The organism is Halomonas sp. G11 (assembly GCF_001663515.1).
Classification (GTDB): Bacteria; Pseudomonadota; Gammaproteobacteria; order Pseudomonadales; family Halomonadaceae; genus Vreelandella.
Window position 1 is genome coordinate 1 of the sequence record NZ_LYXG01000001.1, and the last position, 230,686, is coordinate 230,686.

A 230,686-nucleotide genomic window follows, 5' to 3' on the forward strand; every position below is an offset into this window, starting at 1 on the left:
GCGTCGCGACACTCGATGGCACAGTGCTTGAATTGCCCCGCCGTGAGCTGCGCCTGCTTGAAGGGCTGCTTTTACATGCGGGCAATATCGCCCCGCGCGAGATGCTGGAAGGGCGGGTGTTTAGCTTCGGGGACGTTGGCTCCAACGCACTGGAAGTTTACGTGAGCCGCCTGCGCAAGCGACTTCAAGGCAGCTGTCTGCGTATCCGAACCTTTCGGGGCCTGGGCTATCGCCTTGAGGAAGTGCCAGGGTGATTCACGTTCAAGGCACGCTAAAAGCGCGTCTGGCGATCTGGCTGCTGGTCATGGTCTCGGGGCTCGGTACGCTACTGCTGATGGAGGCTTATTATTCCACCCAGCGTGCGGCCGAGCGCGCCTACGACAGTCAGCTTGAAGCGGCGGCACTGACCACCGCCGAATCGGTGCAATGGGAAGGCAGCGAGCCTGTCGTCAGGATTCCGCCCGCTGCCCTGCAGATTCTGGCAACCTCTCATCAGGAGCGGGTTTTCTACGCCGTGCTCGACCCTGACGGACGACGCATCTCGGCCAACCTCGATATTCCCATCCCCAAGGCAGGGCGTGACAAGGCGGCCATCGAGCCGACCTGGCTTGATCTGACCCAGGCGGGTACCCGCTGGCGCTTGCATGGGAGGGAATACGACTCGGCGGGATGGGACATTCAGGATCCCGTGCAGATCTGGGTGGGGCATACGGTCAGTGGGCGCGAGGCACTGGCCAAAGAGCTGTTCGACCGAGCGGTCATTCGCTTTATCGCCATGGTGCTGCTGGCAGGCATCCTGATGCTGTTGGCAATGCGAGTGGCATTGAAGCCGATGCGCCAACTGCGCCATCAATTGCGGCAACGCACGGCGGATGACACGCGGCCCCTCAATGGCAAGGTGCCGGAAGAATTGCGTGAAACGGTCGAGGCGCTTGATACGCTGTTTACCCGCCAGCGTGAAAGCCGCGACAACCTGCTGCGCTTCACGGCGGACGCCAGCCATCAGCTCAAGACCCCGCTGGCGGGCCTGCAGAGTACCAGCGAGCTGGCTCTGCATAGCCACGACCCAGATGAGTGGTATCGAGCCTTGTCGGACGTCCACGACGGTGCAAAGCGCACCAGCCGCCTTGCCAGCCAGTTGTTGAGCCTTGCGCGCCTGCGCCATATTGAAGAGGCTGACGAGCTCAAGCCCCTCGACCTGAAAACGACGCTCCATGACACCGTGCTTGAATGGGCCCAGCGCGAGGTGGCGATGCACCACGACCTGGGGCTGGCCGAGTTGCCTGCCGAGCCCGTCATGATACGGGGTCAAGCGTGGGCGCTCCGTGAGTTGCTGGGCAACCTGATCGACAACGCGCTGCGCTATACCCCCACCGGTAGTGAGATTACCCTGGGACTAGAGACCATCGACGATCACATCATGCTCTATATCGAGGATAATGGCCCTGGGGTGGAGCCCGAGGTTCGCAATCGGATGTTTCAGCCCTTTGAACGCGGCGGGCGTCAGGATACGCAGGGGTCAGGCCTGGGTCTGGCGATTGTGGATTCCATTGCGCAACGCCATGAGGCTGAACTTCATGTCAAAGAGAGGCAACCGCATGGGCTTCGGATTGAGTTGCACTTTCTGGCGATAAGAGGGGAACCCTGATGCACCGCCTTTGGCTGACGACGGCCCTGCTGGTTGTCTTTTTATCATCCTCTCAGCGTTTGCAGGCGATGCCGCTGGTGGTGGAAGCCGCCTTGGACCGGCAGGTCGTCGCGCCTCTTTTGGCGGCTTTCGAGCAGGCCCACCCGGCTATCGAGCTCATCTACCGTGATCGTTCCACATTGGAAGTCAATGACTTGATAGCGACAGCGGACCCACCGCCCGACGTGGTGATCAGCTCCGCCATGCCCTGGCAGATGAACCGGGTGAACCAGGGCTATGCCCAAAAGCTGGATTCTGCACAGGCCAGTGAATGGCCCGACTGGGCCAAATGGCGAAATGAGCTTTTCGGCTTCACCTTCGAGCCGATCGTCATGGCTTACCGGCTTGATCTGGCGCGCCACATCCTGCCGCCGCAAACCCATGCGGACCTTCACACGCTGCTAAGCGAACAGCGTGAGACGTTACAGGGTAAAGTAACCACTTACTCCCCGTCAGAAAGCGGGATCGGCTACACCCTTTTCCAGCAGGATGCTCGCTATACCGACAGGTTCTGGGATCTGGTGACGGTACTGGGGGACGCCGACGCCCAGCTCGAATCCAATACCCGTTCGATGCTTGAAGGGCTGACGGAAGGGCGCTACTGGCTGGGTTACAACCTCTTGGGTTCCTACGCCATGGTGTGGGCTCAGGAAAATCCCGAGGTAATTGTGCAGGTACCTCAGGACTATGCCCTGGTGATGATGCGAACGGGGTTTATCCACCGTGATGCGCCGAACCCGCGCGCGGCGCAAGCCTTCATGAACTTTCTGCTCAGCCGGGATGGTCAGCGTGTATTGGCGGCCCAGACCCCGCTGTTCAGCGTTCGGCCCGACGTGGTCGGGCCTTACACCGCTCAACGCTTGCGTGATCAGGTCGGCGATCGTCTCTATCCGATCACGCTTAACGCCTCGGTGCTTGCCTTTGTCGATGCCCTACGCCGCGATGCGTTTATGGCGCGGTGGCAGCGTGAGTTCAGTCGCTATCAGCGCGGCGATGATTAACGCTAATTTAGCAGCAGTGCTTTATCGATATGTATAAACGCACTGGCCTCGTTTATCAGTGAAGCGGCTGTAAACTGAGGGACACCGTAAACCTCAACCGTTTTACCATGGTGTGTGCGGATTTTATTGGCGAGTAGATCAAAGTCTCCATCACCGGTTACCAGCACGATAGTATCGGCCTGTTCGGCGTACTCTATTGCATCGAGGGCAATGCCAACATCCCAATCGCCTTTGGCGGAGCCGTCCGAGCGTTGAATGAAGGGCTTTAGCTTCACTTCAAAACCAATGGCTCTTAGTATCGTTTGAAATTCGCGTTGTTTTTTATCGCCTTTGTCGATGGCATAACAAACGGCTTTGACAACGTCTCTTCCTGTCGTTGCCCGAGCCCAGAACTTATTGTAATCAAAGTTTTTTGCGTATGCTGATCGCACCGTGTAATAGATGTTTTGGATATCCACGAATATGGCGACTTTTTCCATAACTATAATTAGTTTTCCGTAAGTTGTATTCAGTTCAAACCGAACAGTTGGCTGACCAGTGGAATCAGCACGGAGCTGAATATCCCCGTCATGCCCATCGCCAAGCCAGCAAAGGCACCTGCCAGGGTGTTGCGCTGCATGGCATAGGCCGTTCCGAACCCGTGTGCGGCCAGGCCGAGTGCGAAGCCGCTTGACGTATGTGAACGCACCTTGAGTACGCGAAATACCAGTGGGGCGAGCAGGCAACCCATCACGCCGGTGGTCAACGATAAACCGGCGGATAGTGATGGGAACCCGCCTATCTGTTCCGAGATACCAATGGCGATGGGAGAGGTGACCGATTTAGGGGCCATGGATAGCAACAGCGAATCGCTGGCGCCAAAAAGCTGGCCAATCAAGACGGTGGTCACGACGGCCGTCAGGCTGCCGCTTAGGCAAACGACCAGCAACGGCAGCAGCATTCGGCGAATACGGGCACGGTGGTCATAAAGGGGCACGGCCAGCGCCACGGTGGCGGGGCCCAGCAGGAAGTGAATGAACTGCGCTCCTTCAAAGTAGGTGTCGTAGTCGGTGCCGCTAAGGGTCAGCAGCAGGATGATCATCAACATAGCGACCAGCACCGGATGCAGCAGCGCAGTGCCACCCGCCTTGCGATTAAGCACGCTGGCTAACAGGTAGGCCCCCAGCGTAATCACAATCCAGAACAAAGGCCGGGCGTTGAAGTAAACCCAAAAAGTGGTGAGCTCCATCGCTTATTCCTTATGCTTGTATTGACGTGTTTCCCACGCCTGCAGCATCCAGCCGGTTAGCGACAAGGTAATAAGGGTGCTCAGTAGCAGCGATGCCAGAATCGTGAGCCACTGCTGGGCGAGTGTCTCTGCAAATAGCATCAAACCGACGCCTGCCGGGACAAACAGCAGCGATAAATGCCGCACCAATCCCTCGGCGGGTAAACGTAGGCCATCCGGCACGCGGCCAAAGAACATCAGCCCAATCAGCAGGAGGAGCATGCCCGCTACCGGGCCCGGAATTGGCCAGCCGAACCATACCATTAGCCACTCGCCCATGAGTTGGCAAATCAGCAGAATCAAAAACCCCTGAACCATATTGATGACCTCGCCAGTTGTTTTGGAAAGGGTTAAGCGTTGTATACCCCTGTGGCGAGTTCACCACGCCACGGATATTGTCGATACATGCTATGGGATGACGGGCAAAAAACGTAGGGCGCGCCTATCAGCGTCAGGAATTTAAGTATTCCAGAGACTGATAGACGCGCCCTCGTGATACGTTTTGCGTGACAGGAACGTTAGACGTAGAAGTCCAGGTCCTCCTGCGCTTTCAACAGATCCCGCATCTTGATGGGATCGTCACCGAAGAAGAAGAGCAGGCCCCAGTGCGTCCCGAAGGCCGAGCGGTCTGGCACGGTTTCTTCCGTCGGCGCGACCAGTTCGTGGGACTCGAAATAGGGATGCTCGATCGTTTCTTTGGGCATCTCCAGCTTGCTGACCACGCGGCGCCTTGGGTACACACCGAAGCAGCCTGCGTAGCCTTTTGCATCGACCACCTCGCGTGGGAAGAAGGCAGCCACTTCCTCTTTGGTGCTTTTGGGGTCGAACACCAGCATTGAGGCCTGGTACGCATTAAACCCGTAGGCTTTTTCTATCAGCTCGAACGCCTTGAAGCCGGGCGGGCGATAGGCAACCTCGCCAAAGTACATCTCGCCGTCTGCGGTGACGAAGTACTCGGGATGGATCAGGCCAAACTGGATGTCGAAGGTTTTAATCAGCAGTTCGATCTGCTTGGTAATCGCGTTGCGCCAGCTTTCGAGTTCTTGCGTGGCGGGCACGAAGACCGAATAGCCCAACGTCACGTATTCCGAGATGTTGAGAAACTGGATCTTGCCATCGTGTATCCAGGCTTCAACCGCAAATTCCCAGCCGCTCAGGTGGCTTTCCATCAGCAGCGGATATTCTTCATCTGGAATGTGTTCAATTTCTTCCACCGTGCGGATCATGCGGTGGCCGAGGCAACCGGCTTTATCGAATGCCTTGACGTGAATCGGGTCGTCCGGGTCACCATCGAGCTTGAGCAGCGTCTGGTTGACGCGCTTCATGAAGCGAATGACGTCTTCTTTCTCGTGGGCTTCCTCGAAAATCCCCACGCGAATACCGCCAAGCTGCGCACGGCGCTTCATGAGGGCCTTGTCGCGGAACAGGATGGACTGCCCGTACATGCGTGGGCTGTCGAGCAGGACAGAGTTTATCGCACCGGACCACTCAACGGTTTCTTCAAACAGCGGGATGGCAACGTCGACGCCCTCGGCTTTCAGCCTTTCGGCGATTTCCATGGACCGGTCATTCAGGCGGATAAAATCCCAGGCGATGAAGGGGATATTGTTGGCGGTGCAGAAATCTTCGGCCCATTCCGGGGCAACCACGACATAACGGCGGTCAAATTTTTGCGCCGCCTTGATCGCGTTGACACTCCAGCCGAGCAGGGCAATGTAACCCTTGTTAGGGTCCTTCGGGGTCTCGGTACCTTTAACCGAATCCATTTCCGGGTCGCGCCAAGCGGTTACCGATTCGGGTAACTGCTTTTCTGATGTTATCGACATTCGATGTTCTCCTTTGCGGGTTAACCGAGACAGACTGCGACAACATTGGGGTGAACAAGGTGAAGCAAGACGCAGCCAGTGTTGTTTAGAGATGATCGACCATGTCAGCAGTAGGAACTTTTCAACACATCTACTCTCACTTTAACCTAGACGATTCCCACCTGGATGGCAATTTGATTGTAGGATTTCTGGAAAAAGGCTGTATAAGTTTTTCTGCATACTGTTAGCGCTTCACAGGGGGCATCGCGGCCGGTTCCCGGAAGGCAGGGATGAGCCTGGCGCGGCGCTGCCGGGCGTCAAGGTTTATACGGGGATAGCCCTGTAAAGTAATGAAAAACAAGGCATTGCAGTTATGCGGGGGTGGCCAAGGCCAACGTCAAAAGAGCCACGATACCGAAGCCTGGTGAGAACGAAACATTGGGCGGCTGGTGCCGTCGGGCGGCCGTCAAGCCGCCCGAGGGTATTAGAGCTTGACGGTAGGATCGCCAAAGCCTTGGGGCACATACAGGTTGTGCTCACCGAGGTTGCGGGTATCGGTTTCACCGCAAAGTGCCATGGTGGTGTCCAGTTCCTTGTGGATGATCTCCAGCGCCCGAGTGACGCCGGCCTCGCCCGCAGCGCCTAGTCCATAGGTGTAGGCTCTACCGATGTAGGTGCCCTTGGCACCCAGCGCAAGTGCCTTGAGGACATCCTGGCCCGAGCGAATCCCCGAATCGAGATGCACTTCCACCTTGTCGCCAACGGCGTCCATGATGGCGGGCAGCATGCGGATAGAGCTCATGGCACCATCCAGCTGGCGACCGCCATGGTTGGAGACGACGATGGCATCCGCGCCGATCTCGGCGGCACGCCGCGCATCTTCCGGCGCCATGATGCCCTTGACGATCAGTTTGCCGCCCCACCACTCCTTGAACTGGGCAATCCGGTTCCAGTCCAGCGAGACGTCAAACGCTTCCGCCGTCCAGGTTGATAACGACGACGGGTCCGTCACGCCCTTGGCATGGCCGACGATATTGCCGAACGAGCGCCGCTTGGTCTGCAGCATTTCAAGCCCCCAGGGGATCTTGGTGGCCATGTTGGCAATTGAGCGAGGGGTCAGTTTGGGGGGCGCTGACAGCCCGTTCTTGATGTCTTTATGGCGTTGGCCAAGCACCTGCAGGTCCACCGTCACCACAATCGCGGAACAATTGGCCGCTCTGGCGCGCTCGATCAGACGGCGCATGAAATCGTCGTCTTTCAGGGTGTAAACCTGGAACCAGAACGGCTTGGTGGTGTGCTCGGCAACGTCTTCAATCGAACAGATCGACATGGTCGACAGGGTGTACGGCACGCCGAATTTCTCGGCTGCCCGCGCCGCCTTGATCTCACCGTCAGCGGACTGCATGCCGGTCAGCCCCACCGGCGCCAGGGCCACCGGCATGGAAACGTCTTCGCCGATCATCTGGTTGCGCGTGGTACGCCCGGACATGTCGACCGCTACTCGCTGCTTGAGGTGGATGTGCTGGAAGTCGCTGGTGTTTTCGCGAAAGGTCTGCTCTGTCCAACTGCCCGACTCGGCATAGTCATAGAACATCTTGGGCGTGCGGCGGGCATAACGACGACGGAGATCTTCGATATTGGTATAGACCGGCATGTGTAATCCTGTAGAAGTGTGAGAAAGACAGCAGACGCTCTCGGCAGCAGACCCAGACCACCACCAATGACTTTTTTAACAGAATACCGCCTTGAATACATAGCCCGGCATAAAATTAAACAACAGGATGATAAGGCGTCATCGCCCTGCGATTTTTCGTTCGTGCTGTTGACGTATGGGTTATGAAAGCGCAAGGTGGTGGCAGTTGGATAGCAAGTTGAACGTAGTCAGTAGCATCGAAGCATCTTTAGTGTTTGAGCCTGGTGAAAGTTTCTTGTTCTACCCATCGCAACTCGGGTATTTCCCCGGCATACATTTCGCTAAATCGAGGATTTCGATCATGGCAACTGGCACAGTAAAGTGGTTTAACGACGCAAAAGGCTACGGCTTCATTTCTACAGCAGAAGGCGGCGACGACCTGTTTGCGCACTTCTCCGAAATTCAGGCTGAAGGCTTCAAATCCCTGCAAGACGGTCAAGAGGTTTCTTTTGACGTCACTCAGGGTCAAAAAGGCCTTCAAGCTTCCAACATTAAAGTACTGTCGTGAACGGCATGCTGTAATGTTGGTTACCGATTCGTCGGTAAGCTTAAAACCCCGCCATGTGCGGGGTTTTTGCGTATCTAGCCGTGCATTTTTTGATGAAAAGTGCGCGTGCCCTGCCGCGCCAGCATCTATCAAAGCGTCACTTTACCCCGCAGATTTTTGGTTTTGCCTTTACGCGTTTTGGCATCCACCCGTTTGCGTTTGGCGGAACGGCTGGGTCTTGTCGGCTTGCGCGCTTTCTGCTGCTTGACCGCTTCGCGAATCAATTCGCGCAGCCGTGCCAGGGCATCCTCGCGGTTGTGTTCCTGGGTGCGATAACGTTGGGCCTTGATAATGATCACGCCTTCCTGGGTGATGCGCTGATCGGTCAGTGCCAGCAGCCGCTCTTTGTAGAAGGGCGGCAAGCTCGAGCGGTGAATATCGAAACGCAGGTGAATGGCCGACGCCACCTTGTTGACGTTCTGGCCGCCAGCCCCCTGCGCGCGGATAGGATTCAGCTCGATTTCCCATTCAGCCAGTTCCACATTGTTGGAAATACGTAGCATAGGGCTCCTTGGTATGTGGGCGGTAACGAGGGCAACTGCGCCGATTTTATAATTCACATCTGGCGTTTACGGCGGGTCAAGCACCTGCATCAGGTCTATTGATGGATTGCCTTGCCTAACTTTGTTTCTCTCGAATATGTGCCTGTAATTGCGCTGCCAAGTGTTGTGTTGCTTCAGAAGGCCGTCCTGGACTCCGGTGCAGTGTGATTTCTGACATGGGTAGCTCTGGCAGTCCCTCATTATTGTCTAATAAACGCAGCTCAGTACCCAACATAGAGGGAGTAAGCACAGTAACAGCAAGACCCGCGCGAACTGCGGCAGTGAGTCCTGATAAGCTAGGGCTGGCATAGGCGATCCGCCAGGGTATTTCTGCTGCGTCCAGTGCAGCAATAGCGCGCTCCCGGAAAATGCAGACACCTTCCCGAGAAACAGCAAGTGGCAAGGGGGAACGAAAGTGGGTGTCGTAGCCGGGAGCGCCTGCCCACACCATGGGCTCACGACACAGCACTTCTCCGCCAGGACTATTAGGCTGGCGTGTCGTGATGGCTATATCAAGGGCCCCCATATTCACTTGTTCGACCAAATCGACACTCAAACCACAATGCACTTCCAACTCGACATCGGGGAAGCGTGCCTCAAATTCAGAAAGCGCTTCTGGGAGATAGATCACATAATCATCAGGTATCCCCAAGCGCACGACACCCGCGATTCTCTGTTTCTTTACGTCCTGCCAAGCCAAGGCGCTCTGGCGAAGCATCTGGCGTGCATGAATCAATAAGCGCTCACCTGCTGGCGTAGGGGTAGCAACTCTCTGTCCCCGCTTTAATAGCTGGCAACCTAATACCGTCTCTAAACGACTCATGTGGGCGCTAACAGTCGACTGCGCCAGGAAGAGCTGATCAGCCGCTGAGGTAAAACCACCTTTGTCCACTACGTTGACGAAAGTCTTGAGAAGCGCAAGGTCCAGGGGTCTATAGCCTTTATTCTCGGTCATCACATTTCTCGATAGCTTCATTAAGAGACTTCGTTTTCATGATGGCAGTGGCGTTGCCACAATGCACGTCAAACGAGCAATCGGCGGATATCGAAAGGAAGTGAAACATGAGAAATAAGCCAACATTGGGAATTTTGGCTGGACTTTTGACGGTGACGCTTTGGGCAAGCCTACCGCTGCTGCGCTCGTTGATAGAGTTACCACCGATGTTAACAGCAACCATCGCAATGGTGTCAGCCGCTATGCTGGCCCAAGTTCTTGGGCGCAGAGGCTCTAAGTCGTCAGTGCCATCTGCGGCTTGTGATATGAAATTCTGGGTGATGGGCGTTGGTGGACTGACTGGCGCGTTATATTTTTATTTCTTGGCATTGGGTAATGGCGATCCCGCCAAAGTGACGTTGGTGACGTATACTTGGCCAGTCGGCCTGATGCTTGTGTCTGATAAGCTAGAAGGACGAGGGCTACAGATACAGACGCTATTAGGAGCGTTAATCGCCTTTTCAGGTTTGATGCCATTGATTCTGACATCCGGGGAAAGCGAACCTACTCCCCCGCTAGCTTATGGTGCCGGGTTGGCTGCTGGGATATCGTGGGTTGTCTTCTCACTTTATCTAAAAGGGGAGAGTCAGTCGCAGCGGCCAGACTTCAAGCGTATTTTTGGTGGTGTTGCCTGCGTCTCGCTTTGCCTGCATCTGTTTCTTGAACCCGCTGCGAAGAACATCAATCAATGGGATTGGCTATTAGCTTCTCTGATCGGATTTGGGCCGTATGGGTTGGCATTTATGACGTGGGGATATGCGTTGCTAACATGCTCAACAACGCTACTTGGTATTTTGACCTATTTGGTGCCGGTTTTCTCTTCGTTGTTTGTCGTAGTACTTGGCTGGGCTCCCATGAACGCACCATTACTGGTGGCGCTTGTTGCCATTTTTGCTAGTGGCGTCATTACCCAGACGTCCTCATCACTGTTTAACCTAACCTCTAGAGGGGACCACAGAAGTGATGAAAGCGTACTCTCTTCTCAGCAAGGCACAAGATGACTTTCCAGCATTATTTATGCCGACCATGCCACCTATTTTACTCTTCACAACGGATATCACTTTTGTCCTATGACATTAGAGCTCAGGCCAATTTTGTGGATAGAATAGCGATGCCATGCACCCGAAGGCAGTAAGGGTTTATAATAATTGGATTTTTATGCCATGGAGAAGCCCATGAACGACGTTATCAAGCTGCTGACCTCGCACCGTTCGATCCGCAAGTTTGAGCCGCGCGAGATGCCCGACGGCTTATTGACTGAACTGATCCGCGCGGGGCAGGCCGCTGCGACGTCCAGCCATATTCAAGCCTACAGTGTGATGCGTGTCACCGATATGGCGAAACGTGAGCAGTTGGTCGAGCTAACCGGCGGTCAGGGCTACGTGGCAAGCTGCAGCGAGTTTTTGGTCTTCTGTGCCGACATGAAGCGCCCGCTTGAAGCCGCCGAGCGCACCGGGGAAGACGTCATCAGCGGTATGACCGAACAGTTGCTGGTCGCCACGGTGGATGTATCGCTTGTCGCGCAAAACGTGGCCATAGCGGCGGAGTCGGAAGGGCTCGGCATCTGCTATATCGGCGGGATACGCAATAACCCCCAGGCAGTCAGTGACCTGCTGGGCCTGCCGCCGCATGTCTACCCGGTATTTGGCATGTGCATTGGCTACCCCGCCCACGACCCGGACGTCAAACCGCGTCTACCGGTCGAGGCGGTGCTCAAGGAAAATCATTACAGCGATGACTCTGAGCAAGTCGCGGCTTTCGACCAAACCATGCAGGGCTACTATCAGGCTCGTAAAGGCGGCAACAAGGACACGGATTGGTCGCACAACCTGACGCCGTTATTTACCCAAAAGCTGCGTCCGCACATGCGTGAATTTCTGATCGAGAAAGGATTCAAGATGCAGTGAGTGTACACCCACTGACTATAAACCGGTGTCGTTATTTCTCTGCCAACCCACAATTAGACGGTAATGTAGCCGACAGCTGGACGTTGTCATAACCCGCAATTGGACGGTGGTTGAGTCGTCAATTGGACGCTATAATAATCCGCAATTGGACGCTGCGCAGAGGCATGCTATGGACACCGCTTATCTACCCCGGCTGATCCGTGATCGAGTGCTAGAATCTCTCGCCGATACGCCGGTGGTATGCTTGCTAGGGCCTCGGCAAGTGGGTAAAACGACACTCGCGCAACGCATAGATCCAGATCGCGCGTATTTGAATCTGGATGAGCCGACGCTGCTGGCAGCTGCGCAGCATGACCCCTTGGGGTTCATCGAGAGCTTGCCGGAGCGAAGCACTTTGGACGAAGTGCAGCGCGCTCCCGAGCTGCTGCTGGCGATAAAATCGGTGGTTGACCGCGACCGCCAGCCAGGGCGCTTTCTGCTCACGGGGTCTGCCAATTTACTACTGCTGCCCAAGGCCCAGGACTCACTAGCGGGTCGTATGGAGGTTATTTACCTGCACCCGCTGGCCGAGCAGGAGAAACGTGTCAGTGAATCGACCTTGCTGGCCAAGCTAATAGAGGGGCAGTTAGCTCCCAGGATCGTGCCAGAGAACATGCCGCTGCCCGCTACGCCAGACATTATCTGTCAGGGTGGCTACCCTGAGCCCAACCGCCGATCACCCAACCGGGCTCGTCAGTGGTATCGTCAATACCTCAATGCCATTATTCAGCGTGACGTAAAGGATATAGCAGCCATTCAAGATGAGGATGGCATGCTGCGGTTGATGGAACTACTCGCTTACCGGACTGCCAGCCTGCTCAATGTGAGCACCTTGAGCAATGAATTAGGTTTGGAGCGCGGCACAGTCAGTAAATACCTGAGTATCCTGGAGCGGCTCTTTCTCGTGCGCCAGTTACCCGCCTGGCATCGTAACCAAGCTAAGCGGTTGATCAAAAGCCCTAAGCTACATGTAGTCGATACCGGGCTGGCGGCTGCGTTAGGACGGTTATCCTCAGAGCGATGGTTGACGGAAACAGAGCGATTCGGCGCCTTGTTGGAAACCCATGTGGTCGAGCAACTAATGGCTCAAGCTTCTTGGGTCGAACCCGAGCTGCGTTTTTCTCACTACCGTGATAAAGACCAGGTTGAGGTGGATCTCATCATTGAGCGTGGTCAGGCGCTTTGGGGGGTTGAAGTTAAACGTTCGGCTTCTGTGCTGGCCAAGGATGCCGCAGGGCTCGCGAGGCTTGCTGACCAAGCGGGCAAGCAGTTTCGAGGCGGCATGTTGATTTATACCGGACGGCACTGCGTGAAGCTTAATGTGCCCGGCTGCTTTGCTGTGCCCATCAGTATGCTATGGGGAGAGTGAGGAAAGCCACCGTCGCCGATCTACTTAGACAAGCATCGACGGTCTGAACAATTCAGTACGGTCGATGGTGTTGCCTGACAGCATGAATTCCCCCATGCCCCGGTAGTGCAGCGATTCTTCATCATCGGCCGAGGGCGCTACATGGGCTTTCACGACCTCAAAGATAAACAGGTTGTAGCGTTCAACCATGGCGTCATCGTGTAACCTGCACTCAAAGGACGCGTAGCACTCCTCAATCAGCGGCGCCCCCACCTTCTCTGCTTTGCCTGGGGTTAGGTCAAATTTCTTGAACTTGTCGACCTCGCCCCCGGAGCAGTTACCGATACCCACCACCTTATCGACAAGCGACGCCGAGGGAATATTGATCACGCATTCGCCGCTGTGACGCACAAGGTCGTGGGAGTGATTTCCGGCAGCGATAACGCACCCTATGAGCGAGGGGGAAAACGCCATGACCATGTGCCATCCCATGGTCATGATGTTGGTTTGCGCTTGCCATTGCGATGAAACCAGCACAATCGGGCCGGGCTCAAGAAAGTGTCTGATGTTCGAGACGGGGAAGTCTTCCTTCGTCATCGGGTGTGTCATCAACAACCTCCGGTTGGACTGGATCAGGCGCTCGGGCGGCGCATCACTGTCATCAATACCCCCGCGCCGATCAAGCTACCTGCACCGCAACGGTGTAACAGGCGGCGAAACTTGGCAGTCATCAGTTTCCGGCTTGTCGTCGACAGCAGTGTGTAGCCGAAATCCGAGATGACCCCTATTACCAGAAAGGTGGTAAACAGAATCGCCAACTGGGGCGCCAATGGCTGGGTCTGGTTAATAAACTGCGGCATGAAGGCCATGAAGAAAAGAATGCTTTTGGGGTTCAGGAGTGTTACCCAAAAGGCCTTGGCAGTGCCTTGCTTGACGTTGGTACCAGAGGCTTCCAGGTCATTCAGTTGGCCGGATTCTCGCCACATCTTGATGCCTAGATAAAGCAGATAGAGAACCCCTAGCCATTTAACGATGGCGAATAGCTCCGCCGACGCCATCAGCAGGGCGCCTACGCCAGCAAACGAAAGTGACATCGCCACCAGGTCGCCCAAGAAAAAGCCAGGCAGCATCGCCAGCGCGGCTCTGCGACCTTGATTAATGCCGGTCATGACCAGCAGAGCCACCGCGGGGCCGGGGGAGGCGATCACCAAAAACGACGCCAGTACAAACGACAGCCAAAGCTCAATCGGCATAGCGTTACCCGCCCTGTTGTTGAATTATTAACTATATCTTGCCATATAGTTGTAAGTTCTGGCGTGCCGCGTTGCAATTTTATCGCTGTGCCTACCGGTATTTTGTGGGGTGAGTAGAGGTAGTCGCTTGCTTTGTTGCGGCTTTGTGACTAATAGAGAAGAAATACACGTATTAACTGGTCAGTCCCGCCAAACTCATCACAAACTTAATCCCCAACGACATCAGCAATAGAGCACCCACACTCGAAAGCCAGATAGTGACTAACCAGCCCAGGCGCTTGACGAGAGGTTTCATTGTCTTGCTCTTAGATACGCAGGGTGACAGGGGGTTAATGGTAAGCATCGCCAAGTTTCACCTTGCCGCGGAAGACATAGTAGCTCCAAGCGGTGTACATCAAGATAATCGGCAGAATAAACAGCGTACCTACCAGGGCAAAGCCTTGGCTTTGGGCGGGGGCGGCGACCTGCCAGATGGATGCATCAGGCGGGATAATCGTCGGCCAGAGGCTAATGCCTAAGCCGCTGTAGCCCAGAAACACCAGCGCTAGTACCAGCACAAAGGGCAGGGCGGTGTCTTGACAGGTGATAGCCCGCCACAGCCACCAACCTGCCAGCGCGACCAACATAGGAACCGGTAAGAACCACAGCAGGTTGGGTAGTGAGAACCAGCGAGCAGCAATATTCGGGTAGGCCAGCGGAGTCCATACGCTGACCAGGGCGATCATCACCAGCAGCCCGAGGATCAACGGCTTGGTGATCCGGTACATGCGCTGTTGCAAGGCACCTTCGGTTTTCATGATTAGCCAGGTGCTGCCTAGCAGGGCATAGGCAAACAGCAGGCCGACGCCGCAAAACAGCGAAAAAGGCGTGAGCCAGTCCAGCGAGCCACCGCTGAAATGAATACCATCGAAAGCGATCCCCTGAATATAGCCGCCCAAGGCAACGCCTTGTGCCATGGTCGCCAGCATCGAGCCGCCGATAAAGGCTTTGTCCCATACATGGCGCCGCTGGGGGGAGGCCTTGAAGCGAAACTCAAAGGCGACGCCGCGAAAAATCAGCCCCAGCAACATCACGATTAGCGGAATCGCCAGTGCTTCCAACACCACAGCGTAGGCGAGAGGGAAGGCGGCGAATAGTCCCGCGCCGCCTAACACCAGCCAGGTTTCGTTTCCGTCCCACACGGGCGCCACGGTGTTCATCATAATGTCGCGCTCCTGCTCGTCATGAACGCTTAGAAAAAGCAGGCCAATGCCTAAGTCAAAACCATCCATGACCACATACATCATCACACCAAACAGGATGATAATGGCCCAGGTAAGTGATAAATCAATGCCCATGGTGCACCCCAATCTAGTAGTGAGTCGTCAGTGTGTCGTTAACCGCCGAGAGCGGCCGTGCGGGCGTGTGTTGATGGCCTGGGCCACCTAAGGTGTGCGAAGGGGAATCGCTTGGGCCTTTATTGACCAAGCGCATCATGTAGATAACACCGGTGCCGAAGACGGCCAGATAGGCCACCACAAAGGCCGCCAAGCTAATGCTGAGGTGCACAGCGTTGTGCGCTGAAGCGGCATCGGCGGTGCGCAGTAATCCGTAGACGACCCAAGGCTGTCGGCCCACTTCGGTGGTAAACCAGCCCGCGAGTAAAGCCACTAGCCCCGCTGGGCCCATGCCTAACGTGAACAGTAGCAAGCGGCGGGATCTATATAGCCGCCCTTTGATGCGCAGGGCGTTGCCCACGATGGCAAGCAGTATCATTAACACCCCAAGTCCGACCATTAACCGAAAGCTCCAGAACACGATAGTCGAATTGGGGCGGTCTTCCGGGTCGAACTCCTTAAGGGCGGGGATTTGCTCGGTCAAGCTGTGCTTTAACAGCAGGCTGCCCAACACGGGAATCTCCACTTTGAAGCGAGTCTCTTCGCGGTCCATATCGGGTAAGCCGAACAGGATCAGCGGGGTGGGTTCACCGCTGCTGTTATCCCAGTGCCCTTCGATAGCGGCGATCTTGGCAGGTTGGTGTTCCAGCGTATTAAGACCATGCAAGTCACCCACCACGGCCTGAAGCGGGGCAGTGATGGCCAGCATGATCAGCGCCATTGAGAGCATGGTGCGTACTTCAGGGGAGGGCTTGCCCCTTAGCAGCAGCCAAGCGGCGGAGGCGGCGACAAATAGCGCCGTACTTAAGAAAGCGGCCAGTGCCATATGGGCAAGGCGGTAGGGAAAAGAGGGATTAAAGACAATCTTCATCCAATCAACGGGGATCACCACACCGTTGACGATGTCGTGGCCTTGCGGGGTCTGCATCCAGCTGTTGGAGGAGAGAATCCAAAACATTGAGACCAGGGTGCCCAGCGCGACCATGCAAGTCGCAAAAAAGTGCAGGCCCCGGCCGACGCGCTCCCAGCCAAAGAGCATGACACCCAAAAAGCCAGCCTCAAGGAAGAAGGCCGTGAGTACTTCATAGGTGAGCAGTGGCCCCGTAACGCTGCCCGCAAAGGCGGAAAAGCCGCTCCAGTGAGTACCGAACTGGTACGCCATCACAATGCCCGAGACCACGCCCATGGCAAAGTTGACGGCAAATATTTTTGACCAAAAATGGTAAAGGTGGCGGTAGGTGTCCCGCTGGGTCTTTAGCCACAGCCCTTCCAGCACGGCCAGGTAGCTGGCTAAACCAATGGTGATGGCGGGGAAAATAATGTGAAAGGAGATGGTAAAGGCAAACTGCACCCTGGCCAGATCAATGGCCGCGATTCCAAGCATGGCGCTTCCTCCGATGACAGCCAAAGTCCTAGCTAGGTAGTGGGCAGGTATGGCCGCTGTGTGGCTTCATCGGAATAGTCTATCGTTTGCTGTGCTGCATAACAGGCTCAGCTTTTTATTAAAAAACCATATCAGTTGCTTTGGCAGCCGAGTTGAAATAGCGGGTTAAAAGAGGGTTAATAACCGGCCCAAGGTTTCCATGCCGCGTTCGCTGCGTTGCGTCCAGGGGTGGCCGTAGCTTAGCCGAACGCAGTGGCGAAATTGCTGGGTCGCGGAAAAAATCGGGCCTGGCGCTATGCTTACGCCATGGTCGAGCGCGGTATTAAATAGCCGCAGCGAATCCACACGTTCGGGAAACTCCACCCATAAGAAGTAGCCGCCTGCCGGGCGGGTGATGCGGGTATTGGCAGGAAAGTAGCGATCCGCTGCCGCTAACATGCTGCCTTGTTGGGCTTCCAGGGCATGGCGGAGCTTACGCAAATGGCGGTCGTAACCGCCGTGCTGCAAGTAGTCAGCAATGGCTGCTTGGGCAGGCACGGAAGGTGAAATGGTGGTCATCAGTTTTAGCCGCGAGATGGCCTGTGCATAGCTGCCGCCCGCTACCCAACCGACCCGGTAGCCGGGTGCCAAGCACTTTGAGAAGGAGCTGCAGTGAATGACCAAGCCCTCATCATCGAAGGTTTTTACGGGCGCGGGCGGGGTGCTGCCAAAGTACAATTCGGCATATACATCATCTTCTAGCATCGGCACTTGGTGCTGTTTTAGCAACTGATAGAGGGCTTGTTTGCGCTCTCTGCTCAGGCTGGCGCCGATTGGGTTCTGTAAATGGCTCATAAACCAGCAGGCTTTGATGGGCAGTGTCTCTAGCCGCTCTGCCAATACTTCGAGGTCGATTCCCTCCCGTGGGTGAACCGGAATCTCCACGGCGCGAAGTTTTAGTCGCTCCAATACCTGCAGGCTGGCATAAAACGCCGGTGACTCAATCGCCACCAGGTCGCCCGGCTGGGTAACACACTGCAGCGCTAGATTAAGCCCCTCCATAGCACCATTGGTAATCACCAGCTCTTCCATCGGCAGTTGAATACCGCCCAACATGTAGCGCAGCGCAATCTGCCGACACAGGTCGGTATGCCCGGTGGTCATGTCGGCCACCACCTGTTGGGGCGAAAGCTCGCGTAACCCCCGTGTCATGCTAGTAGCCAGGCGAGAAAGCGGGAACAGCTCGGGGCTGGGGAACGCCGACCCGAAGGGCACCGTTCGGTCATCCTGAAGCGAGCCAAGCACCGAGAACACCAGCTCGCTGACTTCTACCTCTGCTGGGTCGGTGGGCTGCAGTGTCACGCGCGGTTCGTCCAGCAAGCGCCGGGCGTGTTCACGAACAAAATATCCCGAGCGCGCCCGCGCAATGATAAGTCCTTGGTTTTCCAGTAAGTAGTAAGCCTGAAACACCGTGGAGGGGCTAATGCCGTGATGACGGCTCGCCTGGCGCACCGAGGGGATCCGCTCCCCTGGGCCAAGTACGCCCTGACGAATCAGTGTGGCTATCTCATTGGCAAACTGTTCGTAGCGTTTCATTGAACAAACCGTAGGTACAGTGGGTAGAGCCAAGACTGAAGGCGGCACGGTGGCATTCTCTGCTACCAGGAAATTCGACGTTGCTGTAAGTAGTGAATGCTAAACAGGCGCAGCTAGTTTAATAAAAAGCATATCAGAAGAAATGGTCTGGTGCCTTTTTGTAACTTTTTCGTACTTATTGGCGTTGGTTTGAGGTGCACGTTATCAATGTTTTTTCGGCACTGGTGCTGATATGGAGGCGGGGTAGTGGCGGTGGCTCATAAGGACTAATTCCGCAGTCAGCTCAGGCTTCACGAACCATTTGTTAAGTATCCCCTGACGTTTCATCAGTGCACACCGTGTGCGTATTTATGCATTGTTAACTCACTGCAGGTCGGCAAAATATCGCTGCCTACCAAATAAGAGTGAAACAAGTGCACTGAGGCCGTTATGTCTTCCCCGTTTGAAAATATCCGTGTTGTGGATGCTACCCACGTATTGGCGGGCCCTTTCGCTACCTACCAGATGGCGGTGCTGGGCGCGGATGTGATCAAGGTTGAGTCGCCAAGTGACCCGGACCAAGCGCGCATGCAAGGGTCCGACCGGGCGCTTAATGATCAGGGGCTGGGCACCGCCTTTATGTCCCAAGCCAGCAATAAAAAAGCCGTTGCGATTGATTTTAAACATCCTCAAGGCTGTGAGGCGTTAAAGAAGCTTCTCGCCACTGCGGATGTGTTTGTCGAAAACTACCGACCCGGTGCATTAGACAAACTCGGGCTGGGCTATGAAGCCCTCAAAGAGCTCAACCCCAAGCTGATTTACTGCTCCATTTCCGCCTTTGGCAGCAACGGCCCCCGCCGGGAACTCACCGCCTACGATAATGTGATCCAGGCCTACTCGGGGATGATGGCAATGACCGGCGACCGGCATACCGGCCCACTCAAAAGCGGCGCGCCGGTGGTGGACTATGCCACCGGCACCACGGCCGCGTTTGCCATCTCAACCGCCCTGTTTCAGCGTGAACGCAACGGCGGCAAAGGCCAGTTTGTGGATGTTGCCATGTCCGATACGGCACTTATGCTCTCCAGCCCCTATTTAACGGCGTTAATGTGGAATGGTAAGAAACCAGAACCCAAAGGCAATACCTTTCCCTTTGCCACCATCGGTTGCTACCAAGCCTCGGATCAGCCGTTAATGATTGCCGCCTCTAACTTGATCCAGCAAAAGCGTTTGTGGACGGCCCTGGGTCGGGAGGACATGATCAAACACAATAATAATGAACGGCTCGATGGTCATGCTGAAGAAGCCGAGGCGATCGCCGAGATTATTAGCACTATGGCCGCTGACTACTGGGAAGCCTTTTTGCAGAAACGGCGAATTCCTGCCTCACGCATACGAAAGTTAGACGAAACACTTGATGATCCCCATGTGCATTCCAGGGGCGTCTTGCATGCACAGCCGCTTAGTCCAGACGCAGAGCAAACGCTCACTGTTCCGGTATCAGCATTTTGCATGTCCGAGGGCACCCGTGGCATTACGTCACCACCGCAAAAAGTGGGTGCGCAAACAGCCGAGGTGCTGATGAGCCTGGGCTATTCAAAGCAGGATTTAGCGGCGCTTATCGCCGATGGCGCAATAGGTGGGCCTATAGAGAGCGGCGTTGGTATTGATAGCCGCTTAGGAGATCGGTCGTGAATAACACGTTTCCCAATCCGCTTGAACGCCTGGCTCTGGCTGCCAATCACTGGAACACCCGCCCGCTACGCGCTGAGGTCGAATGGGCCGCTCGCCGGGCACTGCTTGACTGGTTCGCCACTACGCTGCCGGGCTGCAATCAGGCGCCTGCCACGCTGTTATCCGACGCCTTTTCTGCCACCCGAGGCGAGGGCAAAGCCGTGTGTTATGTGGATGGACGTCTTGGCTCTCCCCGCTATGCGGCCTTGCTGAATGCCACGGCAAGCCACACCGTTGAGTTTGATGACATCTTCAAAGACGGGGGGTACCACCCCGGTAGCTCAACGATTGCGGCGGCATTGGCGGTAGCACAAGATATTCAGGCATCTCGAGAGCAGCTTCATCGCGCCATTATTGGCGGCTATGAAGTGGGCTGTCGCATTGCCCTCGCCATCCAGCCCAGCCACTACCGCTTCTGGCACACCTCCGCCACGGTGGGCACCCTAGGGGCCGCGGTTGCCACTGCGATGCTGCTCGGTGCCACTTCAGAGCAAATTGGTCACGCTATGGGATTGGCCAGTAGTTTTGCTGGTGGGCACCAGCAGAACTTGCAGGGTGAGGGTATGGTCAAGCCGCTGCATGCGGGCCACGCCGCTGATGCCGGGTTAATGGCGGGAATGGCCGCGGTAAAAGGGGTCACCGCCTCGCTGGACAGCCTGCATGCCAGCAATGGTTTTGCGGCTGCTACCAGTGACTCCACTGGCAACTGGGCTGCAGCGCTAGAGGGCCTTGATGAGTGGACGCCGATTACCTGCATGACGGTGAAAAACCATGGCTGCTGTGGCCATATTTTTCCTGCGCTGGATGGCTTAAAAGCGCTGCAAGCCTCCGCGCCCATTAAAGCGGAGAGCATTGAATCTATCCATATCGAGGGGTATAGCGCGACCTATTCGATGTGCAATCGCCCTGTCCCCTCATCAGCTCAAGAGGCGCGCTTTAGTATTCAGTATTGCATTGCCGCTTACTTGGTGCTGGGCAGAGTCAGACTGCAAGCGTTCGAGCCGTCAGCGCTGGAAGATGCCCGCATTCGCGCGTTAATGCCCAAAGTAACTGTCTCAGAACGTGCTGATATTGCAGCGCGTTACCCCCGCCAGCGGATGGCCAATATTATGGTCACCACCGTCGATGGCTATACCTACCAACATCTGCAGGAGACCCGTAAAGGGGATCCTGAAGATCCCATGACGGACGCTGAGTTGTTTGAAAAGTATCAAGAGTTAGCAAGCGTCTCGTGTTTACCGTCTGAGAGTCAATCTCTTCAAGAAGTCGTGATGTTGAGCAATGTGCTGCCAGGCTCGGTTTTTTTAGTGGACTCTCTGGGCTCAGTTGAAAGTGACAGACAATAAGTTAACCAACACCCAATTTATCGTTGGTGGTTGGTAACTTTAGACTGTGCCAACATTTATTAAGTGATAGTTATCACTACCATTACAAAAGCAATTAATAATGAGGTGAAAAATGTTTAAAGATAAAAAGAAGTTGACTTTGGTTTTGCTATCGAGCATCGCCGCGACGTCATTCATGTCAGTAAGTACCTTGGCAACCGCTGATAATGGCGAGTGGCCACAGGGCGATGTCCGAGTGATTATGCACACCAAAGCCGGTGGCTCTTCCGATGTGTTCATGCGCACCCTTGCAGAGTCCTTGGAGCCCCAGATTGGTCAGTCGATCACAGTGATTAATTCGCCCGGCGGTGGCGGAGCCAGTCAAATGACGCGAGTACGTTCTGCTGAGCCTGATGGTTTGACGTTGGGGATAAATACGCTCTCACATTTCACGGGCATGCTGACGAATTTGGAAGGCGTATTTGCCATTGACGACTTTGAGTGGATTGCGACCGCTCAGTCTGATTCTCTCTTGATCTGGACGCGGACTGATTCACCCATAAATGATCTGAATGCACTGATTGACGAAGCCAAGCAAAGCGATGAAAAAGTAACCGTCGGCGGGTTTGGGCCGCAGGGTTCCACGCAGCATATCGGCCTTAGCATGCTCGAAAATGCTGCCGGTGTAGAGTTTGAATGGGTGCCGTTCAACTCAACGCCGGACATTGTGTCGGCTACGCTGGGCGGGCATGTAGATGTGGGCATGTCCAGTTTGGGCGGGGCTCAGGCTTATTTTGAGGCGGGGCGCTTGAAAGGGCTCGGGGTGCATGGGGAAAAGCGGTTAGAGAGCCTTCCCGATGTCGCTACCTATGAAGAGCAGGGCTACAACGTTGACCCAAACTGGAAGCAGGTTAGAGGGGTCTTTGGCCCGGCAGGTATCCCGATGGAAACACAGCAGCAAATTGCTGATGCGTTTCACGAAGCCATGCAAACCGAGGATTACCAGGCCTACGCACGTAGCGCAGGGGTCACCGATTTCTGGATTGGCCCAGAAGAGTACACCGAGTTTGCCTATCAAATTAGTGAAACTGCCCAGAAAGAGCTAGATAAAGAATAATAAGAGTTCTTGAATAACAGTGCGGCGGAGATTTTTCTCCGCCTATTTTAATGCTGTTTAATAAATATTTCTCTCCTTTTTTTCTGATTGTTTCCTTTTGCCATAACTAATTAATGGGCATTCTCTTATTTTTAATCAATGGTATAAGTGGCGGCCTATTGTCAAAATCATCATCTGAGCTTTTTATATTGTTAATTCCATAAATAAAAAATTATTAGAGGATGTTGTCATGACACAAGATTCGTTAGTGTCCTGTTCGATTGAAAACGGCATTGCCTTGCTGACCTTAAATCGCCCTGACAAGCGAAACGCCATGAGCGATGGCATGCGTGCGGAATTAGTCGAGCTTTTGCATACCATTCGTACTGACCGTTCCGTGCGCGCTTTGGTGCTCACCGGGAGTGGCAAAGGGTTCTGCGCAGGCGGCGATATTGCCGGCATGAAAACCCGTATGGAAGCTGATCCCGCTACCGTTGGCTTTAACGGCTGGGAGCGCCAGCAGGGCGTTCACTATGCGGCGAGCCTGTTACTTAATTTGCCCATTCCGACAGTGGCAGCGGTGAATGGGGCAGCAGCTGGTCTAGGTGCGGATTTAGCACTCTCCTGCGATTTTGTGATCGCCTCGGACTATGCGCACTTTACCTGGGCCTATATTGCCCGTGGGCTGGTTCCTGACGGTGGTGGCATGTACTTCCTCCCGCGCCGTGTGGGATTGCCGCGTGCCAAGGCGTTGATTTTCAGTGGTCGGCGGGTGAATGCAGATGAGGCCCTACAGTTGGGCATTGCCGATCAGCGCTGTAGTGCAGATGAATTGCTTAACACCGCTCACACCATGGCAGATGAAATGAGTAGCGGTTCACGCACCGCGACGGCGCTGACCAAATCGATTATCAACAAAAGCTACGAAATGTCCGAAAGCCAAGTCTTCGCTGAAGGCAGCAAAGCCCAGGGTATCTGTTACACCTCCGAAGAGCACCGTGCCTCGGTGCAGGCATTCCTTGATCGTATGAAGGAGGCTCAACAATGAGCCAGATCCACGCCCTCCTGAACCCTAAGAGCATTGCCGTCATCGGTGCATCTGCAGACCCTAAAAAAACCTCCGGGTTGCCAGTCTCTTATTTGCTTAAGCACGGTTTTAAAGGCCCGATTTACCCGGTTAACCCGAAAGCTACTGAGATTCAGGGGCTGACCTGTTACCCCAGTGTGGAAGCACTGCCCGAAGCGCCCGATGTAGGGCTTGTGCTGCTGAATGCCAAACGCAGTATCGACGCAGTGCGCTCCCTGGCCAAGATGGGCTGCCAAGCGGCGGTGGTATTGGCCAGCGGCTATGCCGAGGCTGGCGAAGAAGGCCTGGCACTGCAGGATGAGTTAAAAGAAGCCGCAGGTTCCATGCGTCTCCTCGGCCCCAATACCATCGGGTTGGTTAATTTATCGGCGGGCATTCCGCTCTCCGCCAGCGGTGCGTTGGAAGTGAGCGAGCTACCCAAGGGGAGTGTCGCGGTGGTATCCCAAAGTGGCGGCATTCTGGGCGCGCTGCTGTCACGGGCCGCTGGGCGGGGGATTGGTTTATCGTCGCTGATTGCCACCAGTAATGAGGTGGATTTGGAAGTCAGCGATTTTGTTGACTACCTGGTTGATGATCCGAACACCAAGGTGATTGCGCTCTATCTGGAGAGCGTTCGTCACCCGGCGCGTTTCCGTGAGGTTGCCCTGCGCGCGCGGGCGGCGGGCAAGCCGCTGGTAGTATTTAAAATTGGCCGTTCCGAAGCGGGTGCCAGCGCAGCAAGCTCTCACACCGGTGCCCTGGCGGGGGAAGACCGAGTTTACGATGCCTTCTTCCGTGAGTTGGGGGTTATCCGTGTTAACACCTTTGACGAGTTCTTGGATGTGCCCGCGGTACTCGTTGCTGGCCGCCAACTGGCCGGGCGCCGGGTGGCGGTGCTGACCTCGACCGGGGGCGCCGGTACGCTGATTGCCGATAGCCTCGGCGTCAACGGCTTTGATACGCCCGCGCCGGATCACGCTACCGCAGAAAAACTGCGCGCCTTGCAGGGCGATACGCCGACCGCGCTAGACCGTAACCCCATCGACGTGACTCTGGCGGGGCTGCAGCCCGACTTGCTGCGCCAGGCCATTCGTATACTGCTGGAAAGCGATAGCTACGACGCCTTGATCGTGATTATTGGTTCCTCCGGGTTGGCGATGCCTGACCTTGTTGTGGGGGCCATCAGCGACAGCCTGGCGACTAACAATAAGCCGCTACTGGCCTACGTTAGCCCTTACGCCCCAGGTACGCTGCAGCGCTTGAATCGCGCCTCCATCCCCGGCTTTAGCTCACCGGAGAGCTGCAGCGCGGTGCTGGAAGCGCTGCACTTTATCGGCAGGCCTTTGTTTGGCGGCGGTGGGTCACCTCAGGTAACGCTACCCGATTTAACTGCCTTGCCTAAGGGCTCAATTGACGAGGCCGCGGCGAAACAGCTGTTCGCCCAGGCAGGCATTAGCGTACCGCCCAGTCGAGTGGTGCACTCCCGTGAAGAGGCTGAGCGCGCGGCCAGCGAGCTGGATGCCCCCGTGGTGCTCAAGATAATGGATGCCAGCCTGCTGCATAAAAGTGATATTGGTGGCGTTGCACTGCATTTGAATTCCGACACCATTGGTCAGCGGTTTGATCAGATGGTAAGTGACGTTGAAGCCCACGTGGCGCGCCGTCCTGACACCTTCCTGGTAGAGACCATGGTGGCTGGCGGTCATGAGCTTATTCTCGGCGCAAATCGCGATGCGCTAGGTACAGCGATTTTGCTAGGCGCAGGTGGCGTCACAGCTGAACTATTCAAGGACACCGCCATACGTTTGCTGCCAGAGCAAGGGAGCCTGACCCTGGCGCAAGCGCGGGAGATGATGCAGCAGCTCACCACTTGGCCACTGCTCGAAGGCTATCGCGGTGCGCCAAGCCGTGACACGGAAGCCCTTGCTGAGGCGATTATGGCTTTCTCTGCCCTGGCCGGGGAGCTAGGAGACCTTCTGGTTACGGCTGAGATCAATCCGCTTTTCGTGATGCCGGAAGGCCAAGGTGTTGTGGCCGCGGATGCGGTGTTGGTGTTGGACGAACAGGCGGGAGGTAATAGTCATGGTTGAGACATCGACCGCAGGCCGTGTTCATCTCGACCAGGACGGGGCGGTTGCCATCATTACCCTGGATAACCCTCCGGTGAATAGCAGCAACGACGCGGTGCGCCGAGGCATTTTGGCCGCGCTGGACAAGATTGATACGCAGCAGAGTCGTGCCGTGGTGCTGATGGGTAAAGGCCCACATCTGATGGCGGGGGCCAACCTGCGCGAGTTGGCGCATGAGCCAACTGAACCGACGCTGCCCCAGGTCACTGCGGCGCTCAGCGCTTTTCCAATACCGGTTATCGCAGTCATTAGCGGCCATACGCTGGGTGGCGGTCTGGAGTTGGCGTTAGCCTGTGACAGCCGCATCACCACGCCCACCGCGCTGCTGGGCCTACCCGAAGTCACGGTAGGCGTGATACCCGGTGCCGGTGGAACCCAGCGCTTGCCAAGAGCGGTGGGCCTGCCCAAGGCGCTGGAGATGATCATTTCCGGTAAGCCGATTACAGCGGTTGAAGCCTACGAAGTGGGGTTAGTCGATGAGCTGCTCAACACGACGCAGGGAGAAACCAGCGGGGGTGAGGCACCGGAAGCTGAGGTATTGAAGGCGATATTGGCTTATGCCAACCGCTATCAGGGAGGCAAACAACCACTAGCAGAATGCGACGTGCCCCCAGTGGATAAGCAAGCATTGCAAGCCCGGATCACCAAGCTGTTGGCACGTGCCCGCGGTTTACCCTCCGCGCCTGTTGCTGCCGAGGTAGTAATGAAGGCAACCACACTCAGCTTTAGCGCCGCGATTGCCGAAGAGCGGGCCCAGTTTCTAGCCCTGCGCGGCAGCGAACCTGCCCAGGCGCTGCGTTATCTGTTTTTTGCCGAACGTGAAAAACCCTTTGAGCCCACTCATCCCGTTAAGGCCGCACCGGTATCGCGTATCTCGGTAGTGGGCGCAGGCACCATGGGTAGCGGTATTGCCCTTTGTGCGCTTAAGGCAGGCTATAGCGTTGATCTATTGGAGTTAAACGATCAGGCGCTTGAAGCAGGCGTGACGCGGATTACCCAGGCGTTGGATGAAGGCGTTAAACGCCAGCGGTTAACCCAGGCACAGCGGCATGACGCGCTATCTCGCCTGAAGCCTACTCAGCAGTTACCCGAGGTGGCCGGTACTGACCTGGTGATCGAGGCTATTGTGGAAGAGTTGGCCATCAAGCGCTCGCTGTTTGCCGATTTGGCTCAGTGGGTTAGCGAAAGTACGCTGCTGGCCAGTAATACCTCCTACCTGGATATTGAACAGATTGCCGAGGGTATTCCCCACCCGGAGCGAGTACTGGGGTTACATTTTTTCAGCCCGGCAGACCGCATGCCGCTAATGGAGATCGTGCGTTGTAAAGCCACCAGCGAGCAGTCCTTGATTACTGCTGTAAGTGTTGCGCGGCGGCTTAAGAAAAAGGCGATAGTGGTTGCCAACGCATGGGGCTTTGTAGGCAATCGGCTCTACGCCGCCTACCGGCGTCAGTGCGAGTTTATGCTCGAAGAAGGGGCGAGCCCCGAGCAGATAGATACCGCGCTGGAAGCTTACGGTTTCGCTATGGGGCCCTTTAAAGTGGCGGATATGTCCGGGCTGGATATCGCCTTGAAAATGCGCCAGCAAACCGCCGATACCCGCCACCTTAGGCGCTACGTGGGGGTACCGGATCTGCTCTGCGAAGCGGGCCGTTTCGGGCGCAAAACCGGCCGTGGCTACTACCGCTACGACGAGGCTATGCAGCCTGCTTCAGACCCGGAAGTCGCTCAGCTAGTCGAGCGCTACCGGGAAGAGCACGCCATTACGCCTAAAGCGTTTAGCGCGCAGGAGATCCAGCAGCGCGCAGAGCTTGCCTTGATCAACGAAGCCCTGCTGTTGCTGGAGGAGGGCGTGTGCCAGCGGCCTGCGGACATTGATATCGCCTTGGTCAATGGCTATGGCTTTCCCCGCTGGCGAGGCGGGCCTCTATTTATTGCCCGGCAGATGAGCAGTAATGAGCTGGCAAAAGCGCTGGACAAATTAGCCGAGGTCAGCGGTAAAGGGCACCAACGTGCGAATCTGCAGAGCCTGAACGTTCAGAATTCCGAGGAGTGAGCATCATGACCGATGCATTGATTTGCGATGCGGTTCGTACCCCATTTGGCCGTTTTAACGGCGCGCTATCTTCCATTCGAACCGATGACTTGGGTGCGTTACCGATTCAGGCGTTAATGGCACGCCAGGAGCATTTGGATTGGGGGCAACTTAATGAAGTGATTTTCGGCTGTGCCAATCAGGCAGGGGAAGATAACCGCAACGTGGCGCGTATGTCCGCGCTGCTAGCCGGGCTGTCGACCAGTGTGGCAGGTGTCACGCTTAACCGGCTTTGTGGCTCTGGCCTGGATGCGGTGGGGAGTGCTGCCCGGGCCTTACGCTGTGGAGAATCTGAACTGTTGATTGCGGGCGGTGTTGAAAGCATGAGCCGCTCACCGTATGTCATGGGTAAAGCCGACAAGCCCTTTTCTCGTGCTCAGCAATTAGAGGACACGACCATCGGTTGGCGCTTGGTCAACCCTAAAATGAAAGCCATGCATGGTGTCGATGCCCTGCCTCAGACAGCGGAGAATGTGGCCGAGGAAGAGGGAGTTTCACGCAGCGATCAGGATGCCTTTGCGCTACGCAGTCAGCAACGTTGGCAGGCTGCTCAAGAAGCGGGGTTTTTTAGCAAAGAAATCATTCCCGTGACTGTTTCGCAGCGGCGACAGCCAGATATCACTGTGGCGACCGATGAACACCCGCGCCCAGACACCACCTGGGAAGCGTTAAGCGGGTTGCGAGGCGTCGTCAAAGAGAACGGCACCGTCACCGCAGGCAATGCGTCAGGTATTAACGATGGTGCCTGCGCCTTGCTGTTAGCGAATCAACAAGCGGCAGAACGTCATGGATTACGCCCCCGTGCACGTATTGTGGGGATGGCAACCGCGGGAGTCGATCCCAGGGTCATGGGGATGGGGCCTGTACCTGCCGTGGAGAAAGTCATGCGCATGAAGGGCTTAAGCCTTAATCAAATGGATGTTATCGAACTGAATGAGGCATTTGCGGCTCAGGCGTTGGCCGTATGCCGCCGTTTGGGCGTGGAAGACGACGACCCTCGAGTAAACCCCAACGGTGGCGCTATTGCACTTGGTCATCCGTTAGGTGCCTCGGGTGCAAGGTTGGTTACAACGGCGTTGAACCAACTGGAAAACATAGAGGGTCGCTATGCGCTGTGTACCATGTGTGTAGGCGTAGGGCAGGGTATTGCGCTAATTGTTGAACGGGTTATGAAGCGGTGAAGAAAAACTCGCTTTCGCATATCCATTGCCTTCATCACTCTCTCGTCTTGTCGATTGTTCTTTAGTGGCATTGCAGCCTAATGTTCGCGGTGGCCAAGCCTGATAAATGGTCAGTTTTCCTTTTGGCCACCCTACGCCATGATTAACCCATACACCGTTCTCATTAATACATCGATGAAAAACAGCCGTCATAAAAACAAGTGTGGTGGCGCTTTATTGCTACGCCAATCATTAACTATAAAAACTGGAGTTCGCCAATGCGTGATGATATTCCTGATGCTCCTTTAGACGAAGGCAAGCATGTAACCCTTACCATAAGTAAAAAATGGCTAGAGCTGGTTGTTTATTTCTTGCTGTTAGGTGCAACTGCCTTCTACGCCCTAGAAGCCCTCAATCTACCCAGCTATGGTGATTCTGGGCACGTGGGAGCCAGTGGCTTTCCGCTATTGGTTTCAATGCTAATCAGTATCTCTATTGTTTTTTTAATTATTATTAATTTTTTTAGTAAGCCAAATAATGAAAGTGAACTTTCTGTTGAAGTGGGGCGACCGGTTCAGGTGTTATTGGCAGTTGTCGCGATGGCCGCCACCGTGTTTCTACTTAGTTCGGCTGGCTTGATTGTCGCAATTATCTTTCTCGCTTTTTTGCTGATGAAAGCGGGAGGAGAAACCCGTTACTTGTTATTGCTGACGTTGCCGCCACTGCTTGCTCTAGGCATCTACGTTGTCTTTGTGCTGGTGCTTGGCGTCTATTTCGATTGAGGTTTGAAAATGCTTGATAATCTTTTAATAGGGCTGAATGCCTTTGCAAACCCCATGGTGTTTTTAGGCTTGGTGGCGGGGGCGTTAATTGGCTATTTAATCGGTGCCATTCCAGGCCTTGGGCCGAGTTTAGGGGTTGCCTTGATGATCCCTTTTACTTACAACATGGATCCCATTGTCTCTATCGTCATGCTGGTGGCGCTATTTGCGGCTGCCGAATATGGTGGCGCTATTTCGGGTATATTACTTAATTCGCCAGGTACGGCCGCGGCGGTGGCAACGGCGTGGGATGGCTACCCGCTTACCAAGCAGGGTAAAACCGGCATTGCGCTGAATATTTCGATTATTTCATCGGGCATCGGTATTTTTGTCAGTACTATCATGCTGTTTTTAACCGCTGTGCCGCTTTCTGAATATGCTTTGAATTTTGGGCCTTCGGCTTATTTTGCTCTCGCCCTGCTGGGGTTGAGCCTTGTGTCGAGTTTCTCTTCGGGCTCCTTGTTGAAAGGTGCCTTGGCGATGGGTATTGGCCTTGCGTTGGCCACGATCGGTTTGGACAGTCAGACCGGCGTTCCCCGCTTTAGCTACCATCCGGATTTTTTTGAAGGACTGCCGTTAGTGCCTGTACTGCTTGGCATGTTTGCGCTTTCAGAAGTGCTTTTCATGATTGAAGCGGGCGCAAGCCATAAAGTCAAAAATCAGCCAATGAACGGTATTTTAGAGGTTCCCTTCAAAACCTTTTACAAGATGAAATATCTGTTCTTACGTAGCTCACTAATCGGCTATTTTGTAGGTGTCATTCCAGGCGCTGGGGCTTCCATTGGTTCTTTCATCTCTTATGCAATCGCCAAGCGTTTTTCAAAGGAGCCAGAGTTATTTGGCAAGGGTAGCTATGAAGGAATAGCGGCGTCTGAAACAGCCAATAATGCCTCGGTTTCCGGCTCGCTATCGCCACTGCTCGCACTGGGGATTCCGGGCTCCGCGACGACGGCCATTATGATCGGTGCCTTGATGATTCATGGTGTGCAGCCGGGACCTTTGCTGTTCACCACTAACCCTGAAATTCCTTACACCGTGTTCGTTTCTCTATGGTTCAGTGTGCCAATCATGGTCTTTATTGGTCTGGCAGGTGCGCGGTTCTGGGCAAAAGTGGCGGACATTCCCCGTCCGGCGATTGCTGCTATCGTGGCATCAATCAGTTTAATCGGTGCCTATGCATCGACAAGCTCGATGTTCCCTGTCTATGTGACGCTAATCTTTGGGGTGATTGGCTATGTGCTGCGTAAAACCAATATTCCGTTGGCGCCAATCATCCTTGCACTGGTGCTGGGTGAAATGCTGGAAACGAATTTGCGCCGTGCGCTTTCTATATCTAACGGTGACGTGACCACGTTTATCACTAATCCTCTCAGCGCGACGCTATTGCTGATTGCGGTTCTCTCCTTTTTGCTCCCTGCATTTGGTATGTTTCGCAAAAAAGTAAAAGGGTATCGGCGCGCTAACTAATAAAACGCTTCAAAAGCATATGCAATGGGCAAGGAGGTCGGCGTGCCATGCAAGAAGGAGGCGAACAACAAAAAGGTAGGCATCAAAAAGAGGCAAGAAAAGCCTTCACCTGTATTTGTTTAAGCCTGGGTACTGCTTTTCTGGTACAAACAATGTTGCTGGTGGCGGTACCGCTAGAAGCTATTGAGCTAGGGGCAACGCCGCTGATACTGGGCTTAATCGTCAGTGCCCCCTATGTCTTGCCGCTGCTGTTGGCACTGCCCTTTGGCTCGCTTGTCGCGCGATTGGGGAGTCCTCGCACGCTTCAGATGGGTGCGGTGGGCATGGTCATCGGTACGGGGTTACTGGTCTTGGCGCCTGGTTTTGGGGGATTGATCGCGGGGCAGATGGTGATTGGTCTGGCGCAGCTGATGATGATTATCTCCGCCCAAACCGCGATCACTTATCTGGGGCAGGGTACGGCGCTGGAAAAGTACTTTGGCTGGTACACCATGTATTTATCGATCGGCCAGATGCTGGGGCCGCTGCTGGCTGGCTGGATCGTCGATCATCGAGGAGGTCCAAGCGCAGCTTTTGATGCCGCTTTTATCGCCTCTTTTGTGGCACTGGTATCTTTGATGATGTCCAACCGGCGTACATCATCAAGCGACCAACAGGGTGGCGGCTTTTTCATCAGTGTTGTGCAGCAATGGCAACTGCTGAAAACCTCCCCAGGTGTCAAGCTGTCTTTAGTCATTTCCCTGGCCGCCATGTTGGCGTTGGGGGCCCATGGCAGCTATTTTCCCGTTTACCTTGAAAGCCTTGCGCTCTCGGGCACCACCATCGGACTGCTGGTCAGCTTGCGTGCACTCGCCTCCATGGCGGTTAGACCATTTACCAGTGCCATTGTGGGTCTGCTGCATGGTCGCTACGCCACTATGTCGATGACGCTGATATTAATGGCCCTTGGGCTGATGTTGGTGGGTGTCACGGGCAATGTCTATTGGCTTTGTTTGTTTTCCATTCTGGTGGGTCTGGGCGTTGGGCTTTCTCAGCCGCTCTCAATGGTAGTCATCGCGGAGTCGGTGCCGGAACATCGGCGTGCCCATGCCCTGGCGGTGCGCTTGATGGCTAACCGGGCCATGCAGTTTGCAGCACCGCTGTTATTGGGGATGATGACACAGTTTGGCGGCTTTACCCTGGCGTACTTTGCCTGCGGGGTACTGCTATTGTTGCATTGGCTACTGTTTCAACGTCTGAGAAGACAACACGCTATTCAGTGATCCCCAGTTAATCGGGTTGGCCCAAGGGGTGGCCGATCAGTGCTTTCATCCACTCAAGAAACTTGATCAGTGCATCCGACGGACGCGCATCTTTCGGCCATGTCAGGTAATAGGCTTCGCCGGTACGGCAAACCGTGTCTGACAAGGCGACAAAATTTCCTTCCTGTAGCTGGCGTTCAACAAATACCTTAATCGCGATTGCGCAGCCAATATTCATCGACGCGGCTTCATAGGCTAATGCCGAGTTGTCGAACTTCATGCCAGCCTCTGCATCGATCCCCTCTAAATCGCTTTCTGCCAGCCATGTCTTCCAGTCGTCTGGGCGTGCCATGGAGTGCAACAGGCGTACCTTGGAAAGCTCGTCTTTAGCCAAGCCTTCGCTTTCCCATAAAGCCGCTGACACAATCGGGATCAGTTCTATGTCCACCAGTTTCTCAGCGTGAAGCCCTGGCCAGTCTCCATGCCCAGAGCGGATGGCGGCATCAACGCCTTGGGTCTGAAAATCAACTGGCTTTAGAGAAGAAGAAAGCTTGACCTCAATCAGAGGGTTTTTAGTGTGAAAATCGGCCAGCCTGGGGATTAGCCAACGTTGCGAAAAAGTGGTGTAGGACTGGATAGAAAGCACATCGCGCTGATTTTTCCGTGACACTTTGCGAGACGCGTTTTCAAGTTCGCGGAAAGCATTTTTAACCCCCGCATAAAGCTCTGCGCCTTCCTGTGTAAGCTCAATCCCGCGATGCAGGCGGGTGAACAATGCGACGCCAAGATAATCTTCCAACACCTTGACCTGGCGACTCACCGCTACTTGTGACACATGCAGCTCATCCGCCGCACGGGTTAGGCTGCGAAGACGGGCGGCTACCTCAAACGCTCTTAGCGGGTTGAGGGGGAGTAGTGGGTGGCTCATAGGGTTACCAACAGTGACGTTGACAGCTGAGGTGTGGGTGAAGGCTCCTGCACTAATAATCATGCAGTAACGTTTTGATAGTAACCTAATGTCTGGAGTGAATCGAGCTAATAGGAAGCCATTCTGGCTGCGTTTATTCGCACCTACAGCTGCAAGCGCTGAAGGTAACCGGTTTTCAGCTTAAAGTCGTGTATGCCGGTAGCCGTTTCGCTCAACACGCGGTGGCGCGCAGCGACTGGAATGGCCGAACGATTATTGGCCTTACGTGCGGTGCTTGTTTAGGATCAGTAACGAACCTCAATAAAAAATAGCGAGCCGTCCTCATGAAGCCAGAAACCATTGCTCTCCACCATGGCTATTCGCCTGATTCCCAAAACGCCGTGGCGGTGCCGATTCATCAAACCACGTCGTTTTCCTTTGATAATGCGCAGCACGCGGCGGATCTGTTTGATCTTAAAGTGGAAGGCAACATTTACTCGCGCATCATGAACCCCACCTGTGCCGTGTTGGAGCAGCGGGTCGCTGCGCTGGAGGGCGGTATCGCGGGGCTGGCGGTAGCGTCGGGGATGGCGGCGATCACCTATGCGATCCAGACCATCGCCGAAGCGGGCGATAATATTGTCTCGATCAGCGAGCTGTATGGCGGGACCTACAATCTGTTTGCCCACACTCTGCCACGCCAGGGTATTCAGGTGCGTTTTGCCGACAAGGACGATATCGACGGCATCGAAGCGCTGATCGACGAACGCACCAAAGCGGTTTTCTGCGAAAGTATTGGTAACCCCTCGGGGGGAGTGGTCGACCTGACGAAGCTCGCCGAGGCGGCTCATCGTCACGGGGTGCCGGTGATGGTTGATAACACCACCGCGACGCCGTTCTTGTGTCGGCCGATTGAACACGGCGCGGATATCGTCATCCATTCCGCCACCAAATATATCGGTGGCCACGGCACCACCGTGGGCGGCGTGATCGTGGATTCGGGCACCTTCCCCTGGGCCGCGAACGCCAATCGCTTTCCACTGCTGACTGAACCCGATGTTTCCTATCACGGTGTGAGCTATACCCGAGATGTGGGCGATGCAGCCTTTATTGCGAGGGCCCGTGTCGTGCCACTGCGCAATATGGGCGCGGCGCTGTCGGCTCAGGCCGCCTGGAACCTGCTTCAGGGGCTGGAAACGCTGTCTCTGCGCATTGAGCGTATCTGTGCTAATGCCCTGGCTGTTGCCAAGCACCTGGAAAGCCACCCGTTGGTCACCTGGGTGCATTATGCCGGCTTGGAAAACCACCCCGATCACGCGCTGGCCAAACGGTACATGAACGGCCACGCCTCGGGAATTCTCAGCTTTGGCATTGAAGGGGGCCAGGCCGCCGGTGAGCGCTTCTACGATGCCCTGGCACTCATTCTGCGGCTGGTCAATATCGGCGATGCCAAGAGCTGTTCTTCCATTCCGGCGTCGACCACGCACCGCCAACTGAATGAGGAAGAGCTCAAAACTGCTGGCGTCACACCCGATATGGTGCGCCTCTCGATCGGTATTGAGCATATCGACGACCTGCTGGCGGATATTGATCAAGCGCTGGCGGCCTCACAAGGAGAGTGACGCTCACGGAAGCGGGCATGACGCTCCCACGTCAAATGGCCGTGCACGGACGGTTATGCTGTTACGCGGCGTTATCATGTAGTTGCTGAGCTTGCTAATGGCTTTAGACGTTCGTGGGGGGATCATGCACACTGGTTCCCGTTGTAGTGAAATAACCCGGTTGAATCAAAGGTTGAATAGTATCTAGCGGCCTTGGCGTTAGATCCTAGACGTCTAAAAGGCTTTATGACTAAGGTCGCAAATGGTCAGTGCCTCATGCCTGAGCGGCGGCGCTGCATGAAGGTAAAAATTGTAGGAATACAATAAAGGAGAAGTCGAGTGAAGATAGGCGCACCGAAAGAAAGTGCCCGGGGGGAGGCGCGCGTCGCGCTCACCCCCGAGAGCGCCCAACATATCCAGAAGCTGGGCCATGAGTGCCTGATTGAAGCTGGCGCCGGTGAGGCGGCGGGCTTTAGTGACACCGCGTATCGTGACGCTGGCGTGAGCGTTGTCGACGGCGCTGATGCGCTCTGGCGCGACGCTGAGGTGGTCATTAAAGTCCGCGAGCCTTCCGATGACGAAGTCAAGCAACTGCACGAAGGCCAAACCCTGATTACCTTCTTCTGGCCAGCGCAAAACGAAGCGCTGCTGGAAGCCTGCAAGGCCCAGGGCGCCACCGTGGTGGCGATGGACATGGTGCCGCGTATCTCCCGGGCACAGAAGATGGACGCGCTATCGTCCATGGCCAATATCGCGGGTTACCGTGCGGTCATCGAGGCAGGCAACAACTTCGGCCGTTTCTTCACCGGCCAGGTCACCGCAGCGGGCAAGGTGCCGCCTGCTAAAGTGCTGGTGGTCGGCGCTGGCGTGGCGGGCTTGGCGGCGATTGGTACGGCCACCAGCCTGGGCGCCGTGGTGCGCGCCTTTGACGTGCGCCCCGAAGTGTCCGAGCAGATTGAATCCATGGGCGCCGAGTTCCTGTTCCTCGAGTTTGACGAAAGCCAGGACGGATCCGAAAGCGGCGGCTACGCGGCGCCTTCCAGCCCGGAGTTCCGTGAGAAACAGCTTGAGTGTTTCCGCGAGCAGGCGCCGGAAGTGGATATCGTGATTACCACCGCGCTGATTCCCGGCAAGCCCGCGCCCAAGCTGTGGCTTGAGGACATGGTCGCCGCGATGAAACCTGGTTCGGTGATTATCGACCTGGCGGCCGAGAAAGGCGGCAACTGTGACCTGACCAAGCCCGACGAGCGTGTGGTGAGTGATAACGGCGTGGTCGTGGTGGGTTACACCGATTTCCCCTCGCGCATGGCCACCCAGGCATCGCTGCTGTACGCCACCAATATCCGTCATATGCTGACCGATCTCACCCCTGAGAAAGACGGTGTGATCCACCACAACATGGACGACGACGTGATCCGTGGCGCCACCGTCGCGCATCAAGGCGAGATCACCTTCCCACCTCCGCCGCCCAAGGTGAAAGCGATTGGTGCGGCGCCGCCGAAGAAGAAAGAAAAGGAACCGACGCCGGAGGAGAAGAAAGCCGTCGAGCATGCGGCGTTCAAGGCTCAGACCAAGCGTCAGGTGGGCCTGTTGGCGATAGGCGGTGCCCTCATGCTGCTGCTCGGCCAGGTGGCGCCCGTCTCGTTCATGCAGCACTTCATTGTGTTTGTACTGGCCTGCTTTATCGGCTTCCAGGTGATCTGGAACGTCAGCCACTCGCTGCACACGCCCCTCATGGCGGTGACCAACGCAATCTCGGGCATCATCATTCTCGGCGCTATCTTGCAGATCGGCACGAGTAGCGTGATCGTCGGCATATTGGCCGCCATCTCGGTGCTGATTGCGACCATTAATATCGTGGGTGGCTTCCTGGTGACACGCCGGATGCTCGCCATGTTCCAGAAATCCTAAGCAGCGGAGAAACGATATGTTAGGTCAAGGATTCGTATCTGCTGCGGCGATCGCGGCAAGTGTTTTGTTTATCCTCTCGCTTGGGGGGTTGAGTAACCAGGAAAAAGCCAAGCGAGCGGTGTGGTACGGCATCGTCGGCATGGCGGTAGCGGTGTTTTTCACCGCCTTCGGTCCGGGTATCGGTGGCTACTGGTGGTTGATCCCGATGATGATCATCGGTGCTGGCATCGGGGTATACCTGGCTAAAAAGGTCGAGATGACCGAAATGCCTCAGCTGGTGGCCGCACTGCATAGTTTTGTCGGTTTGGCTGCGGTGTTTGTGGCCTGGAGCGCAGACCTTGAGCGCCGTCGTGTGATGGCCGCCCAGGCCGCCGATGGCGCGATGCAGGAGTTTTCCGCCTTTGCCGCGCTGGTGGCGACCAAGGCGCCCGATGAGTTGATGTTCCTGCAGATCGAGGTGGTGTTCGCCATCTTTATCGGCGCGGTGACCTTCACCGGCTCGGTAATCGCGTTCGGCAAGCTGGCGGGCAAGGTGGATGGCAAACCCCGCCAACTGCCAGGTGGCCACCTGCTGAATGCCGGGGCTGCCGCGCTCTCATTGCTGCTGGCGATTCTGTACCTCAATGGCGCTGGCTTCTGGACGTTGATTGTGCTCGCTGCGCTGTCGTTCTTTATCGGTTACCACCTGATCATGGGCATCGGCGGCGCCGATATGCCGGTGGTGGTCTCGATGCTCAACAGCTACTCCGGCTGGGCCGCCGCGGCCGTTGGTTTCACCCTCTCCAACGACCTGCTGATTGTCACCGGCGCGCTGGTCGGTTCGTCGGGTGCCATTCTCTCGTACATCATGTGCAAGGCGATGAACCGCAACTTCATCAGCGTGATTCTGGGCGGCTTTGGTGGCAGCCAGGGACCTGCGGCCGAGATTGAAGGCGAACAGGTCGCCATCGATGCCGGTGGTGTGGCCAGTGCCCTGAACGACGCCGATAGCGTGATTATCGTGCCGGGTTACGGCATGGCGGTGGCCCAGGCGCAAACCGCGGTGAGCGATCTGGTGCGCAAGCTGCGTGCGGCCGGTAAAGAGGTGCGCTTCGGTATTCACCCCGTGGCGGGTCGCCTGCCCGGGCACATGAACGTGCTGCTGGCCGAGGCCAAGGTGCCGTACGATATCGTGCTGGAAATGGACGAAATCAACGATGATTTCGCCTCGACCGACGTGGTGATCGTGATTGGCTCCAACGACATCGTCAATCCGGCCGCCGAGGAAGACCCCAACAGCCCGATCGCCGGGATGCCGGTATTGAAGGTGTGGGAAGCCAAGCAGGTGTTCATCTGCAAGCGCGGCCAGGGCACTGGCTACTCGGGCATCGAGAACCCGCTGTTCTTCAAGGAAAACAGCCGCATGTTCTACGGCGACGCCCGCGACAGCATCAGCTCGCTGCTGCCACTGGTTGAATAGCTCGACCCACGCAGATAACGATCCAGAACGAAGCCCGCGAGTCATCGCGGGCTTTTTTACGCTGTGCAGGCCCTCGATACGCCTGCTATGGTCATTGACCGCCTTCTTTTTCGAGCACTTGCCATCATGAACCAACGCCCTGACCCCCGCGTGCTGCTGCGCCTGCTGGGACTGCTTCGCCCGTATCGGGTGCGGCTGGCCCTGGCGGGCCTGGCGTTATTATTGGCGTCGGGGAGCGTTCTGCTGCTGGGCAACGGGCTGCGTCTGGTGATCGACCGCGGGTTTCTGGCCGCGAATCAGCAGGCGCTGGCCCAGTCGCTTGCGCTGATGCTGGCCGTGGTGACGGTGCTGGCGCTGGCGTCCGTGCTGCGCTACTACCAGGTGACCTGGATCGGCGAGCGGCTGGCGGCCGACCTGCGTCAGCGCGTGTTTGACCATTTGCTCACCCTGGAGCCGAGCTTTTTCGAGAGCGCCAGCGACGGCCGCGCCGCCGGCGAGATCGCCTCACGGCTGACGGCGGATACCAGCGTCCTGCAAAGCCTGTTCGGCTCGTCGGTGTCGCTGGCGCTGCGTAACCTGGTCATGCTGGTAGGCGCCGTGGTGCTCATGCTGGTGACCCAGCCGTGGCTGTCGGCGATGGTGCTGATCGGCATTCCGGCGACGCTGTTGCCCATCGTGTGGTACGGCCGCCGGGTCAGGCGGCTGTCGCGTACCAGCCAGGACCGTGTCGCCGAGCTTGGTCGCTATGCCGAAGAAGCCCTGAGCGGCCTCCAGACGCTTCAAGCGTTTACCCACGAGCCGGTGGATAAAGCCCACTACGGCCAGCGCGTGGAGCAGGCATTCGGCAGCGCCGTGGAGCGTACCCAGCAGCGCGCCTGGCTGACCGGTATCGCCATGCTGGTGGTATTTACCGCCGTGGGCTTGATGCTCTGGCAGGGCGGTCAAGCAGTGTTGGCCGGCACCATGAGCCCGGGCGAGCTCTCGGCGTTCATCCTCTATGCGGTGCTGGCGGCAGGGGCGATTGCTACCCTGGCCGAAGTGGCGGGCGACGTGCAGCGTGCGGCGGGGGCGGCGGAACGCCTGCTGGAGTTGCTCGATACCCAACCCACGATCCAGTCCCCCGTGCAGCCGCAAGCCCTGCCCAGGCCCTCGCAGGGCGCTATTGCGCTGGAAAACTTAAGCTTCACCTATCCTGGCCGCGAAACCCCGGCGCTGGTTGACGTTGACCTGCATATTCAGCCGGGCGAACGGGTCGCCGTGGTGGGGCCCTCGGGGGCGGGCAAAAGTACCTTGCTGGCCCTGTTGCTGCGTTTTTACGATCCAAGTCAGGGGCAAGTCACCCTGGATGGCTACGATATCCGCACCCTGGATCTGGTGGCCCTGCGCCGTGTCATGGGGCTTGTGGCGCAGGCGCCGGTGCTGTTCAGTGGTACGGTGACCGAGAATCTTCGTTATGGTGATCCTGATGCAAGTAGCGAAAAACTGCGTATGGCGGCCCAGGACGCCAGTGCCCTGGAGTTTATCGACGCGCTTCCGCAGGGCTTCGATACGCCCCTCGGCCCCGGGGGTGTGCAGCTTTCCGGCGGTCAACGCCAGCGGCTCGCCATCGCCCGGGCGCTGCTCAAAGATCCTGCCGTGCTGTTGCTGGATGAAGCCACCAGCGCGCTGGATGCAGAAAGCGAGCGCCTTGTCCAGCAGGCACTGGACCGGCTGATGGTCGGGCGTACCAGTATCGTCATCGCCCACCGGCTGGCCACAGTGATTGCCGCGGATCGCCTGCTGGTGCTCGACGGCGGGCGGTTGGTGGCGGCGGGAACGCACCGCGAGCTGATAACGACCAGTGCGCTCTATCGCCATTTGGCCGCGTTGCAGTTTGGTGGTGAAACGTTATAAAACGGTAGCGGGATCAATACAGGAATTGCCATGTCGAGTTTTCTTCAACGCCTCCGTGCCGTCCACGCCCCCTCGATCGGGCTTGGCTGCATGAACCTTTCCCACGGCTACGGTCAGCAAGTGCCCGAGCCGGACGCGTTACGCGCCCTCGATGCAGCGTTCGATATGGGCTATCGCCACTTTGATACCGCCACGCTCTACGGCGCCACGGCCAACGAAACGCTGCTTGGCCGCGCGCTGAAGGGGAAGCGGGAGCAGGTGCTACTGGCCAGCAAGTGCGGCATGGCGATTGACCCCGAGACAAACAAGCGGGTGATCGATGGGCACCCCGACACGCTACGTCGCCAGTGCGAGGCCAGCCTTAAACGTCTGCAAACCGATCACATCGATATCTATTACCTGCACCGCCTCGACCGCCAGGTGCCGATCGAGGAAAGTGTCGGGGCGCTGGGCCGTCTGGTGGACGCCGGCAAGATCGGCGGGGTGGGGCTTTCCGAAATTTCCGCAGCGACACTGCGCCGTGCGGTGACGGAATACCCCGTTGCCGCCGTGCAGTCCGAATACTCGCTGTGGACGCGCAATCCCGAGATTGCCCTGCTTGAGGCCTGCCGGGAGACGAACACGGCCCTGGTGGCGTTCAGCCCGCTGGGGCGCGGGTTCTTGGCCGAGGCGATCAGTGACCCGGCGCGCTTGTCCGAGGGCGATATGCGCCGCCAGATGCCGCGCTTCAGTGCGGAAAACTTCAGCCATAACCGGCAGTTGCTCGATGACGTCATCCGGCTTGCCAAGCGTCTGGGCGTCACCTCTGCGCAGCTGGCGCTGGCATGGGTCAATGCCCAGGGCGCCGACGTCATTCCGATCCCCGGCTCCACCTCGATGGACCATATGCGCGACAACCTCTCGGCCGAGACGCTCTACCTGGATGCCGCCACCTGTCAGCAGCTCAGCGCGATGCTGACGCCCGAGCAAGTCGCTGGCGGGCGCTACAGCGAGGCCCAGCAGGCCGATATCGACACCGAAGAGTTTACGGTCACCCACTAGGCGAGTGTGCTTGGCTGGTGAGCAATATTGCTTATAGGTCAAAGCTATTAAATCAGTGATTAAATGCAAATTGAGACTATGGCAGTAGTGGTTTAAAACAGTATAAGGAAAAAATGCGGTGTTCGCGGGGCCATACGTGGCTAGCGAGCACCCGCCGATGGTCGTGCTGGTACTTACCAGCAACGAAAGCAATTGAGGGGAGAGCAATATGAGCGGCAAATGTCCGGTAATGCACGGGGGTAACACCTCCACAGGTACGTCCAACAAGGATTGGTGGCCAGAAGGCATCAATCTGGAGATCCTGCATCAGCAAGATCGCAAATCCAATCCGATGAGCCCTGATTTCAACTATCGGGAAGAAGTCAGAAAACTCGACTTTGACGCGCTCAAGCAGGACGTTCACGCGCTGATGACCGATAGCCAATCATGGTGGCCAGCAGACTGGGGCCATTACGGCGGCTTGATGATCCGTATGGCATGGCACTCCGCGGGCACCTACCGCATTGCCGATGGTCGTGGCGGCGGTGGTACCGGCAGCCAGCGCTTCGCCCCGCTCAACTCCTGGCCCGACAACACCAGCCTTGATAAGGCGCGTCGTCTGCTGTGGCCGATCAAGAAAAAATACGGCAACAAGATCAGCTGGGCCGATCTGATGATCCTGGCGGGCACCGTTGCCTATGAATCCATGGGGCTGCCGTCCTACGGATTCTCGTTCGGCCGGAAAGATATCTGGGAACCGGAAAAAGACATCTACTGGGGCGATGAGAAAGAGTGGTTGGCACCTTCTGACGAGCGCTATGAAGATGTCGACAAGCCTGAAACCATGGAAAACCCGCTGGCAGCCGTCCAGATGGGCCTTATCTACGTTAACCCTGAAGGCGTTAACGGCCAGTCGGATCCTTTGAAGACCGGTCAGCAGATACGCGAAACCTTCGCCCGCATGGCGATGAACGACGAAGAAACCGCGGCGCTGACCGCCGGTGGCCACACTGTGGGCAAGTGCCACGGTAATGGTGATGCCTCTGTGCTGGATCCCGAGCCTGAAGCTTCAGACGTCGAAAACCAGGGCTTCGGTTGGGGCAACCCCAACATGGACGGCAAGGCAAGCAATGCTGTCACCTCGGGTATCGAAGGCGCATGGACGACGAACCCAACCCAGTTCGACATGGGTTACTTTGACCTGCTGTTTGGCTACGAATGGGAACTCAGGAAGAGCCCCGCTGGCGCTAATCAGTGGGAGCCGGTGAACATCAAGGAAGAAGACAAACCGGTTGATGCCAGCGACCCGTCGATTCGTCATAACCCGATCATGACCGATGCGGACATGGCGATGAAGATGGACCCGACCTACCGGGCGTACTGCGAAAAATTCATGGCCGACCCGGAGTACTTCAAGACGACGTTCGCCAAGGCGTGGTTCAAGCTGACCCACCGCGACCTGGGGCCGAAGGCACGCTACATTGGCCCGGAAGTACCCGACGAAGACCTGATCTGGCAGGACCCCATTCCGGCGGGTAACACCAACTACTCCGTCGAGAAGGTCAAAAAGCAGATCGCTGAAAGTGGTCTCAGCCAGAGCGACATGATCACCACCGCCTGGGATAGCGCACGGACCTATCGCGGTTCTGACATGCGCGGCGGTGCCAACGGCGCCCGTATTCGGCTTGCCCCGCAGAAAGACTGGGCGGGCAACGAGCCCGAGCGGCTGGCCAAGGTGCTGTCAGTGTACGAAAAAATCTCTGCCGACTCGGGTGCCAGCATTGCCGATGTGATCGTGCTGGGCGGCAGCGTAGGCATCGAGAAAGCGGCTAAAGCGGCGGGTTACGAGGTGCTTGTACCCTTCACGCCGGGCCGCGGCGACGCCACCGACGAGATGACGGACGCCGATTCCTTCGCGCCGCTCGAACCGCTGGCCGATGGTTTCCGTAACTGGCAGAAGAAGGATTACGTGGTCAAGCCGGAAGAAATGCTCCTCGACCGCGCCCAGTTGATGGGCCTGACCGGGCCGGAATTAACGGTTCTGCTCGGAGGTATGCGTGTCCTGGGCACCAACTTCGGTGGCACCAAGCATGGCGTATTCACCGACCGTGAAGGCCAGTTGACCAATGACTTCTTCGTTAACCTGACCGACATGGGTTACGCCTGGAAGTCAGCAGGTAACAACACTTACGAAATCCGTGACCGCAAAACGGATGCCGTCAAGTGGACCGCCACGCGCGTCGATCTGGTGTTCGGCTCCAACTCCCTGCTGCGTTCCTACGCGGAGGTCTACGCCCAGGATGATAACGACGAGAAGTTTGTGAACGACTTCATCGCCGCCTGGACGAAAGTGATGAACGCGGATCGCTTCGACGTTTAAGCGACGCCGCCATCGAAAAGGCGCTGCCCCTGGGGCAGCGCCTTTTTTTTGCCGCTAGAACCTGCTCTTTTCTGCGTTCTAGGTCGCCACGTTCAGCGCTGGGATGCGCAGTAGCTGGCGCAGCTGCGGCAAACGCTCCTCCAGCAGATCTGCCAGGGTGTAGCGATCGAGCACGGCAAAAAACGCCTCCAGCGCCTCGTTGAGCACAGGTGGCAGGCGGCAGGCGGGTGTGATCACGCAGGCGTTTTTATCGCGGAAGCACTCCACCAGGCCAAATTCAGACTCGGTATCGCGCACCAGGGCACCGAGTTTGATGGTGGCCGGGTCGCGCTTCAGCCACAGGCCGCCGTGCTTGCCGCGTATGGCGGTGAGGTACCCTTTCTGGTTGAGCTCCTGGACGATCTTCATCACATGATGGCGCGATACGTTATACGTCGAGGCGATCTCGTCGATCGTTGCGCGCTCCTCGCCTTTTACCGCCAGATAGAGCAGCACGCGAATGGAATAATCGGTAAAGCTGGTCAGGTGCATAAGCGGTCCGCGGCAGGTCGAATGGCTCAAACCACCATTGTACGGTGAATCGGGGCCAAGGCGAAGCGCGCCCAGAACGTACTGAAACGCTGGTGAGTCCCGCGATGTGGCAGATTGTCGCTGTGGATTGGCGGCCGTTCTTAAAGATGTATTATAGATACTACTTTAATAAAAAACACGTCGTACCATCCAATCCGCGAGGCTCACCATGCTAACTCAAGATCAAGAAGCGTTAATTGCCGCCACCGCGCCCGTCGTGGCGGAACACTTGAATACCATCACTCAGCGTTTTTATCCGCTGATGTTCGAGCGCTACCCCAGCGTGAAGCCGCTTTTCAATCAGGTTCACCAGCAGAACGGCGCCCAGCCCCGGGCCTTGGCAGGCGCGGTGTTGGCCTATGTGGGGTTGCGTCAAGACCCGGCCAAGGCACGTCAAACGCTCGAAACGGTGGTCAACAAACACGTATCGCTGGGCATTTTGCCCGAACAGTATCCGATTGTGGGCGAGTGCCTGATGATGGCGATTGGCGAGGTGCTGGGCGATGCCGTTACCCCCGAGATTGCCGATGCCTGGGGAGCGCTCTACCAGGAGCTTGCCGATCTATTGATCGAGCTGGAAGAAAACCGCTACCAGGAATTCGAGCAGCGTGTCGGCGGCTGGCGCGGTACGCGGCGTTTCCGTGTGGCGGATAGCCAGCAGGAAAGCGCGGTGATTCGCTCCTTTATTCTCGAACCCGAGGACGGTGGCCCCGTCGCGGCACATGCGCCTGGGCAATATATCGGCGTCAAGGTGACCATCGACGGCGAGCCGGTGCACCGCCACTACAGCCTGTCGGCAACGCCCAATGGTCGTGCTTATCGGGTGTCCATCAAGCGCGAGAACGACGGTCGCGTCAGCCGGTATTTCCACGACCAACTGGCCAATGGCGGGGTGGTCGAGTTGCTACCCCCGGCGGGTGAGATGACGCTGGTACCCGGTGACGCCCCGCTGATGCTGATCAGCGGCGGTGTGGGGCAGACCCCGCTGCTGCCGATCGCCAAACAGGCACTTGGCCAGGGCCGCCGGGTGGTCTATCTGCACGCCGCACAAACCCCTGAATATTGGGCCTTTGCCGATGAGCTACGCGCGCTTGAAAAGGCCTATCCGGCACAGTTCACGCTGGTGACTGTGTTTGAGCAAGGCGACGAAGGCGACCATCAAGGGCGTCTTCACCAGGCGCTGCTGGCTGATTATTTACCCGAAGGCGCGCACTGCTACTTTGTCGGCCCCCACGGCATGATGGAAGCTGTTGAGCAGGCGCTGAAGCAACTGGGCGTGGCGGATTCGCATCGCCACTATGAGCACTTCGGTCCCGCCATGCCGCTTAACGCGGCCTAATCGGAGGTCCAGCAGGCGAACTGCCGACGGTAATCGGCCTGGGCGTGGCTGGCGCTGACCGGCGTCAGCCATACCTGGGTGCCCGGCAGGCACTGGGCAAGCGTGGCGCAGGCGGATGGCGTCAACGCTCCCAGGCGCGGGTAGCCGCCAATGGTCTGGCGGTCGTGCATCAGCACAATGGGCTGACCATCTGGGGGCACCTGTACCGCCCCCAGCGGTATCCCCTCCGAAACGATGCCCTTCAAGGTGCCGCCAAGCACCGGCCCGGTCAGGCGAACGCCCATGCGGTCGGCGCGGTTATCGACCTGCCAGGGCATATTAAATGCCTGATACAGGCTGTTGCCGGAAAAGCTGGCAACCTGGGAGCCAAGCACGATGGGCAAGCGGCAGCCGGACGTTGGCATGCGCGGGGTCAGGTTTTCAGGCAGCGTGCGTGGTGGTTGAGAGCTTCCCCGCCACGTCAGGCGCTCGCCCGCCTTGAGTGGCTGGCCGTTCTCCCGCAGGCCGCCTAATTGCTCGCGAACCGTGCACGAACGGCTGCCCAGCACCTCGGGCGCGTCCAGGCCGCCGGGGAAGGCGAGGTAAGCGCGTAACCCCTGGCGTGGCTGCTGAAAGACCAACTGCTGCCCAGAGCGCAGGGTGACGCTCGTGTTGGGTGCGAGCGGTTCGCCATCAAGGGTGGCAGCCAGGTCGGCGCCGGTCAGCGCCAAGGTTACCTCGCCCTCGGCTTCCAGTGTCAGGCCACCCCCCATGACGATTTCCAGCGCAGCGCTGTTGAGCGGATTGCCCAGCAGCCAGTTGGCCCAATGAAATGCGATCCAGTCGGCGGCCCCGCCTTGGGTGACGCCCAGATGGCCCACGCCAAAGCGCCCTGCGTCCTGAACCAACGCCAGCGGCCCTGCCTGTTTTACCACTAATGCTGCCTGGCTCACGAGCGTTCCTCCATTGGCGTGGTATCGCCACCCTGGGCCTCAAACTCGGCGCGGGAAATCGACCGGAAGCGTACGCTGTCGCCTGGGCGCAATAGCGGTTCGCCGCGTTTGGCGTGCTCGAATAGCGGCACCGCCGTGCGGCCCAGCACGTTCCACCCGCCGGGTGAGGGCAGTGGGTAAATGGCCGTTTGGCGGTCGGCGATGCCGACGCTACCGGCGGCCACGTGACGCCTGGGAGTGGTCAGGCGCGGCGTGGCAATGGTGTCATCCACCAGGCCCATGAAGCCGTACCCCGGCGCAAAGCCCAGCGCGAACACGCAGTACTCGTCTTGGCAATGCTGATTGATCAGTTCGTCAACGCTGATGCCCGCGCGCTTGGCCACCCGCTCAAGATCCGGCCCGACGCTCTCGTCGTACCAGACGGGGATCTCATGGTGCTGGCCTTGCTGGGTATCGGCGGGCGTCAGGCCCGTCAGGGCATCCTGAACGCGTGTCTTGGCGTCGAGGTGGCTGAGCGTTCGGCAATCATAATGCAGCAACAGCGTGGTGTAGGACGGCAGCAAATCGACCAGCGCCTCGCCGAAAGCATCGCGCAGCGCCTGGTCAGCCGCCAGAATCCAGGCCATGTTGGTGACGTCGATGGTATCGAAAAGGCGTACCATCAAGGCTTCCATCCCGGCGGTTTCGATACGCAGCTTCACGCTGCCTCCAGGTTATTAAATGCATCGCGGATGGCGCGCACGGCGGCGACAGACTCGGGGTTGTCGCCGTGAACGCAAAGCGTATCGCAGGGTAACGACAGCGAGGTGCCGTCGCGGGCGGTGAGGGGTTCGCCTTTGGCCAGCATGACGGCCTGGTCGACGATCGTGGCCTGGTCATGGTGGACCGCATCGGGCAGTCGCCGCGAGGCCAGATGGCCGTTGGCTTCATAGGCCCGGTCAGCAAAGGTCTCGAACCACAGGGTAACCCTCAGCTTGGCGGCTAACTCGCGGTGCGGTTCGGGGTTGGCAGTGGCCATGATCATGAGCGGCAGGCCGGGATCATAGGCATGCACCGCGCGCATCACGCCTTCAAGCAGTTCAGGGTTGGCCGCCATATCGTTGTAAAGCGCGCCGTGAGGTTTGATGTAGCTCAACTGGGTGCCCTCCGCCTGGCAGATACCCGCCAGGGCGCCAATCTGGTAGAGCACCATATCCTCGGCCTCGCTGGGCGAGCAGGCCATGGAGCGGCGACCAAAGCCCATCAGGTCAGGGTAGCCAGGGTGCGCGCCAATGCGCACACCGTAGCGAGCCGCGAGTTTGACCGTGCGGCGCATCACGTGGGGGTCGGAGGCATGATAGCCGCAGGCAATATTGGCGCAGTCAACAAAGGGCATCACTTCGTCGTCCAGGCCAAGCGACCAGTTGCCAAAGCTTTCACCCATGTCGCAGTTGAGAAGCGGGAGGGGCATATGGCCTCCTGTAGTTATCAAAGAGCTGTGGTCGTCAAAGATCTATATTCATCAAAGAACCATGTTCATCACAGAACCATGGTTATTACAAAAACGTGATCAAGCGTTTATTCAATATATGAAGTCGTTGGCGGCACTGCCAAGCTTTTTGCTGACGGACGCTACCTATCGTGCTGTTATTTCGTGGAAAAAAGGTTGACGAAGAAGTCTCATAAGATTATCAACGACACTAGGCTAAAGACTTGAAGGTGATGAAAAGCACCGCCTACGTCAAGCGTGCAGTAACACCAAACGGTAATAACCTATCAATACGAGGGCTTTATCATGCGTACCCGCATTGCAACGCCACTGCTTCTGGTCACGGCATGTAGCATCGCCGCGACCGCTCAGGCCGCCGAGTGGACCATGGCGACGCCATATGGCGATGCCAGTTTTCATACTCAAAACACCAAGCAGTTTGCCGAAGACGTTGCCGAGGCAACGGATGGGGACCTGACCATCAACGTGCAAAGCGGTGGTGCACTTGTGTCCCACGGCGAGATCAAGCCGTCGGTACGCCGTGGCACCATTGCCGCGGGGGAGATATTCCTCTCGGTACTCTCCAATGAAAACCCGATTTTCGAGGTGGATACACTGCCCGGTGTGGCCGGAGGCTATGAAGAGGCCTATGCGCTTTGGGAAGCCACCAAGCCAATCATCAGTGACCTCTTTGAGGAAGAAGGCCTGATCCCGCTTTACGCGGTACCCTGGCCTGCTCAGGGTATTTACACCGCTGAAGAGCTGACTGACCCGGATCAGTTTGACGGCTTGCGCGTGCGGGCGCCCAATATCAATACCCAGCGGTTTATCGAAAACCTGGGCGGCAGCCCGACGGAAACGGAAGAGTCCGATATTCCCACGGCGTTCAGCACCGGCCGCGTGGATGCCATGATCACCTCGAGTTCCACGGGCAATTCGATGGCGGCCTGGGATTACGTCTCGCATTACACCGATGCCAACCTCTGGCTGCCCAAGAATATCGTCTTTATCAATCAGCGCAGCTTTGACCAGCTGGACGAAGACACCCAGGACGCCTTGATGGCAGCGGCCGAGAAAGCCGAAGAGCGCGGCTGGGAAATGAGCCGTGAAGATAACCAGGAAAGCCTGGCGATACTCAAAGAAAACGGCATCACCGTTTCCGAGCCCAACGAGGAAGTGGGCGAGGCGCTGCAACAAGCGGGTGATGAGCTGTTTGCCGATTGGGAATCCCGGGCTGATGACCAGGCCAAGGAAGCGCTGCAGGCTTACCGTGATCAGCTTGAGGATTGATGACCCGTCTTAGCGGCGCAGATGCTGTGCCGCTTTGCGCGCAAGAGGCCAAACCGATGATGTTCAAATTCGATAAGCTTTATCGCCTGGGTGCCTGGGGCGCTGCGCTTTGCATGATCGCGATTTGCGCGCTGGTCGCGACGCAGGTGTTTTCTCGGTTGGTCGATGCGCTACTGGTCATGGTCGGTAGCGCGCGGCTGAACATCAGCATCACCGGCGTCTCTGAAATGGCATCTTATCTGCTGGTTGGTGCCACCTTTCTCGGCTTGGCGTATACCTTCGTCCACCACGCCCATATCCGGGTAACCTTGCTGATTACCCGGCTTCCCTCGACGCTCAGAGTGTGGTTCGAGGTGTTTGGCTTGATAGTGGCGCTGACGCTGAGTCTTCTGCTCTGCTACGGGTTGGTGGCGCTGATCCGCGAAAGCATCGCCTATAACGATGTTTCCTCAGGCTTTTTGTCGATTCCGCTGTGGATCCCCCAGGCCGTGCTGGTGACCGGTGTTGCCTTGCTGTGCCTGGCGCTGGGCGAGGCGCTGGTGATGGCGTTGCGCCTGGCAGTCAAGGACCCCTCACGTTTTCGCGAGGTCATGGCCAGCGAAGAAAACAACGACCCCTGAACCTGGTGGGAGATGCCCTGTGCTGCTACTTAGTGTCGTCACCATCCTGACCCTGCTGGTGCTGTTGGGCAGCGGCGTTTGGATAGCCTTTGCGTTGATTGGCACCGCCTGGATAGCGCTCTCAATGTTCAGCTCGTTTGAACCAGGCCCGGTGCTGGCGTCTGATTTCTGGGGGGCGAGTTACGGTTGGGATCTCACCGCGCTGCCGATGTTTATCTGGATGGGCGAGATCCTGTTTCGCTCGGGGCTGGCCGACAATATGTTTCGTGGGCTTTCGCCCTGGTTAAACCGATTCCCCGGGCGTTTGCTGCACACCAATATCATCGGCAGTGGCATGTTCGCGGCGGTGTGTGGCTCGTCGGCGGCCACCTGTGCCACGGTGGGCAAGATGACCTTGCCGGAGCTTGAGCGCCGGGGTTACGACCCGCAGATGGCGATCGGCACCCTGGCCAGCGCCTCGACACTGGGGTTGTTGATTCCCCCCTCCATCGTACTGATCGTCTATGGCGTCGTGACCGAGCAATCCATCTCGCGGCTGTTCATGGCGGGCATTGGCCCTGGCCTGATGATTCTGGCGATGTTCATGGGTTACCTGGTGCTTTGGTCGCTGCTCAAGGGCAATCGTGCCGGGCTGACCGGGAAGGACGAATCGGGAATGAGCTTTGCCGAAAAGCTGCGTAATACCTGGTCGCTGATCCCCATCCTGTTGTTGATTGGCGGGATCATCGTGTCGATCTACGGCGGCTTGGCGTCGCCCACCGAGGCGGCGGCGGTCGGGGTAGTGCTATCGATGTTGATTGCTCGTTCGAATGGGCATTTCAACCGCGAGATATTTCAATCCTCGCTTTTCGCGGCGGTGCGCACGGCGTGCATGATCGCTTTCATCATTGCCGGGGCCTCGTTTCTGACCTCGGCCATGGGCTTCACCCAGGTGCCCATGAAACTGGCGCAAGCGATTGGGGAAATGGGGCTGTCGCCCACCATGCTGCTATTGGCGCTAACGGTGCTGTTGCTGGTGATGGGGTGTTTTCTGGACGGCATTTCGTTGATTCTGCTGGTCACCTCGATCATCATGCCGTTGGTGAGCACTGCCGGGTTTGACCTTATCTGGTTTGGGATTTATCTGGTGATTGTGGTCGAGATGTCCCAAATCACGCCGCCCGTGGGCTTTAACCTCTTCGTGATACAAGGTCTCACCGGGAAGGATATCCTGACCATCACCAAAGCAACGCTGCCGTTCTTTCTCTTGATGCTGGTGGCGGTTGCCTTGCTGCATCTTTTCCCGAACATTGCGCTGTACTTGCCCTACGCGATGAATCGCTAACCCCGGGCCCTGCGCTTAGTGACCATAAAGGGAAATGCCGCCGCGCCCATTGCGTTTGATGTAGTACATGCTCTGGTCGGCGGCATCGATAAGTTCTCTGCCGTTGCCAAAGCCGCCGTCGCTAAGACAGGCAATGCCGATGGACACCGATACGAAAAGTGGCTTGCCATCAACCGTTTCCATGGGCGTTTCGGCAAGGCGTTTGGCAATCCGCTTGGCGAAACGTTGCGCTCCCTTGGCCGACTCATCGGGCAGGATAATCAAGAATTCTTCGCCACCGTAGCGGCCTGCTAGATCCCCCTCGCGAACCAGCGAGCCGAGTACGCGGCCAAAGCGCTCCAGCACGCGGTCACCGGTCTGGTGGCCAAAGCGGTCATTGAGCTTCTTGAAATGGTCCAGGTCGATAAACACCACTGACATGGTTTGACCGTACGTTTGGCAATATTCAAAACGTTTGTGCAGCTGTTCTTCCAGCCAGGCGCGATTGGCAAGGCCGGTGAGCGGATCCCGTCGGCTGCGTTCCTCAAGTTCTGTCTGGCGTTGCTGGAGATCATCAAGTTCCTGCTGTTGGGCGTTCAGCCGCGCGTTGAGCGCCAATGTCTGTTGGAAGAGTAACTGCTGCGCCTGAATGATCAACGACTCGGTATCGTGCGAGGAGGGGACGGTAAGTTCGAATAGATTGGTTAAAAGGGGCAGCTGAGATTGGACGTTTTTCAGCAAGTCGCTCAGTGAAATAGCCGGCGTGGTCACCACCGGGCTAAGCTGGCGCAATAGGGTCGCCAATGCCTGGCTGGGGTTGGGTGACAGCCAGGTATCTGCGATAGGACCTGAAAGACGCAGGCACAGTAGGTACATCTCTTTCTGAGTGCCGATCTCATCGTGGCTGGCGCTGATGGCTTGGGCCAGCGAAACCGGTGCCCCCCATCTAGCGGCGAGCCAGCTGCCGACCGATGAGTGATCACTGCCGAAGCGCAGGTGTTCGCCACGACTGAGTTGCGCATGGGAGAAGGTAGTGTTTGCATACAGGTCATGGGCGTCTTTGGGGTAAGCCGCGAGCAACGCTAGCATGCCGATGTCCTGGAGCAGTGCCGCGGTAAATACAAAACTTGCCTCCTCGGGGCACAGTTGTTCTGCAAGGGAGCGGGCTGCCAGAGCCGATACAATGGAGCGCCCCCAGATACGCTGAATCAGGTCACCTGACTGGCGGTCACGCCATAAGCTAAAACTCAGCACCGCGGCCAGCGTGGCGTCCAACCCGAGTCGCGATGTGGCTTCCCGACATGAATGCGTTTCTGTTTGTTGGCGGGCATAAAAAGCGCTATTGGCCAACGAAATCAACCGCAAGGTCAGCGCCGGATCCTGCTCGATGGCATTGGCATAATCATTCAGGGTCGCATCGGGGTAGCCTGCAACTTCCAGGACGCGAATCGCCACCGTGGGCAGCGATGGCAGCCTGGCGCATTGGTCTAGGTCGCTCTGCAGAAAACCCGGCAGGGCCGGTATGGCGAGATGATGTGTGTTGTCGCTATTAATGATGCCCGTCATATCGGCTCCTTTTCTCACGCTAGCTTAAAGGGCCAATTGCTTTTTTTCATCTTATATTGTGGGAAAGCAAGCTAATACCTTCGGCGGTCACAATCTATATTAGCCAAGCGTTTAGTGTCAGGGCTTCACCGTCAAGGCGGTTCACTATAAGCTGGTTCAAACTGAGCAGCGAGACAACCAATGCAGACGGGGATTGAAGCGGCCGATATTTTTCGGCAGTTGGCTGAAGGGATGGGACAAACAGGGACCCCTCAGTTTTACCCAGCGCTAGTGGAGCGACTGGCCACCTTGCTGGGCGTGGATCATGCATTGGTAGCCCGCGTTAATACCGAAAATGACACTGAGGGCAGTGTCGTCGAAACCCTGGCGGTTTGGTCCAATGGGGTGCATATGCCCAATGTCGCCTACCCATTGGCCGGCACGCCCTGTGAAACCGTCGTGGGGCGCGACCCATGCTTATACCCCTGCGATGTGCAACAGCGCTTTCCTGATGATCATCTGCTGGCGGAGCTGGGGGCCGATAGTTACATGGGTCTGCCGCTGTTGGCAGCGGACGGCAGAACGATCGGGCTACTGGCGCTGTTAAAAAACGCTCCCATGGCGCTGGATGATCTCGCCAGGGAGGTGCTGCGGATTGCGGCGGCGCAAGCCGGTGCCGAGCTTGGACGCCAGCAGGCGGAGGAGGCGCTCAAGGCCAGCGAGGCGGTTGCAAGGGAAAGCGAGCGGCGTCTGGATACGCTGCTCAATCATCTGCCGGGAATGGCCTACCGCTGCCTTAACGATGAGCACTGGACCATGGAACTGGTCAGCCAGGGTGCGCAAGAGCTAACCGGTTATCAGCCCCACGAACTGGTGGGCAACCACCTCATCAGCTTTGCTGAATTGATCAATGACCAAGATGCATCGCAAATGTTTGACGAGGTGCAGGCAGCCATTCGCGACAGACGCCCTTACCAGGTGGTTTATCGCCTGCATCATCGCGATGGCCGAGTCCGTTGGATGTGGGAGCAAGGACAAGCGGTGCTGGATGAGGCGGGCAAGGTTGTCTGCCTGGAAGGGTTTATCACAGATGTGACCGATAACCAGGAAGCCCAGCGCGTTCAGCAGGCGGTAATGCAGGTGGCTTCAACGGTCACGTCACACGTGGGCGACGATTACTTTCAGCAGTTGATCAGCACACTGGTGGAATTGCTTGAGGCTGACGGCGGCTTTATCGCGCTGCTCAATCGGTCACCCCATGAGGCGGGTGACCGTTATCGCTCTGCGGGCACCGTCACAACGGTAAGTCTTGTCGCAGACGGTACGCCCCTGAATAATCAAACCTTCGTGTTGAGTGATTCACCCTGCGAACGGGTGGTCATTGAACGCGAGGCCGTTTCGCATAGTGGCGACTACACGCCGATACCCGGAAATGCCATACAGGCCCAGGCCTGGATAGGCCGACGTCTCGATAATGCCCACGGTGAAGCCATTGGCGTGATGATGGTGTTCTATCGTGAGCCGCTTACCACCAACGCCTTCGCGACCTCAGTGCTACGCATTTTGTCGACCGGCGCTGCGGCGGAACTGGAGCGCCGCCGCGATCAGCGCCGTATGCACCAGCTGGCGTATACGGATGGCACCACGGGGCTTGCTAACCGTGTTCGCTTCCTGGAGGTTCAAACCCGGATGCTGCGCGAAGCGGCCAGCCACCAGCAGTCACTCAGCCTGATTCTGCTCGATATCCGTCGTTTCAAGGAAGTCAACGACACCCATGGCCATCAGGTCGGCGACCAGCTGTTGGCGACGATCGCAGGGCGCCTGCAGGATGCCATACCTGACAGCAGTACCCTGGCGCGGTTATCCGGCGATGAATTCGCGATACTGATGGATAACCCTGATGAGGCCGAATTGGCCGAAACGCTGGACAACCTCCGCCAGGTGGTTGCTGAAACCATTCGGCTGGGTCATAACGCGTTCAATCTGGAAGTGAGTGTGGGTTTCTCCCGTTACCCTGCGGATGCGACGGTGGCGAGCGAACTGTTCAAGGCGGCCAGTATTGCCTTGCACCACGCCAAGCGTGATGGCAGCGTCTGCCCGTTCAGCTACGACATGATGCGTCAACAACGCCGCCGTCAGAAAATGACCGAGCGGCTCCACCAAGCTCTGATGGAAAATCGCCTGGCGCTTTATTTCCAACCCCAGGTCGATCTGAAGACCGGCCAACTGGCGGGTGCTGAGGCCTTGTGTCGCTGGTACGAGCCTGACTGGGGCTGGATCAGCCCGGGGGAATTTATCCCCCTGGCGGAGGAGCGCGGGCTGATTCGTGCGCTGGGTGATTGGGTGCTGGTGGAGGCTGCCAGGCAGCTTCTTGAATGGCAATCACAAGGCATGGCAGCACTGCCAGGGCGCTTGTCGATTAATATCGCCGCGCAACAGTTTGCCGATCCTGAGTTGGCTCAGCATATTGCTGAACTGACACAGGGCGTGCCCGCGTCGGCATTGGCCCTGGAACTTACCGAAAGCGACTTCATGCGCGACCCCGATCAGGCGGTCGAGATTACCCAGAGAATGCGCGACGCTGGGTATGTGCTGTTTATCGATGATTTTGGCACCGGGTATTCATCGCTTTCCTATCTCAGGCGCTTTGCCGCCGATGCGCTGAAAATCGATATCTCCTTTGTACGCGATATGCTCGACAATCAGCATGATCGCGCCATTGTGAAAACCATCATCGCGATGGCCGATGCCCTGGGAATGAAAACCCTGGCGGAAGGGGTCGAGCATCAGGCGCAGGCCGAGCTGCTCGCCGAAATGGGGTGCCTTGAAGCGCAAGGGTTTTTGTTTGGTCGGCCCAAACCGGCCGATGAGTTCGCGGCGGCGTGGTTAAAACCTTAGCTTATTAACCCGCGTCATCGCCCTGTCATCATCGTTGGCATACCCTACGCGCCGCCAACTCGTGATGAAAGGAGTGCCCCATGCGCCTGGCCCTGTTTGATCTTGACGACACCCTCCTGGATGGAGACTGCAGCGACCGCTGGAATTTATGGATGATAGAGCAAGGCTGGATCCGCGATGCCGAAGCCTTTATGGCGCGGGCGGAGCGGATGCACCAGGCCTATCACGCGGGGAAGCTAAAGCTTGAAGAGTATTTGGCTATGACCCTGGCTCCGCTGCGCGGGCGTCGGGTGAGCGATGTGCAAAAAGAGGTCGAGCGCTTCGTCGCCACCCATCTGGAGCCACGCATTTTCGATCAGGCCTGGGCCTGTCTGGACGCCCACCGCCAGGCGGGCGATACCCTGCTGCTGATTTCTGCCTCGTCGCGTCACCTGGTTGAGCCGATTGCGGCCACTTTAGGCATTGAACACGTGCTGGCGGTAGAGCCGAGTGTGGAGCACGGCATCAATGAAGACGTGCGCTATACCGGCGGCAGCGAAGGGATTTTTTCCTATCGTGGCGGCAAAGTGATGCGCCTGAAACAGTGGCTGGCCGAGCAGCAGATCACCCCCACCCACACCACCTTCTACTCAGACTCCCGCAACGACCTTCCGCTGCTTCAGTACGTGGATTGCCCTGTGGCGGTTAATCCAGACCCGGTACTGGCTGAGGTGGCTAGCCTCGAAGGTTGGCGGCGCTTGGACTGGCGAACCACAAAACCCGCGGTTGCCTTTCGCCAACGTTAATCAGTTCAGCGCCTGATAGATCAGATTAAAGCCGACTAAAAACATGGCCAGAATCACCAACCGGTAAAAAAGCACTTCGTTGACGCGGCTTTGCAGCCACAGGCCGTTGCGCACGCCGATCCAGGCGATGGGTACCAGCACCAGCGAGGCCCAGGCGCTGGTAACGTTAATCTCGCCAAGCCACATATAGGGCGCCAGTTTGATCACGTTGACCACGGCAAAGGTGACAGCGCAGGTGGCGATAAAGGTCTCTTTGGACAGCTTGCGCGGCAGCAGGTACACGTTGAGCGGCGGTGCGCCCGCATGGGCCATGAAGCTGGTAAATCCGCAGACGCTTGCGGCTGGCAATGCCCAGCGGGAGGAAATGGGCTTCTTGGCAACGGGTTTCAGCAGCATATAGGTGGCAAACAGCAGGGTGATCACGCCGAGGGTCAGGCGTAATCCCTGCTCGCTCAGGCTGTCGAACAGCAGCGTTCCTACCGCCACGCCTATGAATAGACCCGGCACAAAACGCCATACCTCGGCCACCGCGTGCCTGCCCCACCACGCCTTCACCGCAAACACGTCCATCACCAGCAATAACGGCAGTAAGAGACCAGCCGCCTGGGCCGGGCTGATGGCCAGCGCCATCAACGGCACCGATAGCGTGCCAAAGCCCCCCGCAAAACCGCCTTTTGAAACGCCGGTCAGGTAGACGGAAAACACGATTAATAGCCAGGCGATCACGGAGTAGTCGGGGAGCATACGCCTCTCTCGGTTATCAGTTCTCAGATAGTAGCGGTCAATAAAAAGCCCCGCATTAAGCGAGGCAGGACAGCATAGCATTAGATGAACGTTAGCGGGCGAAGCGTCACTCCATCAAGCTTTCATTAGCCATTCGTGGTCGGGGTCGTTGTGGAATTTCCATACCCGTTTGGGGCCGGCCATCACGTTTAAGTAATAAAGCGAGTAGCCGTGAGCGGCACCAACGGGGTGGTACCCCTTGGGCACCAGTACACAGCAGCCGTTTTCTACCGCCATGGTTTCATCAAGGCGGCGGTCATCGGTGTAGACGCGCTGAAAGGCAAAGCCCTGAGCGGGATTGATGCGGTGGTAGTAGGTCTCTTCCAACTGCGACTCGTGGGGCAAGTTATCCACATCGTGTTTATGGGGCGGGTAGCTCGACCAGTTACCCGCGGGGGTGAAGACTTCCACCACCAGCAGGCTATCGGCAGGTTCGGTTTCCGGCAGGATGTCGTGCACATGACGGATATTGGTGCCCTGGCCACGAGTGCTTTGCTTGATGTTATCGGGGGCAATCAGCCTTGGGGCGTGATTACCATGCCCAGGGGCAGCGCACACGGCTAATTCCAGATCCGTCGTCGCTTCCACCTCGTAACTGACCTGATTGGGCAGGTAAACGGCATAGGGTGGGATTTGCTCAAAGATGTCCATTCGCTCGCCGATGTCTTCAAAGCGGTGCTCGCCACAGACGACATTGGCGCGACCGGTGAGCAGCACCAGGCAGACTTCCTGGTCGTCGCTGCTTGCCTCCAGGCGCTGGCCCTTGGCGAGTTTGTGAACCCTAAAGCCAACATACGTCCAGCCAGCGGAAGCCGGGGTAACGTCAATCACAGTGCCTTGGGTGTCTAGGGCGGTGGGGCGTATCAGTAGGGAAGCCATATATCGCTCCTTCAGATGGCTAGCTGCTCGGTTGGCAGCTAGCCGATTACGATATGAAGGGTCATCTACACAGACCCGTTTGCGTCTGTTTAGACCGAAGCGTCGAGCAGAATTTTGCGACCTTCACGCAGTGAACGTTCCGCTGCATCGGCTAAGCGCAACGCCTCTAGGCCATCTTGGGCACCTGCGAGTGGCGCACGTTTCTCTTTCCATGCGGCGACAAAGTCGCCAATTTCAAGTTGGTAGGCTTGGGCATAGCGCTCCAGGAAGAACCACTTGGGTTTATCTTCTACTTGGCCTGCTTCACCGGTGAAGCGCAGCCGGGTGTCGCTCTCGTTTTGCGCTTGCAGCATGCCTTGGCTGCCAAAGGCTTCGATACGCTGGTCGTAGCCGAAGTTGGCGCGCCGGGAATTGCTGATTTGGCACAGCTTTCCACTGGCCGTTGTGAGGGTGACCATCGCCGTATCTACATCACCCGCTTCGCCAATGGCTGGATCGATGATGCTACTGCCGACGGCAAAGACACTTTCGATCGGTTCATCGAGCAGCCAACGGGCCATATCGAAGTCATGAATCATCATGTCGCGGAACAGACCGCCGGAATCAGCCACATACTCGGCGGGCGGGGGAGACGGATCGCGGCTGATGATAGTCAGCGTTTCAAGCGCGCCTATACGTCCTTCGGTCATGGCCTTCTTAAGAGCTGCAAACTGAGGGTCGTGGCGTCGGTTAAAGCCTAGCGCACAGGTCACCGGATGCTCACTGAGTACCTGCAGAGCATCTCGCGTGCGGGCTAAATCCAGGGCGATGGGTTTTTCGCATAGAACTGCCTTGCCTGCTCGGGCTGCACGCTCTAGGTACTCGGCGTGGGTGGGCGTGCTAGAGGCGATCAGCACCGCATCGATGGTGTCGTCCGCTAAAATATCGTCCACTGATATGGCACGGCTATCAAACTGCTCGGCTAGCGCCTCGGCGGCGGGATGATAAAAATCAGCCACGGCGGCAAGGGTAACATTCGGGTGTGAATAAATGGCCTGGGCATGCACCTTGCCGATACGTCCAGCGCCGATGAGTGCGAGTTTCATAAGGTCTCCTGTTTTGTTTTTGCTGTTGGCTTGCTTTGGGTGTTTAGGCCTTACGTTTTTTGTCATGGCCCTTATCTTTGTCGCGTGTTTTGTCTTGCCGCACCCCAAGGGCAATTGCCAGGGTCTGGGTCAAGCAGAGCGACGCGGTCAAGCTACGGAAACTTTTTACTTCAGCTTCGCTAACCACGAAGACCACATCAGCAAAGCGAGCCAGCGGGCTGAGGGTCGAGTCGGTAATCACCACAATAGGCAGACCACGCTGATAGGCGTCTTCGCAGGCTTTTTGGCTCTCTTCGGCATAGGGGGAGAAACTGATGGTCAGTAGGGCGTCATGTTGGCTCATGGCGCGCAGTTGCTCGCCGTACATCCCACCCAAACCATTGACCAGCAGCGCAGGTTTATCCACATGCGCCAAGGCATAGGTCATGTAGCTCGCTACCATGAAGCTTCGCCGTGCGCCCATCACATGAATCGCATGCGCCTCTTCAAAAATATCTAATGCGTTTTCCAGGCTCTCTGGATCGATGCGGCTGGGTAGCTGCTCTAGCACGGCGCGATTGGCGTCAGCGAACTCCCATAGCAGCTGGGTGCTATCCGGGGTTTCACCGGTGGCGCTGCGTACCGCGCGAATCCGCTCGGTGTAGTTAGGTAGTTCGTCGACCAGGCGGCTGCGAAATAGCTGCTGCATTTCAGTAAAGCCTTTAAAGCCCAAGCTATTGGCCAAGCGAATCAGCGTGGAAGGGGTGACATCCGCCTGTTCGGCAATTTTGGCCACCGTGGCTAAGGCGACTTCCTGTGGATGATCGAGCATAAAACGCGCGGTTTGCTGCAAGCGTTTGCTTAGCGTGGCGTACTCGGCGGTGATCAACGTTTCCAGCTCGCGGTAGCTTTGTGGCGGCTGCTGCATGGCAATTCCTTCGATAAAGCATTTGCCACTGGTCGTAGTGGCTCGTTGATAGGCAGTGTAGTCGTTTGAAATAAATATTCCACATATACCAAAGTATAGAATAAATAATTTGCTTGTTTGTCTGTTTGGAATCTATATTTCATAGCGTCACTGCATGCGATACCGCATCACCAACTAATAATGACAACATGAAGAGGAATTAATCTATGACACGTCTACCACATTGGCTTATAGCCACGGCCACCGCCACAGCGCTAATGGCAGGTACCGCACAAGCACAAGAATCGGCTCAAGAAGATAGCCGCTTTGTCATGGTGACCCATGGCATTCCCTCTGATCCTTTTTGGTCGGTGGTTAAAAACGGCGCAGAGGCGGCCGCTGATCTTGTGGGTGCTGAACTCGAATACCGTGCTCCGTCTACCTTTGATATGGCCAAGATGCAGCAGCTTGTCCAGGCGGCGGTGGCATCTGACCCAGATGGTTTGATCGTTTCCTTCACCGACGAAAGTGCCCTGGGCGGCGTAGTCCAAAATGCTGTCGACAACGGCATTCCAGTCATCACGATCAACTCTGGTGGTGAAGTGGCGAAGGACTATGGTGCCCGACTGCATGTTGGGCAAAGTGAGTACGAGGCGGGCAGGCAGGCCGCCGAGCGTATGCAAGAGTTGGGCGTCGAGAAAGGGGTCTGCGTGAACCACGAGCAAGGCAATCAGGGGCTTGACCAGCGTTGTGACGGTTTCGTAGAAGGCTTTGACGGCAACGCCGAGCAGTTGGCAACGACTTACGACCCGACATCAATCCGCAATGCCATTATCGCTTACCTCAATGAGAACAGCGATGTACGCGGCGTTCTGACCTTGGGGGCACTGGCCGCTGAGCCCATGATTCAGGCCATGCGCGAGCAGGGCGCTACCGATATGTTCACCCTCGGTACCTTTGATCTTTCACCCGGTATTCTGGAAGCCCTTAATGCGGGTGAACTGGGTTTTGCGATCGACCAACAGCAGTACCTACAAGGCTATCTACCAGTGATGTTCCTCGATCAGTTCGTCAAAAACGGATTGCTACCCGCAGGGGACGTTCCCACCGGACCAGGGTTTGTGACCCAAGACAACGCCGCACAGGTTATTGAACTGAGCAATCAGGGCATTCGCTGATAACTACCTAATCGAAAAGGCTCGATGTTATCGAGCCTTGGGAGTCGATCGTCATGAATTCCGATAAAACTAACCAATCTGTTGCGCCAGCGGCAGCTCCTCAAGATGAGCGAATCCAGAAAGTGTCTTTTTGGAAGAAGGCGCTCAACCGCCCGGAGCTTGGGGCTTTGGCCGGCACCGTGCTAGTGCTTGCCTTCTTTATCACTGTCTCCAGCGGCACGGGTATGTTTACCCCCGCAGGCATCATTAATTTCCTCGAAGTGTCTGCTCAACTGGGCATTATCGCCACGGCGGCTGCCTTGCTCATGATCGGAGGGGAGTTTGACCTGTCGATTGGTTCGATGATCGGTCTGGCCGGCATTCTCATTGCCATTCCTGCCGTGGAGTATGGCTGGCCGCTATGGGCCGCTATCTTATTGGCGTTCGCCTGTGCGGGGCTAGTGGGGGTGATTAACGGTAACTTGGTGAATCGCACTGGTTTACCTTCCTTCATTGTGACGCTGGGGTTTCTGTTTATTCTGCGTGGCCTAGCGATTGGTATTAGCCGTCTATTAACAGGCCGCACCCAAGTGGGTGGCGTTGAAGAGCATATTCCCGGTGACTGGTTCGCGGCACTTTTCTCAGGCGAGGTCGCTACCGGTCTGTTCACCTGGATGGCCTCGCAAGGTTGGATTGGCACCAACTTCGCTGGCAATCCCTCGGTCACAGGCATTCCCGTCTCGATTGTGTGGTGGCTTGGCTTAACCGCTGTCGCGACCTGGGTCCTGCTGTGCACGCCTTACGGCAACTGGATATTCGCCAGCGGCGGCGACGCTAATGCTGCGCGCAACTCGGGCGTCCCAGTACGTCGCGTCAAGATTTCACTGTTCGTGTTTACCGCTTTCTCCGCCACCATTTTTGCCTGCATTCAGGTGATGGATACCGGCTCGGCGGATACCATTCGCGGCCTGTTAAAAGAGCTGGAAGCGATTATTGCCGTAGTCATCGGCGGGGCACTGCTCACCGGCGGTTATGGATCCGCTATCGGAGCCGCTCTGGGCGCGCTGATCTTCGGCATGGTGCAGATGGGCATCTTTTACACCGGTGTCAACACTGACTGGTTCCAGGTCTTCCTGGGCGTGATGCTGTTGGTGGCCGTGCTGTTCAACAATTACATGCGCAAGAAGGCGATGGAGGCCAAGTAACATGACAACTCAAACGCCCATGATTGAAATGCGCAGTGTCAGCAAGCACTTTGGCAGTGTCATTGCCTTAAGCGATATCTCGATGCAGGTCTATGCCGGTGAGGTTATGTGCTTGCTGGGTGATAACGGTGCTGGCAAGTCAACGTTGATTAAAACACTTTCCGGTGTTCACCAGCCCACCCACGGCGAAATGCTTTTGGATGGCCAGCCTGCCCGCTTCAAGTCGCCAGCTTTCGCACTCGACGCTGGTATTGCGACGGTTTTCCAGGATCTGGCGATGGTGCCGTTGATGTCGATTACCCGTAACTTCTTTATGGGACGCGAACCGACCGTGGGCTGGGGGCCGTTTAAACGCATTAACTGGAAGTATGCCGACCGGATTGCCAAAGAGGAAATGTCCAAAATCGGTATCGATGTACGCGACCCAAGCCAGCCGGTGGGCACCCTTTCAGGTGGCGAACGCCAGTGTGTGGCGATTGCCCGTGCCGTCTACTTTGGCGCTAAGGTGCTGATTCTGGACGAGCCGACGTCAGCACTTGGTGTCAAGCAGGCTTCCGTTGTGCTGCGCTACATTGCCAAAGCGCGTGCCGATGGCCTCGCTGTCATCTTTATTACCCACAACGTTCACCACGCCTTCCCGGTGGCGGATGCGTTCACCCTCTTGTCACGCGGCGGCAGCTTAGGCTCCTTCCGCAAAGAAGAGGTCAGCCGCGAGGAAGTGCTCAATATGATGGCGGGTGGTGCCGAGCTTGAAAGCCTGGATGCGGAGCTGGCGGAATTCCAGCGGGACGATAAAGCCAAGAAGGCCAACCTAGCCGAACAAGACACTCAGCCTTCGGATGAAACAAGCAGCACTGAACCCCCTACACCGCGAACTGCGAGCGGCTATTAAGGAGCCATGATGAATAAACCTACCCCATCATCCCCGTTCACACTGGCCGTCTGCGCTGAAATGGTCTTCCGTGATTTGCCTGTACTGGAACGCGTTAAGCGTATTTCTGAGCTGGGCTTTCAAGTCGAAATCTGGGACTGGACCAAGCATGACATTGACGCACTGGCCAATAGCGGGGCGACGTTTTCATCCATGACCGGCTATGTCACCGGCACCTTAGCGGATGCCGCCGGTGCCGATGAACTGCTACGCACCGCCGCTGAGTCGGTTGAAGTGGCCAAACGGCTGGGTATTCCGCGTCTTAATTTACATGGCACCGGGCTGGATGGTAACGGGCTTCCCGTTAAACCTTGCCAACAGATGACTGGGGCTATGTGGCTAAAAGCCCGCGACACGCTCAACCGGCTAGCGGATCTCGGTGAGCAGCACGGTGTCACCTTTGTGCTTGAAAACCTCAATACCGACGTTGACCACCCAAGTGTGCCGTTTGCGCGCTTGGAAGATGTTCTAGCGCTGGTGGAAAGTGTCGATCGGCCCAGCTTGCGCATTATGTTGGACGTTTATCACGCCCAAATTGGCGAGGGTAATCTGATCGAATTGATTCGCCGCTGTGGGCCCTACATAGGTGAAGTGCAGGTGGCTGATGTGCCGGGGCGCTGCGAACCGGGAACCGGCGAGATTAACTATCCCGCCATTGCCAACGCGCTGAACGACATGGGCTACCGCGGCACCGTAGGGCTGGAAGGCTGGGCCTCTGGCGATGACGACCTCGCGCTCGACCGATTCCGTGCTGCTTTCTCACTTTAAGCTGCGGTTGATACGCCTTATCGATTGCCACCCAAGACGCTTTTATACCCAGTGCCACTTTTTGCCCAGTACCACGAATTTGTGACGTGGGGAGACATTTATGCTGAATAACAATAGTCAACACCGACCGCTTGACCTGATTTGCTTGGGGCGTGTAGCGGTTGACCTTTACGCTGAGCAAATTGGTAGCCGCCTGGAAGATGTTGCCAGCTTCGCCAAATACCTGGGTGGTAGCTCCGGCAATATGGCCTACGGTACCGCGCGACTAGGGTTGAAGTCAGCCATGCTCTCGCGAGTCGGCGATGAGCAGATGGGCAACTTTGTACGCGAGGAACTTGAGCGGGTAGGCGTGGATACCACGGCACTGCAAACCGATCCTGAACGCCACACCGGCTTGGTGCTGCTGGCACTGAAAGACCGCGAAAGCTTTCCGCTGCTGTTTTACCGTCGCGACTGCGCCGATATGGCCATCGACGCTGACACCATCGACCCTGAGTTTATTGCACGCTCAAAAGCACTGGCGATTACCGGCACCCACCTTTCAACGGATACCACTCGGCGAGCATGTCGTAAAGCGCTGGACGCCGCTGCCCATTATGGCGTGAAGCGGGTGCTGGATATCGACTACCGCCCCGTGCTGTGGGGTCTGACCAACCCCGGCGATGGTGAAACCCGCTTTATCGCCGATGACAAGGTGACCACCGACCTGCAACGCTGGCTGCCGGATTTCGACCTGATTGTGGGCACCGAAGAGGAGTTTCATATTGCCGGAGGCAGTACGGATACCTTGTCGGCCCTGCGCGCAGTGCGAAAGGTTAGCGAGGCTACCCTGGTATGCAAGCTGGGGCCCATGGGTTGCGTGGTGTTTGAAGGCGCTATTCCTGACCGCATCGAAGACGGTATTTTGGTGAAGGGCGTACAGGTTGAGGTGCTCAACGTGCTGGGTGCCGGTGATGCCTTTATGAGCGGGCTGTTACGTGGCTGGCTGCGCAATGAGCCCTGGCAAACCAGCGCCGGTTATGCCAACGCCTGCGGCGCGCTTGTGGTCTCCCGCCACGGCTGTGCCCCGGCCATGCCCACCGAAGATGAGCTATTCGATTACCTGGAACGCCGCGACGAGGTATCCCGTCCGGATATCGATCAGCGCCTGAATCATCTGCACCGTGTCACTACCCGAGTGCCTGCGCAGTGGCCCGAAGTGTTGGGCTTGGCATTTGACCACCGCCGCCAGCTCACCGATATGGCCCGCGAAGAGTATGCCGACAGCGCGCGGCTGCCAGCACTTAAAAAACTCCTGGTCACCGCCGCCGAAGAGGGCGCAAAGCAGGGCGGTATTTCCACGCCCGCGATTCTGGTCGACGACGTGCTGGGGCAGGAAGCGCTTAATCAGGCCAGTGGAAAAGGCTGGTGGATTGGTCGACCGGTGGAGCTTCCTGGGTCACGGCCTTTGCGCTTCCAGCATGGCGATGATTTAGGTGCCTGTCTGCGCAACTGGCCTAGAGAGCAAATCATTAAATGCCTGGCGTTCTATCATCCCGACGATGAACTCTTGCTGCGCCTGGAGCAGGAGGAGCGTCTGCGTCAGCTCTACCAGGCGGCCTGTGCCTATGGGCTGGAACTGCTGATTGAAGTCATTCCTCCCGCCGATATGCCCAATGACGACACCACCTTGCCGCGCAGCCTTCAGCGGCTCTACAACCTGGGCATTCGCCCAGACTGGTGGAAGCTTCCCTCTATGTCAGACGCTGCCTGGCAGGCGGTGGGCGAGACTATTGAACGCGAAGATAAATACTGCCGTGGGGTCGTACTGCTCGGGCTCGACGCCCCTATGGACGATATGAAGCGCGGCTTTGAAGCTGCGGCCAATCATGCCTGCTGTAAAGGTTTTACCGTCGGGCGCACGCTGTTTGCCAGCGCGAGCCGTGATTGGCTGGCCGGGCGTATTGACGACGCCAGCTTGGTAGAGCGGGTCGCCCAGAACTATGCCGAACTGATAAAAGCGTGGCGGCAATTAAGACAGGCGCAGCCGCAAACGCTGGCCCACACCGAGGAGGCGTAAGATGAGCACCATTCGACTCACCATGGCTCAGGCGCTGGTCAAGTATCTTGCCGCGCAACGTATCGAGATTGATGGTCAAGAGGTGGCGCTTTTCGAAGGCGTGTTTGCGATTTTTGGCCATGGCAATGTGGCCGGAATGGGTGAAGCGCTCTACCACGTGCAAGACACGCTGCCCACCTTCCGCGCTCACAACGAACAGGCCATGGCCCACGCGGCGATTGCCTTTGCCAAAGCCAATAATCGCCAGCGCTTGATGGCTGCGACCAGCTCGATCGGCCCAGGGGCGACCAATATGGTCACCGCCGCGGCGCTCGCCCACGCCAATCGCTTGCCGATCCTGCTGCTGCCGGGGGACACCTTTGCCACCCGCGAACCTGATCCGGTACTCCAGCAGGTGGAGCATTTTGGTGACCCGACCATTAGCGTCAACGACTGTTTTCGCCCGGTGTCGCGCTACTTCGATCGTATTAATCGCCCCGAGCAGCTGTTGACCAGCTTGCCCCAGGCGATTGCCACCCTGCTGGACCCTGAGCACTGCGGCCCCGCGACCCTGGCGCTGCCCCAGGACGTGCAAACCTTTGCCTACGATTACCCTGAGGCCTTTTTTGCCCCCAAGGTGCATCGCATTCGCCGCTCGCCGCCGGATGCTTACGAGCTTCGCCAAGCCATCACCGCGCTGCAACAGGCCAAGCGCCTGCTGATTATCGCCGGTGGTGGCGTGCATTACGCCGCTGCCTGCGATGCCCTGGCAGAGTTTGCTAAAGCGCGGGGCATCCCGGTAGCCGAAACCCAGGCGGGGAAGGGCGCACTGGCCGATAGCCACCCTTGTGCGGTAGGTGCCATTGGGGTGACCGGCAGCGCAGCCGCTAACCAGTTGGCGGAGCAGGCGGATGTCATTCTGGCGGTGGGCACGCGGCTGCAGGACTTTACCACCGGTTCCCGGGCGCTGTTTGAAGGTAGCGAAAAAACGCTGATTGCCCTCAACGTTGGCCGTTTCGACAGCCTCAAGCATCAAGCACTGCCGCTAAGCTGCGATGCCTTGATCGGGCTGGGGCAACTCGACGCGGCGCTGGGTGAATGGCGCGGCGGCGATGAATGGCGCGAGCAGACCGGCACGCTCAAGCGCGAGTGGGCCGAAATCGTGCGCTGTGTGACCGCCGACCAAGGGCTGGCGCTGCCCACTGATGCCCAGGTGATCGGCGCCGTCAATCGCCAGGCAGGCAACGATACCACCGTAGTATGTGCCGCCGGTGGCTTGCCCGGCGAGCTGCATAAACTCTGGCAATGCTCGGGCCCCGGCAGCTACCACGTAGAGTATGGCTTCTCCTGCATGGGCTATGAAATAGCAGGCGGGCTGGGCGTCAAGATGGCCAAGCCTGACAACGAGGTAGTGGTGATGGTCGGCGACGGCAGCTACCTGATGCACAACTCGGAGCTGGCGACCTCGGTGATGCTGGGACACAAGCTGATTGTGGTGGTGTTGGATAACCGCGGCTATGGCTGCATCAACCGCTTGCAGCAGGCCACCGGCGGCGCGGGGTTCAACAACCTGCTGGAAGATTGCCTCACTGTCGAGGCTGGCGCCCCGAAAACCGATTTTGCCGCCCATGCCAAATCTCTGGGCTGTGAGTCTGAATCGGTGAGCGGCATTGCGGAGCTGGAGCAGGCGCTGGTGCGCGCTCGCAGCGCCACCTCGACCTATGTGATTGCCCTGGACACCGACCCGCTACCCAGCACCCAGGAAGGTGGTGCTTGGTGGGAAGTCGCCGTGCCCGAGGTTTCCGAGCGTGAGCAGGTTAAGTCAGCCTATCAAGGCTATCGTGAGGCCAAGCAGCGCCAAGCCCGCTAATCGAATGCATTACATCAGATAGTCGGCGATAGGTTAAAGCACCCTAACGCCGAGAATGCTCAAACAATCATAAGGAATACGCTATGCCAACGGTTACTTTAGGCATCAACCCGCTCACCTGGACGAACGACGACTTGCCCAGCCTGGGCGGCGCAACACCGCTGGAAACCTGTTTGAAAGAGGGCCGCGAAGCGGGGTTTAGCGGCTTCGAGTTGGGCAATAAATTTCCCCGCACCCCCGACGCCTTGAGCCAAGCGCTGAGCGCCCACGACCTGGCGCTTGTGTCGGGCTGGTATTCCGCGCAGTTGCTGGAGCGCACGCCTGAAGAAGAGATTGACGCCATTCAGGATCATATGAACCTGCTCAAGGAGTGCGGCGCCAAGGTGATGGTGCTGTGCGAAGTCACCCACTGTGTACACGGCGATCAGGAGTGCCCGCTTTCCCAGCGTCCGCACCTTTCCGAGCAAGAGTGGCAGCGCCTGCTGCATGGCCTGGAGGTATTGGGCGACTACCTGAAATCCCAGGGCATTCAGTTGGTATATCACCACCACCTGGGCACGGTGATCGAAAGCCAGGCCGACGTTGAGCGCTTGATGGACAACACCGGCGAAGGCGTGGGGCTACTGCTTGATTTTGGCCATCTGCGAGGTGCCGGCGGTGACCCACTCGCCATTGCAAAACGCTACAGCCAGCGTATCCACCATGTGCACTGCAAAGACCTGCGTTTCCCAGTGCTAGATGCGTTACGCAACCGCGACAAAAGTTTTTTAAACGGCGTGTTAGACGGGCTGTTTACGGTGCCGGGGGATGGCAATGTGGATTTTCTGCCCGCCTTAACCCACCTGTGCAAACAGGGTTACCAGGGGTGGCTGGTGGTTGAAGCCGAACAAGACCCGGAAGTCGCCCATCCGCTGACTTACGCCCGCCTGGGTTATCGCAACTTACGCCAACTTGCCGAGCAGGCAGGTTTTGACGTTGCCAGCTAAATAGCGCCAGCGCCATCTTTTAATCAGGAGCCTATATGCAAACGTTATCCCACTATCTTAATGGTCAGCTCTCCGCCGGGCAGAGCCTGCGCACTTCGCCGGTTTACAACCCGGCCACCGGTGAACAGAGCGCCCAGGTGGCGCTGGCCAGTGCCGATGAAACCCTTGACGCAGTGCGCATCGCCGATGAGGCCTTTGTCGCCTGGTCTAAAACCTCGCCGCTGAAGCGCGCGCGTATTCTGTTTAAGTTCAAGGCGTTGGTCGAGGAGCACACCGATGAGCTGGCACGACTGGTCTCCAGCGAACACGGCAAGGTGTTTTCTGACGCCAAAGGCGAAGTGACCCGGGGCCTGGAAGTGGTCGAGTTTGCCTGTGGCATTCCCCACCTCCAGAAGGGCGAGCACTCCATGAACGTCGGCACCGGCGTTGATAGTTACTCGATGATGCAGCCGCTGGGCGTGTGTGCAGGTATCTCGCCGTTCAACTTTCCCGCCATGGTGCCCATGTGGATGTTCCCCATCGCCCTGGCCTGCGGCAATACCTTCATCATGAAGCCTTCGGAAAAAGACCCCTCTACGCCGCTGCGCCTAGCCGAGCTGCTTAAAGAAGCGGGCCTGCCGGATGGCGTCTTCAACGTCGTCAATGGTGATAAAGAAGCGGTGGATGTGCTGCTTACCGATGAGCGTGTTCAGGCGGTGAGCTTTGTGGGCTCTACCCCAATCGCCGAGTACATCTACGCTACCGCATCAGCCCATGGCAAACGTGTTCAGGCCCTGGGCGGCGCCAAAAACCACATGGTAATCATGCCCGATGCGGATCTTGATCAAGCCGTGGGGGCGCTGATGGGCGCGGCCTATGGCTCAGCAGGCGAGCGCTGCATGGCGATTTCCGTGGCGGTGCCAGTGGGCGAAGATACCGCCAACCGCCTGCGCGAAAAGCTGGTGGCTGAACTGGAGAAATTGACGGTTGGGCCTGGTCTGGTCGATGGCCCGGATAACGATATGGGCCCGCTCATCACCCGCGAACACCGCGACAAAGTGGCGGGCTATATTCAAACCGGCGTGGATGAAGGAGCAGAGCTGGTAGTAGACGGCCGCCAGACAACGATAGAGGGGGCGGGCGATGGCTATTTTATTGGTGGAACACTATTTGATCATGTGACGCCAGACATGCGCATTCACTCTGAAGAAATCTTCGGCCCGGTGCTGGCGATTGCTCGCGTGGCGAGCTTCGACGAAGCCGTCAGCATGGTCAATGCTCACGAGTACGGCAACGGTACGGCGATCTTTACCCGTGATGGCGATGCGGCGCGTCAGTACTGCGAGCAGATTCAGGTCGGCATGGTCGGCGTTAATGTGCCGATCCCGGTGCCCATGGCGTTCCACAGCTTCGGCGGATGGAAGCGTTCGCTGTTTGGCCCGCTGCATATGCACGGCCCCGACGGTGTGCGTTTCTATACTCGCATGAAAACCATCACCCAGCGCTGGCCTAGTGGTATTCGTGAAGAGACCAATCACTTCACCATGCCGACGATGTAAACAGCCTGCGGAGCAAGACACCATTCAACGCCGGGCCCAGCCCGGCGTTATTTTTAAAACAGGGATAACCACAATGAAAACCCTCAAGATTGGCCTGATCGGCACCGGCTTTATGGGTAAAGCCCACGCGATTGCCTTTAATGCAGCGTCCAGCGTTTTTGAACTACCCGCTAAACCCGTGTGCGAACTGCTGGCAGATGTCGACCTCGCCATAGCCGAAAGCCGGGCGCGGGCCTGGGGCTTTTCCCGCGCCACCGACGATTGGCGTGCCCTGGTGGCAGACAGTGAAGAGGACGTGGTGGATATCTGCGCGCCCAATTTTCTGCATAAAGAGATGGCGCTGGCCGCCATTGCCGCGGGCAAACATGTTTACGCTGAAAAGCCGCTGGCGCTAAGCAGCGCCGATGCCGACGAGATGGTCGCGGCGGCTGAAAAGGCGGGCGTCAAAACCCTGGTGGGCTTCAACTATATACGCAATTCTGCCAGCCAGTTGGCCCGCCAAATTGTCGCCAGTGGTGAAATCGGTGAATTGACTCACTTTCGTGGACGGCACAACGAGGATTACCTGCTCGACCCGCAAAAGCCCCACGACTGGCATACACAGCGGGCAACAGCCGGTACCGGCGCGCTAGGCGATGTGGGGTCGCATATTCTCAATATGGGCGAGTTTTTAACCGGGCAGCGTATTACTGAGGTATGTGGCCAACTACAGACCGTTATCGCCAAGCGGCCCAAAGTCGACGGCAGCGGTATGGCCGTAGTGGAAAACGACGACCAGGCCCAGGCCATGCTGCGGTTTGACCAGGGGTTAATCGGCAATATCGAAACCTCCCGGGTGGCCGCTGGCCGCAAAATGGGCTTGGCCTACACGCTAACGGGCACCAAAGGCGCCATTGTGTTTGACCAGGAACGCATGAGCGAGCTGCAGCTATATCGCCACGGCGATGCCCACGGCAGACGCGGGTTCACCACCCTGTTAGCGGGCCCTGAACACCCTGACTATGCTGCGTTCAGCCCAGCGCCGGGGCACGGCCTGGGCTATAACGATCAGAAGATTATCGAGGTGCGCGATCTGGTTGAAGGCATTATCAATGACCGTCCCCTTTACCCCGACTTTCGTGAAGCCGCACGCGTTAATCGATTAATAGAGGCTATTGAAACGTCAGATCAGACGGGGCGGTGGGTTCACGTATAATAGTTAGTGGCCCCATGCCATTAAGGGGGGCTGCTAACCTGGCTATTAGCTTTAAGTAGTAGGTGTACATTTAGCAATTATCAGGCTGAGCCTGTGTGTTGGCCGTAGTGCCAGCCTGGTTCGATGAGCGTCACAGCACGGGTATGTCACTAAAGCAATGTCAGATCCACGGTCTATTCCAATCTTTGTTTCTGCCATGGAGTCGAGAAAACCCTACAAGGATGGCGAGCGCGAGCTTTCATGCGTAGCGTCTCTTTCGAAGGTTCACAGGGCATTCAGAACCATCCTGTTGAAAATTTTTTAATTTATGTTCCGAGCATTAACGATTTTCAGCGGCCTCAATTGTTTCACTGATTAACCGCAATCAGAATGAATGTAGCAGTTATCTGCTTGGGTACCATACATCGTTCATACGAGGAGAAGCACACGCGTAAAAGTACACAACTTGTCGTTGAATCTAACGGGATTACTGGTGTTAATTTGGCCCCTTCTTGGTTGCTAGCGGTGAATGTTACATGGGCTGTCCAGTCACGCGAGCTAACAGAGTGGCATAATTCCTGCTACCACGGATTTGCTCGATGAGTTGTTTACCCTAGCGGCGTTAGCGGGCCAGCACCACTGGTTTAATGAGGTTCTCCGTATCATTGCGCTCTTTTCGCATGGGCAGCGAGCGTTGGAACGGCGTTGCAAAGCCAAATCATGTAGCAATAATTGCATACGCTTGTTTGGCTTTATACTAGGGTGAAGTGAAAACGACATATCTTGGTTTTTAGTATTATCCAAGAATCCCTGATGGTGCTCGCCACTGCCACAATATAGATCAGCGCTCCGACCTATGTCCTTGATAATTCTTATCTTAGCTATGCTGACGACAACAGTACCTAAGATGATAGAGACAGCAGTATTTTGATGAAGCATTCGCAAATGGCTGCAGCTTTGCGCCGATAAAGATGCCGATCAGCACATGTACATTAAGCTGGCTGTACCAGTGTGATCTGGGCGTTTCTACGAGCGCATCTCAGTTATTTTTCTGAGGAGCATTCGTGCTTTTGGGATCAGGGATTGATGCCAAAAGCACGAATGCCCCGCACGTGACGAGGCATTCACAAGTAGGGCTTAGCCCTCGCCAAGTTCACGCATGACGGCGTAAAGCGCGGATTTGGCTTCAAAGCCCACGCCCGGTACATCAGGCAGACCGACATAGCCGTTCTCTACCTGGGTGCCATCAGCAAAACCGCCGAATGGCTGGAACACATCTGGATAGGACTCGTTGCCGCCCAGGTGCAAGCCAGCAGCGATGTTCAGCGACATCTGGTGGCCACCGTGCGGCACCACACGGCGTGAGGACCAGCCCATTTCTTTCATTACGTCCAGAGTGCGCATGTATTCCACCAGGCCGTAGGACAGTGCGCAGTCGAACTGCAAGAAGTCGCGATCAGGACGCATGCCACCGTAACGCAGCAGGTTGCGGGCATCTTGGTGAGAAAACAGGTTTTCACCAGTGGCCATCGGCAACTCATAGTGATTCGCCATCTCGGCTTGCAAGGCATAGTCGAGTGGGTCACCGATCTCTTCGTACCAGAACAGGTTGTACTTCTTAATGGCCTCGGCGTAAGCAATGGCCGTTTTCAGATCGAAGCGACCGTTGGCATCCACGGCCAGGCGACGGCCGTCACCAACAACGTCGAGCACGGCCTCGATGCGGCGAATGTCTTCATCCAAAGGCGCGGCACCGATCTTCATTTTTACAACGTCATAGCCGCGATCCAGATAGCTCTGCATCTCAGCCTTTAGCTTGGAATGGTCATTGTCGGGATAGTAATAACCGCCCGCCGCATAAACCCAGACCTTGTCATCGGCCACGCCGCCGCGATAACGGTCAGCCAGCAGGCGATACAAAGGCTTACCTTCGATCTTGGCGACAGCATCCCAGACAGCCATATCGATGGTGCCAACAGCGACCGAACGCTCACCATGGCCACCCGGCTTCTCGTTTGTCATCAGGGTCTTCCAGATGGCGAACGGGTCGAGGTTATCGTTCTCTTCGTCGATCAGCGATGCCGGATCCGCTTCGCTGATACGATCCAGGAAGCGATCCCGCATCAACGCGCCTTGGCCGTAACGGCCGTTGGAATTGAAGCCATAGCCGATGACGGGCTTGCCATCACGAATGACATCGGTAATGACCGCTACGACCGAACAGGTCATTTTGGAAAAATCGATGTAGGCGTTAGCGATAGGTGAGGCAATAGAAACGGTTTTTTCTCGGATTTCGACGATACGCATGACGTGTTCCTCTTATAGCTGACGTGGCCATGGTAAACTTGGCGAGAGGGCGTGCCCAATGCTATAAATGCCGCGCCCTATACCGAGACGGCATTGCCCTATGGAACTCATTTGGTTGGAAGATTTTGAAGCGTTGGCCGAGTACGGAAGCTTCGTCCGTGCTGCAGAAGCTCGGCACATCACTCAGCCGGCATTCAGCCGGCGAATACGCTCTTTGGAGAATTGGATCGGCGCCGATCTGTTTATCCGCACCCCCCAAGGCGCCACGTTGACCGAAGCTGGCAGGCATATTCTTGCGAGCGCTCAAGATGCGGCTAGCAGGCTCTATCGGATCAGAGCCGAAGCGCAAGAAGTTGCAGGAACCGCCGCTAAAACACTTCATTTTGCGGCGACCCATTCATTGTCGTTCACATTCTTTCCACGCTGGATCAGAAGCGCAGAAAAGGGCGCACCCATTGAATCCGTTCAGTTGCACTCCGACAGTATGGCCACTTGCGAGCAAATGTTGGTGCATGGTCAAGTACAGTTTTTACTCTGCCACCGTCACCCGGAGGTTCCCCCACGTTTAACGGCTGATCAGTTCATTAGTAAAGAAATTGGTCGCGACACGCTACTTGCCTTAGCTGGAGGGTCAGCGCAATTCGACGCCTCGCCTGAGTCACTGCCTTACCTTGCCTACACCGAAGAATCAGGGCTGGGGCGTATCGTTTCGCATAGACTTCAAGGTAAAGAAGCGTTCTTGCACCTGAAGCCACGCTTTAGCAGTCATTTAGCGGCGGTTCTAATGTCTATGGCTCTGGAGAACAAAGGGGTCGCTTGGCTGCCCAAAAGTCTCACCGAGCAGGAGATCTTGGATGCGAGGCTGCATCGTGCTTTGGATCAGAGCTGGGATATCCCGCTGGAAATTCATCTCACCAGACCTGTCGCTCCGCTGAGCCCCTATGCAGAGGCGTTCTGGGCTGGGCTGCAATAAGAGATTCAGTACTGGGGGATGGCCTGATCGCCTAAGCGTCGTCGCAGGCTATGCAGCCATACTGCTTACCCCATCGCGACTGCCAGATCCCTCTGTCCTGGGAAGTAATTCGTCAGTATTACAGCTGTGGGGAATAGATTGACGTGGTGACCAACCATGCTGGTTTAGCACTTTGAGTATGCATAGGTTTTCTACCAGGCCTAAGCTGAGCGCTGAGCCCATCACAGAATGTCGTGATTGTACTGCTGCGCCATTCGACCTGATCATGACGTTTGACGCAGTGAACATAAAAGTGGGGGGAAGGTGGGAAAGACGCCTTACCACTGATGGTGTGGGTGGGGACCGGGCATGATCCCGGTCCCCACCAAATCATCACTCCTACTAAAAGAAAATACCTGACGGCAGGCGCACATTTAGCACCTCCGTGAAGGTCAGGTAAAAGATACCGACTAGCGCCACGATGATCGGGGTCCACTTCAACATGCGCTGCCAGGTAACCGCGGTTTCCACCCTGGACAGATACCAAGTGAGGGCAAAGAAAGCGATCAGCGTCGTTAGCAGGAAACCCAGGATCTCGACCACGCCCCACCAAACAAAAAAGCCGATCATGACCGTGAGCAGCCGCCGTGGGCTGCCAGTGATCTCGATTTGGCGGCCACTCGGTTTGATGAACCCCTTGACGACCAGGGCGATCGAGATCAGCGCCAGGATCAACAGGATAGCGCGCGGGAAGATGATGCTAAGCCGCCCGATATCACCCTTGGGAAACCACAGCAAGGCACCAAACACCAGGCCGAGAGCGCCCGCAGCGATATCGGTATTAAGACGCAGAATCATGACGAGCCTCCACTGTCATTTGCATCAACTTTATCCAACAGCCCCTTGCGTGCCAGCCACATGGGTACCAGCGCAGTTGCCGCGCCTAGCACTACTAGACCAGCGAGTACCATTGAGAGTGGGTTGCTCACCAACCTTAGCCAGGGAATCGGATCGACCACCGCCGCCATGAGCGTCTGTACATAGCCCTGTTCGGCAATTCCTCCTAGGATCAGGCCAAGCACGATGGGAGCCGCCTGAATGCCGATCAGCCGTAAGAAGTAGCCAGCCGTGCCCAGGATTAGCATGATCCCTACATCCAGCATGCTGTTGCGCAACGCAAATGTCCCGAGAATGGTCACCATAGCGATGCTCGGCACTAGGAAGTAATAGGGCGTTCGGATCACCACACGGTGGATCAGGCGTCCACCCAACAACCCGACAGGTAGTAGCATTAATGCCGCCATGCCCATGGAGAGGATGAAGCCGTTGGTCAACACCCCAGACTCGGTGAAGAGGTCGAGTCCTGGACGCAGACCATGCATCAGCAACACCCCGAGGATGATAGCATCGGGCGGCGCGCCGGGTATGCCCAAAGTAAGCAGTGGCACCATGCTGCCCGCGACCATCACATTGTTGCTCGATTCCGACGCCACCACACCATCGACGTTGCCCTTGCCAAAACTTTTGGGTTCCTTAGAGAAACGCCGCGCCTCGTTATAGGCCACCAGGCTGGTGACATTGCCCCCGGCGCCGGGGATGATTGAGATGACTTGGCCGATTAGACACGAGCGGATAAGGTTAATCGGTTTACTGAAGATACGCCGCGCTATCTTGGCGATGGAGACCTCTTTCTTGCGCAGTTCGCCTCCGTCGGGCAATGCCCCGCGTCCTTCCGCCGCCATGGTCAACAGCTCGGGGATCACGAATAGCCCGATCAGCGCTACGATCAGCTCAATGCCACCTTGTAACGGCGGATAGCCGAAGGTGAAGCGGCTTTCGCCCCCGACCGGCGACACCCCGATCGTGCTCAGCAGAATGCCTATACAGCCAGCAAGAAGGCCCTTCAGCAGGGAGTCGCTCGACAGACTGGCGACCAGGGTCAGCCCCAGCATCGCCACCCAGAACATCTCCGACGGCCCGAAGGCAACCGCCAGCCGCGCGAGCGGCGGCGCGAGGATCAATAGAAAGATCACCCCGACGATGCCGCCCACCACCGAGGCGATAGTGGCCGCGGCCAGGGCCTCATACGCCCGACCCTGACGTGCCATGGGGTAACCATCGAAGGTGGTGGCTATGGAAGAAGGGGTCCCGGGGGTATTGATCAGAATGGCGGTGAATGCACCGCCATAGATAGAGCCCATGTAAACCGCACCTAAGGCGATCAACCCCTGCAAGGCCTCCATCGAGAACGTGAAAGGCAACAGCATGGCAAGTGCCATCGTAGCCGTGAGTCCAGGCATGGCACCGATGAAAAGCCCCGCCGACACTCCGATCAGGACGGTCAATATACTCTCGAAAGTCAGAAGGGAGGTCAGCGCCTCCAGTAACATATCCATGGGTCGCCCTCCTTGTAGCCACGCGTGCGTGGCTAGCATGGTGAAAAAACAAAAAATAGGGGCCCAATCAAGGACCCCGCAGAGGGAGGAGTGTTACTCGGCTTCTTCGAGGATCGGGCCGTAGGCCTCGCGTAGCATGGTCATTACTTCATCGACTTCTTCACCGGTGATGTACTCCATCACGAAGCCCAACGGCTCCTGCTTCTCGGTGATCTGACGATTGGCTTCGGCGAAGGCTTCCTCCAGGGTAGCCACCACGTCATCGGGGGTGTTCTTGGGCACCGCGACACCGCGGTAGGCACCACCGACGATATCGTAGCCCTGTTCCTTGAAGGTGGGCGCATCAGGCAGTGACTTGACGCGTTCCTCGGCGGCTACGGCTAGCACTTTAACGCTATCGGCCATTTCAGTACCGAGCATGGTGTAATTAAAGATCCCGGCGACATGACCGCCTTCAAGCGCGCCTTTAAGAGGACCAGTGCCTGAGAAGGGGATGTAGGTTAGGTCTATATCGGCTTCTTTCTCGAAGCGCAGCATATCCAGATGGTTGGCGCTGTAGGTGCCGCTACCCCCTAGCGTGATGGCTTCGGGGTTTTCCTTGGCGTCCTCGACGAGGTCTTCCAGGGTGTTGTAGGGGCTGTCGTTAGATACGATTAACGCATTGGGCGTAGAGTGGAAGAAGGTCACGATTCGCCAGTCGTCAGTCGTATAACCAGCATTATTACGCTGTATTGGCTGACCGATGATATGGGGGATATTCACGCCGATGATCTCGTAGCCATCGGGCTCGGCGCTATTCTGGAATTCGCTCCATGCCACGGCGCCGCCACCGCCAGGTCGATGCGTAACATTGACCGAAACGCCAAGCTCCTCCTCCAGGATCGGCTCCTGGAAGCGTGCCGTTACATCGGATTCACCACCTGGATCGAAGGGAATAATGTAGGTGATGTCTTCTTCCGGGTATTCGGCCTGGGCCACACCAGCAACCCCGATGGCGCTGATAGCGGTTACGGACAACGCGAGTGTCTTGAGGGTAAATGTCATGGAATGCTCCGACTTAGTTGTATTATTGGATGCACGTTTTATCGTCGTTAAACGGTAGTTGCGCCAATGAGAGCCTTAGTTATTGATTTTATTGTACTCGGCCTGCGTACTACCAGATCGTTACACACCATGTTTTCCAGCGTGAACAATCTTACTGCTCATGCTAGTTGAGTTGTAAAAGTTGTCAAGTCTAAGTTGTAAAAGTTGTTAAGTATCTACCCCTCGAAGACACGCCGACGCGAACTACTCAAGTGATGCTGCATACAAAAAGCGGCACGCTCCTCGTCTTCAGCGAGGATGGCATCGTGGATATCACGGTGTTCGACTTGTACTTCGGGGACATGGCGCTCAGGGCGTCGCAAGCCAAGACCGCGCGCCATGTTCTGGCCATACGTGATAGCTGACTTAAGCGACAACAGTGTGTCGGAGAAAAATCGGTTATGCGTAGCGTGAGCAATGGATAGATGGAAGTTGAAATCGGCATCTACCCCCAGCGCATTGTCGCGTATACGTTGCTCAAGCAATGCCAGTGCTTTGGTCAGTGCCACGCGCTCTTGTGCTGTTGCCTTGATAGCCGCGAGTCGCGCGGCCTCGGTTTCCACGGCAATGCGGAACTCAAAGCAGCGTTGGATATCGGCTAGGCTTTCCAGCGGAGCGAACTCAAGCATGGCACGATCGGGGCGCCGTTGTACGAAACTCCCCGCGCCACGTTGCGAGCGAACCAGTGCATCATCGCGCAATCTAGCCAATGCTTCGCGCACGATCGGACGAGACACACCGTAATGAGATGCCAGTTGTTCCTCTGAGGGCAGTCGTTCACCTTCACCGAATTCACGCTGGATAATTCGGTCGACGATATCACCGTAAACCCGGTCGCTAAGCTTCTGGCCCTTGCCATCCGGTCTCTCGTTGGAGGGAGCCACCGACAAGGCTTTTTCCATGGTTGAAGGCATACACTTTCCCCAAGACTGTTAGTCGTCACTGTTAATTCAATAACAGCATACGTCAGCAGAGCGTTGTGCCTCCATCCCCAGCACGATTCAATTGCTGCTTGGTGTAGAAGAGTTTGTGGATCAGTTATCTTTCAGTTGAATGGGTGTTTTTTACCAAAACAGCTTGTCTATGTTGCAAGGTGTACAGGAGATCTCAGTCGGGACGTTCAGGTCATGTTCCTACCTAGGATTGAGATCAAAGTATGGCCCAGCTCAATATTTTTAATTAATAGTTTTTTAATTGACTGTCTTCAAGCTAAAACCTACGCGTTGGAAATGTGATGATTTCGTTAAAGCTGATAAGTAGGGTGGTTAATTTAATTAAAATCAATAACTTTTTAGGTGTGCATTGTTCGATAGTATAGTTAAGCAAGCGAGGCTTTTGAACAGCGCAAAAGTGTCTGCCAAGATCTTTTTCTTAGATTATTAAAATTGATTTAACGAGGTTCTCTACATTATACCGCTCTTTGCGTCTGCTCAATGGGGTGCGTGGCTATTTTATATGGCCATGCCATTTATAAATTTCGCGTAGTTTTTGGGATTATGTATAAAAGATTAATTTTATGTAAATTTCTATTTATATACATTGTTGTGTCAGTATGAGATCGGGGTGATGTCTAGAGCTTTTGATCTATTTTTTATAAATATCAATAAGATGGGCGTGAACTGTCTTTGGCAATACTGCTAAAGAGTTGGCGGCTTTATATACCGTATAAATTTTATTAGACTTTTTTAAAAGTTGGTTTTAAGTTTCTTTTATATAAGGCTTTAGTATTTTTGTCATGAGGTCTTTTGGCATGCGGTTTTATATTCTAGTTGCAATTATTATGGATTTATTTTTTTGTAATGATTCAGTCTAAAATTTTTTATGAATATGGGGTGAGCCGCTCTCCATATAACTCACGGCCTTCTTCTAAAAACGGCTAGATATCGAAACCAAAGTTGAAATTAAGTTTCATAGCATTTTGTCGAAGAAGGCAAGCCTTAAGTCCTGTCCTGGATGTGTGGCTAAAGGTTGGCGTTACTTCGAGGCCTGCTGAAAAGCAAATATCACAGGATAATGAGCGTCGCCAGCCCGAGAAATGACAGAAAGCCAACCACATCGGTGACGGTGGTTAAAATCACTGCGCCGGACAGCGCCGGATCAATCTGCAGCCTTTTCAACACCAGTGGAATCAGCACCCCAGAGACATTGGCCAGGCTCATATTGATAAAGATAGCCAGGGTAATGACCAGCGTAATCATGGCATCGCCAAACCAAATATGAGCAATCAAACCCACCACTAGCGCCCAAATCAGGCCATTGCTCATGCCTACCCACATCTCTTTGTTGTAAAGCCACTTTATATTGTTACCCGCGAGCTGCCCCAATGCTAAACCGCGGATGACGACGGTGAGGGTCTGGCTGCCGGCAATCCCTCCCATACTGGCAACCACCGGCATTAAGATAGCCAGCGCCACAATTTGATCTAAGACCACTTCAAAGCGTCCGATCACGAAGGCGGCTAAAAAAGCGGTCAACAGGTTAATACCCAGCCAAATGCCGCGGCTTTTAGCACTGCGCATGATGGGGGTGAACACTTCTTCTTCGTCACTGACCCCTGACATGTGCTTCAGGGTCATGTCAGCGTCATCTTGGGTGATTTCTAATACATCGGCGGAGTTCAACTGCCCAACCAGCAATCCATCGCTATCGCACACGGGCACAAAGGGCAGCTCTTTGGAGCGCAATAACGCCGCTGCATCACTGACTTTCATTTGATCATTCAGGGTAAAGAAATCATCCATATACTCATCAACCACGGCACTTTGTGGTTGTTTGATCAAATCGATCAACGTCAGCGTACCGAGCAATCGCTTATCTTTATCCGTGATCATGATCTGCTGGGATTCATCGTCGAGCAGCTGGTGGATGCGTATATAGCGTTGCACGGCTTCTAACGAGACGCCCTGCTTTACATTGACCGTCTCGGGGTCCATGTAACGCCCCACCACGTCATCTTCATAGGCATGCAGGTTTTCGACCTGAGCGCGAATTTCCTGGTCCAGGCTGGCATAGACGCTGGTCTTGATGGCTTCGTCAGCAACGTCCAGTACTTCAGCCACTTCCTGGGCATCCAGGCCCTTGACGATCTGCTCAACATCGCTGGCCGATAGATCTTCGATATAGTCAGCACGAATGTCTTCATCGACTTCTGCCAAGACCTCGCCGATGAGCTCGGCCGGTATGTACTCCCAAAGCCGATCGCGGGTTTTGGCGGGAAAAGACTCAAGAGTGCGCGCAATGGCCAGGATATCCAGCTCGGCAAATAGCGCTTCCAGAGCGGTGCTATCTTCTTCATCCAGGCTTTTTTGAAGATAAAGCAACTGCTCTTCAGTATTGGTGTATTTCTCATCATCGCGCATAGCGTCCATCCTTCGGCAAATTGATCGTCCACACAGTTACTTGAAAGCTCTTGATGGCGCTCTATCAATTTTATAGACAGGCCTGGTTAAAAGCTACGCGAACGCCATGGGCCATGCGCTGCTGAGCAGACACAGGGGGCACATCGGTGCCGATCATTTCATCGGTGGCGTCGGCCCAGGTCAGCGTGCCATGGGTGAAACCCAGCGGTGCCAAGGCACGGCCAATCCACTGCGTGCCGGTAAAGCGCTGTGTCTCGCCATTCTGGTCGATCAGCAAGCTGACGTTGTTATCCTGATGCAAGCGAACGATGTACCAGCCCATATCAAGTCCGTGCACCTCTACGTCGGGCAGCGGTTCGGCCCAGTGCGCAAGGTCTTCAAGGGTGACGTGAGCAGGAAGGGTAGAAGACATGGCGTATCCTCATGCGTGAATATCCGATACGCCAAGACTAAAGGCTGTACTTTATTTGTACAGCAATAACCGTCTGATGGGTATTATATAAATGCCTGATCAGAGGAGGCGAAATGGGTGTTTTATCCTTTTCCCGTTAAGAACTTATCCATTGCGGAATAGAAAGCTGTAGGCATTCAATGCCGGTACACCGCCCAGGTGAGCATAGAGAACCCTGGAGCCCGCAGGGAATTCGCCGTTGCGCACCTTATCGATCATGCCGTGCATGGATTTGCCTTCGTAAACCGGGTCGGTGAGGACGCCTTCCAAGCGAGCACACAGACGAATGGCTTCCAACGTACCTTCGTTGGGCAGGCCGTATTCCGGGCCGCCGTAGCGGGTATCCAGAATCACATCGTCGTCGGTAATGCCGCCTTCCAGCTCCACCAGCTCGGCGGTGTTGCGGGCGATGCGTAAGATCTGCTCGCGGGTTTGTTCCGGCTTGGCGGAAGCGTCGATACCGATCACACGCTGGGCACGGCCATCATCGGCAAAGCCCACCACCATGCCCGCCTGGGTGCTGCCGGTGACCGAGCACACCACAATATAATCAAAGGTGAAGCCCAGCTCTTTCTCCTGCTGGCGCACCTCTTCGGCAAAGCCCACAAAACCCAAGCCGCCATAGGGGTGCTCTGAACAGCCCGCAGGAATCGGGAAGGGCTTGCCGCCCCGCTGGCGAACATCTTCCATGGCCTGCTCCCAACTGGGGCGAATGCCGATATCGAACCCCGCGTCGTCCATGCGTACATCGGCGCCCATGATGCGCGACATCTCGATATTACCCACCCGGTCGTACACCGCATCGGAGTAGTTGACCCAGTTCTCCTGCACCAGCACACATTGCATGCCCAAATGGGCGGCCACGGCAGCCACCTGGCGGGTCTGGTTGGACTGAATACCACCAATCGATACCAGCGTATCGTAGCCCTGTTCCAACGCTTCAGGAATCAAGTACTCCAGTTTGCGGGTTTTGTTGCCGCCAAAGGCCAGTCCGCTGTTGCAGTCTTCGCGTTTGGCGTAGAGCTCTACGTCACCGCCGAGATGTTCGCTTAGACGTTTGAGCGGTGTGATGGGGGACGGTCCAAAGGTGAGTGGGTAGCGGGGGAAACGTTCTAGGTTCATAGCAGGCTCCGGCTTTTAAGCGTTTCAGTGCGAAATAGACAGCTCGCTTGGCGAGTGGGGAGGTGGAAGCTTTGTTTGAACAGCTTTGTGTGAACTATGGGCGTGCTCTGCTATTTATACTAAGTGTTAGCTGCGATTTTTGTGTTGCAAAATGATGCGCGTTAAAGCAACAAGCATTGGCATTAAATGCTTGATATGGTTTTAAATAGTGTCTAAAGGTCAATAAGGTAAATAATAGTGCGCTCTAAAACTTCCCGTTCAGGCTCTGAGCCTGATGATCAGGCGGCTGAGCTGGACCGAACAGATCGGCGTATTCTGAAACTGCTTCAGGACGATGCCACGCTCTCCAATGTGGCGCTGGCAGAGCAGGTGAACTTGAGCCCGGCGGCGTGCTTACGCAGGGTGGAAAGGCTCAAGCGGGATGGGGTAATCAGCCGGGTGGTGGCTCATCTAGACCCGGAACAGCTGCAGGCGGGGATGGTGGTGCTGATCGGCGTGGTGCTGGATCGCTCGACGCCGGAATCCTTCGCTGCCTTTGAAGAGGCCGCCCAGAAGGTGTCAGGCTGTATGGAGTGTCACGTGGTCACCGGGGAATTCGACTACTTTATGCTGGTGCGCACCCGGGACAGCCAAAGCTTCAACAGGCTGCACGCTGAACAGTTGCTCTACCTGCCCGGCGTGCGCCAGATCCGCTCGTTCATGGGGCTGCGCCAAGTGGTGTCGACCCATAAGGTGGTGGTTTAGCCCTGCTTTAATCTTGGCTAAGGCGAGGAAGACGGCTCTGGCCGGGTGGCCAGCCAAAGGGCAATCAGCACCAGTAGGGCGATCACGCCCCAGCGTGTCCAGCCGGGGCCGAGCGACCAAGCCGTGATCAGTGCACTCAACGCGATCGTGCTGACGGCCGCCAATTTTCCGCGCCTGGAGATAGCCCGCTCCTGCTCCCAAGTGACCAGCAACGGGCCCACATAGTGGCGGGAGCGGATCCAGGCCTCGAAGCGAGGCGACCCTTTGGAGGCGCAGTAAACGGCTATTAGCATAAAGACGGTGGTAGGCAGCAGGGGCAGAAAAATGCCGAGGACTCCGATGCTAAAACTCAACCCTGCCAGCACGACCCACATGAGGCGGATCAGTCTCATTATTGCTCCTGTTGGGCACGCTTCAATAAAGTCATCGTGCTGAGTGTTGAATAAGTATGGGCTTATGTCACGGCTTTGCCACACAGACAATCTTCATATAAATGCAGGCACTCCGCCATCGTATTGTCATTTAGCTTCTTTAGTGTCTCCTAACGTTCAATCGTTGGCCTACAAACGATCAGGGGGGAGACCATAATGAGTAAAGAGATCGAAGATCATCGCCTGTTTAACCACAGCGGCAACCAACCTTTCGCCGAAGTATTGGCGCACCATGTATCCCGGCGCGATGTCATGCGCGGTAGTTTGAGCATGGCCGCTGCCTCGATGCTAAGCTTTGGCGGCGCGGCTCAAGCGCTTGCCTCCAGCGGCGCCCAAAAAACACCCCTGACACTGGCGTTTGAGGCGGTTCAAGGATCACGCACCGATGCTGTCGTGGTGCCTGAAGGCTATGTGGCCCAAGTCTTGGTGCCCTGGGGCACACCGTTAAGCGCGGGCGACAGCTGGCAGCCCGACCAGCCAATGACCGCCGAGCGTCAGGCGGAAAGCGTGGGCATGCACCATGACGGCATGGCGGGTTTTGCCCTGGATGCTGACAGTGCCTCACGCCGTTTTGTGCTGGCACTCAACAATGAATATATCGACCAGTCGGCACTCTGGGCGCCCCAGGGCGGCCCTACCAATGCGGATGAGGGGCAACGCCCGGCAGCGGAGTCGCGCACCGAGATCAATGCTCACGGTGTTACCCTTGTCGAGGTTGAAAAGAACGCCAACGGGCAATGGTCGCATGTACCGGGCTCAGGCTATAACCGCCGCTTTACCAGTGCAACGGAAATGGATCTGGCGGGTCCCGTGGCGGGAAGTGACTACGTTAAAACGCGCTTCTCTCCGGCGGGTACCCAAACCCGGGGTACCAACAATAACTGCGGTAACGGCGTCACGCCCTGGGGCACCTATATTGCCTGCGAAGAGAACTGGCCTAACGTCTTTGTTCACACCGGCGAGCGCTTCCAGGACGACGCCCGCATTGGTATTCCCACTGAACGCGGCCGCTATGCCTGGGAAACCTCGGCGGGTGATGCTTCTGAAGAGAACGACGAGTTTGCCCGCTTTGATATCACACCACGCGGCGAGCGCGCCGAGGACGATTACCGCAACGAAGCGCGCACCTTCGGTTACCAGGTCGAAATCGACCCCTATAGCGGTGCTCGTGCCGTCAAACGCACGGCACTGGGCCGTTTTCGCCATGAAGGCTGCTGGTTAGGCAAGCTGGAAGCTGGCAAGCCAATCGTTTACTACTCAGGCCACGATGCCCGCAACGAGTACGTATATAAATATGTCTCCGATGCTGTCTGGGATCCCGCCGATGCCAATCGTCTCGGTGAGCACTATGACCGTCTTGCTATCGGCAGCAAGTATATGGATAACGGTACCCTCTATGTGGCCCGTTTTCACGCTGATGGCAGCGGTGAATGGCTGCCGCTGACACCTGATGCAAAGACCCAGGATGGCCGAACCCTGGCGGCAGCCTTAGGCTTGGCTGAGGACGATTTAGCCGGTGTGATTATCAATACCTGCGACGCGGCAGACTTAATGGGCGCCACGCCGATGGATCGCCCGGAATGGGCCTCTGTTGACCCTGCATCGGGCGAGGTGTACCTCACTCTGACCAATAACTCACAGCGGATTGCTGAAGATTCACAGCCAACCTACACCAACGATGGTGAGCGCCTGGAGCAGGTGGGGGTAGGTTATGACCTGGCACCCACTAACGCGGCCAATCCACGTGCCAACAACGAAACAGGTCACATTATCCGCTGGCGCGAAAGCCGCTTACCGAATGCGTTTCGCTGGGAAGTGTTTGTATTTGGCGCGGCGGCCGACGATGCGGATAACCACTCGGGCCTGACCGAAATGAACCAGTTCGCAAGCCCGGATGGGCTCTGGTTTGATGAGCGCGAGGACGGCCAGGGTATTCTCTGGATTGAGACCGACAACGGTTATGAAGGCGTCACCGAGTACACCAACGACCAGCTATTAGCTGTGGTGCCCAATAGCCTGGGCGAGGTTCAGGGAACCGGGCCGGTGATCAACAACAGCAACCAGCAGCAGCTCAAGCGCTTTGCGGTGGGGCCCAATGGCTGCGAAGTGACAGGTATCTTTGCCACGCCGGATAAAACCGCGCTGTTCATTAACATTCAGCACCCCGGTAACTGGCCTGCCGATGGCAGTGCGCTGACCCAAGATGCCACCGTTGCCGCTAGCGGCCAAGTCCGTCCGCGGGCATCAACCGTGGTGATTCAAAAGCGTGACGGAGGGCCGGTAGGGGTTTAAGAGCCAGCCTTCAACACTGCGTAGTATGCCTATACAAGCGTCGAACCTCTCCCGGGTTCGACGCTTTTTTTGATGCTAGCTTTGCGCTACATGGCATTTTTCTGACGAGCCTCTAGCGCCTGAATGGCATCGACCTTTAGTGGCAACTGGTTGGCCCAGAGAATATCTTCGCGGCAATGGCCAAGGTCCTGCAACAACTGATCGTCGTAAGCCAGTAGCGGCAAGATATGGCGTCGAAATAGCCGCCGACGCCGGTAGCGCCACCAGCGCATATCGAGCGCTCGAATCAGCCGCATCGAGGGCATGGCAGGCATGTAAAAATGCAGTTTTGGCGGCTTGGGCGGCGGCGCCAACTGGCTGGCTTTTTCCCAGGCGTTATGGGCATGTTGGGTCAGGGCTTCGCGCTTCATCTCGCACCTCCATTGTCACCCCCGCTGCACAGAAAGCGGCGCCTACGCACCGACTGGGCAGGTGTGAGCTGTGATTAATAAGCAGGAGGGTCGCGACCTCTGAGGAGTAGCTTGATACGCATTTTTGGATCAATCAAACGAAAAGATCTACACTGAGCATTAAGAATTCCTGAAAGGTGAGCGTGATGAACCAACTCTCTACCCTGCCACCCAGTCGGGCCGCCTTGCCGCTACTGGATAGCGAGGTGCTGCGCACTTTCGTGACGATTGCGGAAAGCGGCAGTTTTACACGCGCCGCCCAGCAGCTATTTCGTACCCCTTCCGCGCTGAGCATGCAGATCAAACGGCTGGAAGAGATCCTCGGCCAGACGCTGTTTATACGCGAGGCACGGCACGTACGCCTGACGGCCGAGGGGGAAGTACTGCTGGGCTATGGTCGTCGGCTGCTTAAACTCAACGCTGAAGCCGTGACCCAGTTTCTAGCGCCTGCCATCGAGGGGCGCGTGGGGCTGGGAATAACCGACGATGTGGTGGGGCGTATTTTGCCCACTGTACTGGCCCAGTTTGCACGCTCGCACCCGGCGGTGCAGGTCGATGTCGAGGTGGGGCGCAGCAAAGACCTGCTCGCCAGGTTGGACGAGGGCGAGCTTGATCTCGCCCTCGTGATGGCCGGAGGGCCTGGTCAGACCGGACGTGGAGAGATCGTCCACAGCGAACCGCTGGTGTGGGCGGGGCGCGAGGATGGCGTTGCCGTGCAGCGAACGCCACTGCCGGTGACCCTGGCGCAACAGGGGTGCGCGTGGCGTCGAATTACCCTCAATGCCCTTGATCAAGCGGGGATTGCTTACCGCATTGCTTACTCCTGCGACCACTGTGCCGGGCAGGAGGCCGCCATGCTGGCCGATTTGGCCGTGACGGCTTTCCCCAAAAGCTTGATACGCCCGCCGCTCAAACGCCTCCACAACGAATCGCTGCCCCCACTAGGCGATTACCAAGTAGCGCTGGTGAAGCGAGCAGGCAGTGGCGATGCCAGTGAGGTATTGGCCGAACAGGTGGTCGAGGCGTTCCGGGAGGGGTGAGCCTATATGGGTTATAAATGGTCATTATATGGGCATTCTGAAAAGGGGGCTGTTGCCAAGCAGGCAGAATTAACCGACCTCTTCTACGCTATGTAAGTACTTTGTAACTATTTTTGTAGGATTGTCCAAAAATCAGCGCAATGGATCCCTGTATTTAGCGTTGGATAACGCAGGTTATGTTAACAGCCAGTAAATGATCATACTGTCAGCGTAAATGAAATGATTTTTATGTCTCCACTGTTTTAGCTAGCACGGAGGCCACACCGAGTGAACCTTTTAAAGTGGGTCGGTGCCGCTACGCATGTTGAGCAATACAAGCTCAAGGATGAGTAAATAGTATGTATCAGCACTATGCGCGACCCGGACCTGAAGATAGTGATGAGTCGACGGGCCATGCGGTGGCTATCTTAACCGTGGCCAGGGACTCGCGCAGTGTCCAGGTTCTGGACGTCAATACCGACTATCAGCGCTTGTGGGGAGGAACCCGGGAGGAGTGGTTGGGCGCTACCCCCACTGTGGTTGAGCAGGAAGCGGCCAATGAGCAAATTCTTGCCCGACTGCGTGGTGCGCTGAATACCAACGTCGAGCGCAACTTCAAGGGCATCGGTGGGCGTGAGGTTTCTCGTCAACGTGATGGGTCGTGTCGACACATTGAGTGGCGCATCACGGCAATGGGGGCCTGTCAGCACGATGCCATCACGCTGGTACTGACACAGCGTGATGTGACCGAGCAGGTGGAAAATGAGGCCCAGCTGAAGCAGCTCGCCACCACCGATATGCTGACAGGGCTCGTTAACAGATCTCAATTCGACACGACGTTGAGAAGTGAACTCAGCCGTCAGGATCGCTACGTACGTCCCCTCTCTTTGATCATGCTGGATATCGATTACTTTAAAGATATCAATGATCGCTATGGCCATGATGTAGGCGATCAGGTATTGGTCGAAATGGCCAATTTGCTGAAAGGCAATTTACGTCAAGTAGACTACTGCGCAAGGTGGGGTGGCGAGGAGTTTATGCTTCTGGCACCCGAAACATCTCTGGAGCAGGCCGTGGTTCTCGCCGATAAGATGCGGTGCGTGATTAACACCGCGAATTTCCCCACCTCAGGTCCCATCACCGCCAGCTTTGGTGTGGTTGAGGCACGGCCTCAAGAATCGGTCAAAAGTATCATGAAGCGAGTGGATGACGCCCTTTATCTCGCTAAAGAGAAAGGGCGTGATCAAGTCTCACCTATCGAGTTAGTGAAATCGACGAGGTTTGCCTAAGCAGGGTCGCGATCAATCGCGAATGGCGCCCATGCCTGGCGCACCGGCATGATTTCGAGTCGATTGATATTGATATGTGGCGGTAGAGTGGCCAGGTAATAAAGTTGCTCGGCAATGTCTTCGGCTTGCAGGGGCGTGGTGCCTTTATAAAGCGCATCGGAAGCCGCCTGATTGCCTTTGGTGCGGACCAGCGTGAATTCGGTTTCGGCCATGCCGGGCGCGAGATCAGTCACGCGTACCCCGGTGCCCTGCAGGTCGCAACGCAGGTTGTAACTGAACTGTTGAACAAAGGCTTTCGACGCCCCGTAGACATGTCCGCCTGGGTACGGCCACTGCCCCGCTACCGACCCCAGGTTAAGGATGCTGGCGCCCTTGCCGGTAGCTAACAGGTGAGGCATGGCCGCGTGCGTCACGTTGACCAATCCGGTGATATTAGTGTCAATCATGGTGTGCCAGTCTTCCAGCGCCACGTTTTGGGCTGGTTCAGGCGCGAGGGCCAACCCGGCATTATTAATCAGGCAAGTGAGTGGCAGCAGCGTGTCGGGGAGTTGACCTAGTGCCTTGGTGACCGCGTCGCTGTCGCGAACGTCCAGGGGGATTGTCAGTACGGTGACGTGGAGCGCCAGTTCACTTTCCAGTTCAGCAAGTCGCTCCTCGCGACGTCCTGTCAGAATCAGCGACCAGCCTGCTTGGGCAAATCGTCGCGCGGCGGCTTTACCAAACCCAGATGTCGCGCCGGTAATCAATACGCTTGGCATGATGGTTCTCCTAGGGATCAAAAAAACGACACTACTCTACAATGCGCGAAGCAACGCATTTAGAGCCAGATCATCCTGTCTTCTGTGACATCGGCTGTCCTGTGCACATGATATCTCTGGCTCTATAGAATAGCGGGGAGATATCACTAGGCTAGCAAACACGTTAATACAGATAATTTATCAGGGTGCTTGCCATGAATACCAACATAGCCGCTTCTTGTCTCCCCACAAACGGTGTGGATAACAACTACGTTCACCGCCTGGATCGCCAATACGTATTTCACTCGTGGTCTGCGCAGGGCAGTTTAGACCCGATGGTCGTGGCAGGTGCTGAAGGGTGCCGGGTGTGGGACTATGCGGGACGTTCATATCTGGATTTTAGCAGCCAGCTCGTCAATACCAATATCGGCCACCAGCACCCCAAAGTGGTTAGCGCAATTCAGGCCCAGGCGGCAAGCCTGTGCACCATCGCCCCAGCCCATGCCAACCTGGCTCGTGGTGAGGCGGCCAAGCGGATTATTGCCAAAGCCCCCGCGGGTTTTAGCAAGGTGTTTTTTACCAATGCGGGCGCGGATGCCAATGAAAACGCTATTCGCATGGCGCGGCTGTATACCGGGCGAAGCAAAATACTTTCAGCCTACCGTTCCTATCACGGCAATACCGGTTCAGCGATTGCGGCCACCGGTGACTGGCGGCGCGTACCTAACGAATATGCCAGCGGGCACGTCCATTTCTTCAATCCCTACCTCTATCGCAGCGAGTTCTGGGCGCGAGATGAAGATGAAGAGTGTGAGCGGGCGTTAACCCATCTACGCCGGGTGATTGAGTGCGAAGGCACGAATGCCGTCGCCGCCATTCTGCTCGAAACCATTCCCGGAACTGCAGGGGTGTTGTTACCACCCAAGGCCTACCTGCAGGGAGTTCGGAAACTCGCCGACGAGTTCGGTATTGTGCTGATTCTCGATGAAGTGATGGCCGGTTTCGGGCGAACGGGCCGTTGGTTTGCCTTTGAGCATTACGACATGGCGCCGGATTTGATCGTGTTCGCCAAAGGGGTCAATTCTGGCTATGTACCCGCCGGTGGCGTGATTATTTCAGCGCCTATTTCACACTACTTTGATGATCACTTGTTTGTCGGCGGGCTGACGTATTCCGGCCACCCCTTGGCAATGGCTTCGATCGTCGCAACCCTTGATGCCATGGACGAAGAGGGCATCGTCGATAATGCCGATAGAATCGGTAATGGCCTGTTAGCAGAAGGGCTGCAGCAGCTTGCCTCGCGTCATGCGGTGATAGGTGACTGGCGTGGCTTGGGCGTATTCCACGCTCTGGAACTGGTCAGCGACCCGGTACGCAAAACGCCGCTACCCGGGGCAGAAGTGCTGAAGCTCAAGCAGCAATTGATGGAACAGGGTTTGCTGGTGTTTACCGTCGAGAACCGCATTCACGTCGTGCCGCCATGCATTGTGTCGGCTGCGGAGGTGAAAGAGGGCCTGGCGATTCTTGAACGCGTGTTTGAAAGCTACGCGGCAACAAGCTGATACGCGCGTTCTCAAGTGCTTAAGGCGTTATCGTAGGCGAGGCCCAGGCGTTGTATGCCTGGGTCGATACGCTCCCTCTCGATGGCGCCAAACCCAAGCCGGAAAAAGCGCCGCGGCGGGGCGGCATCGAAAAAGTGCTGAAAGCCGGGTTCGATCAGTACCCCTCGCTGGGCGGCGTGCCAGGCCAGTCTCTGGGTATCGATGCTGGCATCTGCTTCCATCCAGAAGGCGCTGGAACGATGGCTGCTATGACTCCGGCAGCCAGGCAAGGCCTGTTCAATGGCGAGGCGCATGGCGTCGCGCCGCTGATCGATCTCTTCCACATGCAATTTGAGGTAGCGCTCGTAATAGCCTTCGGAAATAAACTGCGCCAGTTGGTGCTGCAGCGCCGCGGGCGGGTGGCGGTACATCATGCGGCGTAGCGCCCGCAGCTCGTCAATTAACTCTGCGTCTGCCACCACGTAACCCATGCGCAAGCCGGGTGACAGCGCCTTGGATAAGCTGCCCATGTAGATAATTCGCGCGCTCTGGGCACTGGCTTTAAGCGCTGGCAGCGCAAACTGGTCACCGTGAATCTCCGCGTCGTAGTCATCCTCGATAACGATCTGGTCGCGGTGGGGTAGCTGGGCCAATAGCGCCTCGCGTCGTTCGCGGCTCATGGTCACGCCCGTGGGCACCTGGTGGCTGGGCATCACATACAGATAGTCACACTTCTGAGACCCTTCCAGGCGCATGCCGTCTGCATCCACGGTTTGGAACTGCAGGCTTGCGCCACGCTGGGCAAATACGTTCATCGCCTCTCGGTAACCTGGGGACTCCAGGGCCACGCTCGTCCCCCGATGGCAAAGCAGTTGCGCAATCAAATAGAGCGCATTTTGCGTCCCCACGACGGCGACCGTATCGGCGTGAGTGATACCGGCAAATCAATGTCGCGCCGTGAGTTGGCAGGCATGCGCGCGCGCTTAGGCATGGTGTTCCAGGGCTTTAACCTCTGGCCCCACTTAAGCGTGCTGCGCAATGTCACCGAGGCGCCTATTCACGTTCAGGGCTTGAGTAAAGCCGAGGCCGAAGAGCGGGCCATGGCGCTGCTCGAAAAAGTCGGTATGGCCGACAAACGCGAACAGTACCCCTATACGCTATCGGGCGGGCAGAAGCAGCGGGTCGCGATTGCCCGGGCGCTCGCCATGCAGCCCAGGGTAATGCTGTTTGACGAACCCACTTCAGCTCTCGATCCCGAACTGGTGGGCGAGGTGCTAGGGGTCATCAAAGACCTCTCCAAAGAAGGCTACACCATGGTGCTGGTAACCCACGAAATGGAGTTTGCCCGGGCAGTCTCCGATCAAGTGGTCTTTCTCGACAAAGGCATCATCATTGAAAAATCCCATCCCAGCGAGTTCTTTGAGAACCCTAAAACCGACCGGGTGAGGCGCTTTCTGGAGCTTGAGGCACCAGCGGTGTGAACTCACTGAATCTGGCGCTGGGTTGAGCATTATCCCAACTGCCTGCGCCAGCGGTTCTCAATGGTATCCAACTCGGCAGCCCCATAATGCGCATGACCATGTTGCCCGTAGTAGGCCCATAATTGATCGCCATAATCGAAGTGCCACCACTCGCTGGGCAGGTTGGTGAAGCCCTGCTCGCCCATGATGTGGTACAGCAGGCGGCGATGATCCCGTGCTTTACGTTGCTGAGAGGTCAGCGATTCCAGATGCTCGAAATAGTCGCTATGAGAGGCCGGTAATGCCTCGTCAAACAGGGTGCCCATATCCAGCGGTAGGCCATCGGCATCACACAGCGTGACGTCGACAGCCCCGCCCGTCAGGTGCGGGCTGGGGGCGAGCGGGTCACGGCTGGGTACCGAGACAAACTCCCTGGTACGTTCCAGCAACTCCGCTTCACTGAGGTCGGGTTGGTGGTGGTGGATGGCTTCGTGCAGGGTATCAAACAGATACTGCTGGACCCGCCATGGGCGCCAGCCGTCCAGTACGATTAAGCCGATGCCGTCGGGTAGGCTGCGTGCTGCCGCGAGTAGTGCCCGATAAACTCCCTCACGGACGAAACACTCCGGTACCGCGCCCGGAATGCCAAGCCTTGCATAGGCGGGAAAAACGCTGATCGGTGCGCGCGCCAGGCTCATCGGCATTAAACGCTCACCGTTATCGTCAATGGGTACGCGGCGCAGCTGTTCCCAGCAGGGGGCTGGGTAGCTGGGTACAGGCGGCAAGGCCTTCAATAGTGTGTTCAAAGGCATCGTCTTATCCAAGCGGGTTATCCAAGCAGAGTAGGTAGCCACAGCGTCAGCGGTGGGAAGAGAATCAATAAAATGAGTACCGCAATTGCTGTCAGCACAAAGGGCCAAATGGTTCTGAATAGCGACACAATTTCGAGACGACTAACCGCCGCCGCCACGAATACGCATGCGCCTAGTGGCGGCGTGATCAGCGCAATGGTGATGTTCAGCGTGATGATGATACCCAGATGGATAGGGTCGATACCCGCCATCATGGCGACCGGCGCGAAGATGGGCGTCAGTAGCATCAACGCCGATACCTCCTCCATGAACATCCCGGTGACAAAGGTGATGGCGCTGAGCAGTAATAAAATAACGACACTATTATCCACATAGGGGGATAACAGTGACACAAACTGCTCCGGCACCTGAGCATAGGAAAGCAGCCAGCTAATCGTGGCTGAGGCAGCCATGATCAGGAAAATCGCCGAGGTTAAGCGTGCCGTATCAAGGATGGCTTGCCAGCACTCTTTAAAGCGTAACCCTCCCAGCACAAAGCCACATAAGGCGACATACAGCGCTGTCAACGCGCCCGATTCCGTGGGTGTGACAAAGCCCAGCACGATGCCAGCCACGATAATGAAGGGAGCAATGAGTGCAGGCAGAGCCGCCATGAACGCCAAGCCAAGCTGACCCAATGAGGGAAATTGAGTGCTTTTGGGTAGTCGGTGGCGCCAGGCATACCAGGCGTTCATGCCCATAAAGGCAATACCCAGCAACAGCCCGGGCACGACGCCCGCCAGAAAGAGATCACCGACTGACGTATTCGTCAGCGAGGCGTAAAGAATCATGAAGATACTGGGCGGAATAATCGGGCCAATCAGTGAACTGCCCGCGGTCAACCCGGCGGCAAATGCCCTTGAGTAGCCCTCTTTCTCCATGGCGGGTACCAGCAACGACCCAAGCGCCGAGGTATCGGCCACGGCAGAGCCGTTGACACCCGCGAAGAAAACGCTCGAAACCACGTTGACGTGACCCATACCGCCCCGCAAGTGCCCAACTATCAGGCGGGCGAACCCCATCAGACGCTCGGTCAAACCACTGACGTTCATCAGGTTGCCAGCCAGGATAAATAACGGAATGGCCATCAGTGAGAAAACATTGATACCACCGAAGAATTGCTGGGGCATCATGCGTGGAATCATCGAGAAGTCGACGAATAAAAAACCCACAAACGCGGTGGTCAACAACGCAATAAACAGTGGCAGCCCAAGTAATACGTGGCCAAGGAAAACGACCAGCATGGTCAACGTCATAGGGAGTCCTCAACGGGCTTCATAGAGAGCCCTCAACGGTTTTCATAGAGTGTCCTCAACGGTCTTGAGGGGCGCCGGACCATAGAGAAGCACATGCCAAGTCAGTAGCAGGAAGCCAAGTGGTACCGAGAGGAGGGGCACCGTGCGGCTAATACCGAGCCCGGACGTGGTAAACATGCTGACCGACAATGCATAGCGATAGCTAACCCATGCGCCGCCCGCTGCAATCAACAGGGTAAGTAGCCACTGGTACACATTGAGCAGGCGAGCGAAGGGGGCTGGCAGCAGCTTCTCCAGCAGCCCGACGCGCATATGTCCGCCTTCCGACCAGACGGCGCCTGCCGCGAGCATTACAGTGGCGATAATCAAGAAGCGCGATAGCTCATCGGTCCAGATAGGGGCACCACCGGCAACGTAGCGGGCGAAAACACCATAAAGAATGGCCGCCACATTAAGAGATAACAGCGCTCCTGCCAGAGTAAGGGTGATGGGGCGGCTGATCGTCAGAAGACGGAGCCGAAGCGTTTTGAACATGGCAGCCTTCCATGAAATTCAGAAATGTGAAGTGAAAAAATAGAGGGCCGGTAAAGTACCAGCCCCTTTTATTGCCACGGCGACAGAAGCCGTTAGTCGAGCAGGTCGCTCATACCCGCATCTTCCAGCGCCATATCGATCCAGCGCTGTTCGATATCACGCTCTTCGAGCCATTCAAGGTAAGCAGGCTGACCGATTTCGCGGAAAGCGGTGAGCTCCTCCTCAGAAGGGCGAATCACTTCCATACCTTGTTCGTCCAGGTAGGCGATACGTGAGTCGACCTGCTCCTCGTTGTGCTCGCGGGCATTTTGGTTCGCTTCGGCGACGGCTTCCTGAAAGGCATCACGCAGCTCGTCATCCCAACTGGCGATCATGTCGCTATTGCCCACCAGGAATTGATTCGAATACTGGATGTTGGCAAGCGTCAGGTAGTCCTGTACTTCGTAAAGGCTGCCCAGGATGATATACATCGGCGGGTTCATCTGGCCGTCCGCTACCCCGGTGCGCAGTGACATGTAGGTTTCTGTCCAGGGAATGGGCGTGCCGGAGGCACCGAAGGCCTCATAGAGCGCAACCTGGCTTGGGTCCATGGCCCGGAAGCGGAGACCTTCGAAGTCGTCAGGGTGACTGATAGGCTTCTCGTCATTGGTAAAGGCTAAAAAGCCGCCTTCCTCGACGACTGCCAGCATATCGATACCGGCGCGCTCCTTCAGCGCCTCACTGACTTCCTGCCAGTACTCCCCTTCATCAAAGAAGGTACGGGCCGCTGCAAAATCGTCGAACAGGAACGGGATAGCACTGACGAAAATCTCATCGACGAGAGGCGAGACACCCGCAAAGGACGCCACGTTGAGCATGGGCGTGCTCATGGTCTGCTCCATGCGCTCCTGCTCTTCGCCCAGTGAGCTATTGGGATATAGCTCTAATTGAATCTGATTGTCGGTTTTTTCCTCAACCAGTTCCTTAAGGTTAGTGGCAAAGACGTGTACGGCATTCTTGTCGGGGTCGGGGGCGCCGTTGTAGCCCAAATTTATCGTGGTTTCGGCGACGGCATTGCCAGCCATCAGGGCAGAGCCGATCAGGCAAGCCGAGATGAGCCGCTTGGGTGAAAAGCGTTGGGTCAACACGGGGTGAGTCAACATAGTCAGTCTCCTGGTTTATTGTCGTGAGCTGTAGGGTGCTGAGTGAGTGCTATTAGATTTATAGATGTTGCCTACAGGAAGACTATGTATTGAGGCGTTGACTATGCAAGACCTTTAGTGTGGACTTTATTGCAACAGTCGCGGCGCATCGGCCGAGAAAAAGCGCATGCCTTTGTGTAAATGATCGATACAGGCCGTGGAAGCCACAGGGAGTTCCTGCCCCTTCAAGCTAACGATCTGCGCACGGGTACCGTTCATCACCGGGTAGCGCATGGGTAGCGTGCAAATTTCGCCGCGCTCTATTTCATCGATGACAGTGATTTCCGGCATAAACGTAACGCCAATGCCTGAACGAACGAAATTCTTCAACACGGATACCGAGTTGGTGTGCAGGCGTGCTTCGAGGTGAATACGCTCCTGGTGGGCCACCATATTGACCATTTGCCGCATACCGAAAGGATTGTCCATTAACGCCAGCGGCCAATCTTTTAAGTCATGCAGCGTCACGGGCCGGTTCAGCTCAATGAGCGGGTGATTGGGTGGCACAATGACATCGAGTGGCTGGCGCGTTTCCACATGGCAGTAAAGCTGCGGGTCCACCGGCGGTGCATAAAGTAGTGCGATATCCACTTCACGGTCTTTGAGTAGCGACATCGCTTCATTGACGCCCGCCATGCGGACTTCGACATTAATACCCGCAAACGCCGACATAAACGTGCCTAGCGGCGCGGTGATCAGATCGGCGATAAACCCTTCCCCAACGGCAATACGCACTTCGCCTTTCGCCAGGCCCTGAAGTGCCATTAGCTGGGAGAGCACGGCCTCTTCTGAGGCCCGTTGGGCATGAAAGTGATGCACCAGCAGCTGACCGGCTGCGGTTGCGCGCATGCCGCGCCCGTGTCGTTCGCATAGCTGGGTATCCAATTCTTCTTCAAGTGCTTTTAATTGGCGGCTAACGGCGGAGGCATCGACATTTAGGTGGGCCGCGGCGCGCCTGAGCGAGCCGCGGCGAATGACTTCATTGAGGTAAGTTAATGCACGTTGATTAAGCATAAAGACACCTGACCATAAGATGTCATTCATATTAACGGATGACCGCTTGGCAAGTGCAATTGGTGCAGGTCAGGCTAAGCGAGTGGTTGGGTCGATCGCTCGCCTTGTGCGTTTTTCGCCTCCACCGCATCCGCCAGCATATCGGCGGTAATGGCAGAGAGCGTCCAGCCCAGGTGGCCGTGGCCAGTGTTGTAGAACACGGTGGGCAGTTTGCCGGGGCCGACCTTGGGCAGCATGTTGGGGAGCATCGGGCGCAGGCCCGCCCAGGGTATCACGCGGCGGGTGCTGACCCCGGGGAAGCACTCTTCCACCCAGCGGATCAGCGGGCGGATGCGGTTGTCGCGGATATCGCGATTGAAGCCGTTGAACTCGGCGGTACCGGCGACGCGGAAGCGCTCATCCCCAAGGCGGCTGGTGACCAGCTTGGTTTCATCATCCAACAGGCTGACCGTTGGCGCAGCCTGTTGGGAGGCGGCATCATCGAGCTGCACGGTAATCGAGTAGCCTTTGACCGGGTAGATATTGACCCGGTCGCCCAGCTTGGCGGCCAAGGCGCGGCTGCCCACCCCGGCGCATACCACCACGCTATCAAAGGTTTCGCGCACCGGTTCGCCGTCAGCCTCGCCTTCAAGAGAGGCGGTGATCCAGGCGTGCTGTTCGTCCGCGCCGATATCCTGCACGCTATGGCCATATTTCAGCGTTACACCGCGACGTTCGGCGGCTTGCGCCAGGCCGTGGGTAAACTTGTGAATATCGCCGGTGGCGTCGCTTTCGGTAAAGAAGCCGCCGTAGTAGTTACCCGCCAGGGTGGGTTCGATGGCACGCATTTCCTCGGGCGTCACCGGCTGGCGCTCCAGACCACCTTGGCTGAGCAGTTGGGAAACCTTGGCGGCATGGTCATAGCCCGCTTTGTCGCGATAGATATGCAGAATGCCTTTCTGCTTTAAGTCGAAATCGATCTGCTCGTCTTTGGCCCACTGAAACAGGTGCTCACGGGCGGCAATGGCCAGCCGTGCGGTCTCGGTGGTGTTGGCGGCGTACTTGGGAATGGCGGCAATAAATTCACCAAACCAGCTGAGCTTGTGCCAGCTCGGGCGGGGATTGACCAATAGCGGCGCGTCATTTCTGAGCATCCAGCGCAGGCCCTTGATCACCGTCGGCCAGTGGTTCCACACCTCGGCGTTAGAGGCTGACAGCTGGCCACCGTTGGCAAACGAGGTTTCCATCGCGGCATAGCGATGCTTTTCAAAGACGGTGACCTCATAGCCACGTTTGGCCAGGGCGTAGGCGCTGGTAATGCCGGTGATACCACCACCGATAACGGCAATGCGTTGCATAAGTCTCTCCGGTTTTCATGAGCGTCGGGAATCCCACCTAACGGCGTAATGGCTGCTGGGCGTACCCCTTCCGTCATGGAACCTGAGAGATTCGCGTGCCCTGTGGGGGCGCGCTTGCTCCTTCGGTGGGCTGAGTGACGCAGTCATCAGCCGCTCTTCGGAAAGTGAGGGTCATAGCGGTCCGGTTGCCTGAGAGTTTCCGGGGTTGTTGCTCCTTCGGCGCTGGCGTCATCCTTGTGAGATGCGCCAAGCTCTCCCGCTATTACCTGATTGTTGTTTAATCGTGATGGTTTTTAACGTTATCAGCTTCGCGATGGAAGTCGACCAAAGTCGTGAACGCTGATTCCACGGGGCCTGCATCAACAGAATTACTCTGCTGGCTGGGCTCGCGCAATGATCGCCGCGCAATCAAGCCCGGTAGGCAGCGTGCCGGTACTGAGGCCGTTGCGTTCAGCCAGCCGTCCGGCGCAGAACGCATCGGCCACACAAGCCGGGGCGTGCTGTACCAGCAGGGCGCCCTCCAACGCCAGGGCCATACCGTCCGCCAGCTGGCGGGCGCGGTACTGGAGCGCTTGGGTATCCTGCATTTGCTGCTGTAACTGGTGAATAAAGCGGTCCAGATGCGCATCAGCGCCTTTTGCCTTGGCGAGTTCTGCAAAGTAGGCGTCGAGCACCTCGGGCTGCTTTTCAATCGCGCGCAGGATATCCAGGCACTGAACATTACCGCTGCCTTCCCAGATGGCGTTAACTGGGGATTCGCGGAACAGGCGTGCCGTTATGTGGGTTTCCATGACGCCGCTACCGCCAATCACCTCCATCGCTTCATAGGCGTGGTGGGGCGTGCGCTTGCAGATCCAGTACTTGCCGACCGGCGTGGCGATTCTCGCGAGCAGACGTTCGTGCTCATCGTCTTGCTGATCCATGGCTCGGGCCATGCGCAGCATCAGGGTGGTCGCGGCTTCACTCTCGATGGCCAGGTCGGCGAGCACGTTTTGCATCAGTGGCTGCTCGCTCAAACGTGCCCCAAAGGCATGCCGATGGGTGGCGTGGTGAATCGCCTGGGCAGTGGCCTGGCGCATGCCAGCCGCGGAGCCAATCATGCAGTCGTAGCGGGTCATGGCCACCATCTCGATGATGGTACGCACGCCGCGTCCCTCGTCGCCCACCATCCAGGCAAAGGCGCCGCGTAGTTCGGTTTCGCTGGAAGCGTTCGCCACGTTGCCCATCTTGCGCTTTAGCTGCTGGATATGCAGCGGGTTTTTAGTGCCGTCGGGTCGCCAGCGCGGCAGCAGAAAACAGCTCAAGCCGCCGGGTGCCTGGGCGAGCACCAGAAAAGCGTCGCACATCGGCGCCGAGACAAACCATTTATGGCCGACCAGTTCATAGGCCTCGCCCGGGCCGCCTTGATCAATCGGATAGGCGCGGGTGGTGTTCAGGCGCACATCGGAGCCACCCTGCTTCTCGGTCATTGCCATACCCAGGGTGACGCCCTGTTTCTCGAAATAGGGCAGGTTGCGCGGGTCGTAGTGGGGCGCGGTGATTTTATCGCCCCAGCTCTCAAGCAGGCTGGGCTGATGGCGTAACGCAGGCAGGGCCGCGAACGTCATGGTGATCGGGCAGCCGTGTGCTGCTTCCACCTGCGTGTTCAGGTAGTAGTTGGCGGCGCGTGTAACGTGCGCACCCGGCCCTGGGTTTCGCCAGGGGCTGGCGTGCAGGCCGTGCTCCACCGCTGTTTTCATAAGCTGGTGGTAGGCCGGGTGAAACTCGATCAAATCGACCCGATGGCCCTGCCGGTCATGGGTCACCAACTGTGGCGAGTGGCGGTTAGCGTCAAACCCCAGGGTGATGGCTTCGGACGAACCTGCCCACTGACCAAACGTTTTGAGAGCCGTGTCGTCAGTGCCGCCTTCGCGCTTGACGCCTTCCTGAAGCGCTCGGTCAGTTGTGTAGCTGTTGACGTTCTCCAGCGACGGCGGCTGGTTTTCCACCTGATGGGTGCTGGCTTGTAGCTTATCAGCGAGGGGGAAGTGTGACGGCATGGTGCCCACCTCTTATTGTGTTAGAGGGCCAATAATGAAGCGGCTATTTTTTAAACGGTTGTTGGGTCACTTTAGCGCTATGCGCCCATTATGCAAACACCACCGTTTTGACCTCTCGCTTTGCGCTAGCGCAAGACTTCACTGACAATAGGGCGTCGCTCCTTTAAACATGGATATGAGTCATGCAAGCAAATGGATTTTTTGATGATGTTGGCGAAACGATTGGTGAAGTGATTCGTGGCGTTGTCGAGTTTCTACTGGGGATTTTTACCAATCTCTTCGGCGCGTTTGATGAGTTTATCGATGGCCTGACGCGCTCGCTGGGCATCAGCGATTCGTTTTTCAGCATCGTGGTGCTGATCATCGGCGTGTTGATTCTGTGGGGAGGGCTACGGGCGTTTTTTCGCGGCTCGATCATCGGCGGTATCATCCGAACCCTGCTGGGACTGTTTATCCTGGCATGGCTGATGATGTGAATATGTCACTGGGTAACCTGAGGGCTACCCCAGTTGCTTCTCCAGCGCGAAGATATGCGCGTCATCCACCCCCAGCTCGCGCAGAGCGTGGGCGAGGTTCAAAAGATACTCTCGATTGGGGCCGCTGGGGCCATGGGCCTGATTGATCTGGCGGGCAATATCCGCAAGCGGTGCCTCGCCAAGAAACGCCGGATTGTCCTCGCTTGCCAGATAAATCAGCCCCTCGCTCCCGCCGACATCATTGCCATTGTGGTCAAGGAAAGTCAGCGGCACTTTTTCCCGCAGGTAGCCGTTTTTCTCGCGCACATCCAGCGGCCCGAGCACATCGGGCGTAATGCGATAGGCCATGCCGTGGCACACCGCGCCTGGCGAGCGGATCAGCGTCGCCACACGCCCCGGCGCTTCAGGGGTGCCGCGATGGTCGTGGGAGGCCTGCCAGAAGCGCCGCGCCCAGCCGGTAATATAAGCGGGCTGGCGCTCCAGGTAGGCAAAATCAGCTTTCCAGATCAATGAGCCGTAGCCAAACAGCCACAGGTCGGCATGCTCATCGAAAAAGTTTCTTTGCTGGTTTAAGGCAGTGGTATCAAGCAACATAAAGCATCTACCCCGATTACCTGAGTGGCAGCGCGCAATGGCGTTAACGATCGTCCATCATCCCGGTTATACGATTGATTTACCAGCTAACCACCCCTTTCCAATGGAGAAGTTTCGCGTCCTTCGCCAACAGCTTGGGGAGCAGGCGATGGCGACGCCAGTCGAGTGGCTGACCCCTCGGCCTGCCTGCATCGGCGCTTTGTCGCGCGTGCATACGCGAGCTTACCTTGACGCTTTTCTGAACGGTACGCTTGATCGTGCCGCTCAGCGCCGTAGTGGCTTTGTGTGGTCTGACGCCCTGGTCGAACGGGTAAGGTTGGAAACCGGTGGTACGCTGCTGTCATTAGAAGTCGCTTTGGCATCAGGACTTGCCTGCAACTCAGCTGGTGGTACCCATCACGCCCATGCTGATGCAGCAAGCGGTTATTGCTTGATTAATGACCTTGCCGTTGCGGCGGCTCACGCCCTGGCTCAAGGCTGGGTCGAGCGGGTGTTGATCGTCGATTGTGATGTTCACCAGGGCGATGGCACGGCGCGCCTCTTCGCTGGCGTGCCCGGCGTCTTTACGTTTTCAATGCATGCCGGGCGCAACTTTCCCGCCCGCAAGGCGAAAAGCGACCTGGATATCGCCCTTGCCAATGGCATGGAAGACGATGCCTATCTAGCGGTGCTGGCATCGCGATTGCCAGGGCTGCTGGCGGCCTATCAGCCAGACGTGGTGCTTTATGACGCCGGTGTGGATGTCCATCGGGATGACCGCCTGGGTTATCTGGCGCTGAGTGACAAAGGGCTGTATCAACGGGATGCCTATGTACTGGCATGCTGCCGAGAAGCTGACATTCCCGTCGCGGCGGTGATCGGTGGTGGCTATGATCGTGATATCGTCACGTTGGCAAAGCGCCACGCCCAGCTTCATCGAGCGGCGGCGGATGTGCTTGAACGTACCGGCGAATAGTAATGAAAAAATAGTAATGCAAAAGGAGGCAGGCATGCGCGCAATCTTTCTGGTGGATAACGGCTCCCTAAGGCCCCAGGCAACGCATAACTTGCGGCGTGTGGCGGCCTCTCTCAGCGAGCTCATGGGCGAGACCGTGCAGGCAGCCTCGCTGCTCCACTCCAACAAGATCCCCGCTGAAGAGGTGGACGGCATCCCCGCGATAACGCTGGGACCTGCTGCCGAGCGGGCGGCTGAGCAGGGCGCTGACGAGATTATCGTGCTGCCGTTCTTTTTCGGCCCCAGCAAGGCGCTGACCGGTTACCTGCCGGAACGGATGGCCGCCCTGCAGGAGCGTTTTCCTAACGTTAACGTGCGCGTGGCCCAGCCGCTGGTCGATGAACTGGGCGATAACGACCTGCGCCTTGCCGAGCTGTTGGCCGACAACGTTCGTGAGCAATCCGCATCAGGCCAAACGCCGAGGGTCGCGCTGGTGGATCATGGCAGCCCGATCCCTGACGTCACCGCCGTGCGCAACCGCCTGGCAGGCCAACTGAGTGTGCTGCTGGGCGATGACGCTGCCAGCGTCGTCGCCGCCTCTATGGAGCGTCGCGAGGGCGATGAGTACCGCTTTAACGAACCGCTGCTGGAAAATCTGCTGGATAGATCCGAATTTCACGCCGGGCCGGTGATCCTGGCGATGCTGTTTCTGTCACCCGGCCGCCACGCGGGAGAAGGCGGTGATATTGCCGAGATTTGCGCGGCGGCTGAACAGCGCCACCCAGGGTTGAGTGTCGTCTCCACCAAGCTGGTAGGTGAGCATCCTGGCATCGTCGATATCCTGCACACACGCCTGCGCCAAGCGCTTGATGGCGAACGCTTTCTGCTGGCACTGTCGGCCCCCGGCGACGCGGCACACTAGGCGATGGGTGTAACAGGGCTCAAGAGCGCGTAGAATCGCGGGCCTTTCGATGCGCACTCTACATACCTAGGGCCCAGATCTTGATCGCAACCGCTAATATCACCATGCAGTTCGGGGCCAAGCCCCTGTTTGAAAACGTCTCCGTCAAGTTCAACAACGGCAATCGCTACGGCCTGATTGGCGCCAATGGCTGCGGCAAATCCACCTTCATGAAGATTCTGGGTGGCGAGCTTGAGCCGACGTCCGGCCAGGTGATGCTGGATAGCAGCACGCGGCTGGGTAAGCTGCGCCAGGACCAGTTTGCGTTTGAAAACGAGCGTGTCATCGATACCGTGATCATGGGCAACGACGAGCTTTGGTCGGTCACCGCCGAGCGCGAGCGCATCTATTCCCTGGCGGAAATGAGCGAAGAAGACGGAATGGCGGTGGCGGATCTGGAAGTGCGCTTTGCCGAACTGGATGGCTACACTGCCGAAGCCCGTGCAGGCGAGCTGCTCCTTGGACTGGGCATTCCCATCGAACAGCATACCGGCCCGATGAGTGAGGTGTCGCCCGGCTGGAAACTGCGCGTGCTGCTGGCTCAGGCACTGTTTTCGGATCCGGATGTCCTGCTCCTCGACGAGCCCACCAACCATCTGGATATCAATACCATCCGCTGGCTGGAGGACATGCTCAAGGCGCGCAACAGCACCATGGTGATCATTTCCCACGACCGCCACTTCCTGAATAGCGTTTGCACCCACATGGCGGACCTGGATTACGGGGAAATCACCCTCTTCCCGGGTAACTACGACGACTACATGACCGCGGCGACGGCTGCGCGCGAGCGTCAGCACTCGGACAACGCCAAGAAAAAGGCCCAGATTGCCGAGCTGCAACAGTTTGTCAGCCGCTTCTCGGCTAACGCCTCGAAAGCCAAGCAGGCCACCTCGCGGGCGCGCCAGATCGACAAGATCAAGCTGGAAGATATCAAGCCTTCAAGCCGGGTTAGCCCCTTTATCCGCTTTGACCAGAATAAAAAGATCCACCGTAACGCGGTCAATGTGGACAACATCAGCAAAGGCTATAACGGCGAGAAACCGTTGTTTGAGCGGTTGTCGATGACCGTCGAAGCCGGTGAGCGGATCGCCATCATCGGGCCCAACGGCATTGGTAAAACGACCCTGCTGAAAACCCTGGGCGGCGAGTTGCACCCGGATGCCGGGGAAGTGAAGTGGACCGAAGCCGCCGAGCTTGGCGTGTTCGCTCAGGACCATACCGACGATTTTGCCGTGGATGCCACCCTGTTTGAATGGATGGGCCAGTGGACACAGGGCGGTGAGCAGGTGGTGCGCGGCGCGCTGGGGCGGATGCTGTTTTCCAGCGACGACATCGATAAATCGGTCAAGGTGATTTCCGGCGGCGAGCAAGGGCGCATGCTGTTCGGTAAGTTAATCCTCACTCAGCCCAATGTGCTGCTGATGGACGAGCCGACCAACCACCTGGATATGGAGTCCATCGAGGCGCTGAACCTGGCCCTGGAAAACTACCCGGGTACCCTGCTGTTCGTCAGCCATGACCGCGAGTTCGTGTCGTCGCTGGCCACGCGCATTATCGATATGCAGCCGGAGGGCATCGTCGACTTCAGCGGCAGCTACGACGATTACCTACGCAGCCAGGGCGTTGCCTGATCCGCTCGGGAGGCGCTAGCCAATAATGCGTTCGAAGGTGGCGTCGGTGGCAGGTTCACGGTCGCCATCCAGCATGTCGCCGGTAAACAGCGTCTGCATTTCTTTGGCCAGTGCCACATAGACATGCATCTGTTGATTGCGGCGCTTGCGCAGCGGTGGTTTCACCAGCAGGCTGATGCCCTTGATCGGCTCGTGGGTTTCATTGCGTAGCAGGTCGGGCATTTCCCCGGGCGGAAACGCGTTGGCGATAGTGATGGGGTTCGTGGGTTGCTCGCCGGCGATGTGAAAGACCTTCTTGATCGGGTCGAACGTCGCCTCCTTTTCGCGCAGCCACTCGGCAAGGCGCTGATCGGTATGCTCATCGGGTTTCGAAAAAATCACGAACAACGAGTGCTGGGCCACTTTGCCGGAGTGCTTTGCTGATGAGGAGGATGTTTCCTCGGGCGGTGGCGGTGAAGTGGCTTCATGGGAGGGGCGTTCCTCCGTGAAAGCGGCAGTGTCTATCGGCGGTTGACGACGCTGCCGCATGACATAAATGAACAGCGCCAGGGCAGTTAGCGCTAATACGATAGAGCCGATTGCCAGTAGGGTGACTAAAGGTATTGTCTCCATGGTGTTTTTATCCTTTTACGCGCTAATTGCGGGTTAATTGCGTCGCCAAATGGTCGCATTGAGGCAAAGTGCCAGCGCCACCCAAAGGGCATAGGGCACCATTAACCACGCTGCTAATGCGCTTACCTTAGCAAAAACAATGATGGCAAGCATGATCAGCATCAGTAGTAGTGCGATATCGCCAAGTGCGGCGGCTATTTGCTTACGGCCAAAAAACAGCCACGACCAGGCGGCATTTGCCATCAGTTGGAGGGCATAAACGGTCAAGCCAGCGGTGCGCCAGGCCGAGTCGTCTGCCATGTAGATGCGCCACGCGGCAATCGCCATCAAAAGGTAAAGAATGCCCCAGGCAATGGGAAACGCGATATCCGGCGGTGTCCAGGCGGGTTTGTTGAGCTCGCGGTACCAGCTATCGGGCCTGAACCGTGCCCCGGTGCTGGCGGTAATGCCCACCAGGGCCAGCGATATCAGTAAAGCGAATAGCGAAGGGAGCATTCATCACCTGTGTTTCAAACGTAAGAATCAACAGCCTAGCAGCGTTTTGCCATCGTTAGACACAAAAAAAGCACCACCGAAGTGATGCTTTTCATTATTAAGCGGCTCTTTTTAAGGTCGCCACTTAGTCCATGCGGTCGTAACCATTATTCATGAACGGGTAGTCGGTATAGCCTTTCTCGTCACCGCCGTAGAAGGTCTCGTGGTCGGGCTCAGTGAGAGTGGCGTTCACACGGAAGCGTTCGGGCAGATCCGGATTGGCAATGTAAGGACGGCCAAAGGCCACGGCATCGGTGGTATTTTCGCTGATGCGCGCTTCGGCATGCGCGGCATCGTAGTTACCGCAGTAAATCAGACGACCGCTGAAGCGCTCGCGCATCTGCTCGCGGAAGCCAGCAGGGAACTGAATGTCGCCCCCGGCCCAGTTGGGCTCGTTCAGGTGCAGGTAAGCCAGGCCACGCTTGGAAAGCTGATCGGCCATGTAGAACGCCATGGCTTCCGGCTCATCGTCGGTCAGGCCAAACAGCTCGATAAACGGCGTCATGCGAATGCCCACCCGGTCTGCGCCGTAAACGTCGATGACGGCGTCGACCACTTCCAGCGGGAAGCGCGCCCGGTTTTCCAGCGAGCCGCCATACTGGTCGGTACGCTTATTGGTGCCGGTAGCCAGGAACTGGTTCAACAGGTAGGCGTTGGCTGCGTGAACCTCGACCATGTCAAAGCCAGCCCGCTTGGCGCGCTCAGCCGCCTGGCGATAGTCTTCGATGATACCCGGGAGTTCGTCGGTTTCCAGCGCACGGGGTGTGCTGGTGGGATGCTGACCGGCGGTGCCGTCTTCAAACTCAACGAAACACTGGGCACCTTCGCCTCTCAGCGCGCTGGGCGCGACCGGTTGCTGGCCATTGGGCTGAACCATTTCGTGGGAAACGCGCCCAACGTGCCATAGTTGCAATGCCATTCGCCCGCCTTTGGCGTGCACCGCATCAACCACGCCTTTCCAGCCGGCTTCCTGCGCGTCGGTCCAGATGCCGGGGGTATACACATAGCCGCGTGCCGTAGGCGAGATATTGGTCGCTTCGCTGATAATCAAGCCAGCACCGGCGCGCTGACCGTAATAAGCCTCCTGCATCTTGCCCGGTACGCTGTCTGGGGTGCGTGCCCGGGTCAGCGGCGCCATGATCACCCGGTTAGGGATCGACAGGCTGCCAAGCTGCGTGGCAGCGAGAAGCGTTTCGTAAGCCATTAAACAAACTCCTTTTGAACTCTGAGGATGAGCAGTGGCCGACAGAATAGACCAGTTTACTAGTAAATGCCAGCTGATATGCGATGATATGTCTTTATGGGGAGTTTTCGGCAAAACAAAACGCAGCAGAGTCAATCAGGTGGGTGAGCTTAAAGAGGGCTAGCCTCGCTGCAAAGGTTATCGATAGCGCATTTATAAGGCGGGTACCAACCGCCCGATAATTGCATTTGCAGGTACCGTTCTACATCATAAGACTAACTTAAAAATATAAGGCCTTCCTAAGTGCTATATGATGCCAACCAAGCGCCTGAGCAAGCAGCATGCCACCTAAACTCCCCATTAACATAGATGACTTACTTCACCACCGAACGGTGGAAAGTGAACGCATTGAATACAAGGAAGGCTGGAACCCTGAAACCATCCTGCATACCCTCTGCGCGTTCGCTAATGACTTCCATAACTTGGGTGGCGGCTATGTACTGGTGGGTGTTGCCGAAAAGAATGGCCAGCCGCAGCTTCCGCCTGCCGGTCTATCACCCGAGCACATCGATGCCATCCAAAAAGAGCTGCTGAATCTGGGACATTCGGCCATTGCACCGCCGTATCATCCACTAACCGCCACCTATGAGATTCAAGGCAAGACGATCCTGGTGCTGTGGGCCCCAGGCGGAGAAACACGCCCTTATAAAGCTAAAACCAGCTTGAGCAAGAAGAGTGATTGGGCCTATTACCTGCGTAAACATACCAGCACGGTAAAAGCATCGGGCCAGGATGAGCGCGAGCTGTTAAGTTTGGCGGCAACCGTGCCCTTTGATGATCGCTATCGCCAAACCGCGGATTTAAGTGATCTTTCGCCCTACTTGATGCGTGACTTTCTCCACGAGGTTGACAGCGAATTGGCGGCTGAAGCCCGCGAATTGGATATTGAAACCTTGGGTCGCCGAATGAACGTGGTCGGTGGGCCAAGCGAAATGGCATTCCCAAAAAATGTGGGTTTGTTGTTTTTTAATGAACAACCCGAACAGTTTTTCCCAGCCACTCAGATAGATGTGGTGTATTTTCCAGACGGTGCCGGGGGCGACCACTTTGAAGAGAAGGTTTTCAAGGGGCCGTTAGGGCGTATAACTCGAGATGCCTTGGACTACATCAATCGCAACTATCTAAAAGAGGGGGTAATCAAGCATTCTGATCGCCCACAGGCTGAGCGTTTCTGGAATTTTCCGCTATCTGCTATTGAAGAGGCGGTAGTAAATGCGGTGTACCATCGTTCCTATGAAATTCGTGAACCCATTGAAATCCGTATCGATGGTCAAGAACTTGTGGTGCTCAGCTTTCCAGGGCCAGACCGCTCTATTCGGTTGCAAGACCTGCAAGCGGGTAAAGCAGTCAGCCGCCGCTATCGCAACCGGCGTATTGGCGAGTTTCTCAAGGAGTTGGATTTAACCGAAGGTCGTTCAACGGGCGTGCCTAAAATTCTTCGAGTGATGAAGGCGAACGGTTCTCCAGCGCCGGTGTTCGAAACCGACGATGAGCGCAGCTACTTTTTGATTCGCTTACCCGTTCATAAAGGGTTTTTGGTAGATGAGGGCATAGCCTCTGTAGCAACTAAGCAAGTAACCGAACAAGTAACCGAACAAGTAACCGAACAAGTAATGCGGTTATTGCAAGCTCTGCTTGAAGAGCCAAAGAGCACTAAAGCACTTCTTGAGGCGTTATCACTCACGCATCGCCCCACGTTTTTACAAAATTATTTACAACCGGCATTGGCACTGACATTGATTGAAATGACGCAACCTGACTCGCCGCGTAGTCCAACCCAGAAATATCGATTAACAGACCTGGGTAAGCAAGTACTCGCCACCAAGGACACGCATCAATAAACACTGACCCCATGCTCGCTCAAATACACCTCGTCCACGGCCAACGCCGTTTAACCGGGGTGTCGATGTGCTGGAGCGCGGCGCTGAGCGGCAACATGATCGCGCTGAGCTGGCGGTGGCAGACGGCGCTGCTGAGCACCCCGGGGCACTGTCTGAGCAACAGCTCGCACTGCTGTGAGGCGATGTATAGCTGTTCGCTAACGGCGGGGGCAAACAACGGTTTTGCCTGTTGGCAGCAGTGGGTGAGCTCGCGGGATAGCATCGAGAGCATGCCGGTATCCAGCCAGCAGGGAAGCGGGTCGTCCAGGCGTCCGGCAATGGAGTGCTGGACGGCTTCAAACGAGGTGCGCAAGAACATGATGGTGTGGCGAAGCTGCCGCTGCTCGCTGTTCATGGTAATAACCTAACACTGTCGCCAATGGTTAAATGCGAAAAATAGTAGTTCTCATTTGTGGTGACGATAGCGCTAGTCAATCAGCCTGTCAATGCAGCGGCTATAAGGGGCCGCTTTCAGGCTGAATTAGTCGCCTGGTAAAGCTGCCAGTCGTTAGTGGTCAGTGGCTTGGCGCCCCGCTCGGTGACGACCACCGTATCGCTGAGCCCGACGCCCCATTGCCCCGGCACTCGCAGGCAAAGCGGCAGGTGAAAGACCATGTTGGCCTCAAACTGACGCCTTTGCCCCTGGGCGATATAGCCGGTGCCTTCCACCCAACTGGGTGGAAACTGCGCGCCCACGGCATAACCAAACACGCCTGAGAAAAACAGCTGGTCGCGCTGAGGTGCCAGCAACGCATCGGCAGCCTGGGCGGCATCGTCAAAGGTGTTGCCAGGGCGCATGGCGGAGCACAAGGCCTCAAACATCGAACGGCACAGGTCACGGGTGGCGGAAAGCGCGGAACTGGGTGTGCCGGTGACCGCCGTGCGCATCATGGGCGCGGTATAGCGCTGATAGGCGGCGCCGAACTCCAGAAAGACAGGTTCATCAGGCTGAATAATGCGCCGTTTGTGATTGACGTGAATCACGCCGATACGATGCCCACTGGTCACAATCGGCTGCAGGCTCATAAACTCGCTGCCGTTTTCCAGCAGCGCCTTGGCGCCTACGGCGGCGATATCGTTGTCGGTCATGCCGGGGCGAATAACCTGCATGGCGGCCTCCAAGCCGGCGGCGGTGATGCGGGCACTTTCCCGCAGCATGTCGAGCTCGGCGGCGCTTTTCACAATCCGGACCGCATCCAGCAGGTCGCCCGCCTCGCAGAAGCGTTCCTTGCCCACCGCGTCGGCGAGGGCGTGCATGACCCCCACGCGCAGCCCGCTACTCCAGCCATCGATACCGATGCGCTGGCAGTTGGCAAGCAGGTCGGCCAGGGGCGTGAGAATTTCGTCCGCGTTTTCCCAGCGATAGCCAATGATCTCGTCCACGCGTGCGGTGACAACCGCTGCGCCGGTTTCAATCGAGGCGACTTGAAGCACCAGGCGCTCCGGTGTGCACACCAGGCACGCATGTACCGAGACCTCGAAGGTGTGGTAGCCGGTCAGGTAATTGATATCGGCGGGATCGGTCAGCAGCAGCGCATCGACCCCACGGCTCGCCATCGCGCGGCGCACCTTGTCCAGGCGCGCCTGATATTCGCCGTGCGGAAAGGGCAGTTCACTCTGGGCGAGTGTCTCGGCCAGGGCTTCGCGGTAGTGATGATAATCCATGGCGACCTCCAACATTAGGTAGGGTCAGTATAGGAGCCAACCACCGGAATGCACCCGCTAACCTGTACGACAGAACGGCCACACCTGGTAAAACTTGCGGCACTGGAATTCCGCCTCGCAGCTGTTGAGTTGCGACTGGTAGCGGCTGGCCCGGGTGGCCACCTGCCTGGCCGCTCGCTGTACGGCAGGTTTACCCCGGTAGCTGCCGCGTTGGTAGCCGCCCGCGCCTTCGTGATAGGCCAGATAAAGATGTTCGGGATTGCTCAGTGAAATACCGGTTTGTGCCCGGGTGCGCTGGTTGTACCAGCCGATAAAGTCGGTGGCATGCTTCATGTGTGTGCGGCGAGCAAACAGGCTGCCAGCCTGATCCTCGTATTCGCCCCACACCGGGTCTTGCGCCTGGGCGTAACCCTTGGCGGAGGACGGTCGCGGGCCCGGGATAAAGCCCAGGTAGTATTTGCGATCCGGACGGACGTGGCTGCGAAACGACGACTCTTGCTGGATGAACGACATCTGCGTGGCAATGGGCGTTCCCCACCGCTCCTGGGATTCCCGGGCGTAGTCGTACCAGGTCGGCTGCTCGCGGAAAATTTCGCAGATATTGCTTTGATCCTGGGGCGGGTTGGGCGCGAAGGTGGCGCAGCCCGAGAGCACCAGCACCAAGGCGAGCGCTACCCAGAAGCGGAGCGTCGGTAGCGCCGACGTATTTAGGCGAAAGCCATCAACAACAGGGCGATGCATGAAAGGCGTCCTTGTGAATAAATGATTGTCGATAATGCGCTGTGGATAAGTATTGAAAAGTCTGTGGGTAAATCACCTGGGGCGTGGTTCAGCCATTAGCGCAACAAAGCCTCTAGACAGCGACGCAGGCGTTGGGCTTCACGCACTAATGTTTCTCCCGAGAGCATCCCCACACCCATCACCAGGCCAACCCTTGGATCGTGCTTGGCGCATACCGGACTCAGCGGGCGCACTACCAAATGTTCTTTCAATAATGTCTGGGCGATCTGTACATCGTTGATGCCCGGCTCAAACTCGATGCAAAGACTGATGGCACTGCTCGGCATTGAAACACTGCGCACCTGTGGCAGGGTGCGCAACTGATCATGCAGCACCTGCTGGCGGCCTAAGTAATCGCGCTGAATACGGTGGCACCAGGTATCCAGGTCGCCGTCAAACATGAACTGCGCCAGTACGGCTTGATCCAGCATGCGGCCTTCGCGGAACAGTTCACTGCGCAGGCGGTTCATCGGTTCGGCCAGGTGCCGGGGGACCACCAGATAGCCCAGGCGCAGCCCAGGGAACATCATCTTGGAAAACGAACCAACCAGCAAGTGGCGCTCGGAACGCGGGTCGAAGAGGAGGTTGGCGTGGTCGTCTCGGTTAAACTCGTAATCGTCCTCAATTACGTAGGTGGGCGATAAGGCATCGCAGAGGCGGCGCTTATGCTCGGCGTTAGTGGGTACGCTGAGTGGGTAATGATGAGAGCCGGTCAGATAGACCAGGGGGCTCGCATTTAGCGCGCTGGGCAGCCGATGGCCCTCGTCAGGCCGCCACGGCAGCATTTCAATCGTAAGCCCTGCGGCGCTGAACACATTGCGCGCTCCCCAGTAGCAGGGTGATTCAATGGCAACGCTATCCCCCACGTCTGCAAGCGCCATGGCGCATAGCTCAATGCCATTATGGGTACCGTCAGTGATAATGATTTGTTCAGTATCGCAGTGAACCTTGCGCCAGCGTGCCAGAAAATCGCGAATCGCTCGCTTGAGCGGGCCATAGCCGCCGGTGGAGTAAGACAGCAGAAGGGCGTTCTGCGGCACCGTCACGCTCGCATAAAGCTGACGCCACTTGCGCATCGGGAACTGGGCGATGTCGGGAATGCCGGGGACGAAGGACCCGTTTTGAATCATGCTGGCGCCGGGGCCACTCAATACGCGCTGGGCACGCTCGGAAAGGTGGAGGCGGGTTGGCACTTGGGTCGCCGCGGCCACGGGCTTGTTGGTCCAGGTGCCCTGCCCATGGGCCGTTTGCAGCAATTGTTCATCGAGCAGTGTCTTGATGGCCTGGGCCAGGGTTTGGCGGGCCACCCCCACGGTGCTTGCCAGGGCACGGTGAGAGGGTAGACGAAGCCCGGTGGGCCACTGTCGGGTAATCGCCTGACGCAGCGCCAATTCAATGCGTACCTGCTTGCTTAGCTGCTGTGGCTGGTGGGCATACAGATGGGCAAAGTGGTGCAAAGCCTCCTTATGGTCCATCTTGAAGGTCTCCTGTTGTGCGTTAAGGCGGCTATTACCGGGCTGTGCAACGAAAGTCGCCGATATAGCCTGCACCTATTCGGTGCATTGGAATAGTGGTCTAGTCGAAATCCGAAGTGGTCCACTCGCGTTGTGTCTGCCGCCTGCTAGCGTGCGCTTATACTGTTTTTGACAGGCTTCAGAAACCGCGCCTCAGAGCGCTGATGACAACCTCCAATAAATTGCAGGACTCTGTGTTATGACAACGTCTTCTTCAGAACAAGCCAAGCTCGTCCGGGTGTTGGCCCGCGGTGACGTATTAGCCCTGGCATTTGGTGCCATGATCGGTTGGGGCTGGATTGTCCTCACCGGCACCGCGATTCAGTCGGCTGGCAGTGTAGGGGCCATTCTAGCTTTTATTATCGGCGGGTTAGCGATTGTACTCGTTGGCCTGACCTATGCGGAGCTGGCCTCGGCCATGCCTAAAGTCGGCGGCGAGCATGTCTACAGCTACCGGGCGCTTGGCCATTGGCCGTCTTTCTTCTGTACCTGGGCCATCATATTGGGCTATTTGAGCGTGGTCGCGTTCGAGGCGGTGGCCTTGCCGACAGTGGTAGAACACCTGGCGCCGAATTACGCGGTGGGGCATTTGTGGACTATCGCCGGGTGGGAAGTCAAAGCCACCTGGGTCGCGGTTGGCGTGGGCGGCTCGATTGCCATGATGATCATCAACTACTTCGGGGTAAGTACCGCCGCACTGCTGCAGAAAGTCGTCACTAGCGTCATTCTGTTAGTCGGGGTGATGTTCGTCACCGGCTCGCTGTTTGAGGGTAACACCGCCAATATGATGCCGCTGTTTTCGCAGTCTGAAGGCAGTGTCATGGCGGGTGTCATAGCGGTCATCGTAATGGTGCCGTTTCTGTTTGTCGGCTTTGATGTCATCCCCCAGGCCGCGGAAGAGATCAACCTGCCTTACAAGGCAATCGGCAAGGTGCTGATGGTGTCGGTGATTCTGGCCGTGGTGTGGTACTCGCTGATTATTCTGGCCACCAGCCTGGCCCTGGATAGCGACGCGATCGCCGCCAGTTCGCTCAGCGTACCCGATGCCATGGAACGTCTATTTAATGCGTCCTGGGCCGGTAACCTGATGGTAATGGCCGGTATTGCGGGTATCATTACCAGTTGGAACGCTTTCTACATTGGTGGCTCGCGGGCCATTTATGCGCTTGCCAATGCGGGCATGTTGCCTGCCACGTTCGCCAAGCTGCACCCGCGCTACAAAACGCCCACCAACGCAATCTTTCTGATGGGCTTTCTCTCCTGCCTGGCGCCGCTGTTCGGTCGTCCTGCGCTTGTGTGGATCGTCAACGCGGGAGGCTTGGGGATCGTACTGGCGTACCTGTTTGTGGCGGTGTCTTTCATGGTCTTGCGCGTACGCGAGCCTGATATGCCTCGTCCTTTCAAGGTGAGCAACGGCAAGCTGTGCGGCACGCTGGCGATCATTCTGTCCTTCGGCATGGCGTGCCTCTATCTACCGGGCAGCCCGGCAGCGTTGGGCGTTGCGGAATGGACGATCTTTGCCGTTTGGGTATTGCTCGGTATCGGTCTGTATATGCACGCGCTGCGTACCTATGGGCGTGACTATAGCGATCGCCATATGCGAGCGGATCTATAAACCTTAGCCAAGTCGTCGAGATATGTTTTCAAGACCAAGGCTTTTCAGGAGCAATGTATGAGCTTTATCGAACAGTGGTTGCATGATGGCGTACCTGCCTTGGTGGGCGGCGAATGGCGCAAGGGCCAGCAGACCTTCGTGGTGGATAACCCCGCCACCGGCGAGACAATCGCCCAGGTGGCCGATTTGGGCGCTGACGATACCCGTGATGCCGTGGCGGCCGCCTACGAGGCCGGGCCCGCCTGGCGCGCGACACCGGCAAAACAGCGCTCGGCCTTGTTGCGCCGCTGGTTTGAGCTGATCCATGAGCACGCCGATGACCTGGCCCGCCTGATGACCCTGGAGCAGGGCAAGCCGCTGGCGGAAGCCAAGGGCGAAGTCGTCTACGGCGCCTCCTTCATTGAGTTCTTTGCCGAAGAAGCCAAGCGCATGGCCGGGGAAACCCTGCCCAGCCACGGCGCGGACAAGCGCCTGCTGGTGCTGCGCGAGCCGGTCGGCGTGGTCGCCGCCATCACCCCGTGGAACTTTCCGCTGGCGATGATTACCCGCAAGTGCGCCCCGGCCCTGGCCGCAGGCTGCACCGTGGTCATCAAGCCCGCCGAAGCCACGCCGCTCACCGCCCTGGCGGCAGCGTACTTGGCGCTGGAAGCGGGCTTGCCGACGGGCACCATCAATGTGGTGACGGCATCGAAACCGGCAGCGGTGGGTGAGGTACTGACTACTGATCCGCGGGTGCGCAAAGTCTCGTTTACCGGCTCTACCCCGGTGGGCAAGCACTTGCTTGCCCAGTGTGCCAGCACGGTTAAGAAAACCGCCATGGAACTGGGCGGTAACGCGCCCTTTATCGTCTTTGACGACGCCGATATCGATGCCGCCGTGGATGGCGCCATAGCGTCTAAATTCCGTAACACCGGGCAGACCTGTGTGTGCACCAATCGCTTCCTGGTGCAGGACGGTATTTATGAGGCGTTCGTCAGCAAGCTCACCGAGCGTGTCCAGGCCCTCCAAGTTGGCGATGGCCTGACCGAGGGCAGCGTTATTGGCCCGCTGATCAACCAGGCGGCAGTCGACAAAGTTCAGAGCCATGTAGACGACGCCTTGAGCCAAGGCGCGCGGCTGCTTTGCGGTGGTAAGCCTCACGCCGCTGGCGAGCGCTTTTTTACGCCCACGGTGCTGGCGGACATGACCACCCAAATGGCCGCGGCCGGTGAAGAGACCTTTGGCCCGGTCGCACCGGTGTTCCGCTTCCAGCGCGATGAAGAGGCGATCCAGATGGCCAACGACACGCCCTTTGGTCTGGCGGCTTACTTCTACGCCACCGACTACCGCCGCATCTGGCATACCATGGAGCAGTTGGAGTACGGCATGGTCGGCGTCAACGAAGGGCTGATCTCAACCGAGCTGGCGCCGTTCGGCGGCGTGAAAGAGTCCGGGCTGGGCCGTGAAGGCTCGCACCATGGTCTGGATGAGTTCACCGAGCTCAAGTACGTCTGCGTAGGCGGCTTGTAAGTCAGCATTGTTTTAAGACATTGCTAACCAGCGGCTAAGCGTTATCGAGCCCGCCATCGTCAAACAGCGAAAGCTGCTGGCGATTGGCGGGTTTTGCTTTTTTAGCGCGCCTAGTGGGAGGCCGATGCTGACTGGCCAGCTTATCCACAATGGCTTGGCTGTCTTCTCTTGCCTCGGGCGTTCGCCTGAGGTCATACAGCATTTTCTTCCAGTGGCGCGCCTCGGCTTCAAAATCGTGGGGGATGGGGTAGTTTACGTTCGGCTGAAAATCGAACCGCCGACGCAGGCTTTCCGGCAGTGCCCAGGGCTTGGCGCGCCACTCTAACGGCAGGGCCGTGAGCTCCGGCACCCAGCGGGCGACAAACTCGCCGTTGGGGTCATTATCTTCTGCCTGCTTGATGGGGTTGTAGACCCGCAGTGCATTGGTGCCCGTGGCGCCAGCCTGCATCTGCACCTGGGGGTAGTGGATACCCGGCTCGAAGTCGGTAAATAGCCGTGCCAAATGAAGAGCAGGTTCATACCAGTGTAGCCCCAGGCCAAAGGTGGCATGGGAGATCAGCATGGCGCGCATGCGAAAGTTGAGCCAGCCGGTGGCGGTCAGGCTGCGCATGCAGGCATCCACCAGCGGTACGCCGGTTTGGCCGTTCTTCCAGGCAATCAGGTTGGGGTGGTCGGGGTCGCGTTCCCGGAGGCCGCGCAGCGCCGGGTGGAGGGTTTGCGACTCGATGCTCGGCTCACTTTCCAGCTTTTGCATAAAGTGGCAGTGCCAGTAAAGCCGCGAGGTAAAGGCGCGCAGTGAGCGAGCCCAGGCGGTGTCGTCTGCATGCTTTTGCCGCTGGCGGCGCAGCGACTGGACGACTTCACGCATGGAGAGCGTGCCCCAGGCCAAGTGGGGCGAAAGCCGTGAGCCAAACTCCCAGGCTAGAAGCGGCTTGGATAGGGAACCGCGATAGCGCCGCCCGCGTTGAGTGACAAAGCTGCGCCATAGCGCGCGTCCTTCGTTGCGGCCGCCTGGCTGACGCTCGGGGCAGGGTGTTTTATCACATCCAAGCGTCAGGCTGTGAAGCTGATCAACGTCAATGTGGTGGAAGGCTTGCCACCCCTCGGCCATTTGGGCGTTTTGCGGGGCCGGGAAGGTAGGTGCCGTCATTAGCGCTTCCCACTGCTTTTCCCAGGCGTTGCGATTTTCCGATCTGGACTTCAAGCCTCGCACTACGCCATGCTGGCGCGCTTCCTGCCACTCAATACCCTGTTGACGGCACCAGCGACGGACCCTTTTATCGCGCTCAAAGCTCCAGCCATTGCCGGTTTCCTGATGGGAATGAAGAACCAGGTCGCCATAGCGGGCTTTCAGCGTAGCGAGCAGTTCAATCATAGTGCCCTGCCAGAGGCACAGCGGCAGGCTTAGGGTCTTCAGTGCGTGGGAAAGGTCGATAAGCGAGTCAGCGGCAAACTGCCAGTGGCGCAAGGCGCTATCCGGCGCTTGCCACTGCTCGGGTTCGATGGCGAAGACAGGCAGCACGGGGCCCGCCGCGGCAGCGGTGGCGAGCGGCGTGTGATCATGGATACGTAAATCGCGTTTGAACCAAACAACCTGAACAGGTGCCTTAGCCATACCTTACCTTGGCGGTTGAGGGCATTTCGCCACTAAGTCTATTCGCCGCTAGGCCACGACGTTACCATCAAGCCACCGTTTGCGTAATCAACTCAGCAGGACCCGTTCAAGAGGAGAGGCATCATGTATATCGCCATGAACCGTTTTCGTATTGCCCCAGGCCGTGAAGAGGACTTTTTAGAGGTGTGGCGCAACCGTGATTCACATCTGGAAGACGTGCCGGGCTTCAAGCAGTTTCATATGCTGCAGGGCGAAAGCCAGGAAGACCACACCGTGTTCATTTCCCACAGCGTTTGGGAATCGGAAGAGGCCTTCCGCGACTGGACTCGCTCAGACGCCTTTCGCAAGGCTCATGCCAATGCCAAGTCGCCCGAGGGCATTTATCTCGGTCCGCCCAAGTTCGAGGGTTATGAGGTGGTGCTGTAAGGCGCTCATTAATCAGGTATCGCATGGCCATTTGGCCATGCCTATCCACCCTTCTGACGAGCCATCACAGCTAGCGGTTTGAAAACGACATCGAGCGTTTTATTTGCGACTCGCTGCCAGATTTGCGAGATAAAATTTGTCGTGTTTTAAACGATTCGTGCCAATATACGACTAATAGAGCAGTACCCATGCGTGAGTGACAATGTGACTCAGCAACGGGAAGCCGAACAACGCCAGCGACGCCTATACCAATAAGAAAACTTGATAACTGACAGGTGACCGAGGTAGGAAAGATGGACTCTCATCAAGCAAATGACCAGACAGCAACACCAAATCGTTCGGGCGAACCGCAAACGCTGGGCTTTCTACTGTTGGATAACTTCACATTGATTTCCCTGGCCTCTGCCATAGAGCCTTTGCGGATGGCCAATCAATTGGCCGGGCGCGAGCTGTACCGCTGGTATACCCTGACCCAGGACGGCTTGCCCGTACGTGCCAGCGATGGTTTGCAGGTAACGCCTGATGCCTCCATGCATTCCCCGCTCTCGCTCGAGTGGGTGGTCGTTTGCGGCGGCGTAGGCCCTCATCGCAGTGTCACCCGCGAGCACGTACGCTGGCTTCAGTCCCAGTCGCGCCAATTGAGGCGTCTAGGTTCGGTATGCACAGGCAGTTGGGCGCTTGGCCAGGCGGGGCTGCTTGATCATTATGAAACCAGCATCCACTGGGAGTGTTTGGCGTCGATGCAGGAGGCGTTCCCCAACGTCATCCTGAACGCCAATCTCTTCTCAATTGACCGTGATCGATTCACGTCGTCGGGGGGCACCGCACCGCTCGATATGATGCTCCACCTGATTGGTCATGACCATGGCCGCGAGCTGTCGGCGGGTATCTCCGAAATGTTTATCTGCGAGCGCGTGCGTAACGAACAGGATCAGCAGCGTGTTCCTCTGAAACACGTATTGGGCACGACCCAGCCCAAGCTGCTTGAGATTGTGGCGCTGATGGAGTCCAACCTTGAAGAACCGATCGAGCTCGATGAACTGGCAAGGTACGTCAATGTGTCGCGCCGCCAGCTAGAGCGGTTATTCCAACGCTACCTGCTCTGCTCGCCGTCCAAGTATTACCTGAAATTGCGGTTGGTGCGTGCCCGACAATTACTCAAGCAAACCCCGTTGTCGATCATCGAGATTGCCTCTGTGTGCGGTTTCGTTTCGACTCCTCATTTCTCCAAGTGCTACCGCGAGTATTTCGGTGTGCCGCCGAGAAATGAACGCCTGGCTGGGTTTGAGCGCAAGAGCGATGGGAGCAAGTCGCCGCCGTTAATCAGGCAGTGGGGGAACGGATCGAATGCGCTAGAGCCTTACTCGGGCGCTCAACAGGCGCTTGCCAATGCACAGGGAGAACCGACGTTTGCCAGCGTATCGCTGATGAACTGATAGCCACTGGATAACCTATCTTCATAACGTGCTGCCCGGTGTCGGGCAGCACGTTTTTTTATGACTGCTACTCTCCATGTCAGCGTGACGCTGCGATAAATGTTTTGAAGGTGCGCGACGAGTGGTGGTGTTCGCGACACCATGACGCTTTTGGAATTTCCGCTGTCGTTTCCAAGAGCAGCCCATCCCGACGTCAGCGCTATGCTCGCTACATTCATCAATGTCGGAGCTTAGCCATGTCCCCTACAGAATTGCACGATGACGCTATCGTCATCGATGGTCTGATCATCGCCAAATGGAACCGTGAGCTGCTTGAAGATATGCGGCGCGGCGGTCTGACCGCTGCCAACTGTACGGTTTCGGTATGGGAAGGTTTCCAGGCGACCGTCGATAATATCGTTAGGTCCAACCAGTTGATGGCCGAATGCAGCGACCTGGTGCGCCCGGTGCGAACCACGGCGGATATCACCCGGGCCAAGGAAGAAGGCAAGACCGGCATCATCTACGGCTTCCAGAACGCCCACGCCTTTGAGGATCAGATCGGCTATGTCGAGATCTTCAAGCAGTTGGGCGTGGGCATCGTACAGATGTGCTACAACACCCAGAATCTGGTGGGAACCGGCTGCTACGAGCGCGACGGCGGCCTGTCCGGCTTCGGTCGCGAAATCGTGGCCGAGATGAACCGTGTCGGCATCATGTGCGACCTCTCGCACGTGGGCGCCAAGACCTCCGAGGAAGTCATCCTCGAGTCCCAGAAGCCGGTCTGCTACTCCCACTGCTTGCCTTCCGGGCTCAAGGAGCATCCGCGCAATAAATCCGATCAAGAGCTGAAGTTCATTGCCGACCACGGCGGCTTTGTCGGCGTCACCATGTTTACCCCGTTTCTCAAGAAGGGCGTTGATTCCACCATCGACGATTACTGCGAGGCCATCGAGTACATCATGAACATCGTGGGGGAGGATGCCATTGGTATCGGCACCGACTTCACCCAGGGGCATGACCATGAATTCTTCGAGTGGTTGACCCATGACAAGGGCTATGCCCGCCGCCTGACGGACTTTGGCACGATCATCAACCCTGAAGGGATTCGCACCATCGGGGAGTTCCCCAATCTGACCGAGGCGCTCCTGAAGCGCGGCATGAGCGAGTCCCAGGTGCGCAAGATCATGGGCGAGAACTGGGTGCGCGTGCTCAAGGATGTCTGGGGCGCCTGAATAAGCACAGGCGGCTGTCTCCGAAGTGAGGGGTTAGCCCCGTCGATAACCTGACATAACAAAGATTTTGAGGAATACAACCGTGACCAAACTGGCCCCCGCACTGCCTATCGAAGTGGATAGCGAGACCGGCGTCTGGACGAGCGACGCCCTGCCGATGCTGTATGTGCCGCGACACTTCTTTATCAACAACCATGTGGCCGTCGAAGAGGCGCTGGGTGCCGAGAAGTACGCAGAGATCCTGTACCACGCTGGTTACAAGAGTGCCTGGCACTGGTGCGAGAAAGAAGCCGAATGCCATGGGATCGAGGGCGTGGCCGTCTTCGAACATTACATGACGCGCCTCTCCCAGCGCGGCTGGGGACTCTTCATTACCGAACACATCGACCTCGAAGCCGGTACGGCGAGAGTGCGGCTGGAGCACAGTGCCTTTGTTTACCAGCTTGGCAAGACAGGAAAAAAGGAAGAGTACATGTTCACCGGTTGGTTTGCCGGGGCCATGGACCAGATTCTTGCCGCGCGTGGCAGCGACTTGCGTACCGTCGCTGAGCAGACACAGAGTGCCGCTGAGCCTGGTTGTGATGTGGGTGTCTTCAACGTTGGGCCGCTGAACGACGCCACCCGCTAACCGCGGGAATGAGGAGAGAAAATCATGGCATTTGACGCAATTTTCGAGCCGATCGAGATCGGCAAGCTGACCATTCGCAATCGCGTGGTCAGTACCGCCCACGCCGAGGTACACGCCACCGACGGGGGCATGACCACTGAGCGCTACGTCAGGTACTACGAGGAAAAGGCCAAGGGTGGCTGTGGTCTATCCATCTGCGGTGGCTCGTCGGTGGTGTCCATCGACAGCCCCCAGGGCTGGTGGAGCTCGGTTAATCTTTCCACCGACCGTATCATCCCGCACTTTCAGAACCTGGCGGACGCCGTGCACAAGCATGGCGGCAAGATCATGATCCAGATCACCCACATGGGGCGCCGTTCACGCTGGGACGGCTTCGACTGGCCGACCCTGCTATCGCCGTCAGGGATCCGTGAACCGGTGCATCGTTCCACCTGCAAGACCATCGAAGAGGAAGAAATCTGGCGCATCATCGGCGACTTTGCCCAGGCGGCTCGCCGGGCAAAGGAAGGTGGGCTGGACGGCGTCGAGCTTTCCGCCGTGCACCAGCATCTGATCGACCAGTTCTGGAGCCCCCGGGTCAACAAGCGCGAGGACGAGTGGGGCGGCAGCTTCGAGGGGCGCATGAAGTTCGGCCTGGAGGTGCTGAAGGCGGTACGCGCCGAGGTGGGTGACGACTTCTGCGTCGGCATGCGTATCTGCGGTGACGAGTTTCACCCGGACGGCCTCTCCCACGACGACATGAAGCAGATCGCCGCCTACTACGATGCCACCGGCCAGGTGGATTTCTTTGGCGTGATCGGCTCCGGCTGCGACACCCACAACACCCTGGCCAACGTCATCCCCAACATGTCCTACCCGCCGGAGCCTTTCCTGCACCTGGCGGCAGGGATCAAGGAAGTGGTCAATGTGCCGGTGATCCACGCCCAGAACATCAAGGATCCCAACCAGGCCCAGCGTATTCTCGAAGGGGGCTATGTGGATCTGGTGGGCATGACCCGGGCGCATATTGCCGACCCGCACCTGATCGCCAAGATCAAGATGGGCCAGGTGGACCAGATCAAGCAGTGCGTGGGCGCCAACTACTGCATCGACCGCCAGTACCAGGGTCTGGACGTGCTGTGTATCCAGAACGCGGCGACATCCAGGGAATACATGGGCCTGCCGCATATCATCGAGAAGACCGAGGGCGCCAAGCGCAAGGTCGTGGTGGTGGGCGGTGGCCCCGGCGGTATGGAAGCCGCCCGCGTTGCCGCCGAGCGCGGCCACGATGTCACCCTGTTCGAGGCGGCTGAAGCGCTGGGCGGACAGATCACCATTGCCGCCCAGGCCCCACAACGCGACCAGATCGCCGGTATCACCCGCTGGTTTCAGTTGGAGCTGGCGCGGCTTGACGTCGACCTGCGCCTGGGCACCCGCGCCGACGAGGCGGCGCTGCTCGACCTGCGTCCGGATATCGTGGTGCTGGCGACGGGCGGCCAACCCTTCCTCAGTCAGCATCCGGAGTGGGGCTACTCTGAGGATACCGGGGAAAGCCTGGTGGTCAGCACCTGGGATATACTCTCCGGCAAGGTGGCCCCCGGCAATAACGTGCTGATCTATGACGCCATCTGCGAATTTTCCGGCGTCTCGGCGGCGGATTTCCTTGCCGAAAAGGGCGCCAAGGTAGAGATCGTCACCGACGATATCAAGCCCGGCGCGGCGGTGGGCGGTACCACCTTCCCCACCTACTACCGCAGCCTCTACGAGAAAGAGGTGATCATGTCCTCCGACCTGATGTTGCATAAGGTCTACCGTGAAGGTGACGGCCTGGTGGCGGTGCTCGAGAATGAGTACACCGGTGCCCTGGAGGAGCGCGTGGTCGATCAGGTGGTGGTGGAGAACGGCGTGCGTCCCGATGAGGCGCTTTACTATGACCTCAAGGAACAATCCCGCAACAAAGGCCAGGTGGACCTTGAGGCGCTCTACGCCGCCCAGGCGCAGCCCTGCCTGATGGAAGAGGGCGGCGCCAATAGCGATGGCTTCCTGCTGTTCCGTCTGGGTGACTGCACGGCGCCGCGTAATACGCACGCCGCGATCTACGACGCCCTGCGGATCTGCAAGGATTTTTAACCACCAGTTGGAAGCCAGAAGCTAGAAGCTGGAAGTGAATCGCAGCGCTTTGCCCTTTTCTTCCGGCTTCCGGCTTCCAGCTTCCAGCTCGCCCGTTAGGTGAGCTGTGATGCTAAATACAATACTTCCGATACTGATTTTTACTGCCCTGGCCCTGGCGGTGATCGGTGCCTTGCGCCGTATACGCCTGTGGCGTCAGGGGCGGCCAGCACCCGTCAACCTGTTCAAGGGGCTGGCGGCGTTGCCGCGCCGTTACCTGGTGGACCTGCACCATGTCGTCGCCCGCGACAAAATGATCTCCAATACCCACGTGGCCACCGCTGGTGGCTTCGTGGCCGCCGCCGTGCTGATGATCCTGGTGCATGGTCTGGGTATCGCCAACCCGCTGCTGGGTGGGTTATTACTGCTTGCCAGTGCCTCAATGTTCATCGGCAGCCTCTTCGTGGCGCGGCGGCGTATCAATCCTCCGGCGCGCCTCTCCAAAGGCCCCTGGATGCGCCTGCCCAAGAGCCTGATGGCGTTTTCGGTTAGTGTCTTCCTGATCACCTTGCCCACGGTGGGCCTGCTACCCGAAGGCTTGCTTGAAGGAAGCGCCAGTTGGTTCCTTGTGGTGGTGCTGGTGGGCTTAGTGGCCTGGGGCCTGGGCGAAATGTTCTTCGGCATGACCTGGGGCGGTCCCATGAAGCACGCCTTTGCAGGCGCCCTGCATCTGGCTTTCCACCGTCGGCCCGAGCGCTTTTCAACCAAGAAAGGGGGCGGCGGTCGTTCAACGGGCCTCAAGGCGCTGAACCTGGAGGACGAGGCGGCGCCCCTGGGCGTGGAAAAGCCCGCCGATTTCACCTGGAATCAGCTGCTGGGCTTCGATGCCTGCGTACAGTGCGGCCGCTGCGAGGCGGCGTGTCCGGCCCTTGCCGCGGGTCAGCCGCTCAACCCCAAGAAACTGATCCAGGACATGGTCGTCGGCATGGCCGGTGGCAGTGATGCCAATTACGCTGGCACGCCTTACCCCGGCAAACCGGTGGGTGAGCACCACGGTACCCCCCATGGGCCGATCGTGGCCCCTGCTGCATTGCCGGAGGGCGCGTCGCTGGTGGACGCCGAGACGCTGTGGTCGTGTACGACCTGCCGCGCCTGTGTCGAAGAGTGCCCGATGATGATCGAGCACGTGGATGCGATTGTCGACATGCGCCGCCACCTGACGTTAGAGCGAGGCAAGACCCCCAACAAGGGCGCCGAGGTGCTCGACAACCTGATCGCCACCGACAACCTCGGCGGTTTTGATCCCGGCTCACGGCTCAACTGGGCGGCGGATCTCAACCTCCCTCGCATGGCAGACCTCCAACAGGTCGATGTGCTGTTGTGGCTGGGTGACGGCAGCTTTGACATGCGTAATCAGCGCACCCTGCGCGCACTGGTCAAGGTGCTGCGCGCCGCCGAGGTGGATTTCGCGGTCCTGGGAGATGAAGAGCGTGACAGCGGTGACGTGGCACGGCGTCTGGGCGACGAAGCAACGTTCCAGTCCCTGGCGAAGCGCAATATTGCCACCCTTTCCAAGTACCGCTTCCAGCAGATCGTCACCTGTGACCCCCACAGCTTTCATGTGTTGGGCAATGAGTATGGCGAGCTGGGTGGCGTCTATGAGGTACGTCATCACAGCACCTTCATTGCGGAATTGTATGACGCGGGCCGGCTGGCCTTCTCCCCCTGGAAGGGCGGCAGCGTCACCTATCACGACCCCTGTTACCTGGGGCGCTATAACGGCGAGTTTGAGGCGCCCCGCAACGTGCTCAAGGCGCTGGGCATCGAGGTCAAGGAGATGGAGCGCTCCGGCTCGCGCTCGCGCTGCTGCGGCGGCGGTGGCGGCGCGCCAATTACCGATATTCCCGGCAAGCAGCGGATTCCCGACATGCGCATGAATGACGTCAAGGAGAGCGGCGCCGAGCTGGTCGCGGTGGGCTGCCCCCAGTGCACGGCGATGCTGGAAGGCGTGGTGGATACCAGCGCCGAGGTGCGCGATATCGCTGAACTGGTGGCGGATGCCCTGGTGGAGCGTCCCGCCGGGGAGGCGTCCGGCGCGTCCCGCCAGCCCGCTGCAACGACGACAGCTGAAGAGGTGATCGTATGAGTGAGACTATTCGCTACAATCAGCGCCGCGATCCGCGTCGCGAGTGGATCGCCCGCAACCGTCTGCATCCCGAGCATGCCAGTGTGCTTGCCGAGATGGGCAACGGAGGCGCCAGTGAGTGGTTTGGGCCCAACGGTGTGGTGCGCAAGAACCCCCGTGCGGCCGGCTTTATCGGCCCCAATGGCATCAAGCGTATTGACCGTAGCGGTCTTCAGCAAGGCGGGCAGGCCGCCGCGACAACAGCGGCTCCTCAAGACAGCCGCCGCACAGTAACCATTGAAGATCCCGCCTTCCTGGTGGCCGTGGTGCCTGATCTGACCGGCGGGCGACTGTCAGGTCACGATAAGGACCTGCTGGGGCTGGCCCGGCAAATGGCGGATGCCGATGGCGAGCATCCCGGCGCCGTGGTAGCGATTGTGTTTGGCGAGCATAAAGAAGCGGCACTGGGCGACGCCGGTATTGATCGCATTGTGCACTTGGATGACGAGGTCTATGCGGGCTTTGCTCCGGAGGCGCGGCTGGCGGCCTTGAGCGCCGTAGAGCGGGAGATGGCACCCCGCTTCTGGCTGGTGCCCGACTCACCGCTCGGTGGCGGCGAGCAGGGGCGGCGCCTGGCCGTGCGGCTGGGTGAGCGTCCAGCGACCCAGGTCTGGCAGGTCGAGGCGGATGAACATAGCGCAACCGGATGGCGTTGTACGGCACGCGGTGCCGCCGGTACGAGCGATATTACCCGCCACCTGCCACGCGTTGTGCTGGCGCTTGCAGAATGCGCCGAGCCGGTCAGCGAGACCCGTCATGCCGCCCAGCCGGTCGAGCTGAACCAGCCTATGCCCGACGTGCTGGGACGTATCGAGGACATGGGCGAAGTCCCCGTCGATCCCGCCAGCGTGTCACTGGCAGAGGCGGAGTTCATTCTGTCGGCCGGGAATGGTGTCAAGGATTGGGAGGGCTACCACCACGCCGCCCAGGTGCTCGGTGCGGCCAAGGGAGCATCGCGCGTCGCCGTGGACGATGGATTCATGGCCCGCGATCGTCAGGTAGGCGCATCTGGCACCTGGGTGTCCGCGCGCGTCTATGTGGCGGTGGGCATTTCGGGGGCCATACAGCACCTCCAGGGTATTCAGACCTGCGAGAAGGTCGTTGCCATTAACCTGGACGAGCGGTGCGATATGGTCAAGCGAGCCGATCTCGCCGTCATCGGCGACGCCGGCGAAATCCTCGCCGCGCTGGTCGCACGTGTCGAGCGTTATCGAGAACAGCAGCAGGAGAATCGCGATGCCGCATAACGTCAACACATTGAATAACGCTGAGCTCAGCGTTGCTGTTCTGGTGTCGGTGGGGCGTCATCCGCTGACCGGGCGGGCGCGGCGTGCCGACCATGATGCCCGCGCGGTGGAAATGGCGCTGTCCCTGGGTGATGCCAGCGTTCAACTCATGCATGCAGGCGATGGTGGTGAATCCTGCGAGGACGCCATGCGTGGCTATCTGGGGATGGGCATCAGCAGGGTCAAACGCATTCAGCAGGACTCGGATGCCGACGTCGTTCCGGCTTTGGCCAACATACTGCGCTTCGCCGCGCCGCAGCTGGTGCTGACGGGGACGCGCGCCGAGACGGGAGAGGGCTCGGGTCTGGTGCCCTATATGCTGGCCGAGACACTCGGCTGGACGGTGGTCAGTGGCCTGGCGGAAATCGAAAGCATCGAGCAGGGTGTCGCCACGGTGCTGCAGGCGCTGCCACGGGGCAAACGCCGCCGCCTGAAGGTACGCTTACCGGCCATCGCCACGGTGGATAGCAGTGCCCCGGCCGCGCGCCAGAGCGCCTTCGGCCCAGCACGACGCGGTGAGTTGGCGGATTGTGCCTGCGCCAGCGTGACCGATGAGCTGCAAACCCAGTGGCGTGTGCAGCCCGCACGCAAGCGGCCCAAACGGCTAAAAATCGTCAAGTCAGCCTCGGCGCGAGACCGTTTCAAGGCAGCAGCGGCCAAGGCCGACAGCGGCGGCGGACAACTGTTGAACGATGTGACACCCGAACAGGGCGCCGAGGCGATTTTTACGCTACTCAAGGAGGAAGGCGTGCTGCGCTGAGGTGCCTTTATCACACTGTATTCAATCGCCTTTTAAGCTCGCCTCTCGGCGGGCTTTTTCACGGCTGGACGGGCTATTTGCCAACCCAGCCCGGATACAGTTCAAGGCGCTGGCGTTCCAGGTGCAAGCCGCGCCAGGCGTGCAGCACCAGCACCGTGATCACGACCGCCCCTCCCATGAGCGTCGAGACGCCAGGCGTCTCGCCCAATAGCCACCAGACCCATAGCGTGCCCAGCGCGGTTTCGACCAGATAGAACAGCGCCACCTCAGTCGACGGCAGGTAGCGGGTGGCGCTGTTGATCAGCACCGTGGCCAAGGGCATCTGTATCAGCCCCATCAACGCCAGTACGCCATAGCGTTCGGCGTCCAGGGTCAGCGGTGACGCCATGGGCAGGGCAATGGCCGCCGAAAGCAGGCCGCCGCCAGCGACCACCGTCATGGTGTCAATCGCTGGATAGCGGCGTAGCAGCGTCAGGTTGCCGCCAATGGCCGCTGCTGCCGCCAGGGCGTAAAGGTTACCTGCCAGCATCCCCATGGCACCGTCGCCCATGAAGACCAGGCTCATACCCAGCATGCAGACGGCAATGGCCACCAGGGTTCGCAGCGCGACGCTTTCGCCCAGAAAAATCCGCGAGAAAAGCGCGGCAAACAGCGGTGCGGTGCTCAGGATTACCACCACGTTGGCCACCTTGGCGTTCATGACCGCCAGCACAAACAGGCTGGATATCAGCCCCAGCAACAGGGCGGAGGCAAGTGAGGAAACCGGGTGACGGCTCAGCGTCGCCAGCCGCTTGCCTGCCCAGCACACAAGCCCCAGCACGCAGCACATCAATAACCCGCGCCAGAACACGATGGTCCAGCCGTCGGTGCGCGCCAGGCGTATCAGCAAACCGTCGAAGCTGAGAAACATCACGCCCAGCACCACCATGACGAGACCACGCTGGTAATGACTTGTTGGCATTGTCGGACTCCCGGCCGTGAATACAAAGAGGACCGCCCACCGGTCAGGTGGGCGGTTGGGGCATTCAGGCGGGCCAAAGGTCATTGGCTCGCCTGATTTTCCTGTGCCTAGGGGGTGTCGACCTTGGCCGCAGTCGCCGCAGCGGCGTTCTGGAGGCGGGGGCGCACCACCCGGTAGCCGACGGCACCGGCAAGCAGCAGCATACCGCCGCAGCCGACCGCCAGCAGGTAGCCACCCTGCACCGCGCCGGAGGAGAGCCCGAAGCGCTCGGCGAAGCCCGCCAGGGTAACCGCGTATTGTTGCCACAAGAACAGCCCGATAGCGACCCCGGAGAGCATGGTGCATAGCGCGATCCAGCGGGTGCCGGACACCCAGCCGCTCAGTGCCCGGGCATCGAATTCATGCAGGGAGGCCCGGTAATCGGCTTCGGCTGGGCTGACGCGGGTCAGGGCGGACGCCAGTATAATGGCCGCCAGCGCCATCAGCGTGCTCAGCAACACCGGGTGCAGGTATACCGGCAGGCTGACCCACTCGGCCTGCACCATCAGGGAGAGGATCAGGTTGCCGACAAAACCGACCGCCAGGCCCCAACTGGCGCCCGCAGCGGTAATCCGCCGACTCCAGATGCTCATCAGGGCCACCGGCCCCCAGGAGGAGGCAAACAGCGTGGCGGCAAACCAGACCACCGCCATGACCGCCGGCGGCTGGAAGAGCGCCAGCACCAGCGCGATCAGTCCCGCTGCAAGTACCGCGATCCGGCTCTTGCGCAAGGCCGATTTCTCGTTCAGCGAGGCGGGCAGAATATCGTTGGAAAGGCTAAAGCCGATGATCGACAGGAACGTCGAGCAGGACGACAGCCCGGCCGCGAATACCCCGGTCAGAATGACCACCCCAAGCCAGGCGGGCAGGATATTGAGCGCCACCCAGACCATGGAGCGTTCGGGGTCGAGGGTCGGGTCGTAGAGATTGATCGCCGCACCGGTCATCATCATCAGCGCATAGAAGACGCCGAGTGCCACCGCCGTGAGCATGGCCGAGCGCATCACCACGTGCTCGTTACGCGCCATCAGGTAGCGGCTGGACTGCCAGGGGCTGGCCGCCCGCACCGCCGCCCAGACGAGGCCCAGGGTCAACCCCCAGACGAGCGCCTCGCCGGGGGAGGAGAAGCTGGCATCAGGCCCTTCGATCACCCCGTGCCACAAGGCAATGCCGGGCTTGTCGGTCTGGCTCAGCAGGCCCTCGACAACGCCGCTCCAGCCACCCAGGTCGTGGATCACGTAGAGCGACCCGCCCACTGCGGCCAGCGAGAAGATCACGAACATGACGGTATCGGTCAACATCACACCGGGCGAGCCCGAATAGAGAATAAAGCCGGTGTAGGTCGCCCACACCAGCACCAGACCCACCCAGTAGGGCATGCCGGTCAGCTCGGCGAACATGATGCCCGCACCCTGCATGACCCCCAGCAGGTACGCCCCCAGGCCGAACACCGTGGTGAGCCCGGCAATGATCTGGACGCGCCGCGAGGCAAAGCGCTTGCCAAAAAACTCCGGCACGGTCTTGGCGCCGCTGCGGCGTAGGTAGCGGCCGAACACCAGCGCGCCCAGCAGGCAGCCCGAGGTGCTGACCGCGGCAAAAATCAGCATGACGAACGGGTAGCCCTGATAGGCAAAGCCCGTTTCGCCGAGAAAGGCGCTGGTACTCAGGTAGCTGGCCACCAGCGTGCCCAGGATAAAGAAGGTAGGCGCATTGCGACCGGCGACCAGATAGTCATCCAGCCCCTTGACGCGTCGTCCGGCCAGATGGCCGATGACAAAATAGCCGACCAGGCTCAACAGTATTGCGGTGGTATAAATCATGAGTATAACCATGGGGTTGTTGACATTGTTCAGGCATGATGCAGCGCTTTGTCGGCGTGCTCATTGTTGCCAGCGGCACCCATTGCAGCAATAACGACACCCACAAACGGGGCGCCATGATAATGGCGCCCCGATAGCAGCAGAGCGTCGATCAGCGCGCCGGGGTGGGCACGGCGTTGAGCTCCCGCCACTCCTTGTGCAACCCCATGTAAAGGCTGAAGCACATCACCAGCAGCACCAGCGTGAAGGGCAGCCCGGTGGCCACGGCGCCTGCCTGCAGCGCGCTGAGTGCCGTGTTGCCGCCGCCGTACAGCAGCACGCCGGCAATCACGCCCTCAAGCGCGGCCCAGAACACCCGCTGGCCCTTGGGCGCATCGGTCTTGCCGCCCGCGGTGATGTTGTCGATCACCAGTGAACCAGAGTCCGACGAGGTAATGAAGAACACCAGCACCAGAATGATCGCGAGCGTCGAGGTGATGCTGGTCAGGGGGAGTTGCTCCAGCATGTGGAACATGGCCAGCGATACGTCGCCAATGCCATTGGCCAGCTCGCCTACGCCGTTTGAGGCCTGGAAAAGCGCCGTGCCGCCAAAGGCGCTCATCCACACCAGGGTGACCAGCGTCGGCACCAGTAGCACGGCGATCAGGAACTCACGCACCGTGCGTCCCTTTGATACGCGGGCAATGAACATGCCGACGAACGGCGACCAGGAAATCCACCACGCCCAGTAAAAGATCGTCCAGCCGTGGTACCAGGTATCGTCCTCGCGGCCAATCCAGTTCGACAGCGGCAGCAAGTGGCCCACGTAGTCCAGCGCCGTGGTGCCGATCCCGGTCACGATCATCAAAGTCGGTCCTGCGATCACCACAAACAGCAATAGCAGTGCGGCGATGACCATGTTGATGTTCGAGAACAGCTTGACACCACCGTCGATGCCCCGCCATACCGAGAACAGCGCAATCACCGTCACGGCCACGATAATCGCCAGCTGGGTGCCGATGGTATTGGGGATGCCGAACAGGTAGGCAAGCCCACCGGCTGCCTGGGTGGCGCCAAAGCCAAGCGAGGTGGCCAGGCCGAAGATGGTGGCCAGCACGGCAAAGATGTCGATGATATGGCCCGCCCAGCCCCTCGTCCGCTCGCCCAGTATCGGGTAGAAGGCGGAACGCAGCGTCAGCGGCATGCCTTTGTTATAAGCGAAGAAGGCCAGGGACAGGGCGACCACGCCGTAGATTGCCCAGGGGTGCAGGCCCCAGTGGAACATGGTCGCCCCCATGGCGGCGCTGGCGCCCTCCGGGGTCCCCGCCGGTGCATTCAGGGGGGTGCCGTACCAGTCGGTGTAGTAGGCCACCGGTTCGGCCACGCTCCAGAACATCAGGCCGATGCCCATGCCCGCCGCAAACAGCATGGCGAACCAGGAGGCGAGCGAGTATTCCGGCTTGGCGTCCTTGCCGCCCAGGCGAATCCGCCCCAGCGGCAGGCAGATCAACACGAGGCAGAACACGACAAAGATATTGCCCGCGATCATGAACAGCCAGTCGAAGTGTTCGATCGACCAGTTCTTGGCAAAGCCCAGATGACTGTTGGCAGCATCCGGGTAGATGAGCGCGTAAAGAATGAAGGCCAGAATGGCCAGCGCCGACAGCGGGAAAACCGGATTATGAAAATCCAGCCCCATTATCTGAGTGTTGTCCTGTCCGGGCGACAGGACCGGGTCGTCATTGTTGTTCATTGGGTTTCCTTGGTGGCTCTTGTTAGGCGTCGGTGAGGCGTACGCGCCACCGAACCTGCAAATTGTTGAGCCTGTTTCAGAACAACAGTGTCGTGAAAGCGACCTCCATCTATCCGTCCTGACGGGGATGTCTCGAATAGATATGTGAATGCCTTTGCTGAGCAAGTCCCGGGAGGCGGAGGAGATAGGCTGGATAAGCGCAATTCACTCTATCGAGCAGAATAATAATCCACAGGAGCCAGCCATGAATGCAGCCAATCGCGGAGTCGTCTACAAGGGGCCGGGTGAGGTCGCCGTTGAGTCTATCGCTTATCCCGAACTTGCCCTTGGTAATCGCAAGTGCGAGCACGGCGTGATTCTCAAGGTCGTCACAACCAACATCTGCGGCAGCGACCAGCATATGGTTCGCGGCCGCACCACCGCCCAGCCTGGCCTGGTACTCGGCCACGAAATCACCGGCATGGTGGTCGAGGCCGGTCGCGACGTTGAATTTATCAAGCCGGGCGACCTGGTCTCGGTGCCGTTCAATATTGCCTGTGGCCGCTGCCGCAACTGCAAGTCCGGCCAGACCGGCATCTGCCTCAACGTCAATCCATCGCGTCCTGGTGCCGCCTACGGCTACGTGGACATGGGCGGCTGGGTCGGCGGTCAGACCGAATACGTCATGGTCCCCTATGCCGACTTTAACCTGCTGAAATTCCCGGACGCCGATCAGGCCATGGAGAAGATCAAGGACCTGACGCTGCTCTCCGATATCTTCCCCACCGGCTTCCACGGCTGTGTGACAGCCGGTGTCGGCCCAGGCAGCACCGTCTATATCGCCGGAGCGGGTCCCGTCGGGCTGGCGGCGGCGGTTTCCGCCCAACTGCTGGGCGCGGCCTGTGTGATCGTCGGCGACATGATCGAAGAGCGCCTGGTCCAGGCCCGTAGCTTTGGCTGCGAGACCATCGACCTGACCCAGGACGGCGACATGGCCGACAAGATCGAGGTGATTCTCGGCGAGCGTGAGGTCGATGCCTTTGTCGACTGCGTCGGCTTCGAGGCCCACGCCTGCGGCTGCAACCACGGCAAGGAAGCGCCTGCCACGGTGCTCAACTCGGCGATGTCGCTGACCCGCGCGGGCGGCCAGATCGGCATTCCCGGCCTCTACGTGACCGAAGACCCAGGTTCGGAAGACGAGGCGGCCAAGCAGGGTGCCCTGAGCATGCGCTTTGGTCTCGGCTGGGCCAAGTCCCACAGTTTCCATACCGGTCAGTGTCCGGTAATGAAGTACCATCGCCCGCTGATGCAGGCTATTCTGTTTGGCAAGGTCAATATCGCCGATGCGGTCAATGTCCAGATGATCAACCTGGATCAGGCGCCCCAGGGTTATGCCGACTTCGACGGCGGTGCGGCCAAGAAATTCGTCATCGATCCCCATGGCAGCGTGGCCTGATAGCTGAGGCAACCGCCTAGCAACGTCTGCTCCCGTCTGAGGGCAGGTTAGTGAGATCCTAGACGGCGCCCTGCGGGGTGCCGTCTTCGTTCCTCCGTTAAAAAAAGCCGTAGAGCTAATAATGAGTGACCAATGACCGTCCAGACCGTGACTCCAAAGCGCCCCTTCCGCGGCAAGCCCCGCGGCCGTGAACTCGATCCCATCCGCCTTGAGGACTTGCGCGACCTTCTGGGCGACGAACGCCGGAACGCCGCGCTGCGCCGCCGCGACCTGCTGATCGAACACCTGCACGTCATCCAGGATGCTCGAGGCCATCTGCTGCTGGCGGATCTGCGTGCCCTGGCGACCTACATGAACCTGCCCATGGCCGCCGTCTACGAGACCGCGACCTTCTATGCTCACTTTGACGTTATCCATGACGACCAGCAGGCGCCGCCTGCGGTGACTATCCGCGTCTGCGATTCCCTGTCCTGTCAGCTGGCCGGTGCCGAGGCGCTCAAGGCACAGCTGGAAGCCAACGTGGATGTCGAGCAGGTGCGGGTACTGCGGGCGCCCTGCATGGGCCGCTGCGACACGGCACCGGTGGCCGAGGTGGGGCACTATCATGTGCCGTTCGCCACCCAGGCGCGCGTCGCGTCGGTGATCGAGGGAGGGCACTTCCATCCCGAGCCCGTCAACTGGCAGCGCCTTGACGACTATCGCGGCGAGGGTGGCCTGGCATTGCTTCAGGCCTGCCGTGCAGGCGATGTCACGGTAGACGAACTGATGGAGGCGATGCAGCAGGCCAATCTGCGTGGCCTGGGTGGCGCGGGGTTCCCGACCTTCAAGAAGTGGTATTTCGTACGCCAGGAGGCCGGGCCCCGCTATTGCGCCATCAATGCCGACGAGGGCGAGCCCGGCACCTTCAAGGACCGCTATTACCTGGAGCGCTCCCCGCACCAGTTCCTGGAAGGGGCCCTGGTCAGCGCCTGGGCGGTCGACGCGGAGGCACTGTATATCTACCTGCGCGATGAATACCCGGCCTTGCATGGCGTGCTACGCGAGGCCATTGGCGAGCTCGAGGCGGCGGGCCTGGTGGCGCCTGGCTATATCGTACTGCGGCGCGGCGCGGGGGCTTACATCTGCGGTGAAGAGTCGGCGATGATCGAGTCCCTGGAAGGCAAGCCGGGCAAGCCTCGCCATCGCCCGCCGTTTGTGGCCCAGAGGGGGCTCTTTGATCAGCCGACGCTGGTCAATAATGTCGAGACCGTCTACTGGATCCCGATGATCTGGCAGCGCGGCGCGGAGGCCTTTGCAAGCCAGGGTCGCCATGGCCGGGTGGGGGTGCGCAGCTTCTCGGTCTCAGGTCGGGTCAAGCACCCCGGCGTGTATCTGGCACCGGCGGGGATCACCTTAAACGAGCTGATTGACGAGTACTGCGGCGGCATGGCCGACGGCCATCGACTGGTGGCCTATCTACCCGGCGGCGCCTCGGGCGGCATTCTGCCCGCGGCCAAGGCCGATATCCCCCTCGACTTTGACACCCTCCAGGAGCACGGCTGCTTTATTGGCTCCGCCGCGGTGATCGTGCTTTCCGACCAGGACGATCTGCGCGGGGTCGCGACCAATCTGCTGGCGTTCTTTGCCGACGAATCCTGTGGTCAGTGCACGCCCTGCCGGGTGGGCACGGAAAAGATGCTCACCCTGCTCGAACGCAACGAGTGGGACGCCGGGCTGATGACGCAGCTCTCACAGGTGATGGTGGACGCCTCCATCTGCGGGCTTGGCCAGGCGGCGCCCAATCCGGTACTGGGGCTGCTCAAGGATTTTCGCGGCGAGCTTGCCGCCCAGAACGTCATCGTCAAGGGGTAGGGGAGATGAACATGAGCACGAGCGAACAGACGCTAGGTACAAGCTTCACGCTGACGCTGGACGGTGTTGACGTCAGCGCCTATCCCGGCGAAAGCCTCTGGCAGGTCGCCAAGCGCGCCGGCGAAACCATTCCCCACCTGTGTTTCAAGGACGCCAGCGGCTACCGCGCCGACGGTAACTGCCGCGCCTGCATGGTGGAAATCGAGGGCGAGCGCGCCCTGGCCGCCAGCTGTCTGCGCATGGCGACGCCCGGCATGGTGGTCAAGAGCGCCAGCTCCGAGCGCGCGCATACCGCCCGCAAGATGGTCATGGAAATGCTGGTGGTCGACCAGCCCGAGCGGGAAGCGAGCCCCGACCGTGCCAGCCACTTCTGGGCCATGGCCGACCAGTTGGCCATCGATGCCACCGCGGTACGCCGCAAGCTGCCCAGGCGCGACGAGCGACAGGCGCCCACCGTGCATCATGTGGCGCCACGTGAAGACGCACTGACGAAGGACAACAGCCACTCCGCCATGCGCGTCAACCTCGATGCCTGCATCGAGTGCAACCTGTGTGTGCGCGCCTGCCGGGAGGTTCAGGTCAACGACGTCATCGGCCTGGCGAACCGCGGCGTGGCCTCGAAGATCGTCTTCGACTTCGACGACCCCATGGGGGATAGCACCTGCGTGGCCTGCGGCGAGTGCGTTCAGGCCTGCCCCACCGGCGCGCTGATGCCCGCCACCGTGGTCGATGAGGCGGGCCGCGGTGATTCTACCGCCGCCGACCACAAGGTCGATTCGGTGTGCCCCTACTGCGGGGTGGGCTGCCAGCTCACCTACCATATCAAGGACGACGAGATCCTGTATGTGGAAGGTCGCGAAGGCCCCTCCAACCAGAACCGGCTATGTGTCAAAGGGCGCTTCGGCTATGACTATCCACGCCATCCGTCGCGGCTGATTACCCCGCTGATTCGTCGTGAGGGCGTTGCCAAGGGCATCGACCCGGACTTCGATCCGGCCAAGCCGCTAACGCATTTCCGCGAGGCGAGCTGGGACGAAGCCCTGGAAATCGCCGCCGGCGGGCTTGTGGATCTTAAAACGGCCCATGGCCCTGACGCCCTGGCCGGTTTCGGCAGCGCCAAGTGCTCCAACGAAGAGGCGTGGTTGTTCCAGAAGCTGGTGCGTACCGGCTTTGGTTCCAACCACGTGGATCACTGTACCCGTTTGTGTCACGCAAGCTCAGTGGCGGCATTGATGGAATGCATCGGTTCAGGCTCGGTCACCGCCTCCTTCATGCAGGCCGAGCAGGCCGACGTGGTAATCCTTACCGGCTGCAACCCGGCGGTGAACCACCCGGTGGCGGCCACTTTCTTCAAGCAGGCCGCCAAGCGCGGCACCAAGATCGTGATTCTTGACCCTCGCGGTCAGTCACTGGATGCCTATGCCCACCTGAGCGTGCGCTTTTCGCCGGGGGCCGACGTGGCCCTGTTCAACGCCATGCTCAATGTGGTGATCAGCGAGGGGCTGTATGACGCGGCCTATATCGCCGAGCATACCGAAGGCTTCGAGGCGCTTAAAACGCACACTGTGGACATGACCCCGGAAGCGATGAGCGGGCTGTGTGGGGTCGAGCCCGAGACCATCCGCGAGGTGGCCAGGCTCTACGCCAACGCCGAGCGGGCGATGATCTTCTGGGGCATGGGCATTTCCCAACATACCCATGGTACCGACAACGCCCGCTGTCTGATTTCGCTGGCCCTGGCCTGTGGTCAGACCGGGCGCCCCGGCACCGGCCTGCACCCATTACGTGGGCAGAACAATGTTCAGGGCGCATCTGATGCGGGCCTGATTCCCATGGTGATGCCCGACTACCAGCCGGTCAGCGATGCCCAGGTTCGCGCCGCCTTCGAGGAGCTGTGGAATACCAAGCTCGACCCGGCGCCGGGGCTCACCGTGGTGGAAATCATGGACGCCATCGCCGCAGGCACCATTCGCGGCATGTATATCCAGGGCGAAAATCCGGCGATGTCCGACCCGGACCTCGACCACGCGCGGGCCGCCCTGGCCAAGCTGGAGCACCTGGTGGTGCAGGACCTCTTCGTCACCGAGACCGCCCAGTTTGCCGATGTCATCCTGCCGGCCTCCGCCTGGCCCGAGAAGGACGGTACCGTCACCAACACCAATCGTCAGGTCCAGATGGGGCGTGCTGCCCTGCCGCTGCCCGGCCAGGCCAAGCCGGACTGGTGGATTATCCAGGAAATCGCCAAGCGCTTCGGTCTGGGCTGGAATTACCAGCATCCAAAGGACGTCTTCGCCGAGATGAAACAAGGCATGCCTTCCCTCGATCACATTTCCTGGGCGCGGCTGGAGCGCGAGCAGTCGGTGACCTACCCCTGCCCGGCGGAGGACGCGCCGGGGCACGATGTGGTCTTCAGCGATGCGTTTCCCACCGCCAGCGGTCGGGCGAAATTTGCACCCACGCGCCCACTGCCCCCGGATGAGCCGGTGGACAACGACTACCCGACAGTATTGACCACCGGGCGTCAGTTGGAGCACTGGCATACCGGTTCCATGACCCGGCGTGCCAAGGTGCTCGACGACCTGGAGCCGGAAGCCGTGGCCAGCCTGGCGCCCGCTGAGTTTATCCGACTGGGTATTGCCCCGGGCGATGATTTGACCATCGCCACCCGGCGAGGATCCATCACCCTCAAGGCGAGAACCGACCCGGGCATGCCCGAGGGCATGGTCTTCGTGCCCTTCTGTTATGGCGAAGCGGCGGCAAATCTACTCACCAATCCGGCGCTGGACCCGTTTGGGAAAATTCCCGAATTCAAGTATGCCGCCTGCCGGTTGAGCCGCTCGGAAATGCCGACCCCGGAAGAGGTGGGCGTTTAGAGGAAAGAACCCTGCGATTGCCAAGGAAGGCAGTGCAGAGAGTCGACGAACAGACAACGGAGTTGCATTGTTTGCGGAGGTCGACGTGACAGAGTGGACAGCCACACACACGCAACGGGCCCGCATTGGCGGGCCCGTTGCGTTACCGGCATTTGGCGGTGCTGCTTAGCCTTGCGCCAGCTTCAGTGAGGGGGCGTCATGCTCCAGATTCTCGAGCATGCGCTTGGCGTACCAGTCGACAAAGTCGATAACGCCAAATTCGTAAGTCTCGGAGTAGGGGCCGGGCTGGTAGGCTTTGGAGTTGATGCCGCGCTGGTTCTCCTCGGCGAGTTGACGATCCTGGTCGTTGGTGGCATCCCACACGCGGCGAAGCTCTTCAGGATCGTAGTCCACACCCTCTTCGGCGTCCTTGTGCACCAGCCATTTGGTGGTCACCATGGTCTGCTGTGGGCCAAGCGGCAACACGCGGAACACGACGGCGTGGTCGCCCATGAAGTGGTTCCATGAGTTGGGCAGGTGCAGAATGCGCAGGGAGCCCATGTCGGGGCTTTTCAGGCGGCCCATCAGCTTCTTGCAGCCGGGCTGGCCGTCCATGGTCATCGACACGATGCCATCCAGCAGCGGCGTGCGGGTCAGGCGGTTCTGCTGGCCAACGCGCGTCAGTTGGTAAGGCACCTGCTCCTTATCCCAGTCGGCCTGTTTGCGTGCCACCAGCGCCTTGTAGGCCGGCGTGGCGCGGGGGTCGTCGGTGTCATCAAATTCCTGCAAAGAGTTCAGCAGCTCAGGGTGAGCCCCGTTGCAGTGATAGCACTCGCGGTTGTTTTCAATCACCAGCTTCCAGTTGGCTTGCTCGACGATGCTGGACTCCGTGGCGACCTTGACGTTGTCCATCTGGTACGGCTCCAGGTAATGCTCAAGCGTTTCCAGAAACTCGTCAATGGCGGGCGGTTCCTCGTTTAAGTTGATAAAGATGAAGCCTCCCGCCGTGCGGGCATGGACCGGCTTGAGGCCAAACTGATCAAGGTTGAAGTCGCTACCCATATCGCTGCCGGCGAAGAGCAAGCGTCCATCAAGCTCGTAGGTCCACTGGTGGTAGGGGCAAACCAGTTTTGCCACCTTGCCCTTGTCCTTTGTGCAGAGCCGCGAACCGCGGTGGCGGCAGACATTGTGGAACGCATGAATCGTTCCCTCACTGCCGCGCACGATGACGATCGGATTATCACCGATGTCCAGCGTCATGAAGTTACCCTTGGTCGGTATCTCGCATGTCATGCCGGCGAACAGCCACTCTTTCTCGAAAATTTCCTGCATATCAAGCGCGAACAGGCGGGCATCGTTATAAAAAGGCTGCGGTAGCGAAAAGGTGCGCTCTCTTGTCTGCAGCATCTCGGCCGTTGACTCACGAGCCGCGGCAAGTGGGTCGTCCATCATAGTTAAAACACGTTGTTCCATACCAGTATCCTCGTAAACCACTGCTTCCCCCTCGAGGGCTGCGAGTCGGCCGTTAGTCAAGATTGCTCAATCTTGTTGTTCTGTCGCGTAACCTGGCGCTTTGTTAATACCCGACCTGCATCGAGTGACAGATTGTGTGGCAGGCACCTCCCTGCCAGTTATCCAGCCGCGACATCAGGTGATGTAGTGACGACTAAAAAGGTGGTTTGCAGACGATAAAGAGTGTCACGAGGTAAGCGCGCGTCGCTGTCAGGTAAGTCGGTTAGCAGGCGCGTCCCCAAAATGCAGCTCAACGGTACTGGCTGCATGAAGAATGCGGTCCGGTGATGCATAGCGATGAAGGCTGGTCAGGCAGAGGCGACAATGACAACTAACTACTTCAACCCGGTCACGACCCAAACCTGGACCAACGGTCGGCATCAGGTACGTTGCGTGAAGGTGATCCAGGAAACCCAGGATGTACGCACGTTCTGCTTTATGGCCGAACAGCCTGTGCTGTTCTTCTTCAAGCCGGGGCAGTTCGTGACGCTGGAGCTCGAGATCGACAATGAGTCGGTCATGCGCTCTTATACGATCTCCAGCTCGCCGTCCATTCCTTACAGCTTTTCGATCACCGTCAAGCAGATTCCGGGGGGCAAGGTATCCAATTGGCTGCATGCCAATTTAAAGGTCGGCGACGAACTGGTCGTGCATGGGCCGGTCGGCGATTTCAACTCGATCGATTATCCCGCCGAGAAAGTGCTGTTTCTTTCGGGCGGCGTCGGCATTACCCCGTTGATGTCGATGACGCGCTGGCTGTTCGACACCAATGCCAGCGTCGATGTTGAATTTGTGCATAGCGCCCGGGCCCCCCGCGATGTGATTTACCATCGCGAGCTGGTGCATATGTTTTCGCGCATCCCTGAGTTCAAGCTGCATATCATTTGCGAGAGCAAAGAGGATATCGGCGAAGCCTGGGCGGGCTACCGTGGCTATCTCACCCAGCCGCTGTTCGAGCTGATGGTGCCGGACTTCATGGAAAGGGAGATCTTTTGTTGCGGTCCTCCCCCCTACATGAATGCCATCAAGAACATTCTTCGTGCCAACAACTTTGACATGAATCACTACCACGAGGAGTTGTTTGGCGCCACGCCGCTTGATGTCCGTGAGGATGTGCGCGAGCTGGCCGAGCAGGCAGAGGTCGAAGCCGAGAATGTCGACACCAGTGACTTGCACAGCATCGAATTCGCGTCTTCAGGCAAAAGTGTCCGCATCCAGCCCGAAGAGACGGTTCACTCGGCAGCAGCCAAGCTTGGGCTGCATATTCCCAAGGCCTGTGGCATGGGGATTTGCGGCACTTGTCGAGTCGCACTCAAGTCGGGCGAAGTGGAAATGGAGCATAACGGAGGGATTACCGAAGAGGACATTGAAGATGGCTACATCCTGTCTTGCTGCAGTCGTCCGAAGGGCAATTTAATCGTGGATTTTTAGTGGCACATGATAGGTGTATTCGCTGATGACGACGCTGTTGAATAAGCCACTGGCCATTGGGTTTGTGCTCTTGCATCGCTTTACGCTCTTTCCTTTTGCTGCCTTCGTCGACTGCCTGCGCCTGGCCGCCGACGAAGGTGACCGGAGTCGCCAGCTACGCTGCCACTGGAATTTCATGACCAGCGGTGGGCAGGCAGCACTCTCCAGTTGTGGCGCGACGATCTCGCCCTGTGAGACGTTTCGCGATCCCGGTGAGTTTGACTACATCGTGGTTATTGGTGGCGTCCAGGAGGAGCAGGACGCCACGGATAGCGTTGCTCTCGCCTACCTTCGCCAGGCGGCCAGCGTGGGGGTGCCATTGATAGGCGTGTGTACTGGCGTATTCGCCCTGATTCAAGCCGGCTTAATGACGGGGCGTCGCTGTTGTATCAGTTGGTATCACCATCGCGACATGCATCATCGTTTTCCTGATACGGAACCTGTTGCGGATCGTCTGTTCATCGACGATGGCGACAGGATTACCTGTGCAGGGGGAGCCGCAGCGGCGGATCTGGCGGGCTACCTGGTGGAAAAACATCTGGGTAAGGCGTGGGCGATGAAGAGCCTGAACATCATGCTGCTTGATGAAGCCCGCAAAGGCGCCCACCCCCAACCGCAACCCGTCGTATTCGGCAAGGTTGACGACCGACTGGTACGCCGCGCCATCGCTGTGCTTGAACAGCACCTCGGAGAAATCATCTCGATGGATGAGCTGGCTGGGCGGGTGGGCACCTCCCGTCGCAACCTGGAGCGTCGCTTCAGTGACGTTCTGGGCGTTGGCCCCCAGAAATTTGCACGGGATTTGCGCCTTCGGTACGGCGCCTGGTTGCTGCATTACACCGGCAAAAGTATCACCGAGATAGGTGAGCGCTGCGGCTTCGCCGATACGGCCCATTTCTCACGTCATTTCCGTAGTGCCTTCAGCATGACGCCGTCGGAAATGCGCAAACGTGCTAGCTCGCCTGGCAATGATCAGGTTGATCCTTTCTTTCTTCATATTGATGGCCGTCTGGCGGTCTGAGATGGCTTTTTCAGGGTTTCTGGGAAGCCCTCCAAAACCGTCTTTCGAACAATGGGCTGGTGTTTCCCGTTCCAGGCGTTCATGAAATATGTCGCATTTGTTCAATTTATTTCAGCGAGCTTTGCGTATTAATAGTAGACAGCGAAAGCACTGGCATACCCGGGACGGGGAGCCATGGGGACCCCGGCTCAACCGGCCGTCAATTCAGCAACCAGATCGTCCATGTCGCAGCTGCCGATAACAACAGGAGACTTTTATGAACCCTTCCACACTTGCCAACTTCGATTCCCAGATTTCGGCGGCCATCGCTGATGAGGTAGCGCGTCAGGAAGCGCATATCGAACTGATTGCCTCCGAGAACTATGCCAGCCGGGCGGTGATCGAGGCGCAGGGCACGGTGCTCACCAATAAATATGCCGAGGGCTACCCGGGTAAGCGCTACTACGGTGGCTGCGAACATGTGGATGTGGTCGAACAGCTGGCGATCAGTCGTGCCTGCGATCTGTTTGGTGCTGAGTATGCCAATGTTCAGCCACACTCCGGTGCCCAGGCCAATGCCGCGGTTTTCATGGCGCTCATCAAGCCCGGCGATACGGTGTTGGGCATGAGCCTGGCCCATGGGGGGCACTTGACCCACGGTGCCGCCCCCAATTTTTCCGGCAAGCATTACCATGCCGTGCAGTACGGTCTGATTCCGGAAACTGGCGAAATCGACTATGCCGAAGTTGAGCGCCTGGCACGTGAGCACCAACCGAAGATGATCATTGCCGGCTTCTCGGCGTATTCGCGGGTCGTCGACTGGCGTCGTTTCCGCACCATCGCCGACGAAGTCGGTGCCTGGCTGATGGTCGACATGGCCCATGTCGCTGGCCTGGTGGCTGCCGGTCATTACCCGAGCCCGGTTCCCTACGCTCATGTCGTCACGACGACCACGCATAAGACCTTGCGTGGCCCAAGGGGCGGGCTGATTCTTTCCGATCACGGCGACGCCGCGCTGTATAAAAAGCTCAATGGTGCCGTCTTCCCGGGCCAGCAGGGTGGCCCGTTAATGCATGTGATCGCCGCTAAAGCGGTCGCCTTCAAAGAGGCGATGAGCCAGGACTTTGTGCAATACCAGCAGCGTGTGATCGGAAACGCCCGTGCCATGGCGAATGTGTTCATGGAGCGCGGCTTTGATGTGATCTCCGGCGGTACCGATGATCACCTCTTCCTGTTGTCGCTGATCAAGCAGGGCGTCACCGGCAAGGACGCGGATGCGGCCCTGGGCCGGGCGCATATCACCGTCAATAAGAACGCCGTGCCCAACGACCCGGAAAGCCCCTTCGTCACCTCGGGGCTGCGTATCGGCACGCCCGCTGCGACATCGCGCGGTTTCGATGAAACGGAGTGTGCAGAACTGGCCGGCTGGATCTGCGACATCCTCGACGTGCTGGCCGAGCGCGGCAACACAGACGCCGTGGAAAGCGAAGTGCGTGACAAGGTCGCCGCGTTGTGCGAGCGCCACCCGGTTTATGGCGAGAGCCGCGAACCCCAAGTAGCGGCCGAGACGGCGCTGTAACGCCATTACGAATCAGGAGACAACCATGCAACGTTATTCAGGATTCGGGCTGGCCAAGCACGCGCTGAGCCATCATGAAAACTGGGAGCGCCAGTGGCGTAACCCCACCCCCAAGAAGCAGTACGACGTGGTGATTGTCGGCGGTGGCGGCCACGGCCTGGCCACGGCCTACTACCTTGCCAAGGAGCACGGGATTACCAATGTCGCCGTGGTCGAGAAAGGTTGGCTGGGTGGCGGTAATACCGCGCGTAACACCACCATCGTGCGTTCCAATTATTTGTGGGATGAGTCGGCGGCGCTCTACGAGCACTCCATGAAACTGTGGGAAGGACTATCCCAGGATCTCAACTACAACGTGATGTTCTCCCAGCGTGGGGTGATGAACCTGGCCCACACGCTCCAGGACATGCGCGATGTACAGCGCCGGGTCAACGCCAACCGCCTGAACGGTATCGATAGCGAGGTGCTCACGCCGGAGCAGATCCAGGCCATCGTGCCGGTGATGGACTGCTCGAAAAACGCCCGTTACCCCATCCTGGGCGCCTCATGGCAGCCGAGGGCCGGCGTGGCACGCCATGATGCGGTGGCCTGGGGCTTTGCCCGGGCGGCGGATGCGCTGGGCGTGGATATTCTGCAGAACACCGAGGTAACCGGCTTCAAGATTCGCGATGGCCGTATCTATGGCGTGCATACCAATCGCGGTGATATCGAAGCGAAAACCGTGGGCTGCGTGGCCGCGGGCAATTCGGGCGTACTCGCCAAGATGGCAGGCTTCAGGCTGCCGCTGGAATCTCACCCCTTGCAGGCCCTGGTGTCTGAACCGCTCAAGCCGGTGCTGGACACGGTGGTGATGTCCAACCATGTGCATGGTTATATCAGCCAGACCGACAAGGGCGACCTGGTTATTGGTGCGGGCATCGACGGCTACAACGGTTACGGTCAGCGTGGTAGCTACCCAACCGTCGAGCACACGTTACAGGCGGTGATCGAGATGTTCCCCATCTTTTCGCGGGTGCGCATGAACCGCCAATGGGGCGGCATTGTGGATACCTGCCCGGATGCGTGCCCGATTCTGTCCGCCACACCGGTCAAGGGGCTTTACTTCAACTGTGGCTGGGGCACCGGCGGCTTCAAGGCCACGCCGGGATCAGGCCATGTATTCGCCTGGACGTTGGCGAAAAACCAGGCGCATCCCATTGCGGCGCCGTTCTCTATCAATCGCTTCCACACCGGTGCGCTGGTGGACGAGCACGGCGCCGCCGGCGTGGCCCACTAATCGGAGTCAGTACCATGTTGCATATTTACTGCCCCTATTGCGAAGAGCTCCGCGAAGAAGAGGAGTTTCATCCCAAGGGCCAAGCCCATATCACACGGCCTGCAGACCCCGACGCCTGCAGCGATGAAGAGTGGGGCGACTATCTGTTTTTCCGTGATAACCCGCGCGGCATCCACCATGAAATGTGGGTGCACGCCATCGGCTGTCGCAAGTTCTTCAATGTCACCCGTAATACGGTGACCTACGAGATTCTTGAGACTTACCCCATGGGCGAACAGCCACACTTTACGGCGGAGTACCCCGAGGGCAAGCCCGCCGATCAGCTCAATGACGCACAACAAGAGCCGTCGCGCCAGGAAGGAGTTCACGTATGAGCCAGTCGCTGAAACAGCCGAATCGTGTTCGCGAAGGGGGGCGAATTGATCGCGCCCAAACGTTGAGCTTTACCTTCAATGGCAAGCAATACCAGGGCCATGCCGGTGATACCCTGGCCTCGGCGCTGCTCGCCAACGGGGTGAACATCGTCAACCGCAGCTTCAAGTATTCACGGCCCCGGGGGATCGTCGCAGCGGGGGCTGAAGAGCCCAATGCACTGGTGCAGTTAGGCAGCACTGAAGCCGCCCAGGTGCCCAACGTGCGGGCCACGCAACAAGCCCTTTTCGATGGCCTGGTGGCGCGCAGTACCAACGGTTGGCCGAACGTCCAGCGGGATGTCATGAGCCTGGTCGGCAAGCTTGGCGGGCAGTTTATGCCGCCGGGGTTCTACTACAAGACGTTCATGGCCCCCGCCTCCATGTGGATGACTTACGAGAAGGTCATCCGGAAAGGCGCGGGGCTTGGTCGCAGCCCGATGGAGCGCGATCCGGATCATTACGATCACCTCAACCAGCATTGCGATCTGCTGGTCGTGGGTGCCGGTCCGGCAGGGTTGTCCGCGGCGCTGACGGCGGCGCGAAGCGGTGCCCGAGTGATTCTGTGCGATGAACAGGAGGAAATGGGTGGTTCGCTGCTCGATAGCCGCGAACAGCTCGATGGCCAACCGGCCAATCACTGGGTCGAGCGCGTTGTGAACGAGCTTGCCCAGATGGCAAACGTCACCCTGCTGCCGCGTACCACGGCGAATGGTTACCACGACCATCACTTTGTCACGCTGCATGAGCGGCGCACCGAGCACCTTGGCGAGACCGCGCCGCTCACCGATGGGCAGCGCCCGAGCCGTTCGCGCATGCATCGCGTGCGGGCCGGGCAAGTGCTGCTGGCGACAGGTGCCCATGAACGGCCTCTGGTGTATGGCAATAACGATGTGCCGGGCAACATGACCGCTGGCGCGGTGTCCACCTACATCCGCCGCTATGGCGTGGTGCCCGGCAACAAGCTGGTGCTTTCGACCACCAACGATTACGCCTACCGCGCGGCCCTGGACTGGCTCGATGCCGGCCGTGAAGTGGTCGCCATTGTCGATGCCCGCAAGGCCCCGGAAGGTGACCTGGTCGAGCAAGCCCGGGTGCGCGGTGTGCGCATTATCGAAGGCGCCGCGGTGCTGGAAGCGAAGGGCAGCGACCGGGTGACCGGCGCCCGCGTCGCCACCATCGATGCAGAAGCCTTCAAGGTGACCGGCGCCTCAGACACCTTGTCGTGCGACACCATCGCCAGCTCCGGCGGCTATAGCCCGGCGATTCACCTGGCGTCGCATACCGGGGCACGGCCGACCTGGAACGACGAGATCCTCGGTTTTGTGCCCAGCCTGGTCAAGGGCGTGCATGCCGCGGGCAGCGTGCGGGGCTTTCATCAGCTCGCGGATGGCCTGGCAAATGGCTGCTCCGCAGCGGCTGAAGCGCTATCGGCGCTGGGCTTTGCGGCAACGCCTGTCGAGCTGCCACAGGTCAACACCTACCGGCAGGGTGGCGCCTGCGCGCTGTACCAGGTGCCCCATGAAAAACCGACCCTGCGCGGCCCCAAGCAGTTCGTGGATATGCAGAACGACGTGACGGCGGCAGCGATCGAGCTGGCAACGCGGGAAGGGTTTGAATCCATCGAGCACGTCAAGCGCTATACCGCGATGGGCTTTGGCACCGACCAGGGCAAGCTTGGCAATATCAACGGCATGGCCATTGCGGCACGCTGCCTGGGTAAAACCATCCCGGAAGTAGGTACCACCGTGTTCCGGCCCAACTATACGCCGGTGACCTTTGGCGCCATTGTGGGCCGTCACTGCCGTGACCTCTTTGACCCCGAGCGCTATACCGCCATGCACCAGTGGCATGTGGAGCAAGGGGCCGAGTTTGAAGACGTCGGTCAGTGGAAGCGTCCCTGGTACTTTCCACGAACCGTCAATGGCAAGACAGAATCGATGCACGACGCCGTGGCAAGAGAGTGCCTGGCGGTCCGCCAGGGGGTCGGCATTCTGGATGCCTCGACGCTGGGCAAGATCGATATCCAGGGCCCGGACGCCCGCGAGTTCCTGGGGCGGGTTTACACCAATAAGTGGGCCAAGCTGGCGCCTGGGCGGGTCCGTTACGGCCTGATGTGCAAGGACGACGGCATGCTGATGGATGACGGCACCACCAGCTGCCTGGGCGAGAATCACTTCCTGATGACCACCACCACCGGCGGTGCGGCGGGTGTGATGGAGTGGTTGGAACTGTGGCACCAGACCGAATGGCCCGACTTGCAGGTGTATTTCAATTCGGTGACCGACCACTGGGCGACGATCACGGTTACCGGCCCTGAGGCACGCAAGCTGCTTGCCGAGATCACCGATATCGACCTGGATCGCGAGACCTTCAAATTCATGGACTGGCGCGAAGGCACGGTGGCCGATGTGCCCGCCCGGGTCTTCCGTATCTCCTTCACGGGCGAGCTGTCCTTCGAGATCAATGTGCAAGCCAACTATGCACTGCATGTCTGGAAGACGCTGTTCGCGCACGGCGAAAAATACGATCTGACCCCCTACGGTACCGAGACCATGCACGTGCTCAGGGCCGAGAAGGGACTGATCATCGCAGGACAGGAGACGGATGGCTCGGTCACGCCGGAAGACCTCGGCATGCAGTGGGCAGTGGGCTACGACAAGCCTTTTCCGTGGATCGGCAAGCGAGCGCTGACGCGTTCGGATACGCGGCGCGTGGATCGCAAGCAGATGGTCGGGCTTATGCCCAAGGACCCCTCGGTGGTGCTGGAAGAGGGCGCACAGATCGTGTTTGACCCTGATCACGCCATCCCAATGCCGATGGTGGGCCATGTAACGTCCAGCTATTACAGCCCTATACTCGAAAGCGGCTTTGCACTGGCGGTGATCAAAGGCGGGCATCAGCGGATGGGCGAGATCGTCTATTTGCCGATGGTCGATGGCAAGACCCATGCCGCCGAAATCGTCAGCCCCGTCTTTTACGACCCCAAGGGAGAGCGTCAGCATGTCTGAACATACGTCTGCAAACACGGCAACCGGTATCAATATGTACGATGTTCGCCCTACTGCCGAGGTGTCGGCGGAATCCCCGTTGGCCTGGTCGTACCATCACACGGGGCATCCTGGGGTTTCACAGCGCAGCCGCGTGGTGATCCGTGAGCGCGCCATGTTAGGCCATGTGGTGCTGCGCGGCGGTGCCATTGTGCTTGATGAAGCGGTCCGGCAGGTACTCGGCTTTGGCCTGCCGGCGCGCCCCAATACCCTCAGCCAGGATCCAAGCGGCGAACGCTCTGCCCAGTGGCTCTCGCCGGACGAGTGGCTCGTCATCGTCCCCGGTGGCGAAGAGTTTTCCCTGGAAGCCAAGCTGCGCGAGGCGCTGGGCGATGCCCACTATGCCATCGTCAACGTCAGCGGTGGTCAGACGCTGATTGAGCTCGAAGGCGAGGCCGCCACTGAGCTTCTGATGAAATCGACGCCCTACGATGTGCACCCGGCGGGATTCCCGGTGGGCAAGGGTGTGACCACGGTCTTTGCCAAAAGTAACCTGATCCTGCGTCGCCCTGCCGAGGACCGTTGGGAGCTGGTATTGCGCCGCAGCTTTGCCGATTATCTGTATCGCTGGCTGCTGGATGCGGGCCAGGAGTATGCCATCGGCGTTGATGACTGATGAGCTGAGGTCGGCAAATGTCGGCCTCAACTTTTCCTCACTGAGGGGGAGGGAGAACCTGCTATGCAAGATAAAAATAACCGTTGGATATTGGCGGCTCAGTGTGCAAGTCGGCTTGGCACCGTCGACGTTGTGACGCGTTTTCTAAAAGAACAACGCTGTTACATCACCGAACAACAGTCATTTGACGACCGGCTCAGCGAGCGCTTTTTTATCCGCACCGAGTTCCGTCCCGAGGACGAGACGTTCGATGCCGACGCCTTTCAGTCGGCGTTCGCCGAACGGGCGGCTGACTTCGCGATGAGCTTCGAGCTGACGGCACCCGAGACGCGTATACCGGTGGTGATCATGGTGTCCAAGGCGGATCACTGCCTCAACGACTTGCTCTACCGTTACCGCATAGGCCAACTGCCCATCGATATCCGCGCGATTGTCTCCAATCACCCGGATTTGGCGCCCCTGGCCGAATGGCATGGCATTCCTTACCGCTATCTACCGATTACCCCGCAAACCAAGCCAGAGCAGGAAGCACAGGTCTGGGAAGAAATAGAGGCAGCCGGAGCTGAACTGGTCATTCTCGCCCGCTATATGCAGGTGCTCTCGAGCGGCATGTGCCAAAAGCTAACGGGTAAGGCAATCAACATTCATCACTCGCTGCTGCCAGGCTTCAAGGGGGCTCGCCCTTATCATCAAGCCTACGAGAAGGGAGTCAAGCTGGTGGGCGCGACGGCTCATTATATTAACGATGACCTCGACGAAGGACCTATCATTACCCAAGGGGTCGAGCCCGTCAGCCATACCGACTACCCGGAAGACCTGGTAGCCAAAGGGCGGGATGTCGAGTGTTTGACGCTCGCCCGGGCGGTGACCCTCCATGTGGAGCGACGTGTCTTCCTGCATGCCAATCGCACCGTGGTTTTTGACCGCTAGTCGTATAATGACAACATCTCTGTAAGGTAGACAAGCATGTCAATCAGTGTTTTCGATCTCTTCAAGATCGGCATCGGGCCATCGAGCTCACATACCGTCGGCCCGATGCGGGCCGCTTTTGACTTCATCGGTGAACTTGGGGCAAGTGAGCTGTTGAACGACGTCACTCGCGTTGAGGTGCACCTCTTCGGTTCTCTCTCCTCAACGGGGGTGGGCCACGGCACGGATCACGCCGTCATCATGGGCCTGATGGGGAAAAGGCCAGATGAAATCGATCCGGATGTTATTGGCCCCTCGATCAGCGCGTTGAAAGCCTCTGAGGTGCTGCTCCTGAACAGCCAGTACAGCGTTCCCTTTCAGTGGCAGCGAGACATGCAGCTGTTCGAGGAAAGCCTGCCGCATCATCCCAATGCCATGCGGCTGATCGCCCATGGACAAGACGGTGAGCTGTACCGCAATACCTATTACTCGGTGGGCGGAGGTTTCGTGGTGGATCAGGCCCAGGCAGATCAAGGCCAGTTGGACAGCGATACCACCGAGCTTCCCTATGACTTTCATACCGCGGCCGACTTATTGACCATGTGTCGGGATAGCGGCCTGCGTATTAGTGAGCTGATGCTCGAAAACGAGCGCGCCTGGCGCAGTGAAGCCGAGATACGCCAAGGGCTTTGCGATATATGGGCGGCGATGAAAGCCTGTGTGAACAAAGGACTCGAGGCCGAAGGCGTGTTGCCCGGCGGGCTGAATGTTCGTCGACGGGCGCGTTTGCTGCATCAAAGATTGCAGGCAGTGGATGAAAATCCGTCCGTGATCACCACGACGATGTCGGCGATGGACTGGGTCAACCTCTATGCGCTGGCGGTCAACGAAGAAAATGCCGCGGGTGGGCGCATGGTGACGGCGCCGACCAATGGTGCCGCGGGTATTATCCCGGCGGTCTTGCACTACTACATGCACTTCCGCGAAGGGGCCAGCGAGCGAGACGTCGTCGACTTCCTGCTGGCGGCAGGTGCCGTGGGCATTCTGTGCAAGAAAAACGCCTCGATCTCGGGTGCCGAAGTGGGCTGCCAGGGCGAGGTCGGCTCAGCGTGCGCGATGGCCGCCGCTGGCCTTGCAGAATTGATGGGCGGCAGTGTCGCGCAGGTCGAAAACGCCGCTGAAATCGGCCTGGAGCATAACCTCGGGCTGACCTGTGACCCCGTCGGCGGCTTGGTCCAGGTGCCCTGCATCGAGCGCAACGCCATCGCGTCAATAAAAGCCATCAACGCCGCCCAGATGGCACTAAGGGGTGATGGCGAACACTTTATCTCGCTAGATAAAGTGATCCGCACCATGCGTGATACCGGCGCTGATATGCAGGATAAATATAAGGAAACCTCGAAAGGCGGGTTGGCGGTTAATACGATCGAGTGTTGATGAGGGGCAAGGGGTGCCTCTAAGTGACGGGGGCGGGTACACTCATCCATGTATAGACATTTTCCGCTCCCAAGGATGACTCATGGTCAGCACACCGCCTCTCTACCAGCAGATACAAAAGCATCTGCTGGACAAGATCAACAGCAGCGAATGGCCGCCACATCACCAGATTCCGCCGGAGGAGCAACTGGCGCGTGACTTTAGTGTTAGCCGCATGACCGCCAACAAAGCGATCCGTGATTTGGTGCAGAAAGGGTATCTGACGCGCCAGCCTGGGCTCGGTACCTTCGTGACCGACCGTAAGGCGGAGTCGTCGTTGGTTGAGGTGTACAACATCGCTGAGGAGGTACGTTTACGTGGACACCGCTATGGCAACCAAGTGTTGATCTGCGAAGCCATTGAGGCCGATGACGAGGTGGCGTTGCGCCTAGGGGTAAGGCTTGGCAGCCGGGTCTTTCATACCTTGATCGTGCATCTGGAGAATGAGGTGCCGATCCAGTTGGAGAAGCGCTACGTCAATCCCCGCTGGGTGCCCGACTATCTTGATGCCGACTTCACTCTTCACACTCCCAATGAGGTGTTGGTGGCCGCCTGCCCCATCACCGATGTCGAACACATCGTTGAGGCGATTCTGCCCGAAGCACAGGCTGCCGAATGGCTGAGTATTGATACGGCTAGTCCCTGTCTCAGCATGATTCGGCGCACCTGGTCTGGTGAGCAACTGATCAGCTACGCGCGGCTACTCCATCCTGGGGAGCGGTATAAGCTGCGTTCGTCGATGCATCGAGAGCTGAGCTGACCCCGCGGTGAGCCAAGACCAACGCCAATGCAAGTTTGACGGTGGACTCAGCCAGTTAGTGTCTGCACCAGATAACCGGTGGGTACCGCTAGCAACAGGCTCAGCGCCACGCGGATGAACCACACGATCAGCATCTTTCCCACCGTCAGTGGGATGCTGGTTGAGAGAATACAGGGGATGGAGGCCGAGAAGAATAGGACGGCGGAGACCGACACCACTCCCGCGGCGAAGCGTGCGGCGAACTCGGCCTCAGCCATCAATAGCGCCGGTAGGAACATCTCGGCAAGCCCGGCAGCAGAGGCCTGAGCCAGCATTGCGGCGTCCTCCAACCCCCACACGGCCACGAATGGGTAGAACACCCAGCCCAGCCATTCGAACAGCGGCGTGTACTTGGCAGCCAACAACCCTAGCAGGCCCACCGACATAATCGACGGCAGGATGCTGATTGCCATCACCAACCCTTCCTTTAAATTAAGCGCCACGCTGCGATGTAGGCTGGGTGCTTTGGCTGCCACCTCCAGCCCGACCTGCCAGGCGGTAACCAGCCGCTTACCGGGTTCTGCCTCCGGTTCGCCGTCCTCGACACTGTCATCCATGCGCGAAAGTGGCGGGAAGCGGACGGTGACTGCGGTGACGATGAAGGTGATCAGGAGTGTCAGCCAGAAGTAGAGATTCCAAACCGCCATCAAATCGAGGGTCTTGGCGACGATGATCATGAAGGTGGCCGAGACTGTGGAAAAGCCGGTGGCGATGATAGCCGCTTCTCGTGCGGAGTACTGCCCCGCCTGATAGACCCGGTTGGTGATCAGCAGTCCGATGGAGTAACTGCCGACGAAAGAGGCTACCGCATCGATGGCACTGCGCCCCGGTGTGCGCCAGATGGGGCGCATCACCGGTTGGATCAGCACGCCGATCAGCTCCAGTAGCCCGAAGCTGATCAGCAGGGCCAAGAAGATGGCGCCGATGGGCACGATCAGACCTACTGGAATCACCAGCTTGTCGAACAGAAAAGGCAGTATATCGGGCTCGTGTAGAAAGGCGGGTCCCCAGCCTGTCAGTGCCATTAGTGCCGCGATGACCCCGAGCAGTTTTAGCACCGTGAATAGGCGTTCTGTGAGGTTGCGGTTCCAGTAACCACGGACCAGCGGGTAGGCAGCACCCGCCACGATCAGCGCCAGCGCATAGAGTCCACTGGCATCACCCAATAGACTGCGGGCGCCGGTCACCATGTGATCAAGCAGAATTGTGCTGTGTCCATTGATCTCGATCGGGACGAAGAAGATCAAGATACCCAGGGCGCTGGGCAGGAATAGCTTGAGGATGGTGATGCGGCTGGCCCGCTGTTGGGGATTGTCGCTTGGGGGTTGCATGGCACACCTCTTGATGGTGATGGCGGAAGGAAACATTCTGCTTGTTAATGTATATACATAATTTACGCCCCAGATCTTACCCGAGCCACTCTTTAATTAGACATTGGTCTAATTAAAGAGTGGCTTCTATCGTCTTGCAGGTCGATAATTTGTAAACAAACTTTTGAAAAATATATATAATTTTTTAATCCCCAGTTATTTTTCTATCCAGCAGATAAACCTTTGAACGATATTCAGGGGGTGACTCGGCGCGTCTTCGGAGCTAGTCTAATTGTATATACATAACATGCCTTATCCGAGGAGGTTCCATGTCTAACACCGAAAAGCGTCGTTTGTGGCGCGACGTCAGTGTCTTCGACGGTCTCCACACCCTGCCGGAGCCCATGGCCGTGATTACTCAGGGTGGTCGCATCGTCTCTCTGGTTGCCATGTATGACTTCGTTGAGCATCAGGCTGAAGGCTGTGACGAGATGGGGTGTGGTGGTGTCATGACCCCTGGCCTGGTGGACTGTCACACCCATCTGGTGTTCGGCGGCTCCCGTGCAGACGAGTTCGAGGCGCGCCTGGAAGGAGTTGGCTACGAAGAGATCGCCCGCCGCGGAGGCGGCATTCTAAGCACCGTGTCGGCCACTCGCGATGCTAGCGAGCAGGCGTTGTTCGAACTGGCTAAGCCGCGCCTTGAAGCATTAATTGCCGATGGTGTCACCACCGTGGAGATCAAGTCCGGTTATGGACTGACAGTCAACGACGAACTGAAGATGCTGCGAGTGGCGCGCCGCCTCGGTGAGGCACTGCCGGTGCGTGTGGTGACGACACTGCTTGGCGCGCATGCGGTGCCGCCAGAATTCGAGAATGACAGCGACGGTTATATCGACCTGGTGTGCCAGGAAATGATCCCGGCTGCAGCAAAGGAAGGCTTGGCCGATGCCGTTGATGTGTTCTGCGAGAAGATCGCCTTCTCGGTGGCCCAATGCGAGCGGGTGTTCGAGGCGGCCGAGGCCCATGGTCTGCCGATCAAGGCTCATGCCGAGCAACTCTCCAATCTGGGCGGCACCGCCATGGCGGCCCGCCACGGGGCGCTCTCCGCCGACCATATCGAGTATCTTGATGCGGCTGGGATTGCTGCCATGCGGCAGGCCGGTAGCGTCGCCGTGATCCTGCCGGGGGCTTTCCATACTTTGCGTGAAACCCAGCAGCCGCCCATCGCAGCACTGCGCGAGGCCGGCGTGCCCATGGCCGTGGCCACCGACGCTAATCCGGGTAGCTCGCCGCTGTTCATGCCGACCCTGATGCTCAACCTGGTCTGTACCCTGTTCCGCCTGACGCCTCAAGAAGCCCTGGCCGGTATGACCGCCCATGGCGCTTCCGCTCTTGGTCTCAAGGGCGAGGGGCGGATCAAGGAGGGTGCCCGCGCCGACCTGTGTGTCTGGGATATCGATACCCCGGCTGCGCTGGCTTATGCCGTCCAGCCAGGACGCCTGCGTCAGCGGCTGTTCCAGGGAGAACTGACTCATGCCATCTGATACTCCGCTCGAAAACGCTATCGACATGATGCCCTGGAAAGGACGCACCGATCCCGAGCCTCATAGCGAGCGCTGGCACCAAAAAATTCAGCCACTGAATGGGAGTGGCGCCCCGGGCTGTGCGTTGCTGGGCTTTGCTTGCGATGCGGGAGTGGCGCGCAACCAGGGCCGTGTGGGTGCTGCCGAGGGACCCGCCGCATTGCGCCAGGCACTAGCTCCGCTAGCTTGGCACCGTTGCGGTCCAGCCTATGATGCCGGTGACGTGCGCTGTAAAGGCGACGCCATGGAAGATGTTCAGCAAGTCCTGGCTGATCGTCTGACACCGCTGCTCGACGCTGGCCACCGACCCATCGTGCTGGGCGGTGGCCACGAGATCGCTTATGCCAGCTGGACGGGGCTCGCCCAACACCTGGCAGGTCGCGGCGAGACCGCGCCGCGAGTCGGCATCATCAACTTCGATGCCCACTTCGATCTACGCGACCCGGCTCACGTACGCTCCTCCGGCACACCGTTCTCGCAGATCGCCGACGACAGTCAACAGCGAGGTTGGCCGTTTCGCTACGCATGCTTGGGCGTGAGTCGGGCCGCTAATACCCGGGCGCTGTTCAACCGAGCGACCGAACTCGGCGTGCTGGTCCGCGAAGACCGGGACTTCGACACGCGTTACCTCGATGCCATCCAACGTGACTTGGAACGGTTCATCGCCCATTGCGACCACCTCTACCTGACCATTGATCTGGACGTGCTGCCTGCCGCCGAAGCGCCTGGGGTGAGTGCCCCGGCTGCTCGCGGCGTCTCGCTTGCCCTGATCGAGCCGCTGATCGAGCGCATTCGAGACAGCGGCAAGCTGCGCCTGGCCGACCTGGCGGAGCTCAACCCCCGCCATGACATCGATGGCCGCACCTCCAGGTTGGCGGCTCGCCTAGTGCACCTGCTGACCCTGAATGACTAAGCGCTTAGGCTCAACGTTCCTGATCACGAACATCACCCTCAGAGGAAGACACCATGACGATGCACGACAATCGCCACGACCCCTCCCGCAAGATCGCCGCCCCCACCGGTACTGAGCGCAGCTGCAAGAGTTGGCTCACCGAGGCACCGCTGCGCATGTTGATGAATAACCTGCACCCTGACGTGGCCGAGCGGCCCGAGGATCTAGTGGTATATGGCGGTATCGGCCGCGCCGCCCGTGACTGGGAATGCTATGACAAAATCGTTGATACGCTCCAACGCCTGGAAGACACACAGACCTTGCTAGTGCAGTCCGGCAAGCCAGTCGGTGTATTTGAAACCCATAAAGATGCCCCGCGTGTACTCATTGCTAACTCTAACCTGGTACCCGCCTGGGCCAACTGGGAGCACTTCAACGAGTTGGATCGTAAAGGCTTGATGATGTATGGACAGATGACCGCAGGTTCGTGGATCTACATCGGTTCTCAGGGCATTGTCCAAGGCACCTACGAGACCTTTGTCGAGGCAGGTCGCCAGCACTTCGATGGCGAACTGAAAGGGCGCTGGATACTGACTGCTGGCCTTGGTGGTATGGGCGGTGCGCAACCGCTTGCGGCTACCTTGGCTGGTGCCTGTTCGCTCAACATTGAGTGTCAGCAAACCAGCCTCGATTTTCGACTGCGTACCCGCTATCTGGACGAGCAGGCGGAGGATCTTGACGACGCCCTGGCACGCATCGAGCGCTATACCGCCGAGGGCAAGGCGATTTCCATCGGCCTATGTGCCAACGCTGCCGATGTGCTCCCGGAGCTTGTCAAGCGTGGCGTCAGGCCCGACATGGTCACCGATCAGACCAGCGCTCATGACCCGCTGCATGGTTACCTGCCAGCAGGCTGGACCTGGGAAGAGTACGTCGCGTGCGGAAAACGCGAGCCACAAGCCACCGTCAAGGCTGCCAAGCAATCCATGGCAGTGCATGTCCAGGCGATGCTCGACTTCCAGAAGATGGGCGTGCCGACCTTCGACTACGGCAACAACATCCGCCAAATGGCGATGGAAGAGGGTGTTGAGAATGCCTTTGATTTCCCCGGTTTCGTGCCAGCCTACATTCGCCCGCTGTTTTGCCAGGGCATCGGCCCCTTCCGTTGGGCGGCGTTGTCCGGCGACCCGGAAGACATCTACAAGACCGACCAGAAGGTGAAGGAGCTGATTCCCGACGATCCGCACCTGCACAACTGGCTCGATATGGCGCGCGAGCGCATCAGCTTTCAGGGCCTGCCAGCGCGCATCTGCTGGGTGGGTCTCAAGGATCGTGCTCGTCTCGGCCAGGCATTCAACGAGATGGTCGCCAATGGCGAGCTAAAGGCGCCGGTGGTGATCGGTCGTGACCACCTGGACTCTGGCTCGGTGGCCAGCCCCAACCGCGAGACCGAGTCGATGATGGACGGTTCCGACGCTGTCTCCGACTGGCCGCTTCTCAATGCACTGCTCAACACCGCTGGCGGTGCCACTTGGGTCTCACTGCACCACGGCGGTGGCGTGGGCATGGGCTACTCCCAGCATGCCGGTGTGGTGATCGTCGCGGACGGCACCGATGACGCCCACGCCCGCCTGGGCCGCGTGCTGCGCAACGACCCGGCGACCGGTGTCATGCGCCACGCCGATGCAGGCTACGAGATCGCTAAAGAGAGCGCCCGCGAGCACGGCCTCGATCTGCCGATGCTGGACAAATAACAGGAGATTTACTGATGACCCATCTCGAGATTCAACCCGGCAAGATGACTCTGGCTCAGGTGCGCTGCGTCTTTGAGGGGCATGTGCCGGTCAGGCTCTCGGAAAGCGCCAATGCCGATATCCATAAAAGCGTGGATTGTGTTAACCGGGTGGTCGCTGAGAACCGGACCGTCTACGGCATCAATACGGGCTTTGGGCTGTTGGCCCAGACGCGTATAGCCAACGAGGATCTTGAGGCGCTGCAGAGCTCGCTGGTACTTTCTCATGCCACCGGTGTCGGCGCGCCAATGGACGATGCCTTGGTGCGACTGATCATGGTGCTCAAGGTCAATAGCCTGGCCCGCGGCTATTCTGGTATCCGTCGCGAGGTACTTGATGCCCTCATTGCACTCATCAACGCTGAAGTCTACCCGCATATCCCACTGAAAGGGTCGGTGGGCGCCTCCGGTGACCTGGCGCCGTTGGCGCACATGAGTGTCGTACTACTCGGCGAAGGCAAGGCGCGCTATCGGGGGGAGTGGCTCTCCGCCAAGGAGGCGCTGAAAGTGGCAGGGCTAGCCCCGATGGAGCTGGCACCCAAGGAAGGTCTGGCGCTGCTCAACGGTACCCAGGTTTCCACCGCCTATGCGCTGCGCGGCTTGTTCGATGCCGAGGATTTGTTCGCTGCGGCTACTGTGTGTGGGTCGTTGACGGTTGAGGCCACTCTTGGGTCGCGCTCGCCCTTTGACGCGCGTATTCACGAGGTACGTGGCCAGCGTGGTCAGATCGACGCCGCGGCAGCCTATCGCCACCTGCTCGGCGATGGCAGTGCCATCGGCGATTCTCATGCTGATTGCGACAAAGTTCAAGATCCATACTCTTTGCGCTGCCAGCCTCAGGTGATGGGGGCAGCACTGACCCAGATTCGTCATGTTGCCGAAGTGTTGGCAGCCGAAGTCAACGCTGTCTCAGATAACCCGCTGGTGTTTGCTGAGAGTGGCGACATCCTTTCAGGAGGCAACTTCCACGCTGAACCGGTTGCCATGGTCGCCGATAACCTGGCGCTGGCCATCGCTGAGATCGGCTCGCTGAGCGAGCGTCGCATCTCGTTGATGATGGACAAGCACATGTCCCAACTGCCGCCTTTCCTGGTTGAAAAAGGCGGCGTTAACTCTGGATTCATGATCGCCCAGGTGACGGCGGCAGCCCTCGCCAGCGAGAACAAGGCACTTGCGCACCCTCACAGCGTTGACAGCCTGCCAACTTCAGCCAACCAGGAGGACCATGTCTCCATGGCGCCGGCGGCTGGCAAACGGCTATGGGAAATGGCCGACAACGTGCGAGGCATCCTTGCCATTGAGTGGCTCTCTGCCTGCCAGGGGCTCGACATGCGTCACGGCTTGAAGAGCACTGAGACGCTTGAACAGGCCAGGAAGCTGCTACGCGACCGGGTTAGCCACTACGATCAGGACCGCTTCTTCGCGCCTGATATAGAAGCTGCCAGCGACTTGCTAGCGTCCAGAACGCTGAGTCACTTGCTCTGCCCTGGCACCCTGCCAAGTCAACACTAACTAGCATCTCCCTCCCCGCGGCGACAGGCTTCGGGGATTACCGCATTCAATTCCAACGACAAGAGTAGCTTTTTTATGAATGCTATCGTTTTGGCCATTTTGGTGATGGTCAGTCTCAGTCTTGCCCGAGTTTCCGTCGTCTTTGCTCTCATCGTCGCGACATTGGTAGGTGGCCTCTATGCTGGCATGCCAATCAACGACATTCTCGATGCCTTTAACGACGGCCTTGGAAACGGTGCTACCGTGGCACTGGCTTATGCCGTGTTGGGGGCTTTTGCCGTCGCGCTCTCTCGTTCGGGGATTACCGAAGTCATGGCCAATCGGGCTATTCGCCGCTTTCATATCAACGAAACGGGTAGTAGTCGGCGCATGGTGACTTATACTTTGCTGGCGGCTCTGCTGGCAGCTGCGGTCAGCTCTCAGAACCTTATTCCAGTGCATATTGCGTTCATTCCTGTGCTGGTGCCGCCGTTACTGAAGCTGATGAACCATCTGCAGCTCGACCGCCGACTTGTTGCCTGCGTGATTACGTTCGGCATTACCGCCCCCTACATGCTACTGCCAGTAGGGTTCGGCGCTATCTTCCTCAATGACATTCTGCTCACTAACCTCAACGAAAGCGGTGCCGAATTAGGGCTGGAAGTAACACGCCAGATGGTGCCCATGGCCATGGTGATTCCCATCGGCGGCATGGCATTGGGCCTTGCTGTAGCCGCGCTGTTTAGCTACCGCAAGGGCCGTGACTACGAAGATCGCGACTTGGCGCATGGCGAAGAGTCCCCGGCCGAGGCGGCCCAGCACCTCAAATTCTGGCAGAAGGCGGTATTGGCCATTTCCCTCGTTGGCACGGTAGCAGTGCAGTTGTACACCGGTTCGATGGTGCTCGGCGGCATCTTCGGCTTCGCCTTACTGTCATTAAGTGGCGTGTTTCGCTGGCACGAGCAGGACGGTATCTTCACCGAAGGTATGCGCATGATGGCCTTGGTGGGCTTCATCATGATTACCGCGGCTGGCTTTGCCAGCGTCATGCAGGCAAGCGGTGAAGTTGAAGCATTGGTGAGTAGTTCCACTGACATCATCGGTGACAACAAGGGGCTGGCGGCGTTGGTCATGCTGTTAGTGGGCCTTTTCATCACCATGGGCATCGGTTCGTCATTCTCGACGATCCCCATCATCGCATCTCTTTATGTACCGCTTGCTCTCAACTTCGGTTTCTCGCCTCTGGCGACCGTAGCCCTTGTGGGTACCGCCGCAGCGCTGGGTGACGCCGGTTCTCCAGCATCAGACTCAACGCTAGGTCCAACCGCCGGTCTCAACGCCGACGGTCAGCACGACCATATCTGGGACAGCGTGGTACCGACCTTCATCCACTACAACATCCCTCTCATCGTTTTTGGCTGGGTCGCTGCGATGATGTTGTGACGTGACGGTTATGCCTGCGTTAGTGGCGCTCCTGTCTGTTAGCGTTGCTAGGCCAGCGGCCTGCGCGATGGCGGCCGCTGGCCTTGCGGAATTGATTGGTGGCAGTGTCGCGCAGGTCGAAAACGCCTCTGAACTAGGCCTGGAGCATAACCTGGGGCTGACCTGTGACCCTTTCGGCGGGTTGGCGGTTAATACGATCGATTGTTGATGAGAGGATTAACCGCGACCCAGGGTTTATGGTGTACAACGGCCACATGTTGCGAGCCAGCTACCATTGCCCTTGAGCAGTAAACGTTTAGGCCAGATTAGGCGGTATTAGCGGCGGTAAGTAGCGCTCCAGCAGTTGGGCAGCATGCAGCACTTTTAGATCTTGGTATTTGCCTGCCACCAGGTGCAGCCCTACCGGCAGTCCTTGGTTATCCAGCCCGCAGGGTAGCGATGCGGCGGGCTGCTGGGTGAGGTTGAAGGGGTAGCTGAACGGCGTCCAATCCATCCAGTCGTGATAAGGCCCTCCCGACGGTACGTTATGGCCCGCGTCAAAAGGCGCAATCGGCATCGTGGGGGTGACCAGCAGGTCGTAGTGTTCATGGAACGCCGCCATCTGGGCGGTCAATTCGCTTCGCTCGCGCCGGGCGGCCAGGTAGGCGGAAAGCGATACATCCTGCCCACGCCGTGCGATATCCAGAAATCCGGGGTCAAGTGCCGCTTGCTGTTGCTGATCCAGGCGCTCGATCGCTTGCGTGGCCCCCGCAAACCAGAGGGTATTAAAGGTCTTGAGAGGGTCGCTGAAGCCAGGGTCAACGCGTTCCACCGTGGCGCCCAGGTCTTCAAGGTAGCCAACGGCCTGCTCAACGCGCTGGGCGATATCCGCTGCCACGTCCACGTAACCCAGGTCAGCGCTAAAGGCAACGCGCCAGCCGCGCAGATCAGCCGGGGGCGGTGTTAGCCAGTCGGGGCCCTGCGGGTTGCCTGAGTAGCCATCGCGAGCATCGGGCTTGGCCATCACGCTCAGCATCAGCGCGCTGTCGCCGGCGGTACGGGTCATGGGGCCCAAGTGAGAAAGCGTACTCATGGTGCTGGCGGGCCATTGGGGTACCCAACCAAAGGTCGGCTTGATACCAAAGGTGCCGGTAAAACTGCACGGTATGCGGATGGAGCCACCTGCGTCGCTGCCTTGGTGAAGCAGCCCCAGGTTAAGCGCGGCGGCAGCGCCGGCGCCCCCTGATGATCCTCCCGGCGTTAGCGCCGTGTTCCAGGGGTTACGGGTAATGCCGTGCAGCGGGTTATCGGTGACGCCTTTCCAGCCGAACTCCGGGGAAGTGGTCTTGCCAATCACGATGGCGCCGGCATCGCGTAAGTGTCGGCTGATCGGCGCATCCACTTCCCATGGGCCGTCCGGTGAGGTGGTCGTGGAACCCAGGCGCGTGGGCAGTCCTTTGGTTAACACCAGGTCTTTGATGGTAACGGGGATGCCATCCAGTGGGCCGCAGGGAGTACCGGCCTGCCAGCGCCTGGCGGATGCGGCAGCCTGGCGACGGGCCTCTTCTTCGTTCATGCAGGTAAAGGCATTGACGCGAGGATTATCGCGCTCACTTCTTGCCAGGCAGTCATCCACCAACGCCTCGGGTGAGAGGGACCCTTCGCGAAAACCGGCCAGTGCGGCAACGGCGGTCAGTGTTTCGAACGTCTCCTGCGTGCTCATTGATCACCCTCAACGCCTGCGGCTTCGAGCACAGCGTGTAAAAGCACATTGGCCCCTGCGTGAACGTGCTCAGGTTTGGCGCTTTCGATCTCGTTGTGGCTAATGCCATCCTTGCAGGGAATGAAAATCATCGCGGCGGGGGCGACACGGCCGACAAACATGGCATCGTGTCCCGCGCCGCTGATGATATCCATATGGGAAAGTGCGAGTTTGTCTGCACTTTGGCGCACCGCATCCACGCAGTCTTTATCGAAAAATTCCGGTGCAAAGTTGGCGGTAGGCTCTAACTGGTAGTCGAGCCCGTGACGCTGGCAAATCTCCTCGACAGCAGCGCTAACCGCCTGACCCATTGCCTCAAGCGCTTCTGGCTCCCAGTGGCGCATATCGAGAGTCATTTTGACCTGGCCGGGAATCACGTTACGTGAACCAGGGTGCAGCGCCATACAGCCGACCGTGCCACGCCCGTGGGGCTGATGTTCAAAGGCGATACGGTTGAGCGCCTGGGTGACTTCCGCCGCGCCCATCATGGCATCCCGACGTAAGTGCATGGGCGTGGGGCCCGCGTGGGCTTCGAGCCCGGTCAGCGTGAGGTCGAACCATTTCTGCCCAAGCCCGCCGATCACCACGCCAATCGTGGTGTCGGTATCTTCCAGAATAGGGCCCTGCTCGATGTGGGGCTCGAAATAGGCGCTAATCTCGCTTGGCGAGACGCGATCGCTGCCCCGGTAATCAATGGCATCCAGGGCATCGCTGACCTTGACACCATCGGCGTCGGTGCGCGCCATCATGGCATCAAAATCAAGCTCGCCGGCAAAGACGCCGGAGCCCATCATGCAGGGCGGAAAGCGGCAGCCCTCTTCGTTGGTCCAGGCCACCACTTCGACAGGCGAACGTGTGGTGATGTTGTGCTGATTCAGGGTGCGAATCACTTCAAGGCCCGACAGCACGCCAAAGCAGCCATCGTACTTGCCGCCGGTAGGCTGGCTATCCAGGTGGCTGCCCGCCATAACGGCCTTGGCGCTGGGGTCGCTGCCTTCCCGGCGGGCAAAGATATTGCCGATATTATCGATGCGAATGGTGCAGCCTTCGGCCCGGCACCATTGAATAAACAGGTCGCGGCCTTGGCGTTCAAGGTCGGTGAGTGCCTGACGATTGACACCGCCCTTGGCGGTGGCCCCCAGCGTTGCCATCTCCATTAAAGCTACCCAGAGACGGTCGCTGTCGGTGCGTAACGCATTGATATCGTTGTTTGGATTAACGTAGGTGTTCATCCAGATGTCCTCGCAAAGTTAAACGGCGGTGTTGTCCGTTAAAAAGTCGTGCAGCTTGGAGCGATGATGGCTATCCAGAACGTCGCTTTGGATCAGCATCTGGGCGGCCATCTCTGCTTCCAGGGCGCTCATATGGCTTTCTGCATCCGCCATATGTTCGGCCATGATCTCTCGCACGCGCTGAGTATCGTCGGCGCGGTAAGCCGCCACTAGCTGCCGGTGGTAGTCCTGGTTGGCGTGGTCGAACTGTTTGCGCTCAGGGACATAGGCTTTTTTGATCACTACCAGATCGCGCAGCATGTCGTTTAAGAACTGGCACATAAACGCCAGTAGAGGGTTAGGGCAGGCGCGGGCCAGCAACTGGTGGAATTCGAGTTCCAAAAAGCGCTGGCGGCGGTGATCTTCTTCCCCTCCACAGCAGGTACAGGCCGTCATGTTGGCTTCAAGCTGACGGTAATCGTCTTCGGTCAGCCGACCTACCACCGACGCCGCCAGCTCGACCTCCAGCAGTTTGCGTAACTGGTAGACCTGCCTGCCGTCCAACTGCTGGAAATGCAGAAAGTTGCGCAACATACGGCTGGCCGGCTCCATGCCCGGCTGGTTGATGACCGCGCCCCCTTTGGGGCCGGTTTTCAAGGTGATGAGCCCCTCCACCTCAAGAATCTTCAACGCTTCACGCACCGTGGCTTTGGCGCTGCCGTAAAGCTCCATTAGGGCTTTTTCGTTGGGCAGGCGGTCGCCTTCCCCCAATGACTCGGCGGCAATCCAGCGTTTGATGTCATCGCTGATCAGCTCGGCGAGTTTGGGGCGACGCTTAGCAGTTGGCAGAGGGGCTTGGGCCATCAATTCGCTCCTGTTAGTGAGTAGCGGTGCGGGTTGATTCATGACCGTGCGCAGGCAAACGCTCGGGGTGGTACTCAGCATCGTAGTCGTAGCGCGCTTGATCAAAACGCTCCACCACTGCGGTATCACGGCGCTGTAAGGCATGGCTTAAACCCACAAACAAGGCCGCGTTGAGCAGTAACCCCCAAACGCCCGCGTGGAAGCCGAAGGGTGCGCTAAGCGGGCCAAAGGTCATCAGCAACACGCAGGCCACACCGCTCCACAGGCCGACAAGCGCTGCGGTCGGGTGGGCTTTTCGCCAAGCAATCGCACCAATGGTGGGAATGAGCAACTGAGCGGTGCCCGCCAGCGCGGCAATACCGATCGTCACCAGTACCCCGGGGACGGTCAGCGCCATGATATAAGCGGCAAGAGAAAAGCCCACCAGCGAGAAGCGGCCTATCGTGACGATACGAGCCTGACTCGCTCCACGGTTGATATAGCGCTTGTAGATATCCATCGTCACTACGGTAGAAACCGCATGGATCTGCGAGTTCGCCGTCGACATGGCGGCCGAAGCACCCGCCGCCATGATCAGCGACGCCAGCAGGTAAGGCGCGTATTCCATCAGCATGATGGGCAAGATTTGGTCGGCATTCTCGACATCGGGCTCGAGGATGACGCCGGAATAGCCCGAAAGCACCGAACCCACATAGGCAAACGCAGCCAGACCCAGCAGAAACGGCATCATGTTGAACAGCTTGCCGTGCTTGACCGAATACATGCGCAGCCAGATTTGCGGACCCATGAAGGCACCAATCGCGGTGACTACAAAGAGCGAGAACCACATGGGGTAACCCATATTGCCGTTCGGGCCAGGCATAGTCAGATACTCGGGTGAAGACTGCTGAAGTTGGCTAAAGAGCGCTGCAGGGCCGCCTACCTGTGAGGAAATGTAGTAACCCGCGTACATCATGCCAAAGAAAAGCAGAGCCCCATAAATGACGTCGGTCCAGGCAATCGCGCGAATCCCGCCGATCCAGACATAAATGATAATGATGAAATAAAACAGCAGTGCCGCGAGCCAGAACGGGATTAACCCGCCGGAGGCCACTTCAATCAAATAGGCACCCCCGGTTAGCTGAATCTGCAGGTAGGGCACGGTGAACATCAGCGTAATCGCGGCAACGGAAATGCGCAGCGCTTCACTGTTATAAAAATCGCCAATTAAATCCGAAGGTGTCAGGTAATTGAAACGCTTGCCTAGAAACCAGACCCGCTTGCCAACCCAGTAATACATAAAGCCGAACAGCAGGTTCCAGGCCAGTGCGGTGAGAAACACCGGTCCGTTGGTATAGAACGTGGCGTTGGAGCCCAGAAAAGCAAAGGCGCTCCACCAGGTGGCCGCTACGGTGAAAAACACCGCGATGCTACCCATGGCGCGCCCTTGAACGAAAAAATCCTCGCTGGTGGTTTGCGATTGACGGGCTGATAGCACCCCCACCAACAAGGGGATGATCATAAATGCTGCGATAATCAATAAGCTGCCGGTCATGCGGTATCCCCCTCTGATGGCTGTTTAGCCGAGTGATTGATCTGAGGGGCCGGGCTGCCCCAGTTGGTCAGATACGCCACCAGGAAAAGTGCCGTTAAGGCAAACCACCAGAACAGATTCCAGACCAGCAGAAATGGAATGCCCATGATCATGGGCTCGATACGATTCGCCAGCAAAATGACGGGACTTTCGAGCATTACAAAAATGAATAGCATGCCGCCGTAGATCGACAGCTTGAGCGGGGTTAAGTACTTCATCACGCGTTAGCCCTATGTTTATAGTGAATTTATGCTTAATGAGTGAGCGTTCTTTTCAGCATGCAGCTTTTGCCGATAACGATGCTTTAAAAGCAACACTCTCGACGCTGAAGCTGTTTAGGCGTGTCCCACATTTTTATTGTATTTATTCGTATAAATATAATGATTAGGTGTTTTTTAATATCCCGTCAAGCGACGAAGACGCTTGAGGGAGTGAGGTTGCGTATAGATTTTCTAACGTGAACAAAAGAAAAGCATAATTTTATAAACGTGTTCAGTCGGCCATGCTGAGGTAATGCCTCACAGCGATGGAGCTGGACACATGTTTGGACTAAAAAGCAAAACACCCCCGCAAGCCTCGGAGGACGCGACAAAAGAGCGCTCCTCCACTACCGAGCTTAACCAGCATTACTGGATGCCGTTCAGCTCGAATCGGGATTTCCGCGCCAATCCGCGGGTGATTACCGGGGCGGAAGGGCGCTATTACATCGACGACCAGGGCCGCAAGCTGTTTGATTCGCTTTCCGGCCTGTGGACCTGCGGCGCGGGCCATAACCGCGAAGAAATCCAGAAAGCCGTGGCGGCGCAGCTCGGTAGCCTCGACTTTGCGCCCGGCTTCCAGATTGGCCATCCGTTGGCGTTCAAACTGGCGGAAAAGGTGGCCAGCCTGACGCCCGCCGGGCTTGACCATGTGTTTTTCACCAACTCGGGGTCAGAGGCGGCAGATACCTCGGTCAAGATGGCCAAGGCCTATTGGCGCCTGAAGGGCAAGCCCGAGAAGACCCGCATGATCGGCCGCGCCAAGGGTTATCATGGCGTCAACATTGGCGGCACCAGCCTGGGCGGTATTGGGCCTAATCGTAAACATTACGGCCCGCTGATGGACGTGACGCACCTGCCGCATACGTTGCTGGCTGGCCAGGCGTATACCAAGGGCCAAGCCGATACCGGTGCCGAGCTCGCCGATGCGCTGCTCGATCAGATCGCGCTCCACGACGCCTCGACGATTGCCGCGGTGATTGTCGAGCCGATGTCCGGCTCGGCGGGGGTGATCGTGCCGCCAAAGGGCTATCTGGATCGGCTGCGCGAGATCTGTACCGCCCACGATATTTTGCTGATTTTTGACGAGGTGATTACTGCCTTCGGGCGTAGCGGCGCGACCACCGGTGCCGAGGCCTTTGGCGTTACGCCGGATATCATGAACGTCGCCAAGCAGATCACCAATGGCGCCATTCCCATGGGGGCGGTGATCGCCTCCAGCGAGATTTTCGATACCTTCATGCACGCGGGCGGTCCGCAGCACGCTGTCGAGTTTCCCCATGGCTATACCTACAGCGCCCACCCGGTGGCCTGTGCCGCGGGGCTTGCTGCGCTCGAAATGATGGAGCGTGACAACTTCCCTGCTCAGGTCAATGCGATTGCGCCTACCTTTGAGCAGAAGCTTCATGCCCTCAAAGGTCGTCAGCACATTGTGGATATCCGCAACTACGGCCTGGCCGGGGCGCTTCAACTGGCCCCCCGCGACGGCGACCCGACAATTCGCCCCAGAGATGCCCACATGGCGCTTTGGGAGGCAGGATTCTACGTGCGTTACGGCGGTGACACGCTGCAGTTCGGCCCTCCGTTTGGCACCACCGAGGCCGAGCTGGAGCGCCTGTTCGACGCGGTGGCGACCACCCTGGATTCGCTTGCATAAATGATGACGGAGAGTAGAACATGAGCGTTATTCCCCACCTGATCAATGGTGATTTGATCGAAAGCCAGCGCACGCTGGATGTCACCAATCCATCCACAGGCAAGGTGATTCGCCAAGTGGCAGATGCGAGCGCTGCCGACGTCGAGCAAGCGATTGCCGCCGCCCAGGCGGCGTTTCCCGCCTGGCGAGATACGCCACCCAACAAGCGCGCCCAGGTGATGTACCGCTTCAAGCAGCTGCTCGAAGATAACGCCGACCGCTTGGTGCAGCTGGTCAGCGAAGAGCACGGTAAAACCCCCGAAGACGCCATGGGCGAACTCAAGCGCGGTATCGAGAACGTCGAATACGCCTGCGGTGTGCCGGAGCTGTTGAAAGGCGAGTACTCCCACAACGTAGGGCCGGGCATTGATGCCTGGTCTAACTTCCAGCCCCTAGGCGTGGTGGCGGGCATTACCCCGTTTAACTTCCCCGCCATGGTGCCGCTGTGGATGTACCCCATGGCGATTGCCTGCGGTAATACCTTCATCCTCAAACCCTCTGAGAAAGACCCTTCGGCATCTCATGCCGTGGCAGAGTTGCTGTTAGAGGCGGGGTTGCCAAAAGGCGTGATAAATGTGGTGCACGGTGGTCGCGAAGCGGTGGAAACGCTGCTCGATGCCAAGGCCGTTAAAGCGATTTCGTTTGTTGGCTCGACCCCGGTGGCCGAGGCGATCTATACCCGTGGCTCCGCCGCTGGCAAGCGTGTGCAGGCCCTGGGAGGCGCAAAGAACCATGCCGTGGTGTTACCGGATGCCGACCTGGAAAACGCTGCCAATACGCTCATGGGCGCCGCCTACGGCAGTTGCGGCGAGCGCTGCATGGCGATCTCGGTCGCCGTATGTGTAGGTGACGAAACCGCCAATCGGCTGGTGGAAACCATGCTGCCCAAAATCGCCCATCTCAAAGTGGGCCCGGGCACGGAGACAGGCCTGGATATGGGGCCACTGGTGACGGCAGAGCACCGCGATAAAGTGCTGAGCTTCATCGAAGACGGCGTCAATGCCGGGGCAACGCTGGTCGCCGATGGCCGTAAGCTTGCAGTGCCGGGCCATGAAGAAGGCTACTTTGTCGGTGGTTGCCTGTTCGATAACGTCACCGCCGAGATGCGTATCTATCAGGAAGAGATCTTCGGCCCGGTGCTTTGCGTGGTGCGGGTCGGCAGCCTGGACGACGCCATGCAACTGATCAACGACCACGAATACGGCAACGGTACCTGCCTGTTCACCCGCGATGGCGAAGCTGCACGCCGCTTTACCGACGGCATTGAAGTCGGCATGGTCGGTGTCAATGTGCCGCTTCCGGTACCGGTGGCTTACCACAGCTTTGGCGGCTGGAAGCGTTCGCTGTTTGGTGACCTTCACGCCTACGGGCCCGACTCGGTACGCTTCTACACCCGCCGCAAGGCGGTTTCCCAACGCTGGCCTTCCGTGAGTGAAGCCACACAGGCTGAGTTCTCTTTTCCTGCCAATCAAAGTTGACGCGCCACAGTAACTAAGACATCTTCTCAGCACCGTCGCACTGCGATGGTGCTTTTTTTGGTGCGTCTTACTAGGCGTAAGACATGAAAGGATGAGTGCAGCGTGGCAAGAACCCAGGACGAAATTCGGCAGACCAACGTGAAAAAGATTCTCCAGGCGGCGGAACAGCTGTTTGCTGAAAAGGGCTATGCCGGGGCATCGATGGGCGAAATTGCCCAGATGGCCGATATTCCAAAGTCCAACGTGCATTATTACTTTACGACCAAAAAAGCGCTCTACCAGGATGTATTACTGGAGCTTTTAGAGGTCTGGAAGCAGGACGCGCTCTGCTTTGAGCTCTACGATGACCCCCGCGTGGTGCTTTCCACCTACATTCGCGCCAAGATGAACCACTCCCGCAATCGTGCCCACGGCTCAAAAGTATGGGCGGCCGAGGTGATGCAGGGCGCCCCGATCCTTAAAGAACGACTGCGCGACAACCTTTACGAATGGGCCAAGCTCAAAGAGTCGAAAATCCGCGAGTGGGTTGAAACAGGCCAGATCAACCCCGTCGAGCCGTCCTACCTGCTTTACATGATCTGGGCCTCCACTCAGCACTACGCCGACTTTGACTACCAGATCTGCCTGCTCAACGATGGCCAACCGCTTGACGACCTGCAGTTCGAAAAAGCCGTGCAGTCGGTGACCTCGGTGATTTTAAGAGGCATCGGGCTGACGGCGTGAGCGAAAAAGTGACTTGAAGGCATTTAAGTGTACATCTATGCTATGTATATATAGTCTAGGTGTGCACTTATGCATCATGTTGTCGCTTGCCAACGGTTGGATGCGTGGGATCGCCAGGGGCGCAATATCTTCACGCTGCGAGATCTCGCCAAGTTGTTTCATGAAGATAGCCCGAAAACGCTACAAGAGGGCGTGAACCGTCTCCGTCGTTATGGTGTACTTGAAAGGGTTGCGCGGGGTATTTATCACTATGCAATGTCTCGAACCCCAGACGCTTATCGGCTAGAGGGTATCGCCCGGGCCATGCGGCGCGGCGAATACAGCTATGTTTCTTTAGAGTCTGCCTTGTCTGAATACGGCGCCATCTCACAGATTCCGGTTGATCGACTGACCGTTATGACCACCGGTCGAAAGGGCACCTATCGCACGCCTTATGGCACCATTGAGTTCACCCATACGCGGCGTCCCGTCACCGAGCTGATGGGGCGCATGAAAGATATTGGTCGGCCCCTCAAGATAGCGACGCCCGAGGCCGCTTGGGCTGATCTGAAACGTGTAGGGCGAAATACCCACCTAGTGGATATCGAGGTGCTAAATGAGCCGGATTGAGCCGGGTGATTATGAAAAGCTGGTGGCGGAAGCCATGGAGGATCCAGCCCGTAAAGCCATGCGCCCGGTGATTGAAAAGGAACTGCTCCACTTCGATATTCTCTATGCCCTTGATAGAGAAGGCTTGCTCGACGCATTGACATTTCAAGGCGGGACTTGCTTGCGACTTTGTCGGGGGTCACCCAGGTTTAGTGAAGATCTGGATTTTGCAGGAGGCCAAGACTTCAAGCGCGAAAACTTTACGCAGATCAAAGAGTGTCTTGAAGATTATATGAGCAGCCGCTATCGCCTTGAGGTCACGGTGAAAGCACCTAAAGAACTCAGAGACGATCCTCGATACGCCGATGTAAGAGTCGATAAGTGGCAGGTTGCCGTCGTAACCGCACCCATGCCGCCAGATGTTCCAAAGCAGCGAATCAAGCTGGAGATCGCAAATATTCCTGCTTATACCCGTGAGGCTCATGCCATCCAGATTAACTATCCTTTTCTGCCTGATGGGTACAGCGATCTTTTGGTGGTAACTGAAAGTAACGATGAAATCGTGGCAGACAAGCTCGTCTCGTTGGTGAATACGAAAAAGTATGTACGCCATCGGGACATCTGGGATCTGCAGTGGTTGAAGCAGCAGGGTGCAAAACTCAACCTTGATTTACTCCATCGCAAACTGGCGGATTATAGCGTTGAGGATTACTCAACCAAGGCTCGCTACATGATTGAACGGTTGCCAGCCATCATTTCAGGCACTGCCTTCTACTCAGAAATGACGCGATTTCTACCCACTGACACGCTGGCGCGAACGCTGGATAACCCGCGATTCGCCGACTTTCTGTCGCGAGAACTGACAACAATGCTTGATTCGGTTGTCGCAACGCTAGACGGGCCTGACCCAAATACACCGCCTCCTGAATTTAAGCTTTGAAGTCCCCTGCTCAACGACCTGCCGTTCGAAAAGCCGTGCAATCGGTCACTACGGTGATTTTGCGCGGGATTGGGCTGACAGCTTAAGCTACCTAAGTACTCTACCTGATCTGCAAAAGGGATTAATAATGGACAATATCGAACAGCCTGTTATCGGCGTTGGCGCTATTCTTGTCCGGCCTGACGGAGCAGTACTGCTTGGCTACCGCGATAAGCCCGGCGAGTCGCCAAGCTGGTGTTTGCCGGGTGGACATGTTGATGCGGGAGAGTCATTTGAAGCGGCGGCTGTCCGCGAAATTGCCGAAGAAACGGGGATTTCCGATCTGCGGCGCCCAAAGTTGCTGGCGATAACCCAGAACTTGAATAGCGCCGTCTCTGTCGTGACAGGAGCAGTGCTCGCCAAGGTGAAGCAGGAAGCTGAAGCATTCGTGCTTGAGCCGGAAGTATTTACTGAATGGTGTTGGTTCAGTTCCGGTGCGCTTCCCATGCCGTTATTCCCGGCCAGCCAAGCGGTACTTGCCCACTGGCAGGGCCATGAGCCGCCCGTCGGCTGGCTGACGTATCCCATTGCTTCAGTAGCGTAAATCTCGCTATATAGAGAGCAATCTTTACATCGGCACCGACGTCTCAAACTTATGCCGCTTACGCGACAGTAACGTGCGGAACTTGCGCAGGTTGTCATTGCTATAGAGTACTCTGTCGCAGAAGCGAGCTGACGATGTAAGCCTGGCATATACACTTCTAGTCCGCTCGAACTAACCCAGCGGCCCGCCGGTCACCGTGGTCTTCAAGCCGTCAATAATGGCTTGACCATCCTCGCTCTTGAGCTCGTCGTACCAGGCTCGTGTGTGAGTGGCGTCGTGCCCATGGATCATCGCAGCGCGCTTGCGGGCGCGCTGGACGATTTCCCCCACCCGGTCGACGCGAGCCCGGTCGTACTGGGCCAGGGCGCTGGCAATGGCTGCCGTCGCGTCTTCGTTTTCTTCGAGGGCACGTTCGAGCGCCTGGGAGAGCACCCAGGCGTCTTCCATCGCCTGGCAGCCGCCCTGGCCTAGGTCGGGCGCCATGCCGTGGGCGGCATCACCCAGCAGAGCGACGCGGGGAGCAGTGAGCGAATCCAGCGGCGGAATATCGTAGATTTCCACGCGAGCCATGCGCGCCGGGTCAAAGCGTTCAATCAGCGCCTGTACGGGCTCGGCCCAGCCCGCGAAGTGTTCGCGCAATTCATCGCGGTAGTGGTCGGGGTCGTTGGTGGTACCTGCCGGGAGCGGCACATCAAAGAAGCAATAGAACTCCTGAACGCCTTCCTCGTTGCCACCGCTACCCATGGGCATAAAGGAAACCCGCTTGGCGTCACCCACGTACTGGTCCCAGTGACTCAGCGGTGCCAAGGCTTCATCAGCAGGCACGCGGACGTTCCAGTTCACGTAGCCGACGTATTGGCGCTCCACGGGGTGGCCTACCAACTTGCTGCGCAGCTTTGAATGCGTACCTTCTGCCACGACCAGCAAGTCGGCATTCAGGCTTTCGCCGTCATCAAAATGTGCCGACACGCCGTGCTGGGTGACTATGTAGTCAATGCATCGGCGGCCAAACTGGATGTGCTCGGTCCCGACGGCGTTAAGCAGTGTCTGTTGGAGGGCGGCGCGGGCAACCGGACAGGCGCGCTGGCCCACATCGCCAAACAGCGGTGCCAGGCTGAAATCGGTCAACGTCTGGCCTGTGTGGGTGAGATAACGCATCTGCGTCATCTCGCCGCTCAAGCCCTCGATGGTCTCACCCAGGCCCAGCTGGTGCATGACCTTGACGCCATTCGGCCATAGCGAAATCGCCGCGCCGACAGGGCGAATGGTCGCCACGCGCTCGACAACCGTGACGCGGTGCCCTTGCTGCTGGAAAGCCAGAGCGGTGCTCAGCCCGCCAATGCCCGCGCCGATAACGAGAATATTGAGAGGTGTGGTAAGAGAGCGGGGCATAGCAAACTCCTGGAGCAGTGAAAGAGCACAATGAGTGTTAACTGGGCAAGCCGGTCAAGAGTCCCATCGCGAAGGTTAACTGTATACAAAATTGAGGTTTAATGTATAGGTAAAGGTCGTTTGGGCCAGGCATCCACGGTGTGCTGGATAACCGGAATGAGAAGCAAAAAAATCCCTGTGGCCCCCCTTGAAAACTGTCTGAATGCTCCTATTTTGCAATTTAAGAGACGCTGCGATGGGATTTAGCGGCCTCTCTTCTCATGGTCTGCTTAACGTAGGAGGTGTTCGATATGTTCGATGATCTCAAGCGTTTTGATGTTGGCTCACCTCGTCAGTTGGACTGGTTCCGCCAGTTGTTGGACGACTTTTTGCCCGATGGCAATGCGATGGATATACGCGCAGTGCCCAATGGCAGCTTCCCGATGATCAATGTGGCCCGTAGCGATGAAGCCGTGCACGTTTATGTGTTCGCGGCGGGGCTGAACGCTACGGATCTCACCATTGATGTTCAGGACAATGTGCTAACCCTTCGCGGCCAGCGTGAATCTGTCATTGGCAATAACGATGGCGAGCGCTCGCGTCCGGTATTCCGTCGCGAACGCGTCAGCGGTGATTTTGTGCGCGCCATTGCGCTGCCGGATGGCGTGGATGCCGAGCGGGCAGAGGCGCGCCATGCCCACGGGGTGTTCGAGATCGTGCTGCCCAAGCGCGAGGAGCTCAAGCCGCGTCGTATCGATGTTCAGGCGGCGTAAATCATGGTTGTTAACCTTGAATAAGGAGGGATAAATCATGAATAACGTTGTTCGTTCATCTAATAACCAAACCTCGCTTCAACAGCGGGATGAAGACAAGAACCCGCAGGAAACGCTGCTCCCAGCAGTGGATATTATCGAGGAGGATAATGCCATCAAGCTGGTTGCCGACATGCCAGGCGTTACCAACGACTCACTGCGTGTCGAGCTCGACAATAACGTGCTGAGCTTGGAGGGCGAGATAAACCTGAACATGCCCGAAGGGCTGAGCGCGCTGCATGCTGAGGTGCGTGGTCGGCGTTTCGCACGCCGTTTCAACCTCAGTCACGAAATAGACGGTGACGCGATCACGGCACGTATCGTCAATGGCGTGCTGACGGTAACGCTGCCCAAGAAAGATAGTCATCGCACCCGCCGTATCGAGGTACAGGCAGCGTAAAACGAAGCCGATGCTTAGCCGCCCCGGCACTATAGAGTGCGCGGGGCGGTACTTTCCCTCGTCGCAATTTAAGCTCTATGCTCTACATAAGGAGTGTTCGATACTTCCCTTATCGATAGAGAGGATTGCGTCATGACGGATATAACCGCGTTGCTCGGCAGCGATGCCGAGAGTTTGCTTAATCACACCTGCCAGGGCGTTCCACGCGACAGCTTGCACTTACCCGGCCCCGATTTTATTGACCGTGTCATGGCGGATAGTGACCGTCGACCGGCGGTGCTGCGCAATATGCAGAGCCTGTTTAATCATGGCCGCTTGGCGGGCACCGGCTACCTAAGCCTGCTGCCGGTAGATCAAGGCATCGAGCACTCGGCAGGTGCCTCCTTTGCTCCGAACCCGCGCTACTTCGACCCGGCCAATATCGTTGAGCTGGCGCTTGAAGGGGGCTGCAATGGCGTCGCATCGACGCTTGGGGTGCTCTCTTCCGTGGCACGGCGCTATGCCCACAAGATCCCGATGATGTTGAAGCTCAACCACAACGAAACGCTTAGCTACCCGGCGATGTATGACCAGACGCTGTTTGCTGACGTTGAGCAGGCCCACGACATGGGCTGTGTGGCGGTCGGGGCAACGATTTACTTTGGCTCCCATGAAAGCCGTCGGCAAATAATGGAGATCAGCGAGGCTTTCGAGCGTGCCCACCAACTGGGAATGGTCACCGTGTTGTGGGCCTATCTGCGTAACCCGGCCTTCAAGCAGGAGGGTGCCGATTATCACGTTGCCGCCGACCTCACCAGCCAGGCCAACCACATGGCCGCAACGCTCAAGGCGGATATCGTCAAACAGAAGCTGCCCGAGAACAACGGCGGCTACAAGGCGGTCGGTTTCGGACATACTCATGAGAAAGTCTACGGCGAATTGACCACTGACCATCCCATCGACCTGGCCCGCTATCAGGTCGCCAACTGCTTTATGGGGCGCGCCGGTTTGATCAATTCCGGCGGTGGCTCCAAAGGGCACTCCGATCTCGGCGAAGCGGTACGCACGGCGGTGATCAACAAGCGTGCCGGTGGTATGGGCTTGATCTCGGGGCGTAAAGCGTTCCAAAAACCGATGCCGGAAGGCGTTGAGCTGCTGCATGCAATTCAGGATGTCTATCTCTCCAAGGACGTGACCGTCGCCTGATCTCCTGGTCCTCACGACTCACATGGGGGCAACAGAAGGGGCGCTTAGCCAATGGTTTGGTGTATGTCGAAAGCGCCCCTGCCCACTACTGATGCGTTACCGCCCACTTCCACAAAGCCTGTTTTGATCCCGCCATTGGCGGCGGTATGGATAACGCTGGGCCGCCCCATCTCAACCCCCTGATGAATCTTGCACTGCAAGGCATCTGGCTGAAGGGATGCCAAATAGCCGGTCAATGCGGCTGCGGCACTGCCGGTAGCGGGGTCTTCGCAAAGGCTGGCGTGCATACAGAACATGCGGCTTTTAATCACCGTTTCTGCTTCGTTTGTCTGCTCCATCACATACAGATAAACCTGCTCGGCACTGCTGGGAGCCACGACTCTCATCCAGGTGGTCGTAGCGATTTGTACGCACTCTAAGGCGGCAAGATCCGCTAGTTCAATCAGGTGATAAGGCAGCCCGCAGGAGGCTATCACTGGGTGACCAATCACCTGTTGCGCCTCAAGCCCTAGTAGCTCTGCGGCGGTAGCGTGATCAAGCGTGCTGTCCGCGATGCTTGCAGGATGGGCAGTGGTAAACGTCGCCCTTCCTTGGTCATAGCGTACCGCCAGTTCGCCAATAGGTGGCTGGAGCACCAGGGTTTGTTCGCGATCCACAAGATTTAAAGCGGCCAACAGATGAGCAGTGCCTACCGTAGGATGGCCTGCAAAGGCTAGTTCTTGAGTGGGGGTGAATATCCGCATGGGGAAATGGTTCGGCCTAGTGGCAGCGCTCAAAAACACCGTTTCAGCCAAGTTCAATTCATTGGCGAGTGCTTGCATGGTGCTGGTCTCAAGCTCTCCAGCCTCTAAAAAGACGGCCAGTGGATTGCCGGTAAACGGCTGGTCGGTAAATACATCCAGCAGGTAATACTCAACGGTTTTCATAAGGCCCCCTGTTAACAGACGCATGTTTCCAAAACGGTTTGCGGCCCTCTCTTTGGGCCTGCTCGCGGCTAATGCCGACATCCTCCAGCAGCCGGTCATCGAGCGTTAACAGATGGCGACGACTGCGGCGGCATTGTTGATAGTAGCGAAGTTGATAACCTAGCTGGTAGCGGAGTCGGGTAAGGCTGAAGCGCGGCATGGCGAATCCTCCGTGGTGTGTGCCAGACCAGATTACTCAGCGCTGATGTTTTGATACAGATATAGAACTTATTGTTTTTAAGATACAGATGGGCGTGTTATACCTCTGTATGGCGGTTTTTGGATACGTCTGTATCGTTGCCGGGCAGTGGGGAGGAGGGTGATATGACGCGCTATGAAGAAGTGGCGACCATTTTGCGGGAGCGTATCGAGCACGGTATTTACCGCGTTGGGGATCGCCTGCCCTCGATTCGTGCGGTCTGCCAGGAGCTGGACGTCAGCATTTCAACGGCTCAGGAGGCCTACCGGCAACTGATGGATGTGGCCTTGATCGAGTCGCGTCCGAAGTCTGGCTACTTTGTGCTGCCAAGCCGGGTTCCTTCGGTACTGCCGTCGGTCTCTCGCCCGGCGCAGCGCCCGCTGGATGTTTCTCAATGGGATCAGGTGCTGGAACTCGTCGCTACTCAACGCGACGACGACCGGCTTCTGTTGGGGCGTGGGGTGCCCAATCTCGAGTATGAAACGCTGCGGCCACTGTCGAAAATCCTCGCTGGCCTGCATCGCAGCACTGATCTGAATGGATTCAACTACGACAAGCTGAACGGTAGCCCCGAGCTGCGTCAACAAGTGGCGCGCTTGGCCATCGCGTCCGGCTGCTTGCTTCACCCGGACGACATCATGGTGACCACCGGCTGTCAGGAGGCGCTGGCCATTGCGCTGCGAACGCTCACCCAGCCCGGCGATGTGGTGGCCGTGGACTCACCCAGCTTCTACGGCACCATGCAGATACTCAAGGCCAACGGCTTAAAAGCACTGGAAATCCCCACCGACCCGCAAACAGGCATCAGTCTGGAAGCGCTGGAATTGGCGCTGGAGCAGTGGCCGATCCGCGCCATACAGGTCACGCCCACCTACAATAACCCGCTGGGCTACACCATGCCTGACGCACGCAAGCGGGCGCTGTTTCAGTTGGCGCAGCGTTTTGATGTGGCGATTATCGAAGACGATATCTACGGCGATTTGTCATTTACACTGCCCAGGCCGCGCACCGTAAAGTCCTTCGATGACGATGGCCGCGTCATGCTGTGCAGCGGCTTTTCCAAAACGGTGGGGCCGGGGTTGCGGGTAGGCTGGCTGGCGCCGGGGCGCTACCGTGATCAGGCGTTGCATATGAAGTATGTCTCCACCGGCGCCTCGGCGACGCTGCCGCAGTTGGCCGTGGCGGAGTTCGTCGCCAAAGGCCACTACGAGCGCCATCTGCGCTTTGCCTCCCGCCAGTACCAGCGCCAGCGCGATATCATGATCAGCTGGGTGCAGCGTTATTTTCCTGAGGGGTCGGGCATCAGCTACCCCCAGGGCAGCTTCCTGCTCTGGGTGGAGCTGCCCGCCGCGGTGGATTGTGTGCGCCTGAACGAACGTCTGGCCCAGCGCGCCATCCATGTGGCACCCGGGTCGCTGTTTTCCGCCTCGGGCAAGTTTCGCCAGTGCCTGCGCTTGAACTACGCGTTTACGTTAACGCCTGCGATCGAAAGCGCCGTACGCACCGTGGGGGAGCTTGCTTCCGAGATGGTGGCAGACGCGCGGGCGCATGCCGTAGGTGTAGCGTAAGTATTGCTCCTTTCAATTGGTCGCGAAGGCCGTCAGAAGCGAGTCGGTGAGTGTTGGTGCGGGGTTGGCGCCGGTCAGAATGGTGGCGATGTGGGCATTCTCGGGCCACTGGTCACGCATGGCATAGGCGGCTGCCAAGCCAAGTGCCCCTGCGGGCTCCAGTAGCAGCCCCAGGTGTTCCAGGCCCAGGCGCATGCCATCTTCGATACTGGCTTCGTCCACCAGCCAAAAATCATTGTTCTGGCCAAGTCAGAGCGGACACATTTTCAAGCAGCGGATGCGAGAGCACCCCAATGTTCAGCAGTGCTATTACGTGACAGGAGATTTGGACTTCGTTTTAGTGGTGGTGACCCGTACGCTGCAGGAGTATGAAGATTTCACCCGCGAGGCACTGATGGAGCATCCCAACGTGCGTTCGTTCACAACCCTGGTTTCCATGGACGCCGTCAAATCGGGATACGCGCTGCCTTTATGAGTTGGGGGGTATGTGTAATGGGGATTGATGTTCTAAGCAAAGCCGAGGAACAGGGCCAGCGAGCGGTTAATCGTCACCATGGTGCTGTCGTCAAGTTGACCGAAGGGCTCGCCTAGCTTGTCACGTTTTACCGTCATGGGTTTGTCCACCATGACCTGGGATCGCTTGCGCAAGCCGTTTTCCAACGTAGGCATCACCTCAATACGCATCAGTGGCGCATCAATGAGGGTGCTTGAAATCAATAGTACGGTGACCGTCGCGGTGGAAATGAATTGATCGGACTGTATGATCAGTGCTGGGCGCGGTTTACCAAACTCCCTTGGTGGGGTAACCGTTACCAGATCTCCGCGCCTCATGCTTTTCATGCTGCTCACTCGTCATCCACGTCTAACAAGGCCTCATCCATAAGATCCTGTAAATCGTGATCGGCATTGTCCGCCGCGGCCACTATTTCGCACTGTCGCTTGATCTCATCACTAAAGCCGGGGCGACGAGTATCTGGCACCCAAACTTGAATAGGGCGCAATCCTGACGCTCTAAGCGTTGCTCGGTGCTTCTGGACACGGTCGTTGATGTTTGAGGCGGTCATGGTGAAAGCTCTTTGCTAGGGTGTTACATGTAACAATATAGTTCACATTTAAATATCTGCAACCTTGTCGGCAGTGCCTCACTGTCCTTGAGCCGATAGTTAAAATACCGGAAATCGCCTGCTTCTGGCTATTTCGTTCACTTCTATGTTTTAAAAATTAAGAGTGCTGCCGCGTACCGGCGTCAAACGCCCATGGTCGATAATCGGCCCGGTTGGCTGGCCTTCGGGAGCGCCTCCTTGGGGCTCAACGCTGACGGCCAGATCGGCAGTGAATAACTGCGCGCGCAGCTCGGCACTGGGTTCCAGGCGATGGCTACCTTGATCAGGTAACAGGCCCAACGAGACGGGCGTACCGTCGGCAATCAACCACAGCTCACCGGTCTGTTCGCTGTCGACCTGGGTCGGTTGAACCGCTTGCACAATCAACTCTCCTTCCTGGGTTGCGCTGATGATCCAGCCTGGCGTTCGCGACTCGTCCTGAACCACGAAAACGGCTTCTCCGTCCGGCAGCTTGGTCAGTTCAGCCTGTTGCCAAAGAAGGCCCAGCGCTATCGCGATTACCCCAAAACTGGCCGCCATGGTCTGCCATGCGCCTAAACGCTTCCACCAGGGGAGGGGCACTGTTCCGGTTGCCTGGGTAATTCGCTGCCAGACCTCCTTGGGCGGTGTCCTGGGGTCCAGTCGCTCGTTGAATAGATGCAGATATTCTCGCCACTCTTCCACATCGTTACGTAGGTCGTGGCTGACCGCCAGCAGCGCTTCAAAGCGTGCTTTCTGATCGCTGTCCAATACGCCCAGCACGTACTCACCTGCCGCAAGGTGGCGATCATCTGGGTCGCTTAGATCCCATTGGTTAGACATGTTTTTAACCTCTCGAGTCCACGGCGGATCCAGCTTTTAACGCTGCCCAGCGGTTGGGACAGAGAGTTAGCAAGCTCGCTGTGCGTCATGCCCTGAAAATAGGCCATTTCCATTAACTGGCGCTGATGTCGACTGAGTGTGTCGAGGCAGTCGTTCAGTTTGTCATTTTGCTGATGACTGATGCTGTCATCTTCAGGGTCGTCGGTACCTAATAGGGTTGCCAACAAGGGTTCATCGGTGGTGGTGTCCTGTGGCTTCTGTCGACGCAGCCAGTCGATGCCAATATTGCGAGCGAGTGTGGAAAGCCAGGTCATCGGCTTGGCTCGCGTGGCGTCGTATTGATCGGCGGCATGCCAGATTCGGATGAAAACATGTTGCAGACAATCCTGAGCGGCACCTTCATCTCTTACTATACGCAACAGTTGAGCATACAGATGCGCACTGGAGACACGATAGAGACGTTCGAATGCATGGCGGTCGCCCTGGGCGCAGCCGTTGAGTTGCTCGATAAGATACTGCTGGCGTTGTGTGGCATCTAGCATTCGGGCATCTCTGCGCAGTAAACCGAAATGCCAGTCTTCGGGAGTCAGCCGTTGAAGGCAATAGGTGAGCGCTCAGCGGTGAATAAAAAAATTGTTGGGAGTTTGCATCCACTGACGCCTTGGGGCCGTAAGTATCAGTGAGCTTGCATTGCTGAGCTCTTTTAATGACAACCAGGAGATGCCCCAATGAAACTCAAACTACTTACCGCTGGCGTTTGTGCCGCTGCCTTGTTTACCGGCGTTGCCGTTGCCGATCATGGTCCTACCACGGTAGGCGGTGCCAACATGCTGCCTGAGCGGAACATTATCGAGAATGCCGTTAATTCAGGTGACCATGAAACACTCGTCGCCGCTGTTCAAGCCGCTGAGTTGGTCGATGTCTTGCAAGGCGAAGGTCCTTTTACCGTATTCGCGCCGACGGATGATGCCTTTGCGAAACTTCCTGATGGCACCGTTGATACGCTGCTGCAGCCAGAGAATCAGGAACAGCTTCAAACGGTTCTTACCTATCACGTCGTACCTGGCAATATGAATCGGGACGCCTTGTGGGAAGCAACCATGGAAAACGATGGCACCGTGGCTTTTAAAACCGTCCAGGGTGAATATCTTACCGTCTCGCGCAATGGTAATAACCTGATGGTCATGGATGCTCAGGGCAATAGTGCCAATATTACTGTTGTGGATGTCGCACAATCGAACGGTGTCATCCACGTTATCGACAGCGTGCTATTACCCTAAGGGCCCCGCTTACACCGGATAATGACATTTATTCGGCTGAGGTTATGTTTTCCCACCGCCTGGTTCGCTAGGCGGTGGTTTTTTGCCGACCGGATGGCCGCAAAAATCCCTCCCGGGCGTGAGCTGCTTGTTCGCGAACGATACATCCTTCCGCGTGATCATTGAGCAGCCCCATCGCCTGCATAAAGGCAAAAGCGGTGGTAGGACCGAAAAATTTCCAGCCGCGCTTTTTTAACGCCTTGGCAAGGGCGACAGATTCAGGCGAGGTGGTCTGGGAATGCGGCGGCGGTAGCGAAGAGGCGTCCGGCTCAAAGCGCCAGAAAAATGCGGCCAGTGAACCTTCCTGCTCGACCATTTCCTGGGCCCGCCTGGCATTGTTAATTGTTGCTTCAATCTTGCCTCGATGCCGAATGATGCCAGGGTCCTGCAATAAACGCTGTACATCGGCTTCGCCGAAGCGGGCGACTTGATGGAAATCGAAGTGATGAAAGGCGGCGCGAAAATTCTCGCGTTTGTTGAGAATGGTGCGCCAGCTCAAGCCCGACTGAAAACTCTCCAGGCACAGCTTCTCGAACAGCCGCTGATCGTCATCTACCGGGAAACCCCACTCATTGTCGTGGTAGGGCAAAAATTCAGGCGCCCCGCCACACCATTGGCAGCGAGGATATCCATCAGGGGCGATAAAGTTGCTGGTCATTAGCGACTCACCTATCAGTCGAACCATTCTTTGGCAGTGCGCCATAGGCAGATGGCGACGAAGTAGACGGAAGCGATGCCCCATCCCCATAGTGCCCAGGCGGCGTGCTCTGGGCTTGAGAGCACCAGTGATGTGGTGCATGCGCACCATGCCAGCGTGACAGCGATATTGAGCGGCATGAACAATCGCACCCGAAAGGGGTGGAGAAACTTCATCCGGGTCACGGTGAGGATGGCCAGGAAAACAATAGAGGCAAACGTTAAGAAAGGCGGGAAGTCGAGGATATAAAAATAGGCGGCGGCGATGTTCCAGGCGGCAGGAAAGCCAACGAAGTAATTATCCTGACTTTTCATGTCGACATTGCAGAAACAGAACATTGATGACAGCAGAATGATGAACACTGACGCCAACCCTAAATAGGGTGGCAATTCAATGAAGTAATAGATGAAAAGGGCGGGTATAAAAGCCCAGGTCAGGTAGTCGATCACCATGTCGAGTGTCGAGCCATCAAAATGAGGCAGGATGGTCTGCACTTCATATTTGCGCGCCAGTGTGCCGTCGATTGCATCAATCATCATCGCGGCACCCAGCCAGAGCAGGCAGGCGACGGGGTTATTGTCGACCAGGGCAAGCAGCGCCATGGTGCCGAGCAGCACGCCGCTGGCGGTAAATACATGGACGCTCCATGCCTTGCATATCGATGCGCGGGATTCTGCGTGCGAAGAGAGTAATTGAGCCACATTAACCCCGTTGGGAAGGTGTTGTTCCCGTTAAATTGGATTTATAAATAAGCCTGTAAAGAAAGATACACTACTACAAGAAGGCTGCCCGAGAATATGTCGGTATGCTATCCATTGATAATGCGTTCAGCGCAGGGCTTAGGCGTGACGCGCTTCAGGAGTAACTTTTATGCAGGCCATTCGCTTAGCGACCATTCGTGATATCGATACGCTTACCGAGTTGCTCGATGGCTATCGTCAGTTTTATCAGCAGCCGAGTGATCTTCAGGCGGCGCATGATTTTCTGCGCCAGCGCATGGGGCTTGGAGACACTTTTATTTTGGTGAGCGAAAACAGCGAAGGTGCGCTCACCGGTTTTGTGCAGCTATACCCAGGCGTTTCCACGGTGGGCTTGAATGCGCGCTGGACGCTGAATGATCTCTTCGTGTTGCCTGAATGTCGCGATAAAGGCACGGGCAGGGCGTTAATGGAAGCCGCCACCCAGCTTGCCCGCGATCACGGCGTCGCACGTTTGATATTAATGACCCAGGTAGAGAACGAGCGCGCCCAGCACCTTTACGAGTCACTGGGTTGGCAGCGCAATACCACATTTTATGGTTATTTACTGGATATTAAGTAAGTGCTGCCATTGAGAGGGACGTTTAACCAACACTCTCCGGCAACTTGCACACATCCACCCACTCGGCGTTGACCAGCTCGGCCAAGCGTGTGGGGCTCAGGCGCACGGCGCTGTTGGACGACCCCGCCGCGGGTAGCACTTCGTCATAGACGTGGAGGGATTCATCGCAGTACACCGGCAGGTCAGTGGCGAGGCCGAACGGACAAACGCCGCCGACCGGGTGGCTGGTGAGTTCCATCACCGTCTCGGCGTCGAGCATTTTGGCCTTGCCGCCGAAGGTGTCACGAATCTTGCGGTTATCGATACGTGCGTTGCCGCTGGCCACGATCAGCAACGGTGTTTCGCCGACCTTGAACGCCAGGGTTTTGGCGATCTGCCCGGGTGCTACGCCGTGGGCCTCGGCGGCCAACTGCACCGTGGCCGTGCTGGTTTCAAGCTCTTCGATGGTGATATCCGGTGCATGCTCGGCAAAAAACTGGCGAACGGTCTCGACGCTCATCGTGAAATCCCTGTGTTGGCTGAATGCTTAACCTAACGCGCTTGGGTTGTGTCAGCCAAGCCACGGTGGCGTGGTGATTCTGGCCGGCTCGCGCTGCATGATGATCTCGCCGTGACGTACCGAGAGCAGCACCTCGCCCTGGGTGCGCAATACGCTGTAATCGTCCTCGCCATCCAGCAGGTTGAAGCTGGCGGGTTTACCGACCTCAATGCCGTAACGCTCTTCGATATCGAGGGTGCGCGCGCTGTTGTCGGTAATCAGCGAAAGCGACTGGCTGAAGTCCTGATAGCCCATCATGTGGCAAATATGCAGACCAAAATCCAGCGTGCGCAATAGCTTGCCGTTGCCCAGCGAGTACCAGGGGTCGACGATGGAGTCTTGGGCCAGGCACACGTTGATACCCGCTTCGTTGAGCTCCTTCACCCGGGTCACGCCGCGGCGTTTGGGGTAGCTGTCAAAACGTCCCTGCAAGTGAATGCTTTCGGTGGGGCAGGAGACAAAATTGATTCCTGAACGCTTGAGCAGCAGAAACAGCTTGGAGCAGTAGGCGTTATTGTAGGAATGCATCGCGGTGGTGTGGCTGGCGGTAACGCGGCTGCCGAGGTCATGCGTCAGCGCTTCATGGGCCAGCACTTCGAGAAACCGCGAGTTGGGGTCGTCGATCTCGTCGCAGTGGACGTCCACCAGGCGATCGTATTTGATCGCCAGCTCAATCACCCGCTGCATGGAGGCCACGCCCAGTTCGCGGGTGTATTCAAAGTGGGGAATACCGCCGACCACATCGGCGCCGATTTCCAGCGCTTCTTCCAGCAGCCTGTCGCCGTCCGGGTAGGAGAGCAGGCCGTCCTGCGGAAAGGCCACTACCTGGATATCGATCTTGTCTTTCAGCTCGTCGCGTAGGGCGCATAGCGTCTTGATGCCAATCAGGCTGGGGTCGCTGGTATCGGCATGGGTGCGTACAAATTGCACGCCGTTACTGATCAGCAGGTTCAGCGTTTTCAGCGCCCGCTCGCGAATATCGGCTTCGGTGAGCATCGGCTTACGCTCGCCCCAGCGCTCGATGCCTTCAAACAGGGTGCCGCTCTGGTTCCAGCTGGGGTCGCCCGCCGTCAGGGCAGCATCCAGGTGAATATGGGGCTCGATAAACGGCGCACAAAGCAGTTTACCGCCTGCATCAATCTGTTCGGGCGTGGGTCCTTCGCCTGCCGTTTGCGGCGCGTCCTGAGCCGTAATCGCGGTGAAGCGACCGTTCTCGACCTCGATACGATAAAGCTCGGGGCGCTGGCGTAGCCGGGCGTTGATAATCTGCATGCTCATATAAAAAACGACTCACTTATTATTTGGCAGTGGAGGGAAGGCTATCTCCCAGCGTAGCGTGATTGACGCGCAACAGCACAGCATAGCTTCCCGCCGCGACCAGGACGCCCACCAACGGCGGCAGTAACGGTGAGAAGTAGGCGGCGCCGGCGCCCAGTGCATAGGCGGCTAAACCACGCCGGTTGAAGTCGTGTAGCTGAGCGCTTTCAAGCGCGGGGTAGCGACCTTTATGTTTGAGCCAGAAGTCCGCCATGATCACGCCGCCCATGGGGGGTATAAAAGTACCCAGCAGCACCAGAAAGGGAATTAGCAGGTTATACATGCCACCGACCGCCAGCACGGTACCAATCGCCGCACCGCCTACGGTGACAAGACGGCGTTTTTCGGTACGCAGCAAATTGCAGCCCGCCACGGCGAAGTTATAGATGGTGTTGTCCTGGGTCGTCCAGATATTCAGGAACAGCATCAGCACGGCGATGGTGACAAAGCCCTGGGCGATCAATACATCCACGATATCCGCCTGTTGGTAGATCATGGTACCCAGGGCACCGGTGAGCACCATCAAGCCGTTCCCCACAAAGAAAGCGGCCATCGTGGCGATCACGGCGATTTTCGGTGACTTCGCGAAGCGACTCCAGTTGGTCGCCTGGGTGCCGCCGCTGATAAAGGTGCCGATGATGACGGTAATCGCCGCGGCCACGCCCATGCTTTCCGTAGGCGTTTTCTGGCTTAACCCGGCAAAGCCGCGTGCATCCACTAGCCCGGTGAACAGACTGATCAGTATGAACAGCATCATGGCGGGCACGGCAAAGCGTGAAAGCCAGTCCATCCCCTTGTAGCCGATCATGGCGGTGATGCAGAAACCAAAGCCAAACAGCACCATTAAGGGGATTTCCAGCCATTCAGGCATCCCGGTGGTGCGTACCAATACCACGGCGATCGTTGCCGTGCCCCAGGCGTACCAGCCAATCTGGGTAAAACCGAGGATGAAATCAGACAGCTTGCTGCCTTTTTCACCGAAGCAGAAGCGTCCCATCAGCACCGAGTTGAGCCCGCTTTTACAGGCGATATAGGCAAGGGTTGCTGCGTAGGCACCCAGTAAAAGATTACCCACCAGAATGATCCACAGCAGTTGGCCGATCGAGAAGGCCTGACCCAGGGTGCCCCCTGCCCACATGGTGGCGGTAAAGAAGGTAAAGCCGAGCAGTACTGCTGAGGTGGACAGCAGGCCCTTGCGGGCGTTGAGGGGGACTTCGCTGAGGGGGTAGTCTGAATGATGCATGGCAAGCTCCAGGAGAAAGAACATTCATCCAGTGTAGGAAGCAAACCGTATGCCAAGGCGGTTAAATTTAGTGCGATTTCTCCAGCAGGAGTCCGCGCATCAATGTTTCGACGATGCTGGCACGGTCGGCATCCAATGAATATTGATGGGTGTCTTGCAGCCAATCAAAGCAGGTGCCAATCAAGAACCCGTGAAACTGTCGGCGAGCGCTTACGGGCGTCAAATCGGCACGTAGTTGGCCCTGCTGCTGGACCTGTTCGAACAGTTGCTCAACCTTGGCTTCTGCATGCTCGGAAAGCCGCGTGATCATGCTGATACGCGGGTGGTCGTCTTCAAGTTTTTCGCAGCGGTGCAGCACGATGGTGGCAGCCCTTTGCAGCGGCAAGTCATGGCAGATACCCGCCAGCGAGCGCTGAGCGATGTTGCGCAAACACTCTACCGGTGTCGTGCCAAGCTGTTGCACGGCGTCGTCGACGATTTCATCCAGCGGTATGCGCACGCGTTCGAGTAGCGCATCAAACACGGCGGCCTTATCCTCAAAGTGCCAATAGATCGCCCCACGGGTAACCCCCGCCGCCTGGGCGATATGCGCTAGGGTGGTGCGAGCAACCCCCTGGGCGAGAAAAGTGGTTTCTGCCGCGTCCAGGATAGTTTCCCGGGTGCGTTCGGCGTCGGCCTTACGGCGAGACATGGCGGTTCCTTACCCTGAAAATGGCTTATTTTGGCATTGATCGCTGGCAAAGTCGCCAGCGAGTGATTAGTATACACTTCACTGACATTCATGAATGTCAGTGAAGTGTATACCACTGTCTGTTCATTGAGAATGCGGCGTTTGATCGTCATCAAGGAGCTTATCGTGCCCGTTACTTTTCTTCGCTTGCTGCCGGTTGCACTGGTCTTGCTCGTGCTAATGGGGTGTGATCAGCCTGAGGCGCAGTCAAAAGAGGCGCCCAGGCCAGTGAAATTGGTAACACTGGAAGCGGCGAATGCCGGGGCGTTAAGGCAGTTTCCGGCACGCGTTGAAGCTACCACGCGCAGCAATCTGTCGTTTCGCATGGCAGGGGAACTGCTTGAGCTCAACGTCAGCCCCGGTCAAAAGGTGTCGGAAGGGGAAGTTATTGCGCGTATTGATAACCGCAATGCACAAAGCGAGCTGGATAGCGCCCGCTCACGCCTGGAGCTTGCCAAGGCCAACCTGGAGCGTATGCGCTATACCCTGGAGCGTGGCGCGGTCAGCCAGTCGCGGTTTGATGAGGCGGAGAGCGAATGGCGGGCTGCCCGCGCCACCTTTGAACAGGCGGAAGAGCAGGTCGAGCATACCCAGCTGCGAGCGCCTTACGATGGTGTGATTGCTCAGGTGCCGGTGGATAACCGGCAGATTGTTCAGGTGCAGGAAACGGTCGCCGTCATCCAGCAGCCTGGTCAGTTGGACGTGGTCTTCCACCTGCCTGAGCAGATTGTCCAGCGCATGCCACGCAGCAACGGCACGCCCTTTGGCGATGCGTTAGCGTATGAAGTCAGCTTTGGTAACAGCGACAAGCCCTACCTCGCTCAGTTGGCGTCCTACACGACCCAGGCCAGTGCGCAGAGCCTGGCTTATGAAGTTACCCTGACGCTGCCCCAGCCGGATGACATCACGCTATTGGACGGCATGAGCGCCAGCGTGCGCCTTGATTTAAGCGACCTGCAGTCTGATCCAACAACGCCTTTGTGGCATTTGCCCGCTGAAGCAGTGACTTATGCAGGCGATAACCCGAAGCAGGCCCAGGTTTGGCGCTTTAAAGAGCCACACGGCGTTGAGCCGGTGCCTGTTGAGGTCGGTCGCCTGACCTCCAAAGGACTTGAAGTCAGCGGTGACTTGTCCGCGGGTGACCGTATTGTAGCCGCCGGTGCACATCGCTTGAGCGCAGATACCCAGGTGACCCCGTGGGAAAAAGAGCGGGGGCTGTAACATGGTCGATTATTTCTTACGCCACCGGGCCGCCAGCTACTTAATGACCGTGGTGCTGCTCGCGGGTGGTGCGCTGGCGTTTTTGGGCATGGGGCAGCTCGAGTTCCCCGAGTTCACCATCCGCAACGCGTTGATCACCACCCAATACCCCGGCGCGACTCCTGAAGAAGTGGAGCAGGAAGTCACCTCGACCCTGGAAGAATCAATCCAGGGGATGTCGTCGATCAAACGCGTAAGCTCAGTGAGCTCCGATGGCCTCTCGCAGATTACCGTCGAGCTTGAAAGCACGGTACAGAACGAAGAGCTTGAGCAGCTTTGGGATTCGCTGCGCCGTAAAGTTCAGGACGTCCAGGCCGCGCTACCGCCGGGGGCCAGCCAGTCCCGCGTGAATGACGATTTCGGCGATGTATTTGGCTTCATGGTCAACCTGACCGGCGAAGGCTATAGCATGCCCGACCTTGCCGATCATGCGGATTTCCTAAAGCGTGAGCTGGCGCTTGTCGACGGGGTCGAAAAGGTATCGCTCGGCGGCGAGCACGAAGAGCGCATTTTTATCGAGGTCGACCGTGAGAAACTACGCGCGCTCAATATTCCGTTAACCCGCCTGCAACAGCTGCTCGACACCCAGAATGCGGTGGCCGACTCGGGGCATCTCAAACAGGACGGCCGCCGTTTCCGCATTACGCCCACGGGTAGTGCAGCGAATATTGATGACCTGCGCGGGCTTATCGTCAGCGAGGGCGATGGCGAGCTGGTACGGCTCAGCGATATCGCTGACATATCGCGGGAATTGGCGGAGCAGCCCCAGCAGCTTTACCGCGATATGGGGCGGCCGGCAATATCGTTGGGCGTTTCCTTTGAAAGCGGCGTGAACGTGGTCGAGGTGGGCGAGCGGTTACAGCAGCGCCTGGACGAACTTCAGGCCCGCACGCCGCTGGGAATGGAACTCAATGTGGTTTATGACCAACCCCAGGTGGTCGACGAAGCGGTATCAGGCTTTTTAGTCAGCCTGATCCAGGCGGTGGCCATTGTCATCGTGGTGCTGATGCTGTTCATGGGCTGGCGCAGCGGTCTGTTGATGGGGTTCATTCTGCTGATCACCATCATCGGCACCTTCATGCTGATGCGCTTCCATGGGTTACAGCTGGAAAAGATCTCGCTGGGCGCGCTGATTATTGCCCTGGGCATGCTGGTGGACAATGCCATCGTGGTCACCGAGGGCATGCTGGTGGGCTTGAAACGCGGTAATACGATCCGCGAATCGGCCCACCAGGTGATTCGCCAGAACGCCTGGCCGTTGCTGGCCGCCACGCTCATCGCCATTGCCGCCTTTGCGCCCATTGGCCTGTCGCCGGACACCACCGGTGAGTTCATCGGCTCGCTGTTTTTCGTGCTGCTTTACTCGCTGCTACTCAGCTGGATTACCGCGCTGACGCTGACACCCTTCTACTTCAAGCTATTCTTCCGCAATGTGGCGCCCGGCGATGGTCAGGAGGATCCTTACAAAGGGATTGTGTACCGCGTTTTCAGCCGGGTGATTATCGTCGGCATTCGGTTCCGCTGGGTCACCCTGTTGTTGGTGGTGATGATATTGGCAGGCGCAGTGGTGGGCTTTGGTTCGGTGAAAAACGCCTTCTTTCCGGCGTCCAATACGCCAATCTTCTTTGTCGATTACCGCACGCCGGAAGGCACCGATATCCTCGAGACCCAGCGGCGCGTCAGCGAGCTGGAAGACAGCGTGATGAAGATGGACGGCATTCGTCATCTGACCACCACGGTGGGCGGTGGCGCGCAGCGCTTTACCCTCACCTACTCGCCGGAAGACCGTTACGCCAGCTATGCCCAGCTGATCGTCGAAACCGATGACAAAGCCACCCAGCACGATCGCATGGCCGACGTTGAGAAAGTGCTTGAGCAAAACCATAGCGATATCGACTATAAAATTGCCCCCCTGGAGGTTGGCCCTGCACCGAAAGCCAAGCTGGAGGCACGCCTTTACGGCAGTGATCCGGAGGTGCTGCGCCAGTTGGGCGACCAGGTTGAAGCGATGTTCCGCGATACACCGCATATGACCAGCGTACGCACTAGCTGGCGCAACCGCGTCCAGGCGATAGAGCCGGTGTTCATGGAAGATACTGCCCGGCGTCTCGGCGTTACCCGTGAAGACCTGGCGGATACGCTTGCCTTGAGTACCAGCGGTAGCCGAGTGGGCATTTACCGCGACGGCAGCGACCTGATATCCATGGTGGCGCGGGCGATCCCCAGCCAGCGTCACGACGTGGATAACCTTGGCTCACTTAACGTATGGAGCGCAGAGCAAGGGCGTTATATCACTGCCGACCAGGTGATCAGCGATATCACCACTAAGGTGGCAGACCCGCTGATCAAGCGTCGCAACCGCGAACGCATGCTGGCGGTGTATGGCGAGCCGGACCCGTTGAGCGGCGTGACCGCCGCCAGCGTACTGGCCGAGGTTCGTCCCGAGGTGGAGGATCTGGAGCTGCCGCCAGGCTACCGACTGGAGTGGGGCGGCGAGTATGAAACCGCAGGCGAAGCCCAGAGCGGGCTGTTCTCCTCACTGCCGTTGGGGCTGGTGATGATGTTTATCATCACCGTGGTGCTGTTCAACAACTTCCGCCAGCCGCTGGCCATCTGGTCGCTGGTGCCGCTGACTATCATCGGCGTGGTGGGCGCGCTGCTGCTGACCGGCTTGCCGTTCTCGTTCATGGCACTGCTAGGGACGCTGAGCTTGATCGGCATGGTGATCAAGAATGCCATCGTACTGGTGGAGGAAATCAATGTACAGCTGCCGCTACACCAGGACCGCTACCACGCGGTGGTGCGAGCGGCCGTCAGCCGCGTTCGCCCGGTCGCCATGGCCGCCTTGACCACCATGCTGGGCATGATCCCGCTGATCAGCGATGCCTTCTTCGCGAGCATGGCGGTCGCACTGATCGGGGGGCTGGGTGTCGCTACGCTGTTAACCCTGGTGGTGCTGCCGGTGGTCTACTGCGTGCTCTACAAGATTCGTATACACCCGGATAAATAATCCCGACTCCACTTCTTTTTTCCTCTCCATTACTCACCGCGGCTTGGCTGACTCTAGCCGCGGAGAGTAATGCTCGCCAAAGCTTAAAAATATTTTTCTAAATTAAACTAAAGTCTATGATTCTTGGGCCGATAGAAGTTTTGGTTAACAAACCAAACGGTCGATTTAATTTGATCTAGAATCGCTAGTAGTTCTCTAGCTAGATTAAATAAATCCATAAATTAATTTAAGATTTGGATGAATTCCTCACCATGAACCGAATACTCAGTAATATCTCAATTAAAATGAGCTTAACGCTTGTGTTGGTCATTTTTTCACTGTTAATCATTATTATTGCGTTTCTCGGTTACCGAACAGGCGAAGAGGGTAGCTCGTCGCTTAGAGAAGTTGACCGTGCGGCAGACCAAATGCGCTCGGTCAACCGAGGTCAGCTAGCTATTGCGAACGCTCAACTTTTTTACGTTAATAGTTATGTCGCATCTTATGAGGGGGACACTCGCGCAGCGCGTGATTACCTGACTGAAGCACAGGAAATGCGGCAGGAAGCTCAGGACTACTTTTCGCAATTTGAGGAAATTGCTATTCAGACGCCTCTTGTGGAAACGTTGGTGACCAGTTTCCAGAGTTTGATAGAACAGGGAGTGAGGCCCCAGGAAGTGGCCTTGGAAGAAGGCGATGAGGGGGCGTTTCGTAGCGCAAGAGAGGCTGCCAATGATCTAAATCAGCAGTTTATGGGGGCGAGCTCTGCCTATAACGATTACATGGCGGACCAAAATGGCCTAATGGTTGGTGATTATGAAAGTGATATGCAGCTGATTGGCTATATCTATATCGCCGTATTGATATTTGCAGCCTTAATGGTTCTATTTGTGCGCATCGCCATGGTGGGCTCAATTGTAAAACCGCTAAAAGAGGCGGTGGCGCACTTTCAGCGTATTGCTCAAAATGACCTCTCGGGGCAAGTCAATGACCGTGGCCGCAACGAGATCGGCAAGCTGTTTAGTGCCATGCAGCATATGCAGAGCAACCTGGTTAAAACAGTCACCGAGGTGCGCAATAGCAGCGGCTCTATTCATATTGGCGCGCGGGAAATTGCCAGCGGCAACGCCGATTTATCCTCGCGTACCGAGCAGCAGGCGGCATCGCTGCAAGAGACCGCCGCGAGTATGGAGCAGTTAACCACAACGGTGAAACAGAATGCCGATAACGCTCGTCATGCGACCCAGTTAGCGCAAGATGCGTCCACCACGGCAAGCAGTGGCGGCGAGGTGGTAGAGCGAGTCATCACCACCATGCACGGCATCTCAGACAGCTCCAAGAAAGTCACGGATATTATCAGTGTTATCGACTCTATCGCCTTCCAGACCAATATTCTGGCGCTCAATGCGTCGGTGGAGGCAGCACGCGCGGGTGAGCAGGGCCGTGGTTTTGCGGTCGTGGCAAGCGAAGTACGTAACCTGGCCAGCCGCAGTGCTGACGCTGCCAAGGAAATCAAGGCATTGATCGAGGCGTCATCAACCCAGGTGAAAGAAGGTTCGGTATTAGTCGAAAGCGCCGGGGAAACCATGCGCGAGGTGGTGTCGTCGGTGCGCCGCGTGACCGATATCATGGATGAAATTTCCTCGGCCTCCCAGGAACAGAGTTCGGGTATTGAGCAGGTCAATCAGGCAGTGGCCCAGATGGATGAGGTGACGCAGCAGAACGCCGCGCTGGTCCAGGAGGCCTCATCGGCGGCAAGCTCGCTGGAGGAGCAGGCGGCCAAGCTGGAAAGCGTCGTTTCGGCATTCCGTTTAGCGGAAGATGAGACCCGCACCCAGCATGCCCCACTGACCTCACCCCATTCGCAGCGGGCGCTTGTGCGGCCCGCCACCCAAGGTGGAAAAAAGGCGAAAGCAGCGGCAAGTGTGGACCAGGAGTGGGAGGAGTTTTAAGGTTCAAGCCCGTAGGCTGATTGGTGAGCTCTTGGTTCAAGGCGCCTGGCGCTGTTTAACGAGTCAGCGCTTACAAAACGCACCGCCCTCACTTAGTGGGGGCGGTGGCGTTTCATCGGGTGTTAATCAGCGGAAGCCATCGGACGCAAAGTCGAGGCCATGCGCCTGCCGTCTGTTAAAGTGCCTTGCACAGGGCCCATCAATGCTAAACGCTGGGCCTATGATTGAAGCTTAAAACGCGGAGGCCTCGCTGGTGTGCTACCCACCCCCTTCAATGAAGTCGCTAATTGCCTTCGAGGCTACGGCGCGTCTGGGTTCGATGACGGCGGCGGCTGACGAGGAGCGCGCGACCCAGCCGACGATCTCGCAGCGGATTCGCGCGTTAGAAGAGACGCTTGGAGTGCCCCTGTTTGATCGACAAGGTGGCCGACTGGTGCTGACGCCTCTGGGAGAGCGTTTCTATCGGGAGATGGCTCCCAGCCTCAAGACGATTCGCGAAGCCTGCGAAAGCGTCATCCACCAGGGGGAGCGGCCCGCGCCCTGTGTTTCCATCGCGGCCGGTGCGGGGTTTACCCACCTGTGTTTGTTACCGTTGTTGCCAGCGCTCAAACGGGCGTTCCCGACGTTAACCTTCAAGCTGGTGACGGTTGATCGTGCTGACGACCCTGAACTGCAAGCGGCGGATATAGCGATCCGTTTTGGCCCTTATATACCCCAGGAAGAGGGGGTGTTGCTGGCCAAAGAAGCGGTGTTCCCCGTATGCAGCCCTGACTACGCGCATTCGCAGGGGTTGAAGGGCACGCTGACGACAGCGCAGCTTTCCCGTCTAGCGCTATTGCACCAGGATATCAAAGATCCCCGCTGGCTCGATTGGGCACAGTGGTGTCAGCATGCGGGGATGGGCCTGCCGACGCCAAGAGACGAGGTCTTTGCCTACCATAATTATGCCCTGTTGCTGAATGCGGCTCTCGCGCATCAGGGCGTGGCGCTGGGTTGGTCACCTCTCGTCAAGGAGTATCTGGCAAGCGGTCAGCTGGTGGCGCTCTCCCCGTGTGTGACCCGTGAGGATTACGGTTACTGGCTCAGCGTCAAGCATCACCGCAGTGCCGTCATTGCGCCGGTCAGCGATTGGCTCATCGATGCCGTCGGTTAGCCGGTCTGCCCGACCGGCTATGTCGTGCTCCTGTTTGGTCAGGAGAAGAGATGAACGTTATCACTACGCCAACGGATGCTCTTCCCCAATAACGGCTGGATCGAAGGGAGACCGTGAAAACACGCTGCGCAACATGGGTTCGAAGTGCTCAAGCGAAGGCGTGGGGTAGTCGGGGTCGAAGGCGGCCTGATCGTAGCGCTCGCAGAAGTCCACGCAGCTCTGGTACCAGGGATGATCCCGGTAGCGGTCACGCTCGTTGGGGTCTTCGCCGAAGTGGTGGGCATAGTAGACTTTCTGGAAGAGGCCATGGTGGTGCACGATCCAGGTGACCTCGGCGCGGACGTAGGGGCGGATGATCGACGCGGCCAACTGCGAGTGATTATAGGGCGCGAGTTCGTCTCCAAGATCGTGTAGCAGGGCGCCAATGATCATATCCTTGTCGGCGCCGTCTGCCTCGGCACGGGCGGCCGTCTGGAGCGAATGCTCCAGGCGTGTCACCTGATAGCCACTCAAACCGAGCTCGAGATTACGCAATGCCTGCAGGATGCGGTCGACCAAGCCTTGGTTGAATTCGTCTTCCAGTTGTTCGAGGAAGAGGTACTCCTCGCGAGTGCCGTCTTTCATTTGGCGAAACTTGACGTGTTCCATGTTAAGCCACCTTTCCCATTAAACCTTGCTGTTTCATCAGACTTGCGAAGCGTTCGCGCGGGCCATCGGTGTCGAGGTAGCACCCCTGTACATGGCGATGTCCTTCGTCGGTGTTGTAGCTCGTTCGCCCGTGCAGAACTCTGCTGTTGTCGAACATCACCAAATCGCCAGCGCGGAGGGGAAAACGCTCTTCGTAAGCGGGATCCGTCAACAGCTCGCCGAGGCGTTGACGCGCCCGATGAAATAGCCGTGTCTGGGCGTCGGAGAGGAGCGGTAGGGCATCCAGGCGAGGACTGTAATGAACGCCAGTGGGATGGCCGTCGTCGTCAGTCTGGATCATGGTGCGATGGGTGACCAGTTCGGTACCGGCATCAATGAAGCGAAAGCGCACCGGGGTACGCTTGAGCAACGCGTACCCCTCGGAGTTTTCCGCGCGCAATTGCTCGAGCACCTTCAGACTGTCGGCGAGCGTAGAAAGCCCTCCCGTGGTTTCGTTGACCAGACAGTGCAGCAGTTGAATACCCGGCACCGGGCTGCGGTAGGGATTATCGGTATGCGGCCCTAGCGCGACGCTACGGTAAGCCAGGTCGTTGCCGGTTGGTCGGGAGTAGACCTCGAAATAACGGCCAAAATTGGTTTCCTTGACGTAGCCGAAGTGGCTGCCGACCTGGAGGATTTGCTCCGGGTCTGTCGGTACGCCATGCAGGATGATGTAGCCGTATCGCAAGTAGGCGTCCAGCGAGGCCTGGAAGTAGGCTGGATCGTCTAGCGTGCGGGGCCAGTCAAAGCGCAGCCGTTCTTGATTGAGGCTCGCGTCCCAAGGCTCGGCGCAAGGGAAGTGGCTATTGTCGTCCAGCTCATCGGCGAGTACGCGAAGATCATAGGTCTCGCAGTGGCCATCACTAAACGCCAAGGCAACATGATGCTCGTCGACCAGGACCGCACTCTCGAGTGTCAGCGCCGTATCGATGGCATGAGAGTCGAAGAGGCGTTGCTGTGTCATTGACTCTAGCTGATCCGGCGCCCGTGTTCGCTCACGGAGCCATAGTGGACTGATTTCCTGTGGGTGTTCTCCTTCGTCAATAACAATGGATGGGGGCTGTTCATGAACGATAAGTGCACGGCGGTTGGACATGTCGGTCTTCCTCGATGGTGGTGATCAGCTCGCTTGCTATGACGGGGAACATAGCGATTGAGCAACCAAGCGAGTAGCGCCTTTCTCTTATGCCGTCGCATGCATTTTTTTTATACCCACCCAAAATAACCCTATACGCCCTGAAGAACGCAGTGTTGGAAGGTTCCCGAGACCAATGTGTGCTTGGCCTCAGGCGCCGAATAAATCGTTGGTCTGTTCGCGACAAGCACGTCATCGTACAGAGACTTACGTCGACCCGATGAACCGTTTCAACGTTGGCAATTCCGCCAGAGAGGTTTCTCCATGACAGCATCCTATTCAGGGATTGGTCAGTTCCCTGGCGCGCTACCCAAGACAGCGGACGATTCCCGACGTTATCGAACTGACCAAAAGGCTTCCCGGGTGAAAAAGGTCTTCCTCTATCCGGGAGCAAAGCGATGGAATATCCGGAGGCGTCTGTATGACGACGCCACCGCGTATTAACCAGCCAACAGTCCGCTGGCGCGGTTTGCCGTTTCTCCAATGGCTGCCACAGCAAACGCCTCGTTCACTGCGCATCGATGCCATCGCGGGATTGACCGGCGCAGTATTGGTGCTGCCCCAAGGCGTTGCCTATGCGCTACTGGCCGGTCTTCCCCCGGAGTACGGCCTTTATGCGGCCATTGTGCCCGTCATACTGGCGGCGCTGTTTGGTTCGTCCCGGCAGATGGTCAGCGGGCCGGTGGCTGCCCTGTCGATCGCGCTCTTTTCCACCCTGCAGCCTTTTGCCGACGCAGGCTCCAGCGAGTTCATTACGCTGGCGATGACACTGACGTTCCTGGCGGGTCTCTTTCAGTTGCTGTTAGGCCTGGCGCGTTTGGGGGCGCTGGTCGAGTTGGTGTCGCATTCCGTCATCACCGGATTTACGGCAGGGGCCGCGCTGATCATTGCCGCCAGCCAGTTACCCCATGCGCTGGGGCTGGCGCAGATCGAAAGCGGCAACTTTCTTGCTATCTGGCCTCAGTTGATTGCCCGCTTCGAGGCGATAGAGCCCACGGCACTGTTCATTACCGGGTTCACCATTATTACCTGTCTGGCGTTTCAGCGCTGGCTGCCGCGCTGGCCGGGCATGATAGTGGCGATTGTGTTGGCCACACTGCTGGCGGCCTGGCTGGACCCTAGCCGTGACATCGTCCAGCGCGTCACGTCCGTTCAGGCCGGGCTGCCTCCACTATCAACCCCCGATCTCTCCCTGGAAAACATACGCTTGCTGACGCCAGGCGCCATCGCGTTGGGCCTGCTTGGGCTGGTGCAGTCGATTGCCATCGCCCGGGCCATCGCATCGCGAACGGGTCAACGGCTCGACAATAATCAGGAGTTCATCGGCCAGGGGCTATCTAACCTGGGCGGGGCTTTCTTCTCCGGTTTTATCTCTTCAGGATCACTGACGCGTTCTGGGCTCAACGCCAGCGCAGGCGCCTGTTCACCCCTGGCCGCCCTGTTCTCGGCGCTGTTTCTGGTGCCTATTCTGCTGGTGGCCTCGCCATTACTGAAATACATGCCGATGCCGGCCATTGCGGGGCAACTGCTATTGATCGCCTTCAAGCTGGTCGACTGGAAAAGTATCCGCGAGTCACTGACGCTAAGCCGCTCGGAAGCCACGGTATTGCTGATTACCTTTTTAAGCACGCTGATCGTGGCGCTGGAGTTCGCGATCTACCTGGGCGTGCTGGCCTCGTTGATACTCTATTTGCGCCGCACCACTCGGCCACCGGTGGTGAAGAGTGACCTGTCCCAGGTGCCATTGACCATCCAGCAAGTCGTGGAAGCGCAGTACTGCGATGTTGTCCGGATCGACGGCTCCCTGTTTTTCGGTGCTTGCGACTCGATAGCACGCAGGCTTGAGCGTTGCGAAAAGCCCGATCTTGTCATCCTGGGGGCGGGAATCAATTTCATCGACCTCAACGGCATCCATTTACTACAGCGCCAGGCGCGCCTCTGCCACGCCCGGGGCGGCAAGCTGCATCTGGCCTGGATCAAGCCCAATGTCGTTGCCCGCCTGCAACGCGTGGGGCTGGTCGATGACGCGCAACAGAGCGGGCCATTCGTGGCCATTACCTTGTGAGAGGCATCGTCAGAGCGTTTCTGCACCACGTTTTCCACATAACAACGCTTTGAGCACAAGGCCATGCCGCGTGGGCAGCCGGCCTTCAATGGCAAAGCGAGAATAACGACAACTCGATCACTACAATAAGGAGATATACCGTATGGGCTTCTTAAATAAACGGGCCTCGTCGACGTACGACGATAGCGACATGCAGACGGATTATGTTGTCGGGCAGGACAACATCAAGGGTAGTGTGGGGCCCATCGGCTTTGACATTCATAACCGCGTCTTTGTCCTATCCGCCCTCGCCTCGTTGATTTTCATCGTGCTGACCCTGATGTTCCCGGCGAGGGCAGGGGAGCTTTTCCAATCCATCGTCAACTTCTCGACGCGCACGCTGGACTGGTACTTCATGATCCTGGTGGATTTCTTCGTTGTATTCTGCCTCGCGCTGATCGTGCTTCCCCATGGCAAGGTGAGACTGGGTGGGCCAGATGCCCGGCCGGAACACAGCTACTTGTCTTGGTTCGCACTGTTGTTTACTGCGGGTATCGGGATCGCCTTGCTGTTCTTCAGCGTGCTGGAACCGGTTTATCATGCGAATGTGTCGTCGCCCTTAGGCACCCCTTCGCCCTTCGGCGCCGACGGCTCGCTGAATATGGCCGCGGTTGACGAAGCCTCGGCCATGGGGCTGGCGGGAACGTTTCTACACTGGGGGCTGCACGGCTGGGCCGTATACGCGGTGATGGCGCTTGCCCTGGCGATCTTCAGCTATAACAAGCAACTGCCGTTCTCTATTCGCTCGATCTTTTTTCCTATCCTGGGGGATCGCGTATGGGGCTGGTGGGGGCACGGGATCGATATCCTGGCGGTGTTTTCCACCTTGTTTGGCCTGGCCACGGCACTGGGCTTGGGCGCCCAGCAGGCCAACGCGGGACTGAATTTCGTCTTCGGCATGGACATCAATACCACGACCCAGGTCATCATCATTGCACTGGTCACTGCGGTGGCGCTGGTATCGGTGTGGCGCGGCCTCGAAGGGGGTGTCAAGCGGCTCTCTGAGATCAATATGGGGGCGTCCGTGTTGTTCTTCCTCTTCGTGCTGATCGCCGGCCCGACCCTGATGGCGATCAGCGGAATGTGGACGGGAATCAGCCATTATGTGACGGAATTCATTCCGCTCTCGGCACCCTTTGGTCGTGAAGATGACGCCTATCGCCAAGCCTGGTCGGTCTTTTACTGGGCGTGGTGGGTCAGTTGGGCGCCTTTTGTCGGCATGTTCGTCGCGCGTGTGTCCAAAGGGCGTACGGTGCGTGAATTCTTGCTGTGCGTGCTGGTCGTACCGAGTCTGTTTATCTTTATCTGGATGGGGGTATTCGGCAGCATCGCGCTGGATCAGCTTTATACCAATCCCGCCGCCAGTCTGGTCAAGGAGTACGTGATCGATAGCTACCGTCCCGAACTGGCCCTGTTCGGCATGCTCAATGAGCTACCACTGACAGGCTTGATGTCGACGCTGGGGATCATCCTGGCACTAACCTTCTTCGTGACGTCATCGGATTCCGGCTCTCTGGTGATCGATACCATCACCGCCGGCGGCAAGATCGAAGCACCGCGGCCTCAACGCATGTTCTGGGCGACGGTGGAGGGGCTGATTGCCATTGTGTTGTTGATCGGTGGCGGATTATCGGCGCTTCAGGCGGGCGTGACAGCGACGGCCATCCCTTTTTCCATCTTGATGCTGCTGATGTGCTACTCCATTGTCCGAGCTTTGAATGGCGAGCTGCGTCGCATGCGTAACGGAAATTGATGCGACGCCCCCTTTGCCGGACGCGACGTCCGGCAAAGGGAGCTTTTACCATCCCGCATGAAAGCAAAACGCCCGCACCTGTGACAGGTACGGGCGTTGGCGTTGCTTGTCGATTCGGCTCAGACGCGGTAATTCGCCATGGTCTTACTCGCCACGAGGATAGCGCTGGGCTTCTTCGACTTCGTTTAGATCCATGTGGTTACGCATGTAACGCTCGGAAGCGTCCTGAAGCGGCTGATAGTCCCACGGGTAGTAGTGGCCATTGCGCAGGGCCTCGTAGACGATCAGGCGCTGCGCCTGGGAAGCGCGCACGTCGGCATCGAAGGCTTTCAAATCCCAGCGCTTGTGCACCTTGGCTTGATAGTCGGCCAGTATCTCGGCGTAGTCGGGATGTGCTGCCAGGTTGTGTTGCTCCAGCGGGTCGGCCTCAAGGTCGAATAGCTGCGGTGGATCGATCTCGCAATAGTTGAACTTCCATTTGCCCTCCCGGATGGTCACGATGGGCGAGTAGCTGGCCTCGGCGGCGTATTCCATGTATACCGGCGCGTCGCGCTTCTCGCCTCGGGTCAAGGGCAGCAGCGACTGGCCATCGGTGTAGGGCGCGATTGAGGAGAGATCGATGCCGACCAGGTCGGCGATGGTGGTGTTGATATCGATGATTGATACCGGGTCCTCGACATTGCGCGGTTCGATCCCCGGTGCAGACAGCATCAGCGGTACCCGAGACGAGCCTTCATAGGGGCTCATCTTGAACCACAGGCCCTTTTCGCCAAGCATATCGCCGTGGTCGGCGCAGACCACGATAATTGTGTTGTCGAGCATACGGGTTCGCTCGAGCACGTCGAGAACGCCGCCGATCTTGTCATCGATATAGGAAATGTTGGCGAAATAGCCCTGGCGAGCATTGCGCACGTCCTGGGGCTGGATATTGAACTTGGTGTAATCGTTGGCCTCGAAAATCCGCTGGGAATGCGGATCCAGGTCATCGAAAGGGACGGGCCCTTGCTGCGGCTCAAGATACTCGCAGTCATTATATAAATCCCAGTATTGGCGACGCGCCACATACGGATCGTGCGGGTGGGTAAAGCTGACGCACAGCGCCCAGGGACGCTCGTCGTGACCGCGCGACAGGTCGTACAGCTTCTGCTCGGCGTGGAACGCGACTTCGTCGTCGTATTCCATCTGGTTGGAAATTTCAGCAATGCCAGCCCCTGTCACCGACCCCAGGTTGTGGTACCACCAGTCGATACGCTCACCCGGCCTGGTGTAGTCAGGTGTCCAGCCGAAATCAGCCGGGTAGACATCGGTGGTCAGGCGTTTCTCGAAGCCGTGGAGCTGGTCGGGGCCGACGAAGTGCATCTTCCCCGACAAGCAGGTGGAATACCCGGCGCGGCGCAAATGGTGCGCCCAGGTCGGCACGCTTGAGGGAAACTCCGCCGCGTTGTCGTATACGCCAGTGCGGCTCGGCAACTGGCTCGACATGAAGGCGGCCCGCCCCGGTGCACACAGATAGCTTGGCGTATAGGCATTGTTGAAGTTGACCGAGCGCTTGGCCAGTTTCTTGAGGTTGGGCGCATGCAAAAAGTCGGCGGGGCCATCCTTAAAGAGTGTGCCGTTGAGCTGGTCGGCCATTAGCACCAATACATTGGGTTTTGTCATATGGGAATCTCCCTGGCGAGTATGGTTGGCGTTCGAAGCGGCGTATAAGCGCGACTTCTATCCCCGTACAATGACGTGCCCGAAGGCGGTAAACCAACGATTTATTCGCCCCCTGAGCCCTAACTCACATAGGTCTCTGGCAGAATCGATGATTCAGTGATCGTATCTGTTACCGTCATTAATGTATCAAGGCGTACTGAATTGGTCAGTCAAGCGAGGAGGTTCACGCTCATCGACGTTCGGGGATTGGGCCGTTCAATCAGGCCGAGGCCCATATGGATGAGGTGACGCAGCAAAACGCCACCGCCCTCACTGAGTGGGGGCGGTGGCGTTTTATAGGGCGTTAATCAAGAAGCCGCGCGGAAGGGGTTGCGCGGGTCATCATCCCAGGCCAGGAAAGGCTTGCCGGTTTCCTGCGGGACCATGGTGATGCAGTTCTCCACCGGGCAGGTGATCTGGCACAGGTTGCAGCCCACGCACTCTTCCTCGATCACCTCATAGCGCCGCGAACCGTCCTGCTCGGTCAGCTTGGCAATCGATTGGTGGGAGGTATCCTCGCAGGCGATATAGCACCGGCCGCACTCGATACACAGGTCCTGGTCGATCTTGGCGATGGTCTTGAAGTTGATATCCAGGTGTTTCCAGTCGGTGGTCTGGGGAATCGCCTTGCGCGAGAACGCCTCGACCGAGTCGTAGCCTTTTTCCGCCATCCATCGGGAAAGCCCGTCTTTCATCTCCTCCACAATGCGAAAGCCGTTGAGCATCGCCGCGGTACACACCTGTACGCTGCCCGCCCCCAGGGCAATAAACTCTGCTGCATCCCGCCAGGTGGAAATGCCGCCAATGCCGGAAATCGGTAGCGTTGGTGTTTCCGGGTCGCGGGCGATTTCCGCCACCATGTTCATCGCGATGGGTTTGACGGCGCTGCCGCAGTAGCCGCCGTGGGTGCTCTGGTGGCCGACCGTGGGCTTGGCGACCATATTGTCCAGATCGATGCTGGTGATCGAGTTGATGGTGTTGATCAGTGATACCGCATCGGCACCGCCGCGTAGCGCCGCCTGGGCGCCCACGCGAATATCGGTGATATTGGGCGTCAGCTTGACGATCACCGGCTTGGAGTAGTGCTTTTTGCACCAGTAGGTGACTTTCTCGATCAGGTCCGGGTTCTGGCCTACCGCTGCGCCCATGCCGCGCTCCGGCATGCCGTGGGGGCAGCCCAGATTGAGCTCGATGCCGTCGGCGCCGGTGGCTTCCACTAGTGGCAGAATATAGGCCCAGGCCTCTTCATTGCAGGGCACCATGATGGAGACGATCAGCGCGCGGTCGGGCCAGTCCTTCTTCACCTGGGTGATTTCTTTAAGATTGATTTCCAGCGAACGGTCGGTAATCAGCTCGATGTTGTTAAAGCCGATTACCTCGCCGTTCTTGCCGTAGTGGGCCGAATAGCGCGACGAAACGTTCACCGCGGGCGGCTCTTCGCCAAGGGTTTTCCACACCACGCCGCCCCAGCCTGCCTGATAGGCGCGCACTACGTTGTAGGCCTTGTCGGTGGGTGGGGCGGACGCCAGCCAGAACGGGTTGGGGGCTTTGATGCCGGCGAAATTGACCGATAGATCAACGCCGTTGACCACGCTGGCGCCGCTGTCGTGCTTGCCCGGGGGAGTAAAATTGAGGGTGTTCATGCGGCCTCCTGCTTGGCGACAAGCGCCTGATGAATGGCGTGGGCGGCAAGCTTGCCGTGCTGCACGGCCTGAACGGTGAGGTCCTGGCCGGGTTTTACACAGTCACCACCGGCATAAACGTTAGGCAGCGAGGTGCGCAGCATGTCATCCACCTGGATACGCTCGCCGTCGCGGGCGAGTTCGGCGGCGGTGGCGTCGCGAAGGCTTGCCCCTTCAAAGCCCTGACCAATCGCCTTGAAGATGGCGTCGGCGGCAATCTCGAAGGTGTCGCCGGTCGCCGTCAATTGCCCTGCTTGTTCCCGGGTCTTGGCAAAGCGCATGCCGACCACCCGGCCTTGGCTGTCCAGCAGAATGTCGTCGGGCTGCGCCCAGGTGATCATGCGCACGCCGTTGGCTTTGGCGATCTCCTGCTCGTGGTCGGTGGCGGACATCGCCTCGACGCCGCGACGGTAGACCAGCGTCACCTCGGTGGCGCCCAGGCGAGCCATCTGGGTCGCCATGTCGATGGCGGTATTGCCTGCGCCAATCACGATGCAGCGTTTGGCGACCGCGAGGCTGCCCAGATCATCGGTTTGGCGCAGGGTCTTGATGTAGTCCACGGCGGGCATCAGCCCCGGTGCTTCATCGCCGGTTAGCCCCAGGGCGCGGCTGGTGCCCAGGCCCAGGCCGAGAAATACGCTGTCGTACTGCTGATGCAGGGCGGCCAGTTCCAGGTTGTCGCCTAATCGCTTCCCGTACTGGATATCGATACCGCCGATCTCGAGCAGAAACTCGACTTCCTTACGGGCGAAATCATCGGTCATCTTGTAACGGGCGATGCCGTATTCGTTCAGCCCGCCAGGCTTTTGTTCGGCCTCGAAGATGGTCACCCGATGGCCGAGCATCGCCAGCCGGTGCGCGCAGGAGAGCCCAGCGGGGCCTGCGCCCACGACGGCGATATGCCTACCGGTAGTGGCCGCCCGCTTGAACGGGTGGCCGTCGAACTGCATATGGTCGGTGGCGTGGCGCTGCAATAGGCCGATCAGCACCGGCTGGCACTCGGCATCGTGGTTGCGCACGCAACTGCGCTCGCAAAGGATTTCGGTAGGGCACACCCGGGCGCAGCTGCCACCCAGGATGTTGGCTTCCAGGATGGTTTCTGCCGCGCCGTTGATGTTGTCTTCGCTGATCTGGCGAATAAAGCTTGGGATGTCGATCTCCGACGGGCAGGCCTCCACGCAGGGCGCATCGAAGCAGTAGAGACAGCGCTGACTTTCGATCATCGCCTGGCGATGGGTCAGCGGCGGGTGTAGATCGCTAAAGTTAGTTGCCAGCGTATCCGGGTCGTAGGTGCCGACCTCTTTTGCGCTGGGTAGATGGTTCAGTGGGCTAGTCACGGTAGAGCCTCCGCTGTTGTTATGGGCACAGCTGTTGGTCTTGGTCGTTCTTTATTGATCAGCGCTTGACCGCCATCGGTGCGTTCAGCTCGGCACGTTTGGCCAGCAGCTCAAACATGCCGGGGTAGGCGGGGCGCTCCAGATACCGGCCTGCGCCGCGCTCGGCGCGCAGGTCGCCGTCACGCCATACCCATTTACCCTGGCTGATGGTATGGCGGGGGATGCCGCGCACCGTCTTGCCCTCGAAGATATTGAAGTCGACGTTCTGGTGGTGGGTCTTGGCGGAAATAGTCCGCGTGCCGTTGGGGTCCCACACCACGATGTCGGCATCGGCGCCCACCTGAATGGCGCCCTTGCGGGGGTAGAGGTTGAAGATTTTGGCGGTGTTGGTCGACGTCAGGGCGACAAATTCCTGGGGCGACAGCTTGCCGGTGTTGACGCCTTCGTCCCACAGCACGGCCAGGCGGTCCTCGACCCCCGCAGTGCCGTTGGGAATCTTGGTGAAGTCATCCTTGCCCGCGGCTTTCTGATCGGCACAGAAACAGCAGTGGTCGGTGGCGGTGGTTTGCAGATTGCCCGACTGCAGGCCGTGCCAGAGGGCTTCCTGATGGCCCTTGGGGCGGAAGGGCGGGCTCATTACATGCGCCGCGGCACGGCCCCAGTCGGTATCCTGGTAGACGCTGTCGTCGATCATGAGATGACCGGCCAAGCATTCGCCATAAACCTGGTGACCCTGGTCGCGGGCGTAGGCAATTTCGTCCACCGCATCCTTGGTGGATACGTGAACCAGATAGATCGGCGCGCCCAAGGTGCTGGCAATGCGGATCGCCCGGCTGGCGGCTTCGCCTTCGACCTGGGGCGGGCGCGAAAGCGGGTGGGCTTCCGGCCCGGTAAGGCCTTGGGCGAGCAGTTTCTGCTGCATGTGGTAGACCAGCTCGCCGTTTTCGGCATGCACTGTGGGTACCGCACCCAGCTCCAGGCAGCGCGAGAAGCTTTCCACCAGGATATCGTCGGTGGCCATGATGGCGCCCTTGTAGGCCATGAAATGCTTGAAGCTGTTCACGCCGTGTTCATGCACCAGGGTGCCCATTTCTTCCCGCACGCTATCGTCCCACCAGGTGATCGCCACGTGGAAGGCAAAGTCGGTGGCGGCTTTTTCCGCCCAGCCCTGCCAGGTCTCGAAGGCTTCCAATAGCGACTGGCCCGGCTGGGGGATCACGAAATCGATGATGGACGTGGTGCCGCCCGCCAGCGCGGCCGCGGTGCCGGTGTAGAAGTCTTCGCTGGCCACGGTGCCCATGAACGGCAGCTGCATGTGGGTATGCGGGTCAATGCCGCCGGGCATCACCAGCTGGTCGCTGGCATCAACCACCTCGCAATCAGCGGGAACGTCTAGATTGGTGCCAATGGCGTGGATTTTGCCGTCCACACACAGCACATCGGCGCGGTAAGTGTCGGTGTTAGTGACGACGGTGCCGCCCTTGATCAATAGGCTCATTGTTCGCTCCTTTGCTTGTCAGGTGGCCGGGCTACTCGCCGTCGGTCAGACGGGTGTAGGTTTCCGGGCGGCGGTCACGGAAGAACTGCCAGTTGTTGCGCACCTCGCGCACCATGTCCAAATCGATCTCGTGGACCAGCAGTTCGTCTTCTGTTTCGCTGGCCTGGGCCTCGATCTTGCCGCGCGGGTTGACGATATAGCTGGAGCCGTAAAAGTCGCCGATATTCCACGGTGCTTCGGTACCGACCCGGTTAATGGCGGCGATAAAGCAGCCGTTGGCGGCGGCCGAGGCGGGCTGCTCCAACTCCCACAGGTACTGGGAAAGCCCGGCGACGGTGGCAGAGGGATTGAAGATCACCTCGGCCCCGTTGAGGGCGAGTGCCCGCCAGCCTTCCGGGAAGTGACGGTCATAGCAGATGTAAACGCCGATCTTGCCAAAGGCGGTGTCGAACACCGGCCAGTTGGATTTACCCGGCTTGAAGAAGAATTTTTCCCAGAACCCGGCCACCTGCGGAATATGGGTCTTGTGGTACTTGCCCAGGTAGCTGCCGTCGGCGTCGAACACGGCCGCCGTGTTGTAGTAAACGCCGGTCTCGGTCTCCTCAAAGACCGGGACGATGATCACCATGCGGTGCTTGGCGGCCAGTTTCTGCATCATCTGGCAGGTGGGGCCTTCCGGCACCCGCTCGGCGGCGGCGTACCACTTGGTGTCCTGACTGGGACAGAAGTAGGGCTGGTTGAACACTTCCTGGAAGCACAATACCTGCACGCCCTGCTCGGCGGCTTGCTCGACCAGCGGCAGGTGAGCCTCGTTCATGGCGTCACGAATCGCCGCCGGTTCCAGGTCGGTACTGGTTTTTAGCCCCATTTGAATCAGGCCGATTTTCATCTTCTGCATCAGACACTCCCTCTTATTAGCGTTAGGCCACAGCATTAGTTTTGTTTGATGTTCTGTTTTTAACGGGTAACTTTCAAAGCTGACCAATGCGACAGCTTTTAAGAAAGTATCGTCAGGTTATGCGTTTTAGCAAGTCAGTCGATGGTTTTTTTAAGATGCTTTTTAACTCATTGAGTTAATTTGATTTTTTTATTTTAGCTTGGCGCATTCCCTAATCTGGTGAGGGTGTGCACTGTTTTGGGTTTTTTATTTAATGGTTTTTAATCAGTAAGTTAACGTTTTTTATTGAAAATAAAGACAGGTTTTTATGTTTAAAGTTGGTGCAAATATTTTTTTTGATCTAGCCTTTTTGAGTCCGCCGGGTATTCGGTGACTCAGAAGTCGGAAAGATGACGAAAACAATAAAATTCTTGTCCTGGAAGACAGTTTTTTGATCAATAAGTTAAGTGCCTAGGGCGGCTTAGTCGGCACGCTTATTGCTTTAAATAACCTCAGACCGTGAGGGTTTTCTGGGAAGCAGGATGACACTGAGGAGAGACCAATGACGAAAACAACCTCTCAAATGGTAGATCGAGACGGGCTGATTGAGCTGGACGTGGGGGACGACGTTCGTTCCAGTTCGCGTTTCAATGAGGACATTGCACCCACGCAAGCAAGCGAGCGAACCTGGTCAAAATGGAATATCGCCGCGCTTTGGGTGGGGATGGCGATTTGCGTACCCACCTACACGCTTGGGGGCGTGTTAACGGCCTACTTCGGCTTGAGCGTTGGCGAGGCGCTGTTCGCGATATTACTCGCCAATGTGATTGTCTTGATTCCGCTGACGCTCAACGCCTTTCCGGGGACGAAATTCGGGATTCCTTTCCCCGTAGTCCTGCGCTCCTCGTTCGGGATCTTTGGCTCCAACGTACCGTGTCTGGTGCGCGCCCTGGTCGGATGCGGGTGGTTTGGTATCCAGACCATGTTTGGCGGGTTGGCCATTCATCTTTTGCTCTCGGAACTGATACCGGCCTGGGCGGCGCTGGGGGGCGTCGGTGAGGTCATCGGTTTCTTCGTGTTTGGCGCGATGAACCTGTACGTAGTGATTCGTGGTGCGGAATCGATCAAGTGGCTGGAAACGCTGGCTGCTCCTTTGCTGCTGGCGGTGGGTATCGGCTTGATGGTGTGGGCGTGGCCGCACACGTCGATGACCGAGCTGCTGGCGCAGCCGCCATCGCGTCCTGAAGGGGCGTCGGTGTATGGCTACTTCTTTGCCGGGTTAACGGCCATGGTGGGCTTCTGGGCCACGCTGTCGCTGAATATTCCTGACTTCAGCCGCTTTGCCAAAAGCCAGAAAGACCAGATTGCCGGGCAGGTGATTGGCCTGCCGCTGACGATGTTTTTCTTTGCCTCACTGGGCGTGGTGATGACCGCTGCCTCCGAGACGCTTGTCGGTCAAACCGTGGCCGACCCGGTGCGGTTGATCGGCTTTATCGATAATCCATTTTGGGTCGTGTTGGCGATGCTGCTGATTATTATTGCCACGATTTCTACCAATACGGCTTCCAATATTGTCTCGCCGACCAATGATTTCCAGAATATTGCGCCTAAGTTTATTGACCAGACGCGTGGCGTACTGATGACCGGCGCGGTGGGTGTGTTGCTGATGGGTTACGACCTGTTGCAAAAAGCGGGCATCATTCCCCCGGGGGTATCGCTTGAACAGATGTACTCCAACTGGCTGCTGGGGTATTCCAGCCTGCTGGGCCCGATCGCCGGTATCATGGCCGTGGATTACTTCCTGATTAAAAAGCAGCGTCTGGATGTGCCCAGCCTGTATATGGACAGCCATGCGTATCCGGCTGTCAATGTTGCCGGTTTTATCGCCTTTGGCGTGCCCGTGGCGCTGACACTGATTTCGCTGACCACCGGCACGATGTACTGGTTCTATGACTACGGCTGGTTTACGGGCTCGGCGCTTGGCGCGATCGTTTACTATGTCGCCAGTCAGGTGCTTTCCTCCGCACCGTCAGTGGGGCCGTCGCCGGTGACGGACACGGAGCCTGCCGAGCAACTACCCTAGTCGCGCGACACGCACTTTACCAAAATGCCTCACAACACCCGGCTAGATGCCGGGTGTTGGCGTTTGTGGCGTATCGATGAAGTTTAAAAAGGCGTCAACGACCCGATTGGGTCGGCGGTCGCGGCGGGCAATGAGCACGAAGGGGATACGGTAGTGCTGGCTTGTGCTGTTCAGGGCGCGCATTTTGCCTGCCGAGACCCATTGATCCGCGACGTGCTCGGGAAGAAAGCCAATAAAACGCCCGGTGAGAATCAAAAATGCCGCGCCCTCACGGTCAGATGCGGAGGCGCGCAGATTGAGGGCATCGTGGGCCTGGCGTGCCTCAACGGGCAGCGGATAGCGGGGCGATATGGCGGGATGGTACGCAAGCTCGGCCAGCGTGAGGTGATCGCTTGCCTTATCGAACAACGGGTGCCCCACCGAGCAGTACAGGAAGGAAGGTTCATCGTAGAGATGCTGAGTATCTAGGCTGGTGGGCAGATTGACCGCGGGCACGACCCCGACATGCAGGTGGCCATCCATCACGCTGCGAATCACCGCATCCGATGGCTCCATGTGTATGTTCAGCGTGACATCATGCTCCGGGGCGCTGAGTCTGGCCAATGCATGGGTGACATGCATGGCGGGTAGCGTCACCAGGTTGTCGGTAATGCCGATATTCAGCTCCCCCCTGATGGTGTGATGCAGCGCGTTGACATCGCTTTTGAAGGTTTCCAGCGCGGAAAGCAGCGTCATGCCTGCCTGATAAATCTCTTTGCCTTCCTCGGTCAGGCTGAACCCGCCACGCCCACGCTGGCACAGCGAAAAGCCCAGTCGTCCTTCCAGGTCGTTCATGTGCTGGCTGATTGCCGACCGGCTGATGCCCAGCGTGGTCTCGGCCGCCGTAAAGCCTCCGCACTCCACCACCGTTTGAAAAACACGAATCAGGCGAATCTCATAGTCGCTCATTTGACCAAGTGCGGGCATATCAAGCTCTCATGGCGGGCAATCAGTTGATTTAATGATAGAGGAATTGAAAAAGGCCGATGTACTTTTCAAAAATAGTTCTTCAATATCATCGACGTTTGAGCTTATGTTAGGACGGTTCTGTTTGTTTAGTGCCACTTTATGACAAGGCGCCCGCGCAATGCCACAACCTGTTACTCCGTTATCGGCCGATTTGGCGAAGAAGTATCGCCATCAGCGCCGTGGTGCTTTAACGATTTACGGGGTGGCGCTGTTGCTGCTCCTGAGTATCTTTGTGTGGATACTCTACGAACAGTATCGCCAGGAAATCCAGACCATTGAAACACGCAATGCAGCCAGAGCCGATGTGGTGGTCGAGTGGGCGAAAGGCGTTTTTGCGCAAAGCGGTCAGGCCCTTTTGAGCGTTGCCGAACTGGTGCAACTCGAGGGCATGCCGACGCAGGGTGAGTATTCTGCGATTCAACAGGCATTACGCAACCGAACACGCTCTGTCGACTGGGTCGATGATATTGGTGTTATCGATGCTGAAGGTATTGTTCGGGCCAGCGCACTTAGCGCTGACTCAATAGGGCGCGACCTTAGCAACAGCTCGTTTTTTAAAGCGTTTCGTGACACGGAAGATCGCAACGAGCTGGTGACGCCGCTTTATTCGACCTCTCACGACGAGCGCTACTATCTTTATCAGGCTCGTCGCTTGACCCGTGATAACGGCGAATTTAATGGCATCGCGGTCGCGCGTATTTCCCCTGCGGTTTTTGAACGCGCCTTGCAGCGTCTAGGCGTGTCCAGCGGCGAAAGTATTGCGCTGGTAGATGGTGAACTCAAGCTGATTGCCCGTTTACCTATTCTTGAGGACCCCATTACCGCTGGATGGCAGGTGGACAGTCCCGAGACCCTGGCGATGCTTGAACGGGATGTCGATAAGTGGTCGTTACGTGTGACCTCACCGCTGGACCAGCGCGAGCGGCTGTTTCAGATGCAGTGGATAGAAGAACTGCCGCTGCTCGTGGTCGTGGGCGAGGACGTCCAGCTTCAATTGGCCAACTGGCGACAGCGTGCCGGGATACTGGCAGGGGTGATGCTGCTGATTGCGCTGCTGGGCGCCTGGGGAGTGCGTCACTACCTTAACCGGCTGCGCTTTGAGCATCGGTTACACCAAAGTGAAGCGGAGCTGCGTATCTCCGCCACGGCCTTCCAGACCCATCTAGGCATGTTGATTGCCGATGCAAACGGCCATGTTTTGAAAGTCAACGATACCTTTACGCGGATCACCGGCTATAGCGAAGCCGAGCTGGTGGGTAAAAGCACGCGGATGTTGAACTCTGGCCGACATGATAGTGCTTTCTACCGCAAATTATGGCAGCGGGTTCAGATGGCCGGGAGTTGGGAAGGAGAAATCTGGAGTCGGCGCAAGAATGGCGATGTATTTCCCGAATGGCTGACCATCAGTGCCGTTTACGACCCGCAAGGCGCTCTGACCCATTACGTGGCCACCATGAGCGACATTAGCGAGAGTAAAGCGGCAGAGCAGGAAATTCACCAACTGGCGTTTTACGACCCATTGACTGGGCTTGCCAATCGGCGACTGTTCATGGATCGCATGGAAGCGGCTTTAAAGGACGTGAATCGTCATGCTCGCTGGGGAGCCTTGCTGTTTATCGATATCGATAACTTCAAGCAAATCAACGATAGCCTGGGCCACTACGTTGGGGATCAATTGCTGCAGCATCTCGCCCGTTTAATGGGGCAAATGCTGCGTGAAACGGACACCCTGGCGCGGCTGGGGAGCGATGAATTTGCCGTGCTGATCGAAGGTATGAGTAAAAGCCGGGAGCACACTGCTGAACTTGCTGAAAATATCGCGCAGAAGCTTCAAGACTTGATTCGACTGCCGGTGATGATCCAGGGCGAGAGCCTTAACGTCACGGCAAGTATCGGGATTACGGTCGTCAACGATCACACCAGCTCAGTCGATGATTACTTGCAGCAGGCGGACATGGCGCTTTTCCAGGCCAAAAGCAGTGGTCGCTGCGCCTTGAGCTTTTTTGACCCTACCATGCAAGCCGAGTTGCTGGCACGGGTTCGCCTGGAAAACGAACTGAGCCAGGCGTTGGCGAATGAGGAATGGCGGCTGCATTATCAGCCTCAAGTTGACCAGGAGGGCCGCTGCATAGGGGTCGAAGGTCTGCTGCGTTGGCAGCATCCCGAACGCGGATTGGTCATGCCTGGCGAGTTTATTCCCCTGCTCGAATCGACCGAGCTGATCAACCCGGTAGGTGATTGGGTGCTGGAGGCTGCCTGTCAGCAATTGGCACAATGGGCCCACAAACCTGGGTTTGCCGAGTTGAGCGTGGCGGTCAACGTCAGCCCGCTGCAGTTCCGGCAGGTCGATTTCGTCAACAAGGTGGAGTCGATATTGCAGCGCACAAGCGCGCCCAGTCACAGGCTGAAACTGGAAGTGACGGAGTCGCTCTTTGTCGAAGAGCGCGATGATGCCCGTGAGAAAATGCGGCAACTCAAGCAGCAGGGCGTGCGTTTTTCGCTGGATGACTATGGTACCGGTTACTCATCGCTGGCCTATTTGGCGCACCTGCCTCTGGATCAGCTAAAAATCGATCAATCCTTTGTTCAGCAGGTGATCGACAGCAAGGCGAATGCCGCCATCGTGGAGAGCACCATTGCGCTGGCACAAAGTCTGTCGCTGGAGATCGTGGCCGAAGGCGTCGAGAGCAATGCCCAGCAGGCGTGGCTTTTGGCCCATGGCTGCCAAACTTACCAAGGGTTCCTGTACGGGCAGCCCATGCCTCTGGACGACCTTGAGGCTTGGCTGAGACATGAGTCCTTAGCTTTTTAAGGTGTCGGCGAGCGCCGCTTTGAGTGCCTCAGCGCTGGGCATATGAGGAGAGGATGATTCGGGGGCAATGATTTCCAGGCGTGAGTCCTGACGCCAGGTGGATGGCGTAACGCTTAGCGTGCCATCAGCTCGGTTGAGCTGTCGCCAGCCATCCTGGGTGTGAAACACGCCCTTGATCCGCACGTCCCGGGAAAGCTCACTGAGATAGGCGGCCAGGCGGTCCAGGTCAAAGCAGTCACTCGGGTGCCAGCGCAAGCCGATACTTGTGTAACCCAGCGATGCACCGGTTTCACATTGCGGTGTGCCGGGAGCAGGCGGGAAGTCGAAAAAGCCGCCTTCGAGACTGGGAGTGGCGGACAGTGGTTGGTGAGCCGCAGGCGTTTCAAGCGCGTCGCGTTGAGCGCTGCCGCTTTCCAGCAGGCGCGCCAGCGGCAGCCGACCATGATCAACCTCATGGACCCACTTGCGCGGTGGCCAGCGGTCGGCAACGAAGGCGCGGGCCGCACTGAGCTGTTCGGCGGTGCTTTGGTCGCACATGGTCAGGGCAATGGCGTCGGCAATCTCGAGCTGGTCGCGGAAGGTTTCGTGGGCGACCACGCGGGGTTCATCCAGGCGACGCGGGTCAAGCGTCGTCACAATATCGCGTACGTCGACGACACCCTGAAATGCCTCGCTGCGCAGCAGATCCACCAACCCTGCCGGATGGCCAAGCCCTGAGGGCTCGATGATCACCCGGTCGGGTTGGCTGCGAGCCAGTAGGTTGACCAGAGCCGCCTGCATCACGAACGCTAGCTGACAGCACAGACAGCCACCCGGCAAGCCTTTGACCACTACATCGTCACGGGTTTCGAACATTGCCTGGTCAATGCCGATCTGACCAAACTCGTTGACCAGGATCGCCCACTTTTCATCCACAGGCTTCTGCTCGATCAGGCTGTGGATAAGCGTTGTTTTGCCGCTGCCCAGAAAGCCGGTGATGATATGCACCGGCACATTGGCTAACCCTGACACCGTTAGCCACCGGTCATGTTCATGAAGCGCACCACCTGCACGTCGCCGTCGGTGGTGAAGTGATGGCGCTCGGGCTTGAGCGGCAGGGCATTGATGATGGCGTTCTTGAGGGCCTGCATATCACCCGGGTGACGACGCAATACCGCACGCAGATCCACCGAATGCTCGTTGCCCAGGCACAGCAGCAGGCGTCCTTCGACGGTGACGCGGACGCGGTTGCAGGTCTCGCAGAAGTTATGGCTGTGCGGCGAGATAAAGCCGATACGGCTGTTACTGTCGGCCATGCGGAAATAGCGTGACGGGCCGGGCGTGGTTTCCGGAGTGGCGATCAGCGGGTAGCGGGTTTCGATCAACGCCTGTACATCGTCGCTCGAGTAGAAGGTTTCCGCGCGGGAGTGGTCGGAGACGTCGCCCAGCGGCATTTCCTCGATAAAGCTGATATCCAGCCCTTCGCGGCGGGCAAAGTCGACCAGATCCAGCACTTCATCTTCATTGCGGCCCTTGAGGATGACCGCGTTGAGCTTGATGCGCTCGAAGCCGGCTTCCTTGGCGGCGTGGATACCATCGATCACCTTGTCCAGGTCGCCGGTGCGGGTGAGCTGCTTGAAACGTTCCGGGTCCAGCGAATCCAGGCTGATATTGAGGCGCCGCATGCCTCCCGCATAAAGCTGCTTGGCATGCTTGCGCAGGCTGGCGCCGTTGGTGGTCATGGTGAAGTCGTTGAGCCCGGGCATCGTGCCGATCTCATCCACCAGTTGGGTGATGTCACGGCGTACCAGGGGTTCGCCGCCGGTGAGGCGGATTTTCTCGACGCCGAGCTCGGTAAAGGCGCGGGCGACCATGGCCAACTCTTCCAGCGTCAGTACCTGCGCGCGGGGCAGAAAGGTCATCTCCTCGCTCATGCAGTAAACGCAGCGGAAGTCGCAGCGGTCGGTTACCGATATACGCACATAGTTGATGCGGCGGCCAAAGTTGTCGATCAGTTGCTCGGTCATAGCCAGTCCGTTAGTGGTTGTATGCTGACGACCTCACCTGGTTGCGCGCCGTCCTGGTCATCGGCTAACTCTATCAAACAGTTAGCGGCCACCATTGAGGTTAAAATGCCCGACCCCTGGGCACCGGTGCTGCGAACGTGTAGCCGTCCTTCGTTATCATTATGGTAGACGCCACGGAGAAAGTCTGTCCGTTGAAAGCGACTTTTCAGTGTGTCGTCGGCAACCGCCTGGAGTCGGCGCGGTGGCGTCACCGGCCGACCATGAAGCCGCTGCAGCAACGGCACCACGAACTGCAGGAAGGTTACCATGACGGCCACGGGATTGCCGGGCAGGCCGACGAAAGGCGTACGCGCCGCGCCCAGCCAGCCGCAGGCCATGGGGCGCCCCGGGCGCAGGGCCACCCGCCAGAACGCCAGCCGCCCAAGGTGCTCGAGGGCATCACGGGTAAAATCGGCATGGCCCACCGAAACGCCGCCGCTGGAAATCACCAGGTCACTTTTCGCCGCGGCGTCTGCCAGGGTTTCCGTCAGCGCGGTAAAGTCGTCCGGCAAGATGCCAAGGTCAATGACCTCAGCGCCCTGTTCGATGAGCAGCCCCGTCAGGGTAAAGCGGTTGGCGTCATAAATACCGTCGCCAGGCAGCGGGTCGCCAGGGGCCGTGACTTCATTGCCGGTCGAGAAAATCGCCACCCTGGGGCGCTGATAAACAGGTACTCGTGCCCACCCCAGAGAGGCGACCAGCCCGAGTGCCGCGGCGTCTAGACGAGTGCCAGCGGGCAGCGCGACGTCGCCGATCGTGATGTCCTCTCCCGCCTGGCGCACGTTCTGGCCACGTTTGACACGCTCGGGCGCTTCAATCACTACGCTGTCGTGATGCTCGACCAGCTGTTCACGCATGATGACCGTATCGGTGCCGGGCGGCAGCGGTGCGCCGGTCGTAATGCGCACACACTGCCCGGCAGCGACGTTGCCCGCAAACGCCTGCCCGGCAAAGGCATCGCCCGCCAGTGCCCAGTGGGTTTGAATGCTGTTTTCCCAGGCCAGGGCCACACCGTCCATCGCCGCATTGGTATTCTGCGGTACATTGATCGTGGCGGTAATGTTTTCCGCAAGGCGCCGACCATGGGCATTCGCGAGGGCGACGCACTCACTGCCCAGGGGCCGTTCGATCAGGGTGGCAAGCGCTGTTCGCGCCTCGCTCACACTGAGCATCTGCTCGCCGAGCTCGAAACAGGACAGCGTCATGTGGCGGCCTTTTTCGCGCTGGCGTCATTGCCAAGCGCTGTTTCCAGGCGAATTTTCTCTTCTTCGGTGTTGAGGTTGGCAAAGGCGTCCGGGCAGTCAGACATATCGACCCTGCACCAGGCATGGCGGGCATACCAACGGTCGATCTTGCGTTCCCCATCGGCCAGTGTTGTTGCCAGATCCTCTGCCAGGGAGGTGCGAATCAAGGCCACCACGGGGTGCAGGCGTTCACCGTCAAAGGCAACGCCGATATCATGCTCGCCGATGCCCGCCACCATGCGTGCCACCAGGTCGTTGGGCAGCGCAGGGGAGTCGCAGGGCGCCACCAGCAACCAGGGCGTTTTCGCCGCCCGTAAGCCACTGTAGATACCCATCAGCGGCCCCTTGAAACCGCCTTCGGCGTCTTCAATGACACGGTCAGCGAACAACTCGTAGGCGTCGCTGTTGCGGTTGGCGTTGATCAGCAGTTCGGCTACCCGGCCATCGAAACGCTGAATGACATGAGCAATCAACGGCAGGCCAGCAAAGGGTTCGAGGCCTTTATCGCGGCCGCCCATGCGGCGGCCTTCACCGCCGGCGAGAACCATGCCGGTAAGTTGCTTGGTCGAAATCATTGGCGTGCCTCCTGTTTGGCTGCACGGGCGCGGGGCGGGCGTGCGGGGATGGCATCCAGCGTGAGGCGGTGCTGGGCATTAATGGCTTGAAAGTGCTTGCCTTTGGCGCGGGCAATCAGCATCACGCCAAAGCGTTCCGCCAACTCGACGCCTTTTTGGGTCACACCGGAGCGGGAGACCAGCACGCTGATGCCCATCTGGGCGACCTTAAGCACCATTTCAGAGGTGAGTCGCCCCGTGGTATAGAAAATATCCGCATTGGTGCTGTCTGCCTGTTGCAGCCACTGGCGGCCCGCCAGGGTATCCACGGCGTTGTGGCGGCCCACATCTTCCACGAAATCCAGTACGTCGCTTTGCCAGCACAGCGCGCAGCCGTGCACCGCCCCGGCGCTACGGTAGGTTTCATTATAGGCATTGAGATTTTGCAGCAACTGGTAGAGCGTGGACTGGGCCAGCCGCGTGTCAGGCAGCTCGGTCAGGTCGGTCTGGTCGAGGAGCTTGCCGAATACCGTTCCCTGCCCGCAACCGGTGGTGACGGTACGGGTGCTGAGGCGAGCCTCAAGGTCCTCAGGCAAGTGGCCGGTGACGACCACGGCGGCTTCAACCTCCCATTCCACCTGAACGACGGAAAGATCAGCCGCGGCGCGCAGCAGCCCCTGATTACGCAGGTAACCCACCACCAGTGCTTCCGGGTCGTCGCCAAGAGTCATCAGCGTGACAATCTCACGCTTGTTGAGATAAACGGTCAAGGCCCGCTCGGCGGCAATGGCCTGTCGGCGGGTATCACCAAATTCGTCTACCACGTCAATCTCGGTGGTGGCCGGTAAGCGGGCTCGGCTTAGCTCCAGGGCGGGCATCCGTGATCCTCATGGTGCATACAAGGTTTGAGTTGACGATGATGGCGCTCGAAAGGCTTACTTGTCTACCTGAACCTTTCGTTCCGAATAAAGCATAAGGGCCGCCGTAATGACCGATAACCTCCGCCCACTGAGTATTACGCTGGTCGCCGAGCACAAGCAGATCAACCGTTTCAGCCAGACACAATGGCGTATCGGTGAGCTGACGCTGGGTGAGCAGGGCCCGCACGTGCTGTTCTTGCAGCTGTTCATGACCGAGCGCGCTGCCTATCGCTTCAACCTGACGGCCGCAACGCCACGGCTGTTCGTGCGCGCCGGATTTACCGGGCAGGCCCCCGAGCCCGCGGCGATTACGGCGAGTCAGGATGTCGCCGCCGGTTGGATGGACGGTGAGCAGCAGGTGCTGGAAGTGGCGATGCCGATGGCGATCCAGATATGGATCGAAAGCTATCTGGCCCGCCACGGCGAAGCGCCGATGGAAATCCGCAAGAAGAAACACAAGGGGGCCGGGCGCGCCAAAGAAACGCCCACCCAGGAGAAACCGCAATGAGTCGTTTAGAGCGCTGGTCGCGTATCAAGCGGGGGCTCGAGCCGGACGAGCAACCATCCGCTGCAGACCCCGAGTCGAAAGACCCTATCGAGTCACCGCTGCCGCCGGATGAAACGGACCCGGCCAACGGGGCTGGAGCGGCGGACAATCATGAGGCAGACGCTACTGAAGCCAGCGACCCCGTGCGGCCTGCACCGCCCCCGCCCGGTAGCCTGGATGAAACCTTGCCCGACCCCGAGACGCTGGAAGCGGGCAGTGATTTCAGTGGCTACATGGTGCCCGGCGTCAGTTCGGCGCTGCGGCGGCGGGCGTTAAAGCGCCTTTGGGCGACCGGTAACTACAATGTGCGCGATGGTCTGGATGACTACGATCTGGACTATCGCCAGCAGTTGAAACCCATGGCCTCGGAGCTGGCGGGCAAGTTGCGGCGGTGGGCCAAGAAAGCCGATGAATCCCTGGCCGACAATGCCAACGATACCCAGAGTGAGCAAGCATCAACAGACGGCGATTCGGAGCAGGTATCTTCCGCTGATAGCGATGCGCCCAATCCGCCTGGTTCTGAGAAGGAAGTGGCACAAGACGACCAGTCTGATAACTCTCATACGAAAGCATGAGTCGGATTTTAATCCTTTTAAAACAAAGGTTTGGTCTAATATCGGAACAACAGCGTTGAAAGTGCAAGGTGCGTTTTTCTTGGCATGAATGACCAAACCGCCATAAGCTGAACCAATAAGCAGCAAAATGAAAAAATGATTTTATCGCTGTGTACTAATGTTATGCATTGGTGCAGCCGATATGACAAGATAGTTAAAAAATATGATCCATCAATATAATAAAAATGATCCTCTGACCGTGAGAATGCATGAATCAAAGAATCCAGCTGGCGTCCCTGGACGACCAGCGTAACGCCGAAGCCAGAGAAGCGGTACGCCAACGCATCTCCTGGCCGGCGAACCTGACGCCCGCCAATGTGACCTATCACAGCCGTGGTCATGCGTTGGTGATTGGCTCGAGCGACGCCGCCGAGAAAGCCGCCCATGCCTTGAAGGGCAGCGGGCTCGCTTCGTTGACCCTGCTGACCCTCAGTACCGCCGCCGACTCCGCTGAATCCCAAGAGGCCGCTTCTGAGGACGTGCTGTCGTCTGACGCAGCGCCACAGGGGCATGCCCAGCCGCTTGTCCGCTATGAAATGTCACCAGGGCAGGCCGAGGTGTTAAGCATTTCAGGCTACCTTGGCGCTTTTGCTGTCCAGTTTGATAATGGCGGCAGCCCGCTTAACCTGGCCCGGGCATTGATCGATCGCGATTACTTCGATCTGGTGCTGGACCTGAGTGCTCGCCCGGTACTGGCGCGCGAGCTGCCACCCCCGGGCTATGTCACCCTCGACTGGACGGATGCCGAGCGGCGCCGCGAGGCGCTGGACAGCGTCGGCGAGCTGATCGGGGAATTCGACAAGCCGCGTTATTTCCAGGTCAACAGTGATCTCTGCGCCCACTCTTCCAGCGGTAACACCGGCTGTACCCGCTGCCTGGACGTGTGTCCCGCCGATGCCATCAGCAGCCATCAGGGGCGCATCGAATCGCAGATCGAGATCGACCCCTATCTGTGTCAGGGCGTCGGCAGCTGCACCAGCGCCTGCCCCACCGGCGCCATTGAATTTCGCCTGCCCGATACACGTCGCCAGCAGGACACGCTCTCAAGCTGGCTGGCCGCCTACCGCGATGCGGGCGGCCAGGCGCCTGTGCTGCGCTTTATCACCCTCGACTCCCAGGACGCCGAAAAAGCGGCGGGCATAGTACCCGCCGGGCACGTGCTGGATATTCCCCTGGAAGAACTCGGGGCAGCCGGTCATGACCAGTGGCTGACGGCCCTGGCCAGCGGCGCGGCGGAAGTGCGCATTCAGGCGCATCCCGACATGCCTGCCCGCCTGAGCGCCTTTTTGGCTGATCAGGTGAACCAGGCTCAGACACTGCTGACCGCCCTGGGGCACGACCCTGCCCGCGTGCAGTTGCTGGCCGTTGGCGATGCCCAGGCGCGCGATGCGTTGCCCACGCTGACCCCGTTGACCGACCAGCCGCTGACGCTGAACGAGCCCAATAAGCGCGCTCGCCTGAACATCGTGCTGGCGCGCCTGGGCGAACTTGGCGAGCCTAGCGGCCAGCGCCACGCCATGCCAGAGGGTGCCGCCTACGGTGGCATTCAGGTCGACAGTGATGCCTGCACGCTGTGTCACGCCTGCGTCAGCAGCTGCCCGACACCGGCGCTTTCCTCCGGGGGCAAGGTGCCTTCGCTGAACTTCCGCGAAGCGGATTGCGTGCAGTGCGGGCTTTGCGAGCAGGCCTGCCCGGAAGATGCCATTACCCTGACCCCTGGCTTTCTGGCCACGGCCGAGCGTGAGACTCGCCATGTGTGCCACGAAGAAGCGCCGTTTGAGTGTATCGGCTGCGGCAAACCCTTTGCCACGGCCAGCACGGTGGCCAATATCAAGGCCAAGCTGGCTGATCATCCCTATTTTGCAGGCGACGCCATGCTGCGCCTGGAGATGTGCGAAGACTGCCGGGTGAAAGACGTATGGAAAACCATGATTCGTGATCCCGACGCCCAGTTGAAGGTATAAGCCATGACGCAAGCAGCCCCGACATTAAGCGAAGCCGATGCGTTACGCGCGGATATCTACCGGCTTATCGCTGCGCTACTGCGCGAAGCGCCCACCGAAGAGCTGCTTGGCTGGCTGGCGTCGCTCGATATCGAGCAGGACGGCAGCCGCCTGGCCGAGTGCTGGCATGGGCTCAGTCAAGCGGCGAACAGCGCTGACGCCGCGGGCCTGAAGCGAGCGCACTTCGGTCATCTGGTTGGCGTGATTCAGGGCGATGTGGTGCCCTATGCCTCCTGGTACCGCAACGGCGAGCTCATGGAAGCGGCCCTGGTTGAACTGCGCCGAGATCTTGGTGCGCTGGGTTTCGAGCGCAACGAACACATCCGCGACCCGGAAGATCACTTAGCCGCGCTATGCGAAGTGATGGCCATGCTGGTCGACATGACCAGCGCCGACCAAGCGCACTTTTTCATGCACCACCTTGCCCCTTGGGCAAGCGACTGTTTTGACGACTTAGGGCAAGTCGATACCGCTTTTTATGCAGCGCTCGGGCACTTGGGCAGCGCTTTCATGACAAGCGAAGAGGATCGTCTGGCCATCGAGGCGAGCCATGCCCCAGTAACTATTATGGAACCTTGACGTGACGCGCTAATGCGTTGATTCGCCCACCGGTGAGCGCGCAGCAGCCATAGCATAAGATAAAACGGCCAAAGGCCATGGCAAGAGAGGAGAGCACCATGCAACAGTCACATAATCCTGAGCGCCGCCGGTTCATGAAAACCGTCGGTCTGGGAACAGCCGCTGCAGGCGCGGCCGCCGCGGTCGGACACGTCACCCTGGCGCAAGCCGAAAGCGCTCCCAGCGACGTTGAAAAACCAACAACCAATTATCGTGAGACCGATCACGTCCGTGCTTTTTACGCGTCCCTGCGTGACTGACGGCGGAATGCCAGGAGAATTGCCATGCGTTTAACTCGCAAAACAGACACTCCCAAAGCACCCGGCCTGGGGATTTCGCGCCGCCAGTTTATTCAGCGCAGTGGTGCGGCGACAGGCGGTGTTGCCGCGCTGGGCTTTATGGGCGCGCCCATGATGCGCCGTGCGGAATCGGCGGACAAAACGCCGGTGCTCGACTCCCCCGTGGAAACCAAGCGCACGATCTGCTCGCACTGTTCGGTGGGCTGTGGCGTGTATGCCGAAGTGCAGGAGGGGATCTGGACCAAACAGGAACCGGCCTTTGACCACCCCATCAACCGCGGTGCTCACTGTGCCAAAGGCGCTTCGCTACGCCAGCACGGCCATTCCAGTCGCCGTTTGAAGTACCCCATGAAGCTGGTGGGCGGCGAATGGGAGCGCATGAGCTGGGAAGATGCCGTCAACGAGATTGGCGACAAGCTGCTTGAGCTGCGTGAAGAGCACGGCCCGGATAGCGTTTACTGGCTGGGGTCGGCCAAGTTCAACAACGAGCAGGCCTACCTGATGCGCAAGCTGGCGTCGATGTGGGGCACCAACAACACCGACCACCAGGCGCGTATCTGTCACTCCACCACCGTGGCCGGGGTAGCCAATACCTGGGGCTATGGGGCGATGACCAACTCGCTCAACGATACCCATAACAGTAAAGCGATTCTGTTCATTGGGTCGAACCCCTCCGAAGCGCACCCGGTGGCGATGCAGCACTTCCTGATTGCCAAGGAGCGTAACAACTGCCAGATCATTGTGGCCGACCCGCGCTTCACGCGTACGGCCGCCAAGGCCAATAAATACGTGCGGCTGCGCCCGGGTTCGGACGTGGCCTACGTCTGGGGCCTGCTGTGGCACATCTTTGAAAACGGCTGGGAAGACAGCGAGTACATCAACCAGCGCGTTTACGGCATGGACGATGTGCGCGCGGAAGTTGCCAACTTCCCGCCGAACGTCGTCGAAGACATCACCGGCGTCAGCGAACAGGACATGTTCGACGTTGCCAAGACCCTGTCCGAGAACCGTCCGGGGTGTGTTGTCTGGTGCATGGGCGGTACCCAGCACACCACGGGTAACAACAACACCCGCGCTTACTGCATTCTCGAGCTGGCGCTGGGCAACATCGGCGTGGCCGGGGGCGGTGCCAACATCCTGCGCGGTCACGACAACGTCCAGGGCGCTACCGACCTGGGGCTGGGTTCCGATTCGCTGCCCGGCTACTACGGCCTGGCGGAAGGAGCCTGGCAGCACTGGGCCAACGTCTGGAACGTTGACTATGAGTGGCTGAAAGGTCGCTTTGATGACACCGAGTATGCCGACGGCAAGCCCATGAACAGTGCCGGTATTACCGTATCACGCTGGGTTGACGGGGTACTGGAAGAAGACGAGAACATCTCCCAGCGTACGGCGCTCAAAGCCATGTTCTATTGGGGCCACGCGGTCAACTCCCAGACCCGCGGCGTCGAAATGCAGCAGGCGATGAAAAAGCTCGAAATGATGGTCATCGTCGACCCGTACCCGACCGTGGCGGCTGTCATGCATGACCGTACGGACGGCGTCTACCTGCTGCCGGCCGCGACCCAGTTCGAAACCACCGGCAGCGTGACGGCGACCAACCGTTCTCTGCAGTGGCGCGACAAGGTCATCGACCCGCTGTTCGAGTCCAAGCCCGACCACGAGATCATGTACCTGTTCGCCAAAAAACTCGGCTTTGGCGACGAGCTGGTCGCCAACTACGAAATGAACGGTGATGAGCCGCTGATCGAGGATATTCTCCGCGAAATTAACGCTGGCATGTGGACCGTCGGCTACACCGGTCAGAGCCCAGAGCGCCTCAAGGAACACCAGCAAAACTGGCACACCTTCAGCTTCGAGCATCTGCGTGCCGAAGGCGGCCCGGCGGACGGCGACTACTACGGTCTGCCCTGGCCCTGCTGGGGAACCGCCGAGTTCAAGCACCCGGGCTCGCCAAACCTCTACGATCCCAGCGTGCCGGTGATGGAAGGCGGTATGGGCTTCCGTGCCCGCTTTGGTATCGAGCGCGATGGCGTCAATCTTCTGGCCGAAGGCTCAGCGCCTGTTAACGGCGATATCGACGACGGCTATCCCGAGTTCACCGACCAGCTGCTGAAAGACCTTGGCTGGTGGAACGACCTAACCGACGCCGAGAAACAAGCGGCGGAAGGCAAGAACTGGAAGACCGATCTCTCCGGCGGTATTCAGCGTGTCGCCATCGAGCATGGCTGCGCTCCTTACGGTAACGCCAAGGCGCGGGCCGTGGTCTGGACCTTCCCGGACGCAGTGCCGAAGCACCGTGAGCCGCTTTACTCGACGCGCCGTGACCTGGTCGATAAATACCCGACCTGGGACGACTTTGACTCCATCATGCGCCTGCCGACCATGTACAAGAGCGTACAGGACGGTGCCCCCTCGGTGGATGACTATCCGATCATCCTCACCTCCGGGCGCCTGGTCGAATACGAAGGCGGCGGTGAAGAAACGCGCTCCATGTCGTGGCTGGCCGAGCTTCAGCAAGAGATGTTCGTGGAGATCAACCCAGCCGATGCCAATGATATCGGCATCAGCGACGGCGATGACGTGTGGGTCGAAGGGGCCGAAGGCGGCCGCGTGAAAGTCAAGGCGATGGTCACACCCCGTGTGGACCGCAAGGTCGCCTTCATGCCGTTCCACTTTGGCGGCATGTTCCAGGGCGAAAGCCTGGAAGGCATTTACCCCGAAGGTACTGCCCCCTACGTCATTGGCGAAGCGGCCAATACCGCGACCACTTATGGCTACGACCCGGTGACACTGATGCAAGAGACCAAGTGCACCATCTGCCGCATCGAGCGTGCCTGAGGCTCGCCCAGACCTGACAGCATCCACGGTGCCGGCGACATCCCGCACCGTATAAGGAGAACACCATGGCTCAAATGAAATTTATGTGTGACGCCGAGCGCTGCATCGAATGCAACGGCTGCGTGACCGCCTGTAAAAATGCCAATGATGTCGAATGGGGCATTCAGCGTCGGCGTGTCGTGACGCTGAATGACGGCGAAGCCGATGAAATGTCCATTTCGGTCGCCTGCATGCACTGTGACGATGCCCCCTGCATGGCGGTGTGTCCGACCGACTGTTTCTACAAGACCGACGACGGTATCGTGCTGCACGATAAAGACCTGTGTATCGGCTGTGGCTACTGCCTCTACGCCTGCCCGTTCGGCGCGCCGCAGTTCCCGCAGCAGGACGCTTTCGGCGAGCGCGGCAAGATGGACAAATGTACCTTCTGCGCGGGTGGCCCTGCCGAAACCAAGGAAGAGGAGTACGAGAAGTACGGCTCCAACCGCATCGCCGAAGGCAAGCTGCCGCTGTGTGCGGAAATGTGCTCCACCAAGGCGCTTCTGGCAGGCGACGCCCAGGACGTGGCGGATATTTTCCGTCAGCGCGTGGTGCATCGTGGCCACGAAGACGGTGCCTGGTCCAACAACCCCCAGGCCAGTGCCGACAACCTAGCCTATGATGCTGCCCGTAAAGGGTAAGGAGGCTTTCCATGAACCAGTTGACTGCTCAGGCACCCGGTGGGGTGCCGCACCTGTCTCAATGGCAAGGAGTCTGGCGCTGGCTGCTGTTGGCCTTCGCCCTGGTGCTCAGTCTGGGCGTGGCGCAGGTAGCTCATGCCCAGGAAGCAGACCCCAATCGTGAAATGAGCACGGCGGCGCCCGGCATCGATGCGGACCAGTGGCGACAAGTCCGTAGCGGCGAGACCGGTCCCAACTACCGTGATTCGCGAGCTGACAGTAACTACAACCTGATCAACTCAAGCGGCGAAACCTGGCGTCAATGGCGTAACCGCTGGGTGTCGCCCTTCGGGTTGATCGTGATTGGCGGCATGATCGGGATCATTACGCTGTTCTACCTGATCATTGGTCGCAAGCATCTTGAAGAACCGCGAACGGGGCGCAAGCTTTTCCGCTGGCCGTTATTCATGCGTGCCTTGCACTGGTCGGTGGCGTCGCTGTTTATCGTGCTGGCCCTCACCGGTCTCAATCTGTTGTTTGGCAAGTTCGTCTTCCGTGGCCTGTTTGGCGATGCCTTCTGGGGATGGATGGTCTCTTCCTCCAAGGTGTTGCATAACTACCTTGGTCCGATCTTCGGTGTGCTGTTGATCGTGTTGTTGGTCAGCCTGATCAAGGACAACATGCCCAAAAAGCACGATCTTGAATGGTTCAAGAAGGGCGGTGGCCTCGTCGGCAAAGGGCACGTGGACGCCGGCTTTGCCAACGGCGGTGAAAAAGCCTGGTACTGGCTGCTTGCGTCGGTGGGGCTTCTGGTGGTTGCCAGCGGCTTTGTCCTCGACTTCCCCAACTTCGGTCAGGGACGCGACACCATGCAGTGGGCGAACCTCGTCCACGCGGTGGGCGCCCTGGGGCTGACGGCCGTGTCGGTCGGTCATATCTACATCGGTACCCTGGGTACTGAAGGCTCGCTGGAAGGCATGACCACTGGCTACGTCGATGAAACCTGGGCCAAGGAGCACCACAATCTGTGGTACGAAGAGGTCAAGGATCAGGCGGTCTCCGAGCAGGAGCTGGCTGACCGGAAAGCCTCAAAAGACGCAGGTGAATCACCCGCTCCTCGCTCCTCGTAAGGCGCGCTGGAATGTTGCAAAAGACACCGCCTACGGGCGGTGTCTTTTGTTATGCTGAGCTTAATTTCACACCATAGAGGTCACAGAGATGGACAAGTTTGACGATACCACCCGTACCGAGCTTGAAGCCGCTGCGTTTCGCCGCCTGTTACAGCACCTGGATGACAATAAAGACGTGCAGAATATCGACCTGATGATTCTGGCCGACTTCTGCCGTAACTGCCTTTCCAAGTGGCTGGTCAGCGCGGCGGAGGCGCGGGGCGAAAGCCTGAGCTATGAAGAGGCCCGCGAGTACGTCTACGGCATGCCTTACGATGAGTGGAAAGACCTCTACCAGGGCAAGGCAACGCCGGAACAACTGGCGGCGCTTGAGGCCCGGCAAGCGCAAAAGCGCGCCAAGGAGTAGCCCATGGAGCCGATGATTCCGCTGCGTATCGCGGTACTGACGATTTCCGATACGCGCACCGATGAGACCGATCGCAGTGGCCAGGCCCTGGTCGAACGCCTCTCTGAAGCCGGTCATCATCTGGTGGAAAAACGTATCGTACCCGACGATGTGTACACTATCCGTGCCGTCGTCGCCCAGTGGATTGCCGATCGTAACGTGCAGGTGGTCATTACCACCGGTGGCACTGGCTTTACCGGTCGCGACTCCACCCCCGAGGCCGTCAGCGTGCTGTTGGATAAGCATATCGAAGGCTTTGGCGAACGCTTCCGCCAGCTCAGCGGCGACGAGATTGGCAGTTCCACCATTCAAAGCCGCTGTTTGGGCGGGCTGGCCAATGCCACGGTGATCTTCTGCCTGCCGGGCTCGACCGGCGCCTGTCGCACCGGCTGGGACGGCATTCTGGCCGAACAGCTCGACAGCCGCCACAAGCCGTGCAACTTCGCCAACCTGGTGATCCCCGAGCGAGGCCAGCATGGCTGAACCAGTGCTTTTGTGCAGTGGTTAAGCGTCATTTGAATCGTTTCAGCATTTCATTGTCTGCTAGCGGGCGATGAAATGCTTTTTGTGATCGCGGCTACAAACGCTTTATTGCACGATTTCGCCTTTTTCAGGCAGTCCGATCAAAAGTGAATCAATAAAATCAACAATTAAGATGGCTTTAAGGCATTGTTTTTAAATAATTTTTTTTCGATTAAAAGCCGTGACTGATCGAGGAATCAAAACCCGATCAAGAAATCAGGCCCACCAAGGCACATAACCGGCTCTGGGGTGCTCAGGATCTGCCTCGCGAATCAGTCCTGTCTCTTTTGCTCTCCTGATGACGCCCGACGCCTGAGACGCATTCCTGCTTTCAATCCCAAAACGCTCACAAAGCGTTGCGTTCTTCATACGCTCCCCTGTCAGGAACTTCAGCACTGCATGGTGATAGCATGCTCTTAGCCGTTCTTCCGGCGTCATTTGTGCAAAATTTCGCGGCCCGTAAAGCATTACCTGCATGGCGTTGCCCTCTTCGC

Annotated in this window: 198 protein-coding genes, 1 pseudogene and 1 riboswitch (1 of these 200 cut by a window edge); of the genes and pseudogenes, 110 read left to right on the forward strand and 89 right to left on the reverse strand. The window is 58.1% G+C overall.

Translation table 11 applies throughout. The features are described from left to right. From ADS46_RS00005 to ADS46_RS00015, 3 genes are all read left to right on the forward strand, one after another. On the forward strand, positions 1 to 254 hold a 254-nt coding region (locus tag ADS46_RS00005), incomplete at its 5' end, for a winged helix-turn-helix domain-containing protein (RefSeq protein ID WP_199825159.1). Next, positions 251 to 1,648, forward strand: a complete 1,398-nt coding sequence (locus ADS46_RS00010; RefSeq protein ID WP_066314578.1) for a sensor histidine kinase — start codon at positions 251 to 253, stop codon at positions 1,646 to 1,648. The genes ADS46_RS00005 and ADS46_RS00010, both read left to right, overlap by 4 nt. Beyond that, the gene (locus ADS46_RS00015; RefSeq protein ID WP_066314579.1) at positions 1,648 to 2,688 is read left to right on the forward strand and encodes an ABC transporter substrate-binding protein; all 1,041 of its coding nucleotides are present in this window, start codon (positions 1,648 to 1,650) and stop codon (positions 2,686 to 2,688) included. Before ADS46_RS00010 ends, ADS46_RS00015 begins: the two co-directional genes overlap by 1 nt. Before the next feature lie 2 nt (positions 2,689 to 2,690). Here ADS46_RS00015 and ADS46_RS00020 read toward each other — a convergent pair whose 3' ends face one another. The 5 genes from ADS46_RS00020 to ADS46_RS00040 all read right to left on the reverse strand — a co-directional run bounded on the left by ADS46_RS00020 (position 2,691) and on the right by ADS46_RS00040 (position 7,414). Then, complete coding sequence (locus tag ADS46_RS00020; protein ID WP_066314582.1) at positions 2,691 to 3,167, reverse strand: NYN domain-containing protein; 477 nt, start codon at positions 3,165 to 3,167, stop codon at positions 2,691 to 2,693. Positions 3,168 to 3,196: 29 nt separating this feature from the next. Next, entirely contained in the window at positions 3,197 to 3,916 is a 720-nt protein-coding gene (locus ADS46_RS00025; RefSeq protein WP_066314584.1) for an LrgB family protein, read from the reverse strand. Between the two features lie 3 nt (positions 3,917 to 3,919). Beyond that, on the reverse strand, positions 3,920 to 4,273 hold the full coding sequence (locus ADS46_RS00030) for a CidA/LrgA family protein (protein ID WP_066314586.1): 354 nt from the start codon (positions 4,271 to 4,273) through the stop codon (positions 3,920 to 3,922). Between the two features lie 200 nt (positions 4,274 to 4,473). Continuing rightward, positions 4,474 to 5,721 (reverse strand): ATP-grasp domain-containing protein, encoded by a 1,248-nt coding sequence (locus tag ADS46_RS00035; protein ID WP_369596866.1) that lies wholly within the window; start codon positions 5,719 to 5,721, stop codon positions 4,474 to 4,476. 523 nt (positions 5,722 to 6,244) lie between these two features. Beyond that, positions 6,245 to 7,414 carry an alpha-hydroxy acid oxidase gene (locus tag ADS46_RS00040; RefSeq protein ID WP_066314593.1) on the reverse strand — a complete coding sequence of 390 codons (1,170 nt, stop codon included), beginning with the start codon at positions 7,412 to 7,414 and terminating at the stop codon, positions 6,245 to 6,247. 340 nt (positions 7,415 to 7,754) lie between these two features. Between ADS46_RS00040 and ADS46_RS00045 the strand changes: the two genes are divergently transcribed. Beyond that, a complete protein-coding gene (locus ADS46_RS00045; protein WP_066314596.1) occupies positions 7,755 to 7,961 on the forward strand; it encodes a cold-shock protein in 207 nt (68 codons plus the stop codon). 128 nt (positions 7,962 to 8,089) lie between these two features. On the opposite strand, the gene arfB is transcribed toward ADS46_RS00045, so the two are convergent. Both arfB and ADS46_RS00055 read right to left on the reverse strand, forming a co-directional pair. Further along, positions 8,090 to 8,503 carry an alternative ribosome rescue aminoacyl-tRNA hydrolase ArfB gene (arfB, locus tag ADS46_RS00050; RefSeq protein WP_066314599.1) on the reverse strand — a complete coding sequence of 138 codons (414 nt, stop codon included), beginning with the start codon at positions 8,501 to 8,503 and terminating at the stop codon, positions 8,090 to 8,092. A 115-nt stretch (positions 8,504 to 8,618) separates the two neighbouring features. Continuing rightward, the gene (locus ADS46_RS00055; protein ID WP_066315106.1) at positions 8,619 to 9,497 is read right to left on the reverse strand and encodes a LysR substrate-binding domain-containing protein; all 879 of its coding nucleotides are present in this window, start codon (positions 9,495 to 9,497) and stop codon (positions 8,619 to 8,621) included. 107 nt (positions 9,498 to 9,604) lie between these two features. On the opposite strand from ADS46_RS00055, the gene ADS46_RS00060 reads away from it, so the two are divergent. The 3 genes from ADS46_RS00060 to ADS46_RS00070 all read left to right on the forward strand — a co-directional run bounded on the left by ADS46_RS00060 (position 9,605) and on the right by ADS46_RS00070 (position 12,851). Beyond that, complete coding sequence (locus ADS46_RS00060) at positions 9,605 to 10,537, forward strand: DMT family transporter (protein ID WP_066314601.1); 933 nt, start codon at positions 9,605 to 9,607, stop codon at positions 10,535 to 10,537. A gap of 174 nt (positions 10,538 to 10,711) precedes the next feature. Next, positions 10,712 to 11,443: an oxygen-insensitive NADPH nitroreductase gene (nfsA, locus tag ADS46_RS00065; RefSeq protein WP_066314603.1), complete on the forward strand. Its 732-nt coding sequence runs from the start codon at positions 10,712 to 10,714 to the stop codon at positions 11,441 to 11,443. A gap of 169 nt (positions 11,444 to 11,612) precedes the next feature. Beyond that, the gene (locus tag ADS46_RS00070; RefSeq protein ID WP_066314608.1) at positions 11,613 to 12,851 is read left to right on the forward strand and encodes an ATP-binding protein; all 1,239 of its coding nucleotides are present in this window, start codon (positions 11,613 to 11,615) and stop codon (positions 12,849 to 12,851) included. Positions 12,852 to 12,875: 24 nt separating this feature from the next. Here ADS46_RS00070 and ADS46_RS00075 read toward each other — a convergent pair whose 3' ends face one another. The 6 genes from ADS46_RS00075 to mapR all read right to left on the reverse strand — a co-directional run bounded on the left by ADS46_RS00075 (position 12,876) and on the right by mapR (position 18,418). Beyond that, complete coding sequence (locus tag ADS46_RS00075) at positions 12,876 to 13,439, reverse strand: flavin reductase family protein (protein WP_066314610.1); 564 nt, start codon at positions 13,437 to 13,439, stop codon at positions 12,876 to 12,878. A 23-nt stretch (positions 13,440 to 13,462) separates the two neighbouring features. Beyond that, on the reverse strand, positions 13,463 to 14,083 hold the full coding sequence (locus ADS46_RS00080) for a LysE family translocator (RefSeq protein ID WP_066314612.1): 621 nt from the start codon (positions 14,081 to 14,083) through the stop codon (positions 13,463 to 13,465). Between the two features lie 172 nt (positions 14,084 to 14,255). Further along, positions 14,256 to 14,378 carry a DUF2474 family protein gene (locus tag ADS46_RS18315; protein ID WP_082925912.1) on the reverse strand — a complete coding sequence of 41 codons (123 nt, stop codon included), beginning with the start codon at positions 14,376 to 14,378 and terminating at the stop codon, positions 14,256 to 14,258. 34 nt (positions 14,379 to 14,412) lie between these two features. Continuing rightward, positions 14,413 to 15,420, reverse strand: a complete 1,008-nt coding sequence (gene cydB, locus ADS46_RS00085) for a cytochrome d ubiquinol oxidase subunit II (RefSeq protein WP_066314621.1) — start codon at positions 15,418 to 15,420, stop codon at positions 14,413 to 14,415. A gap of 13 nt (positions 15,421 to 15,433) precedes the next feature. Then, entirely contained in the window at positions 15,434 to 16,843 is a 1,410-nt protein-coding gene (locus ADS46_RS00090; RefSeq protein ID WP_066314622.1) for a cytochrome ubiquinol oxidase subunit I, read from the reverse strand. A 165-nt stretch (positions 16,844 to 17,008) separates the two neighbouring features. Then, the gene (mapR, locus tag ADS46_RS00095; protein WP_066314625.1) at positions 17,009 to 18,418 is read right to left on the reverse strand and encodes a GntR family transcriptional regulator MpaR; all 1,410 of its coding nucleotides are present in this window, start codon (positions 18,416 to 18,418) and stop codon (positions 17,009 to 17,011) included. Between the two features lie 429 nt (positions 18,419 to 18,847). On the opposite strand from mapR, the gene ADS46_RS00100 reads away from it, so the two are divergent. The 10 genes from ADS46_RS00100 to ADS46_RS00145 all read left to right on the forward strand — a co-directional run bounded on the left by ADS46_RS00100 (position 18,848) and on the right by ADS46_RS00145 (position 32,552). Then, entirely contained in the window at positions 18,848 to 20,092 is a 1,245-nt protein-coding gene (locus ADS46_RS00100) for a CaiB/BaiF CoA transferase family protein (RefSeq protein WP_066314627.1), read from the forward strand. Further along, on the forward strand, positions 20,089 to 21,477 hold the full coding sequence (locus ADS46_RS00105) for an MmgE/PrpD family protein (protein WP_066314630.1): 1,389 nt from the start codon (positions 20,089 to 20,091) through the stop codon (positions 21,475 to 21,477). The genes ADS46_RS00100 and ADS46_RS00105 overlap by 4 nt, the downstream gene beginning before the upstream one ends. 112 nt (positions 21,478 to 21,589) lie before the next feature. Further along, positions 21,590 to 22,573 (forward strand): tripartite tricarboxylate transporter substrate binding protein, encoded by a 984-nt coding sequence (locus ADS46_RS00110; RefSeq protein ID WP_066314638.1) that lies wholly within the window; start codon positions 21,590 to 21,592, stop codon positions 22,571 to 22,573. A gap of 229 nt (positions 22,574 to 22,802) precedes the next feature. Next, positions 22,803 to 23,600, forward strand: coding sequence for an enoyl-CoA hydratase/isomerase family protein (locus tag ADS46_RS00115; protein ID WP_066314639.1), 798 nt, complete (start codon positions 22,803 to 22,805; stop codon positions 23,598 to 23,600). After that, positions 23,597 to 25,708: an acetate--CoA ligase family protein gene (locus tag ADS46_RS00120; RefSeq protein ID WP_066314640.1), complete on the forward strand. Its 2,112-nt coding sequence runs from the start codon at positions 23,597 to 23,599 to the stop codon at positions 25,706 to 25,708. The genes ADS46_RS00115 and ADS46_RS00120 overlap by 4 nt, the downstream gene beginning before the upstream one ends. Then, entirely contained in the window at positions 25,701 to 27,803 is a 2,103-nt protein-coding gene (locus ADS46_RS00125) for a 3-hydroxyacyl-CoA dehydrogenase NAD-binding domain-containing protein (protein ID WP_066314641.1), read from the forward strand. The genes ADS46_RS00120 and ADS46_RS00125 overlap by 8 nt, the downstream gene beginning before the upstream one ends. Before the next feature lie 5 nt (positions 27,804 to 27,808). Next, positions 27,809 to 29,023, forward strand: coding sequence for a 3-oxoadipyl-CoA thiolase (gene pcaF / locus ADS46_RS00130; protein ID WP_066314642.1), 1,215 nt, complete (start codon positions 27,809 to 27,811; stop codon positions 29,021 to 29,023). 257 nt (positions 29,024 to 29,280) lie between these two features. Next, the gene (locus ADS46_RS00135; RefSeq protein WP_066314644.1) at positions 29,281 to 29,784 is read left to right on the forward strand and encodes a tripartite tricarboxylate transporter TctB family protein; all 504 of its coding nucleotides are present in this window, start codon (positions 29,281 to 29,283) and stop codon (positions 29,782 to 29,784) included. A gap of 9 nt (positions 29,785 to 29,793) precedes the next feature. Further along, the gene (locus tag ADS46_RS00140; RefSeq protein ID WP_066314652.1) at positions 29,794 to 31,290 is read left to right on the forward strand and encodes a tripartite tricarboxylate transporter permease; all 1,497 of its coding nucleotides are present in this window, start codon (positions 29,794 to 29,796) and stop codon (positions 31,288 to 31,290) included. A gap of 47 nt (positions 31,291 to 31,337) precedes the next feature. After that, a complete protein-coding gene (locus ADS46_RS00145; protein ID WP_082925913.1) occupies positions 31,338 to 32,552 on the forward strand; it encodes an MFS transporter in 1,215 nt (404 codons plus the stop codon). 7 nt (positions 32,553 to 32,559) lie between these two features. Here the strand turns inward: ADS46_RS00145 and ADS46_RS00150 are convergent, their stop codons facing one another. Continuing rightward, positions 32,560 to 33,459, reverse strand: coding sequence for a LysR substrate-binding domain-containing protein (locus tag ADS46_RS00150; RefSeq protein WP_066314655.1), 900 nt, complete (start codon positions 33,457 to 33,459; stop codon positions 32,560 to 32,562). Between the two features lie 323 nt (positions 33,460 to 33,782). Between ADS46_RS00150 and ADS46_RS00155 the strand changes: the two genes are divergently transcribed. The 6 genes from ADS46_RS00155 to katG all read left to right on the forward strand — a co-directional run bounded on the left by ADS46_RS00155 (position 33,783) and on the right by katG (position 43,702). After that, positions 33,783 to 35,060, forward strand: coding sequence for an O-acetylhomoserine aminocarboxypropyltransferase/cysteine synthase family protein (locus tag ADS46_RS00155; RefSeq protein ID WP_066314657.1), 1,278 nt, complete (start codon positions 33,783 to 33,785; stop codon positions 35,058 to 35,060). Between the two features lie 318 nt (positions 35,061 to 35,378). Then, a complete protein-coding gene (locus tag ADS46_RS00160) occupies positions 35,379 to 36,950 on the forward strand; it encodes a Re/Si-specific NAD(P)(+) transhydrogenase subunit alpha (RefSeq protein ID WP_066314660.1) in 1,572 nt (523 codons plus the stop codon). A 16-nt stretch (positions 36,951 to 36,966) separates the two neighbouring features. Beyond that, positions 36,967 to 38,409 (forward strand): NAD(P)(+) transhydrogenase (Re/Si-specific) subunit beta, encoded by a 1,443-nt coding sequence (locus ADS46_RS00165; RefSeq protein ID WP_066314661.1) that lies wholly within the window; start codon positions 36,967 to 36,969, stop codon positions 38,407 to 38,409. A gap of 126 nt (positions 38,410 to 38,535) precedes the next feature. Further along, on the forward strand, positions 38,536 to 40,302 hold the full coding sequence (locus ADS46_RS00170; RefSeq protein WP_066315109.1) for an ABC transporter transmembrane domain-containing protein: 1,767 nt from the start codon (positions 38,536 to 38,538) through the stop codon (positions 40,300 to 40,302). Positions 40,303 to 40,332: 30 nt separating this feature from the next. Then, on the forward strand, positions 40,333 to 41,343 hold the full coding sequence (locus ADS46_RS00175; RefSeq protein ID WP_066314663.1) for an aldo/keto reductase: 1,011 nt from the start codon (positions 40,333 to 40,335) through the stop codon (positions 41,341 to 41,343). Positions 41,344 to 41,551: 208 nt separating this feature from the next. Next, a complete protein-coding gene (katG, locus tag ADS46_RS00180) occupies positions 41,552 to 43,702 on the forward strand; it encodes a catalase/peroxidase HPI (protein ID WP_066314664.1) in 2,151 nt (716 codons plus the stop codon). Between the two features lie 78 nt (positions 43,703 to 43,780). Here katG and ADS46_RS00185 read toward each other — a convergent pair whose 3' ends face one another. Beyond that, the gene (locus ADS46_RS00185) at positions 43,781 to 44,233 is read right to left on the reverse strand and encodes an Rrf2 family transcriptional regulator (protein WP_066314666.1); all 453 of its coding nucleotides are present in this window, start codon (positions 44,231 to 44,233) and stop codon (positions 43,781 to 43,783) included. Between the two features lie 208 nt (positions 44,234 to 44,441). Between ADS46_RS00185 and hmpA the strand changes: the two genes are divergently transcribed. Further along, positions 44,442 to 45,611: an NO-inducible flavohemoprotein gene (hmpA, locus tag ADS46_RS00190; protein ID WP_066314667.1), complete on the forward strand. Its 1,170-nt coding sequence runs from the start codon at positions 44,442 to 44,444 to the stop codon at positions 45,609 to 45,611. On the opposite strand, the gene ADS46_RS00195 is transcribed toward hmpA, so the two are convergent. From ADS46_RS00195 to ADS46_RS00205, 3 genes are read right to left on the reverse strand one after another with little or no spacing between them, the layout of a single operon-like run. Further along, a complete protein-coding gene (locus tag ADS46_RS00195; RefSeq protein ID WP_066314670.1) occupies positions 45,608 to 46,543 on the reverse strand; it encodes a biotin-dependent carboxyltransferase family protein in 936 nt (311 codons plus the stop codon). The two genes, hmpA and ADS46_RS00195, sit on opposite strands and share 4 nt — an antisense overlap. After that, entirely contained in the window at positions 46,540 to 47,244 is a 705-nt protein-coding gene (gene pxpB / locus ADS46_RS00200; RefSeq protein WP_066314675.1) for a 5-oxoprolinase subunit PxpB, read from the reverse strand. Before pxpB ends, ADS46_RS00195 begins: the two co-directional genes overlap by 4 nt. Then, positions 47,241 to 47,993, reverse strand: a complete 753-nt coding sequence (locus ADS46_RS00205) for a 5-oxoprolinase subunit PxpA (protein ID WP_066314676.1) — start codon at positions 47,991 to 47,993, stop codon at positions 47,241 to 47,243. Before ADS46_RS00205 ends, pxpB begins: the two co-directional genes overlap by 4 nt. A gap of 324 nt (positions 47,994 to 48,317) precedes the next feature. On the opposite strand from ADS46_RS00205, the gene ADS46_RS00210 reads away from it, so the two are divergent. Genes ADS46_RS00210 through ADS46_RS00220 form a run of 3 tightly spaced genes read left to right on the forward strand, consistent with a single transcriptional unit; the run spans position 48,318 to position 51,245 of the window. Continuing rightward, positions 48,318 to 49,301, forward strand: coding sequence for a TRAP transporter substrate-binding protein (locus ADS46_RS00210; RefSeq protein WP_066314677.1), 984 nt, complete (start codon positions 48,318 to 48,320; stop codon positions 49,299 to 49,301). 56 nt (positions 49,302 to 49,357) lie between these two features. Further along, a complete protein-coding gene (locus ADS46_RS00215; RefSeq protein WP_066315112.1) occupies positions 49,358 to 49,921 on the forward strand; it encodes a TRAP transporter small permease in 564 nt (187 codons plus the stop codon). Between the two features lie 19 nt (positions 49,922 to 49,940). Then, complete coding sequence (locus ADS46_RS00220) at positions 49,941 to 51,245, forward strand: TRAP transporter large permease (protein WP_066314678.1); 1,305 nt, start codon at positions 49,941 to 49,943, stop codon at positions 51,243 to 51,245. 15 nt (positions 51,246 to 51,260) lie between these two features. On the opposite strand, the gene ADS46_RS00225 is transcribed toward ADS46_RS00220, so the two are convergent. Continuing rightward, positions 51,261 to 52,790 (reverse strand): GGDEF domain-containing protein, encoded by a 1,530-nt coding sequence (locus ADS46_RS00225; protein ID WP_066314679.1) that lies wholly within the window; start codon positions 52,788 to 52,790, stop codon positions 51,261 to 51,263. Between the two features lie 180 nt (positions 52,791 to 52,970). On the opposite strand from ADS46_RS00225, the gene ADS46_RS00230 reads away from it, so the two are divergent. Next, positions 52,971 to 55,667, forward strand: a complete 2,697-nt coding sequence (locus ADS46_RS00230; RefSeq protein WP_066314680.1) for an EAL domain-containing protein — start codon at positions 52,971 to 52,973, stop codon at positions 55,665 to 55,667. Between the two features lie 80 nt (positions 55,668 to 55,747). Continuing rightward, a complete protein-coding gene (locus tag ADS46_RS00235; protein WP_066314681.1) occupies positions 55,748 to 56,452 on the forward strand; it encodes an HAD family hydrolase in 705 nt (234 codons plus the stop codon). Here ADS46_RS00235 and ADS46_RS00240 read toward each other — a convergent pair whose 3' ends face one another. From ADS46_RS00240 to ADS46_RS00255, 4 genes are all read right to left on the reverse strand, one after another. Further along, positions 56,453 to 57,196: a sulfite exporter TauE/SafE family protein gene (locus ADS46_RS00240; protein WP_066314684.1), complete on the reverse strand. Its 744-nt coding sequence runs from the start codon at positions 57,194 to 57,196 to the stop codon at positions 56,453 to 56,455. Between the two features lie 114 nt (positions 57,197 to 57,310). Beyond that, positions 57,311 to 58,114, reverse strand: a complete 804-nt coding sequence (iolB, locus tag ADS46_RS00245) for a 5-deoxy-glucuronate isomerase (RefSeq protein ID WP_066314687.1) — start codon at positions 58,112 to 58,114, stop codon at positions 57,311 to 57,313. A gap of 89 nt (positions 58,115 to 58,203) precedes the next feature. After that, positions 58,204 to 59,199, reverse strand: coding sequence for an inositol 2-dehydrogenase (iolG, locus tag ADS46_RS00250; RefSeq protein WP_066314689.1), 996 nt, complete (start codon positions 59,197 to 59,199; stop codon positions 58,204 to 58,206). 43 nt (positions 59,200 to 59,242) lie between these two features. Then, positions 59,243 to 60,106: a MurR/RpiR family transcriptional regulator gene (locus ADS46_RS00255; protein ID WP_066314691.1), complete on the reverse strand. Its 864-nt coding sequence runs from the start codon at positions 60,104 to 60,106 to the stop codon at positions 59,243 to 59,245. A 206-nt stretch (positions 60,107 to 60,312) separates the two neighbouring features. Here ADS46_RS00255 and ADS46_RS00260 point away from each other — a divergent pair, with 206 nt between their 5' ends. From ADS46_RS00260 to ADS46_RS00300, 9 genes are all read left to right on the forward strand, one after another. Next, positions 60,313 to 61,263, forward strand: a complete 951-nt coding sequence (locus tag ADS46_RS00260) for a sugar ABC transporter substrate-binding protein (RefSeq protein WP_066314692.1) — start codon at positions 60,313 to 60,315, stop codon at positions 61,261 to 61,263. Positions 61,264 to 61,316: 53 nt separating this feature from the next. Then, positions 61,317 to 62,447: an ABC transporter permease gene (locus ADS46_RS00265; protein WP_066314693.1), complete on the forward strand. Its 1,131-nt coding sequence runs from the start codon at positions 61,317 to 61,319 to the stop codon at positions 62,445 to 62,447. Position 62,448: 1 nt separating this feature from the next. After that, positions 62,449 to 63,339 (forward strand): ATP-binding cassette domain-containing protein, encoded by an 891-nt coding sequence (locus tag ADS46_RS00270; protein ID WP_066314696.1) that lies wholly within the window; start codon positions 62,449 to 62,451, stop codon positions 63,337 to 63,339. A gap of 9 nt (positions 63,340 to 63,348) precedes the next feature. Continuing rightward, positions 63,349 to 64,146 carry a TIM barrel protein gene (locus ADS46_RS00275; protein WP_066314698.1) on the forward strand — a complete coding sequence of 266 codons (798 nt, stop codon included), beginning with the start codon at positions 63,349 to 63,351 and terminating at the stop codon, positions 64,144 to 64,146. A gap of 100 nt (positions 64,147 to 64,246) precedes the next feature. After that, positions 64,247 to 66,205 carry a bifunctional 5-dehydro-2-deoxygluconokinase/5-dehydro-2-deoxyphosphogluconate aldolase gene (locus ADS46_RS00280; protein WP_066314701.1) on the forward strand — a complete coding sequence of 653 codons (1,959 nt, stop codon included), beginning with the start codon at positions 64,247 to 64,249 and terminating at the stop codon, positions 66,203 to 66,205. A gap of 1 nt (position 66,206) precedes the next feature. Further along, on the forward strand, positions 66,207 to 68,054 hold the full coding sequence (gene iolD, locus ADS46_RS00285; protein ID WP_066314703.1) for a 3D-(3,5/4)-trihydroxycyclohexane-1,2-dione acylhydrolase (decyclizing): 1,848 nt from the start codon (positions 66,207 to 66,209) through the stop codon (positions 68,052 to 68,054). A gap of 83 nt (positions 68,055 to 68,137) precedes the next feature. Further along, positions 68,138 to 69,040 (forward strand): myo-inosose-2 dehydratase, encoded by a 903-nt coding sequence (gene iolE, locus ADS46_RS00290; RefSeq protein WP_066314708.1) that lies wholly within the window; start codon positions 68,138 to 68,140, stop codon positions 69,038 to 69,040. A 35-nt stretch (positions 69,041 to 69,075) separates the two neighbouring features. Further along, positions 69,076 to 70,578 (forward strand): CoA-acylating methylmalonate-semialdehyde dehydrogenase, encoded by a 1,503-nt coding sequence (locus ADS46_RS00295; protein WP_066314713.1) that lies wholly within the window; start codon positions 69,076 to 69,078, stop codon positions 70,576 to 70,578. Positions 70,579 to 70,651: 73 nt separating this feature from the next. Then, positions 70,652 to 71,773: a Gfo/Idh/MocA family protein gene (locus ADS46_RS00300; protein ID WP_066314716.1), complete on the forward strand. Its 1,122-nt coding sequence runs from the start codon at positions 70,652 to 70,654 to the stop codon at positions 71,771 to 71,773. Between the two features lie 1,116 nt (positions 71,774 to 72,889). Here the strand turns inward: ADS46_RS00300 and ADS46_RS00305 are convergent. Then, on the reverse strand, positions 72,890 to 74,059 hold the full coding sequence (locus tag ADS46_RS00305) for a mandelate racemase/muconate lactonizing enzyme family protein (RefSeq protein WP_066314718.1): 1,170 nt from the start codon (positions 74,057 to 74,059) through the stop codon (positions 72,890 to 72,892). A 100-nt stretch (positions 74,060 to 74,159) separates the two neighbouring features. Between ADS46_RS00305 and ADS46_RS00310 the strand changes: the two genes are divergently transcribed. Beyond that, positions 74,160 to 75,032, forward strand: a complete 873-nt coding sequence (locus tag ADS46_RS00310) for a LysR family transcriptional regulator (protein ID WP_066314720.1) — start codon at positions 74,160 to 74,162, stop codon at positions 75,030 to 75,032. 381 nt (positions 75,033 to 75,413) lie between these two features. On the opposite strand, the gene ADS46_RS00315 is transcribed toward ADS46_RS00310, so the two are convergent. From ADS46_RS00315 to ADS46_RS00345, 7 genes are all read right to left on the reverse strand, one after another. Further along, the gene (locus tag ADS46_RS00315) at positions 75,414 to 75,869 is read right to left on the reverse strand and encodes a tripartite tricarboxylate transporter TctB family protein (protein ID WP_066314722.1); all 456 of its coding nucleotides are present in this window, start codon (positions 75,867 to 75,869) and stop codon (positions 75,414 to 75,416) included. Then, the gene (locus ADS46_RS00320) at positions 75,866 to 77,407 is read right to left on the reverse strand and encodes a tripartite tricarboxylate transporter permease (RefSeq protein WP_066314724.1); all 1,542 of its coding nucleotides are present in this window, start codon (positions 77,405 to 77,407) and stop codon (positions 75,866 to 75,868) included. Before ADS46_RS00320 ends, ADS46_RS00315 begins: the two co-directional genes overlap by 4 nt. Before the next feature lie 93 nt (positions 77,408 to 77,500). Continuing rightward, complete coding sequence (locus ADS46_RS00325) at positions 77,501 to 78,451, reverse strand: Bug family tripartite tricarboxylate transporter substrate binding protein (protein WP_066314727.1); 951 nt, start codon at positions 78,449 to 78,451, stop codon at positions 77,501 to 77,503. Positions 78,452 to 78,666: 215 nt separating this feature from the next. Next, a complete protein-coding gene (locus ADS46_RS19065) occupies positions 78,667 to 79,404 on the reverse strand; it encodes a FadR/GntR family transcriptional regulator (protein ID WP_082925914.1) in 738 nt (245 codons plus the stop codon). Between the two features lie 1,089 nt (positions 79,405 to 80,493). Further along, positions 80,494 to 81,849: a magnesium transporter gene (gene mgtE / locus ADS46_RS00335; protein ID WP_066314728.1), complete on the reverse strand. Its 1,356-nt coding sequence runs from the start codon at positions 81,847 to 81,849 to the stop codon at positions 80,494 to 80,496. A gap of 70 nt (positions 81,850 to 81,919) precedes the next feature. Next, complete coding sequence (locus ADS46_RS00340) at positions 81,920 to 82,261, reverse strand: DUF6482 family protein (protein ID WP_066314731.1); 342 nt, start codon at positions 82,259 to 82,261, stop codon at positions 81,920 to 81,922. Between the two features lie 144 nt (positions 82,262 to 82,405). After that, a complete protein-coding gene (locus ADS46_RS00345) occupies positions 82,406 to 83,422 on the reverse strand; it encodes a 1-aminocyclopropane-1-carboxylate deaminase (protein WP_066314733.1) in 1,017 nt (338 codons plus the stop codon). 237 nt (positions 83,423 to 83,659) lie between these two features. Here ADS46_RS00345 and ADS46_RS00350 point away from each other — a divergent pair, with 237 nt between their 5' ends. Then, positions 83,660 to 84,166, forward strand: a complete 507-nt coding sequence (locus ADS46_RS00350) for an Lrp/AsnC family transcriptional regulator (protein ID WP_066314736.1) — start codon at positions 83,660 to 83,662, stop codon at positions 84,164 to 84,166. 17 nt (positions 84,167 to 84,183) lie between these two features. On the opposite strand, the gene ADS46_RS00355 is transcribed toward ADS46_RS00350, so the two are convergent. After that, on the reverse strand, positions 84,184 to 84,558 hold the full coding sequence (locus ADS46_RS00355) for a YbaN family protein (RefSeq protein WP_066314738.1): 375 nt from the start codon (positions 84,556 to 84,558) through the stop codon (positions 84,184 to 84,186). Positions 84,559 to 84,753: 195 nt separating this feature from the next. On the opposite strand from ADS46_RS00355, the gene ADS46_RS00360 reads away from it, so the two are divergent. Beyond that, complete coding sequence (locus ADS46_RS00360; RefSeq protein ID WP_066314740.1) at positions 84,754 to 86,889, forward strand: PhoX family protein; 2,136 nt, start codon at positions 84,754 to 84,756, stop codon at positions 86,887 to 86,889. Positions 86,890 to 86,975: 86 nt separating this feature from the next. Here ADS46_RS00360 and ADS46_RS00365 read toward each other — a convergent pair whose 3' ends face one another. Further along, on the reverse strand, positions 86,976 to 87,299 hold the full coding sequence (locus tag ADS46_RS00365; RefSeq protein WP_066314742.1) for a hypothetical protein: 324 nt from the start codon (positions 87,297 to 87,299) through the stop codon (positions 86,976 to 86,978). 185 nt (positions 87,300 to 87,484) lie between these two features. On the opposite strand from ADS46_RS00365, the gene ADS46_RS00370 reads away from it, so the two are divergent. Continuing rightward, positions 87,485 to 88,378 (forward strand): LysR substrate-binding domain-containing protein, encoded by an 894-nt coding sequence (locus ADS46_RS00370; protein ID WP_066314744.1) that lies wholly within the window; start codon positions 87,485 to 87,487, stop codon positions 88,376 to 88,378. A 338-nt stretch (positions 88,379 to 88,716) separates the two neighbouring features. Continuing rightward, positions 88,717 to 89,646 (forward strand): sensor domain-containing diguanylate cyclase, encoded by a 930-nt coding sequence (locus ADS46_RS00375; protein WP_066314746.1) that lies wholly within the window; start codon positions 88,717 to 88,719, stop codon positions 89,644 to 89,646. On the opposite strand, the gene ADS46_RS00380 is transcribed toward ADS46_RS00375, so the two are convergent. Then, positions 89,643 to 90,404: an SDR family NAD(P)-dependent oxidoreductase gene (locus ADS46_RS00380; RefSeq protein ID WP_066314748.1), complete on the reverse strand. Its 762-nt coding sequence runs from the start codon at positions 90,402 to 90,404 to the stop codon at positions 89,643 to 89,645. The genes ADS46_RS00375 and ADS46_RS00380 overlap by 4 nt on opposite strands. A gap of 194 nt (positions 90,405 to 90,598) precedes the next feature. Between ADS46_RS00380 and ADS46_RS00385 the strand changes: the two genes are divergently transcribed. Further along, complete coding sequence (locus ADS46_RS00385; protein ID WP_066314751.1) at positions 90,599 to 91,945, forward strand: aspartate aminotransferase family protein; 1,347 nt, start codon at positions 90,599 to 90,601, stop codon at positions 91,943 to 91,945. An 11-nt stretch (positions 91,946 to 91,956) separates the two neighbouring features. Here ADS46_RS00385 and ADS46_RS00390 read toward each other — a convergent pair whose 3' ends face one another. Then, positions 91,957 to 92,832 (reverse strand): PLP-dependent aminotransferase family protein, encoded by an 876-nt coding sequence (locus tag ADS46_RS00390; protein WP_234346733.1) that lies wholly within the window; start codon positions 92,830 to 92,832, stop codon positions 91,957 to 91,959. On the opposite strand from ADS46_RS00390, the gene ADS46_RS00395 reads away from it, so the two are divergent. Continuing rightward, positions 92,821 to 93,405 (forward strand): amino acid ABC transporter ATP-binding protein, encoded by a 585-nt coding sequence (locus ADS46_RS00395; protein ID WP_420706077.1) that lies wholly within the window; start codon positions 92,821 to 92,823, stop codon positions 93,403 to 93,405. The genes ADS46_RS00390 and ADS46_RS00395 overlap by 12 nt on opposite strands. A 29-nt stretch (positions 93,406 to 93,434) precedes the next feature. Here ADS46_RS00395 and ADS46_RS00400 read toward each other — a convergent pair whose 3' ends face one another. From ADS46_RS00400 to ADS46_RS00430, 7 genes are all read right to left on the reverse strand, one after another. Beyond that, positions 93,435 to 94,196: a M15 family metallopeptidase gene (locus ADS46_RS00400; protein ID WP_199825161.1), complete on the reverse strand. Its 762-nt coding sequence runs from the start codon at positions 94,194 to 94,196 to the stop codon at positions 93,435 to 93,437. 17 nt (positions 94,197 to 94,213) lie between these two features. Further along, positions 94,214 to 95,491: a TRAP transporter large permease gene (locus ADS46_RS00405; protein ID WP_066314753.1), complete on the reverse strand. Its 1,278-nt coding sequence runs from the start codon at positions 95,489 to 95,491 to the stop codon at positions 94,214 to 94,216. 42 nt (positions 95,492 to 95,533) lie between these two features. Continuing rightward, positions 95,534 to 96,025 carry a TRAP transporter small permease gene (locus ADS46_RS00410; protein ID WP_066314755.1) on the reverse strand — a complete coding sequence of 164 codons (492 nt, stop codon included), beginning with the start codon at positions 96,023 to 96,025 and terminating at the stop codon, positions 95,534 to 95,536. 92 nt (positions 96,026 to 96,117) lie between these two features. Then, on the reverse strand, positions 96,118 to 97,167 hold the full coding sequence (gene dctP, locus ADS46_RS00415; protein WP_066314757.1) for a TRAP transporter substrate-binding protein DctP: 1,050 nt from the start codon (positions 97,165 to 97,167) through the stop codon (positions 96,118 to 96,120). Positions 97,168 to 97,293: 126 nt separating this feature from the next. Further along, on the reverse strand, positions 97,294 to 98,220 hold the full coding sequence (locus tag ADS46_RS00420; protein WP_066314758.1) for a LysR family transcriptional regulator: 927 nt from the start codon (positions 98,218 to 98,220) through the stop codon (positions 97,294 to 97,296). 74 nt (positions 98,221 to 98,294) lie between these two features. Beyond that, on the reverse strand, positions 98,295 to 99,557 hold the full coding sequence (locus ADS46_RS00425; protein WP_066314760.1) for a D-amino acid dehydrogenase: 1,263 nt from the start codon (positions 99,555 to 99,557) through the stop codon (positions 98,295 to 98,297). 167 nt (positions 99,558 to 99,724) lie between these two features. Beyond that, positions 99,725 to 99,826, reverse strand: a riboswitch (glycine riboswitch). Positions 99,827 to 99,925: 99 nt separating this feature from the next. Continuing rightward, a complete protein-coding gene (locus tag ADS46_RS00430) occupies positions 99,926 to 101,596 on the reverse strand; it encodes an isovaleryl-CoA dehydrogenase (protein ID WP_066314762.1) in 1,671 nt (556 codons plus the stop codon). 182 nt (positions 101,597 to 101,778) lie between these two features. On the opposite strand from ADS46_RS00430, the gene ADS46_RS00435 reads away from it, so the two are divergent. Further along, positions 101,779 to 102,072 carry a hypothetical protein gene (locus tag ADS46_RS00435; protein WP_066314766.1) on the forward strand — a complete coding sequence of 98 codons (294 nt, stop codon included), beginning with the start codon at positions 101,779 to 101,781 and terminating at the stop codon, positions 102,070 to 102,072. Between the two features lie 24 nt (positions 102,073 to 102,096). On the opposite strand, the gene ADS46_RS00440 is transcribed toward ADS46_RS00435, so the two are convergent. Beyond that, positions 102,097 to 102,666 carry a gamma-glutamylcyclotransferase gene (locus ADS46_RS00440; protein WP_066314768.1) on the reverse strand — a complete coding sequence of 190 codons (570 nt, stop codon included), beginning with the start codon at positions 102,664 to 102,666 and terminating at the stop codon, positions 102,097 to 102,099. Between the two features lie 37 nt (positions 102,667 to 102,703). Between ADS46_RS00440 and ADS46_RS00445 the strand changes: the two genes are divergently transcribed. From ADS46_RS00445 to ADS46_RS00455, 3 genes are all read left to right on the forward strand, one after another. After that, positions 102,704 to 103,621 (forward strand): histone deacetylase, encoded by a 918-nt coding sequence (locus ADS46_RS00445; RefSeq protein ID WP_066314771.1) that lies wholly within the window; start codon positions 102,704 to 102,706, stop codon positions 103,619 to 103,621. Positions 103,622 to 103,655: 34 nt separating this feature from the next. Then, positions 103,656 to 104,522, forward strand: coding sequence for a sirohydrochlorin chelatase (locus ADS46_RS00450; RefSeq protein ID WP_066314773.1), 867 nt, complete (start codon positions 103,656 to 103,658; stop codon positions 104,520 to 104,522). An 80-nt stretch (positions 104,523 to 104,602) separates the two neighbouring features. Next, a complete protein-coding gene (locus ADS46_RS00455; protein ID WP_066314775.1) occupies positions 104,603 to 106,192 on the forward strand; it encodes an ABC-F family ATPase in 1,590 nt (529 codons plus the stop codon). Between the two features lie 15 nt (positions 106,193 to 106,207). Here ADS46_RS00455 and ADS46_RS00460 read toward each other — a convergent pair whose 3' ends face one another. From ADS46_RS00460 to ADS46_RS00470, 3 genes are all read right to left on the reverse strand, one after another. Further along, complete coding sequence (locus ADS46_RS00460; RefSeq protein WP_066314778.1) at positions 106,208 to 106,804, reverse strand: cell division protein ZipA C-terminal FtsZ-binding domain-containing protein; 597 nt, start codon at positions 106,802 to 106,804, stop codon at positions 106,208 to 106,210. Positions 106,805 to 106,837: 33 nt separating this feature from the next. After that, positions 106,838 to 107,299, reverse strand: coding sequence for a TspO/MBR family protein (locus tag ADS46_RS00465; RefSeq protein WP_066314780.1), 462 nt, complete (start codon positions 107,297 to 107,299; stop codon positions 106,838 to 106,840). A 124-nt stretch (positions 107,300 to 107,423) separates the two neighbouring features. Further along, complete coding sequence (locus tag ADS46_RS00470) at positions 107,424 to 108,542, reverse strand: alkene reductase (protein WP_066314782.1); 1,119 nt, start codon at positions 108,540 to 108,542, stop codon at positions 107,424 to 107,426. Positions 108,543 to 108,862: 320 nt separating this feature from the next. Between ADS46_RS00470 and ADS46_RS00475 the strand changes: the two genes are divergently transcribed. Beyond that, positions 108,863 to 110,422: a Fic family protein gene (locus tag ADS46_RS00475; protein WP_066314784.1), complete on the forward strand. Its 1,560-nt coding sequence runs from the start codon at positions 108,863 to 108,865 to the stop codon at positions 110,420 to 110,422. 19 nt (positions 110,423 to 110,441) lie between these two features. Here ADS46_RS00475 and ADS46_RS00480 read toward each other — a convergent pair whose 3' ends face one another. From ADS46_RS00480 to ADS46_RS00495, 4 genes are all read right to left on the reverse strand, one after another. Next, positions 110,442 to 110,816: a hypothetical protein gene (locus ADS46_RS00480; RefSeq protein ID WP_066314785.1), complete on the reverse strand. Its 375-nt coding sequence runs from the start codon at positions 110,814 to 110,816 to the stop codon at positions 110,442 to 110,444. Between the two features lie 116 nt (positions 110,817 to 110,932). Then, positions 110,933 to 112,126 carry a M24 family metallopeptidase gene (locus ADS46_RS00485; RefSeq protein ID WP_066314794.1) on the reverse strand — a complete coding sequence of 398 codons (1,194 nt, stop codon included), beginning with the start codon at positions 112,124 to 112,126 and terminating at the stop codon, positions 110,933 to 110,935. Positions 112,127 to 112,183: 57 nt separating this feature from the next. Further along, complete coding sequence (locus ADS46_RS00490) at positions 112,184 to 112,867, reverse strand: lysozyme-like domain containing protein (RefSeq protein ID WP_066314796.1); 684 nt, start codon at positions 112,865 to 112,867, stop codon at positions 112,184 to 112,186. Between the two features lie 95 nt (positions 112,868 to 112,962). Continuing rightward, positions 112,963 to 114,381: a PLP-dependent aminotransferase family protein gene (locus ADS46_RS00495; RefSeq protein WP_066314798.1), complete on the reverse strand. Its 1,419-nt coding sequence runs from the start codon at positions 114,379 to 114,381 to the stop codon at positions 112,963 to 112,965. 238 nt (positions 114,382 to 114,619) lie between these two features. Between ADS46_RS00495 and ADS46_RS00500 the strand changes: the two genes are divergently transcribed. Both ADS46_RS00500 and ADS46_RS00505 read left to right on the forward strand, forming a co-directional pair. After that, positions 114,620 to 116,035: an APC family permease gene (locus ADS46_RS00500; protein WP_066314801.1), complete on the forward strand. Its 1,416-nt coding sequence runs from the start codon at positions 114,620 to 114,622 to the stop codon at positions 116,033 to 116,035. Positions 116,036 to 116,092: 57 nt separating this feature from the next. Further along, complete coding sequence (locus tag ADS46_RS00505) at positions 116,093 to 117,544, forward strand: NAD-dependent succinate-semialdehyde dehydrogenase (protein ID WP_066314804.1); 1,452 nt, start codon at positions 116,093 to 116,095, stop codon at positions 117,542 to 117,544. A 34-nt stretch (positions 117,545 to 117,578) separates the two neighbouring features. Here ADS46_RS00505 and ADS46_RS00510 read toward each other — a convergent pair whose 3' ends face one another. Then, the gene (locus tag ADS46_RS00510; protein WP_066314806.1) at positions 117,579 to 119,159 is read right to left on the reverse strand and encodes an FAD-binding domain-containing protein; all 1,581 of its coding nucleotides are present in this window, start codon (positions 119,157 to 119,159) and stop codon (positions 117,579 to 117,581) included. A 123-nt stretch (positions 119,160 to 119,282) separates the two neighbouring features. On the opposite strand from ADS46_RS00510, the gene ADS46_RS00515 reads away from it, so the two are divergent. The 8 genes from ADS46_RS00515 (at position 119,283) to ADS46_RS00550 (ending at position 129,182) form a co-directional block, all read left to right on the forward strand. Beyond that, positions 119,283 to 119,585, forward strand: coding sequence for an antibiotic biosynthesis monooxygenase family protein (locus ADS46_RS00515; RefSeq protein ID WP_066314808.1), 303 nt, complete (start codon positions 119,283 to 119,285; stop codon positions 119,583 to 119,585). Positions 119,586 to 119,878: 293 nt separating this feature from the next. Then, positions 119,879 to 121,021: a GlxA family transcriptional regulator gene (locus ADS46_RS00520; protein ID WP_066314810.1), complete on the forward strand. Its 1,143-nt coding sequence runs from the start codon at positions 119,879 to 119,881 to the stop codon at positions 121,019 to 121,021. A 236-nt stretch (positions 121,022 to 121,257) separates the two neighbouring features. Further along, positions 121,258 to 122,235: a dipeptidase gene (locus ADS46_RS00525; RefSeq protein WP_066314813.1), complete on the forward strand. Its 978-nt coding sequence runs from the start codon at positions 121,258 to 121,260 to the stop codon at positions 122,233 to 122,235. Positions 122,236 to 122,317: 82 nt separating this feature from the next. Further along, on the forward strand, positions 122,318 to 122,863 hold the full coding sequence (locus ADS46_RS00530) for a DUF5943 domain-containing protein (RefSeq protein WP_066314816.1): 546 nt from the start codon (positions 122,318 to 122,320) through the stop codon (positions 122,861 to 122,863). A gap of 24 nt (positions 122,864 to 122,887) precedes the next feature. Further along, the gene (gene dgcA / locus ADS46_RS00535) at positions 122,888 to 124,972 is read left to right on the forward strand and encodes a dimethylglycine demethylation protein DgcA (protein ID WP_066314820.1); all 2,085 of its coding nucleotides are present in this window, start codon (positions 122,888 to 122,890) and stop codon (positions 124,970 to 124,972) included. 109 nt (positions 124,973 to 125,081) lie between these two features. Next, a complete protein-coding gene (locus tag ADS46_RS00540) occupies positions 125,082 to 127,097 on the forward strand; it encodes a (Fe-S)-binding protein (protein WP_066314823.1) in 2,016 nt (671 codons plus the stop codon). Further along, positions 127,094 to 128,383, forward strand: coding sequence for an electron transfer flavoprotein subunit alpha/FixB family protein (locus ADS46_RS00545; RefSeq protein WP_066314826.1), 1,290 nt, complete (start codon positions 127,094 to 127,096; stop codon positions 128,381 to 128,383). Before ADS46_RS00540 ends, ADS46_RS00545 begins: the two co-directional genes overlap by 4 nt. Continuing rightward, positions 128,373 to 129,182 carry an electron transfer flavoprotein subunit beta gene (locus tag ADS46_RS00550; RefSeq protein ID WP_066314829.1) on the forward strand — a complete coding sequence of 270 codons (810 nt, stop codon included), beginning with the start codon at positions 128,373 to 128,375 and terminating at the stop codon, positions 129,180 to 129,182. Before ADS46_RS00545 ends, ADS46_RS00550 begins: the two co-directional genes overlap by 11 nt. 73 nt (positions 129,183 to 129,255) lie before the next feature. Here ADS46_RS00550 and ADS46_RS00555 read toward each other — a convergent pair whose 3' ends face one another. The 3 genes from ADS46_RS00555 to ADS46_RS00565 form a co-directional block, all read right to left on the reverse strand. Next, positions 129,256 to 130,143, reverse strand: coding sequence for a DMT family transporter (locus ADS46_RS00555; RefSeq protein WP_066314832.1), 888 nt, complete (start codon positions 130,141 to 130,143; stop codon positions 129,256 to 129,258). A 107-nt stretch (positions 130,144 to 130,250) separates the two neighbouring features. Beyond that, positions 130,251 to 132,002, reverse strand: a complete 1,752-nt coding sequence (locus ADS46_RS00560; RefSeq protein ID WP_066314834.1) for a sodium:solute symporter family protein — start codon at positions 132,000 to 132,002, stop codon at positions 130,251 to 130,253. Between the two features lie 151 nt (positions 132,003 to 132,153). Next, positions 132,154 to 133,734: a BCCT family transporter gene (locus ADS46_RS00565; protein ID WP_066314836.1), complete on the reverse strand. Its 1,581-nt coding sequence runs from the start codon at positions 133,732 to 133,734 to the stop codon at positions 132,154 to 132,156. A gap of 244 nt (positions 133,735 to 133,978) precedes the next feature. On the opposite strand from ADS46_RS00565, the gene fdhA reads away from it, so the two are divergent. The 3 genes from fdhA (at position 133,979) to fdhF (ending at position 139,893) form a co-directional block, all read left to right on the forward strand. Beyond that, entirely contained in the window at positions 133,979 to 135,169 is a 1,191-nt protein-coding gene (fdhA, locus tag ADS46_RS00570) for a formaldehyde dehydrogenase, glutathione-independent (RefSeq protein WP_066314838.1), read from the forward strand. A gap of 132 nt (positions 135,170 to 135,301) precedes the next feature. Continuing rightward, positions 135,302 to 137,020 (forward strand): NADH-ubiquinone oxidoreductase-F iron-sulfur binding region domain-containing protein, encoded by a 1,719-nt coding sequence (locus tag ADS46_RS18675; RefSeq protein WP_066314845.1) that lies wholly within the window; start codon positions 135,302 to 135,304, stop codon positions 137,018 to 137,020. Between the two features lie 11 nt (positions 137,021 to 137,031). Next, positions 137,032 to 139,893: a formate dehydrogenase subunit alpha gene (fdhF, locus tag ADS46_RS00580; protein ID WP_066315121.1), complete on the forward strand. Its 2,862-nt coding sequence runs from the start codon at positions 137,032 to 137,034 to the stop codon at positions 139,891 to 139,893. Positions 139,894 to 140,058: 165 nt separating this feature from the next. Here fdhF and ADS46_RS00585 read toward each other — a convergent pair whose 3' ends face one another. Then, positions 140,059 to 141,345, reverse strand: a complete 1,287-nt coding sequence (locus tag ADS46_RS00585) for an aromatic ring-hydroxylating oxygenase subunit alpha (RefSeq protein WP_066314849.1) — start codon at positions 141,343 to 141,345, stop codon at positions 140,059 to 140,061. Between the two features lie 363 nt (positions 141,346 to 141,708). On the opposite strand from ADS46_RS00585, the gene ADS46_RS00590 reads away from it, so the two are divergent. From ADS46_RS00590 to hutC, 10 genes are all read left to right on the forward strand, one after another. Further along, a complete protein-coding gene (locus ADS46_RS00590) occupies positions 141,709 to 142,815 on the forward strand; it encodes a hybrid-cluster NAD(P)-dependent oxidoreductase (protein WP_066314852.1) in 1,107 nt (368 codons plus the stop codon). Between the two features lie 25 nt (positions 142,816 to 142,840). After that, on the forward strand, positions 142,841 to 143,875 hold the full coding sequence (locus tag ADS46_RS00595) for a GlxA family transcriptional regulator (RefSeq protein ID WP_066314856.1): 1,035 nt from the start codon (positions 142,841 to 142,843) through the stop codon (positions 143,873 to 143,875). 256 nt (positions 143,876 to 144,131) lie between these two features. After that, on the forward strand, positions 144,132 to 145,433 hold the full coding sequence (gene glyA, locus ADS46_RS00600; protein ID WP_066314858.1) for a serine hydroxymethyltransferase: 1,302 nt from the start codon (positions 144,132 to 144,134) through the stop codon (positions 145,431 to 145,433). A gap of 25 nt (positions 145,434 to 145,458) precedes the next feature. Continuing rightward, positions 145,459 to 146,709 carry a sarcosine oxidase subunit beta family protein gene (locus tag ADS46_RS00605; protein ID WP_066314860.1) on the forward strand — a complete coding sequence of 417 codons (1,251 nt, stop codon included), beginning with the start codon at positions 145,459 to 145,461 and terminating at the stop codon, positions 146,707 to 146,709. A gap of 14 nt (positions 146,710 to 146,723) precedes the next feature. Further along, on the forward strand, positions 146,724 to 147,083 hold the full coding sequence (locus tag ADS46_RS00610) for a sarcosine oxidase subunit delta (protein WP_066314862.1): 360 nt from the start codon (positions 146,724 to 146,726) through the stop codon (positions 147,081 to 147,083). Beyond that, entirely contained in the window at positions 147,080 to 150,130 is a 3,051-nt protein-coding gene (locus ADS46_RS00615; protein ID WP_082925917.1) for a sarcosine oxidase subunit alpha, read from the forward strand. The genes ADS46_RS00610 and ADS46_RS00615 overlap by 4 nt, the downstream gene beginning before the upstream one ends. After that, positions 150,123 to 150,785, forward strand: coding sequence for a sarcosine oxidase subunit gamma (locus ADS46_RS00620; protein ID WP_066314867.1), 663 nt, complete (start codon positions 150,123 to 150,125; stop codon positions 150,783 to 150,785). Before ADS46_RS00615 ends, ADS46_RS00620 begins: the two co-directional genes overlap by 8 nt. Before the next feature lie 63 nt (positions 150,786 to 150,848). After that, a complete protein-coding gene (gene purU / locus ADS46_RS00625; RefSeq protein ID WP_066314869.1) occupies positions 150,849 to 151,715 on the forward strand; it encodes a formyltetrahydrofolate deformylase in 867 nt (288 codons plus the stop codon). Positions 151,716 to 151,751: 36 nt separating this feature from the next. Further along, entirely contained in the window at positions 151,752 to 153,131 is a 1,380-nt protein-coding gene (locus ADS46_RS00630) for an L-serine ammonia-lyase (RefSeq protein WP_066314872.1), read from the forward strand. A gap of 82 nt (positions 153,132 to 153,213) precedes the next feature. Next, complete coding sequence (gene hutC, locus ADS46_RS00635) at positions 153,214 to 153,930, forward strand: histidine utilization repressor (protein WP_066314873.1); 717 nt, start codon at positions 153,214 to 153,216, stop codon at positions 153,928 to 153,930. Between the two features lie 47 nt (positions 153,931 to 153,977). Here the strand turns inward: hutC and ADS46_RS00640 are convergent, their stop codons facing one another. Next, positions 153,978 to 155,300, reverse strand: a complete 1,323-nt coding sequence (locus ADS46_RS00640) for a YjiH family protein (protein ID WP_066314874.1) — start codon at positions 155,298 to 155,300, stop codon at positions 153,978 to 153,980. 308 nt (positions 155,301 to 155,608) lie between these two features. Between ADS46_RS00640 and hutI the strand changes: the two genes are divergently transcribed. The 6 genes and pseudogenes from hutI to ADS46_RS18335 form a co-directional block, all read left to right on the forward strand. Then, a complete protein-coding gene (hutI, locus tag ADS46_RS00645; RefSeq protein ID WP_066314876.1) occupies positions 155,609 to 156,823 on the forward strand; it encodes an imidazolonepropionase in 1,215 nt (404 codons plus the stop codon). Next, entirely contained in the window at positions 156,813 to 157,775 is a 963-nt protein-coding gene (hutG, locus tag ADS46_RS00650; RefSeq protein ID WP_066314878.1) for a formimidoylglutamase, read from the forward strand. Before hutI ends, hutG begins: the two co-directional genes overlap by 11 nt. Before the next feature lie 53 nt (positions 157,776 to 157,828). Further along, positions 157,829 to 159,508, forward strand: coding sequence for a urocanate hydratase (gene hutU / locus ADS46_RS00655; RefSeq protein ID WP_066314881.1), 1,680 nt, complete (start codon positions 157,829 to 157,831; stop codon positions 159,506 to 159,508). Positions 159,509 to 159,522: 14 nt separating this feature from the next. After that, positions 159,523 to 161,058 (forward strand): histidine ammonia-lyase, encoded by a 1,536-nt coding sequence (gene hutH / locus ADS46_RS00660; RefSeq protein WP_066314884.1) that lies wholly within the window; start codon positions 159,523 to 159,525, stop codon positions 161,056 to 161,058. A 75-nt stretch (positions 161,059 to 161,133) separates the two neighbouring features. Beyond that, positions 161,134 to 162,480 (forward strand): Na+/H+ antiporter family protein, encoded by a 1,347-nt coding sequence (locus ADS46_RS00665; protein ID WP_066314886.1) that lies wholly within the window; start codon positions 161,134 to 161,136, stop codon positions 162,478 to 162,480. A gap of 22 nt (positions 162,481 to 162,502) precedes the next feature. Then, positions 162,503 to 162,664, forward strand: a pseudogene (locus ADS46_RS18335) (L-serine ammonia-lyase, iron-sulfur-dependent, subunit alpha); the annotation flags it as partial. Between the two features lie 111 nt (positions 162,665 to 162,775). On the opposite strand, the gene ADS46_RS00670 reads toward ADS46_RS18335, so the two are convergent. Genes ADS46_RS00670 through ADS46_RS00690 form a run of 5 tightly spaced genes read right to left on the reverse strand, consistent with a single transcriptional unit; the run spans position 162,776 to position 168,087 of the window. Beyond that, entirely contained in the window at positions 162,776 to 164,182 is a 1,407-nt protein-coding gene (locus ADS46_RS00670; protein WP_066314888.1) for an amidase, read from the reverse strand. Then, positions 164,179 to 165,453 (reverse strand): Zn-dependent hydrolase, encoded by a 1,275-nt coding sequence (locus ADS46_RS00675; RefSeq protein ID WP_066314891.1) that lies wholly within the window; start codon positions 165,451 to 165,453, stop codon positions 164,179 to 164,181. Before ADS46_RS00675 ends, ADS46_RS00670 begins: the two co-directional genes overlap by 4 nt. Before the next feature lie 18 nt (positions 165,454 to 165,471). Continuing rightward, entirely contained in the window at positions 165,472 to 166,296 is an 825-nt protein-coding gene (locus tag ADS46_RS00680) for a FadR/GntR family transcriptional regulator (protein WP_066314893.1), read from the reverse strand. A 13-nt stretch (positions 166,297 to 166,309) separates the two neighbouring features. After that, entirely contained in the window at positions 166,310 to 167,830 is a 1,521-nt protein-coding gene (locus ADS46_RS00685; RefSeq protein ID WP_066314896.1) for a sodium:solute symporter family protein, read from the reverse strand. Then, entirely contained in the window at positions 167,827 to 168,087 is a 261-nt protein-coding gene (locus tag ADS46_RS00690) for a hypothetical protein (RefSeq protein ID WP_066314898.1), read from the reverse strand. Before ADS46_RS00690 ends, ADS46_RS00685 begins: the two co-directional genes overlap by 4 nt. Before the next feature lie 322 nt (positions 168,088 to 168,409). Here ADS46_RS00690 and ADS46_RS00695 point away from each other — a divergent pair, with 322 nt between their 5' ends. The 6 genes from ADS46_RS00695 to ADS46_RS00720 all read left to right on the forward strand — a co-directional run bounded on the left by ADS46_RS00695 (position 168,410) and on the right by ADS46_RS00720 (position 174,134). Then, complete coding sequence (locus ADS46_RS00695) at positions 168,410 to 169,783, forward strand: aspartate aminotransferase family protein (RefSeq protein WP_082925918.1); 1,374 nt, start codon at positions 168,410 to 168,412, stop codon at positions 169,781 to 169,783. A gap of 20 nt (positions 169,784 to 169,803) precedes the next feature. Further along, on the forward strand, positions 169,804 to 171,300 hold the full coding sequence (locus ADS46_RS00700) for a CoA-acylating methylmalonate-semialdehyde dehydrogenase (protein ID WP_066314899.1): 1,497 nt from the start codon (positions 169,804 to 169,806) through the stop codon (positions 171,298 to 171,300). Positions 171,301 to 171,402: 102 nt separating this feature from the next. Next, entirely contained in the window at positions 171,403 to 172,023 is a 621-nt protein-coding gene (locus ADS46_RS00705; RefSeq protein WP_066314901.1) for a TetR/AcrR family transcriptional regulator, read from the forward strand. Between the two features lie 69 nt (positions 172,024 to 172,092). Next, positions 172,093 to 172,632: a type IV toxin-antitoxin system AbiEi family antitoxin gene (gene abiEi / locus ADS46_RS00710; protein ID WP_066314904.1), complete on the forward strand. Its 540-nt coding sequence runs from the start codon at positions 172,093 to 172,095 to the stop codon at positions 172,630 to 172,632. Then, on the forward strand, positions 172,619 to 173,551 hold the full coding sequence (locus tag ADS46_RS00715; protein ID WP_066314907.1) for a nucleotidyl transferase AbiEii/AbiGii toxin family protein: 933 nt from the start codon (positions 172,619 to 172,621) through the stop codon (positions 173,549 to 173,551). The genes abiEi and ADS46_RS00715 overlap by 14 nt, the downstream gene beginning before the upstream one ends. 127 nt (positions 173,552 to 173,678) lie before the next feature. Beyond that, positions 173,679 to 174,134 (forward strand): nucleotide triphosphate diphosphatase NUDT15, encoded by a 456-nt coding sequence (locus tag ADS46_RS00720; protein ID WP_066314909.1) that lies wholly within the window; start codon positions 173,679 to 173,681, stop codon positions 174,132 to 174,134. 171 nt (positions 174,135 to 174,305) lie between these two features. On the opposite strand, the gene hpxO is transcribed toward ADS46_RS00720, so the two are convergent. Next, positions 174,306 to 175,526 (reverse strand): FAD-dependent urate hydroxylase HpxO, encoded by a 1,221-nt coding sequence (hpxO, locus tag ADS46_RS00725; RefSeq protein ID WP_066314911.1) that lies wholly within the window; start codon positions 175,524 to 175,526, stop codon positions 174,306 to 174,308. 290 nt (positions 175,527 to 175,816) lie between these two features. On the opposite strand from hpxO, the gene ADS46_RS00730 reads away from it, so the two are divergent. The 3 genes from ADS46_RS00730 to ADS46_RS00740 all read left to right on the forward strand — a co-directional run bounded on the left by ADS46_RS00730 (position 175,817) and on the right by ADS46_RS00740 (position 177,902). Next, positions 175,817 to 176,278 (forward strand): Hsp20/alpha crystallin family protein, encoded by a 462-nt coding sequence (locus tag ADS46_RS00730; protein WP_066314913.1) that lies wholly within the window; start codon positions 175,817 to 175,819, stop codon positions 176,276 to 176,278. A gap of 37 nt (positions 176,279 to 176,315) precedes the next feature. Continuing rightward, positions 176,316 to 176,717 (forward strand): Hsp20/alpha crystallin family protein, encoded by a 402-nt coding sequence (locus tag ADS46_RS00735; RefSeq protein ID WP_066314916.1) that lies wholly within the window; start codon positions 176,316 to 176,318, stop codon positions 176,715 to 176,717. Positions 176,718 to 176,849: 132 nt separating this feature from the next. Then, on the forward strand, positions 176,850 to 177,902 hold the full coding sequence (locus ADS46_RS00740) for a class I fructose-bisphosphate aldolase (RefSeq protein WP_066314921.1): 1,053 nt from the start codon (positions 176,850 to 176,852) through the stop codon (positions 177,900 to 177,902). Positions 177,903 to 177,946: 44 nt separating this feature from the next. Here the strand turns inward: ADS46_RS00740 and ADS46_RS00745 are convergent, their stop codons facing one another. Next, complete coding sequence (locus ADS46_RS00745; RefSeq protein WP_066314923.1) at positions 177,947 to 178,828, reverse strand: PhzF family phenazine biosynthesis protein; 882 nt, start codon at positions 178,826 to 178,828, stop codon at positions 177,947 to 177,949. Continuing rightward, positions 178,815 to 179,027: a DUF1127 domain-containing protein gene (locus ADS46_RS00750; protein ID WP_066314926.1), complete on the reverse strand. Its 213-nt coding sequence runs from the start codon at positions 179,025 to 179,027 to the stop codon at positions 178,815 to 178,817. The genes ADS46_RS00745 and ADS46_RS00750 overlap by 14 nt, the downstream gene beginning before the upstream one ends. Positions 179,028 to 179,191: 164 nt before the next feature. On the opposite strand from ADS46_RS00750, the gene ADS46_RS00755 reads away from it, so the two are divergent. Beyond that, positions 179,192 to 180,634, forward strand: coding sequence for a PLP-dependent aminotransferase family protein (locus ADS46_RS00755; RefSeq protein ID WP_066314929.1), 1,443 nt, complete (start codon positions 179,192 to 179,194; stop codon positions 180,632 to 180,634). A gap of 12 nt (positions 180,635 to 180,646) precedes the next feature. Here ADS46_RS00755 and ADS46_RS00760 read toward each other — a convergent pair whose 3' ends face one another. Continuing rightward, positions 180,647 to 180,856, reverse strand: coding sequence for a hypothetical protein (locus tag ADS46_RS00760; RefSeq protein WP_066314932.1), 210 nt, complete (start codon positions 180,854 to 180,856; stop codon positions 180,647 to 180,649). On the opposite strand from ADS46_RS00760, the gene ADS46_RS18345 reads away from it, so the two are divergent. Further along, positions 180,828 to 181,109 carry an Lrp/AsnC ligand binding domain-containing protein gene (locus ADS46_RS18345; protein ID WP_082925920.1) on the forward strand — a complete coding sequence of 94 codons (282 nt, stop codon included), beginning with the start codon at positions 180,828 to 180,830 and terminating at the stop codon, positions 181,107 to 181,109. The genes ADS46_RS00760 and ADS46_RS18345 overlap by 29 nt on opposite strands. Before the next feature lie 32 nt (positions 181,110 to 181,141). On the opposite strand, the gene ADS46_RS00765 is transcribed toward ADS46_RS18345, so the two are convergent. The 4 genes from ADS46_RS00765 to ADS46_RS00780 form a co-directional block, all read right to left on the reverse strand. Continuing rightward, the gene (locus ADS46_RS00765; protein ID WP_234346737.1) at positions 181,142 to 181,474 is read right to left on the reverse strand and encodes a type II toxin-antitoxin system PemK/MazF family toxin; all 333 of its coding nucleotides are present in this window, start codon (positions 181,472 to 181,474) and stop codon (positions 181,142 to 181,144) included. 5 nt (positions 181,475 to 181,479) lie between these two features. Beyond that, on the reverse strand, positions 181,480 to 181,698 hold the full coding sequence (locus ADS46_RS00770; protein WP_066314934.1) for an antitoxin MazE family protein: 219 nt from the start codon (positions 181,696 to 181,698) through the stop codon (positions 181,480 to 181,482). Positions 181,699 to 181,848: 150 nt separating this feature from the next. After that, positions 181,849 to 182,559, reverse strand: a complete 711-nt coding sequence (locus tag ADS46_RS00775) for an anti-sigma factor (RefSeq protein ID WP_066314937.1) — start codon at positions 182,557 to 182,559, stop codon at positions 181,849 to 181,851. Continuing rightward, positions 182,538 to 183,101, reverse strand: a complete 564-nt coding sequence (locus ADS46_RS00780; RefSeq protein ID WP_066314938.1) for a sigma-70 family RNA polymerase sigma factor — start codon at positions 183,099 to 183,101, stop codon at positions 182,538 to 182,540. The genes ADS46_RS00775 and ADS46_RS00780 overlap by 22 nt, the downstream gene beginning before the upstream one ends. A gap of 186 nt (positions 183,102 to 183,287) precedes the next feature. On the opposite strand from ADS46_RS00780, the gene ADS46_RS00785 reads away from it, so the two are divergent. Further along, positions 183,288 to 183,839 (forward strand): fasciclin domain-containing protein, encoded by a 552-nt coding sequence (locus tag ADS46_RS00785; protein WP_066314939.1) that lies wholly within the window; start codon positions 183,288 to 183,290, stop codon positions 183,837 to 183,839. Between the two features lie 67 nt (positions 183,840 to 183,906). Here the strand turns inward: ADS46_RS00785 and ADS46_RS00790 are convergent, their stop codons facing one another. Next, positions 183,907 to 184,536 (reverse strand): DNA-3-methyladenine glycosylase I, encoded by a 630-nt coding sequence (locus ADS46_RS00790; RefSeq protein WP_066314940.1) that lies wholly within the window; start codon positions 184,534 to 184,536, stop codon positions 183,907 to 183,909. Between the two features lie 14 nt (positions 184,537 to 184,550). Then, entirely contained in the window at positions 184,551 to 185,276 is a 726-nt protein-coding gene (gene pcsA, locus ADS46_RS00795) for a phosphatidylcholine synthase (RefSeq protein ID WP_267886925.1), read from the reverse strand. 169 nt (positions 185,277 to 185,445) lie between these two features. On the opposite strand from pcsA, the gene ADS46_RS00800 reads away from it, so the two are divergent. Continuing rightward, positions 185,446 to 185,895, forward strand: a complete 450-nt coding sequence (locus tag ADS46_RS00800; RefSeq protein ID WP_066314941.1) for a GNAT family N-acetyltransferase — start codon at positions 185,446 to 185,448, stop codon at positions 185,893 to 185,895. Positions 185,896 to 185,917: 22 nt separating this feature from the next. Here ADS46_RS00800 and ADS46_RS00805 read toward each other — a convergent pair whose 3' ends face one another. From ADS46_RS00805 to ADS46_RS00820, 4 genes are all read right to left on the reverse strand, one after another. Further along, a complete protein-coding gene (locus tag ADS46_RS00805) occupies positions 185,918 to 186,394 on the reverse strand; it encodes a YbaK/EbsC family protein (protein WP_066314944.1) in 477 nt (158 codons plus the stop codon). 51 nt (positions 186,395 to 186,445) lie between these two features. Further along, positions 186,446 to 187,711, reverse strand: coding sequence for a cytosine deaminase (codA, locus tag ADS46_RS00810; protein WP_066314945.1), 1,266 nt, complete (start codon positions 187,709 to 187,711; stop codon positions 186,446 to 186,448). 19 nt (positions 187,712 to 187,730) lie between these two features. Next, the gene (gene codB / locus ADS46_RS00815) at positions 187,731 to 188,993 is read right to left on the reverse strand and encodes a cytosine permease (protein ID WP_066314946.1); all 1,263 of its coding nucleotides are present in this window, start codon (positions 188,991 to 188,993) and stop codon (positions 187,731 to 187,733) included. 67 nt (positions 188,994 to 189,060) lie between these two features. Further along, positions 189,061 to 189,684 carry a TetR family transcriptional regulator gene (locus ADS46_RS00820; protein ID WP_066314947.1) on the reverse strand — a complete coding sequence of 208 codons (624 nt, stop codon included), beginning with the start codon at positions 189,682 to 189,684 and terminating at the stop codon, positions 189,061 to 189,063. 165 nt (positions 189,685 to 189,849) lie between these two features. Between ADS46_RS00820 and ADS46_RS00825 the strand changes: the two genes are divergently transcribed. The 4 genes from ADS46_RS00825 to ADS46_RS00840 all read left to right on the forward strand — a co-directional run bounded on the left by ADS46_RS00825 (position 189,850) and on the right by ADS46_RS00840 (position 197,077). Continuing rightward, positions 189,850 to 190,944 (forward strand): efflux RND transporter periplasmic adaptor subunit, encoded by a 1,095-nt coding sequence (locus ADS46_RS00825; RefSeq protein WP_082925929.1) that lies wholly within the window; start codon positions 189,850 to 189,852, stop codon positions 190,942 to 190,944. A gap of 1 nt (position 190,945) precedes the next feature. Continuing rightward, entirely contained in the window at positions 190,946 to 193,993 is a 3,048-nt protein-coding gene (locus ADS46_RS00830) for an efflux RND transporter permease subunit (RefSeq protein WP_066314952.1), read from the forward strand. A 251-nt stretch (positions 193,994 to 194,244) separates the two neighbouring features. Next, entirely contained in the window at positions 194,245 to 195,924 is a 1,680-nt protein-coding gene (locus ADS46_RS00835; protein ID WP_066314955.1) for a methyl-accepting chemotaxis protein, read from the forward strand. 253 nt (positions 195,925 to 196,177) lie between these two features. Continuing rightward, positions 196,178 to 197,077: a LysR substrate-binding domain-containing protein gene (locus ADS46_RS00840; RefSeq protein WP_156524448.1), complete on the forward strand. Its 900-nt coding sequence runs from the start codon at positions 196,178 to 196,180 to the stop codon at positions 197,075 to 197,077. 63 nt (positions 197,078 to 197,140) lie between these two features. Here ADS46_RS00840 and ADS46_RS00845 read toward each other — a convergent pair whose 3' ends face one another. Beyond that, positions 197,141 to 197,725 (reverse strand): HD domain-containing protein, encoded by a 585-nt coding sequence (locus ADS46_RS00845; protein WP_066314959.1) that lies wholly within the window; start codon positions 197,723 to 197,725, stop codon positions 197,141 to 197,143. A 1-nt stretch (position 197,726) separates the two neighbouring features. Next, entirely contained in the window at positions 197,727 to 198,860 is a 1,134-nt protein-coding gene (locus tag ADS46_RS00850) for a TauD/TfdA family dioxygenase (protein WP_082925921.1), read from the reverse strand. 460 nt (positions 198,861 to 199,320) lie between these two features. Here ADS46_RS00850 and ADS46_RS00855 point away from each other — a divergent pair, with 460 nt between their 5' ends. Further along, a complete protein-coding gene (locus ADS46_RS00855; RefSeq protein ID WP_082925922.1) occupies positions 199,321 to 200,964 on the forward strand; it encodes a SulP family inorganic anion transporter in 1,644 nt (547 codons plus the stop codon). 142 nt (positions 200,965 to 201,106) lie between these two features. Beyond that, positions 201,107 to 202,756 carry a BCCT family transporter gene (locus ADS46_RS00860; protein ID WP_066314961.1) on the forward strand — a complete coding sequence of 550 codons (1,650 nt, stop codon included), beginning with the start codon at positions 201,107 to 201,109 and terminating at the stop codon, positions 202,754 to 202,756. A gap of 144 nt (positions 202,757 to 202,900) precedes the next feature. Here ADS46_RS00860 and betC read toward each other — a convergent pair whose 3' ends face one another. The 5 genes from betC to ADS46_RS00885 all read right to left on the reverse strand — a co-directional run bounded on the left by betC (position 202,901) and on the right by ADS46_RS00885 (position 209,869). Beyond that, on the reverse strand, positions 202,901 to 204,415 hold the full coding sequence (gene betC, locus ADS46_RS00865) for a choline-sulfatase (RefSeq protein ID WP_066314964.1): 1,515 nt from the start codon (positions 204,413 to 204,415) through the stop codon (positions 202,901 to 202,903). 347 nt (positions 204,416 to 204,762) lie between these two features. Further along, positions 204,763 to 206,097 (reverse strand): NAD-dependent dihydropyrimidine dehydrogenase subunit PreA, encoded by a 1,335-nt coding sequence (preA, locus tag ADS46_RS00870; RefSeq protein ID WP_066314966.1) that lies wholly within the window; start codon positions 206,095 to 206,097, stop codon positions 204,763 to 204,765. Further along, positions 206,094 to 207,473 (reverse strand): NAD(P)-dependent oxidoreductase, encoded by a 1,380-nt coding sequence (locus ADS46_RS00875; protein WP_066314967.1) that lies wholly within the window; start codon positions 207,471 to 207,473, stop codon positions 206,094 to 206,096. The genes preA and ADS46_RS00875 overlap by 4 nt, the downstream gene beginning before the upstream one ends. Positions 207,474 to 207,531: 58 nt before the next feature. After that, complete coding sequence (hydA, locus tag ADS46_RS00880) at positions 207,532 to 208,971, reverse strand: dihydropyrimidinase (RefSeq protein ID WP_066314972.1); 1,440 nt, start codon at positions 208,969 to 208,971, stop codon at positions 207,532 to 207,534. 31 nt (positions 208,972 to 209,002) lie between these two features. Next, the gene (locus tag ADS46_RS00885) at positions 209,003 to 209,869 is read right to left on the reverse strand and encodes a nitrilase-related carbon-nitrogen hydrolase (RefSeq protein WP_066314974.1); all 867 of its coding nucleotides are present in this window, start codon (positions 209,867 to 209,869) and stop codon (positions 209,003 to 209,005) included. A gap of 541 nt (positions 209,870 to 210,410) precedes the next feature. On the opposite strand from ADS46_RS00885, the gene ADS46_RS00890 reads away from it, so the two are divergent. Continuing rightward, the gene (locus ADS46_RS00890; RefSeq protein ID WP_066314977.1) at positions 210,411 to 211,931 is read left to right on the forward strand and encodes an NCS1 family nucleobase:cation symporter-1; all 1,521 of its coding nucleotides are present in this window, start codon (positions 210,411 to 210,413) and stop codon (positions 211,929 to 211,931) included. A gap of 42 nt (positions 211,932 to 211,973) precedes the next feature. Here the strand turns inward: ADS46_RS00890 and ADS46_RS00895 are convergent, their stop codons facing one another. After that, positions 211,974 to 212,897 (reverse strand): LysR family transcriptional regulator, encoded by a 924-nt coding sequence (locus tag ADS46_RS00895; protein ID WP_066314979.1) that lies wholly within the window; start codon positions 212,895 to 212,897, stop codon positions 211,974 to 211,976. A gap of 160 nt (positions 212,898 to 213,057) precedes the next feature. Between ADS46_RS00895 and ADS46_RS00900 the strand changes: the two genes are divergently transcribed. Beyond that, positions 213,058 to 215,751: an EAL domain-containing protein gene (locus ADS46_RS00900; RefSeq protein ID WP_066314980.1), complete on the forward strand. Its 2,694-nt coding sequence runs from the start codon at positions 213,058 to 213,060 to the stop codon at positions 215,749 to 215,751. Here ADS46_RS00900 and ADS46_RS00905 read toward each other — a convergent pair. Genes ADS46_RS00905 through ADS46_RS00925 form a run of 5 tightly spaced genes read right to left on the reverse strand, consistent with a single transcriptional unit; the run spans position 215,740 to position 220,472 of the window. Then, positions 215,740 to 216,762, reverse strand: a complete 1,023-nt coding sequence (locus ADS46_RS00905; protein ID WP_066314985.1) for a CobW family GTP-binding protein — start codon at positions 216,760 to 216,762, stop codon at positions 215,740 to 215,742. The two genes, ADS46_RS00900 and ADS46_RS00905, sit on opposite strands and share 12 nt — an antisense overlap. A gap of 2 nt (positions 216,763 to 216,764) precedes the next feature. Further along, complete coding sequence (gene moaA, locus ADS46_RS00910) at positions 216,765 to 217,757, reverse strand: GTP 3',8-cyclase MoaA (protein WP_066314986.1); 993 nt, start codon at positions 217,755 to 217,757, stop codon at positions 216,765 to 216,767. After that, on the reverse strand, positions 217,754 to 219,001 hold the full coding sequence (glp, locus tag ADS46_RS00915) for a gephyrin-like molybdotransferase Glp (protein ID WP_066314987.1): 1,248 nt from the start codon (positions 218,999 to 219,001) through the stop codon (positions 217,754 to 217,756). Before glp ends, moaA begins: the two co-directional genes overlap by 4 nt. Then, entirely contained in the window at positions 218,998 to 219,615 is a 618-nt protein-coding gene (mobA, locus tag ADS46_RS00920) for a molybdenum cofactor guanylyltransferase MobA (RefSeq protein WP_066314988.1), read from the reverse strand. Before mobA ends, glp begins: the two co-directional genes overlap by 4 nt. Further along, positions 219,612 to 220,472, reverse strand: a complete 861-nt coding sequence (locus tag ADS46_RS00925; RefSeq protein WP_066314995.1) for a formate dehydrogenase accessory sulfurtransferase FdhD — start codon at positions 220,470 to 220,472, stop codon at positions 219,612 to 219,614. The genes mobA and ADS46_RS00925 overlap by 4 nt, the downstream gene beginning before the upstream one ends. Before the next feature lie 109 nt (positions 220,473 to 220,581). Between ADS46_RS00925 and ADS46_RS00930 the strand changes: the two genes are divergently transcribed. The 10 genes from ADS46_RS00930 (at position 220,582) to moaB (ending at position 230,153) form a co-directional block, all read left to right on the forward strand. Further along, positions 220,582 to 221,022, forward strand: coding sequence for a DUF3305 domain-containing protein (locus tag ADS46_RS00930; RefSeq protein WP_066315001.1), 441 nt, complete (start codon positions 220,582 to 220,584; stop codon positions 221,020 to 221,022). Beyond that, entirely contained in the window at positions 221,019 to 221,636 is a 618-nt protein-coding gene (locus ADS46_RS00935; RefSeq protein ID WP_066315003.1) for a DUF3306 domain-containing protein, read from the forward strand. The genes ADS46_RS00930 and ADS46_RS00935 overlap by 4 nt, the downstream gene beginning before the upstream one ends. A gap of 248 nt (positions 221,637 to 221,884) precedes the next feature. Beyond that, positions 221,885 to 223,639 (forward strand): 4Fe-4S dicluster domain-containing protein, encoded by a 1,755-nt coding sequence (locus ADS46_RS00940; protein ID WP_066315005.1) that lies wholly within the window; start codon positions 221,885 to 221,887, stop codon positions 223,637 to 223,639. 3 nt (positions 223,640 to 223,642) lie between these two features. After that, positions 223,643 to 224,257, forward strand: a complete 615-nt coding sequence (locus ADS46_RS00945; protein WP_066315007.1) for a TorD/DmsD family molecular chaperone — start codon at positions 223,643 to 223,645, stop codon at positions 224,255 to 224,257. A gap of 98 nt (positions 224,258 to 224,355) precedes the next feature. Further along, on the forward strand, positions 224,356 to 224,556 hold the full coding sequence (locus ADS46_RS00950; RefSeq protein WP_082925923.1) for a twin-arginine translocation signal domain-containing protein: 201 nt from the start codon (positions 224,356 to 224,358) through the stop codon (positions 224,554 to 224,556). 24 nt (positions 224,557 to 224,580) lie between these two features. After that, positions 224,581 to 227,436: a formate dehydrogenase subunit alpha gene (locus ADS46_RS00955; protein ID WP_066315012.1), complete on the forward strand. Its 2,856-nt coding sequence runs from the start codon at positions 224,581 to 224,583 to the stop codon at positions 227,434 to 227,436. 65 nt (positions 227,437 to 227,501) lie between these two features. Then, entirely contained in the window at positions 227,502 to 228,116 is a 615-nt protein-coding gene (gene fdh3B, locus ADS46_RS00960; protein ID WP_066315014.1) for a formate dehydrogenase FDH3 subunit beta, read from the forward strand. Positions 228,117 to 228,127: 11 nt separating this feature from the next. After that, a complete protein-coding gene (locus ADS46_RS00965; RefSeq protein ID WP_066315016.1) occupies positions 228,128 to 229,225 on the forward strand; it encodes a formate dehydrogenase subunit gamma in 1,098 nt (365 codons plus the stop codon). Positions 229,226 to 229,313: 88 nt separating this feature from the next. Beyond that, the gene (locus tag ADS46_RS00970; protein ID WP_066315018.1) at positions 229,314 to 229,631 is read left to right on the forward strand and encodes a DUF1244 domain-containing protein; all 318 of its coding nucleotides are present in this window, start codon (positions 229,314 to 229,316) and stop codon (positions 229,629 to 229,631) included. A 3-nt stretch (positions 229,632 to 229,634) separates the two neighbouring features. Further along, entirely contained in the window at positions 229,635 to 230,153 is a 519-nt protein-coding gene (gene moaB, locus ADS46_RS00975) for a molybdenum cofactor biosynthesis protein B (protein ID WP_066315026.1), read from the forward strand. Between the two features lie 255 nt (positions 230,154 to 230,408). On the opposite strand, the gene ADS46_RS00980 is transcribed toward moaB, so the two are convergent. Then, positions 230,409 to 230,686: the end of an ATP-binding protein gene (locus tag ADS46_RS00980; RefSeq protein WP_066315030.1), read on the reverse strand. 1,177 nt of this gene lie beyond the right edge of the window; 278 of the gene's 1,455 nt are visible here — the last part of the coding sequence; its start codon lies beyond the right edge, outside the window; the stop codon is at positions 230,409 to 230,411.

Coding starts and splice junctions, on each gene's coding strand:
- ADS46_RS00590 (WP_066314852.1), top strand. CDS start 141,709: ATGACAACTAACTACTTCAACCCGGTCACGACCCAAACCTGGACCAAC.
- moaB (WP_066315026.1), top strand. CDS start 229,635: ATGGAGCCGATGATTCCGCTGCGTATCGCGGTACTGACGATTTCCGAT.
- ADS46_RS00325 (WP_066314727.1), bottom strand. CDS start 78,451: ATGACATTTACCCTCAAGACACTCGCGTTGTCCGTAACCGCTATCAGC.
- ADS46_RS00400 (WP_199825161.1), bottom strand. CDS start 94,196: ATGCCTTTGAACACACTATTGAAGGCCTTGCCGCCTGTACCCAGCTAC.
- ADS46_RS00045 (WP_066314596.1), top strand. CDS start 7,755: ATGGCAACTGGCACAGTAAAGTGGTTTAACGACGCAAAAGGCTACGGC.
- mgtE (WP_066314728.1), bottom strand. CDS start 81,849: ATGCGCGATGATGAGAAATACACCAATACTGAAGAGCAGTTGCTTTAT.
- ADS46_RS00630 (WP_066314872.1), top strand. CDS start 151,752: ATGTCAATCAGTGTTTTCGATCTCTTCAAGATCGGCATCGGGCCATCG.
- hutH (WP_066314884.1), top strand. CDS start 159,523: ATGACCCATCTCGAGATTCAACCCGGCAAGATGACTCTGGCTCAGGTG.
- glyA (WP_066314858.1), top strand. CDS start 144,132: ATGAACCCTTCCACACTTGCCAACTTCGATTCCCAGATTTCGGCGGCC.
- ADS46_RS00305 (WP_066314718.1), bottom strand. CDS start 74,059: ATGCGTATCGTCGAAATCCGAGAAAAAACCGTTTCTATTGCCTCACCT.
- ADS46_RS00175 (WP_066314663.1), top strand. CDS start 40,333: ATGTCGAGTTTTCTTCAACGCCTCCGTGCCGTCCACGCCCCCTCGATC.
- ADS46_RS00785 (WP_066314939.1), top strand. CDS start 183,288: ATGAAACTCAAACTACTTACCGCTGGCGTTTGTGCCGCTGCCTTGTTT.
- ADS46_RS00940 (WP_066315005.1), top strand. CDS start 221,885: ATGAATCAAAGAATCCAGCTGGCGTCCCTGGACGACCAGCGTAACGCC.
- fdhA (WP_066314838.1), top strand. CDS start 133,979: ATGAATGCAGCCAATCGCGGAGTCGTCTACAAGGGGCCGGGTGAGGTC.
- hutU (WP_066314881.1), top strand. CDS start 157,829: ATGACGATGCACGACAATCGCCACGACCCCTCCCGCAAGATCGCCGCC.
- ADS46_RS00090 (WP_066314622.1), bottom strand. CDS start 16,843: ATGCTTGGAATCGCGGCCATTGATCTGGCCAGGGTGCAGTTTGCCTTT.
- moaA (WP_066314986.1), bottom strand. CDS start 217,757: ATGACCGAGCAACTGATCGACAACTTTGGCCGCCGCATCAACTATGTG.
- ADS46_RS00425 (WP_066314760.1), bottom strand. CDS start 99,557: ATGCAACGCATTGCCGTTATCGGTGGTGGTATCACCGGCATTACCAGC.
- iolB (WP_066314687.1), bottom strand. CDS start 58,114: ATGGCTTCCCTACTGATACGCCCCACCGCCCTAGACACCCAAGGCACT.
- ADS46_RS19065 (WP_082925914.1), bottom strand. CDS start 79,404: ATGCCTTCAACCATGGAAAAAGCCTTGTCGGTGGCTCCCTCCAACGAG.
- hmpA (WP_066314667.1), top strand. CDS start 44,442: ATGCTAACTCAAGATCAAGAAGCGTTAATTGCCGCCACCGCGCCCGTC.
- ADS46_RS00385 (WP_066314751.1), top strand. CDS start 90,599: ATGAATACCAACATAGCCGCTTCTTGTCTCCCCACAAACGGTGTGGAT.
- ADS46_RS00805 (WP_066314944.1), bottom strand. CDS start 186,394: ATGAGCGTCGAGACCGTTCGCCAGTTTTTTGCCGAGCATGCACCGGAT.
- ADS46_RS00965 (WP_066315016.1), top strand. CDS start 228,128: ATGAACCAGTTGACTGCTCAGGCACCCGGTGGGGTGCCGCACCTGTCT.
- ADS46_RS00270 (WP_066314696.1), top strand. CDS start 62,449: ATGACAACTCAAACGCCCATGATTGAAATGCGCAGTGTCAGCAAGCAC.
- ADS46_RS18345 (WP_082925920.1), top strand. CDS start 180,828: ATGCCATCTTCGATACTGGCTTCGTCCACCAGCCAAAAATCATTGTTC.
- ADS46_RS00370 (WP_066314744.1), top strand. CDS start 87,485: ATGAACCAACTCTCTACCCTGCCACCCAGTCGGGCCGCCTTGCCGCTA.
- ADS46_RS00890 (WP_066314977.1), top strand. CDS start 210,411: ATGACGAAAACAACCTCTCAAATGGTAGATCGAGACGGGCTGATTGAG.
- dctP (WP_066314757.1), bottom strand. CDS start 97,167: ATGTTGACTCACCCCGTGTTGACCCAACGCTTTTCACCCAAGCGGCTC.
- ADS46_RS00970 (WP_066315018.1), top strand. CDS start 229,314: ATGGACAAGTTTGACGATACCACCCGTACCGAGCTTGAAGCCGCTGCG.
- ADS46_RS00280 (WP_066314701.1), top strand. CDS start 64,247: ATGCTGAATAACAATAGTCAACACCGACCGCTTGACCTGATTTGCTTG.
- betC (WP_066314964.1), bottom strand. CDS start 204,415: ATGACAAAACCCAATGTATTGGTGCTAATGGCCGACCAGCTCAACGGC.
- glp (WP_066314987.1), bottom strand. CDS start 219,001: ATGACGCTGTCCTGTTTCGAGCTCGGCGAGCAGATGCTCAGTGTGAGC.
- ADS46_RS00830 (WP_066314952.1), top strand. CDS start 190,946: ATGGTCGATTATTTCTTACGCCACCGGGCCGCCAGCTACTTAATGACC.
- dgcA (WP_066314820.1), top strand. CDS start 122,888: ATGGCATTTGACGCAATTTTCGAGCCGATCGAGATCGGCAAGCTGACC.
- ADS46_RS00925 (WP_066314995.1), bottom strand. CDS start 220,472: ATGCCCGCCCTGGAGCTAAGCCGAGCCCGCTTACCGGCCACCACCGAG.
- abiEi (WP_066314904.1), top strand. CDS start 172,093: ATGCATCATGTTGTCGCTTGCCAACGGTTGGATGCGTGGGATCGCCAG.
- ADS46_RS00345 (WP_066314733.1), bottom strand. CDS start 83,422: ATGAACCTAGAACGTTTCCCCCGCTACCCACTCACCTTTGGACCGTCC.
- ADS46_RS00205 (WP_066314676.1), bottom strand. CDS start 47,993: ATGCCCCTCCCGCTTCTCAACTGCGACATGGGTGAAAGCTTTGGCAAC.
- ADS46_RS00845 (WP_066314959.1), bottom strand. CDS start 197,725: ATGGAACACGTCAAGTTTCGCCAAATGAAAGACGGCACTCGCGAGGAG.
- ADS46_RS00155 (WP_066314657.1), top strand. CDS start 33,783: ATGAAGCCAGAAACCATTGCTCTCCACCATGGCTATTCGCCTGATTCC.
- ADS46_RS00740 (WP_066314921.1), top strand. CDS start 176,850: ATGACGGATATAACCGCGTTGCTCGGCAGCGATGCCGAGAGTTTGCTT.
- ADS46_RS00895 (WP_066314979.1), bottom strand. CDS start 212,897: ATGCCCGCACTTGGTCAAATGAGCGACTATGAGATTCGCCTGATTCGT.
- ADS46_RS00075 (WP_066314610.1), bottom strand. CDS start 13,439: ATGACACACCCGATGACGAAGGAAGACTTCCCCGTCTCGAACATCAGA.
- ADS46_RS00935 (WP_066315003.1), top strand. CDS start 221,019: ATGAGTCGTTTAGAGCGCTGGTCGCGTATCAAGCGGGGGCTCGAGCCG.
- ADS46_RS00460 (WP_066314778.1), bottom strand. CDS start 106,804: ATGGAGACAATACCTTTAGTCACCCTACTGGCAATCGGCTCTATCGTA.
- ADS46_RS00765 (WP_234346737.1), bottom strand. CDS start 181,474: ATGAAAAGCATGAGGCGCGGAGATCTGGTAACGGTTACCCCACCAAGG.
- ADS46_RS00230 (WP_066314680.1), top strand. CDS start 52,971: ATGCAGACGGGGATTGAAGCGGCCGATATTTTTCGGCAGTTGGCTGAA.
- ADS46_RS00035 (WP_369596866.1), bottom strand. CDS start 5,721: ATGGATTCGGTTAAAGGTACCGAGACCCCGAAGGACCCTAACAAGGGT.
- ADS46_RS00955 (WP_066315012.1), top strand. CDS start 224,581: ATGCGTTTAACTCGCAAAACAGACACTCCCAAAGCACCCGGCCTGGGG.
- ADS46_RS00780 (WP_066314938.1), bottom strand. CDS start 183,101: ATGCTAGATGCCACACAACGCCAGCAGTATCTTATCGAGCAACTCAAC.
- ADS46_RS00165 (WP_066314661.1), top strand. CDS start 36,967: ATGTTAGGTCAAGGATTCGTATCTGCTGCGGCGATCGCGGCAAGTGTT.
- ADS46_RS00775 (WP_066314937.1), bottom strand. CDS start 182,559: ATGTCTAACCAATGGGATCTAAGCGACCCAGATGATCGCCACCTTGCG.
- ADS46_RS00360 (WP_066314740.1), top strand. CDS start 84,754: ATGAGTAAAGAGATCGAAGATCATCGCCTGTTTAACCACAGCGGCAAC.
- ADS46_RS00835 (WP_066314955.1), top strand. CDS start 194,245: ATGAACCGAATACTCAGTAATATCTCAATTAAAATGAGCTTAACGCTT.
- ADS46_RS00210 (WP_066314677.1), top strand. CDS start 48,318: ATGCGTACCCGCATTGCAACGCCACTGCTTCTGGTCACGGCATGTAGC.
- ADS46_RS00295 (WP_066314713.1), top strand. CDS start 69,076: ATGCAAACGTTATCCCACTATCTTAATGGTCAGCTCTCCGCCGGGCAG.
- ADS46_RS00860 (WP_066314961.1), top strand. CDS start 201,107: ATGGGCTTCTTAAATAAACGGGCCTCGTCGACGTACGACGATAGCGAC.
- ADS46_RS00610 (WP_066314862.1), top strand. CDS start 146,724: ATGTTGCATATTTACTGCCCCTATTGCGAAGAGCTCCGCGAAGAAGAG.
- ADS46_RS00030 (WP_066314586.1), bottom strand. CDS start 4,273: ATGGTTCAGGGGTTTTTGATTCTGCTGATTTGCCAACTCATGGGCGAG.
- fdhF (WP_066315121.1), top strand. CDS start 137,032: ATGAGCACGAGCGAACAGACGCTAGGTACAAGCTTCACGCTGACGCTG.
- hydA (WP_066314972.1), bottom strand. CDS start 208,971: ATGAGCCTATTGATCAAGGGCGGCACCGTCGTCACTAACACCGACACT.
- ADS46_RS00495 (WP_066314798.1), bottom strand. CDS start 114,381: ATGGACCATAAGGAGGCTTTGCACCACTTTGCCCATCTGTATGCCCAC.
- ADS46_RS00100 (WP_066314627.1), top strand. CDS start 18,848: ATGTCTTCCCCGTTTGAAAATATCCGTGTTGTGGATGCTACCCACGTA.
- ADS46_RS00540 (WP_066314823.1), top strand. CDS start 125,082: ATGCTAAATACAATACTTCCGATACTGATTTTTACTGCCCTGGCCCTG.
- ADS46_RS00060 (WP_066314601.1), top strand. CDS start 9,605: ATGAGAAATAAGCCAACATTGGGAATTTTGGCTGGACTTTTGACGGTG.
- ADS46_RS00150 (WP_066314655.1), bottom strand. CDS start 33,459: ATGAGCCACCCACTACTCCCCCTCAACCCGCTAAGAGCGTTTGAGGTA.
- ADS46_RS00505 (WP_066314804.1), top strand. CDS start 116,093: ATGAGCTTTATCGAACAGTGGTTGCATGATGGCGTACCTGCCTTGGTG.
- ADS46_RS00125 (WP_066314641.1), top strand. CDS start 25,701: ATGGTTGAGACATCGACCGCAGGCCGTGTTCATCTCGACCAGGACGGG.
- ADS46_RS18675 (WP_066314845.1), top strand. CDS start 135,302: ATGACCGTCCAGACCGTGACTCCAAAGCGCCCCTTCCGCGGCAAGCCC.
- hpxO (WP_066314911.1), bottom strand. CDS start 175,526: ATGCCCCGCTCTCTTACCACACCTCTCAATATTCTCGTTATCGGCGCG.
- ADS46_RS00820 (WP_066314947.1), bottom strand. CDS start 189,684: ATGTCTCGCCGTAAGGCCGACGCCGAACGCACCCGGGAAACTATCCTG.
- ADS46_RS00735 (WP_066314916.1), top strand. CDS start 176,316: ATGAATAACGTTGTTCGTTCATCTAATAACCAAACCTCGCTTCAACAG.
- hutI (WP_066314876.1), top strand. CDS start 155,609: ATGTCTAACACCGAAAAGCGTCGTTTGTGGCGCGACGTCAGTGTCTTC.
- ADS46_RS00750 (WP_066314926.1), bottom strand. CDS start 179,027: ATGCCGCGCTTCAGCCTTACCCGACTCCGCTACCAGCTAGGTTATCAA.
- ADS46_RS00140 (WP_066314652.1), top strand. CDS start 29,794: ATGCTTGATAATCTTTTAATAGGGCTGAATGCCTTTGCAAACCCCATG.
- ADS46_RS00720 (WP_066314909.1), top strand. CDS start 173,679: ATGGACAATATCGAACAGCCTGTTATCGGCGTTGGCGCTATTCTTGTC.
- ADS46_RS18315 (WP_082925912.1), bottom strand. CDS start 14,378: ATGAAACCTCTCGTCAAGCGCCTGGGCTGGTTAGTCACTATCTGGCTT.
- ADS46_RS00070 (WP_066314608.1), top strand. CDS start 11,613: ATGGACACCGCTTATCTACCCCGGCTGATCCGTGATCGAGTGCTAGAA.
- codB (WP_066314946.1), bottom strand. CDS start 188,993: ATGCATCATTCAGACTACCCCCTCAGCGAAGTCCCCCTCAACGCCCGC.
- ADS46_RS00950 (WP_082925923.1), top strand. CDS start 224,356: ATGCAACAGTCACATAATCCTGAGCGCCGCCGGTTCATGAAAACCGTC.
- ADS46_RS00445 (WP_066314771.1), top strand. CDS start 102,704: ATGGCGTTAACGATCGTCCATCATCCCGGTTATACGATTGATTTACCA.
- ADS46_RS00900 (WP_066314980.1), top strand. CDS start 213,058: ATGCCACAACCTGTTACTCCGTTATCGGCCGATTTGGCGAAGAAGTAT.
- ADS46_RS00730 (WP_066314913.1), top strand. CDS start 175,817: ATGTTCGATGATCTCAAGCGTTTTGATGTTGGCTCACCTCGTCAGTTG.
- ADS46_RS00945 (WP_066315007.1), top strand. CDS start 223,643: ATGACGCAAGCAGCCCCGACATTAAGCGAAGCCGATGCGTTACGCGCG.
- ADS46_RS00510 (WP_066314806.1), bottom strand. CDS start 119,159: ATGGCTAAGGCACCTGTTCAGGTTGTTTGGTTCAAACGCGATTTACGT.
- iolE (WP_066314708.1), top strand. CDS start 68,138: ATGCCAACGGTTACTTTAGGCATCAACCCGCTCACCTGGACGAACGAC.
- ADS46_RS00640 (WP_066314874.1), bottom strand. CDS start 155,300: ATGCAACCCCCAAGCGACAATCCCCAACAGCGGGCCAGCCGCATCACC.
- ADS46_RS00240 (WP_066314684.1), bottom strand. CDS start 57,196: ATGCTCCCCGACTACTCCGTGATCGCCTGGCTATTAATCGTGTTTTCC.
- ADS46_RS00225 (WP_066314679.1), bottom strand. CDS start 52,790: ATGACGGGCATCATTAATAGCGACAACACACATCATCTCGCCATACCG.
- purU (WP_066314869.1), top strand. CDS start 150,849: ATGCAAGATAAAAATAACCGTTGGATATTGGCGGCTCAGTGTGCAAGT.
- ADS46_RS00255 (WP_066314691.1), bottom strand. CDS start 60,106: ATGCAGCAGCCGCCACAAAGCTACCGCGAGCTGGAAACGTTGATCACC.
- mobA (WP_066314988.1), bottom strand. CDS start 219,615: ATGATTTCGACCAAGCAACTTACCGGCATGGTTCTCGCCGGCGGTGAA.
- ADS46_RS00430 (WP_066314762.1), bottom strand. CDS start 101,596: ATGCCGTCACACTTCCCCCTCGCTGATAAGCTACAAGCCAGCACCCAT.
- ADS46_RS00365 (WP_066314742.1), bottom strand. CDS start 87,299: ATGAAGCGCGAAGCCCTGACCCAACATGCCCATAACGCCTGGGAAAAA.
- ADS46_RS00930 (WP_066315001.1), top strand. CDS start 220,582: ATGACCGATAACCTCCGCCCACTGAGTATTACGCTGGTCGCCGAGCAC.
- ADS46_RS00115 (WP_066314639.1), top strand. CDS start 22,803: ATGACACAAGATTCGTTAGTGTCCTGTTCGATTGAAAACGGCATTGCC.
- hutG (WP_066314878.1), top strand. CDS start 156,813: ATGCCATCTGATACTCCGCTCGAAAACGCTATCGACATGATGCCCTGG.
- ADS46_RS00260 (WP_066314692.1), top strand. CDS start 60,313: ATGACACGTCTACCACATTGGCTTATAGCCACGGCCACCGCCACAGCG.
- cydB (WP_066314621.1), bottom strand. CDS start 15,420: ATGGGCATTGATTTATCACTTACCTGGGCCATTATCATCCTGTTTGGT.
- ADS46_RS00515 (WP_066314808.1), top strand. CDS start 119,283: ATGTATATCGCCATGAACCGTTTTCGTATTGCCCCAGGCCGTGAAGAG.
- ADS46_RS00170 (WP_066315109.1), top strand. CDS start 38,536: ATGAACCAACGCCCTGACCCCCGCGTGCTGCTGCGCCTGCTGGGACTG.
- ADS46_RS00595 (WP_066314856.1), top strand. CDS start 142,841: ATGACGACGCTGTTGAATAAGCCACTGGCCATTGGGTTTGTGCTCTTG.
- ADS46_RS00015 (WP_066314579.1), top strand. CDS start 1,648: ATGCACCGCCTTTGGCTGACGACGGCCCTGCTGGTTGTCTTTTTATCA.
- ADS46_RS00670 (WP_066314888.1), bottom strand. CDS start 164,182: ATGAGCACGCAGGAGACGTTCGAAACACTGACCGCCGTTGCCGCACTG.
- ADS46_RS00080 (WP_066314612.1), bottom strand. CDS start 14,083: ATGCCGATTGAGCTTTGGCTGTCGTTTGTACTGGCGTCGTTTTTGGTG.
- preA (WP_066314966.1), bottom strand. CDS start 206,097: ATGAACACCCTCAATTTTACTCCCCCGGGCAAGCACGACAGCGGCGCC.
- ADS46_RS00275 (WP_066314698.1), top strand. CDS start 63,349: ATGAATAAACCTACCCCATCATCCCCGTTCACACTGGCCGTCTGCGCT.
- ADS46_RS00215 (WP_066315112.1), top strand. CDS start 49,358: ATGATGTTCAAATTCGATAAGCTTTATCGCCTGGGTGCCTGGGGCGCT.
- ADS46_RS00465 (WP_066314780.1), bottom strand. CDS start 107,299: ATGCTCCCTTCGCTATTCGCTTTACTGATATCGCTGGCCCTGGTGGGC.
- ADS46_RS00420 (WP_066314758.1), bottom strand. CDS start 98,220: ATGCTTAATCAACGTGCATTAACTTACCTCAATGAAGTCATTCGCCGC.
- ADS46_RS00120 (WP_066314640.1), top strand. CDS start 23,597: ATGAGCCAGATCCACGCCCTCCTGAACCCTAAGAGCATTGCCGTCATC.
- ADS46_RS00300 (WP_066314716.1), top strand. CDS start 70,652: ATGAAAACCCTCAAGATTGGCCTGATCGGCACCGGCTTTATGGGTAAA.
- codA (WP_066314945.1), bottom strand. CDS start 187,711: ATGAGCATGCAGATTATCAACGCCCGGCTACGCCAGCGCCCCGAGCTT.
- ADS46_RS00615 (WP_082925917.1), top strand. CDS start 147,080: ATGAGCCAGTCGCTGAAACAGCCGAATCGTGTTCGCGAAGGGGGGCGA.
- mapR (WP_066314625.1), bottom strand. CDS start 18,418: ATGAAACGCTACGAACAGTTTGCCAATGAGATAGCCACACTGATTCGT.
- ADS46_RS00265 (WP_066314693.1), top strand. CDS start 61,317: ATGAATTCCGATAAAACTAACCAATCTGTTGCGCCAGCGGCAGCTCCT.
- ADS46_RS00680 (WP_066314893.1), bottom strand. CDS start 166,296: ATGGCCCAAGCCCCTCTGCCAACTGCTAAGCGTCGCCCCAAACTCGCC.
- ADS46_RS00605 (WP_066314860.1), top strand. CDS start 145,459: ATGCAACGTTATTCAGGATTCGGGCTGGCCAAGCACGCGCTGAGCCAT.
- ADS46_RS00145 (WP_082925913.1), top strand. CDS start 31,338: ATGCAAGAAGGAGGCGAACAACAAAAAGGTAGGCATCAAAAAGAGGCA.
- ADS46_RS00685 (WP_066314896.1), bottom strand. CDS start 167,830: ATGACCGGCAGCTTATTGATTATCGCAGCATTTATGATCATCCCCTTG.
- ADS46_RS00310 (WP_066314720.1), top strand. CDS start 74,160: ATGGAACTCATTTGGTTGGAAGATTTTGAAGCGTTGGCCGAGTACGGA.
- ADS46_RS00555 (WP_066314832.1), bottom strand. CDS start 130,143: ATGCCAACAAGTCATTACCAGCGTGGTCTCGTCATGGTGGTGCTGGGC.
- ADS46_RS00410 (WP_066314755.1), bottom strand. CDS start 96,025: ATGTTCAAAACGCTTCGGCTCCGTCTTCTGACGATCAGCCGCCCCATC.
- ADS46_RS00025 (WP_066314584.1), bottom strand. CDS start 3,916: ATGGAGCTCACCACTTTTTGGGTTTACTTCAACGCCCGGCCTTTGTTC.
- ADS46_RS00355 (WP_066314738.1), bottom strand. CDS start 84,558: ATGAGACTGATCCGCCTCATGTGGGTCGTGCTGGCAGGGTTGAGTTTT.
- ADS46_RS00475 (WP_066314784.1), top strand. CDS start 108,863: ATGCCACCTAAACTCCCCATTAACATAGATGACTTACTTCACCACCGA.
- ADS46_RS00480 (WP_066314785.1), bottom strand. CDS start 110,816: ATGAACAGCGAGCAGCGGCAGCTTCGCCACACCATCATGTTCTTGCGC.
- ADS46_RS00485 (WP_066314794.1), bottom strand. CDS start 112,126: ATGGATTATCATCACTACCGCGAAGCCCTGGCCGAGACACTCGCCCAG.
- ADS46_RS00235 (WP_066314681.1), top strand. CDS start 55,748: ATGCGCCTGGCCCTGTTTGATCTTGACGACACCCTCCTGGATGGAGAC.
- ADS46_RS00525 (WP_066314813.1), top strand. CDS start 121,258: ATGTCCCCTACAGAATTGCACGATGACGCTATCGTCATCGATGGTCTG.
- ADS46_RS00715 (WP_066314907.1), top strand. CDS start 172,619: ATGAGCCGGATTGAGCCGGGTGATTATGAAAAGCTGGTGGCGGAAGCC.
- ADS46_RS00790 (WP_066314940.1), bottom strand. CDS start 184,536: ATGACCAGCAACTTTATCGCCCCTGATGGATATCCTCGCTGCCAATGG.
- ADS46_RS00020 (WP_066314582.1), bottom strand. CDS start 3,167: ATGGAAAAAGTCGCCATATTCGTGGATATCCAAAACATCTATTACACG.
- ADS46_RS00375 (WP_066314746.1), top strand. CDS start 88,717: ATGTATCAGCACTATGCGCGACCCGGACCTGAAGATAGTGATGAGTCG.
- nfsA (WP_066314603.1), top strand. CDS start 10,712: ATGAACGACGTTATCAAGCTGCTGACCTCGCACCGTTCGATCCGCAAG.
- ADS46_RS00520 (WP_066314810.1), top strand. CDS start 119,879: ATGGACTCTCATCAAGCAAATGACCAGACAGCAACACCAAATCGTTCG.
- ADS46_RS00745 (WP_066314923.1), bottom strand. CDS start 178,828: ATGAAAACCGTTGAGTATTACCTGCTGGATGTATTTACCGACCAGCCG.
- ADS46_RS00315 (WP_066314722.1), bottom strand. CDS start 75,869: ATGATTCTGCGTCTTAATACCGATATCGCTGCGGGCGCTCTCGGCCTG.
- ADS46_RS00560 (WP_066314834.1), bottom strand. CDS start 132,002: ATGATTTATACCACCGCAATACTGTTGAGCCTGGTCGGCTATTTTGTC.
- ADS46_RS00675 (WP_066314891.1), bottom strand. CDS start 165,453: ATGAACACCTACGTTAATCCAAACAACGATATCAATGCGTTACGCACC.
- arfB (WP_066314599.1), bottom strand. CDS start 8,503: ATGCTACGTATTTCCAACAATGTGGAACTGGCTGAATGGGAAATCGAG.
- hutC (WP_066314873.1), top strand. CDS start 153,214: ATGGTCAGCACACCGCCTCTCTACCAGCAGATACAAAAGCATCTGCTG.
- ADS46_RS00435 (WP_066314766.1), top strand. CDS start 101,779: ATGCAAGCAAATGGATTTTTTGATGATGTTGGCGAAACGATTGGTGAA.
- ADS46_RS00320 (WP_066314724.1), bottom strand. CDS start 77,407: ATGGATATGTTACTGGAGGCGCTGACCTCCCTTCTGACTTTCGAGAGT.
- ADS46_RS00690 (WP_066314898.1), bottom strand. CDS start 168,087: ATGAAGTACTTAACCCCGCTCAAGCTGTCGATCTACGGCGGCATGCTA.
- ADS46_RS00470 (WP_066314782.1), bottom strand. CDS start 108,542: ATGGCTTACGAAACGCTTCTCGCTGCCACGCAGCTTGGCAGCCTGTCG.
- ADS46_RS00500 (WP_066314801.1), top strand. CDS start 114,620: ATGACAACGTCTTCTTCAGAACAAGCCAAGCTCGTCCGGGTGTTGGCC.
- ADS46_RS00695 (WP_082925918.1), top strand. CDS start 168,410: ATGTTTGGACTAAAAAGCAAAACACCCCCGCAAGCCTCGGAGGACGCG.
- ADS46_RS00620 (WP_066314867.1), top strand. CDS start 150,123: ATGTCTGAACATACGTCTGCAAACACGGCAACCGGTATCAATATGTAC.
- ADS46_RS00545 (WP_066314826.1), top strand. CDS start 127,094: ATGAGTGAGACTATTCGCTACAATCAGCGCCGCGATCCGCGTCGCGAG.
- ADS46_RS00040 (WP_066314593.1), bottom strand. CDS start 7,414: ATGCCGGTCTATACCAATATCGAAGATCTCCGTCGTCGTTATGCCCGC.
- ADS46_RS00340 (WP_066314731.1), bottom strand. CDS start 82,261: ATGTCTTCTACCCTTCCTGCTCACGTCACCCTTGAAGACCTTGCGCAC.
- iolG (WP_066314689.1), bottom strand. CDS start 59,199: ATGAAACTCGCACTCATCGGCGCTGGACGTATCGGCAAGGTGCATGCC.
- iolD (WP_066314703.1), top strand. CDS start 66,207: ATGAGCACCATTCGACTCACCATGGCTCAGGCGCTGGTCAAGTATCTT.
- ADS46_RS00405 (WP_066314753.1), bottom strand. CDS start 95,491: ATGACGTTGACCATGCTGGTCGTTTTCCTTGGCCACGTATTACTTGGG.
- ADS46_RS00440 (WP_066314768.1), bottom strand. CDS start 102,666: ATGTTGCTTGATACCACTGCCTTAAACCAGCAAAGAAACTTTTTCGAT.
- ADS46_RS00135 (WP_066314644.1), top strand. CDS start 29,281: ATGCGTGATGATATTCCTGATGCTCCTTTAGACGAAGGCAAGCATGTA.
- fdh3B (WP_066315014.1), top strand. CDS start 227,502: ATGGCTCAAATGAAATTTATGTGTGACGCCGAGCGCTGCATCGAATGC.
- ADS46_RS00800 (WP_066314941.1), top strand. CDS start 185,446: ATGCAGGCCATTCGCTTAGCGACCATTCGTGATATCGATACGCTTACC.
- ADS46_RS00490 (WP_066314796.1), bottom strand. CDS start 112,867: ATGCATCGCCCTGTTGTTGATGGCTTTCGCCTAAATACGTCGGCGCTA.
- ADS46_RS00770 (WP_066314934.1), bottom strand. CDS start 181,698: ATGACCGCCTCAAACATCAACGACCGTGTCCAGAAGCACCGAGCAACG.
- ADS46_RS00110 (WP_066314638.1), top strand. CDS start 21,590: ATGTTTAAAGATAAAAAGAAGTTGACTTTGGTTTTGCTATCGAGCATC.
- ADS46_RS00055 (WP_066315106.1), bottom strand. CDS start 9,497: ATGACCGAGAATAAAGGCTATAGACCCCTGGACCTTGCGCTTCTCAAG.
- ADS46_RS00585 (WP_066314849.1), bottom strand. CDS start 141,345: ATGGAACAACGTGTTTTAACTATGATGGACGACCCACTTGCCGCGGCT.
- ADS46_RS00755 (WP_066314929.1), top strand. CDS start 179,192: ATGACGCGCTATGAAGAAGTGGCGACCATTTTGCGGGAGCGTATCGAG.
- ADS46_RS00700 (WP_066314899.1), top strand. CDS start 169,804: ATGAGCGTTATTCCCCACCTGATCAATGGTGATTTGATCGAAAGCCAG.
- ADS46_RS00885 (WP_066314974.1), bottom strand. CDS start 209,869: ATGCAGAAGATGAAAATCGGCCTGATTCAAATGGGGCTAAAAACCAGT.
- ADS46_RS00450 (WP_066314773.1), top strand. CDS start 103,656: ATGCGCGCAATCTTTCTGGTGGATAACGGCTCCCTAAGGCCCCAGGCA.
- ADS46_RS00665 (WP_066314886.1), top strand. CDS start 161,134: ATGAATGCTATCGTTTTGGCCATTTTGGTGATGGTCAGTCTCAGTCTT.
- pcaF (WP_066314642.1), top strand. CDS start 27,809: ATGACCGATGCATTGATTTGCGATGCGGTTCGTACCCCATTTGGCCGT.
- ADS46_RS00185 (WP_066314666.1), bottom strand. CDS start 44,233: ATGCACCTGACCAGCTTTACCGATTATTCCATTCGCGTGCTGCTCTAT.
- ADS46_RS00855 (WP_082925922.1), top strand. CDS start 199,321: ATGACGACGCCACCGCGTATTAACCAGCCAACAGTCCGCTGGCGCGGT.
- katG (WP_066314664.1), top strand. CDS start 41,552: ATGAGCGGCAAATGTCCGGTAATGCACGGGGGTAACACCTCCACAGGT.
- ADS46_RS00850 (WP_082925921.1), bottom strand. CDS start 198,860: ATGTCCAACCGCCGTGCACTTATCGTTCATGAACAGCCCCCATCCATT.
- ADS46_RS00550 (WP_066314829.1), top strand. CDS start 128,373: ATGCCGCATAACGTCAACACATTGAATAACGCTGAGCTCAGCGTTGCT.
- ADS46_RS00380 (WP_066314748.1), bottom strand. CDS start 90,404: ATGCCAAGCGTATTGATTACCGGCGCGACATCTGGGTTTGGTAAAGCC.
- ADS46_RS00565 (WP_066314836.1), bottom strand. CDS start 133,734: ATGAACAACAATGACGACCCGGTCCTGTCGCCCGGACAGGACAACACT.